This window comes from Shimia biformata, from assembly GCF_016888515.1.
In the GTDB taxonomy this organism is placed as follows: Bacteria; Pseudomonadota; Alphaproteobacteria; order Rhodobacterales; family Rhodobacteraceae; genus Shimia_A; species Shimia_A biformata.
This window is the reverse complement of record NZ_JAFEJK010000001.1, coordinates 1,362,029-1,592,714: the sequence shown is the minus strand read 5'-3', so window position 1 is coordinate 1,592,714 and position 230,686 is coordinate 1,362,029. Positions and strand designations below refer to the sequence as shown.

Annotated in this window: 202 protein-coding genes and 3 tRNA genes (2 of these 205 cut by a window edge); 97 read left to right on the top strand and 108 right to left on the bottom strand. The window is 61.6% G+C overall.

What is annotated here, in order from left to right:
* A protein-coding gene (locus JQ863_RS07665; protein ID WP_204113704.1) for a malate synthase G crosses the window boundary here: on the bottom strand, positions 1-522 show its start. It extends 1,635 nt beyond the left edge of the window; the window shows 522 of its 2,157 coding nt (coding positions 1-522); it begins with the start codon at positions 520-522; its stop codon lies off the left edge, out of view.
* Between the two features lie 304 nt (positions 523-826).
* On the opposite strand from JQ863_RS07665, the gene pepN reads away from it, so the two are divergent.
* The 6 genes from pepN (at position 827) to JQ863_RS07635 (ending at position 8,104) form a co-directional block, all read left to right on the top strand.
* Positions 827-3,382: an aminopeptidase N gene (pepN, locus tag JQ863_RS07660; RefSeq protein ID WP_204113703.1), complete on the top strand. Its 2,556-nt coding sequence runs from the start codon at positions 827-829 to the stop codon at positions 3,380-3,382.
* Between the two features lie 3 nt (positions 3,383-3,385).
* Complete coding sequence (locus JQ863_RS07655; RefSeq protein ID WP_204113701.1) at positions 3,386-4,123, top strand: glucose 1-dehydrogenase; 738 nt, start codon at positions 3,386-3,388, stop codon at positions 4,121-4,123.
* Positions 4,123-4,563, top strand: coding sequence for a hypothetical protein (locus tag JQ863_RS07650; protein WP_204113700.1), 441 nt, complete (start codon positions 4,123-4,125; stop codon positions 4,561-4,563). Before JQ863_RS07655 ends, JQ863_RS07650 begins: the two co-directional genes overlap by 1 nt.
* A gap of 111 nt (positions 4,564-4,674) precedes the next feature.
* Positions 4,675-5,988, top strand: coding sequence for a hypothetical protein (locus JQ863_RS07645; protein ID WP_204113699.1), 1,314 nt, complete (start codon positions 4,675-4,677; stop codon positions 5,986-5,988).
* An 89-nt stretch (positions 5,989-6,077) separates the two neighbouring features.
* A complete protein-coding gene (gene gatB, locus JQ863_RS07640) occupies positions 6,078-7,589 on the top strand; it encodes an Asp-tRNA(Asn)/Glu-tRNA(Gln) amidotransferase subunit GatB (RefSeq protein WP_204113698.1) in 1,512 nt (503 codons plus the stop codon).
* Positions 7,590-7,678: 89 nt separating this feature from the next.
* Positions 7,679-8,104, top strand: coding sequence for a nuclear transport factor 2 family protein (locus JQ863_RS07635; RefSeq protein WP_204113697.1), 426 nt, complete (start codon positions 7,679-7,681; stop codon positions 8,102-8,104).
* A 19-nt stretch (positions 8,105-8,123) separates the two neighbouring features.
* Here JQ863_RS07635 and JQ863_RS07630 read toward each other — a convergent pair whose 3' ends face one another.
* Positions 8,124-8,414, bottom strand: coding sequence for a hypothetical protein (locus JQ863_RS07630; protein ID WP_204113696.1), 291 nt, complete (start codon positions 8,412-8,414; stop codon positions 8,124-8,126).
* Positions 8,415-8,541: 127 nt separating this feature from the next.
* Here JQ863_RS07630 and JQ863_RS07625 point away from each other — a divergent pair, with 127 nt between their 5' ends.
* Together JQ863_RS07625 and JQ863_RS07620 are read left to right on the top strand one after the other, a co-directional pair.
* Positions 8,542-9,066 (top strand): thioesterase family protein, encoded by a 525-nt coding sequence (locus JQ863_RS07625; protein WP_420826267.1) that lies wholly within the window; start codon positions 8,542-8,544, stop codon positions 9,064-9,066.
* Positions 9,067-9,148: 82 nt separating this feature from the next.
* On the top strand, positions 9,149-9,577 hold the full coding sequence (locus JQ863_RS07620; protein WP_204113695.1) for a DUF4177 domain-containing protein: 429 nt from the start codon (positions 9,149-9,151) through the stop codon (positions 9,575-9,577).
* Positions 9,578-9,615: 38 nt separating this feature from the next.
* On the opposite strand, the gene JQ863_RS07615 is transcribed toward JQ863_RS07620, so the two are convergent.
* Positions 9,616-9,873 (bottom strand): BolA family protein, encoded by a 258-nt coding sequence (locus JQ863_RS07615; protein WP_204113694.1) that lies wholly within the window; start codon positions 9,871-9,873, stop codon positions 9,616-9,618.
* A 74-nt stretch (positions 9,874-9,947) separates the two neighbouring features.
* On the opposite strand from JQ863_RS07615, the gene JQ863_RS07610 reads away from it, so the two are divergent.
* Positions 9,948-10,577, top strand: coding sequence for a DnaJ domain-containing protein (locus tag JQ863_RS07610; protein WP_204113693.1), 630 nt, complete (start codon positions 9,948-9,950; stop codon positions 10,575-10,577).
* Positions 10,578-10,745: 168 nt separating this feature from the next.
* Positions 10,746-11,420, top strand: coding sequence for an SGNH/GDSL hydrolase family protein (locus JQ863_RS07605; protein WP_204113692.1), 675 nt, complete (start codon positions 10,746-10,748; stop codon positions 11,418-11,420).
* A gap of 6 nt (positions 11,421-11,426) precedes the next feature.
* Here the strand turns inward: JQ863_RS07605 and msrB are convergent, their stop codons facing one another.
* The gene (gene msrB, locus JQ863_RS07600) at positions 11,427-11,891 is read right to left on the bottom strand and encodes a peptide-methionine (R)-S-oxide reductase MsrB (protein ID WP_204113691.1); all 465 of its coding nucleotides are present in this window, start codon (positions 11,889-11,891) and stop codon (positions 11,427-11,429) included.
* Positions 11,892-12,070: 179 nt separating this feature from the next.
* On the opposite strand from msrB, the gene cobS reads away from it, so the two are divergent.
* The 5 genes from cobS to JQ863_RS07575 all read left to right on the top strand — a co-directional run bounded on the left by cobS (position 12,071) and on the right by JQ863_RS07575 (position 18,571).
* Complete coding sequence (gene cobS / locus JQ863_RS07595) at positions 12,071-13,057, top strand: cobaltochelatase subunit CobS (protein WP_204113690.1); 987 nt, start codon at positions 12,071-12,073, stop codon at positions 13,055-13,057.
* 130 nt (positions 13,058-13,187) lie between these two features.
* Positions 13,188-15,062 carry a cobaltochelatase subunit CobT gene (gene cobT / locus JQ863_RS07590; RefSeq protein WP_204113689.1) on the top strand — a complete coding sequence of 625 codons (1,875 nt, stop codon included), beginning with the start codon at positions 13,188-13,190 and terminating at the stop codon, positions 15,060-15,062.
* Positions 15,063-15,136: 74 nt separating this feature from the next.
* Positions 15,137-16,936 (top strand): aminopeptidase P family protein, encoded by a 1,800-nt coding sequence (locus JQ863_RS07585; RefSeq protein ID WP_204113688.1) that lies wholly within the window; start codon positions 15,137-15,139, stop codon positions 16,934-16,936.
* An 84-nt stretch (positions 16,937-17,020) separates the two neighbouring features.
* Positions 17,021-17,365, top strand: a complete 345-nt coding sequence (locus tag JQ863_RS07580) for a DUF427 domain-containing protein (protein ID WP_204115090.1) — start codon at positions 17,021-17,023, stop codon at positions 17,363-17,365.
* Positions 17,366-17,515: 150 nt separating this feature from the next.
* Positions 17,516-18,571, top strand: coding sequence for a Hint domain-containing protein (locus JQ863_RS07575; protein ID WP_204113687.1), 1,056 nt, complete (start codon positions 17,516-17,518; stop codon positions 18,569-18,571).
* Here the strand turns inward: JQ863_RS07575 and JQ863_RS07570 are convergent.
* From JQ863_RS07570 to ftsW, 16 genes are all read right to left on the bottom strand, one after another.
* Positions 18,568-20,256, bottom strand: coding sequence for a chloride channel protein (locus JQ863_RS07570; RefSeq protein ID WP_204113686.1), 1,689 nt, complete (start codon positions 20,254-20,256; stop codon positions 18,568-18,570). The two genes, JQ863_RS07575 and JQ863_RS07570, sit on opposite strands and share 4 nt — an antisense overlap.
* Before the next feature lie 109 nt (positions 20,257-20,365).
* The gene (gene recN, locus JQ863_RS07565; RefSeq protein ID WP_204113685.1) at positions 20,366-22,015 is read right to left on the bottom strand and encodes a DNA repair protein RecN; all 1,650 of its coding nucleotides are present in this window, start codon (positions 22,013-22,015) and stop codon (positions 20,366-20,368) included.
* A 19-nt stretch (positions 22,016-22,034) separates the two neighbouring features.
* A complete protein-coding gene (locus JQ863_RS07560; RefSeq protein ID WP_204113684.1) occupies positions 22,035-22,895 on the bottom strand; it encodes an outer membrane protein assembly factor BamD in 861 nt (286 codons plus the stop codon).
* A gap of 112 nt (positions 22,896-23,007) precedes the next feature.
* Positions 23,008-23,928, bottom strand: a complete 921-nt coding sequence (gene lpxC, locus JQ863_RS07555; RefSeq protein WP_204113683.1) for a UDP-3-O-acyl-N-acetylglucosamine deacetylase — start codon at positions 23,926-23,928, stop codon at positions 23,008-23,010.
* A 219-nt stretch (positions 23,929-24,147) separates the two neighbouring features.
* Complete coding sequence (ftsZ, locus tag JQ863_RS07550) at positions 24,148-25,755, bottom strand: cell division protein FtsZ (protein ID WP_204113682.1); 1,608 nt, start codon at positions 25,753-25,755, stop codon at positions 24,148-24,150.
* A 65-nt stretch (positions 25,756-25,820) separates the two neighbouring features.
* Complete coding sequence (locus tag JQ863_RS07545; RefSeq protein ID WP_204113681.1) at positions 25,821-26,090, bottom strand: hypothetical protein; 270 nt, start codon at positions 26,088-26,090, stop codon at positions 25,821-25,823.
* Positions 26,091-26,099: 9 nt separating this feature from the next.
* Positions 26,100-26,522, bottom strand: a complete 423-nt coding sequence (locus JQ863_RS07540; protein WP_204113680.1) for a hypothetical protein — start codon at positions 26,520-26,522, stop codon at positions 26,100-26,102.
* A 6-nt stretch (positions 26,523-26,528) separates the two neighbouring features.
* The gene (gene ftsA, locus JQ863_RS07535; RefSeq protein ID WP_204113679.1) at positions 26,529-27,863 is read right to left on the bottom strand and encodes a cell division protein FtsA; all 1,335 of its coding nucleotides are present in this window, start codon (positions 27,861-27,863) and stop codon (positions 26,529-26,531) included.
* Positions 27,860-28,738 (bottom strand): cell division protein FtsQ/DivIB, encoded by an 879-nt coding sequence (locus JQ863_RS07530; RefSeq protein WP_204113678.1) that lies wholly within the window; start codon positions 28,736-28,738, stop codon positions 27,860-27,862. Before JQ863_RS07530 ends, ftsA begins: the two co-directional genes overlap by 4 nt.
* Positions 28,726-29,640 carry a D-alanine--D-alanine ligase gene (locus JQ863_RS07525; protein ID WP_204113677.1) on the bottom strand — a complete coding sequence of 305 codons (915 nt, stop codon included), beginning with the start codon at positions 29,638-29,640 and terminating at the stop codon, positions 28,726-28,728. The genes JQ863_RS07530 and JQ863_RS07525 overlap by 13 nt, the downstream gene beginning before the upstream one ends.
* Positions 29,641-29,753: 113 nt before the next feature.
* Positions 29,754-30,680: a UDP-N-acetylmuramate dehydrogenase gene (gene murB / locus JQ863_RS07520; RefSeq protein WP_204113676.1), complete on the bottom strand. Its 927-nt coding sequence runs from the start codon at positions 30,678-30,680 to the stop codon at positions 29,754-29,756.
* 103 nt (positions 30,681-30,783) lie between these two features.
* Positions 30,784-31,035, bottom strand: coding sequence for a DUF2484 family protein (locus tag JQ863_RS07515; RefSeq protein ID WP_204113675.1), 252 nt, complete (start codon positions 31,033-31,035; stop codon positions 30,784-30,786).
* An 18-nt stretch (positions 31,036-31,053) separates the two neighbouring features.
* Entirely contained in the window at positions 31,054-32,238 is a 1,185-nt protein-coding gene (locus JQ863_RS07510) for an APC family permease (protein ID WP_204113674.1), read from the bottom strand.
* 59 nt (positions 32,239-32,297) lie between these two features.
* A complete protein-coding gene (gene murC / locus JQ863_RS07505; RefSeq protein WP_204113673.1) occupies positions 32,298-33,692 on the bottom strand; it encodes a UDP-N-acetylmuramate--L-alanine ligase in 1,395 nt (464 codons plus the stop codon).
* A 3-nt stretch (positions 33,693-33,695) separates the two neighbouring features.
* On the bottom strand, positions 33,696-34,793 hold the full coding sequence (locus JQ863_RS07500; RefSeq protein ID WP_204113672.1) for a UDP-N-acetylglucosamine--N-acetylmuramyl-(pentapeptide) pyrophosphoryl-undecaprenol N-acetylglucosamine transferase: 1,098 nt from the start codon (positions 34,791-34,793) through the stop codon (positions 33,696-33,698).
* Positions 34,790-35,956, bottom strand: coding sequence for a putative lipid II flippase FtsW (gene ftsW / locus JQ863_RS07495; protein ID WP_204113671.1), 1,167 nt, complete (start codon positions 35,954-35,956; stop codon positions 34,790-34,792). The genes JQ863_RS07500 and ftsW overlap by 4 nt, the downstream gene beginning before the upstream one ends.
* A 160-nt stretch (positions 35,957-36,116) precedes the next feature.
* Here ftsW and JQ863_RS07490 point away from each other — a divergent pair, with 160 nt between their 5' ends.
* On the top strand, positions 36,117-36,998 hold the full coding sequence (locus JQ863_RS07490; protein ID WP_204113670.1) for a sulfurtransferase: 882 nt from the start codon (positions 36,117-36,119) through the stop codon (positions 36,996-36,998).
* Here JQ863_RS07490 and JQ863_RS07485 read toward each other — a convergent pair.
* Positions 36,995-38,728: an adenylate/guanylate cyclase domain-containing protein gene (locus tag JQ863_RS07485; RefSeq protein ID WP_204113669.1), complete on the bottom strand. Its 1,734-nt coding sequence runs from the start codon at positions 38,726-38,728 to the stop codon at positions 36,995-36,997. The two genes, JQ863_RS07490 and JQ863_RS07485, sit on opposite strands and share 4 nt — an antisense overlap.
* Positions 38,729-38,825: 97 nt before the next feature.
* Positions 38,826-39,353: a redoxin domain-containing protein gene (locus tag JQ863_RS07480; RefSeq protein WP_204113668.1), complete on the bottom strand. Its 528-nt coding sequence runs from the start codon at positions 39,351-39,353 to the stop codon at positions 38,826-38,828.
* Positions 39,354-39,479: 126 nt separating this feature from the next.
* Here JQ863_RS07480 and JQ863_RS07475 point away from each other — a divergent pair, with 126 nt between their 5' ends.
* Positions 39,480-40,667 (top strand): BaiN/RdsA family NAD(P)/FAD-dependent oxidoreductase, encoded by a 1,188-nt coding sequence (locus JQ863_RS07475; protein ID WP_204113667.1) that lies wholly within the window; start codon positions 39,480-39,482, stop codon positions 40,665-40,667.
* A 5-nt stretch (positions 40,668-40,672) separates the two neighbouring features.
* On the opposite strand, the gene JQ863_RS07470 is transcribed toward JQ863_RS07475, so the two are convergent.
* The 9 genes from JQ863_RS07470 to mraZ form a co-directional block, all read right to left on the bottom strand.
* Positions 40,673-40,990 (bottom strand): HPF/RaiA family ribosome-associated protein, encoded by a 318-nt coding sequence (locus tag JQ863_RS07470; RefSeq protein ID WP_204113666.1) that lies wholly within the window; start codon positions 40,988-40,990, stop codon positions 40,673-40,675.
* 88 nt (positions 40,991-41,078) lie between these two features.
* Complete coding sequence (murD, locus tag JQ863_RS07465) at positions 41,079-42,479, bottom strand: UDP-N-acetylmuramoyl-L-alanine--D-glutamate ligase (RefSeq protein WP_204113665.1); 1,401 nt, start codon at positions 42,477-42,479, stop codon at positions 41,079-41,081.
* Positions 42,480-42,623: 144 nt separating this feature from the next.
* Positions 42,624-43,706 (bottom strand): phospho-N-acetylmuramoyl-pentapeptide-transferase, encoded by a 1,083-nt coding sequence (gene mraY, locus JQ863_RS07460; RefSeq protein WP_204113664.1) that lies wholly within the window; start codon positions 43,704-43,706, stop codon positions 42,624-42,626.
* The gene (locus JQ863_RS07455; RefSeq protein WP_204113663.1) at positions 43,706-45,148 is read right to left on the bottom strand and encodes a UDP-N-acetylmuramoyl-tripeptide--D-alanyl-D-alanine ligase; all 1,443 of its coding nucleotides are present in this window, start codon (positions 45,146-45,148) and stop codon (positions 43,706-43,708) included. Before JQ863_RS07455 ends, mraY begins: the two co-directional genes overlap by 1 nt.
* Positions 45,145-46,626 carry a UDP-N-acetylmuramoyl-L-alanyl-D-glutamate--2,6-diaminopimelate ligase gene (locus JQ863_RS07450; RefSeq protein WP_204113662.1) on the bottom strand — a complete coding sequence of 494 codons (1,482 nt, stop codon included), beginning with the start codon at positions 46,624-46,626 and terminating at the stop codon, positions 45,145-45,147. The genes JQ863_RS07455 and JQ863_RS07450 overlap by 4 nt, the downstream gene beginning before the upstream one ends.
* 44 nt (positions 46,627-46,670) lie before the next feature.
* Positions 46,671-48,455, bottom strand: coding sequence for a peptidoglycan D,D-transpeptidase FtsI family protein (locus JQ863_RS07445; protein WP_204113661.1), 1,785 nt, complete (start codon positions 48,453-48,455; stop codon positions 46,671-46,673).
* Positions 48,452-48,811: a cell division protein FtsL gene (gene ftsL, locus JQ863_RS07440; RefSeq protein ID WP_204113660.1), complete on the bottom strand. Its 360-nt coding sequence runs from the start codon at positions 48,809-48,811 to the stop codon at positions 48,452-48,454. Before ftsL ends, JQ863_RS07445 begins: the two co-directional genes overlap by 4 nt.
* The gene (rsmH, locus tag JQ863_RS07435; protein ID WP_204113659.1) at positions 48,811-49,785 is read right to left on the bottom strand and encodes a 16S rRNA (cytosine(1402)-N(4))-methyltransferase RsmH; all 975 of its coding nucleotides are present in this window, start codon (positions 49,783-49,785) and stop codon (positions 48,811-48,813) included. The genes ftsL and rsmH overlap by 1 nt, the downstream gene beginning before the upstream one ends.
* A 1-nt stretch (position 49,786) precedes the next feature.
* Positions 49,787-50,278, bottom strand: coding sequence for a division/cell wall cluster transcriptional repressor MraZ (gene mraZ, locus JQ863_RS07430; protein WP_204113658.1), 492 nt, complete (start codon positions 50,276-50,278; stop codon positions 49,787-49,789).
* A 1,007-nt stretch (positions 50,279-51,285) separates the two neighbouring features.
* On the opposite strand from mraZ, the gene aceE reads away from it, so the two are divergent.
* From aceE to lpdA (JQ863_RS07415), 3 genes are read left to right on the top strand one after another with little or no spacing between them, the layout of a single operon-like run.
* Positions 51,286-53,943 carry a pyruvate dehydrogenase (acetyl-transferring), homodimeric type gene (gene aceE, locus JQ863_RS07425; RefSeq protein WP_204113657.1) on the top strand — a complete coding sequence of 886 codons (2,658 nt, stop codon included), beginning with the start codon at positions 51,286-51,288 and terminating at the stop codon, positions 53,941-53,943.
* A 23-nt stretch (positions 53,944-53,966) separates the two neighbouring features.
* Positions 53,967-55,232, top strand: coding sequence for a dihydrolipoyllysine-residue acetyltransferase (gene aceF, locus JQ863_RS07420; protein ID WP_204113656.1), 1,266 nt, complete (start codon positions 53,967-53,969; stop codon positions 55,230-55,232).
* A gap of 13 nt (positions 55,233-55,245) precedes the next feature.
* Entirely contained in the window at positions 55,246-56,982 is a 1,737-nt protein-coding gene (lpdA, locus tag JQ863_RS07415; protein ID WP_204113655.1) for a dihydrolipoyl dehydrogenase, read from the top strand.
* 119 nt (positions 56,983-57,101) lie between these two features.
* Here lpdA (JQ863_RS07415) and JQ863_RS07410 read toward each other — a convergent pair whose 3' ends face one another.
* From JQ863_RS07410 to JQ863_RS07395, 4 genes are read right to left on the bottom strand one after another with little or no spacing between them, the layout of a single operon-like run.
* Positions 57,102-58,886 (bottom strand): SLC13 family permease, encoded by a 1,785-nt coding sequence (locus JQ863_RS07410; RefSeq protein ID WP_204113654.1) that lies wholly within the window; start codon positions 58,884-58,886, stop codon positions 57,102-57,104.
* A gap of 15 nt (positions 58,887-58,901) precedes the next feature.
* On the bottom strand, positions 58,902-59,837 hold the full coding sequence (locus tag JQ863_RS07405) for a DMT family transporter (protein WP_204113653.1): 936 nt from the start codon (positions 59,835-59,837) through the stop codon (positions 58,902-58,904).
* Entirely contained in the window at positions 59,834-60,652 is an 819-nt protein-coding gene (locus tag JQ863_RS07400; RefSeq protein ID WP_204113652.1) for a TIGR00282 family metallophosphoesterase, read from the bottom strand. Before JQ863_RS07400 ends, JQ863_RS07405 begins: the two co-directional genes overlap by 4 nt.
* 42 nt (positions 60,653-60,694) lie before the next feature.
* Positions 60,695-61,489, bottom strand: a complete 795-nt coding sequence (locus JQ863_RS07395) for an inositol monophosphatase family protein (RefSeq protein WP_204113651.1) — start codon at positions 61,487-61,489, stop codon at positions 60,695-60,697.
* 264 nt (positions 61,490-61,753) lie between these two features.
* Here JQ863_RS07395 and JQ863_RS07390 point away from each other — a divergent pair.
* From JQ863_RS07390 to JQ863_RS07350, 9 genes are all read left to right on the top strand, one after another.
* Positions 61,754-61,828, top strand: a tRNA-Phe gene (locus tag JQ863_RS07390).
* A 330-nt stretch (positions 61,829-62,158) separates the two neighbouring features.
* Positions 62,159-62,773, top strand: a complete 615-nt coding sequence (locus JQ863_RS07385; RefSeq protein ID WP_204113650.1) for a DUF6932 family protein — start codon at positions 62,159-62,161, stop codon at positions 62,771-62,773.
* Positions 62,766-63,722 (top strand): hypothetical protein, encoded by a 957-nt coding sequence (locus tag JQ863_RS07380; RefSeq protein ID WP_204113649.1) that lies wholly within the window; start codon positions 62,766-62,768, stop codon positions 63,720-63,722. Before JQ863_RS07385 ends, JQ863_RS07380 begins: the two co-directional genes overlap by 8 nt.
* Before the next feature lie 108 nt (positions 63,723-63,830).
* The gene (locus tag JQ863_RS07375) at positions 63,831-65,891 is read left to right on the top strand and encodes a hypothetical protein (RefSeq protein ID WP_204113648.1); all 2,061 of its coding nucleotides are present in this window, start codon (positions 63,831-63,833) and stop codon (positions 65,889-65,891) included.
* An 18-nt stretch (positions 65,892-65,909) separates the two neighbouring features.
* Positions 65,910-68,669, top strand: coding sequence for a type I restriction endonuclease subunit R (locus tag JQ863_RS07370; protein WP_204113647.1), 2,760 nt, complete (start codon positions 65,910-65,912; stop codon positions 68,667-68,669).
* Positions 68,666-70,132 carry a restriction endonuclease subunit S gene (locus JQ863_RS07365; protein WP_204113646.1) on the top strand — a complete coding sequence of 489 codons (1,467 nt, stop codon included), beginning with the start codon at positions 68,666-68,668 and terminating at the stop codon, positions 70,130-70,132. The genes JQ863_RS07370 and JQ863_RS07365 overlap by 4 nt, the downstream gene beginning before the upstream one ends.
* Positions 70,129-71,031: a DUF5655 domain-containing protein gene (locus tag JQ863_RS07360; RefSeq protein WP_204113645.1), complete on the top strand. Its 903-nt coding sequence runs from the start codon at positions 70,129-70,131 to the stop codon at positions 71,029-71,031. The genes JQ863_RS07365 and JQ863_RS07360 overlap by 4 nt, the downstream gene beginning before the upstream one ends.
* The gene (locus tag JQ863_RS07355; RefSeq protein ID WP_239113229.1) at positions 71,031-71,996 is read left to right on the top strand and encodes a toll/interleukin-1 receptor domain-containing protein; all 966 of its coding nucleotides are present in this window, start codon (positions 71,031-71,033) and stop codon (positions 71,994-71,996) included. The genes JQ863_RS07360 and JQ863_RS07355 overlap by 1 nt, the downstream gene beginning before the upstream one ends.
* Position 71,997: 1 nt before the next feature.
* Positions 71,998-73,437 carry a class I SAM-dependent DNA methyltransferase gene (locus tag JQ863_RS07350; RefSeq protein ID WP_204113644.1) on the top strand — a complete coding sequence of 480 codons (1,440 nt, stop codon included), beginning with the start codon at positions 71,998-72,000 and terminating at the stop codon, positions 73,435-73,437.
* A 160-nt stretch (positions 73,438-73,597) separates the two neighbouring features.
* Here the strand turns inward: JQ863_RS07350 and JQ863_RS07345 are convergent, their stop codons facing one another.
* The gene (locus JQ863_RS07345; RefSeq protein WP_204113643.1) at positions 73,598-74,215 is read right to left on the bottom strand and encodes a recombinase family protein; all 618 of its coding nucleotides are present in this window, start codon (positions 74,213-74,215) and stop codon (positions 73,598-73,600) included.
* Between the two features lie 199 nt (positions 74,216-74,414).
* Here JQ863_RS07345 and JQ863_RS07340 point away from each other — a divergent pair, with 199 nt between their 5' ends.
* The gene (locus JQ863_RS07340; RefSeq protein WP_204113642.1) at positions 74,415-75,641 is read left to right on the top strand and encodes a Shedu anti-phage system protein SduA domain-containing protein; all 1,227 of its coding nucleotides are present in this window, start codon (positions 74,415-74,417) and stop codon (positions 75,639-75,641) included.
* 197 nt (positions 75,642-75,838) lie between these two features.
* Here the strand turns inward: JQ863_RS07340 and JQ863_RS07335 are convergent, their stop codons facing one another.
* From JQ863_RS07335 to JQ863_RS07300, 8 genes are all read right to left on the bottom strand, one after another.
* Positions 75,839-76,783, bottom strand: coding sequence for a hypothetical protein (locus JQ863_RS07335; protein ID WP_204113641.1), 945 nt, complete (start codon positions 76,781-76,783; stop codon positions 75,839-75,841).
* 184 nt (positions 76,784-76,967) lie between these two features.
* Positions 76,968-77,690, bottom strand: coding sequence for a hypothetical protein (locus JQ863_RS07330; protein WP_204113640.1), 723 nt, complete (start codon positions 77,688-77,690; stop codon positions 76,968-76,970).
* Positions 77,691-78,399: 709 nt separating this feature from the next.
* Positions 78,400-81,627, bottom strand: coding sequence for a bifunctional DNA primase/polymerase (locus JQ863_RS07325; RefSeq protein WP_204113639.1), 3,228 nt, complete (start codon positions 81,625-81,627; stop codon positions 78,400-78,402).
* Positions 81,624-82,124: a hypothetical protein gene (locus tag JQ863_RS07320; RefSeq protein WP_204113638.1), complete on the bottom strand. Its 501-nt coding sequence runs from the start codon at positions 82,122-82,124 to the stop codon at positions 81,624-81,626. Before JQ863_RS07320 ends, JQ863_RS07325 begins: the two co-directional genes overlap by 4 nt.
* 481 nt (positions 82,125-82,605) lie before the next feature.
* On the bottom strand, positions 82,606-83,022 hold the full coding sequence (locus tag JQ863_RS07315) for a hypothetical protein (protein ID WP_204113637.1): 417 nt from the start codon (positions 83,020-83,022) through the stop codon (positions 82,606-82,608).
* Entirely contained in the window at positions 83,019-83,453 is a 435-nt protein-coding gene (locus JQ863_RS07310; RefSeq protein ID WP_204113636.1) for a hypothetical protein, read from the bottom strand. The genes JQ863_RS07315 and JQ863_RS07310 overlap by 4 nt, the downstream gene beginning before the upstream one ends.
* A 380-nt stretch (positions 83,454-83,833) precedes the next feature.
* On the bottom strand, positions 83,834-85,228 hold the full coding sequence (locus JQ863_RS07305) for a tyrosine-type recombinase/integrase (RefSeq protein WP_275411515.1): 1,395 nt from the start codon (positions 85,226-85,228) through the stop codon (positions 83,834-83,836).
* A 209-nt stretch (positions 85,229-85,437) separates the two neighbouring features.
* Positions 85,438-86,427, bottom strand: coding sequence for a GntR family transcriptional regulator (locus JQ863_RS07300; RefSeq protein WP_338055500.1), 990 nt, complete (start codon positions 86,425-86,427; stop codon positions 85,438-85,440).
* A 191-nt stretch (positions 86,428-86,618) separates the two neighbouring features.
* On the opposite strand from JQ863_RS07300, the gene JQ863_RS07295 reads away from it, so the two are divergent.
* The 9 genes from JQ863_RS07295 (at position 86,619) to JQ863_RS07255 (ending at position 95,370) form a co-directional block, all read left to right on the top strand.
* On the top strand, positions 86,619-86,957 hold the full coding sequence (locus JQ863_RS07295; protein ID WP_204113633.1) for a DUF1330 domain-containing protein: 339 nt from the start codon (positions 86,619-86,621) through the stop codon (positions 86,955-86,957).
* A gap of 1 nt (position 86,958) precedes the next feature.
* The gene (locus tag JQ863_RS07290; RefSeq protein WP_204113632.1) at positions 86,959-88,068 is read left to right on the top strand and encodes a glycerol dehydrogenase; all 1,110 of its coding nucleotides are present in this window, start codon (positions 86,959-86,961) and stop codon (positions 88,066-88,068) included.
* An 83-nt stretch (positions 88,069-88,151) separates the two neighbouring features.
* Positions 88,152-89,168, top strand: a complete 1,017-nt coding sequence (locus JQ863_RS07285) for a sugar ABC transporter substrate-binding protein (protein WP_204113631.1) — start codon at positions 88,152-88,154, stop codon at positions 89,166-89,168.
* Positions 89,169-89,274: 106 nt separating this feature from the next.
* A complete protein-coding gene (locus JQ863_RS07280; protein WP_204113630.1) occupies positions 89,275-90,288 on the top strand; it encodes an ABC transporter permease in 1,014 nt (337 codons plus the stop codon).
* Entirely contained in the window at positions 90,285-91,244 is a 960-nt protein-coding gene (locus tag JQ863_RS07275; RefSeq protein ID WP_204113629.1) for an ABC transporter permease, read from the top strand. Before JQ863_RS07280 ends, JQ863_RS07275 begins: the two co-directional genes overlap by 4 nt.
* Positions 91,245-91,247: 3 nt before the next feature.
* On the top strand, positions 91,248-92,792 hold the full coding sequence (locus JQ863_RS07270; protein ID WP_204113628.1) for a sugar ABC transporter ATP-binding protein: 1,545 nt from the start codon (positions 91,248-91,250) through the stop codon (positions 92,790-92,792).
* 15 nt (positions 92,793-92,807) lie between these two features.
* Positions 92,808-93,797, top strand: coding sequence for an aldo/keto reductase (locus JQ863_RS07265; RefSeq protein WP_204113627.1), 990 nt, complete (start codon positions 92,808-92,810; stop codon positions 93,795-93,797).
* A 58-nt stretch (positions 93,798-93,855) separates the two neighbouring features.
* Positions 93,856-94,770 (top strand): amidohydrolase family protein, encoded by a 915-nt coding sequence (locus JQ863_RS07260; protein ID WP_204113626.1) that lies wholly within the window; start codon positions 93,856-93,858, stop codon positions 94,768-94,770.
* Between the two features lie 72 nt (positions 94,771-94,842).
* A complete protein-coding gene (locus JQ863_RS07255) occupies positions 94,843-95,370 on the top strand; it encodes a 2,4'-dihydroxyacetophenone dioxygenase family protein (protein ID WP_239113228.1) in 528 nt (175 codons plus the stop codon).
* A gap of 132 nt (positions 95,371-95,502) precedes the next feature.
* Here JQ863_RS07255 and JQ863_RS07250 read toward each other — a convergent pair whose 3' ends face one another.
* Positions 95,503-102,957 carry a beta strand repeat-containing protein gene (locus JQ863_RS07250; protein ID WP_204113625.1) on the bottom strand — a complete coding sequence of 2,485 codons (7,455 nt, stop codon included), beginning with the start codon at positions 102,955-102,957 and terminating at the stop codon, positions 95,503-95,505.
* A 334-nt stretch (positions 102,958-103,291) separates the two neighbouring features.
* Positions 103,292-103,753 (bottom strand): Lrp/AsnC family transcriptional regulator, encoded by a 462-nt coding sequence (locus JQ863_RS07245; protein WP_204113624.1) that lies wholly within the window; start codon positions 103,751-103,753, stop codon positions 103,292-103,294.
* 130 nt (positions 103,754-103,883) lie between these two features.
* On the opposite strand from JQ863_RS07245, the gene JQ863_RS07240 reads away from it, so the two are divergent.
* Genes JQ863_RS07240 through lpdA (JQ863_RS07210) form a run of 7 tightly spaced genes read left to right on the top strand, consistent with a single transcriptional unit; the run spans position 103,884 to position 111,259 of the window.
* Entirely contained in the window at positions 103,884-105,062 is a 1,179-nt protein-coding gene (locus JQ863_RS07240) for an acetyl-CoA C-acyltransferase (protein WP_204113623.1), read from the top strand.
* A gap of 1 nt (position 105,063) precedes the next feature.
* Positions 105,064-106,212 carry an acyl-CoA dehydrogenase family protein gene (locus JQ863_RS07235; RefSeq protein ID WP_204113622.1) on the top strand — a complete coding sequence of 383 codons (1,149 nt, stop codon included), beginning with the start codon at positions 105,064-105,066 and terminating at the stop codon, positions 106,210-106,212.
* Positions 106,212-106,349 (top strand): hypothetical protein, encoded by a 138-nt coding sequence (locus JQ863_RS07230; protein WP_204113621.1) that lies wholly within the window; start codon positions 106,212-106,214, stop codon positions 106,347-106,349. The genes JQ863_RS07235 and JQ863_RS07230 overlap by 1 nt, the downstream gene beginning before the upstream one ends.
* Positions 106,342-107,574, top strand: a complete 1,233-nt coding sequence (locus tag JQ863_RS07225; protein WP_204113620.1) for a thiamine pyrophosphate-dependent dehydrogenase E1 component subunit alpha — start codon at positions 106,342-106,344, stop codon at positions 107,572-107,574. Before JQ863_RS07230 ends, JQ863_RS07225 begins: the two co-directional genes overlap by 8 nt.
* Position 107,575: 1 nt before the next feature.
* Entirely contained in the window at positions 107,576-108,589 is a 1,014-nt protein-coding gene (locus JQ863_RS07220; RefSeq protein WP_204113619.1) for an alpha-ketoacid dehydrogenase subunit beta, read from the top strand.
* A 1-nt stretch (position 108,590) separates the two neighbouring features.
* Positions 108,591-109,886 (top strand): dihydrolipoamide acetyltransferase family protein, encoded by a 1,296-nt coding sequence (locus tag JQ863_RS07215; protein ID WP_204113618.1) that lies wholly within the window; start codon positions 108,591-108,593, stop codon positions 109,884-109,886.
* Positions 109,886-111,259 (top strand): dihydrolipoyl dehydrogenase, encoded by a 1,374-nt coding sequence (gene lpdA / locus JQ863_RS07210; RefSeq protein WP_204115087.1) that lies wholly within the window; start codon positions 109,886-109,888, stop codon positions 111,257-111,259. Before JQ863_RS07215 ends, lpdA (JQ863_RS07210) begins: the two co-directional genes overlap by 1 nt.
* A 27-nt stretch (positions 111,260-111,286) precedes the next feature.
* On the opposite strand, the gene uxuA is transcribed toward lpdA (JQ863_RS07210), so the two are convergent.
* The 8 genes from uxuA to JQ863_RS07170 form a co-directional block, all read right to left on the bottom strand.
* Complete coding sequence (gene uxuA / locus JQ863_RS07205) at positions 111,287-112,477, bottom strand: mannonate dehydratase (RefSeq protein WP_204113617.1); 1,191 nt, start codon at positions 112,475-112,477, stop codon at positions 111,287-111,289.
* Complete coding sequence (locus tag JQ863_RS07200; RefSeq protein ID WP_204113616.1) at positions 112,474-113,340, bottom strand: aldose epimerase family protein; 867 nt, start codon at positions 113,338-113,340, stop codon at positions 112,474-112,476. The genes uxuA and JQ863_RS07200 overlap by 4 nt, the downstream gene beginning before the upstream one ends.
* On the bottom strand, positions 113,318-114,079 hold the full coding sequence (locus JQ863_RS07195) for an SDR family oxidoreductase (protein WP_204113615.1): 762 nt from the start codon (positions 114,077-114,079) through the stop codon (positions 113,318-113,320). Before JQ863_RS07195 ends, JQ863_RS07200 begins: the two co-directional genes overlap by 23 nt.
* Positions 114,080-114,090: 11 nt before the next feature.
* The gene (locus JQ863_RS07190) at positions 114,091-114,825 is read right to left on the bottom strand and encodes an ATP-binding cassette domain-containing protein (RefSeq protein WP_204113614.1); all 735 of its coding nucleotides are present in this window, start codon (positions 114,823-114,825) and stop codon (positions 114,091-114,093) included.
* Positions 114,822-115,796: an ABC transporter permease gene (locus JQ863_RS07185; RefSeq protein ID WP_204113613.1), complete on the bottom strand. Its 975-nt coding sequence runs from the start codon at positions 115,794-115,796 to the stop codon at positions 114,822-114,824. The genes JQ863_RS07190 and JQ863_RS07185 overlap by 4 nt, the downstream gene beginning before the upstream one ends.
* A gap of 91 nt (positions 115,797-115,887) precedes the next feature.
* The gene (locus JQ863_RS07180; RefSeq protein ID WP_204113612.1) at positions 115,888-116,862 is read right to left on the bottom strand and encodes a sugar ABC transporter substrate-binding protein; all 975 of its coding nucleotides are present in this window, start codon (positions 116,860-116,862) and stop codon (positions 115,888-115,890) included.
* A gap of 27 nt (positions 116,863-116,889) precedes the next feature.
* Positions 116,890-118,092 carry a mandelate racemase/muconate lactonizing enzyme family protein gene (locus JQ863_RS07175; RefSeq protein WP_204113611.1) on the bottom strand — a complete coding sequence of 401 codons (1,203 nt, stop codon included), beginning with the start codon at positions 118,090-118,092 and terminating at the stop codon, positions 116,890-116,892.
* A 14-nt stretch (positions 118,093-118,106) separates the two neighbouring features.
* Complete coding sequence (locus JQ863_RS07170; RefSeq protein ID WP_204113610.1) at positions 118,107-118,823, bottom strand: FadR/GntR family transcriptional regulator; 717 nt, start codon at positions 118,821-118,823, stop codon at positions 118,107-118,109.
* Positions 118,824-118,931: 108 nt separating this feature from the next.
* Here JQ863_RS07170 and JQ863_RS07165 point away from each other — a divergent pair, with 108 nt between their 5' ends.
* Positions 118,932-119,855 carry an SMP-30/gluconolactonase/LRE family protein gene (locus tag JQ863_RS07165; RefSeq protein WP_204113609.1) on the top strand — a complete coding sequence of 308 codons (924 nt, stop codon included), beginning with the start codon at positions 118,932-118,934 and terminating at the stop codon, positions 119,853-119,855.
* 47 nt (positions 119,856-119,902) lie between these two features.
* On the opposite strand, the gene JQ863_RS07160 is transcribed toward JQ863_RS07165, so the two are convergent.
* The 3 genes from JQ863_RS07160 to JQ863_RS07150 all read right to left on the bottom strand — a co-directional run bounded on the left by JQ863_RS07160 (position 119,903) and on the right by JQ863_RS07150 (position 121,099).
* Positions 119,903-119,988 (bottom strand) — tRNA-Leu (locus JQ863_RS07160).
* A gap of 49 nt (positions 119,989-120,037) precedes the next feature.
* Positions 120,038-120,592, bottom strand: coding sequence for a tetratricopeptide repeat protein (locus tag JQ863_RS07155; protein ID WP_204113608.1), 555 nt, complete (start codon positions 120,590-120,592; stop codon positions 120,038-120,040).
* A 30-nt stretch (positions 120,593-120,622) separates the two neighbouring features.
* Positions 120,623-121,099, bottom strand: coding sequence for an Lrp/AsnC family transcriptional regulator (locus JQ863_RS07150; protein WP_204113607.1), 477 nt, complete (start codon positions 121,097-121,099; stop codon positions 120,623-120,625).
* Positions 121,100-121,210: 111 nt separating this feature from the next.
* Here JQ863_RS07150 and putA point away from each other — a divergent pair, with 111 nt between their 5' ends.
* Both putA and JQ863_RS07140 read left to right on the top strand, forming a co-directional pair.
* Complete coding sequence (gene putA, locus JQ863_RS07145; protein WP_204113606.1) at positions 121,211-124,630, top strand: bifunctional proline dehydrogenase/L-glutamate gamma-semialdehyde dehydrogenase PutA; 3,420 nt, start codon at positions 121,211-121,213, stop codon at positions 124,628-124,630.
* A 31-nt stretch (positions 124,631-124,661) separates the two neighbouring features.
* Positions 124,662-125,411 (top strand): rhomboid family intramembrane serine protease, encoded by a 750-nt coding sequence (locus JQ863_RS07140; RefSeq protein ID WP_204113605.1) that lies wholly within the window; start codon positions 124,662-124,664, stop codon positions 125,409-125,411.
* A 154-nt stretch (positions 125,412-125,565) separates the two neighbouring features.
* Here JQ863_RS07140 and JQ863_RS07135 read toward each other — a convergent pair whose 3' ends face one another.
* The 8 genes from JQ863_RS07135 to JQ863_RS07100 form a co-directional block, all read right to left on the bottom strand.
* A complete protein-coding gene (locus JQ863_RS07135) occupies positions 125,566-125,787 on the bottom strand; it encodes a hypothetical protein (RefSeq protein WP_204113604.1) in 222 nt (73 codons plus the stop codon).
* 232 nt (positions 125,788-126,019) lie between these two features.
* Positions 126,020-126,211: a DNA gyrase inhibitor YacG gene (locus JQ863_RS07130; protein ID WP_204113603.1), complete on the bottom strand. Its 192-nt coding sequence runs from the start codon at positions 126,209-126,211 to the stop codon at positions 126,020-126,022.
* Positions 126,208-127,236 (bottom strand): ribonuclease E/G, encoded by a 1,029-nt coding sequence (locus JQ863_RS07125; protein ID WP_204113602.1) that lies wholly within the window; start codon positions 127,234-127,236, stop codon positions 126,208-126,210. Before JQ863_RS07125 ends, JQ863_RS07130 begins: the two co-directional genes overlap by 4 nt.
* The gene (locus JQ863_RS07120; protein WP_204113601.1) at positions 127,233-127,811 is read right to left on the bottom strand and encodes a Maf family protein; all 579 of its coding nucleotides are present in this window, start codon (positions 127,809-127,811) and stop codon (positions 127,233-127,235) included. Before JQ863_RS07120 ends, JQ863_RS07125 begins: the two co-directional genes overlap by 4 nt.
* Before the next feature lie 39 nt (positions 127,812-127,850).
* Positions 127,851-128,069 (bottom strand): translation initiation factor IF-1, encoded by a 219-nt coding sequence (infA, locus tag JQ863_RS07115; RefSeq protein WP_021097168.1) that lies wholly within the window; start codon positions 128,067-128,069, stop codon positions 127,851-127,853.
* Positions 128,070-128,214: 145 nt separating this feature from the next.
* Complete coding sequence (locus JQ863_RS07110) at positions 128,215-129,300, bottom strand: autotransporter outer membrane beta-barrel domain-containing protein (RefSeq protein WP_204113600.1); 1,086 nt, start codon at positions 129,298-129,300, stop codon at positions 128,215-128,217.
* A gap of 144 nt (positions 129,301-129,444) precedes the next feature.
* Positions 129,445-129,888 carry an arsenate-mycothiol transferase ArsC gene (locus JQ863_RS07105; protein WP_204113599.1) on the bottom strand — a complete coding sequence of 148 codons (444 nt, stop codon included), beginning with the start codon at positions 129,886-129,888 and terminating at the stop codon, positions 129,445-129,447.
* Between the two features lie 4 nt (positions 129,889-129,892).
* On the bottom strand, positions 129,893-130,372 hold the full coding sequence (locus JQ863_RS07100) for a UPF0262 family protein (RefSeq protein WP_204113598.1): 480 nt from the start codon (positions 130,370-130,372) through the stop codon (positions 129,893-129,895).
* A 200-nt stretch (positions 130,373-130,572) separates the two neighbouring features.
* Here JQ863_RS07100 and yghU point away from each other — a divergent pair, with 200 nt between their 5' ends.
* Entirely contained in the window at positions 130,573-131,457 is an 885-nt protein-coding gene (gene yghU, locus JQ863_RS07095) for a glutathione-dependent disulfide-bond oxidoreductase (protein ID WP_204113597.1), read from the top strand.
* Positions 131,458-131,558: 101 nt separating this feature from the next.
* Here yghU and hisD read toward each other — a convergent pair whose 3' ends face one another.
* The 4 genes from hisD to JQ863_RS07075 all read right to left on the bottom strand — a co-directional run bounded on the left by hisD (position 131,559) and on the right by JQ863_RS07075 (position 134,898).
* Positions 131,559-132,860, bottom strand: a complete 1,302-nt coding sequence (gene hisD / locus JQ863_RS07090) for a histidinol dehydrogenase (protein ID WP_204113596.1) — start codon at positions 132,858-132,860, stop codon at positions 131,559-131,561.
* Positions 132,861-132,953: 93 nt separating this feature from the next.
* Positions 132,954-133,433, bottom strand: coding sequence for a DUF2948 family protein (locus JQ863_RS07085; RefSeq protein WP_204113595.1), 480 nt, complete (start codon positions 133,431-133,433; stop codon positions 132,954-132,956).
* Complete coding sequence (gene murA / locus JQ863_RS07080) at positions 133,430-134,698, bottom strand: UDP-N-acetylglucosamine 1-carboxyvinyltransferase (protein ID WP_204113594.1); 1,269 nt, start codon at positions 134,696-134,698, stop codon at positions 133,430-133,432. Before murA ends, JQ863_RS07085 begins: the two co-directional genes overlap by 4 nt.
* 5 nt (positions 134,699-134,703) lie before the next feature.
* Positions 134,704-134,898, bottom strand: coding sequence for a hypothetical protein (locus JQ863_RS07075; protein WP_204115086.1), 195 nt, complete (start codon positions 134,896-134,898; stop codon positions 134,704-134,706).
* Between the two features lie 91 nt (positions 134,899-134,989).
* On the opposite strand from JQ863_RS07075, the gene JQ863_RS07070 reads away from it, so the two are divergent.
* From JQ863_RS07070 to JQ863_RS07050, 5 genes are all read left to right on the top strand, one after another.
* Positions 134,990-135,064, top strand: a tRNA-Thr gene (locus JQ863_RS07070).
* A gap of 228 nt (positions 135,065-135,292) precedes the next feature.
* Positions 135,293-137,317: an elongation factor G gene (locus tag JQ863_RS07065; protein ID WP_204113593.1), complete on the top strand. Its 2,025-nt coding sequence runs from the start codon at positions 135,293-135,295 to the stop codon at positions 137,315-137,317.
* 332 nt (positions 137,318-137,649) lie between these two features.
* Positions 137,650-139,923 carry a FecR domain-containing protein gene (locus tag JQ863_RS07060; RefSeq protein ID WP_204113592.1) on the top strand — a complete coding sequence of 758 codons (2,274 nt, stop codon included), beginning with the start codon at positions 137,650-137,652 and terminating at the stop codon, positions 139,921-139,923.
* Positions 139,924-139,976: 53 nt separating this feature from the next.
* Complete coding sequence (locus JQ863_RS07055) at positions 139,977-144,803, top strand: PKD domain-containing protein (protein ID WP_239113360.1); 4,827 nt, start codon at positions 139,977-139,979, stop codon at positions 144,801-144,803.
* A 3-nt stretch (positions 144,804-144,806) separates the two neighbouring features.
* Positions 144,807-146,534: an adenylate/guanylate cyclase domain-containing protein gene (locus tag JQ863_RS07050; RefSeq protein ID WP_204113590.1), complete on the top strand. Its 1,728-nt coding sequence runs from the start codon at positions 144,807-144,809 to the stop codon at positions 146,532-146,534.
* A 4-nt stretch (positions 146,535-146,538) separates the two neighbouring features.
* Here the strand turns inward: JQ863_RS07050 and JQ863_RS07045 are convergent, their stop codons facing one another.
* Positions 146,539-146,919: a DUF3307 domain-containing protein gene (locus JQ863_RS07045; RefSeq protein ID WP_204113589.1), complete on the bottom strand. Its 381-nt coding sequence runs from the start codon at positions 146,917-146,919 to the stop codon at positions 146,539-146,541.
* A gap of 280 nt (positions 146,920-147,199) precedes the next feature.
* Here JQ863_RS07045 and JQ863_RS07040 point away from each other — a divergent pair, with 280 nt between their 5' ends.
* The 3 genes from JQ863_RS07040 (at position 147,200) to JQ863_RS07030 (ending at position 153,262) form a co-directional block, all read left to right on the top strand.
* The gene (locus JQ863_RS07040; RefSeq protein WP_239113227.1) at positions 147,200-150,130 is read left to right on the top strand and encodes a cyclic nucleotide-binding domain-containing protein; all 2,931 of its coding nucleotides are present in this window, start codon (positions 147,200-147,202) and stop codon (positions 150,128-150,130) included.
* Between the two features lie 609 nt (positions 150,131-150,739).
* On the top strand, positions 150,740-152,593 hold the full coding sequence (locus JQ863_RS07035) for a Hint domain-containing protein (RefSeq protein ID WP_204113588.1): 1,854 nt from the start codon (positions 150,740-150,742) through the stop codon (positions 152,591-152,593).
* A 156-nt stretch (positions 152,594-152,749) separates the two neighbouring features.
* Entirely contained in the window at positions 152,750-153,262 is a 513-nt protein-coding gene (locus tag JQ863_RS07030) for a DUF2478 domain-containing protein (RefSeq protein ID WP_204113587.1), read from the top strand.
* Here JQ863_RS07030 and JQ863_RS07025 read toward each other — a convergent pair whose 3' ends face one another.
* Positions 153,263-154,354: an AI-2E family transporter gene (locus JQ863_RS07025; protein WP_204113586.1), complete on the bottom strand. Its 1,092-nt coding sequence runs from the start codon at positions 154,352-154,354 to the stop codon at positions 153,263-153,265.
* A gap of 125 nt (positions 154,355-154,479) precedes the next feature.
* Between JQ863_RS07025 and xylB the strand changes: the two genes are divergently transcribed.
* From xylB to JQ863_RS07005, 4 genes are read left to right on the top strand one after another with little or no spacing between them, the layout of a single operon-like run.
* Positions 154,480-155,931 (top strand): xylulokinase, encoded by a 1,452-nt coding sequence (xylB, locus tag JQ863_RS07020; protein ID WP_204113585.1) that lies wholly within the window; start codon positions 154,480-154,482, stop codon positions 155,929-155,931.
* Positions 155,928-157,229 (top strand): xylose isomerase, encoded by a 1,302-nt coding sequence (gene xylA, locus JQ863_RS07015; RefSeq protein ID WP_204113584.1) that lies wholly within the window; start codon positions 155,928-155,930, stop codon positions 157,227-157,229. The genes xylB and xylA overlap by 4 nt, the downstream gene beginning before the upstream one ends.
* A 1-nt stretch (position 157,230) precedes the next feature.
* The gene (locus JQ863_RS07010; RefSeq protein ID WP_204113583.1) at positions 157,231-158,205 is read left to right on the top strand and encodes an aldose epimerase family protein; all 975 of its coding nucleotides are present in this window, start codon (positions 157,231-157,233) and stop codon (positions 158,203-158,205) included.
* A gap of 4 nt (positions 158,206-158,209) precedes the next feature.
* On the top strand, positions 158,210-159,514 hold the full coding sequence (locus JQ863_RS07005; protein WP_204113582.1) for a cytochrome-c peroxidase: 1,305 nt from the start codon (positions 158,210-158,212) through the stop codon (positions 159,512-159,514).
* Here JQ863_RS07005 and JQ863_RS07000 read toward each other — a convergent pair.
* Positions 159,497-161,020 (bottom strand): CRTAC1 family protein, encoded by a 1,524-nt coding sequence (locus JQ863_RS07000; RefSeq protein WP_204113581.1) that lies wholly within the window; start codon positions 161,018-161,020, stop codon positions 159,497-159,499. The two genes, JQ863_RS07005 and JQ863_RS07000, sit on opposite strands and share 18 nt — an antisense overlap.
* Positions 161,010-162,215, bottom strand: a complete 1,206-nt coding sequence (locus JQ863_RS06995; protein WP_239113226.1) for an ROK family transcriptional regulator — start codon at positions 162,213-162,215, stop codon at positions 161,010-161,012. The genes JQ863_RS07000 and JQ863_RS06995 overlap by 11 nt, the downstream gene beginning before the upstream one ends.
* Before the next feature lie 204 nt (positions 162,216-162,419).
* Between JQ863_RS06995 and xylF the strand changes: the two genes are divergently transcribed.
* From xylF to JQ863_RS06975, 4 genes are all read left to right on the top strand, one after another.
* Positions 162,420-163,448: a D-xylose ABC transporter substrate-binding protein gene (xylF, locus tag JQ863_RS06990; RefSeq protein WP_204113580.1), complete on the top strand. Its 1,029-nt coding sequence runs from the start codon at positions 162,420-162,422 to the stop codon at positions 163,446-163,448.
* 65 nt (positions 163,449-163,513) lie between these two features.
* Entirely contained in the window at positions 163,514-164,809 is a 1,296-nt protein-coding gene (locus JQ863_RS06985) for a sugar ABC transporter permease (RefSeq protein ID WP_204113579.1), read from the top strand.
* Positions 164,809-165,585: an ATP-binding cassette domain-containing protein gene (locus JQ863_RS06980; RefSeq protein ID WP_204113578.1), complete on the top strand. Its 777-nt coding sequence runs from the start codon at positions 164,809-164,811 to the stop codon at positions 165,583-165,585. The genes JQ863_RS06985 and JQ863_RS06980 overlap by 1 nt, the downstream gene beginning before the upstream one ends.
* Positions 165,586-165,644: 59 nt before the next feature.
* Positions 165,645-166,580 carry a glucokinase gene (locus tag JQ863_RS06975; protein ID WP_204113577.1) on the top strand — a complete coding sequence of 312 codons (936 nt, stop codon included), beginning with the start codon at positions 165,645-165,647 and terminating at the stop codon, positions 166,578-166,580.
* A 3-nt stretch (positions 166,581-166,583) separates the two neighbouring features.
* Here the strand turns inward: JQ863_RS06975 and JQ863_RS06970 are convergent, their stop codons facing one another.
* The 6 genes from JQ863_RS06970 to JQ863_RS06945 form a co-directional block, all read right to left on the bottom strand.
* Positions 166,584-168,599, bottom strand: a complete 2,016-nt coding sequence (locus tag JQ863_RS06970; protein ID WP_204113576.1) for a M3 family metallopeptidase — start codon at positions 168,597-168,599, stop codon at positions 166,584-166,586.
* 16 nt (positions 168,600-168,615) lie between these two features.
* A complete protein-coding gene (locus tag JQ863_RS06965) occupies positions 168,616-169,665 on the bottom strand; it encodes a HesA/MoeB/ThiF family protein (RefSeq protein WP_204113575.1) in 1,050 nt (349 codons plus the stop codon).
* Positions 169,665-170,108: a dUTP diphosphatase gene (gene dut / locus JQ863_RS06960; protein ID WP_239113359.1), complete on the bottom strand. Its 444-nt coding sequence runs from the start codon at positions 170,106-170,108 to the stop codon at positions 169,665-169,667. The genes JQ863_RS06965 and dut overlap by 1 nt, the downstream gene beginning before the upstream one ends.
* 67 nt (positions 170,109-170,175) lie before the next feature.
* Positions 170,176-171,369 (bottom strand): bifunctional phosphopantothenoylcysteine decarboxylase/phosphopantothenate--cysteine ligase CoaBC, encoded by a 1,194-nt coding sequence (gene coaBC / locus JQ863_RS06955; RefSeq protein ID WP_204113574.1) that lies wholly within the window; start codon positions 171,367-171,369, stop codon positions 170,176-170,178.
* A gap of 81 nt (positions 171,370-171,450) precedes the next feature.
* Positions 171,451-172,242 (bottom strand): ChaN family lipoprotein, encoded by a 792-nt coding sequence (locus tag JQ863_RS06950; RefSeq protein WP_338055499.1) that lies wholly within the window; start codon positions 172,240-172,242, stop codon positions 171,451-171,453.
* The gene (locus JQ863_RS06945) at positions 172,239-173,117 is read right to left on the bottom strand and encodes an RNA polymerase factor sigma-32 (RefSeq protein ID WP_204113573.1); all 879 of its coding nucleotides are present in this window, start codon (positions 173,115-173,117) and stop codon (positions 172,239-172,241) included. Before JQ863_RS06945 ends, JQ863_RS06950 begins: the two co-directional genes overlap by 4 nt.
* A 147-nt stretch (positions 173,118-173,264) precedes the next feature.
* Here JQ863_RS06945 and JQ863_RS06940 point away from each other — a divergent pair, with 147 nt between their 5' ends.
* From JQ863_RS06940 to JQ863_RS06925, 4 genes are read left to right on the top strand one after another with little or no spacing between them, the layout of a single operon-like run.
* Complete coding sequence (locus JQ863_RS06940; RefSeq protein ID WP_420826250.1) at positions 173,265-173,717, top strand: bifunctional adenosylcobinamide kinase/adenosylcobinamide-phosphate guanylyltransferase; 453 nt, start codon at positions 173,265-173,267, stop codon at positions 173,715-173,717.
* Positions 173,714-174,292: a histidine phosphatase family protein gene (locus JQ863_RS06935; protein WP_204113571.1), complete on the top strand. Its 579-nt coding sequence runs from the start codon at positions 173,714-173,716 to the stop codon at positions 174,290-174,292. The genes JQ863_RS06940 and JQ863_RS06935 overlap by 4 nt, the downstream gene beginning before the upstream one ends.
* A 58-nt stretch (positions 174,293-174,350) precedes the next feature.
* Positions 174,351-175,229, top strand: coding sequence for a glutathione S-transferase (locus JQ863_RS06930; RefSeq protein WP_204113570.1), 879 nt, complete (start codon positions 174,351-174,353; stop codon positions 175,227-175,229).
* A gap of 56 nt (positions 175,230-175,285) precedes the next feature.
* Positions 175,286-176,800 (top strand): YifB family Mg chelatase-like AAA ATPase, encoded by a 1,515-nt coding sequence (locus JQ863_RS06925; protein ID WP_204113569.1) that lies wholly within the window; start codon positions 175,286-175,288, stop codon positions 176,798-176,800.
* 20 nt (positions 176,801-176,820) lie between these two features.
* Here the strand turns inward: JQ863_RS06925 and gshB are convergent, their stop codons facing one another.
* The 3 genes from gshB to rsmI form a co-directional block, all read right to left on the bottom strand.
* Positions 176,821-177,759 carry a glutathione synthase gene (gene gshB / locus JQ863_RS06920; protein WP_204113568.1) on the bottom strand — a complete coding sequence of 313 codons (939 nt, stop codon included), beginning with the start codon at positions 177,757-177,759 and terminating at the stop codon, positions 176,821-176,823.
* Positions 177,760-177,823: 64 nt separating this feature from the next.
* Positions 177,824-178,255, bottom strand: a complete 432-nt coding sequence (locus JQ863_RS06915; protein WP_204113567.1) for a YraN family protein — start codon at positions 178,253-178,255, stop codon at positions 177,824-177,826.
* A 43-nt stretch (positions 178,256-178,298) separates the two neighbouring features.
* The gene (gene rsmI / locus JQ863_RS06910; protein ID WP_204113566.1) at positions 178,299-179,159 is read right to left on the bottom strand and encodes a 16S rRNA (cytidine(1402)-2'-O)-methyltransferase; all 861 of its coding nucleotides are present in this window, start codon (positions 179,157-179,159) and stop codon (positions 178,299-178,301) included.
* A gap of 93 nt (positions 179,160-179,252) precedes the next feature.
* On the opposite strand from rsmI, the gene JQ863_RS06905 reads away from it, so the two are divergent.
* From JQ863_RS06905 to JQ863_RS06890, 4 genes are all read left to right on the top strand, one after another.
* On the top strand, positions 179,253-180,425 hold the full coding sequence (locus tag JQ863_RS06905; protein ID WP_204113565.1) for a penicillin-binding protein activator: 1,173 nt from the start codon (positions 179,253-179,255) through the stop codon (positions 180,423-180,425).
* Positions 180,385-183,195, top strand: a complete 2,811-nt coding sequence (locus JQ863_RS06900) for a [protein-PII] uridylyltransferase (RefSeq protein WP_204113564.1) — start codon at positions 180,385-180,387, stop codon at positions 183,193-183,195. The genes JQ863_RS06905 and JQ863_RS06900 overlap by 41 nt, the downstream gene beginning before the upstream one ends.
* Positions 183,192-184,736, top strand: coding sequence for a murein biosynthesis integral membrane protein MurJ (murJ, locus tag JQ863_RS06895; protein ID WP_204113563.1), 1,545 nt, complete (start codon positions 183,192-183,194; stop codon positions 184,734-184,736). Before JQ863_RS06900 ends, murJ begins: the two co-directional genes overlap by 4 nt.
* An 81-nt stretch (positions 184,737-184,817) precedes the next feature.
* On the top strand, positions 184,818-185,333 hold the full coding sequence (locus tag JQ863_RS06890) for an HdeD family acid-resistance protein (protein ID WP_204113562.1): 516 nt from the start codon (positions 184,818-184,820) through the stop codon (positions 185,331-185,333).
* Between the two features lie 15 nt (positions 185,334-185,348).
* On the opposite strand, the gene JQ863_RS06885 is transcribed toward JQ863_RS06890, so the two are convergent.
* Complete coding sequence (locus JQ863_RS06885; RefSeq protein ID WP_204113561.1) at positions 185,349-186,047, bottom strand: rhomboid family intramembrane serine protease; 699 nt, start codon at positions 186,045-186,047, stop codon at positions 185,349-185,351.
* A 73-nt stretch (positions 186,048-186,120) separates the two neighbouring features.
* Here JQ863_RS06885 and trpS point away from each other — a divergent pair, with 73 nt between their 5' ends.
* Positions 186,121-187,158, top strand: coding sequence for a tryptophan--tRNA ligase (gene trpS / locus JQ863_RS06880; RefSeq protein ID WP_204113560.1), 1,038 nt, complete (start codon positions 186,121-186,123; stop codon positions 187,156-187,158).
* 216 nt (positions 187,159-187,374) lie between these two features.
* On the top strand, positions 187,375-187,878 hold the full coding sequence (locus JQ863_RS06875; RefSeq protein WP_204113559.1) for a VOC family protein: 504 nt from the start codon (positions 187,375-187,377) through the stop codon (positions 187,876-187,878).
* Between the two features lie 19 nt (positions 187,879-187,897).
* On the opposite strand, the gene JQ863_RS06870 is transcribed toward JQ863_RS06875, so the two are convergent.
* Positions 187,898-189,148 (bottom strand): PqqD family peptide modification chaperone, encoded by a 1,251-nt coding sequence (locus tag JQ863_RS06870; protein WP_204113558.1) that lies wholly within the window; start codon positions 189,146-189,148, stop codon positions 187,898-187,900.
* 74 nt (positions 189,149-189,222) lie between these two features.
* Positions 189,223-189,564 carry a hypothetical protein gene (locus tag JQ863_RS06865; RefSeq protein WP_204113557.1) on the bottom strand — a complete coding sequence of 114 codons (342 nt, stop codon included), beginning with the start codon at positions 189,562-189,564 and terminating at the stop codon, positions 189,223-189,225.
* Positions 189,565-189,830: 266 nt separating this feature from the next.
* On the opposite strand from JQ863_RS06865, the gene JQ863_RS06860 reads away from it, so the two are divergent.
* From JQ863_RS06860 to JQ863_RS06805, 12 genes are all read left to right on the top strand, one after another.
* Positions 189,831-190,694 carry a branched-chain amino acid aminotransferase gene (locus JQ863_RS06860; RefSeq protein WP_204113556.1) on the top strand — a complete coding sequence of 288 codons (864 nt, stop codon included), beginning with the start codon at positions 189,831-189,833 and terminating at the stop codon, positions 190,692-190,694.
* A 72-nt stretch (positions 190,695-190,766) separates the two neighbouring features.
* Entirely contained in the window at positions 190,767-191,222 is a 456-nt protein-coding gene (locus JQ863_RS06855) for a universal stress protein (protein ID WP_204113555.1), read from the top strand.
* A 99-nt stretch (positions 191,223-191,321) separates the two neighbouring features.
* Entirely contained in the window at positions 191,322-191,885 is a 564-nt protein-coding gene (locus JQ863_RS06850) for a NifU family protein (protein ID WP_204113554.1), read from the top strand.
* Positions 191,875-192,462: a tRNA (adenosine(37)-N6)-threonylcarbamoyltransferase complex dimerization subunit type 1 TsaB gene (gene tsaB / locus JQ863_RS06845; protein WP_204113553.1), complete on the top strand. Its 588-nt coding sequence runs from the start codon at positions 191,875-191,877 to the stop codon at positions 192,460-192,462. The genes JQ863_RS06850 and tsaB overlap by 11 nt, the downstream gene beginning before the upstream one ends.
* Positions 192,459-192,872 carry a ribosomal protein S18-alanine N-acetyltransferase gene (gene rimI / locus JQ863_RS06840; protein ID WP_338055498.1) on the top strand — a complete coding sequence of 138 codons (414 nt, stop codon included), beginning with the start codon at positions 192,459-192,461 and terminating at the stop codon, positions 192,870-192,872. Before tsaB ends, rimI begins: the two co-directional genes overlap by 4 nt.
* Positions 192,873-193,032: 160 nt before the next feature.
* Complete coding sequence (locus tag JQ863_RS06835; protein WP_204113552.1) at positions 193,033-194,037, top strand: BMP family lipoprotein; 1,005 nt, start codon at positions 193,033-193,035, stop codon at positions 194,035-194,037.
* 94 nt (positions 194,038-194,131) lie between these two features.
* Positions 194,132-194,488 carry a molecular chaperone GroEL gene (locus JQ863_RS06830; protein WP_204113551.1) on the top strand — a complete coding sequence of 119 codons (357 nt, stop codon included), beginning with the start codon at positions 194,132-194,134 and terminating at the stop codon, positions 194,486-194,488.
* A gap of 5 nt (positions 194,489-194,493) precedes the next feature.
* Positions 194,494-196,092: an ABC transporter ATP-binding protein gene (locus tag JQ863_RS06825; RefSeq protein WP_204115080.1), complete on the top strand. Its 1,599-nt coding sequence runs from the start codon at positions 194,494-194,496 to the stop codon at positions 196,090-196,092.
* Positions 196,089-197,183, top strand: a complete 1,095-nt coding sequence (locus JQ863_RS06820; RefSeq protein ID WP_204113550.1) for an ABC transporter permease — start codon at positions 196,089-196,091, stop codon at positions 197,181-197,183. Before JQ863_RS06825 ends, JQ863_RS06820 begins: the two co-directional genes overlap by 4 nt.
* The gene (locus tag JQ863_RS06815) at positions 197,183-198,148 is read left to right on the top strand and encodes an ABC transporter permease (RefSeq protein WP_204113549.1); all 966 of its coding nucleotides are present in this window, start codon (positions 197,183-197,185) and stop codon (positions 198,146-198,148) included. The genes JQ863_RS06820 and JQ863_RS06815 overlap by 1 nt, the downstream gene beginning before the upstream one ends.
* 78 nt (positions 198,149-198,226) lie before the next feature.
* Positions 198,227-199,144 (top strand): sulfite exporter TauE/SafE family protein, encoded by a 918-nt coding sequence (locus tag JQ863_RS06810; RefSeq protein ID WP_204113548.1) that lies wholly within the window; start codon positions 198,227-198,229, stop codon positions 199,142-199,144.
* A gap of 1 nt (position 199,145) precedes the next feature.
* Positions 199,146-199,907, top strand: coding sequence for a TIGR02186 family protein (locus JQ863_RS06805; protein WP_204113547.1), 762 nt, complete (start codon positions 199,146-199,148; stop codon positions 199,905-199,907).
* A gap of 9 nt (positions 199,908-199,916) precedes the next feature.
* On the opposite strand, the gene JQ863_RS06800 is transcribed toward JQ863_RS06805, so the two are convergent.
* From JQ863_RS06800 to JQ863_RS06770, 7 genes are all read right to left on the bottom strand, one after another.
* Complete coding sequence (locus JQ863_RS06800) at positions 199,917-200,645, bottom strand: SDR family oxidoreductase (protein ID WP_204113546.1); 729 nt, start codon at positions 200,643-200,645, stop codon at positions 199,917-199,919.
* Entirely contained in the window at positions 200,642-202,168 is a 1,527-nt protein-coding gene (locus JQ863_RS06795; protein ID WP_204113545.1) for an ATP-dependent DNA helicase, read from the bottom strand. The genes JQ863_RS06800 and JQ863_RS06795 overlap by 4 nt, the downstream gene beginning before the upstream one ends.
* Before the next feature lie 41 nt (positions 202,169-202,209).
* Positions 202,210-202,863 carry an acyl-homoserine-lactone synthase gene (locus tag JQ863_RS06790; protein WP_204113544.1) on the bottom strand — a complete coding sequence of 218 codons (654 nt, stop codon included), beginning with the start codon at positions 202,861-202,863 and terminating at the stop codon, positions 202,210-202,212.
* Positions 202,864-202,963: 100 nt separating this feature from the next.
* A complete protein-coding gene (locus JQ863_RS06785) occupies positions 202,964-203,677 on the bottom strand; it encodes a helix-turn-helix transcriptional regulator (RefSeq protein ID WP_204113543.1) in 714 nt (237 codons plus the stop codon).
* A complete protein-coding gene (locus JQ863_RS06780; RefSeq protein ID WP_204113542.1) occupies positions 203,622-203,837 on the bottom strand; it encodes a hypothetical protein in 216 nt (71 codons plus the stop codon). Before JQ863_RS06780 ends, JQ863_RS06785 begins: the two co-directional genes overlap by 56 nt.
* A 217-nt stretch (positions 203,838-204,054) precedes the next feature.
* Positions 204,055-205,341, bottom strand: coding sequence for a crotonyl-CoA carboxylase/reductase (ccrA, locus tag JQ863_RS06775; protein ID WP_204113541.1), 1,287 nt, complete (start codon positions 205,339-205,341; stop codon positions 204,055-204,057).
* Positions 205,342-205,495: 154 nt separating this feature from the next.
* On the bottom strand, positions 205,496-206,854 hold the full coding sequence (locus JQ863_RS06770; protein ID WP_204113540.1) for a 1-acyl-sn-glycerol-3-phosphate acyltransferase: 1,359 nt from the start codon (positions 206,852-206,854) through the stop codon (positions 205,496-205,498).
* Between the two features lie 120 nt (positions 206,855-206,974).
* Between JQ863_RS06770 and JQ863_RS06765 the strand changes: the two genes are divergently transcribed.
* The 3 genes from JQ863_RS06765 (at position 206,975) to deoD (ending at position 210,182) form a co-directional block, all read left to right on the top strand.
* Positions 206,975-208,969 (top strand): methylmalonyl-CoA mutase family protein, encoded by a 1,995-nt coding sequence (locus tag JQ863_RS06765; protein ID WP_338055530.1) that lies wholly within the window; start codon positions 206,975-206,977, stop codon positions 208,967-208,969.
* 157 nt (positions 208,970-209,126) lie between these two features.
* Positions 209,127-209,450, top strand: coding sequence for an H-NS histone family protein (locus JQ863_RS06760; RefSeq protein WP_204113538.1), 324 nt, complete (start codon positions 209,127-209,129; stop codon positions 209,448-209,450).
* A 24-nt stretch (positions 209,451-209,474) separates the two neighbouring features.
* Entirely contained in the window at positions 209,475-210,182 is a 708-nt protein-coding gene (gene deoD / locus JQ863_RS06755; protein ID WP_204113537.1) for a purine-nucleoside phosphorylase, read from the top strand.
* On the opposite strand, the gene JQ863_RS06750 is transcribed toward deoD, so the two are convergent.
* Entirely contained in the window at positions 210,159-211,028 is an 870-nt protein-coding gene (locus JQ863_RS06750) for a LysR family transcriptional regulator (RefSeq protein ID WP_204113536.1), read from the bottom strand. The genes deoD and JQ863_RS06750 overlap by 24 nt on opposite strands.
* Positions 211,029-211,130: 102 nt before the next feature.
* Between JQ863_RS06750 and JQ863_RS06745 the strand changes: the two genes are divergently transcribed.
* The gene (locus tag JQ863_RS06745) at positions 211,131-212,453 is read left to right on the top strand and encodes a serine hydroxymethyltransferase (RefSeq protein ID WP_204113535.1); all 1,323 of its coding nucleotides are present in this window, start codon (positions 211,131-211,133) and stop codon (positions 212,451-212,453) included.
* Positions 212,454-212,486: 33 nt separating this feature from the next.
* Here JQ863_RS06745 and JQ863_RS06740 read toward each other — a convergent pair whose 3' ends face one another.
* The 14 genes from JQ863_RS06740 to JQ863_RS06675 all read right to left on the bottom strand — a co-directional run bounded on the left by JQ863_RS06740 (position 212,487) and on the right by JQ863_RS06675 (position 225,381).
* Positions 212,487-213,347 carry an urea carboxylase-associated family protein gene (locus JQ863_RS06740; RefSeq protein ID WP_204113534.1) on the bottom strand — a complete coding sequence of 287 codons (861 nt, stop codon included), beginning with the start codon at positions 213,345-213,347 and terminating at the stop codon, positions 212,487-212,489.
* Positions 213,348-213,409: 62 nt separating this feature from the next.
* Positions 213,410-214,585 carry a type III PLP-dependent enzyme gene (locus JQ863_RS06735; RefSeq protein WP_204113533.1) on the bottom strand — a complete coding sequence of 392 codons (1,176 nt, stop codon included), beginning with the start codon at positions 214,583-214,585 and terminating at the stop codon, positions 213,410-213,412.
* Between the two features lie 233 nt (positions 214,586-214,818).
* Entirely contained in the window at positions 214,819-216,471 is a 1,653-nt protein-coding gene (locus JQ863_RS06730) for an FAD-binding dehydrogenase (protein ID WP_420826242.1), read from the bottom strand.
* 110 nt (positions 216,472-216,581) lie between these two features.
* Positions 216,582-216,734, bottom strand: coding sequence for a hypothetical protein (locus tag JQ863_RS06725; RefSeq protein WP_204113531.1), 153 nt, complete (start codon positions 216,732-216,734; stop codon positions 216,582-216,584).
* 118 nt (positions 216,735-216,852) lie between these two features.
* Positions 216,853-218,010: a WD40/YVTN/BNR-like repeat-containing protein gene (locus tag JQ863_RS06720; protein ID WP_204113530.1), complete on the bottom strand. Its 1,158-nt coding sequence runs from the start codon at positions 218,008-218,010 to the stop codon at positions 216,853-216,855.
* A gap of 70 nt (positions 218,011-218,080) precedes the next feature.
* A complete protein-coding gene (locus JQ863_RS06715; RefSeq protein ID WP_204113529.1) occupies positions 218,081-218,860 on the bottom strand; it encodes a succinate dehydrogenase iron-sulfur subunit in 780 nt (259 codons plus the stop codon).
* Positions 218,853-219,749, bottom strand: coding sequence for a hypothetical protein (locus tag JQ863_RS06710; protein ID WP_204113528.1), 897 nt, complete (start codon positions 219,747-219,749; stop codon positions 218,853-218,855). Before JQ863_RS06710 ends, JQ863_RS06715 begins: the two co-directional genes overlap by 8 nt.
* Before the next feature lie 19 nt (positions 219,750-219,768).
* Positions 219,769-221,574: a succinate dehydrogenase flavoprotein subunit gene (gene sdhA / locus JQ863_RS06705; protein WP_204113527.1), complete on the bottom strand. Its 1,806-nt coding sequence runs from the start codon at positions 221,572-221,574 to the stop codon at positions 219,769-219,771.
* 13 nt (positions 221,575-221,587) lie between these two features.
* Positions 221,588-221,959 carry a succinate dehydrogenase, hydrophobic membrane anchor protein gene (gene sdhD / locus JQ863_RS06700; protein WP_204113526.1) on the bottom strand — a complete coding sequence of 124 codons (372 nt, stop codon included), beginning with the start codon at positions 221,957-221,959 and terminating at the stop codon, positions 221,588-221,590.
* Between the two features lie 12 nt (positions 221,960-221,971).
* Positions 221,972-222,355 (bottom strand): succinate dehydrogenase, cytochrome b556 subunit, encoded by a 384-nt coding sequence (sdhC, locus tag JQ863_RS06695; protein WP_204113525.1) that lies wholly within the window; start codon positions 222,353-222,355, stop codon positions 221,972-221,974.
* Between the two features lie 348 nt (positions 222,356-222,703).
* On the bottom strand, positions 222,704-223,735 hold the full coding sequence (locus tag JQ863_RS06690) for a MaoC family dehydratase (protein WP_204113524.1): 1,032 nt from the start codon (positions 223,733-223,735) through the stop codon (positions 222,704-222,706).
* Positions 223,736-223,939: a DUF1737 domain-containing protein gene (locus JQ863_RS06685; protein WP_204113523.1), complete on the bottom strand. Its 204-nt coding sequence runs from the start codon at positions 223,937-223,939 to the stop codon at positions 223,736-223,738.
* Positions 223,939-224,493: an NnrU family protein gene (locus JQ863_RS06680; RefSeq protein WP_204115079.1), complete on the bottom strand. Its 555-nt coding sequence runs from the start codon at positions 224,491-224,493 to the stop codon at positions 223,939-223,941. The genes JQ863_RS06685 and JQ863_RS06680 overlap by 1 nt, the downstream gene beginning before the upstream one ends.
* 33 nt (positions 224,494-224,526) lie before the next feature.
* Positions 224,527-225,381 carry an HpcH/HpaI aldolase/citrate lyase family protein gene (locus tag JQ863_RS06675; RefSeq protein WP_204113522.1) on the bottom strand — a complete coding sequence of 285 codons (855 nt, stop codon included), beginning with the start codon at positions 225,379-225,381 and terminating at the stop codon, positions 224,527-224,529.
* A gap of 211 nt (positions 225,382-225,592) precedes the next feature.
* On the opposite strand from JQ863_RS06675, the gene JQ863_RS06670 reads away from it, so the two are divergent.
* Positions 225,593-225,907, top strand: coding sequence for a hypothetical protein (locus JQ863_RS06670; RefSeq protein ID WP_204113521.1), 315 nt, complete (start codon positions 225,593-225,595; stop codon positions 225,905-225,907).
* Positions 225,908-225,922: 15 nt separating this feature from the next.
* Here JQ863_RS06670 and JQ863_RS06665 read toward each other — a convergent pair whose 3' ends face one another.
* Positions 225,923-226,660: a sulfite exporter TauE/SafE family protein gene (locus JQ863_RS06665; RefSeq protein ID WP_239113224.1), complete on the bottom strand. Its 738-nt coding sequence runs from the start codon at positions 226,658-226,660 to the stop codon at positions 225,923-225,925.
* Between the two features lie 169 nt (positions 226,661-226,829).
* Between JQ863_RS06665 and mdh the strand changes: the two genes are divergently transcribed.
* The 4 genes from mdh to sucD all read left to right on the top strand — a co-directional run.
* Complete coding sequence (mdh, locus tag JQ863_RS06660) at positions 226,830-227,792, top strand: malate dehydrogenase (protein ID WP_204113519.1); 963 nt, start codon at positions 226,830-226,832, stop codon at positions 227,790-227,792.
* A 7-nt stretch (positions 227,793-227,799) separates the two neighbouring features.
* Positions 227,800-228,657: a glycosyltransferase gene (locus JQ863_RS06655; protein ID WP_204113518.1), complete on the top strand. Its 858-nt coding sequence runs from the start codon at positions 227,800-227,802 to the stop codon at positions 228,655-228,657.
* A gap of 221 nt (positions 228,658-228,878) precedes the next feature.
* Positions 228,879-230,072, top strand: coding sequence for an ADP-forming succinate--CoA ligase subunit beta (sucC, locus tag JQ863_RS06650; RefSeq protein WP_204113517.1), 1,194 nt, complete (start codon positions 228,879-228,881; stop codon positions 230,070-230,072).
* Between the two features lie 5 nt (positions 230,073-230,077).
* A protein-coding gene (sucD, locus tag JQ863_RS06645; protein ID WP_204113516.1) for a succinate--CoA ligase subunit alpha crosses the window boundary here: on the top strand, positions 230,078-230,686 show its 5' portion. The gene runs 279 nt beyond the window's last position; only the first 609 of its 888 coding nucleotides appear in the window; its start codon is at positions 230,078-230,080; its stop codon lies off the right edge, out of view.

Below are 230,686 nucleotides of genomic sequence, written 5' to 3'. Positions count from 1 at the left end.
ATCCAGAAACGCCTTGGCCCGCGCGACAACCCGCGCGCCGCGTGCCTCGTCATAGCCCTTCCCAGTCGGCAGGTCGCCCAGCGCATCCGTGCCGTAAAGCGCGTCATAAAGGCTGCCCCAGCGGGCATTGGCGGCGTTGAGCGCAAACCGGGCATTGGTGATCGGCACCACCAGCTGCGGGCCGGGAATTTCGGCGATCTCGGGGTCGATGTTAGAGGTCTCGATCTCGAAATCCGGGCCTTCGGGCACCAGATACCCGATCTCGGTCAAAAAGGCGGTATATTCGGCGGCGTCAAACGGCTGGCCTTTGCGGGCGATGTGCCATGCGTCGATCTGCTGCTGCATGTCTTCACGCACCGCCAGCAACGCCCGGTTCTTCGGCCCCAGATCATGCGCCAACGCGCTGAGACCGTCCCAGAAAGTGTCGGCTGAAACACCCGTGCCCGGAAGCGCCCGGGACTCGATGAATTCCACCAGCACAGGGTCGACCTGCAACCCTGCTTTTTCAATCCGATCCGCCATGCCCGACATTCCCTTGCATACTGTGGTATGCGTTCCGAGTTAGCGCGAAAGTTTCCTATAGGCAACAAACCGGTCCGGTTCCCTGACCAAATTCACTTGTTTGATTTTCAAGAAAACGAGAGGACGGTTTCAGTGCTGAAAAGATAATCACCTGAATAGGCGGTTTGCCATTTCGTCACGCCCGGCGGCCCGCCGGGTAGCAGCCCCCGCCGGGGCTATGCTGCACTCATCAACAAAAAGCCCACCTTGCAGCCCTGCGCCGATCTTCCTAACGTGCCGGGCGATCCAACGACGAGGAAACCAGATGCGCGACGCTGCCCCAAAGACGATCTATCTCAAGGATTACACCCCCTTTGGCTTCCTGATTGACGGGGTCGAGTTGACGTTCCGCCTGTCGCCCGGCGCCACGCGTGTCCTGTCGAAAATCCGTTTCCGTCCCAATCCCGATGCCACCGACACGCGGTTTTTCCTGCATGGGGAAGACCTGACACTGATCTCGGCGGCGGTTGACGGCCGCCCCGTCACTCCGCGCATCGTTGAGGGCGGGATCGAGCTTGACGCGCCCGACGCCCCGTTCACCTGGGAAGCCGAGGTCGAGATCGACCCCAAGGGCAACACCGCGCTTGAGGGGCTCTATATGTCCAACGGCATGTATTGCACCCAATGCGAGGCCGAAGGCTTCCGCAAGATCACCTTCTACCCTGACCGCCCCGACGTGATGGCCACGTTCAAGGTGCGGATCGAGGGGGACGAACCGGTGATGCTGTCCAACGGCAATCCCGGCGCATCCGGCCCCGGTTTTGCCGAATGGCACGACCCCTGGCCCAAGCCCGCCTATCTGTTCGCGCTGGTCGCCGGTGATCTGGTCAACCACCCCGACACATTCACCACCATGTCCGGCAAAGAGGTCGAATTGAACATCTGGGTCCGTCCGGGTGACGAGGGCAAATGCGCCTTTGGCATGGACGCGCTGAAACGGTCGATGAAATGGGACGAGGATGTCTATGGCCGCGAATATGACCTGGACATCTTCAATATCGTCGCCGTCGATGATTTCAACATGGGCGCGATGGAGAACAAGGGGCTGAACGTCTTTAACTCGTCCTGCGTTCTGGCCAGCCCCGAGACCTCGACCGACATGAATTTCGAGCGGATCGAAGCGATCATCGCGCATGAGTATTTTCACAACTGGACCGGCAACCGCATCACCTGTCGCGATTGGTTCCAGCTGTGTCTGAAAGAGGGGCTGACCGTGTTCCGCGACCAGCAGTTCACCTCGGACATGCGCTCGGCCCCGGTGAAGCGGATCGACGATGTTCTGTCCCTGCGCGCCCGTCAGTTCCCCGAAGACAATGGCCCCTTGTCGCATCCCGTGAGGCCGGAAAGCTTTCAGGAAATCAACAACTTCTACACCGCGACCGTCTATGAGAAAGGCGCCGAGGTGATCGGAATGCTGAAGCGACTGGTCGGGGATGAGGGCTACGCCAAGGCGCTGGACCTCTATTTCGACCGCCACGACGGGGATGCCGCCACGATCGAGGACTGGCTTCAGGTGTTCGAGGATGCCACGGGCCGCGACCTGACCCAGTTCAAGCGCTGGTATGCGCAATCCGGCACCCCGCGCGTCACCGTGCGCGAGGCGTGGGACGATAAAGGCACCTTCACCCTGCACCTGTCGCAGCACACCAAGCCAACACCGGGTCAGGACCAGAAACTGCCGCAGGTGATCCCGGTGGCGGTTGGCCTTCTCAATCCCAATGGAGACGAGGTCGTGCCGACGCGGATGCTGGAACTGACCGAGGCGGAACAGTCCTTTACCTTCGATGGGCTGTCGGCGCGCCCGATCCCGTCGGTCCTGCGCGGCTTCTCGGCGCCCGTGATCCTTGAGCAGGAGATCGACAATGACCGCCGCGCCTTCCTTCTGGCGCATGATACCGATCCCTTCAACCGGTGGGAGGCGGGGCGCGATCTGGCCCGCGATACGCTGATCTCGATGATCCGCGAGGGTGCGGCGCCCAATCCGGCCTATCTGGAAGGGCTGCGCGCGGTGATGCGGGATGACACGCTGGACGCCGCCTATCGCGCATTGATGCTTGGCCAGCCAACGCAATCTGAGCTGGCGGGTATCCTGTTTGACACCGGCACTACCCCGGACCCCGAGGCGATCCACGTCGCATCGGAAGCCCTGCGCGATGCCAAGGCACAGGCGCTGTCCGACCTGCTGCCGGGGCTTTACGACAAAAACCAGGTCGACGGCCCCTATTCCCCGGATGCCGACAGCGCCGGCAAGCGCAGCCTTGCCAATGCCGCCCTGTCGCTTCTGACCCGGCTGGATGGCGGCGCGGCGGCACAGGCACAGTATGACAGCGCCGACAACATGACCCTGCAACTGGCGGCGCTGGGGGCGCTTCTCGATGCCGGCAAGGGGGACGCCGCCCTGACCGCGTTCGAAGACCAGTGGCGGCATGACCGGCTGGTCATGGACAAGTGGTTCTCGCTTCAGATCGTGTATACCAAACCCGATGACGTGGCGGCGACCACCGAACGGCTGACACGACATGCCGATTTCGACATGAAAAACCCCAACCGCTTCCGCGCTGTCTTTGGCGCGCTGGCCATGTCCCATGCCGGGTTCCACTATGCCAGCGGCGCGGGGTATGACCTGCTGGCGGACTGGTTGATCCGGCTGGACCCGCTGAACCCGCAGACCACGGCGCGCATGTGTTCCGCCTTCCAGACCTGGACACGCTATGACGACAGCCGTCAGGCTCACGCAAAGGCCGCGCTGGAGCGGATCGCGGGACAGGCCAGCCTCAGCCGCGATACGACCGAGATGGTCAGCCGCATCCTGAAAGGATAACCCATGCGCCCCATCTGTCTGATCACCGGAGCCAGCGCCGGCATTGGCGCCACCACCGCGCGCATGGCCGCGCCGGATTTCGACCTTGTCCTGACCTATCGCGCGGATCGTGACGGTGCCCGGAAGGTGGCCGGGGACGCAGAGGCCAGGGGCGCGCGGGTCGAGGTTCTGCAAGTGGACGTGGCCGACCCCGAAGCGATCGACGTGCTGTTTGAGGCCATTGCCGACCGGTTCGGGCGGCTGGATGCGCTGGTCAACAATGCCGGGATCGTCGATGTCGCCACCACGGTGACGGGCATGGACCATGCCCGCCTGCGTCGCATGTTCGACGTCAACGTGATCGGCGCCTTCCTTGTCGCGGGCAAGGCGGCGGCGATGATGCAGGCGGGTGGCAGGGGTGGTGCCATCGTCAATATCTCGTCCATCGCGGCCAAGATCGCCTCGCCCAACCAATACGTGGACTATGCCGCCTCGAAAGCGGCCATCGATACGCTGACCAAGGGCATGGCGGTGGAGTTGGGGCCGGACAATATCCGCGTCAACGCCGTGCGCCCCGGCATCATCGAGACCGAGATCCACGCCAAGGGCGGCCAGCCCAACCGCGCTGCCGAACTGGGCCCATCCGCCCCGCTTGGCCGAGCTGGAACGCCTGATGAGGTGGCCGAGGCGATCCTGTTCCTGTTGTCGGACAAGGCGTCTTTCATCACCGGGGAAACGCTGGACGTGGGCGGTGGCCGCTGATGCCTGAGATCGCGCCAGAGACGCTGGAACACGTCAATTACGGCCGCAACAAGCGGTCTATCATTGCCACTGCTGCGGCCCTGGCGTTTCTGGCGTTCCTCTATTCGGTCGGCACCTCGCCCTGGATTCTGGGGTTTCTGTCGCTTTTCGTGCTGCCCGCGCTGATCGACGTCCTGCTGAACCCGGTCTCGACCCTGACCATGGACGCCACCGACCTGCGCTGGAAAAGCGTTTTGCAGGAAGGGCGCGTGCCGCTCTCAGAGATCGCACTTGTCCGCATGGACACGCGCTGGGACGTCTCGGTGCGGGTGACTTTGACCCTGACGGACGGCAAGAAACTGCGCCTGCCGCATGACGTGACACCGAACAACAAGCTGTTGGAACAGGCGCTGGCCGCGCGTGGGATCAAGACGGAACGCCACCATTTCCGCGTGATCTGATCGCACCCCTGCCCCCAAACAATCCGCAGTTTTCCAACTTGGTGCCACGTTTCGGCCCGATTGCACGTCGATAACTGACAGTCGAGGCAGTCGAGTCGAGTTTTTTACGGTATGAACGGTTTTACCCAACGCGCAAAATCCATCCTGGGTCGTATTCCCCGCACATCTGGCGGCGACGACGCACCGACGCAATCCACCGCGTCGCGCAAGGATTCCGCGACTGGACCGCAGAACGCAGATCCGGGAAAACCGCGTGATTTCAGATCCGTACAGGGTCAGATCGACATTCCGGTCAATGACGCGACCCCCGACCAGGTGGAAAGCGCCGCCTGCCAGGAAAAAGGGCAGTTCCTTGCCCGCCAGGACCGCTGGGACGACCTTTCCGACATGATTGCCGAGGCTGACGAAGCCCGCGCTGCCACGACATCGGGCACTCCGGTTGCCGAACTGCTCGCCTATGGCGCCAGGTCCGATGTCGTTCGCGCAGCCGAGCATTCGCTGCTGCACGGATTGCCCGCCAAAGGGTCCGATTTCTTTTCGGGCATCGAGGCACTTGAGATGGTCCTGCAGGACGAGCCCGACGACTACCCGCTCGCGCTGGTCGTGGCGCATATGCATATCGACGTCGGCTGGGCATGGCGTGGGGCGGGGTCGACCGACCACAACTCGGAGATCAACCGCGACGCGTTCGAGGCACATTTCGATCGGGCACGTGATATCCTGATGCCCTTCTGTCCACTGGAACTGGATTCGCCCGCCCTGGCCGCTGCCCGCTGCGCGCTTTTGCCGAGCGACCCAAATCCGCAACGCACGTTGGTCAAGAATTTCGAAGACCTGATCGGGCTTGACGCGACCAACCCGCGCCACATGCGCATCATGGGCAAGTTCCTGCTACCGCGCTGGTTCGGGGACTATCAGAAACTGGACCTGGAGGCCCGCCGCATCGCTGCCCAGACCTTCGAGACATGGGGCGCCGGTGGCTATGCCTGGGTCTGGTTCGACGCGCTTCTGATCGACCCCCTGGGGTTCGCCGCGGTCGAGATCGACTATTTCCTGGACGGAATCCGCGACATCCTTGCGCGCGAGACCGACCAGCATGTCGCCAACCTTCTGGCGGCGCATCTGTTCCGCAGCTGGCATATCGCGCGCGAACAGTATCACGAAAGCGGGCTGCGCCCCGACCTCGCGCCGTCGATCCGGCGCAGCTTTGAAACCGTCGTGACCGAGCGCCTGCGCGAGGTGCACCCGCTGGTCTGGGGGCACGCCGAATTCGGCTTTGAGAACAACGCCCGCGTGACCTCGCTTGAACGGCTGGCCCGCAAGGGTCGCGAGATCGCGCTGAATGCCGTTGCCCTGCCCTTTGCCGGCGGGTTGCAGGCCGGCAAGACGGTGCATTTCGACGAAAACGGCGTCTATATCGCCTGAACTCGATGGGCGGCGGGAAAACCGCCCTTGCCCGGACTTTCCCACTGTCCTAGAAGCATTTCGATTTCACGCCTGAAGGAGCGGTCGAGATGCTGGACCTGACATATGAAACCCCCAAGCCCAAGGTGATCGCGGGCGCCAAGCATGACTGGGAACTGGTCATCGGGATGGAGGTGCATGCGCAGGTTTCCTCGAACGCGAAACTGTTTTCCGGCGCCTCGACCAAATTTGGGGCCGAACCGAACGCCAATGTCGCTTTCGTCGACGCCGCGATGCCGGGCATGCTGCCGGTGATCAACGAATTCTGCGTCGAGCAGGCGGTGCGCACCGGGCTGGGGCTGAATGCCGAGATTCACCTGAAATCGGCCTTCGACCGCAAGAACTATTTCTACCCCGACCTGCCGCAGGGCTACCAAATCAGCCAGCTCTATCACCCGATCGTGGGTGAGGGCGAAATTCTGGTCGACATGGGGCCGGGTGTCGCCCGCAAGGTGCGGATCGAGCGCATCCACCTGGAACAGGATGCGGGCAAGTCGATCCACGACATGGACCCGAACATGTCCTTCGTCGACCTGAACCGCACCGGCGTCGCGCTGATGGAGATCGTTTCAAGGCCGGACATCCGCGGCCCGGAAGAAGCCGCCGCCTATGTCACCAAGCTGCGCCAGATCCTGCGTTACCTCGGCACCTGCGACGGCAACATGCAGAACGGCAACCTGCGGGCGGACGTGAACGTGTCGGTCTGTCGTCCGGGCCAGTATGAGAAATACATGGAAACGCAGGATTTCTCGCATCTCGGCACGCGTTGCGAGATCAAGAACATGAACTCGATGCGGTTCATCCAGGCAGCAATCGAATACGAAGCCCGCCGCCAGATCGCGATTGTCGAAGCGGGCGGTTCGGTCGACCAGGAAACCCGGCTTTATGACCCGGACAAGAACGAAACCCGGTCGATGCGCTCGAAGGAAGAGGCGCATGACTATCGTTATTTCCCCTGCCCCGACCTTCTGCCCTTGGAGATCGAACAGGCCTGGGTTGACGACATCAAGGCATCGCTGCCGGAACTGCCGGACCAGAAAAAGGCGCGGTTTGTCAATGACTTCGGCCTCAGCGAATATGACGCCAGCGTGCTGACCGCAGATGCCGAATCCGCCGCCTATTTCGAGGCTGTGGCCGATGGGCGCGACGGCAAGCTGGCGGCGAACTGGGTCATCAACGAGTTGTTTGGCCGTCTGAAGAAAGAAGATCACGACATCACCGAGTCGCCCGTGTCGCCCGCGCAGCTGGGGGGCATCATCGAGTTGATCTCGGCCGAGACCATCTCGGGCAAGATCGCCAAGGACCTGTTCGAGATCGTCTATACCGAAGGTGGCGACCCGGCACAGATCGTCGAAGAACGCGGCATGAAACAGGTGACCGATACCGGCGCCATCGAAGCCGCGCTGGACCAGATCATCGCCGACAACCCGGCGCAGGTCGAAAAGGCCAAAGTGAATCCGAAACTGGCGGGCTGGTTCGTTGGCCAGGTGATGAAGGCCACCGGCGGCAAGGCCAACCCGAAGGCGGTGAACGATCTGGTGCAGCAGAAACTGGGCGGCTGACCTGCGCGTCGCGTCTTGCGGCCTGCTTACCAAAAATTCACGAAACTTGGATCAGGCGTGCTACCTTTCTTTGATGAAAGGAGGGGCGCATGTCTGATCTGACGGATATCCAGGCCACGCTGGACGCGTATGCCGCCGCCTATTGCGCCAAGGATCTTGATCGTTTGATGGCCATCTTTGTCGATGGCGACGCGATTTCGCTGATTGGCACCGGAGCGGATGAGCTTTGCTCGGGGCGTGAACAGGTTGCAGCCGTTTTCGCGCGCAATTTCCGCGATGCGACGACGCATGGGTTCGACTGGGGCTGGACTGATATTTCCATTCACGGCGATGCCGCAACGGTGGCGGTAGCGCTGACCCTGTCGCTGACCGCCGGGGACAAGGACATGACCGTGCCGTTGCGTTGGACGGTCTCGCTGGTGCGCGTGGGCGGGGCATGGAAATGGGTCCACCGACATGCATCCGTGGCGGCAGGCGGGCAGGAAAAGGGAACGGCTTACCCGACCGCCAAATAGTCAGTTTCTTGCACCGTGGTCACGCAACCAGCGCGTCCGTCCGTTGCTCTCTGGCCAGGCGCTGGCGCAGGTCGGCAATCAGCCGCAGTTGTTCGCTCCGCTCGCCGTGATCGCGCAACCCGCGCAGACCCGCTTCGGCAGCGGACAATTGCGCCCGCAGCGCCATTGCCGCGGGGCGCAGATTGGCGCGGGTCATGATCCGGGCGACAAGCGGCGGTTGATCCCGATTGTCGCTGCCCGACGCCAAAAAAGCCCGCATTGCTTCGGGGCTCAGCGCCTGTTCGATGACGTTAACTGCTCTTTGGGTCATATCGGTTTCTCACTTGCGACCATTCTGACGGGGATGTGGGAAGCGACAGCCGATTCCCCAAATCCATAAGCCAATTCCTGCCGCAAAAGGCTTGATCCCCCGTTAACGCTGCCCATTGCGCTTGGGCGTGCCCCGCGTCATGTTTGTCGACGTGATGAAGGATCAAGACACCAAAACCCCCGCCCCGATCATGTCGGACGTTCTGGTTGTCGAGCCGCAATGGATCGACTGGAACGGACACCTGAACATGGCCTATTACAACGTCCTGTTCGACCGGGGCGCGGATCAGGCCTTTGCCCGGTTCGGCATCACGCCAGAGTACCTCAAACGCGGGTTCTCGACCTTTTCGGCGGAATTCCACGTCTGCTATCTGCGCGAAATCCACGAGGGCGCGAAGGTCCGGGTCAGCTTTCAGCTTCTGGACCATGACGACAAACGGTTCCATTTCTTCCAGGAAATGATCCACGAGGACGGCTGGGTCTCGGCCACGGGTGAGGGGCTGGGGCTGCATATCGACATGTCCGGTCCCCGCGTCGCCCCCTTCCCCGAGGACGTGGCGCAAAAGGTCAAGGCCATGATGGACGAACACGCCGCCCTGCCATGGCCGGACCGCGCGGGCCGCAAGATCGGCATCCCGCGCAAGGGCAAATAAGCCCCCGTTTCCGGTTTCGACAAGACTTTGGCGACAGGGCTGCTATAAGGCCCGGGTTGAAGCACAGGTAATTGATCGACAGATGACAGTTTACGAATACAAGGTCGTGCCCGCGCCGATGAAGGGCAAGAAGGCCAAGGGTATCAAGACCGCCGAAGACCGGTTTGCCTTTGCGCTAGAGGACGTGATGAACCAGATGGCCGCCGATGGCTGGGAGTTTCAGCGCTCTGAGACGCTGCCGTCACAAGAGCGCAGCGGTCTGACCTCGTCCACCACCCAGTTCCGCAGCGTGATGGTGTTCCGCCGTCCCAGCAGCGACGACATCTCGGGGTTTGAGCCCAGGGTTCTCGACATGCCAGACGTCGCCAAGCTTGCCGCGCCCGAGGGGGACGGGGACAGTGCAAGCGATGGCGAGAACGGCACACTGATCCTCAGGCACCCGACCAAGACGGGCGATGGCCCGCAGACATCGGATGACGCGCCCGACAATCAGGACACCGCCAAGGGCTGAGGCCCGCCCCCACGAGTGCATGGCCCCTGCCCGTCGGGTCACTCACCGATATCGAGCGACAGCGCGTGGATACGCCCGACCAGATCCGGCCCGAGGGCCGCATGGACCGCGCGATGGCGGGCGATGCGGGATTGGCCGGCAAAGGCGCCGCTGCGGATGCGCACGTTGAAATGGCTTTCCCCGCCTTCCTGATACCCGGCATGACCGCGATGCCGTTCACTGTCGTCGACGACCTCCAACTCACTGGGAGAAAACGCCTTTTCCAATGCTGTGCGGATTTCCTCTGTCACGCTCATTTTTTTGCCCGATCCCTCTTCAATCTGTCGGTCATTAGATTAAACTGCCCGCTCCGAGTCGAAAAGGTGAGTTGATGCGTAAACCAGATCCCTTCGGTTTCGATATGTCGGTCTCGTCGGCCAAGAAGAAAAACCCGCGCGGACGGCGGGGGATGTCGGGCGAGTCCGAGACCTCGACCCGTGTGTGCGAACACGAGGGCTGTAACGAGCCGGGCAAGTTCCGTGCGCCGCGCGCGCCGGACGTGCTGGATGATTATTTGTGGTTCTGCAAGGACCACGTGCGCGAGTATAACCAGAAGTGGAGCTTCTTCGACGGCACCACCGAGGCCGAGATGAACGCCCAGATGTCCAAGGACAAGGTCTGGGAACGCACCACGCGACCGATGGGTGACCCCGAAGCACGTGCATGGGCACGGCTTGGGATCGAAGACCCGCACCAGGTTCTGGGGGCAAATGCCACGCAGAACCCCGGCAAATCCGCAGGCGGCGGCAGCGGGCGGCGCCTGCCCCCGACCGAGCGGCGCGCGATCGAGATTCTGGAAGCCAAGGACAACTGGACCAAGGCCGAGGTGCGCAAGGCCTACAAGAAGCTTATCAAGATCCTGCACCCGGACATGAATGGCGGCGACCGCAGCCAGGAAGAACAACTGCAAGAAGTGGTCTGGGCCTGGGACCAGATCAAGGAAAGCCGCAACTTCAAGTGACCCGTGACGGGTCGCCCCTGTTCCAAACGCATTTCAAGGCCCCCGGCGCGGGGCCTTTTTCCTGCCCGCCTTGCCGGATGCCGGGATTGGCCCGCCTTGATCTTGGCGCGTGCTGCGTCATGTCCCTTCAAAAGGGCACGCGACCTGCCCGGATCGAAAGGGAGACCAATGCGTGTTCTGGCAAGCGTGATGCTGATCCTTGGCCTTGTGGCCTGCGGTCCGGCGCCGACCAGCCGGTCAGGAGGAGATATCCTTGTTATCGGCGACTCTGTCATGGCCTGGAACAAGGGCTTGGGTGCGGATATCGGCAGCGTGATCGGAGAGAGGCTGACCCGCAGCGTGGTCAACCGCGCCGTGGGTGGTGCCCGCATTCGCGCCGGTGGCGGCGCGTCGCTGATTGGTCTCAGCATTCCAGAACAGCTGACAGCTGGCGCGTGGGACTGGGTGGTCATGAACGGGGCGGCCAATGATCTTGGCTTCAATTGCGGCTGCACCAGATGCGCAGATGAGATCGAAGCGCTGATCTCGGCCGACGGGACGCGCGGCGACATTCCCGACCTGATTGCGCGGGCGGAAGCACAGGGCGCACATGTCTTGTGGATGGGATATTACGCGGCCCCGAACTCAACCGCATTTCCGGGCTGCCGCCCCGGTCTGGTCGAAATCGAAAGGCGCATTTCGCGGCTGGCGGCGGCCCGTCCCGGCCTGATCTTCGTGGATGCCGAAGACATATTTGACCCGCCGGATCCGACGCTGTTTGCAAGCGACAGGACCCATCCCTCGGTCAAAGGCTCAGCGATAATCGGCACCTATTTGGCGGACGTCATCGCCCGGCACTCTTGACCCGGCTCAACCGGGAACAAACACCAGGCTGACCCCATTGATGCAATGGCGTTTGCCCGTGGGCTTGGGGCCATCATCGAAGATATGCCCCAGATGCGATCCGCAACGGCGGCAATGACATTCGGTATGCACCCCCCAGAAGGTGCGGTCGGGCTTGGTCTCGATCGCGTTTGGCAGCGCCTTCCAGAAGCTGGGCCAACCGGTGCCGCTGTCATATTTGTGGCGGCTCGAATAAAGCGGCAGATCGCAGCCCCGGCACAGGTAGCGACCGGGGCGGGTTTCCTTGTCCAGCGGAGATGACCCGGCCTTTTCCGTGCCTTCCTTGCGCATGACCTTGAACTGAAGCGGGGTCAGCATCGCGCGCCATTCGGCGTCGGTGCGGGTGATTTCGAACGGGGCGGCCAGCGCCCGCCCCCCGGTGAAAGGCAGGCAGGCGGCCGAGGACGCAAACAGAAACAGGCGACGGTTCATCGGGACATACTCCGGGCTTTGCCAGCACTGTGGCGCAGGCCGCAAAGCCACGCAAATGACGCTTCTGCACGAGCATGTGAGAAATGCTGCAACGCCACGTCCCGCTTCCCCTTGTGATCCGGCGCGATATGTTGCACCAACACCGGGTTGAAGCCCGCATACGATAAAGGACAGGACGAATGGCTGATGGCATGATCGACGTCAACGCGAAACCAACCGAGGAAATCTCGGTCCGCGAGGTCTTTGGCATCGACACCGACATGAAGGTGAAGGGCTTTGCAGAAAAGAACGCGCGCGTGCCGGACGAGGATTCGACCTACAAGTTCGACCCCGATACGACGCTGGCGATCCTGGCCGGGTTCAGCCACAACCGCCGGGTCATGATCCAGGGCTATCACGGCACCGGCAAGTCGACCCATATCGAGCAGGTCGCGGCGCGGCTGAACTGGCCTGCGGTGCGGGTGAACCTTGACAGCCACATTTCCCGGATCGACCTGATCGGCAAGGACGCGATCAAGCTGCGCGACGGCAAGCAGGTGACCGAGTTCCACGAAGGCATCCTGCCCTGGGCGCTGCGCAACCCGACCGCCATCGTGTTCGACGAATATGACGCGGGCCGCGCGGACGTGATGTTCGTGATACAGCGGGTTCTGGAGCATGACGGCAAGCTGACCCTTCTGGATCAGAACGAGATCATCACCCCGCACAAGTATTTCCGCCTGTTCGCCACCGCCAACACGGTGGGCCTCGGCGACACGACGGGGCTTTACCACGGCACCCAGCAGATCAACCAGGCCCAGATGGACCGCTGGTCGCTGGTGGCGACGCTGAACTATCTGTCGATCGACGCCGAAACCAATATCGTCCTGTCGAAAGCGCCGCATTACAACACCGACGCGGGCCGCAAGATGGTGCGCCAGATGGTGACTGTCGCGGACCTGACACGGACCGCATTCATGGCCGGGGACCTGTCGACAGTGATGTCGCCCCGGACGGTCATCAACTGGGCGCTGAACGCCGAGATTTTCCGCAACGTGGGCTATGCCTTCCGCCTGACGTTCCTGAACAAATGCGATGAGCTTGAGCGCGAAACCGTGGCCGAGTTCTATCAGCGCCTGTTCGACGAGGAACTGCCCGAAAGCGCGGCCAGCGTCGCGTTGATTTGAGCCACAGCGCCCGCCCCGCCCCGGTCAAGCCGGCGGTTTGCTTTCAGCAAAACGGGGCGGGCGCTTCTCGCCACCCCGCGGGCCGGCGCTGCCTTCCCAGCAAGCCCGGCGATAGGATACGGTTAGACGCATGAAGAAACCCAGCGACAACCCCGCCGATCCGTTCAAGAAGGCCCTGGCCGAGGCGACCAAGGTCATCGCCGACAATTCCGATCTGTCGGTGACCTATACGGTCGACCCGTCGGGCGTGTCGGGTGACTCGATGCGCCTGCCGCAGGTTTCGCGCCGGATGACGCGGGACGAGGTTCTGCTGGCCCGTGGCACGGCGGATGCGCTGGCCCTGAACCACAAGTATCACGACGGCACCACCCATGCCCGCTATGCCCCGCAGGACGGCATCGCGCGCGAGCTTTACGAGGCGATGGAAACCGCCCGTTGCGAGGCGATGGGCGCCCGCGACATGCCCGGCACCGCCACCAATATCGACGCCAAGATCGCGCATGAAGCGCGCGGGCGGGGCTATGATGGCATCACCCAGTCCAGCGATGCGCCGCTCGCGGTGGCCGCGGGATACCTGATCCGCCACCTTGCAACGGGCCGCGACCTGCCCTCGGGCGCGCAGAATGTCATGGACCTGTGGCGCGGCTTCATAGAGCAGTCGGCGGGCGACCACCTCGACGACCTCAACGCGATCCTGCATGACCAGCAGGGATTTGCGAAATTCGCCCGCCAGATCATTTCCGATCTCGGTTATGGCGACCAACTGGGCGATGATCCCGACGAGATCGACGACGAAAGCCAGGAAGAGGCCGAAGACGCCGAGGATCAGGAAGACCCCGATTCCACTGGTCAGGAAGACGCGCAGGACGACGACTCGGAGGCCAATCCCGAGCAGTCGCAGGAAGAACAGCAGGACATGACCGAGGCCCAGGTCCAGATGGACGACATGGCCGAGGACGAGCTGACCGAAGAAACCGAAATGCCCGACGGCGAGGCCCCGCTGGAGCCGCCGCCCCCGCCTCCTGTCTCTGAGGCCGACCCCGACTATCGCGTCTATGACGACAGCCATGACGAGGAAATCGCCGCCGAGGACCTTGCCGAGCCGGTCGAACTGGAACGGCTGCGGGCCTATCTGGATCAACAGCTTGAGCCGCTGAAAGGCGCGGTCAGCCGGTTGGCGAACAAGCTGCAACGCCGCCTTCAGGCGCAGCAGAACCGCAGTTGGGAATTTGACCTTGAGGAAGGCATCCTTGATGCCGGACGTCTGGCGCGGGTGGTGGCGAACCCCACGACGCCCCTGTCGTTCAAGATCGAGAAAGATACCGAGTTCCGCGACACCGTGGTGACATTGTTGCTGGACAACTCCGGCTCGATGCGCGGGCGTCCGATCTCGATTGCCGCGATCTGCGCGGATGTTCTGGCGCGGACGCTGGAACGCTGCAACGTGAAGGTCGAGATCCTTGGCTTTACCACACGGGCGTGGAAAGGCGGGCTGGCGCGTGAGAAATGGCTGAACGATGGCCGTCCGCAGACGCCGGGCCGCCTGAATGACCTGCGCCACATCATCTATAAAAAGGCCGACGCGCCCTGGCGCCGCGCCCGTCCGAACCTCGGGTTGATGATGAAAGAGGGGCTGTTGAAGGAAAACATCGACGGCGAGGCGCTGGAATGGGCGCATCGTCGGATGCTGGCCCGGCCCGAGCAGCGCAAGATTTTGATGGTGATTTCCGATGGCGCGCCGGTGGATGACTCGACCCTGTCGGTGAACCCTGCGAACTACCTCGAAAAACACCTGCGCGACGTGATCGCGATGATCGAGAAACGGAAGTTCGTCGAATTGCTGGCCATCGGCATCGGCCATGACGTCACCCGTTATTACGACCGCGCGGTGACGATCACGGATGTCGAACAGCTGGCAGGCGCGATGACCGAGCAGCTGGCGGCGCTGTTTGACACCGATCCCCGCGCGCGGGCGCGGGTCATGGGGATCAAGCGGGCCAGCTGACGTTTCCGGCTTGCACCCGCCGCGCGGTGGCCTAGCCTGCACCCCGAGTCGCATCTTCGCCTCGGGAGGCCGCAATGTTCCAGGATTTCACCGCCACCACCAACCCCAATGACGGCCCGCCGCGCCTTGCCGCGTTGCGTGCCGAGATGACGGCGGAAGGGTTGGACGGCTTTCTGGTGCCCCGTGCAGATGTGCATCAGGGCGAATATGTCGCCGCGCATGACGCGCGTCTGGCCTGGCTGACCGGGTTCACCGGGTCGGCGGGGTTCTGCGCCGCCCTGCATAATATGGCCGGGGTCTTTGTCGACGGGCGCTATCGCGTGCAGGTCAAATCGCAGGTTGCCGACGTTTTCACCCCCGTCGACTGGCCCGAAACGCGGCTTGGCCCCTGGCTGTGCCAACACCTGCCCGAAGGCGCCAAACTCGGTCTGGACCCGTGGCTGCACACGGTTTCCGAGGTCGAAACCCTGCGGCGTGACTTGGACGCGCGCGGCATCTCACTGGTGCCGGTGGACAATCTGGTCGACCGCATCTGGGACGATCAGCCGGCACCGCCACTTGCCCCTGTCACCGTGCAGCCGGTTGAATTTGCAGGCAAAAGCCATGACGAGAAGCGCAGGGAACTGGCGCAGGACCTGCGCGACGCAGGCGACAATGCAGCGGTGATCACCCTGGCCGACAGCCTGGCGTGGCTCTTGAACATCCGGGGGGGTGATATTGAACGCAACCCGGTGCCACACGGGTTTGCGATCCTTTTTGACGATGGTCGGGTCGATTTGTTCATCGCGCCGGAAAAGATCGACGGGATTGTCGACCATTTCGGCCCGGATGTCAGCCTGCACAAACCGGCATCCTTCCTGTCACGCCTGACCGATCTTGCCGGTCCGATCCGGCTGGACCGGTCCAGCGCACCATTGGCTGTCGAAGCGGCGCTTGGCTCTGCCGGAATTGAGATTTCCTATGGCAACGACCCCTGCGCCCTGCCCAAGGCGCGCAAAACCGAGGCCGAGATCGCCGGCAGCGTCGAGGCGCATCTGCGCGACGGGGCGGCGGTTTGCGAATTTCTGTCGTGGTTTGACGACAAGGCCAAAACCGGCATTACCGAGATCGACATGGTCCGTCACCTGGAAGAGTGCCGCCGCGCCACCAATGCGCTTCTGGATCTCAGCTTTGACACCATCGCGGGCAGCGGGCCGCATGGCGCGATCATGCATTACCGCGTGACCGAGGAGAGCAACCGCACCCTGACGCCCGGCGACCTCGTGGTGCTGGATTCCGGCGGGCAATACCGCGACGGCACCACCGACATCACCCGCACCCTGCCCGTCGGCGCGGTGGGGGCCGAGGAAAAGGCCGCTTTCACCCGCGTTCTGAAAGGCATGATCGCGGTCAGCCGGATGCGCTGGCCACGTGGTCTGGCGGGGTGCCATATCGAGGCGATCGGCCGCCTGCCGCTGTGGATGGCCGGGCAGGATTTCGATCACGGGCTGGGGCATGGGGTCGGTGCCTATCTGTGCGTGCATGAGGGGCCGCAGCGCCTGAGCCGTGTTTCGGATGTGCCGCTGGAGCCGGGTATGATCCTGTCGAACGAGCCGGGATATTACCGTGAAGGCGCCTTTGGCATCCGAATCGAGAACCTGATCGCTGTGGAAGAGGCCCCCGCCCTGCCCGGCGGTGACGACCACCGCCAGATGCTGCAGTTCCGCACCCTGACCTTTGCCCCCATAGACCGCCGCATGATCGACCTGTCGCTGCTTGACAGCGAGGAACGACGCTGGATCGACGAATATCATGCGACGTGCCGTCAACACCTGTCGCCGCGACTGGCAAATGACGCCGCAATGTGGTTGGATCGCGCCACCGCGCCGCTGTGACACATCGCCAATCCGGGGATGGGTGACATGATCCTGTCATGTCCCGGCGCGACGCTGGGGCATGGGCTGACGGAGGACACGGACATGGCAAAACCTATTATCATTCGCAAGGCGGACGGAAACTGGACTGTGCGCGCGGGTGGGGCCGTGATCGCCGAAAGCGCCGACGCGCTGGAACTGACCGAAGGCGACTATCCCCCGGTGATCTATTTCCCGCGCAGCGACATCGCCATGGCCTTTCTTGATGTCAGCGATTACCGCACCCACTGCAAAGACAAGGGCGACGCGTCCTATTTCTCGATCATCACCAAAAGCACGACTTTGCCCAATGCCGCCTGGAGTTACGAGACCCCGCTGGCGGATGCGGCGCGGCTGGCGGGTCATATCGCCTTTGAAAAAAGTGACACCGTGGCCGTTGAGCGGGTCTGACGACCATCCGGTCATCCACTGAAAACCTGCAGACAGCGCGCATCTATTGCCGCGTTCCATCCCAAGTGTCGCCGCATTTGGCGGACAAATTGTTGCACGACACCAAAATCTTAGGCCGGCACGTTCCGGCAGGATGGGACAAAATTCGGCATGGGCGACCTGACCTATTACGCGCGGTTCGACAGCAATTCCGCCAATAACCCGGCTTTGAACCTGACGGGCGATCCGGCGATTCTGCTGACGTTTTCGGGCTACGATATTGATGGTAACGACGGCGACCTGAACCTGGACAAACCCGGACCGGATCAGGCCGACCCCGACACCGTGGTCGTCATCGACGGCACCGCCTATGAGTTTGTATTTGAACTGTCAGGCACCCTGCCTACCCAGAAAAAGGACGGTTCGCAGCAGGTGCCGGATCAGTTCGAAGGCGATCCGGTGGTTATCATTACCATCCTCGACTATCCGACCGTCGGGACAACGTCGCGTCTGGCCTTTTTGCCCGGGCAGGATGCATCCCAGACCGAGATGGACGCCTTTGGCAACGGCGCGATCGATATCCAGTCCGTGTCGACCTCGCCGGGCCCGACGCCGGTCTGTTTCCGGGGCGGCACACATATCCTGACACTCAATGGCGAGTGCCTGGTCGAAGACCTGCGCCCCGGCGATCTTGTTCAAACGGTCGACCATGGCCCGGTGCCGGTCCTCTGGATCACCGGCAGCCGGTTCAGCGCCGCCGCCTTGCGTTTCAATGCTGATCTGCGCCCCGTTTGCATTCCCAAGGGCTCCTTTGACCCCGCTACGCCGCACCGTGACCTCTGGCTATCGCCGCAGCACAGGATCGTTCTGGCGGGTTACGGGGTCGAACTGGTCTCGGGTCACGACGAAGCCTTTGCCAGCGCACGACATGTCATGGAGCATCGCACCCAACGCGGCAGCGACGTGGTCGAGGACGTGGTTTATTATCACATGCTGCTTCCGGCTCATGCCGTGGTCCTGTCCGAGGGGCTTGCCACCGAAAGCTTTTTTCCCGGCCCGCAGGCATTGCGGCACCTGTCCGGGGACGCGCGGGCCGAGCTAGAGCAACAGTTCCCCCAATGGTGCGCCGATGAAGGTGCCTATGGGCCGATGGCGCGGCCCGTCCTGACGCAGGCCGAGGTCAGATCGGTGCTGAACATCCAGTGGTCCGATTTTCAGGCCGCCTAGCTGTGTTCCTCGGCAGCGGTCGCAGCAAGGGCGCGGTTGTATTCCTTCAGCGCATCAACATGGAACAGCGCCCCGCGCAGTTCCGGGGGTTCCCCCTTGCCCTTGATCGACACCACCGGCAGGAACCGCGCGCCCGAGGTCTCGAAGATCGGCATGGCGGTTTCCAGCGTGGCATTGGCGTCAACATAAACCCCTTCGGAAATCATGTCCCAGCAGGCAGTTTTCTCGGCGCAGCGCGGGTCCTCAAGCGGTCGCATCACGCGTGAGACGCGGAACATCGACAGCAAGTATGCCTGCGGTCCGGCGGCGACATGGACCTTGCGCCGTTCAAGCTGGGTCAGGAAGAACGACCGGTCCACCAGCCGTGACCCCAGCGCGGTCGAGATCGAGACCGAGACCATCACCGCCAGCCCGGTCTGCCAGTCGCCGGTCAGCTCAAAGACAATCAGCGTGGTCGAGATCGGCGCCCCAAGGACCGCCGCCGCCACTGCCCCCATGCCCGCCAGCGCATAAAGCGTCGTGGTGCCGGACACGTCTGGAAAGACGCTGGTGGCGATCAGGCCAAAGGCAAGACCCGTCAACGCCCCCACCATTAGCGAAGGTGAGAACACCCCTCCCCCCATGCGCCCCGCCATGGTGAATGACACTGCGATCACCTTGAGGATGGCAAAGACAATCGCCTCATGCAGGACCAGTTGCCCGGTCAGCGCGGCAGAGGTGGTTTCATAGCCGACACCGATGATGTGCGGGAACCAGATTGCCAGCCCGCCCAGCATCGCGCCCGATATCGCGGGCCGCAACCAGCGCGGCATGCCCGTGCGTGCCTGGATCTGGTTGCCCATGTCCTCGGCCCAGAAGATCGTCCACATCAGGGCGACGGCAACCAGGCCCGAAACAAAGCCCAGCATCAGGAAGGCGGGAAGCTCCTGATAAAACTCCAGCGCCGAGGTGCCGGGCAGCACGAACTCGGTCACATCGCCAAATTCCAGCCGGTTCATCACCGTGCCCGCAACGGATGCGATCACGATTGGGGCAAAGGCGTGGACGGCAAAATGGCGAAGCACAACTTCCAATGCAAACAGCGCGCCCGCGATTGGTGCATTGAAGCTTGCCGAAACTGCCGCGGCCACGGCGCAGCCCATCAGGTCGCGGGCGGTGATACCATTGGCGTTGATCCGGTTCGAAACCCAGGTCGAGATCAGCGCTGCCATATGGACCACCGGCCCCTCGCGGCCCGTCGACCCGCCCGTCGACAACGTGATCCAGGAAGACACGGCCGAGGCGATCCCGGCCTTGGTCTCGACCCGGCCTTCGCGCAGGGCCGCGCCCTCGATCACGTCAGCGACCGAGCGCACCCGCCCGTCATCGGTAAATCGGTGCAGGATCAGACCGACGGCAAGGCCACCGAGAATGGGAAACAGCAACAACAGATACCACGGCAAGGTGCCGGCATGGGTGTGCAACAGGTTGATGTCATCGGTTCGATAAACCGTCGCCTGAAGCCAGATGATCGCCTTTCGGAAGTAAAGCGCCGCAAACCCGGCGCCAATGCCAATCCCCAGCGCGATGAACCAGAACTGGATCTGGCTTGGCCCCTTGGTGACCAGGACACGCCATCCTTCGCGGCTGGTCTCAGCGGCCTGCCGCAGACTGTCTGCCAGAAACGAGCGGATCGAATTGGACATGGTGCCCCAGGGTTGCCCCGGCCATCCAGTCGTCAGTCATGCCGGGTATTCCTTAACAGCTTTAAGGAGTTGCGAGGCAAAGGTTAAGTGAAAATACCGGTTTGCCGCACTAACCGTTCAGAAGTGCGGCAGCGGCGGCACGGGCTTCGCCGGTGATCGTGTCGCCCGAGATCATGCGCGCCAGTTCGTCGACGCGGGTCGTGGCATCCAGCGGCGTCACGGTCGAAAGCGTCTGTTCGCCTTTCACCGATTTCTCGACCCGCCAGTGATGCGCGCCAAGGGCTGCGACCTGCGGCGAATGGGTGACGACAAGCACCTGCCCGCCCTCGGCCAGTTGCTTCAGCCGCCGCCCCACCGCGTCTGCCGTCGCGCCGCCGACGCCTCGGTCGATCTCGTCAAAGATCATGGTCAGGCCGCTTTCCTCGGACGACAGGCACATTTTCAGCGCCAGAAGGAACCGGCTGAGTTCGCCGCCCGAAGCAATCCGCGCCAGAGGGCCAGAGGGCGCGCCGGGATTGGTGGCGACACGGAACTCGACAAGGTCGCGGCCCTGCGGCCCGGCCTCGCCTTCGGTGACATCTGTGGTGAAAACCGCGCGTTCCATCTTCAGCGGGGCCAGTTCGCCCATCACGGCCTTGTCCAGTGCCTTGGCCGCGCTTTGGCGTTTGGCAGTCAGCGTTTCCGCCGCCTTGTCGTACTCCGCCTGCGCATCCTTCACGGCCCGTTGCAGATCGTCGATCCGCCCGGCCCCGGCATCCAGCGTTTCAAGCCGCGCCCGGAGGCCGTCGGCAAACCCTGCCAGATCATCGGGGGCAACGCCGTGTTTGCGCGCCAAACCGCGAATGGCAAAAAGCCGTTCCTCGGTCTGTTCCAGCTCCAGCGGGTTGAAGTCGAGCGCCTCGAGCGCGCGCTCCACCCCGTCCGAGGCCTCGGCCAGTTCCGACAGCGCCCGTTCCAGCGCCGCGATCGGCGCGGTCAAGCTGTCCTCAAGGTCCGGCAGCGCGCTTTCCAGCCAGCGCAGCGCGTCGCCCATCGGTGCCTCGACCCCGTCCTGCCCCAGCGCCTGCGCCGCCCGTGCCACCGTGTCGCGCATGCGGTCGGCGGCCTGCATCGTCCGGCGGCGCGTATCAAGTTCCGCCTCTTCGCCGGGCTGTGGGTCAAGCTGGTCCAACTCGCCAACCGCGTGGCGCAGGAATTCCTCTTCGGCGCGGACCTCGTCAAGCGCGGCCTGCGCTTCGGACAGCGCCTTTTGCGCGGCGCCAAGGGTGCGCCAAGCGGTCCGGGTTTTGATCAGTTTGTCCTCGGTTCCGGCAAAGGCATCCAACAGCGCGCGATGGCCCTTCGGGTCCAGAAGGCCGCGGTCGTCGTGCTGGCCGTGCAATTCGACAAGGGTTTCAGAAAGGGCGCGCAGCACCTCGCCTGAACAGCGCCGGTCGTTGACCCAGGCCGTCTTGCGCCCGTCCCGCGCGTTCACCCGTCGCAGGATCAACTCGTCCCCACCGGGCAACCCGGCCTCGTCCAGAACGGCATGGGCTGCGTGACCGTCGGGCAGGTCAAAGACGGCGACCACTTCACCCTGATCGGCGCCCGCGCGCACCAGTTCCGCGCGCCCGCGCCAGCCCAGAACGAAACCGAGAGAATCCAAAAGGATGGACTTCCCCGCCCCGGTCTCGCCGGTCAGTACGTTCAGACCCGGCTGGAATTGCAATTCCAGCCGGTCGATGATCAGCATGTCACGGATATCAAGTGATCTCAGCATGATGCCACGCGATCCGACGTCAGAGCCATTCGCCCTTGACGGTCTGGCGATAGATCGAGGACAGCCAGTTGTTGCCGCGCGACTTCAGCTCTAGCCCGGCACTGGTCAGCAGTTTGTAGCTGTCCTGATACCATTCGGTCGACTGATAGTTGTGGCCAAGGATAGCCCCTGCGGTCTGGGCTTCGTCGTAAAGACCCAGCGACAGGTAGCTTTCGACCAGCCGGTGCAGCGCCTCTGGCGTGTGGGTGGTGGTCTGGAAATCCTCGACCACGACGCGGAACCGGTTGGCGGCGGCGGCGAACTGGTCGCGCTTCAGGTAATAGCGCCCGATCTCCATCTCTTTGCCGGCAAGGTGGTCAAAGGCCAGGTCGAACTTCAGCATGGCTGAGTCGGCATAGTCGCTTTCGGGATAATTCTCGATCACCGCCCGCAGCGATTGCAGCGCCTGGAATGTCAGCCCCTGATCCCGACCGACTTCGTCGATCTGGTCATAATAGCTGAGCGCCAGCAGGTATTGCGCATAGGCGGCGTCATCCTCGGCCGGATAAAAGTCGATGTAACGCTGCGCGGCGGCGCGGCTGTTGGGATAGTCCTCGGCCTTGTGGAACGAATAGGCCTGCATGATCAGCGACCGTTTGGCCCAGTCGGAATAGGGGTAAAGCCGCTCAACCTCGGCAAAGAAATAGGCCGCGTCCCCGGCCCTGCCGCGCTCAAGTTCAAACTCGCCACGCTCGAAAATCTGTTCCGCGGTATAGACTTCGGTCGACAATGTCCCGCGCTGGAACTTGTCGATTGATTTGTCACTTCCGCCGCATCCCGCAAGAAGGCCGGCGGAAAATAGCACCGCAACTGCCAGAATCCGGGATCTGCCCCCTGTCATGCTGCCAAACCTCTTGTTCGTGGCGGCAGGTTTTGCACCCACCCTCGTCCCAAGCTGTTAGCACAGAAAATCGCGGTGCAAAACGCCTTTGGCGTCTTTTCGCACCTGTCGTTCAGGCCGTTACCGGGATTTCGCCCTGATGCACGCCAACACCCGGCAGGCGGGCCGCCATGAGGGGGTCGCAGCGCACGACGCGATAGGCATCAGGCGTGTCGAACAGCGTGCGCAAAAGCTGGTTGGTCAGCGCGTGACCGGCGCGGATGCCGGTATAGCGGCCAATGATGGGTTTGCCCGCCAGATAGAGGTCACCCAGCGCGTCCAGCATCTTGTGGCGCACGGCCTCGTCCTTGTGGCGCAAACCGCCGGGGCTGAGAATCTCGGCCCCATCGACCACAACCGCGTTTTCAAGCGTGCCACCCAGGGCCAGCCCGTTGGCGCGCATCATGTCCACATCGGCCTTCCGGCAGAAGGTGCGGCTGTCACAAAGTTCGCGCACGAAAGAGCCGTTGGCCATGTTCAGGCCCTTGTCCTGCACACCAATCGCGGCGTCGGCAAAATCAATGTGGAAGTCGATACGCAATTCCGACGAGGGCGCAAGCTCGGCTCGGGCTTCGCCACGGGTCACCGAGACGGGCTTCAGGATCTCGATGGCGTAGATGTCACCGAACTGCGGCTGCACACCGGCATCGAGAATCCCACGAACGAAGGGCGCGGCGCTGCCGTCCAGAATCGGAACTTCGGGGCCGTCAATCTCGATCAGCGCGTTGTGAATGCCGCAACCGGCAAGCGCGGCCATGACATGTTCCACGGTCGAGACCGATACTCCGGCGTCGTTGACAAGCCGGGTGCAGAGCGCGGTTTGCTCAACCACACTCCAAAGTGCGGGGATCATCGCTTCCTGACGTTTTGCATCGGTGCGGCAGAACCAGATGCCATGATCTGTCGCCGCCGGACGGATGGTCAGCGTCGCGGGTTTGCCGGAATGAAGGCCGGTGCCCTGGAAGGTAATTGATGTCGTAACGGTGCTTTGCACATTTGGCTCCAGTGTCGCGAAGCCATCCCCAGTTGGCCTCGACCCTGACCTAATAAACCGCCCTGCGCATCACAATTCACATGTTGCAACGGTCTGAAACATGGAAGAAACAAATGGGCGAAACCCCGCCTCAGCGCACCCAATACACTGTTTTTAAAAAAGAAAGAGCCGCCCCAAGGGACGGCTCTTTGGTCTTCAGATAACGGGAATATTTCCCGATCAGTTGGCCTGGCGACGCAGGAAGGCGGGAATCTCGATCCGGTCCTGATCCTCGTCCTGTTCCGCTTCCGGCTGTGCCGCTTGCACGGCCGGTTGATTGCGCACTGCCGACGGAGCCGGGCGGCCCATCTCGGGCTGATCCTTGTGTCCGGTCATGCGGCCGATCAACGAATTGATGCCACCGCCAAACGCGGGCTTCTTGGCGCCGGCCGATGCCACCGGCTCCGGGCGACGCGCGGGCGCGGCGGGAGCCTTGGCAACGGCGGCCTGAAGCCGGGTCATGGTTTCGCTCGATACCGATCCTGCGGGCGGGCGCTGAGGTGCGACATAGGCCTCGGGCTCGTCATCCTCGTAAAGTTCCGGCTGCGGCTGAAACGCCTCGACGCGCGGCTGATAGGCCGGCGGCGGCAGATCGTCTGCGGCCTCTTGCTCGAAGATGTCCTCGACCTGTTCTTCGGCTGCGGCGCGTTGTGCGTCGAAGTCGCCGAACAGCGACGGTTCCTCGGTGGCTTCGGCAACCTCGGCAACAACCGGGGTTTCTTCGATCTCGGCGACCTCTTCGACGGCGACTTCGGCGCTGACGGTCTGGGTCAGCGGCTTGGCCATGGAGCGGCGGGGCAGCGGCATCGGGGCATCAGCCTCGACCGCGTCGATGCCGGTTGCGACGACGCTGACGCGCATTTCGCCTTCCATGCCAGTGTCCAGTGTCGAGCCGACGATGATGTTGGCATCCGGGTCAACTTCCTCGCGGATGCGGTTCGCCGCCTCGTCCAGTTCGAACAGGGTCAGGTCGTGGCCGCCGGTGATGTTGATCAGGACGCCACGCGCCCCTTTCAGGCTGATTTCATCCAAGAGCGGGTTGGCGATCGCCTTCTCTGCGGCCTGGATTGCGCGATCCTCGCCTGCGGCCTCGCCGGTGCCCATCATCGCCTTGCCCATCTCGTCCATCACGGCGCGCACATCGGCAAAGTCGAGGTTGATCAGGCCGGGACGGACCATGAGGTCGGTGACCCCTTTGACGCCCTGATAGAGGACATCGTCCGCCATCGAGAACGCCTCGGTGAAGGTGGTCTTTTCATTCGCCAGACGGAACAGGTTCTGGTTCGGGATGATGATAAGCGTATCGACAACCTTCTGGAGCGCCTCGACGCCCTCTTCGGCCTGCTTCATCCGCTTCGCCCCTTCGAACTGGAAGGGTTTGGTGACGACGCCGACGGTCAGGACACCCAGTTCACGCGCGGCCTGCGCGATGATCGGAGCGGCACCCGTGCCGGTGCCACCGCCCATGCCAGCGGTGATGAAGCACATATGCGCGCCAGCCAGCTGGTCGACAATCTGCTCGATGCTTTCCTCGGCGGCGGCTGCGCCGACGCTGGCGCGCGCCCCGGCGCCCAGACCTTCGGTCACTTTCACCCCAAGCTGGATGCGGTTCTTGGCATCGCTTTGCTGAAGCGCCTGCGCGTCGGTGTTGGCCACCACGAACTCGGCCCCTTCAAGGTTCTTCGCGATCATGTTGTTGACCGCGTTGCCCCCGGCGCCACCCACGCCGAACACGGTAATACGGGGCTTCAGATCCGCCTGATCCGGCATCGTCAGATTCAATGTCATAGAACGTTCCGCCTGTTGTTATCCCCCGCAAATTCCGGGGTCTTTCTGCCTATTCACGGCCATTATTAACCGTCACGTGGGGAATCGTCACCCAAAAAAGCAAAAAACACTACAAAATATGGCGAAAAATGCGGTCTCGTCTGCGGGATCTTGCCGAAACGCGCAGATTTAGCGGAATCAAAGGTGCGGGCAACTAGTCGCGCGAAATCGGCAAAGGCGACGGCGCGCTCTGCGACAAGGAAAACCATCCGATGTTTGGGCCCTGCTCGGCCTGGCTGCGGCGTCTTGAGTGCGCCGATCGCCGCCATTCTGAGCCATGCTGCGGCGCTGCGCAAGGGTCATTTTCAACTCATCGGCGGCCCGTCGCAGTCCAGCGGTTCGTCCGTGATCGACGTGGCAATCTGCACAACGGGCATGTTGAAGCGGGCAAATCGCACCATCAGCTGATCGCCTTTCCGAAAGGGATACCAACAGAAGGTTTTCTCGTTCGCCTGTGTCGGATAATGGAAACACAGCTCGCGGCCATTGATGAAAATCTGGCCGGGTCTGCAGCCGCCGGCCGCCGAACTCCAGACTGTCTCCGTGGAACTGAGGAAGTGTTCCACCCCGGCCAGCTGGCCCGTTTTCTGATAGCGGAATTCGACCGTCTTGCCTGCCACGCGATCCAGAAATTCCTGCGGCGAAATCAGTTCCTGCCCGGCAACATGCAGCGGGGCAAGGCACAGCATGGCGCACAGTGCGCATGTCGTTGCCCAGTCACGCCGCATGCCGGATCACCAGTTGTCCTTGAACCAGCGCACTGCGCGACGGATCGAGCGGACGGGATAGCGTTCCACCGGCAAGTCGAAGTCCCACCACTCATCCTGCGGGTGGGTGGCAAACAGGCACATGCCGACGGCACTGGCGAAGGCCGGGCCGGTTACCGCCTGCGGCAGGCCATGAACCCGCATCGGGCGGCCAAGGCGCACCTGCTGGCCCAGGATGCGGCTGGCCAGACCGTCAAGACCGGGAATCTGGCTGCCGCCGCCGGTCAGAACGATCTGCTGGCTTGGCAGGTATTCGAACCCGGCCGCGTCCAGACGGGCGCGGACCTCTTCTAAGATCTCTTCGACGCGCGGGCGCATGATGCCGATCAGTTCGGCACGGCTGACGGTGCGGCGGTCGTGTTCCCAATCGCCGGTCTCGCCCTCAAGCTCGATCATGTCGCGGTCGTCCATGCCGGTGGCCACGACGCCACCGAAGAATGTCTTGATCCGCTCGGCGGTGGCCGTGGGCACTTGCAGACCCATCGAAATGTCGCCGGTAACGTGATCGCCGCCCATACGCACGCTGTCGGCATAGATCATGTGTTTCTTGAGGAAGATCGAGATGCCCGTCGCCCCGCCCCCGAGGTCGATGCAGGCCGCGCCCAGTTCCTGTTCATCCTCGACCAGCGACGCCAACCCGGATACATAAGGCGACGACGCGATCCCGGCCAGTTCAAGATCGCAGCGCTTGACGCAATGGGCCAGGTTCTGGACCGCGATCTCATCCACCGTCAGCATGTGCATGTCGGTGGTCAGACGCTGCCCCATCTGGCCGCGCGGATCGGACAGGCCCGAGCGGTGGTCCAGCGCAAAATTCACAGGTTGGGCGTGCAGCACCTCGCGCCCCTCACCGTAATCGGGAACGTCGCAGGCGGCCAGAACACGCGCAACGTCCTGTTCCGTGACCACGTGCCCTTCAAGTTCGATGGCCCCGTCCAGCCCATAGGACCGCGGCTCGGCCCCGCCGAAACAGGCGATGACGTGGTCGACACGCACCTTGGCCATTTTCTGCGCCGCCTGGATCGCGGTGCGAATGGCGCGTTCGGTTTCCTGCATGGCGTGGATTTCGCCGAATTTCACCCCGCGGGACCGGGTTGTCGCCGCGCCGATCACGCGGAAACCGGATTGCCCGGCCATCGGGCCGATGCCCTCGACCTCGTTCAGCCGGTCAGTGCCGTCGAACCGCAGGACAAGGCAGGCGATCTTGGACGTGCCCACGTCCAGCACCGCCACCACGCCGCGCTGCATCGCGGCCTTGCGCATGTTGCGCATCGCGCGCTGGGTTTCGTAAAGCTCGGTCATTCTTCCCTCTTTTCAACTGGGGTCTGACGAATGCGCCACCATTCCTCCATGGCGCGCTCGGCTATTCTGATGGTGGGGCGCTCGGCGATGCGCATATCGACGGCAACCAGGTCACGGGCCAGCATGTCCTGGCTGTGGCCCAGCGCGATGACCCGCTCAAGCGCGGTCACGGCGTCTTCTTCCGGCAAGAGAATGCGCTGATCACGGTCCAGAACCACGTCCCAGCGGCGTTTGCCGACACGCACAAGCCCGATCACCCGGTCCGCGATCGGTGCCGCCGCCTCGTAAAGGGCCAGGGCCTCGTCCACGCGTTCTTCAGCGCCATCCCCGGCGATCAACGGCAGGTCTGCCCGCGCCGAACGGGAATTCACAGGGCGCACCACATAGCCGGCCTTGTCTACCGTCGCCAAACCCTGGCGTGACCGCCACAGCATGACCGGGTCGCGCTCGGTCACCGACACCTGCAGGATGCCGCCGGGCTTGATGCGCACCGTGGCGCGGGCCACGGCGGGCAGTTCGGCAACGGTCTGTTGGATCAGCTCCAGATCGAGGTCGAAGGAACTGATTGGAAAATCGATCGGCGTGACTTCGCGGATGTCCTCGGCAATGGTGCGGCTGGCCCCGTCGATGGCCATGACATTGACCATGAACTCTGGCCGCGTCTGGATCGAGTTGCGAAGATCACCCACCGCCATTGCCAGCTGGTCGCGGCGGTCTGCATCCGACAGGTAGATCCCGGCAACCGCCAGCGACAGCAGGAAAGGCAGAAAAACCCGCAGCGTCAGCCGGAACAGCGGCGTCAGCATCAGGCGCTGATAGCGATAAGCCAGACGCGACGGGGCCGGATCGCAGGGCTGCGGCTTTATCGGTTGCATGAGGCATCCTCCACCATCCAGCGGCAGAACTCGGGGAACGAGATCCCCTGCACCTGTGCCTGTTCCGGCGCAAGCGATGTCGGGGTCATGCCGGGCTGGGTATTGGTTTCCAACAGGACCAACCCGTCCAGCCCGCGCGCCTCGTCCCAACGGAAGTCGGTGCGGCTGACACCGCGGCAGCCAAGCGCGTCATGGGCACGCAGGGCGAAATCCATACAGGCGTCGAAAATCTCGGCCGGGATCTCTGCCGGCACCACATGGCGCGACCCGCCGGGCTTGTATTTGGCGTCGTAGTCATACCAGCCGTCGGTCAGGATATCGGTCACCGTCAGCGCCCGGTCACCCATCACCGTCGTCGTCAGTTCGCGTCCCGGCGCAAAGGCCTCGACCATCACGGTGTCGGGCATGGTGTCGGCCAGTTTCGGCGGGCCGTTTGCAACCTCGTGAACCAGATAGACGCCAACGGACGAGCCCTCGTTATAGGGCTTCACCACGTAGGGCGGTTCCATCACGTGGCGTTGGCGGACCTCGTCGCGCGGCGCCAGAAGGCTGTCGACCACGGGCAGGCCATGGGCGCGATAGGTGTCCTTGGTGCGCTCCTTGTCCATCGCAAGGGCCGAGGCCAGCACGCCGGAATGGGTATAGGGAATTTGCAGCCACTCAAGCAGACCCTGCACACAGCCGTCCTCGCCCCAGCGACCATGCAGGGCGTTGAAGACGACATCGGGTTTCAGGCTGTCCAGACGCGACGCCAGATCGCGGCCTGCATCGACCTCGACCACTTCGAATCCTGCGTCCCTCAGTGCGGCCGCGCATTCACGCCCGGATGCCAGCGAGACCTCTCGTTCCGCCGAGGGGCCGCCCATCAATACCGCCACTTTGGGGTTTGCCCTGCTCGACATAACCCACCGTGCCTCATTTTCTGCCGGACCTTTTTGGCCCTTGTTTCGGCTTGTTCAGCCTTGTTTTTATGACGAAATTGCGCCGCGTTCTTTGCCTGTCGACGCAACCCGCCTCATGCCGCCGGTTCGCCGACGCGCATGATTTCCCATTCTAGCTGTATTCCGCTGTTCTTGAACACCCTTTTTCGCACTTCCTCGCCGAGATTTTCAAGGTCGGCGGCGGTGGCGGTGCCGGTGTTGATCATGAAGTTCGAGTGTTTCTCGCTCATCTGTGCGCCGCCCACGGTGGCCCCGCGCATGCCTGCGTCGTCAATCAGCTTCCACGCCTTCAGGTCATGCACATCGTCCGCCCGCCCCGTGGACGAGAACCCGGCGGGGTTGCGGAAGGTGCTTCCGGCGGTGCGGTCCTTGGTCGGTTGGGTGGCGTCACGCTTGGCCAGCTGGTCCTCCATACGCGCGGCCAGCGCAGCAGGTTCCCCTTCCGGGCCTTGCAGTGTTGCCGAGGTCAGAACCCAGCCCTCGGGCAGATCGGTCTGGCGGTAGCGGAAGTTCATGTCATCCGCCGTCAGAGTGACGATCTTGCCCGTCCGCGTCACGGCGCGGGCTGTGACGAACACGTCCGCCACGTAAGAGCCATAGCAGCCCGCATTCATGCGCACCGCACCGCCGATGGCGCCGGGAATGGTGCGCAGAAAGGTCAGGTCGACGCCCGCCTCGCCCGCCCTGCGCGCGACATGGGCATCCAGTGCGGCAACCCCGGCGGTGACCGTGGTTCCGTCAACCTCGATCCCGTTGAACCCCCGCCCCATACGGATCACCACGGCGCGCAGTCCGCCGTCGCGCACGATCAGGTTCGATCCGACCCCCATCGGGAAGACCGGGATATCCGGGTCCAGCGCGGCAAGGAAATCGGCAAGGTCCTGTTCGTCGGCAGGTTGAAACAGCCAGTCCGCCGGACCGCCGACACGCAGCCATGTCAGCCCCGAGAGGTCCTTGTTCGGGGTCAGCTTGCCGCGTGTGGGAATATCGTCGGGACGCATCTTTGGTCTTTCGCTTTGGCCTGTGCCCCGCGCACATACACGAAGCCGGACGCAAATGTCAGCCCCCGGAGTGCTGTCCCCGGAACCGACTGCGCATGGCGGGCTAGCCCTGCCCCACCTGCCGCCGCAGCCAGCGCACGAGGTAGATCACCGGCCAGCGCAGAACCGACATACCCATCGCCAGCACGATCAGCCCGATCCAGATGCCGTTCTGATAGGTCACGAAACCAAGGATCGGAATGCCGACGGCGATCATGGCATAGGCGAATTTCCAGTGGTGGTCGCGCGACGGGAACATGGCGCGCAGGTTGGCCACGATGAGCCAGATCAGGGCAAGAACAAGGGAAATCGACATTGGCTGACCTCTTGGCTGTCAAAGGTTGGTGGCAATGTATAGCGCCAGCGCCGCCGCCGACAGCCCCAGCCCGATCCACGGAACCAGCACGGGCACCCGGAACCCGGTGGTGTCCGAGCGCCTTTTGTGCGCGATCAGCGCCATGTTCACCAGCAGGAACACGGCCAGAAGGATAAATGACGTCACCTCGGCCAGGGTTGCCAGCGGCAGGAACAGCGAGGACAGGATCGCCAGCCCACCGACAAGCGCCGTCGCCAGAAGCGGCGTGCCGGTACGGGCGTTCGCGACGTGGAACACCGACAGGGCGGGCGTGGTTTTGCCAAGACCGTAAAGCATCCGCGACGCCATCACGATCTGCGCCAGCACGCCGTTCAGCGCGGCAAAGACGGCAATGGACGAAAAGAACCGCCCCTCGCCCCCCATACCCGCGGTCCAGACGGCGGTCAGCGGGCTTTCGTTGCCGATCAACTGCGACACCGGAAGGGCACGCAAAGCGGCATAGGCCACGATGCAATAGATGATGGTGGTGATGACCAGCGATAATAGGATCGCGCGGGGCATGTTGCGGTTCGGGTCGCGCACCTCTTCCGCCATGTTCACCAGATCCTCGAAGCCGAGGAAGGCAAAGAACGCCAAGAGCGCCCCTGCGCCAACAGCGACCCAGGGGATTTGCGGCGGCGACAGGATCTCGGGCACGGGCGGGGCACTGAACCCGGCCCATATCACCAGCCCCAGCCCGCCCAGTTCGATCACCGTGCAGATGGCGGCAAAGACAAGGCTTTCAAGCGAGCCGAACATTGCCAGCGCGACAAGAAATCCGCCGACAACCACTAGCGCCAGCATCTCGGGCATGTCGACGACCTGCAAAAGATAGCCGACCCCGCCGCGCAAAACGGCAGCGGACGAGATGATGCCCGCGACCACGATCGCAAGACCGACGAAATTCGCCGCCGCCACGCTGTTGAAACCGCGCCCGACATAGACCGCTTCGCCGCCCGCTTCGGGCATCCGGGTGGACAATTCGCAATAGGACAGTGCGGTGGGTGCCGCCACGAGGCCCGACAGAAGGAAGGCCAGCGGCGACCAGACCCCGGCCTCGGCTGCAACCGCGCCGACAAGAACATAGATCCCGGCGCCCACCATGACACCGACGCCATAAGCCGTCAGAAGCCCCAGCCCGATCCGCCGCTTCAGATGATCCATGCGTCCCCTAAGACCCTTCCCAAAGCCTTGTCCCCGCCGGCCTTTCGCTCAGCGGTCGATTATCTGAGCCGATCCCCAAGGTTGTTGGCCCATGCGCTGATCGTGCCCGCGCCAAGGCATACAACGATATCGCCGGGTTTGGCCTCGGCCCGCACCAGCGCTTCCAGATCCTCTTCGCGGTCAATGGCAACCGCGTGGCGGTGGCCGTGACGGACCAGCCCGGCGACAAGGTCATCGCGGCTGGCGCCGGGGATCGGATCTTCTCCGGCGGCGAACACGTCCGAGATGCCGACAACGTCGGCCTCGTTGAAACAGGCACAGAAATCTTCGAACAGCGTCGACAGGCGCGAATAGCGGTGCGGCTGATGCACCGCGATGACGCGGCCCTCGCAGGCCTGCCGCGCGGCTTTCAGCACGGCGGCGATTTCGACCGGGTGGTGGCCGTAGTCGTCAATGATCGGGATGCCCTGCCATTCGCCGACCTTGGTGAACCGGCGGTTGACGCCGCCAAAGGCGGCCAGCGCCTCGCGGATTTCGTCCTTCTTCATGCCGAGATGCCGGGCGATGGCCACCGCCGCCAGCGCGTTTGACACGTTATGGTCGCCGGGCATCGGCAATGTGCAGCCCTCGATCACCGTGTCCTCGGCCGCAAGCCGGATGTCGAAATGCGCCACGCCTGCCTTGTAGCTGAGGTTGATCGCACGCACATCGGCCTGCGCGTTGAAGCCAAAGGTCACGACGCGGCGGTCGGTGATCTTGCCGACAAGGGTTTGCACGTCCGGGTCATCGGTGCAGCAGACCGCCAGCCCGTAGAAGGGAATGTTCGACACGAAATCGAAGAACCCTTTGTGCAGCGCCTCTTCCGTGCCCCAATGCTCCATATGCTCGGGGTCGATATTGGTCACGATGGCGATGGTTGCGGGCAGGCGGTTGAAAGTGCCGTCGCTTTCATCGGCCTCGACCACCATCCATTCACCGTCGCCTACACGGGCGTTTGATCCATAGGCATGAATGATGCCGCCGTTCACCACGGTCGGATCGAACTTCCCGTGATCCAGAAGCGCGGCAACCATCGTGGTGGTCGTGGTCTTGCCGTGGGTTCCGGCCACCGCGATGTTCGACTTCAGCCGCATCAGCTCGGCCAGCATCTCGGCGCGGCGTACCACGGGCAGACCCTGCTTGCGCGCCTCGTCCAGTTCCGGGTTGCCCGGCTTGATCGCGGACGAGATCACGATGACCTCGGCGCCCTCAAGGTTTTCCGCCTTCTGGCCGATAAACAGCTTTGCCCCCAGCCGCTCCAGCCGGTCGGTGATCTTGGATTTCTTCAAGTCCGAGCCCTGCACCGTGTAGCCATGGTTCAAAAGCACTTCGGCGATGCCTGACATGCCGATGCCGCCAATGCCGACGAAATGGATCGGGCCGACATCGCCCGGAAGTTTGGTGGCTGCGTTCATGGCTTAGTGGTCCTTGCTGGCCAGCCGCTCGACTAAAGCGACCAGCGCGTCTGTTGCATCCGGGTGCCCGACCGACAGCGCGGCCTGTGCCATGGCTTCGGCGGCATGCGGCTGGCTCAGGATGGTTGTCATCTGCTCGGCCAGCGCATCGACGCTGAACCGGCTTTCAGGGATCAGGATCGCGGCGCCCGCGTCGACCAGCCCGCGGGCATTGGCGGTCTGGTGGTCTGCGGTGGCGGCGGCAAAGGGGATCAGGATCGAGGGCCGGCCGATCACGCTGATGTCCGCCACCGACGACGCGCCCGAGCGCGAGATCACAAGCTGCGCCTCGCTCATCCGGGCCGGGACGTCGTGGAAGAAGGGTTGCACGTCGGCACTGATGCCATGTTCCGCGTAAAAGTCCGTCACCCGCGCGCCGTCCTCGTCGCGGGCCTGATGGCTGACGCGAATGTTCCTTAGGATTTCCGGCGGCAGCGCGGCAATGGCGGCAGGCACCACGTCGGAAAGGATGCGCGCGCCCTGACTGCCCCCCATGACAAGGATCGACATCGGGTAATCGCCCGGCGGGATATAGGCCGCGCCTGCCCGCTCGCGCACGGCGGCGCGGACCGGGTTGCCGACAGGTTCACCGGTGACGCCCGTTGGCAGGTCGGTTGGCCACGTGCCGCAGGCGACCACGTCGACGCGCGGGGCGAATTTCTGGTTCACCCGGCCAAGGACGCCGTTCTGCTCGTGGATCATGCGCGGCAGCTTCATCAGCCAGGCCGCCCCCATCGCGGGAATGGTCGGATATCCGCCGAACCCAACCACCACCATCGGCGGGTCTTTGCGCATCTTGTTCATCGCCGAGACCACGCCGCCCAGAATTCGGAACGGAACCCCCGCCTTGGCGAGGATTCCACCACGGGCAAATGTCGCGGACGAGACCTGTTCGATTTCGACCGAATGGGGGAAGCCACCGGTATAACGTGCCCCGCGTGCGTCAGTGGACAGTTTCACACGCCAGCCCTTGCGCAGCATGGCTTCGGCCAGTGCCTGAGCGGGGAACATGTGTCCCCCGGTGCCACCCGCCGCCATCACCAGCAAAGGCTGTTTTGTCATCTTGTGCGTCCCCTGAGAATATCCTCGATCTGCCCCTGCGGGCGGCTGCGGGTAAACGCCAAAAGCATGCCGACTGCAATACCCCCCGCAATCAGGGATGACCCGCCATAGGAGACAAACGGCAAGGTCATGCCTTTCGACGGCAGAAGCCGCACCGCCACGCCCATATTGACGAAGGCCTGCACGCCGAAAATGGCCGCCAGACCGGTGCCGGCCAGACGGGTAAAGGGATCACGCTCGCGCATCAGTCGGAAGAATGACCGCAGCACGATCAGGGCATAAAGGAAGATGATCGCCCAGACGAGGATCACGCCGTATTCCTCGGCGGCGACGGCGATGATGAAATCGGTATGGGCATCGGGCAGCGACCATTTTACCTGCCCTTCGCCCACGCCGACGCCAAACAGACCACCTTCGCGGATGGCGTTGGTGGCATAGCCGATCTGTGTCGTGGGATCGACGGTGCGGTCGAGGAAGCCGTCGATGCGGCGGGCGAAGTGTTCCGAGTTGGAATAGGCAAACTGCGCCGCCGGAAACAGCGCAAGGATGATACCGCCGATCAAAACCATCGGTGCGCCCGATACGAAATACATCACGCCCCAGCCAAACAGGATCAGGCAGGCCTGACCAAAGTCGGGTTGCAGCGCTAGGATCAGAACCACGGTGATCATCAGCATGAAGGACCACAGCCGCCCCGGTGGGCCGTTGATCTCTTCATTCGCGGCCATCAGCCAGGCGCAGACCACGACGAAGACCGGTTTCAGGAATTCCGACGGCTGAACCGAGGCAAAGCCCAGCGAATACCAGCGCATCGCGCCCTTGCCGAAATCGGTGCCGAAGAACGGCAGGCCCAACAACGCGATGAAAACCGCAACGAAACCAAGGACCGAAAGGCGCCGCACCAGTTGCGGTGACATCATCGAGGTGATCAGCATCGCCACCAGCGCCATCGTTCCGAATACCGCCTGTTTCTGGACATAGTGGAACGGCTGGAACCCGTTTTTCTCGGCCAGCGGCGGCGACGCTGCCAGCCCCAGCAAGATCCCGATCCCGAAAAGCATCAGGATCGCGGACATGGTCCACTTGTCCAGTGTGCGCCACCATTTCGGAAGAACCGGTTCGCCCCCGCGCACGGGAAGCGAGCCATATACCATCTCTGTCATTGCGTTACCGCCGATCTGCCTCAAATCGCCCGGTTTTCCGGGTCTGGATCGGAGACTAGCACGAGGATCACCTTATGGAAAGAAAAGAGGCGCCGTTCGGCGGATTTGCGGCGATGTGATAGGCTGGGCCGCAAACGGCATGAGGGGAAAGGAAATTGCGATGACCGGCACAAAACTGAGAGACCCCGAGGCGCTGGTCTCGGTTGACTGGCTTGATGCGCGGCTGACAGACAAAAGCCTGCGTATTTTCGACTGTTCCACATACCTTGAGTTTACACCCGACGAAGACGCGCCCTATCGCGTGGTCAGCGCGGCGGACAAGTTTGTCGACGCGCATATTCCCGGGTCTGCCTGCCTTGACCTGCAACGGGATTTCTCGGCCCAGGGCGCGGCGTTCAGCATGACCGCCCTGCCGCCCGATGACATGGCCGCCGCCTTCGCGCGCGCCGGAGTCAGCGATGACAGCCATGTCGTGCTTTACAGCCGCAATGGGCCGACCTGGGCGGCGCGGTTCTGGTGGATGCTGCGCTATGTCGGGTTTGACCGGGTCTCGATCCTGGATGGCGGGTTTCCCCAGTGGCAGGCGACGGGAAAGGCCGTTGAATCAGGACCTTCGGCCTATGCCCCCGGCCACCTGACCCCGGCGCCGCGTCCCGGTGTCTTTGTCGGCAAGGACGCGCTTCTCGCGGCGATTGACGATCCGCAGACCGTGACAATCAACGCGCTGATGCCAGATGTCCATTCGGGCCAGAACCCGCGCTATGGCCGGCCCGGACGCATCCCCGGAAGCGTGAATATACCGGCCCCGCACCTGTTTGATACCGACACACACCTTGCAAATGAGATTGACCGGATCGCCGAGGCCTTTGACGCGGTGGGCGCACGCGAAGCCGGGCAATGCATCACCTATTGCGGCGGAGGCATTTTCGCCACCTGGGACGCCTTCCTGCTGTACCAGCTTGGGCAGGACAATATCGCGGTCTATGACAATTCCATGAGCGAATGGGCCACCACGCCGGAATTGCCGATGGAAACGGACTAGCCCTCGGGCATGCCCGCCCTGCGCAACCCGTCGAGCCAGTGTTCGTGGTCATCAGGATATCGGATGGGCACAATATGGCGCACCTCGCTGACGGTTTGGCCGGGCATCTTTTCGGACAATCGCGCCAGCATCGCCTGCGCCTCGTCCATGCGGTCCAGCATGGCAAGCGCCGCCGTCTTCTGACGCAGCGCCGAGGCATAGCCGGGGAAGTCGCGCAGCACCCTGTCGTTGCAGCTGATGCAACCCTCGTAATCGCCGGAAAGATAGGCGCCGATGCCCTGGCCACCCAGCCAGAAGGCCCGGCCGGGATCGCGCGGCGACAGCGCCATAGCCTTGTTACAGCAGGCGCGGGCAAGATCATATTCGTTGCTGACACCGTGATAGGCCGCAAGAACACCATGCGCATTGGCCAGATTGGGGTTCAGGCGCACGGCTTCCTGCAGATGTGACAGCCCCTCGTTGAAACCGCGGCCAAACAGCACCGCCTTGCCCAGCGCGGACCGCGCCTGCGCGTCGCCGGGATCAAGCGCAATTGCACGCTTTGCAAGCGCGACGGCCTCGGCGATGGCCTCTTTCGCGTCGGGCCGCCACTGGTGCAGCATCGCGTCCAGTTCCGCCATCGCCCGCGTCACCAAAGGACCCGAGACGGTGGGGTCCAGCGCGACTGCCCGGTCCGCGTATTCCCGCGCCGCGACCCAGCCCTCGCGGTCGATCCGCCCGGCATGGTGACGGGCGCGCAGGTCCATTTCCCATGCGCTCAGATCGGTGTCCCGCTTGGCCTGCACGCGGCGTGTTTCGGCGGTCATCGTCTCGGGCAGGACCGCGCCGACAATGGCTTGGGTGATTTCGTCCTGAACCGCGAAGATGTCCGTCAGGTCACGATCGAACCGCCCTGCCCAGATATGAGTTTCGGTTTCCCCGTCGATCAGCTGGGCGGTGACCCGCACCTTGTTGCCCGCCTTGCGCACGCTGCCTTCCAGCAGGTAACGCACCCCCAGTTCTGCACAAAGCGCGCCGACGCTGACGGCCTGTCCCTTGAATGAGAAGGCGGTGTTTCGGGCAATGACGAACAGTTCGGAAAAATGGCTGAGCGCGGTGATGAGGTCTTCGGAAATCCCGTCGGAAAAGAACTCCTGATCGGCATCACCGGACATGTTGTCAAAAGCAAGGACCACGATTGAAGGTTTGCCCAGCCCGGTGGAGCGATGCACTGCAGGCACACCATCCGCGCGCCAGCGGAACACCGGGACATGACGGTCGATATTTTTCAGTTCCTGTGGACCAAGGTCTTCGAACCGGGCGTCGGTCTTGCCGGTCAGACTGTCATGCACCGCACCGGAAATGCAGATGCCATCCGGTTCGGCAAGTGCTTCGAGCCGCGCGGCGACATTGACACCGTCGCCATAGATGTCGCGCCCCGACACGATCACATCGCCAAGGTTGATCCCGATGCGCAACGCGATCGGCGTGTCTCCGACATGCGGCCGGCGGGATGCGGTGGTCTGAATGTCGCGGGCCGCAGCAAAGGCTTCGACGACGCTGTTGAACTCGACCAGCGCGCCATCGCCCATCAGTTTGACCACGCGCCCGCCATGGGCCGTGACCGCGGGCTGAAAATGATCGGACCGCAATCTGCGCAGGGCGGACAGAGTTACCGCCTCGTCGGATGCCATCATCCGCGAAAACCCGACGATATCCGCCGCCATCACCGCTGCCAGTCTGCGTTTCATCAACCCCCGGCCCGAACTTGCGCCTTTGCGTTCTGCGCTCGGTTCAGTCAGCGACAATTGCGGCAGTTTTTCAAGGATTTCCCGCGTCCGCCCGTTGTCAGGCGCCCGAATAAGTGCCTCGGATCGGCTGCCCATTCTGTCGAACGTAGGCAATCCCGCGCCGGACAAAGGCCAGATCGGGCCGCGCCCACGGTGCGTTCGAGATATCGGCGACCTGCAACATGCCCTCGGCGTTTATCACGAAAAGTCCCGGCTCGGGGAAAGGACGATCGGTCTCTTTCGGGCTGCGCGGGGTTGAGATCCACAGACCCAGCGCCTGCATCTGCTGGGTCGTCATGCCATAACCCACAGGCAGGGTCAGCCCGACCTCATCGGCAAAGGCGCGGGCCTTGTCTTCGCCGTCACCGGACACGGCCACCACCTCGACCCCGTCTGCGGTAAAGCCATCAAACAGGTCCTGCAGCGTGGACAGGTATGCCTTGCAGAGCGGGCAATGCAGCCCGCGATAGACCACGACCAATTGCCAGTTGCCGGGCGTTTCGGTCACACCAAGCGTCAGCATCCCGCCCCCCAGCCGGGGAATGGTCTGGATCGGAAACGGGGCGGCTACGGCGGGTCGGGTCATCTGTTGTTCCTATGCGTGGCGTCTGTGTCCGGGCGAACGTGCCGTGGTCAAGCGAGAGTGACAATGGACCTCACGCAAGAGTGAGCGGCGCTTGACCCGGCGCTGTGAAACAGGCAGGTGCGATCCATGCAGTTTGACACGATCATCCTTGGCGCCGGGGCGGCCGGCATGATGTGCGCGGCCCATGCCGGGGGGCGGGTCGTGGTGATCGATCACGCCCGGGCGCCGGGCGAAAAGATCCGCATCTCGGGCGGTGGGCGCTGCAATTTCACCAATATCTATGCCGAACCGGACGCCTTCCTGTCGCAGAACCCGCATTTCTGCAAATCGGCGCTGGCGCGTTATACGCAATGGGATTTCATCGACCTTGTCGCCCGCCACAAGATCGCGTGGCACGAAAAGACGCTAGGCCAGCTGTTCTGCGACGACAGCGCCCGCCAGATCGTCGGGATGCTGGTCGACGAGATGACCCGCGCGGGGGCCGAGTTGTGGCTGCAAACCTCGGTCGCCTCTGTCTCTCATGACGGCGGGCAGTTCCGCGTCAGCGTGGACCGTGAGGGCAAGCGCCAAGACCTGACGGCGTCAAACCTTGTTCTGGCGACAGGGGGCAAGTCGATCCCCAAGATGGGGGCGACGGGGCTTGCCTATGACATCGCGGCCCAATTCGGGCTAACGGTGACCCAGACCCGCGCCGGGCTGGTGCCTTTCGTGTTTTCGGACGGACGGTTCAAGCCGCTGTCGGGCGTGGCCCTGCCTGTGCGTGCCACTGCGGGCGGGACATCCTTTGACGAGGCGATGCTGTTCACCCACCGTGGGCTGTCCGGTCCCGCCATGCTGCAAATCTCGTCCTATTGGCGCGAAGGGCAGGATATCACGGTCAACCTGCTGCCCGGGGGTGACGCCTTTGACGCGCTGCGGGCGCGCCGTGCCACAGATGGGCGGCGCAACCTGTCGACGGTGCTGGGGGACATCCTGCCCAAGCGCCTGGCCGAGTATCTGGCGCAGGACTGGACGCTGACCGGGAACCTTGCCGATCAAAGCGACGCGGCGCTGCGCGATCTGGCCGACCGCCTGCACAACCTGACCCTTCGGCCGACGGGAACCGAAGGCTATCGCACCGCCGAGGTCACACTGGGCGGGATCGATACCGACGCGCTGTCATCGCGCAGCATGGAGTCCAAATCCGTCCCCGGCCTTTATGCCATCGGCGAGGCCGTCGATGTCACCGGCTGGTTGGGCGGTTACAATTTCCAATGGGCGTGGTCGTCGGGCTGGGCCGCAGGCAAGGCAATTGCCGAGCGCGGCCCAAGCTGATTGGTTCAGTGATGCGCGTCGTGCTTGCCGAACTCGGCGGTCAGGCGCTGACGCAACTTCTTGGCTGCCCCTTTCAGGGCACCGGGAATATCCTCTGCCTCGTGGCTTGCCGCCATCGGTCCCTGCCCGCGCGGACGCGCTTCCATCGTGCATTTGATGTGGTCGGGGCCGTGCTTGTCGGCATTCTGGTCCTTGAGATGCACCTCGACGCGGGTCAGACGGTCCGACAGGTGTTCCAGATCATTGAGAACCGCGGCTTCCGCCACCTCGATCACACGCTCGTCACCATGGATGAAGTTGTCAGTGTTGACCTGGATTTGCATGATCGGACCCTTTCTTCTGATCGCTTGTCTTACACTCTCGACCTATGAACGCGGCCCACGCCGGACAAGGGTTCGCGGGCAAAAAACCTCAGCCGATTTCCGCCCGGACCCGCGCCGCGAAATCATCGCCGCGCTGCTCGAAATTGTCGTATTGGTCAAAGCTTGCGGCCGCTGGCGCCAGAAGCACCGTATCACCTGGCTCGGCCTCTGCCACGGCCCGCGCGACGGCCTGCTCCATGGTGGTGCAGACCTCGGTCTCGACCCCGGTCAGCTGCAACGCGAACCCGGCGGCCTCGCGTCCGATGACATAGGCCTTTGCCACCGATCCGGCGGCCTCAAGAAGCCCCTCAAGCCCGCCCTCTTTCTGCAAGCCGCCGCAGATCCAACGGATGCGGGGAAAGGCCGAAAGCGCCTTGGCCGCCGCATCGACATTGGTGGCCTTGCTGTCATTGACGAAGGTGACGCCGTCTTTTTCCGCGACGATCTGGCTGCGGTGCGGCAGACCTGCAAAGCTCTGGAACCCGGCCTCGATCTGGCGCGGGGCAAGGCCGACGGCGCGGCAGGCGGCATAGGCGGCGCAGGCGTTCTGGTGGTTATGCGCACCCGGCAAGCCCCTGATGGCGCGCAGGTCGATCGACCCGGCCTGACGGCCCTTGCGATACTCGGACAGGAACCCCTTGCGGGCAAACACCGCCCAGTCCGCCCCGGTCAACTTGGTCCCAGAGGACACGCGGATCACCCGGTCATCGCCGACGCCTTCGGACAAGACGCCCGCAAGAAACCGGCCCTCGACCTCATCGACACCGATCACCGCGCGGTCCGGTCCACCCAGCGTGAACAGCCGCCGCTTGGCCGCGAAATAGCCGCCCATGCCGCCATGCCGGTCCAGATGATCCGGCGAGAGGTTGGTAAAGACCGCCACATCCGGGGTCAGCGCGCGGGCCAGTTCGGTCTGGTAGCTCGAAAGCTCCAGCACCACCACCTCGCCATCCTCGGCCGGTTCCAGATCCAGCACACCGCGCCCGATGTTCCCGGCCAGCTGCGTCCGGCGCCCGGCGGTTTCCAGAACGTGATGGATCAGGGCGGATGTCGTGGACTTGCCGTTCGACCCCGTGACCGCGATCACCTTGGGGGCGGTGTCATAACCATCCCACTCCGGTCCCGCGAACGAGCGGAAGAACAGCCCGATATCATTGTCGACCGGCACCCCTGCCGCCAGCGCCGCCGCCACAACGGGGTTCGGCGCGGGGTAAAGATGCGGGATGCCGGGGCTGACGATCAGCGCGGCGATGCCGTCAAAGGCACCGGGTTCCAGAAGGTCGCGGCAGGAAAACCCTTCGGCCTCAGCCCGCGCCCGCGCATCCGGGTTGTCGTCCCAGCAGACCGGCGCGGCACCGCCCGCAACAAGCGCACGCGCCGTGGCCAGACCCGACCGTCCCAGCCCCAGAACCGCCAGTGTCGCGCCCTCATATCCCCTGACCGGATTCATATCCTGCCCCATCTCAAAAACTGCACCGGACCCGGCAATTCACTGGTCCCCAATACCCCCGCCGGAGGCGCACCGCGCGTCAGCGCGGCCTTGCCCAAACTGTTTGACTGCAGGTTCCCTGCACTCAAACGGGGCGGGAGCGCCTCAGCGGATTTTCAGCGTCGCCAACCCGATCATGGCGAGGATCAGCGAAATGATCCAGAACCGGATCACGATCTGCGGCTCGGACCAGCCTTTTTTCTCGTAATGGTGATGGATCGGCGCCATCAGGAAGACGCGTTTTCCGGTGCGCTTGAAATAAAGCACTTGGATGATAACCGACAGCGCCTCGACCACGAAAAGGCCGCCGACGATGCCCAGCACCAGCTCGTGCTTGGTGGCCACCGCAACCGCGCCCAGCGCGCCGCCAAGGGCCAGCGACCCGGTGTCGCCCATGAACACCGCCGCGGGCGGCGCGTTGTACCACAGGAAGCCAAGCCCGCCGCCCGCGATCCCGGCGGCGAAGATCAGAATTTCACCGGTGCCCGGCACGTAATGCAGGTCAAGATAGGTGGTAAAGTCAACACGCCCCACGGCATAGGCGATCACACCCAGCGTGCCCGCGGCGATCATCACCGGCATGATGGCCAGCCCGTCCAGACCGTCGGTCAGGTTCACCGCATTGGCCGCCCCGACGATAACGAACATCGCGAACGGGATGTAGAAAAAGCCGAGGTTCAGCAGCACGTCCTTCACAAACGGCAGAGCCAGCTGAAACTGCATGTCGGCCGGTTGCAGAACAGAGGCCCACCACGCGGCAATCGCGGCAATCGCGAAGCCGATCAGCAACCGCACCTTGCCGGAAACGCCCGCCGTGGTCTGCTTTGACACTTTGGCAAAGTCATCGGCAAACCCGATCAACCCGTAAGACAGCGTCACGAACAGGACCAGCCAGACAAACCCATTGTCCAGCCGCGCCCACAGAAGGGTCGAGGTGACCAGAGCGCCCACGATCAACAAGCCGCCCATGGTCGGGGTACCGGCCTTGACGAAATGCCCCTCGGGACCGTCATCGCGGATCGGCTGGCCTTTGCCCTGCTTGCGGCGCAAGACGTCGATCAGAGGGCGGCCGAACAGGAACCCGAACAGAAGCGCGGTCAGGAAGGCTCCGCCAGCGCGGAAGGTGATATAGCGGAACAGGTTGAAAAAGTCCCCGCCGTCCGAAAAGGCAGTGAGCCAATAGAGCATCAGGCGTCCTCGTCATTTGATTGCGGGGCGGGATGCCCGAGTTTTTGAACCGCGTCAACAATGCGTGACAGTCCCATGGACAGGGACCCCTTGGCCAGCACCACGTCCCCGGCATCGATCAGGTGGCGCATTTCCGCCGCCATTTCAGTGCTGGTTTCGGTCCAGAGCCCGCGTTTGCCATCCGGCAGGGCCTTGTGCAGGTGGCGCATCAGCGGGCCGATGCAATGCACCTTGTCGATCCCGTCCATCGCCGCGTGATCCGCCACGGCGCGATGTAGGTCGGCCTCGGTTGGTCCGAGTTCCTTCATGTCGCCAAGAAAGGCGATGCGACGACCCTTGCCGACCCGCCCGATCCCATCGACAACATCCGCCGCCGCCAGCACCTCGAGCGCGGCAGCCAGCGAGGTCGGGTTGGCGTTATAGGCGTCGTCCAGCAATGTCAGCGTCATGTCGGTTTCGACCGGGTCCAGCCAGATCGTCTGGCGCGCGCCGCGCCCGGTGTAGGGCTGCCAGCGGCCAAGGTCCCCGGCGGCGATGGCCGGGTCCGCACCCAGCGCGGCGGCAGAGGCCAGCGCACCAAGGGCGTTCATCGCAAAATGCCGGCCCGCGCTTTCGATCTTGAACATCATCGGACCTTCGGGCCCGGTTGCCCGGCAGATCGTACGGTTGCCCCGCAGCGTCACATCCGTCAGAACCCAGTCTGTCGCGGTCTCGCCAAACCACTCTTCCTTGCAACCAAGCTGTTTCGCAGTGGCCGCCAGAACCGGCGCCGTTGGAATGTCGGCATTCAGGATCGCCACACGGTCACCTTCCAGCCCCTCCATGATGCTGGCCTTTTCCGCCGCGATGCCCTCGATATTCTCGAACGCCTCAAGGTGGGCGGCGGCAACGGTGGTGATCATCGCCACATGCGGGCGGGCAAGCCGGGCCAGCGGCGCAATCTCGCCGGGGTGGTTCATGCCAATCTCGATCACCGCGAATTCGGTGTCCGCGGGCATGCGCGCCAAAGTCAGTGGTACACCCCAGTGATTGTTGTAACTCGCGACGCTGGCATGGGTGCGGCCCTGCCCCGACAGGATCGCGCGCAGCATTTCCTTGGTCGAGGTTTTGCCCACAGAACCAGTGATCGCCACGACCCTTGCATCGGTGCGGGCGCGGGCGGCGTGGCCAAGCGCTTCCAGCCCCTCAAGAACATCGGGCACAATCAGCAAAGGCGCGGATTCGTCGAGACCCTCGGGAATGCGCGAGACCAGTGCCGCCGCTGCACCCTTTTCCAGCGCCTGCGCGACAAACTCGTGCCCGTCCCGCGCCGCGGTCAGCGCAACGAACAGGTCGCCGGGTTCCAGTGTGCGGGTGTCGATCGAAACGCCGGTTGCCTTCCAATCGGTTGTTGCCTTGCCCCCTGTCGCGGCAGCGGCGTCGGCTGCGGTCCAGAGCGTCATGCCAGCCTCCCGTCCAGCGCGGCGGCGGCGACGCTGGCCTGTTCCGCATCGTCAAAGGGCAGGATGTCGTCGCCGACGATCTGACCTGTCTCGTGACCCTTGCCCGCGATCAACAGCGTATCGCCCGGCCCCAGCGCATCGACGGCGCGCAGGATCGCTTCGGCGCGGTCGGCAACCTCGGTCGCGCCGGGCGCGCCTTCCATCACCATGGCCCGGATCGCGGCGGGGTCTTCGCTGCGCGGGTTGTCATCGGTGACAAAGACCATGTCGGCATGGGCGGTGGCCGCCGCCCCCATCAGGGGCCGCTTGCCCGCATCGCGGTCACCACCTGCCCCAACGATGGCAATGAGACGCCCCATCACATGCGGCCGGATTGCCTTTAGCGCGGTGGCAACGGCATCGGGCGTGTGGGCATAGTCGACAAAGACCGCTGCGCCATTCGCGCGCGTCGCGGCCAACTGCATCCGACCCCGCACCGTCTTGAGTTCGTGCAGCACCTCGAACACGCGCTCGGGCTCGGCGCCGCAGGCGATTGCCAGCCCCGCCGCCAGAAGCACGTTGTCGGCCTGGAACCCGCCCAGAAGGTTGAGCCGCGCCAGGTATGCCCGGTTGCGGAAGGTAAAGCGGATGTCCTGCCCGGTGGCATCGAAACGCTGCGCGGTCAGGTGCAGGTCGGCGGGCTCTCGGCCCACGGTCATCACCTCTTGCCCGCGCGCCCGCGCAATCGCGGCCATGTCCGGCCCGCGCAGGTCGTCGGTGTTGATGACCGCCACGCCATCAGACGGCAATACGCGGGCAAACAGCCCGGCCTTGGCGTCGAAGTAATCGTCGAAACTGGCGTGGTAATCCAGGTGATCCTGGGTGAAGTTGGTAAAGCCTGCTGCCCGCAGAACGACCCCGTCCAGCCGCCGCTGTTCCAGCCCGTGGCTGGACGCCTCCATCGCCGCGAATTCGACCCCGGCTTCGGCGGCGGCGGCAAGGGTGCGGTGCAGCGTGATCGGCTCGGGCGTGGTATGGGCCAGCGGCGCGGTGAAATCGCCCTCGACCCCGGTGGTGCCAAGGTTGATCGCGGGCAGACCCAGTTCCTGCCAGATCATGCGCAGGAAGGTCGAGACGCTGGTTTTGCCATTGGTCCCGGTCACTGCCGCCATGATGCCCGGCTGTCGTCCGAACCAAAGGGCGGAAGTATAGGCCAGGGTCTGGCGCGGATCCTCGGCGACAATCAGCGCGGCATCGCTGGCCGCCAGTTCGTCGCGGGCGATGGCTGCGCCCTCGGCATCGGTCAGCACCGCCGCCGCGCCCATGCGGAGCGCGTATTGGATGAAAGTGCCACCGTGGATGCGGGTGCCGGGCATGGCGGCAAAGAGGAAGCCGTCCCTGACGTCCCGGCTGTCGACGGCAAGGCCGGTGATATCCGGGTTCCGCCCCGCGGCGGCGGTCAGCCCAAGGTCCGAAAGTCGTTTGGTCTGCGCTGCCATGGTGCCCCCGTCAGGTCAGCCTGTCTGTCGGGCCGGAATCCGGCCTAGTGTGCGGTCAGCGTTATACCAGCCAATTGACCGGGTTCAACGTCCGGCCGCATCCCCAGAAGCGGCGCAATCCTGCCGATCATCTCGGCCGCAACCGGCACGGCAGTCCAGCCCGCGGTGCGGCGCGGTTCCGGGCCCGAGGTCTCGACCGGTTCATCAAGCGTAACGATCAGCACGTATTTGGGATCATGCGCCGGGAACATCGACGCGAAAGTGGCGATCACCTTGTCATCGTAATAACCGCCGCCACGTTCCTTGGGCTTGTCCGCCGTGCCGGTCTTGCCGCCCACGGCATAGCCCGGAACCTCGCCCAGCGAGGCGGTGCCGTCGGTGACCACCTGACGCAGCATGGACCGTGCTTCACGGGCAGCGGATTCGGACATGACGCGCGGGCCGTTCTGCGGCGTGCTGCGGCGCAACAGGGTCGGCACCACCCGCTTGCCGCCATTGGCAATCGCCGCGTAACCGGCAGCCAGATGCAGTGGACTTGCCGACAGGCCGTGGCCGTAAGACACTGTCATCGTTGACAGTTCCGACCAACGCGGCGGCAACAAGGGTTTTGCGCCGCTGGCCTCGACCAATTCGACAGACGTGGGTTCGAAGAAGCCGAGATCGCGCAGGAAATCCTGCTGACGCTCGGCCCCGATGATCTGGGCAAGCCGCGCCGTGCCGATGTTCGAAGACTTCACGATCACCTTGGTCAGCGACAGTTGCGCGCCGTAGTTGCGGAAATCGCGGATCCTGAACTTGCCCCATTGCAGCGGTCCGGCGGTGTTGATCATCGTCGAGGCATTGGCCAGCCCAAGGTCCATCGCCTGCGCCGCGGTAAAGATCTTGAAGGTCGAGCCAAGCTCGTAAAGACCCTGCACCGCGCGGTTGAACAGCGGGCTGTCGGACGGGTTGCCCTCGGTCGGGGGGCGCGGGCGGTCATTGGGGTCGAAATCCGGCAGGCTGACCATCGAGATTACCTCGCCGGTATGCACATCCAGCAACACCGATGTCGCGCCCTTGGCGTTCATCAGCCTCATGCCGCCGTAAAGCACCCGCTCGGCTGCGGCCTGCACGGTCAGGTCAAGCGACAGGGTCAGCGCCTTGTCGCCATTGGCTGGGTCGCGCAATACGTCGTCAAAGTATTTCTCGACCCCGGCCACGCCAATCACCTCGGCGGCGCGCACGTCCTCTTTGCCAAAACTCGCGCCGCCTAGGATATGTGCGGCAATGGTGCCATTGGGATAAAGCCGCATCTCGCGCGGACCGAACAGCAGGCCGGGATCACCGATATCATGCACGGCCTGTTTCTGTTCGGGGCTGAGCTTCTTCTTGATCCAGATGAATTTCCGCTTGCCGGTGAAATCCTTGACCAGACGCTCTTCCTTGAGATCGGGGAAGATTTCCGCCAGTTCGCGCGCGACCCGTTCCTTGTCGATCATGTGATGCGGCTGGGCATAAAGCGAATGGGTTTCAAGGTTGGTCGCCAGGATGCGCCCCTTGCGGTCAACGATATCGGCCCGCTGCGCCACGATCCGGGCCCCCGCCGCGCTTGCACGGGGTTCCTGTGCCTCGGAATTGGCAAGAATCGTCATCTGGGCGCCGATCACGATGAAGGCCCCCAGGAACATCACGCACATCAACAAAAGCCGCCCCTCGGCGCGGGCACGGCTTTTGTCGCGCATTTCTTCATGGCGCTGGCGGATGTTCTCGCGCTCGATCGTGTCGGGGTTTTCCCCGGTGTCACGGGCCTTGAGGATGCGGGCCAGAGGGCGAAGCGGCGTGCGGATCATATGCCACCATCCTCCAGGTCTGCCCCGGTTGACGAGACCTCGGTCACGCCCTCGAACCCGAACTCGACCACGGGCGGGAACGACACCTGGTCAACTTTGCCAAACTGGTCGGGACGCAGCGGCAGAAGGCCAAGGCGGTCGAAATTCAGCTCGGCCAGATCGCGCAGCCGGTTGGGGCGGTTCAGATAGGCCCATTCCGCACGCAGAATGGACAAGCGCGACCGAGCCGCGCCGATGTCGCGCTGCAACTGCTCGCTTTCCGAGATCGCCTTCTGGGTCTCATAATTCTCGTGATAGGCCCAGAACGCCAGACCGATCACGCTGATTACCGTCAACACATACGCAAGCCCGCGCATCAGCGTCGCCCCCCTGTCATTGGCATGCCGATCTGCTTTTCGTTCACATCCCCTGCCGGCGCATCGGTCCGCCGTGCCACGCGCAGCTTGGCCGAACGCGACCGCGGGTTCCTGTCCACCTCATCCTGGTCCGGGCCAACGGCCTTTCGGGTCAGAATTTCAAAAGCCGGGGTTTCCCGTTCAATTTCAGGCGCATAGCGGTTGACTGTCTGCGACTTCCCTGCCCGCGCCTGCATGAAACGCTTGACCATCCGGTCCTCGATCGAATGGAAGGTGACCACGGCCAGAAGGCCGCCCGGCTTCAATGCCCGCTCCGCCGCCATCAGGCCACGGAACAGCTCTCCGTATTCGTCGTTCACCGCGATCCTGAGCGCCTGGAAGCTGCGCGTCGCGGGATGCGCCTGCCCCGGTTTCTGGCGCGGCAGGCAGGACGACACGATCTCGGAGAGATGCAAGGTGGTTTCAATCGGCGCTTCGGCGCGTGCCTTGACGATGGCACGGGCGATACGGCGGCTGGCGCGCTCCTCGCCATATTGAAACAGGATGTCGGCGATGTCGGCCTCGGCCGCGTTGTTCACGATATCGGCAGCGGTCGGCCCGGACTGCGACATGCGCATATCCAGCGGTCCGTCCTTCTGGAAGGAAAACCCGCGCTCTGCGAGGTCCAGCTGCATGGACGAGACACCGAGGTCCAGAACCACGCCATCCAGCCCCTCGGCATATTCGTCCATCCGGCCAAACACGCCCTCGACCATCTCGATCCGGTCGCCATAGCCCGCAATCCAGCCCGCCGCCATTTCAAAGGCCAAGGGATCGCGGTCGACGCCGATCACCTTGTCGGCACCGGCATCCAGCAGCGCGCGCGTGTAGCCCCCGGCGCCAAACGTGCCGTCCAGCCAGGTGCCCGAGACAGGCGCGCAGGTCTGAAGGATTTTGTCGATAAGCACCGGGATATGTGCTTGATCCGATCCCATCTTAATCCAGGTCCCCGTCCAGGTAGGCTGACGGGTCGAGGTCGGGATCAAAGCCCTCCTCGTCCAGCGCATCGATCGTGGCCTCGTCCGCCTCAGGCTTCCAGATTTCGAACGTGTCGCCGGATGCGATGAAACGGGCCATGCCCTCAAGTCCGATCTTTTCACGCAGCTTTGCCGGCAGAACGATGCGACCGGTTTCATCAACGGTGATCTCGACGGCCTGCGCCGAATAAAGACGCTCCAGCGCCTTTCGCTTGGCCGAACCACGGGGAAACCTGGAAATCTTCTCGTCGACCTCATCCATCGCCTCGATGGTGAACCCTTCGATATAGTCGCGCGTGGCGCCGCCATAGACCAGAATCAGGCGCGGCGGCAGGCCTTCGGTCCACTCGGGGTCACAGGATTCGATCACACGGCGAAAAGAGGCCGGGATTGACACCCTGCCCTTCGCATCGACCTTGTGGTCGCTTTCGCCTCTGAATCTGCGTGCCATGAAAGACCCGCTCCCTGTCCCAACAAGCCCCCGCCTGTCTCAATCTCGTTCCCCCGGAAATCCGCGGCCCGTTTTGCTGGGCCCTTTACGGGAAACGGCGGATTGATCTGCTGCCACTGATCAATCCGCCGCCCTCGTCCCGCCTTTGCGGGGTGTCCAGCTGCGCGCGCCACCTGGGGGGATGTCTGCTCGCCCGCGCGCCGGATCTCTTGGTTCGATGAAAGCGGGTGCCTGTATGAAACCTGACTTTGGAGTTCTCTGGGGGTCTTGGTTGCCCCTTTGTCTCCCGTCCTCATCGTGTATCTAGGGATGACATGGGAATTCATGGAAATCAACAAGTATTTGCACCCCATATGCACCAGATGTTGTTTCTCGGGGGGTGGAAAATCAGGATATTGATCAGTTATCCACAGAACAAACACACCATATTCCAAACATCGGTCGCTTTTCAACTATATATTGTGTCATTGATGGTGACCCAAATTTCTTCCCATGTTTTCCCAATATTTTCGGCACATCCGTCGAATCGCGGGCATCTGAACGCAATGTGTCCGGGAAAACACGGCGACAAATCGCGAAATTTTATAGAAATCCAGTATGATTCGGCGCATTGCGCTTGGCGTGGGAACCAATGACGCCCTCGCAACGCCCCATGAATTCCCATCTGGACCATGAATTCCCACGCTCCGCATGAGTTCCCATGCCGCAAGATCAAATTGTGTCTCCGGACCTGAAAACCATATAAGGCACCGGGGATGGCCGCATGCATCGTCGCTGCTGATTACCGTGATCGTTTCGGGCGCACAGACCAAGAGGCCACCCCCTTCATCCACCCACACTCACGCCGCCCGGCACCGCTACCCCTTGGCCAAAGCGCACCCAGCGCCCCCGCCCCGCACAGCATCCCGCCCAGCGCATAACAGCCCTGCGTCAATGCGCCTACCTAAATAGTTTAACGTTAAACTATAAGAAGTGAACGCCACGTAACCCAGGAGGAGGAGCGCTTCATGGCGACCGAGTTCCAAGACATTGATCCGGTGGAATCCCTTGAATGGCAGGACGCCATTGAAGATGTGATTGCACGTGATGGCGCCGACCGCGCCCATTTCCTGTTGGACAAGGCCGTTCAGCAGGCCCGCGCCGCTGGTGCCAACCTGCCGTTCTCGGCCACCACGCCCTATCAGAACACCATCCCGGCCGACGATCAGGCCGAGTTTCCGGGTGATCTGCAGATGGAATGGCGCATCCGCACCATCAACCGCTGGAACGCGATGGCAACCGTGGTGCGGCGCAACAAGGAATCTTCGGAATACGGCGGCCATATCGCGTCCTTCGCGTCCTCGGCCGTGATGTATGATATAGGGTTAAACCATTTCTGGCGGTCCAAGTCCGCAATCCATGGCGGCGACCTGGTTTTCTTCCAGGGTCACGTGATCCCCGGCATCTATGCGCGCAGCTTCATGGAGGGCCGCATCACCGAGGAGCAGCTTGAGAATTTCCGCTCCGAGGTCGCAGGCAACGGGCTGTCGTCCTACCCCCACCCCTGGCTGATGCCCGATTACTGGCAGTTCCCCACCGTGTCGATGGGACTTGGCCCGCTCATGGCGATCTATCAGGCGCGGTTCATGAAATACATGCACAACCGCGGCCATATCGACATGGCCGACCGCAAGGTCTGGTGTTTCCTCGGCGATGGCGAGATGGACGAGCCGGAAAGCCGCGGCGCCATCGACCTTGCCGTGCGCGAGGGGCTGGACAACCTGATCTTCGTCATCAACTGCAACCTGCAACGTCTGGACGGGCCGGTGCGCGGCAACGGCAAGATCGTGCAGGAACTGGAAGGCGACTTCCGCGGCGCGGGCTGGAACGTGATCAAGCTGTTGTGGGGCAAGGGCTGGGATCAGCTGCTTGAGAAAGACACCAGCGGCCGGTTGCGCCAGTTGATGAACGAAACCGTCGATGGCGATTACCAAACGTTCAAATCGAAAGACGGCGCCTATATCCGCAAGCATTTCTTCGGCAAATACCCCGAAACGGCGGCGCTGGTCGAGGATTGGACGGATGAGCAGATCTGGAGCCTCAACCGTGGCGGCCATGATCCCGAGAAGGTCTATACCGCGTTCAAACGTGCAACCGAGACCAAGGGCCAGCCGACCTGTCTGTTGGTCAAGACCATCAAGGGCTATGGCATGGGCACTGCTGGCGAGGGGCAGAATACCACCCACCAGCAAAAGAAAATGGCCGAGGATCAACTGCGCGCCTTCCGCGACCGGTTCGACATCCCTGTCAGCGACGAAGACCTGCCAAAAGCCCCCTTCGTGGCACTGAACAACGCGCAAAAGGCTTATCTGGCCGACCGCCGCAAGGCGCTTGGCGGGGCCTTCCCGAAACGCGACTGGCGCGACACGCCCAAGCTGGAAATCCCCGACCTGTCGAAATTCGAGGCCCAGCTGAAATCCACCGGCGAGCGCGAGATTTCGACCACCATGGCCTTTGTCCGCATCCTGACCACGCTGCTGCGGGACAAGAAGATCGGCAAGCAGGTGGTTCCGATCGTGCCGGACGAAAGCCGCACCTTCGGGATGGAGGGGCTGTTCCGGTCCGTGGGCATCTACAACCCGATGGGCCAGAATTACACGCCCGAGGACCGGGACCAGATGTCCTATTACAAGGAATCGGTCGACGGGCAGGTTCTGCAGGAAGGCATCAACGAAGCCGGCGCCATGGCCGACTGGATCGCTGCCGCCACTGCATACAGCAACCACGGCGTGCCGATGATCCCGTTTTTCATCTATTACTCGATGTTCGGGTTCCAGCGGATCGGCGACCTGGCCTGGGCCGCCGGCGACAGCCGTGCGCGCGGCTTCATGCTGGGTGGCACCGCAGGCCGCACCACGCTGAACGGCGAGGGATTGCAGCACGAGGACGGCCACAGCCACATCCTGGCCGGCACCATCCCGAACTGCATCACCTATGACCCGACCTTCCAGCACGAGGTGGCCGTCATCGTCCACCACGGGCTGCAGCGCATGTATGTCGATCAGGAAGACGTGTTCTTCTACCTGACCCTGATGAACGAGAACTATGCCCACCCGGACATGCCGATGGGCGTCGAGGACGAGATCATCAAGGGGCTTTACCGCTTCAAAGAGGTCAAGAAGCCCGGCAAGAAACATGTCACGCTGATGGGGTCTGGCACGATCCTGGTGCAGGCGATCAAGGCCGCCGAGATGCTGGAAGAAGATTTCGGCGTCACCTCGGAAATCTGGTCGGCGACCTCGTTCAACGAACTGGCACGCAACTGCCAGGACGTGGCGCGGCACAACCGCCTGAACCCGCTGGCAGAGCAGCAGGAAAGCTTTGTGTCGACCCAGTTGGCCAAGTCCAAAGGGCCGATCATCGCCGCCACCGACTATATGAAGAACTATGCCGAGCAGATCCGGCCTTGTGTCCCCCGCCGCTATACCGTGTTGGGCACTGATGGGTTTGGACGGTCGGACAGCCGAGTGAACCTGCGCCGCTTCTTCGAGGTCGACGCCAACCACATCGCTGCCGCCGCCATGGTGGATCTCTACCGCGAAGGCAGCATCACCAAGGCCGTGCTGGAAAAGGCGCTGGCAAAATATGACATCGACGGCGCCAAGCCGAACCCGCGTCTGGTTTGAGCGGGACGAGAGGAGAATTGAACATGGCTATTGAAGTGAAAGTTCCCGATATCGGCGATTTCTCGGACGTCCCGGTCGTCAGCGTTCTGGTGTCTGTCGGCGATGTGATCGCGGAAGAAGACCCGATTGTCGAACTGGAAAGCGACAAGGCGACGATGGAAGTGCCCTCGCCCGCCGCGGGCAAGGTGGTCGAGATCAAGGTCGCAGAAGGGGATAACGTTTCCCAAGGTTCTCTGGTTCTGATCCTGGAAGCTGACGGTGCAGCCGAAGCGCCCGCCGCAGCCCCTGCAGCCTCTGCAGCCGCACCAGCAGCGGCCCCTGCGCCCGCCGCGCCTGCGGCAGCCCCTGCCCCCGCGCCGGTCGTGACCGATGCCGGGTTCGGAAAGGCCCACGCATCGCCGTCGGTGCGCGCCTTTGCCCGGCAACTGGAAGTGGACCTTGCCAAGATCAACGGCACGGGCCGCAAGGGACGTATCCTGCGCGAGGACGTGACCGCCTTCCTCAAATCCTCGACCGCTTCCGCGCCTGCCGCAGGCGGCGCGCAGGGCGGCATGGGTATTCCGCCGATCCCGGTTGTGGATTTCTCGAAATTCGGCCCCACCGAGGACGTCGAGATGCCGCGCATCAAGAAGATCAGCGGCCCGGCCCTGCATCGGTCCTGGCTGAACGTCCCGCATGTCACCCATAATGACGAGGCCGACATCACCGAACTGGACGCCTATCGCAAGGAAATGGACACGGCGGCCAAGGAAGAAGGCTATCGCGTGACGCTCTTGTCCTTCGTGATCAAGGCCAGCGTTTCGGCGCTGAAACAGCACTGGGAAGTGAACTCGTCGATCCACCCGGATGGCGACAAGCTGATCAAGAAAGATTTCTACAATATCGGCTTTGCGGCGGATACGCCCAACGGCCTAGTCGTGCCGGTGATCAAGGATGCCGACCGCAAGGGTCTGGTCGAGATTTCTAAAGACCTGATGGAACTGTCCGCCAAGGCGCGTGCAGGCGAGTTGAAAGGCCCCGACATGCAGGGCGCGACCTTCACCATCTCGTCGCTTGGCGGCATCGGCGGCACCTCGTTCACCCCGATCGTGAACGCGCCCGAAGTGGCGATCCTTGGCCTGACACGGTCCAAGATGGCCCCGGTCTGGAACGGCGAGGAGTTTGTGCCGCGCCTGATGCAGCCCTTGTCGCTGTCCTACGATCACCGCGCCATTGACGGGGCACTGGCTGCACGCTTCTGCGTGACGCTCAAGACCCTGCTTGGCGATATGCGCAAGTTGATGTGGTAAGGGGGACAATCTGATGGACGTCAAAGTACCCGATATCGGTGATTTCTCGGAAGTGCCCGTGGTGGCGATCCTTGTGGCCGTGGGCGACACCGTGGCCGAAGAGGACCCGCTGATCGAACTGGAAAGCGACAAGGCGACGATGGAAGTCCCCTCGCCCGCCGCTGGTGTGGTGAAGGAAATCAAGGTCGCGGAAGGTGACAAGGTGGGCGAAGGATCACTGATCCTTGTGCTGGAGGCCGAAGGTGGCGCAGCTGCTGCCGAAGCCCCGAAACCCGAGGTCGCCGCCCCCGCCGCACCACAGGCTGTCGCGGCCACCGGAACTGCAACCGGCGCAGGCGATGTGCATGCCGAAGTGGTGGTTCTGGGCTCTGGCCCCGGCGGGTACACCGCCGCCTTCCGTGCTGCCGATCTCGGCAAGAAGGTCGTGCTGATCGAGAAGGACTCGTCGCTGGGCGGGGTCTGCCTGAATGTTGGCTGTATCCCCTCGAAAGCCATGCTGCACGCCGCCAAGGTCATCACCGAGGCCGAGGAGATGGGCGAACACGGCATCACCTTTGCCAAGCCCAAGGTCGATATCGACCAGCTGCGCAGCTGGAAGGAAAGCGTGGTCAAACAGCTGACCGGCGGTCTGGCCGGGCTTGCCAAGGGCCGCAAGGTTCAGGTCGTGAACGGCTATGGCAGCTTCACCGGGCCGAACATGATCGAGGTCGACAATGACGGCCAGAAGACCACCGTCAGCTTTGACCAATGCATCATCGCTGCCGGGTCCGAACCCGTCACCCTGCCCTTCATCCCGCATGACGACGACCGCGTGATCGACTCGACCGGGGCGTTGGAACTGGCTGACGTGCCGAAACGCCTTCTGGTTCTGGGTGGCGGCATCATCGGGCTGGAAATGGCCACGGTTTACGACGCACTGGGATCGAAAGTGACCATTGTCGAGTTCATGGACCAGATCATTCCCGGCGCCGACAAGGATATCGTGAAACCGCTGCACAAGCGGATCGAGGGCCGGTACGAGGCGATCCTGACCAAGACGAAGGTCACCGCTGTCGAAGCGCAGAAAAAGGGGCTCAAGGTCACGATGGAAGGCCCGGACGGAGAGGTCACGGATACGTTCGACAAGGTTCTGGTCGCTGTCGGCCGCCGCCCGAACGGGGCCAAGATCAATGCCGCCGCCGCAGGGGTTGCCGTGGATGAACGAGGCTTCATCCCCGTCGACAGCCAGCAGCGCACCGGACAGCCCCATATCTTCGCCATCGGCGACGTGGTCGGCCAGCCGATGCTGGCGCACAAGGCCGTGCATGAGGGCAAGGTTGCCGCCGAGGTCGCGGCTGGTCACAAGCGCCATTTCGACGCCCGCGTGATCCCGTCGGTCGCCTATACCGACCCCGAGGTCGCCTGGGTCGGCGTGACCGAGGCGCAGGCCAAGGCCGATGGCGTCAAGGTCGGCAAGGGCGTGTTCCCCTGGGCCGCGTCGGGCCGCTCACTGTCGCTGGGACGGTCCGAAGGCATCACCAAGCTGATCTTCGACGAGGAAACCGACCGCGTGATCGGCGCCGGGATCGTCGGGCCAAACGCCGGCGACCTGATCGCCGAGGTCGCGCTGGCGATCGAGATGGGGGCGGATGCCGTGGACCTTGGTCATACGATCCACCCGCACCCGACGCTCAGCGAAACGGTGAACTTCGCCGCCGAGATGTTCGAAGGCACGATCACCGACCTGATGCCGCCGAAAAAGCGCAAGTAACCCAAAAAAAACGCCGCCCCGGACAGACGCGGGGCGGCGTTTTCTCTTTCTCCAAATACCTCGGGGGTGAAGCTTGAAAACCTGTTTTCAAGCGAGGGGGCAGCGCCCCCTGCCCACACTTACAGCGGCCAGATCATCGGAATGATCGCCGAGGCCAGCAACCCCACCGACAGGTTCAACGGAATCCCCACCTTCAGGAAGTCGCTGAAGCGATAACCGCCGGGGCCATAGACCATCATGTTGGTCTGATAGCCGATGGGTGTCGCGAAGGACGCCGAGGCTGCCACCATCACCGCCACCACCAAGGGGCGCGGATCGATGCCCATCGCGCTGGCCAGCCCGATGGCAATCGGTGTCACAACAACCGCAACGGCGTTGTTTGACACCAGTTCTGTCAGGATCGAGGTCAGAAGATAGACCGCCCAGACCACCAGGAAAGGCGGCAGCTTGCCCAGAAACGGCGCGACAAAGCCCACGATCAGCGACACCGCACCCGAACTTTCCAGCGCCGCGCCGATGGCAAGCATGGCAAAGATCAGCGCCAGAAGGCGGCCATCGACAAAGGAAAATGCCTCGTCCGCGTCAATGCAGCGGGTCACCAGAACCACTGCCACGGCAAGGATAGACAGGAAGAAGATCGGCGCGACCCCAAACCCGGCCAGAACCACGATCCCCACCAGCGCGGCAAGGGCAATCGGCGCCTTGCCGCGGCGGAATTCGCGCTCTGAAGGCTGGCTTACGTCAACCAGTTCCATTTCACGCGCGAGGCGCTGGATGTCCTCGGGCGCCCCTTCCAGGAGAAGCGTATCGCCGACCCGCACCACCAGCTGATCCAGCTGCTGGCCGATATTCTGGTTCCGCCGGTGTACCGCCAGCGGGTAGACCCCGAAGCGGCGGCGCAGGCGCATCGAGCCCAGTGACCGGCCCACCATCTTGCAACCCGGTGTGATCAGAACCTCGACGGTCGAGGTCTCGACCGCGCCGACCTGATCAAGCCGCTTCAGGGATTTGTTGCGTTGCAAAGACAGAAGCTCGGTCATGCGGGTCCGCAGGACGACACGGTCGCCAACCTGCAATTCGACCCCCTCAAGATTGCGCCGCAGGGACAGGTCGCCGCGGATCACATCGACCAGCCGCACACCGTCGCGCTTGAACAGCTGAACCCCCTGGACCTCGCGGCCGATCAGGTTCGACTCCGGCGGGATCACCGCCTCGGTAAAGAACTTCTTGCTCGACGAGTCGCGCGACAAAAGGCTGGCCATGCTGTCGCGGGACGGCAGCAGCTTGGAACCGAAGGCCCAGAGATAGAACATGCCCCAGGCCACCAGGATCAATCCAAGCGGCGTGACCTCAAAAATGGTAAAGGGCTCAAGCCCCTGCGCCCGCGCGACACCATCAACCAGAAGGTTGGTCGAGGTCCCGATCAGGGTTAGCGTGCCCCCGAGGATCGCGGCATAGCTGAGCGGGATCAGCAGTTTTGACGCATGGGTGCCCAGGGTTTTGGCAAGCTGGATGAAGACCGGGATCATCACGACGACAACAGGCGTGTTCGACACCACCGCCGAGGCGACGATGACAAAGGCCATCAGCATGGCGATCGCCAGTTTCGGGTTGGTCTTGGCCTGTTTGTCGGCCATGTGGGTAAAGGCCGACAAAGCCCCCGTGCGCACCAGCCCGCCCATCACGATGAACATCGCCGCAATGGTCCAGGGCGCCGGGTTCGACAGCACGTCGAGCGCCATGTCATAGGGCAGCACCCCAAGAACCAGAAGCAGAGAGACACCGGTAAGCGCCACGACTTCCGCCGGGAAGCTTTCACGCAGGAAAAGGACAAACATCAAGGCGACCGTGGCAAGCGCAATCAGGGCCTGCGTGGTCTGTGAAAACTCAAAGAGCTCAAGCATCTATTTTCAGATCTCTCAACGATTGCCGCCATTCTTGCCGAATGCATCCGCCTCGGCAACAGGATTACCTTGTCGCGGCTGAACAAGGAACATGCCGGCCAGGATCAGCGCCAGCGCCGCCCAGACCCAAAGCGTATAGCGCTCGGCCAGCAGGATCATCGACCAGACAACGCCTGTGCCGGTGACGATATAGCTGACCTGCGCGGCAAAGACCGCGCCCGCCGCGCCCACCATCCAGACATAGCCCGTGTAAACCAGCACGTGGATCACCGACGTGCCCACCAGCGCGAACTCGGGCGCATTCCAGTCGGTGCGCGGGTCGATGAACTGGCCGGACACCACCGCCAAGGGCAGCGCGATCAGCGCGCCGACCACCGAGGCGCCAAACAGTACGTGACCGGGGCCAAGCCCATGCGTGCCCCATTTCGCAACGATATTGCCCTCAAACCCGTAACAAAGCGGTGCGATCAGCGCGACCGGGATCCAGACCACCAGCGCCGCATCCGGCAGGCTTTGTGGATTGGCAAGGAAGGCGACGCCAACAAACCCGGCAATCAGCCCGCCAAGACGCAGCCAGTTGAATCGGTCGGTCCCCATCATCAGCGCGATCGGAAAGGCAAAGATCGGCACCAGCGAAATCACGATCGCCATCACCCCGCCGGGCAGATGCGTTGCCGCCTTGTAGGAAAAGCTGTTGGGCACCACGGTTCCGATCAGGGCAATCAGGATGAAGAACCACAGGTGTTTCAACGGCAGGGTCACCGGCTTCCCGGTCGCCAGTCGCAGCGCCCCCAAGAACACGGCGCCGATCACCATTTGCCAGAAGATCAACCCCAGGGGCTGATACCCCTCGCTGACCGCGATCTTGGTCAATGGCTGGGTCAGCCCCCATCCCGCCCCAAGAAGAAGTAGGATGGCAAACAGCCGCCCCGACCCGAGGTTGCCGCTCATTCCGGTCCGGCCTGCGCTAGACGGCCGCCCTGCCGGACCATCTCGATCCGCGTGGCGGTGCCGGTCCTGTCGTCGGTCTCTATATAGACGCCGGACAACGTCGCCTCGCCCGTGGCCGGGGTGAAGCGCGACTTGGCCATGCCGGTCACGAAACGGCGCATCGGTTCGACCTTTTCCATCCCGATGACCGAGTCATAGTCGCCACACATGCCCGCATCCGACTGAAACGCGGTGCCGCCCGGCAGGATCTGGGTGTCGGCGGTGGGGACATGGGTATGGGTGCCCACGACCAGCGTGGCACGGCCATCACAGAAATGCCCCATACCCATCTTTTCGGAGGTGGCTTCACAGTGGATATCGACGATGCTGGCCTGCACCAGCCCGCCCCGCGGGTGCGATTTCAACACCGCATCAATGGCCGAGAACGGATCCGCGAACGGCCGCTTCATAAAGACCTGACCCAGGACCTGCGTGACCAGAACCTTGCGTCCGCCGCGCGCCTCGAACACGCGGTGCCCGCGCCCCGGAACGTCGCCTTGGGCAAAGTTCAGCGGCCGCAGGATGCGCGGCTCGGTCTGGATGAATTGCAGCATGTCCTTCTGGTCAAACGCATGGTCGCCCAGCGTCAGGCAATCCGCGCCCGCGTCCAGAAGCAGCTTGGCATGGGCGGCGCTGAGCCCCATCCCGTTCGACGCGTTCTCACAATTGACAACGACGAAATCCAGCCGCCAGTCGTCGCGCAGCTTTGGCAGCCGCTCGACAATCGCCGCGCGCCCGGCGCGGCCCATCACATCACCAAGAAAAAGGATCCTCATGTCACCCGCCTAGCGGCAAATCGCACAGCGGGCAAGCATGTGTCAGCCACGCTGCCGGATGACCTTGGAAAAATGCGAGAAAATCGGCTCGTTGGAACAGATCACCTCGCCATCCCCAAAGATATCGCCCCCTTCGCGCAGGGGTTCGATCAGGCCACCGGCCTCTTGCACCAGGATGATACCCGCCGCGATGTCCCAGGGTTTCAACCCGCGCTCCCAGAAGCCGTCGTAGCGGCCAGAGGCAACATAGGCCATGTCCAGCGACGCCGCCCCCCAGCGCCGCACACCGGCGGTGGCGGGCAAAAGACGGGCCAGGTCCTGAATCGTTGCCGGCAGATCGGCGCGACCACCAAATGGCAGGCCGGTGGCAAAGATCGACTCGATCATGCGGTGACGGCCCGAGACGCGGATGCGAGTCTCGTTCATCCAGGCGCCTTCGCCCTTTTCGGCGAAATACATCTCGTCCTTGGCGGCATCGAAGATGACCCCGGCGACGATCTTGCCGCGATGTTCCAGCGCAATCGACACCGCCCAGTGCGGCAGACCGTGCAGGAAGTTCGTGGTCCCGTCCAGCGGATCGACGATCCAGCGGCGGGTCGGGTCGGCGCCCTCGATCTCCTTGCCCTCTTCCTCGGCCAGCCAGCCATAGTTCGGACGTGCGCCCAGCAGTTCCTCTTTGAGGATCTTCTCAGCGGCAACATCGGCGCGGCTGACAAAATCGCCCGCGCCTTTCATCGACACCTGCAGGTTCTCGACTTCGCGGAAATCCTTGACCAGCGACCGCCCCGCCTTGCGCGCGGCCTTGATCATGATGTTGAGATTTGCACTGCCCGGCATCGGGTCACTCCTAGACTGGGATCAAGCCGCGCGTATACGCGTTGAAACCCGCCTTGCCAAGCCCCGAGCCACCCCATGCAGACACATCCCCGCCCTGCATCCCATGCAACCCGGAATAGCCGTGTTTCTGGCGCCGGTCACCGCAGGTCCAAAGGCAATTTCGGCGCGCCGAAAAAAGCCGTCACTTTTTTCCAAGAACCCTCTGGACACGCCCCGCCCCCCGACATAAAAGCACCGCACCCGAACGCAACGCCGTTCACCCGTGCCCGGGTAGCTCAGGGGTAGAGCAGTGGATTGAAAATCCTCGTGTCGGTGGTTCGATTCCGCCCCCGGGCACCACTAAATCCTGAAAAGTATATATTTATCAGTATGTTGCCGGACGGTTTCTACTTGGTTGAAGCCATTTTGTGGACCAATTTTGCAAAGCTGCAAGTAAATCAAAGATTCTGGGGTCGTACTTGAAGCAAGCGTAGTCACTACGCCCGCTACCAAACCCATTTATCATGAACATCGCTGACCTTTTAGTGAAGGTGTGCTCAACAGCCGCGTCAAGACCGCAAACGTCTGACACCTTGGAACAAGGGCAAGCACTTATGATTGGTTAACTCGGCGGCAACAGATCGCATTATAGTCTTGGACATCGGGACACTTTCACGGTTAGGTTGTTTCTTGACTAAGACCACGAGTTTTCGCATGCCCATACCCGATTTCGCACCCCATGGAGCGTTACCGCCTTTCATTTCAGGTCATCCAACCATTCCAAACGCCCGCTCGCCTTATCCGGCAACTATGCAGGAGGTCGTTGAACATTTCTGCACTTCGCCCGAACGGGCAAAGTTGCTAAAAGGTTTTAACGAGTACCGAAAGCACCTGCATACTGGGGGCTTCGTTTCAGGCTCTCAGTGGATCGACGGAAGCTTCATTGAGAACGTGGAAGCCCTGAGGAACAGAAGCCCAAACGACATCGACGTGGTAACGCTCTTCAACAGGCCGCTGAAGTACCAAAGCCAACCAAATAGCTGGAGTCTAGACTACGCGAACCAGATTCATGCCACTTTTTTTGACGCCGCCAAAATGAAACCGGTGTATCACTGCGATACATATGCTGTTGATCTCGATGCGGGTTCGCGTTCGTTGGTCAGAAACACAACATATTGGTTCGGACTCTTCAGCGACATGCGTGGCTCAGACGCAAAGAAAGGCATTCTAGAAATTCCTTTGGCTGTGGATCCAATGGAGTTTGCAGCTATTGATCAAGCTATAGGGATCAAGTTCAATGTCTGATCTCCAGAGATTATCTGATCTAGAAAGCCAGAAGGCAGAACTAGAAGCTCTCGTAGTCGAGGCCGAAGCAGACGGAGACATCGTGGGGCGTCTGAACTTTTCGACGCGTTTAGAGGCTGTCAACAAGGAGCTGGGTTCTCTTCGTGAACGCGATGCCCGTGTGGCGGAGATTTCAATCCTTTTCGATGGTGCACCTGTAGATGGATCACGCAGCATCGATGCTAGTTTTGCTGCGCAGGCCCTTTCGTACTTTCAGGGCATCGTGACAAGAATTTTCGCATCAAATTCAAGCGGCGAACTTGCTCAACGTGGCAAAATAAGAGGTTCGGATCTTTCAGCGCTTTACATACGCGGCGTCGCGACAGGTTCTTTCGGTTTCATTCTAGAAGAGAAGGATGCAAGTCAGATGAGCGCCGTAAAAACGCCTATCAGGGAAACATTGGAGGAGGCCACAGCGCTATTTAATGAGTTTACGCAGGAAGACGAAGACGATTTTCTGATCGACGTAGATGAGATCAATCCAAGGGTTTTTACAGCTCTGGCAAAGTTTTTTCGCCACCTTGAGAAGAACGAAGCGGCGCTAAAGGCCAATCTTCCGGATCGCCAATATAGTTTTGACCGGGCCGGAATTGAGAGAGCTTACAGGCGAATAACAGAAACGAACGTCAAAATTGAACCCGTTACATGGACTGGGACTCTTGTTGGGCTGTCTCCAATAAAAAGGACCTTCGATTTCAAGCGAGACGGCGCTGAAGAGATCATTTCTGGAAAATTCAGCCATCAAGTGAGCCAAGATTATTTAGAGAGAATTGAGAATGAAGAGGGAATAACTCTAGGTGATCGCTTTCACGCCGAAATTGAGATCGGTACAATTAGAAAACCCGACGGGACGATCAGTGTAAGCTATACGGTTACAGACTTAGTTCAGGCTCCACCTTATGGATCCTGAACCGTCGTTTCTAAACAGGTCACTCCGAGATCGATTTCAGCTTGAGGTATATTGTGGGTCTTGGAAGTTCGAAAGAACTTTAACCAAGCCTAAATCGGGACATACTCATTGAAACGCACAAAAGACCTTAGTAGCCCGATATTTACGCGGGCGACTCGTGGAGGCGATAGGCTCAGTTCTCCCTTCGCAAAGAACTTTCGTGTTGATGAGTGGAAAGAAGCATTGGAGGAAGCCGAAGGCAATGAGCGGGACGTCAAGCTATGCATGTCAGCGATCTTTTTCGGAAATCAGGTCTCGTCTCTCAGAGACCGGCATATAAAAAGAATCTTCAAAGACATAAGCAAACGCAGTGCATTGATTCTTGCCGTAGGGTCCGCCAATCGTAACTACTTTGCCCTCATTAGGGACTTTCGCGAGAGACAAGCCGAGCGCGCCAAGTCGAAAGACTCATCTCCTTTTCATCTGATGGAGATTGGCAAGGCTGGTAGTCAAATCGCCCCTCAAGAGAACATGTCTCCTGATGACTTGGTGACCGCAATTGTAGATACTCTGCCTCACTGGTTTTTCGAAGCAAAAGAACTGTCTGACGACCGTGAACCCATCGGAACTGACTTCGGGCTTTTGGAATTGAGAGCAGGTTGGGCGCTTTCAGTTGAGTCTGGTCTTAGAGACCTTTGGATGTCGGCGCTTTGGGAGGGACGAGAGTTAAAGGGAGACGGCGAGGGCCTGACCTTCGGCCCTGCGGATAGAGAACTTGACGGTTATTGGTACGCAAGCCAAATGCGCACGGAAGCGGCGCTTTGGGGGCCGCTTGCACTGTTTCACGACCTTCCAGAAGACCGAGACGACACGCAAGATATCAGGTCAGTTTTTGTTTCGCGCCTGCGAGGTGGGAGAACAGGGTTAGCGTTTCCGAAACCATCTGGAGGAAGGCTTCAGAAGCTTAACGAAACTTTGGGTGTACTAGAACGATCTTACATAGGCGACTATCTTGACGTGCCAATCGAGGTTGCGGGATCTGAGATCTCGATGCGACTTCTCATAAAGGCTCTCTGGGTATTGGGCGAACTAGGTGCTGCCATGCGCTTAAATATTCGCGCACGAATTATTCGTGGCTACCGAGATGCCAGAGAGTTCTCGCTTCGGGTGTCCAAAAAGGATTGTGTACGTGTATTCCGGGAGTGCTTGGGCATTGAGGAAAGCTTTGCTGCATCCGTCCTATCTCAACTTGTGCTATCACCGGACGATACAGGGAAGTGTTTCAAGGAAGGTGTTTGGTTGCACCCTTTAGTCGAACTTGACGAAGAGCATGTAATGATCGTCATGCCGTCGGTAGACGTTGGAACTAAAACTCGCTTTGTTGAAAGAACACTGACCGAACTCTTAGGGCCAGACCTAACAAAAGCGAAGAGTCTGGGAGGAACCTTTGAAAAGGGCACTCGTAAGCGCGTTCAAGCGGCCTTGGCAGGGAACAAGATCATAGACGACTTCGCATGTCTTCCACATGCCATCAATAAAGTTAGTGAAGGTGGCGAAGAAATCGATTTACTGTTTAGGATTGGAAGGCGTGTTATCGTTGGTGAGCTAAAATGTTTGATCGCGCCGAATGAATCAATTGAACGGTACAGCCATCTATCAAAGCTGGAGGAAGCTGCTGGTCAGGCCAGAAGAAAGGCTGAGTGGCTTTCTAAGAATAAGCACTTGGTCGAAGACGCGCTCGACGTTGATGGCGCCGAAATTGAAATAACTCCAATGGTTATTTTGAACCAGAGAATTGGTTCAGGCCTTGTCATTGATGAGGTTGTGATCACTGATGTCTTTCTGCTGGAGCTGTTTGCAGGCGACGGTTCGTATTCGTCAGGCGCGGCAATGACCAAGGGGAGGAAGGCTGTAGCTTTCGAAACGTTTTACACTACGCAAAAAGAGGCAGAAGATGCGATTCAGGATGTGTTTTCATCGCCCCCACCATTGAGGCCATTCATTGAGGGTATAGAGTGGGTGAACGTGGAGTTCCCTGCTGCATTTGGAAAAATTAGGCTTGAAACTCCACGGCTGAAAGATGGAGCGCTTGTAACGCCGGATTTAGAGACTGCGGCAGATATATTTTCCCTTGATGAGGCCCTTAGTAAGTCGTTCGAGGCAAAGGAACTACTGGCAAAGGGGAAATGAGATGGAGCGGAGGGAGCGATGTTGACCCCGGAGCAAGTTGCTCGACAACAGATCGATAGGCTTTTGAGTGGGGCAGGTTGGCTTGTGCAAAATCCTGATGAGTTTAACCGCAAAGCCGCACTCGGTGTTGCCGTGCGAGAATTCCAACTGACTACCGGCCCATGTGACTACCTCCTTTTCGTAGACGGCAAGGCCGCTGGCGTCGTGGAAGCGAAAAAGGAAGGCATGACGCTCAGTGGCGTTACGGACCAATCCGACAAGTACATGGGCGGATTGCCGGAACACCTCGCCAAATGGGATGACCTCCTTGTCTTCGACTATGAGAGCAGTAGTCAGGAGACGTTCTTCCGCAACATGCGCGACCCCAAGCCCCGCTCGCGGCGGGTGTTTGCCTTCCATAGACCCGAGACGTTGCACGGTTGGTTGAAGGCGCCACGAACCTTGAGAGCGGCACTGAACGATATGCCGCCTTTGGATGAAACCGGGCTGCGCGACTGTCAGATCGAAGCCATCAACGGCTTGGAAGTATCGCTCGCGGCAGATAACCCGCGTTCCCTGATCCAACTTGCGACCGGTGCCGGAAAGACCTTCACGGCATGCTCGTTCTCCTATCGCCTGATCAAGCACGCCGGAGCCAAACGCATCCTGTTCTTAGTCGACCGCAACAATCTTGGCGACCAGACGCTGAAGGAGTTTCAGAATTTTCAGCCGCCGGGTGCTGCCAACCGCTTCACTGACACTTACATCGTCCAGCAACTTCAAGGTCGCCGGATCGATCCCGACGCCAAGGTCGTGATCACCACGATCCAACGGCTCTACGCGATGCTGCGCGGACAGGAGATCGAAGAGGAAGACGAAGAAGCATCCGCCTTCGAGACGTGGCAGACAGAAGAGGGCGAAGTCCCGCCAGTCGAGTACAACCCGGAAATCCCCATTGAGACCTTCGACTTCATCGTAACCGATGAATGCCATCGTTCGATATACGGCCTCTGGCGGCAGGTCCTCGAATACTTCGATGCTTCGATCATCGGCCTAACGGCCACACCCTCGAAGCACACGCTGGGTTACTTCAACCAGAACCTCGTTGCCGAGTACCCCTACGAGCGCTCCGTCGCGGATGGTGTCAACGTCGGCTATGAGGTCTACCGCATTCGCACCAAGGTCACCGAGGAAGGCGGCACGGTCGACGCTGAGGCTGGCTATCAGGTCCCGATCCGAGACAAACGCACACGAGCCGTACGCTATCAGGAACTCGACGCCGATCTGGACTATACCTCGAAGGAACTCGACCGATCGGTCGTCGCGCCGAACCAAATCCGTACGGTGTTGGAGACGTACAAGAACCGCGTGTTTACCGAACTCTTCCCGGATCGCACCGGCGAATGGCTCCCCAAGACCCTGATCTTCGCCAAGGATGACAACCACGCCGAAGAGATCGTGCATGCCGTCCGCGAGGTCTTCGGCGAGGGCAACGACTTCGCCAAGAAGATCACGTACCGCAACACCGGCGAAGACCCCAAGTCGCTGATCAAGGCCTTCCGTGTCGACCCCTTCCCCCGCGTTGCCGTCACCGTCGACATGATCGCCACGGGGACCGACATTAAGCCGGTCGAAGTGCTGATCTTCATGCGCGACGTGAAGTCTGAGGGCTACTACGAGCAAATGAAGGGGCGCGGGGTGCGGACGATCCCGGATGCAGACCTCAAGGCGGTGACGCCGGATGCCCAGACCAAGACCCGTTTCGTGCTGATCGACGCCGTCGGCGTGTCGGAAACGAAGAAGAACGCCTCGCAGCCACTCGAACGCAAGAAGTCGATGTCCTTCGACCAGTTGATCGATCAGATCGCTCAAGGCCGCCGCGACGAGGACGCCCTGTCGAGCCTCGCGGGAAGGTTGGCAGCACTCGACCGCAAGCTCGTCCCTGAAGACCGTGGGCGCATTGCTGAGGCCACGGGCGGCAAGACGCCACGCGACCTTGCCAACGCCCTGCTGGACGCCATTGACGCCGACAAGCAAGTTGAGGCCATCGAACAGGCCCACGGCCCAGCGCCGACGCCAGAGCAGGAACAGGAGGTCATCGAACGACTGGTTGAGGACGCTTGCGAACCGTTTGACGCCGCGCCGGTCCGCAACTTGCTCAAGGACATCAAGAAGCAGACCGACATCGTCATCGACGAATTCACGACCGACGAATTGATCCACGCCGATTTCGACCTCAAGCACGCCGAAGAAAAGATCGCCTCGTTCAAGACCTTCATCGACGAGAACAAGGATGAACTGACCGCGCTTCAGATCATCTACAACCAGTCCTACGCCTCTCAGCGGCTGGCCAATGCGACGATCAAGGAACTGGCGCAGGCGATGAAAGACCCGCCGCACCATCTGCTGGCAGCGGATGTCTGGCAAGCCTACAAGCGGCTGGACGCCGCCACGGTGAAGGGCGCGCCGGTCGATCAGCAACTGACCGAGATCGTCAGCCTCGTGCGCTTCGCGCTGGGCTATGACAAGGTTTTGGAACCTTTCGCAACCAAGGTTGAACAGCGCTTCAACCTCTGGATCGGGCGTGAGAAGAATGCCGGGCGGGCCTACACCGAAGAGCAAATGGGCTGGCTACGCACCATTGCGGGCTTTATTGCCGCAAATGCTGAGATCGGTCCGCGTGACTTCTTGGAGGCACCGAGCTTGGCGGATGAAGGCGGAATACTGAAAGCTCGTGAAGTCTTTGGGTCCGGCCTGCATGATATGCTCGACGACCTCCAAGGGGCACTCGTGGCATGAAGATCATCAAAGAAATACCGGACAATTGGCAGTGGGTCACGCTGACGGAGATCGGTTCTTGGGGAAGCGGCGGAACACCGAACCGAACGAATGGTGACTACTACGGTGGCAACATCCCTTGGTTGAAAATCGGGGACCTGCATGATGGGTACATCGTCGAAGCGGAGACCTCGATCACCGACCTTGGCCTGTCAAACTCATCGGCCAAGATCATTCCACCCGGAACACTCCTTGTTGCAATGTACGGTTCGATTGGAAAGCTCGGGATTACCCGGATCGAATGCGCGACAAACCAAGCGATTGCGTTCTGCCATGTAAACGAAGAAATCGTGGATAAGCGCTTCGCATTATACTATTTGCGACTGGCTCGCGGTGAACTCGTAGAGCTTGGTCAAGGCGGCGGTCAACAGAATATCAGTCAGACGATCTTGAAGGCATTTCCAATGCCGATAGCACCCCTGCATGAACAACGACGGATCGTCGAGAAGCTCGACACGCTCTTCGCCCGGCTCGACAAGGGCGAGGAATCGGTGCGGGAGGTTCAGAAGCTCCTGACCCGCTATCGCCAATCCGTCCTGAAATCCGCCGTCACCGGCCAACTCACCACCGAATGGCGCGCCCAGCGCGAAGGGGTGTTGGAGCATGGTCACGATCATTTCGCAGCCATTCAAGAGGCACGTCAAACCCTGTGGAGCGGGCGCTACAAAAAGCCGGTCACGGCTGCGACCTCCGACATGCCCGATCTGCCCGATCACTGGACTTGGGCGTCACTCGCCTCGCTGATCTATAATGGCCCGACGAATGGCACTTCCCCCAAGGCGTCGAATACCGGCGAAGGAGTCAAGTCATTCAAATTGACGGCGACGACTTCCGGTCATTTCATTATTGACGAGAACACGATCAAGGTAGTCGGGGCGGTCATAGAGCCGGACTCGAAATATTGGCTAAAGTCCGGCGACGTGCTCGTACAGCGCGGCAATACCATCGAGTACGTCGGAACTGCCGCGATCTTTCCGGGGCCTGATAATGAATACATCTACCCTGACTTAATGATGCGCCTTCGTTTCACGGATGAATTGATGGCGCGCTGGGCTGTTGCGTGGATCAATTTCGAGTTCGCGAAACGCTACTTCAGGAAAAACGCAACAGGTACTGCGGGCAACATGCCCAAGATCAATGGAACGACGCTGAAGGCCCTCGCGGTTCCCATACCACCGCGACATGAGATCGAAGAGTGCATGCGCCTGATCGACGAAGCCGAAGCGAAGCATCGTCCTTTAGAGCAGTTCTGCGAAACCGAACTCAAGCGCTCCGCCTCGCTCCGCCAGTCCATCCTGAAAGACGCCTTCACCGGTCGCCTCGTCCCGCAAGACCCGAACGACGAACCCGCCAGCACCCTCCTTGCTCGGATCGCCTCTGAGAAGGCACCGACCAAGAAGCCCCGTAGAAAGGTGTCCGCATGAGTGACATCAAACTATTCCAACAGACCGGCGCGACCCTGTCTGAGCTTTCCAGTTCATCCTCAGCGCTGGAAAAGTCGTTGCAGACCCTGTTCGAACAGAACCTCGAGACCCTGCTGGGGGTGCGATTTCTGGCGTCGGAGTACGTCACCTCGAACGGCGGACGGATGGACACGCTGGGGATCGACGAGAACGGCTATCCGGTCATCATCGAATACAAGCGTGAGCGGAGTGAAAACGTCATCAACCAAGGCCTGTTCTACCTCGATTGGCTGATGGACCACCGGGGCGATTTCGAACTTCTGGTGCGTGACCGGTTCGACAAGGAGACGGCTGACGCCGTCGAGTGGAGCGCTCCACGTTTGATCTGCATCGCGGCGGATTTCACGAAGTACGATACCCATGCGGTGAAGCAGATGAGCCGGAATATCGAGTTGATCCGCTACCGCCGTTTCGGCAACGATCTGTTGTTGCTTGACTTGCTGACGGCAGTCTCGACCAAGCCCCTGCCCGTGGTCGACGCGGCAACCGGGAAGCCGCACAAATATAAGACCAATGCAGAGAGCTTGGCCGACGCTGACCAAGCGCTTACTGACCTCTATGCTGACATCGAGATCTTCATGATGGGGCTTGGGGATGATGTCGTTCAGAAAGAGCTTCGAAACTATTTCGCGTTCAAGCGGATCAAGAACTTCGCTTGTGTCGAAGTGAAACCGCAGATTCACGTGATCAGGCTTTATCTGAAGGTCGACCCGCCGAGCGTCGAGCTTGAGGAAGGATTCACCCGTGACGTGCGCAAGGTCGGGCATTTCGGCACCGGTGACTTGGAGGTCACCGTGAAAAACCACGAGGACTTTGAACAAGCCAAAGACCTGATCATCCAATCTTACGAGGCATCGTGATGGCTGCCCGCGTTTTCATGTCCTACTCGCACAAAGACGAGGCGCTTCGTGACGAACTTGAAGTCCAGCTTGCTATGCTGAAGCGGCAGGGGCTGATCGATGTCTGGCATGACCGTCGCATGGTCGCGGGCGACAGGCTCGATTGGACCATAAGCAAAGAGCTTGATGAGGCCGACATCGTCATTTTGTTGATCAGTCCGGATTTTCTCGCATCGGAGTATTGCTACAAGATCGAAAAAGGTCGTGCATTGGAACGGCATCGCGAGGGTACAGCGCGTTTAATCTCGGTGATCCTCCGTCCCTGTGATTGGACCCATACAGATTTGGCGCAGTTTCTGGTCACGCCAACAGATGGCAAGCCAATCACGACTTGGCCAAACCGGGATGAAGCGTTCCTAGATGTCACAAACTGGATACGCGGTGCGATTGCTGAAATCAGTGCTGCCAATGAACCGCAAGAGGTTCACGAGTATATCGAGCAGGTTGCGTCTGAAGCTGAGCTGGTCGCCGAACTACCGCGCTCTTCAAACCTGCGTCTCCGAAAGGAATTCACCGAAGCGGATAAGGATCGGTTTTTACTCAACGCATTCGAGTATATGGATCGCTTTTTCCAAGGGTCGCTTGAGGAATTGCAGGCGCGAAACAGCGGAATCGAAACCCGGCATCGCAAGGTCGACGGCAACACTTTCACCGCCACTATATACCGCGACGGCACCAAGGATGCCGCCTGTAGCATCCGGCTGGGCGGAATTCTTGGAAATGTGATCGCGTATTCCGACGGCGATGAAGCGCCACCAAACTCATACAACGAGAGCATATCTGTCGAGAATGACGATCAGAAGCTATTCCTCAAACCGATGGGAATGCCCCATTTCGGTCTGGGGCAGGACAACGACGCACTGAGCGAACAAGGGGCGGCGGAGTATTATTGGTCGCTCTTGATCCACCCATTGCAGGGCGATTGAAATGACGAACGAACAACTGGTCGCGAAAGTCTGGAACTATGCGCATGTGCTGCGCGATCAAGGCATTTCCTATGGCGACTATATCGAACAGATCACCTACCTTCTGTTCTTGAAGATGGATCAGGAGCGCGTCGACCTTCTTGGCGAGGCGTCGGCTGTTCCACCTGAATGGAACTGGACGAAACTGTCCGGCAAGACCGGCGATGAGTTGGAGCTTCAGTATCGCCACACGCTGGAAAACCTAGCCAAGGCGAGCGGGCTGATCGGTACGATCTTCCGCAAATCTCAGAACAAGCTGAGTGACCCAGCGAAGCTGACCCGTGTGGTTTCTCTGATCGACAACGAAGGCCCGTGGATCGGGATTGGCGTCGACGTGAAGGGCGAGATTTACGAGGGACTGCTTGAAAAGAACGCCTCCGAGGTGAAATCCGGAGCCGGTCAATACTTCACGCCACGCCCGATCATCGAAGCGATAGTCGATTGCGTCGATCCGCAGATCGGCGATACGTTGTGCGATCCGGCCTGTGGAACTGGCGGTTTTCTTTTGACAGCGTACGACCACATGAAAGGGCAGAGCCAAGACCGCGACAAGCTGAAGACTCTGCGCGAAGCTACGTTCGACGGTGTGGACATCGTTGACGAAGTTGTCCGATTGGCGGCGATGAACCTCTACTTGCACGGCGTTGGGAACGACAGCAGCCCCGTGCATCAGGGGGACGCGCTCGCGGGGGACCCCGGCAAAAGATTCGATGTAGTGTTGACCAACCCGCCGTTCGGCAAGAAGTCGAGCTACACCGTTGTCGGTGAAGATGGGCAAGTCGTGACCGAACGCGAGAACTACGAGCGCGAGGATTTCAAGTTCACGACCTCGAACAAGCAGTTCAACTTCCTTCAGCACATTATGACGATCATGGACACGAACGGTCGTGCTGGTGTCGTTTTGCCCGACAATGTGCTGTTTGAGGCCGGTCGTGCCGGTGAAGGTATCCGCAAGCGCTTGCTGGAAGGATTCAACTTCCACACCCTGCTGAGGCTACCAACGGGCATCTGGTACAGTCCCGGCGTGAAGGCGAATGTACTGTTCTTCGATAAGAAGGCTGCATCGCGCGAAGCCCAGACACGCGAGTTATGGGTCTATGACTACCGGACGAATATCCACAAGACTCTGAAGACCAAGAAATTGGTCCGCTCCGATCTAGACGACTTCATCGCGAGCTATAAAAGCCGAGTAGAGACGGAACGGTTTCGCCGGTTTACCTATGATGAACTCGTCGCACGAGACAAGTTGAACCTAGACATCTTCTGGCTGAAAGATGACAGCCTTGAGGATATCGACAGCTTGCCGGAGCCTGATGTTATTGCCGGTGAGATCGTAGAGAATCTTGAGGCCGCTCTAGAGCAGTTTCGAAGTGTCGCTGAAGATTTGACCACCAACAACTAATCGGTGCACTGAAAAAATCCATATCTTGCACTTGCATTTCCGGTCAGTAGCGGATGGAGGCAATTAAAAGCAAGGCGTACCCTGTCAAGGGTCCCCTCGTTACTTTGTATACTATATAGGTGTCCGCAAGGCTGTTATTCGGGACAAGGGGGTCCTGCGTCTACATATTGACACTTTTCTCAGCGTCCCGATGCTCCCTGAGAATCCGGAAAACAGACGCACGTCCAATCTCAAGCTGCTTCGCGATTTCGTCTGGTCTGAAGCCACGCTCTTTGAGTTTTAGGACTTCAGGCGCCTTCGCCCGTGCTGTGGGCTTACGACCCTTGTACTTTCCATCTTTCTTAGCCTTGGCGATCCCGTAGGCTCGGCGTTCTGCCAATCTATCACGTTCAAACTGGGCAACCGCTCCCATCATACGAACCAAAAGCATTTGCGTCGGGTCATTCGGATCCAGCGGGTTCTTGGATAAGTCAGGCAGGAGCCAGATGACATTTGGGTTTGTCGGGTTGGAGATCGCCGCGTCAGCGGCGGCGAGGTCCCGAAAAGCACGATCCATCTTGGAAGCGCAAATACAGATACGGCGCTCGGGCGTGGCCTCCCTGTTTGCTTTGGCAAGCATGTTCTCGAATACTGGGCGTGTGCCGCGAGTGCTTGCCTCTTCCATGTTCATGTGCGCGTCATCAACACCCAGCGTTTTGAGCGTCGCGATCTGATCCTCCCATCCAGCGGCTTGAGTGTCGCGATCTACAGAAACCCTAACGTATCCCCATTTTTCCATCTTTCGCGCCTCCGTATCATATGCCTTTAGAAGATATGATACTGTATCAATAGGGTGATTCGCCAGTCTTTTTGATACCATTCTCAGGCATGTCTCACTGTCCATCTGGGGACGTCCCTATTGATACTGAAACACATTCCAACGACATTGCGTTTTCGTTACGGTGTAATCTCTCAGTAGCATTCAAAGGACAAAAGAAATGGGTGATGCACCGTTGGCTGATGTAAACCAGATGGCGCGTGCCTTCTTGGAGCAGTTCGCTGAGTACTACTGGAAGCCGTTTCATGAGAAGCTGAAAGCCAATCCAGAGTTGAAGAGCAAAGTCCCATCGTTTCTGCAATACCACGACAACTTGGTTATATATTTTGGACGCACTCACATCGCTGTTGAGTACCTCGGTTCGGAGTTAGAGAACGAACCAACCGGTGAATATGCAATAAACCTTACGGCATTCGATTTCTCGCCGAAGGAAACTAACCTTCTTGAGCAGATTGTCGGCTTCAACCTCGGATCAACCATGGACGTTGCTTTGCCGCTACCACCCTATTCGGAGGATTTGGTTCTTGCATCGCAGGCCGGTTGGGAAAAGCTACATGAACTTAATTGGAACCACTCAGCGCAGGACGCCGTTTTTGGGTTCAACTGGAATCTACCCGAACCCACGGCTGGGCAATTCTGCCGCCTCGTAAACGCCAAGTTCTTTGACGCCAACGAGAGCGGTCTCATAACACGTCGAATCCAATGGATCGACTTTTTCCCAATTGAGTTTACCGAAGGAGACGGAGAGACCGATGAAATGGGCATTCCTGTACATTATTGGGGTGATCTTGCCGAAAACGATACGGAAGTACACCTCTCTCTCCCCAGCGACTACAAGTACCAAAAATTACCCCTAATCAACGACTTCGTGGAATTATGGGGAAATAGTGAAACAACCGAACCGCAGATTACCCAGTTTCTCGCGGAGGATCGACATAAGTTCATTCTTACAATGCGATTTGGAGCGCAGGAAATTGAAGCTGAGGCGCTGTGTAAATGGCAAAGCGAAGACCGAAAGGACATTAAGCCTGACTTCTTCGTCGTTAACACCAACGGCTACGCGGACATTGTGGAGTTCAAGTTACCCGAGATTGGAAAGTCTCTGGTCGTTGGGCGAGAAAATCGGGAAACATTTGGTGCTTGGCTACAGAGTTACATCGCACAAACCCGTGTTTATTCGGAGTTTTTTGATGACCCGAACAACCGAACTTGGTTCGAAGATCAGTATGGATTCAAAGTCCACAAACCGCGCCGCTATCTTGTTGTTGGTAGAAGAGCAGACTTTGAACCGGAGCAATGGCGATCTATTGCTGCCGATTACCGGGACATCGAATTGCTCAACTTTGATGACCTCGTTGATGGCGTGAAGGTGCAATTTTACATGTGAACCTTTTTCGTGTCACACTAAACAGGTCTCTGCGATGGGCGTGTGGTGACATTAAAAAGCATCTGGGTATGTTGCCCTGTGGTAAGGTAAGGCCTGCTGACGCAGGCCTGTGTCAATGTTAAACAGGAAAATTCACTCAAAGCTCTCGAGACGCACTAAATTTGTGCTGGCGATGGTCCATTGAATTGGAAGGCGTCTCAGCGACGTAAACGCGGGATTCTCTTGACCAAATCACTGAGGAGAGAGGCTGGTTTAACCGAAGGATCAGTCTGTTTCGTATGAGGTTGCAAATCCACAAGTTGCGTATTCATTGGGGCAACGCCCGGCGCATCGCATACTATCTCTTCGACAAGATTGTTTGAATTTGCAAACCTCAGATGTTCTCCACCGTTAAATTCATTGATTACTGTCGGCTTCTCAGACCGGTAAAAAAGGGCTTGGCGAGCATAAATCTGCAAGACGTCATTTAGTGACTTTGTTTCTGCCTGATCGATAACCAGTGTCGAAAGTCGTTTCTGAGGAGAGTATTGTAAAGGGATCGCGTACAAAACAGCGATTTCTGGCGTGATCGGCACCAGTATACGCGGCAAGTTGGGTGGGTTAGCGGGTGAAGTGAGATTGTGGTAGAAGCCGTCTCCATAGATAAACTCATTTTTAGCGGATTGAATTACAACCGCTATACCTCGCGCCCCGAACTGTTTTACGGCTTCATCATGCATATGGCGCAAGTTGGCTCCGATCAGGGAATTTCGTTCGCGTTCGGGCAGCGGCCCTCGGAGCTTCTCGGCAAGACTGACTGCGGCCTCTCGCGTCTTCGGGCTGCGGACCGCCAGCGAGACTATTCCCTCGACAAGCTGACTAAAGAATTCATCGCTACAGTCTTGATGGACAAATCTTTCACGTCTCGAAAACCCGCGACGATCATCAAATGCAAAGCCCTGAAGCTGTTCAATAACAAATGGAAAGTTCTGGTCGGCTTGCTGAAACACGCTTTCGAAGTTGGTATCCCAGACCGTTGTCTCACCGGGCTTTGAAGCGAGTTTGATGAAATGCCCGTTGCCTATCACTCCAAAGTTCTTCGGGGGGGCATGCCTTTCAGTTCCGTCAGGTAAAACCCAGTGAACTACCCCCGTATCATCCATCCAGTGTTTCGAAACGCATTCTGGCCACCAGTGGTGCCTTTCGGATTTGGATCCGCGCATTCTTTTTTCCGCCGCTCTTGGTTCAGCATTTTTGTGTTTGCACCCGCACCTTGCAAGCAGTCTGGTAGAAAAGACAACCGTCTCGGTAGCCTTGAAGGAACGCAATCTAGCCACTTTGTAGCGGTTATCCTCTCATTGCATCCACCATTGCACACATTGCCAAAACCTTTTCCTCCCAGTCATCGGCGTCACTTGCTGATTTTGTGAAATTCGCGAGTCGCGTTAAAATTTGGAGATTTCCTTTCACATATCCTCGAGATGAATCGATGCGGTCTAGACTCGGCTTTAGGTACTTGTTCGATTTACCCAATGCGAAATCGGTACCGGTCAGCTTGCACCGCATTTTCTGGCCGATCATGAGAAAGAGGATGTTTGCCTCTAACTCTTCGCTTGTCATGTCGGTGTCTTTTGCTTTCACGGCTCGAAGCACTGATTGTCCGTTTGCATAAGTAACAGTCTGCATTGCCGTCACTGCCATCCTGCGAACGTCAGCGTGAAAGGCTTCTCCGTTGTCCTTGGCCGAAGTTGAAGCAGACTTCTTTTCACAGAAATCGCGGTAGGTTACATTTTGAGCACCCTCCGGCGAAATGGAGTTGTTGAAAAACAGGATCCATCTTCCATTTCCAGATAACTTTGCGGGGAGAAAAATCCCTCGTTCTACCAATTCGAACTTTGCCTTGGCAGCGTCTCTCAACAAAGGCCCGGTACGACTGGACTTCAGCGCGTCCTTCTTTGTAGCCTCTTCAAGAATGAGGGCCTTACCGAAATCCGTACGTGAATCCAGCACCCCTGCCGACCGCAAAGTTGCGGAAATCACCACCTGTTCCATCGCCTTAAAATCACTCATTAACTTGCCTCCAGCGTTTGCACAGGGGCAGGTTCCTTCCTAAGTTCGTGTCATTCTACGACACGTAAAATCACATTTGTTAATGTTGCCGAGAGGGCCAATCCACAGTTTTCCGGATGTGCTAATTCCGGCCTTCGACGTCAATTGATCGAAAAAATACACAGGTTCGGGATAAACAAAATGTCGACAAGCCCATTCACGTAAACTTGCACATGTGAACCGAGTCCTTGCATTCGGAAATCGATGATTTCGCCTTAAAAACTTGGTTTTTCGGAAATGTTAAGGTTTGTATATTGCAAAACGGCAGGTGTTCAGGCGCTGGGGGCGACTTTGAGGCCTCTGCTGGAAAGACCAAAAGTGCCGCTTCAATAAGCGAGGCGACGTGGGCGACACGCTGGGCGACAAATTCTAACGGGTTGAGCGACACAAGACCCTTACAAACAAGGGGTGGGCGACACTGGGCGACATTCTCGGTTTCTATCGGGGTGTGGATCACCTGCGAAGTTGTGGGCACAGCGCAGCGTGGAGAGAGTCGACTATCTTTTTTCTCTAAATTGTCGCCCAGTGTCGCCCATCCCCTATTCTTATAGCACAAACGTCGCCCAATCGTGTCGCCCAACTGTCGCTCATGTCGCCCAATCGCGTAACGACTGAACGAAAAACCCCGCCTGACGGCGGGGAATTCCTATCTCTGTGGAACACTGTGCGATCACATACCCAACTCGGCGCGTTTCAGTTTCAGGTTCCGAATGGCCCTGCCATCACCCCCCGCCGCCTGTGCGACATGAGCCGGGAGTCTGCTCTGTGGCGTTTCCCGCGTTGACTTGGGAACCACAGCCTTCCCGAACACGTTAACAAGGTCGGGGCGCTTAATGTTCACGCCAAAGACTTCAGCGGGCTTAGCAATTCGGTTGTAGTCCAGATAAATGAATTCATCATCGTACCATCCAATTGGCGTTCCTCGTGCCTCATCGCCTGCGGCGCTCCCGACGATAGTTTCCTTGCCCGTCTCTTCGTTCGTCAGAACTTCACCGGCCTTGATAATCGTCCGATCCCACATCCCGTTCATTTTTGAAAGGACTGCATCCAGCAACGCACCGCCACCAGACGCCGCGCTGGCCTCATCCGAGTTAGAGAACACGTCCCATGCCTTCAATACAGCCTGTTTTATTGCGGTCTTAGCTCTGTCAGGATCACCCAAGACCCCGGCGTCAGCCGCGATCTGCCCCCCCCGGAAAACGATTGCGAAGGGTTTTGCGGCGCGTTCGATCACCGGGGGTTTCCCCTCTGAAAGCTCCGAGATGATGGCATCCACCTCGTCGGCAAGCTTCTGGCGATCAAATGCGATGCCGGAATCGATCATGTAACGGACCATCACCGGCCCAGCATGTCCATAGTTGTACCGCACGGCCTCAAGGATGCTCCGTTTGTCTTTCGAGACATGCACCCCGTCGTTGCCCACGTCGATGTCTGGAAACCGTGCGACCAGGCCGTCGCGATACTTGCCGCCGCCGGACTCGATCTCTTGCTTGATTCCGAATTCAGACGACATCACAACGAACGGGTTGAACTTGACCCGCTGGGCCAGTCCAATATTGCGGTCTTTCTTGCGAGCTTTGGAGACACCGACAGCCATTCCGAAAAGAACCGTCTCCAAGTGTTTTTTGTCCTGAAATGCACCGATTTCATCGAACATGAACGTAGTGTGCGTCGTGATCACACACAGGTCCTCGATTGCGTTTGTGGTCGTTTTCGCGCTGTGAAAACCGCCATCGCCTTCCTCAGGCGAACCGAACACGGACGCCCCCAGTTCCTGCCCTAGCGATTTTCCCAGCGTCGAATGCCCAGAATAAACGATCCCGCAAGACCGCTCTTTCAGGATACCTAGGAGCGGTCCTGCAAATCCAGCCGCAAGACCAAGCGGCCAATAGAAGTTCGTTTCGGTGTACTTGAAACTCTCGACCGCTGCCGCCGTGAACTTATCCACGTCACCGCGTGGTTTCACCACCTCGAAGCGGGCACCCTCAGCCAGACGCATCTGCCCTACACCGTCATTCGTCATGTATTCGCCGGTCGGCAGCATGTACCCGATAACTTCACCATGTTCATTTCGAACCCACCCCGGCGACTCGATGATGGGAATCTGCCGTTTCGGAGTGATGGTGTTCAACAGCATCTGTAGATTGATTTTCGCGTTCTTCCCGACCGGCAACCACAACCCACGATCAGACAGGACGTCGAAAACCGCCTTCGGGTCACTGCGAATTTCCGCAAGAGATAGCGTCACCTCGACCCGTTTCCCGTTCTCACCTTCAAACGAAATGACACGCCCCGCACCCTCTGTGCCATCGGCGTTCGACGAACGTCCGACAACATCAAACGCACCGCAGATTTCAACGGGTTCAGGCTGTTTCGGTTCATCGTTGCCGTTTTCTTTTGCTTCCTCGCAAGCTTTTGCCCACGCATCCATTTCGGATTTTGGGACCTTGCGATACATCTTATCGCCTAAGCGGCGGTATCGATCCGGCAACCAATCCTTGGTTGACTCGAACTCCCCCGCTGACGCGGGTTCTTGGCCTGCGTCAGCAGGGCCGGTGTCTTCTTCGCCTTCAGCCTCGCAGGCATCTTCCCACAAGGACTCGAAAGCCGTCGCTTGTTCCTGAACCTCCGCGAACCAGCGCCGCGCATTCTCAATCTGCTCCAAAAGATAAGATTCAGTATCGTACTTCGTTGCTTGCCTCCGATCTTTACCACGTTTCGCAGTGGCAATCGCTTCCCGTAGCAGAGTCAGAAGCTCGGAATCATCTGCGTCGGCTCCGTGCGCGCTGAACCATGAGCATGCCGCGCTGTAGATCGGGGCATTGAACCCCTTGCCCCCGGCGTGGTCCCCGATATTGGAAAGATGTGCCTCAAAGCCGCGACTGTTGCCACTCGGTTCTTTCGGTTCACACACTTTCGACTGCGCTTGCCCTTCTGGACGGAGACGTCGCCCGTGCTCTGTCTTCGCCTGTGTCTGCTTTGAAGCTTCCAGCGCCGCTGCAACCAACCATTCAGGAGCATCCGCGCAATCAATCTCTCCCGGTGCGCAGCCTTCTGCCCACTGATAATACCCGAGGCTTGGGTGTACGGAAGGAGCGGCTACGATACAGCCATTCTTCCCACGGATGTCGATCTTGGGGCCAATTTCGTTACTACTATTGTGGATTTGCGCTCTTGCCCTGAAAATTCGGTGCTGTCCTCCAGACCCACTGACCGACGTCCAAGTTTTCGGCAATTTGCCGTGCTTGGCCTCTAGATCGCGAACAGACTGCATCCCTGTTTCACCGTCTTCGTCCAAAACGAACATCCCGCAACCCGGTGGAAACGTTAGCCCGACATTTCGCGGCATCTCGACTGCCGCATACTTGCGAATGATGCCCTCCTTGTCGGCGGGGTACTCACCATCTCCGGACCAGCGCGCAATTAGCTTGTCACGGTCTGTCGTCGCCTCGTCTGGCCACCCCGCACCCCGCGGGTGTTTGATACCCTTGCCCGTCGAAAAAGTAGGATATCCGTTGTTGTCCAACCCGTGACAGTCGATCGCATAAAGACCGCACTCGGCGTAGTACATCGCCGCTGCCAGCGTATAAGCATTGTGTTCTGAAGATCCGTGGTATTTGGGGTCTTTGTAGTCACGCGAAATGCCAGCTTTTAACAAGATGTGTGCTGCATCTTTCAGGTATTTGCCGTGCGGGCGATTGCGTGCGTCAGCACGGGCGGCTTCGCCACGCGCAGTGTGATATGGATTACGACGCGAAGGCGTGCCAAACCCACCCTTGATGGGCAACTGGTCGAAGGGGATCAGCGGCTTGGCCTTCTTTTTGCTTGACGACTTTGCCGATTGTTTAACTGCGCCGGTGTCTTCTTGGGTCACTACCTCGGTTGCATTGTGTTTCATACAACACCTCCAATCGGCTCGAGGATGTCGTGGCCTAGCCTTCCGGCTAGCACCGCCACCTGCTCTTGCTTGTCGAAGAATTCAACCTGCTCAAATGCATCCCACACAATTTCGCCGGGAACGAGCGTTGTCTCGGAGATGTTCTCACCATGATAGTCCGTGTAGAAATCGCCCCGATGTACAAAACCATTCAGTCGCATCAGCAGCTCAACTTTCAAACCGGTTCGTTCTCGATACAAACCATCCACCGTATCTTTAGGCAGGACCAACCAATCAGGGTGTTCTGCGGCCATGTCTACGATGACCTCAATCATAGCCTCCACTTCGAACGCAGTGTTCAAGTAGGCCTGCAATAGAATAGTGTGGTTGGAAACAACCTCAGCCAACGCCCCACGCCTTGTATACAACGGGCTGCAAAGTTCGTCTGACGCCCCTAGGACGTCTGCCATTGCTGCGTGGAGTTTGCTTTGTTCAAGCTCAGTCAAAAATACACTCATTTTATTTCTCCTTAGCTACGCGCTCTATCTGAGCGCTGGACACATCTCTCCCGGCATCAGAAACACTGTTTCTGAATTAGGCGGATCACATTTTATTGGTGCCCGGTTTCATTGTTGCCCACACAACAGATGGGCGTTTCCACCAACCCGAGTATGGGTTGATGAGCATTCATATGACTATTCTTCTTTGCAGGTCAAACGCCCCTAAATGTCCGAAAATAAAGCATTTCGGACATTCGAAAAAACAAATTCGGACATTCACCACCAGAAGTCTCAACGGGTGATAGTCGCCCGAATTTTACCGAGACAAATTCGGACATTCGGAGATTTAATTTTCGGACTTTGCAGGCCTCCAAGTGCGACAATCTGTCCAAATTCTTCCTAATGAAAGCGGCCCTTGCGGCACAATGTGAGCGCCTCCGAGAGCCGAAGTCCGTGAAAGACCCACGTCAAAACATAGTCTCATAGTACACGTTCGACTTCAGATCGCATGTTCTTCATCAAATGGAAGGTGGCAGGCCCAGTCCTCTAGATAGTCCCGCAAAAGGGTCGGAGGGATCGAGGTGCGTGGCGCATTCTTATCGGGCGCAGTGCTCCAAACACCTCGACCAATATCTGCAGCCCCTATCAGTTCCGCAGCGCACTGTGCCATCTCAAGGTTGTCTGCAGCAACCGCCAAATCTGACATAAGGAAACAGAATTCAGAGCGCTGGGCATATTCCGCCAAAGCCGTTGCCAGCAATCCTGCCTCGCGAAGCATGGTCGGATCATGAGAGGCCCAATGCGCATAGCTGTGACGTGCCCTCTCTCTAGCATTTTGTTTGACATCCGTGACGCCCAGCGCTCGGCATAGCGCCAGATGCGCACGAGACTGCTCGATGTGCGTGAACTCCATCATAGCCCCGCCTCCAGCAACTCAGCGACGCGCGCGTCGAGAAAGGCGTCAAGTTTGCCGGACCGGCTCAAACTCACACGTTGATCCGGACGGAGCTTGGTCAGTTCGTCAGCTCGGATTTCGGCCCTTGCGGCTTCGTCAGAGAACGAGATGTTCCGCTGCGCCAAATCGTTGTTCCGCACGAGGGTCTGAACAAGGGAACGCCATTCAGTTGGTGTTTGCGGCAGGCTTTCCCTGATGCCTTCCAACTCCGCGAGGACGTCCGGATGCGTGGTGTTTTCTTGTACAAGCACATCGGTCATGATTGGAGCCAGACGGTCACCGAAGTTGCGGGCCAGCTCAACCTTCACCTGAGTGTGGATTGCATCCAACCGTTTGACTTGCTGCGGAGTCAGGGCTGCGATTATGTTCTGGATAGCCGCAAGATCAGACATTGTATCCTCCTGCTTGGAAGAGTTTTTTGATTTGTTCTGGCGTGGGGCTGAAGGCCTCTTTGATGCGAGGCAAGACGACTCCAATTGTATATAGGCGTTCGCAAGCGCCCCCTTTCTTTGGGGCTGGGGCAAGGATGAACGGCAACGGGAATGGCTTCGATAGAGCACGGTAGATGCGCCCCAGAGAAACCTCTGTCGCAGCCGCAATACGAGATGCGGTTAGCATGAGCTTTCTTTCTATTTATAGGAATTTCAGAGAACGCCCCCGGCGTACAGCACCATCCACCCCCGGTGTTGGTCCTGCCCCATAATTATACCACGGATCGCACTCCTGACCAAATCCAGCGGTCAAAACGGGTCAGCTATTTCGGGGGTTGGATTTATTTCAGGTCTTCAAGTCCATCAAAACGAGACCGGCGTATGAATTCATCGCGACTCATATGCCTCAGGTCGTCTTCTGACCCTTTATCTTCAGGTTCACCTCTTGCCCACTTTTCGACGTCCTCAACGGTGCGTCCAGTCTGAGTTTCCGCAATCGAAGACATTTTCCGAAGATGAGCTTCCTGTCGGCGTTTCGCTGAAAGGAGCCAATCCGACCATTTCTCTAAAATGACTCTCCTTTGGCGCAAAAGCCGCGCTCGGTTGTACGGAATTTCTTGCTTAGCTCTCACTTCGTGTTGGATAGACATCTCTGCCATGCGATTGTCACATATCTCATGCTCGCCAAGGTATGTCCTGAAAGTAGTTCGTAGGCCATGCGCAACCGCAAGGCATCCCGGTTTTGTGCTCGCCCACTCGTCGCGCTGCAGGCGATTGTTCAGGAAATTGACGTGGTACTGTCGGGTCTTTCGCCCATTAGGGTTGGGGAAAACGAGATCGCCAGAGTCCTTGAGAGAAAACGAGCGCGCGCGGCGGAGCAGTTCGAGTGCTGGTTGCGTTAGCGGAGCATCAAACGGCAGCCCAGTTTTCATGTTCTCGGGTGGGATCACCCAAATCGCCTCCTTAAGATCCACCTGCGCCCATGTCATCGCACTAATGTTTGACACTCGAGGGAGCGTTAATAGGTAGAAGGCGAGAGCTGTATCCAAGACATCTGAACCAAGCGATGCCCAAAGCTTGGGGGCATCGTTCCAGTGGAGAGCCGGATGGTGCCCATCATCTTGACGCTTCCTATCGGGTTTCTTGCGTGGAAGTTGCACCTTCGCCCGCTCGACAATTGTTGGGTCAACCCTGTCGTCTTGCGCTGACGCATAGTCGAGCGCCATTTTCAAACGGGTGAACACTTTGTCACCCGTGCTTGGCTTCGTTGTATATACTGAGCCGAGACGATCAATGATCATCTGCACTGAAATATCGGCGACACCGACGTCGCCAACCTCAGGTAGGATATGGTTCGCCACAGGAGACCACCAACGCCCTGCAGTCCCACCTCCTTTGAGTGCATGGCGCTTCTTTTCGAACAATTCTGTTATCGCTTGCTCGATTGTTAGACCGCGGCGAGTGGCTTTGTGCCGGTGTTCTCGTGGGTCTATGCCTTCGGCGGCGACGCTGCGGTACTCATCTGCAATTTCTCTGGCGCGGGCCAGAGAAATTGTTGGGTAGGGACCAAGTCCCATTTTTTGTCGCCCGAGGTCTTTGCGCCTTTTAACCGTGAACCGGAGGTGCCACGATGCCGAAGTCTTGGATCGAATGAGACAGTAAAGCCCACGGCCATCATGGTAGGTTCCCGGTGTCATAGATCGCAGTTCAGCGTCGGTAAGTAGGTATCTTGCCATGGACCAATTTATGGACCAATTTTTAGCTAATGCCTACGAAAATCTTACGCGATATGTTGTTAAGTTGCTGAAAATAATCATTCAATGTTCAGACCTAAGTGCATCGGATCACATTGTGATTCCGCCCCCGGGCACCACTTCCGCCTCATCTTTTCCCTGTGTTGTCAGTCTATGTCGCTCTTGGGCAACGGGTGCGTTTTGGTTTGTGTTCAGGTGCCGTCGACAAATGGCAGGTCGAGCGGTGGCAAGGCGTTTCTGGCGAGCTGGACGCGGTTGATCACCTTCGGCATTGCGATTTGCAGGTGGTCGAGTGCGAAGCGCTTGGCCTCATCCGGTTGGTTGCCGCGCAGGGCGGACACGATGTTCTGGTGTTCCTCGAAAAACGGCTCGTCTGCAGGAAGGTCGACCTCGTTGCCGAGGACATAGCGGCTAACGAGGTGTAGACAGTTCGTTCTGCGCAGGGATTCGGAAATTTCGGCGTTCGGGCAATCATTGACGCAGCTGATGTGCAGATCGTCCTCCATCCGGAACAGCATGGCAGGCGCGACGTTCGGGTAGTTTGCCATGGCCTTGGCCAGGTCATCTGACATCCTGTCGAGCTTCGCCACCGGGATTGTCGAACAGGCCAGGGCAAGCGCCTCGGGTTCCAGCAGCATGCGAAGCTGATAGAGGGCGGCGATGCGGTCTTCGTCCAGCGCGACCGTGTGCCAACGCGAGCTTTCGTCGCGGATGACAAGGCCGTTGGCCTGGGCCTGAAGCAGGACTTCGTGCATCACGGTCCGGCCCACGCCATAGTGCTGGGCGGCGTCCGATTCATTGATCCGAAGCTGGCCGCGAATAGCGCAGCGCACGAGTTGCGGTTCGACCTCTTCATAGAGCTTTTCCGACGACCGCACCTTCAGCGCGCCCGCTTCGCTGGAGCTGAGACCAAGGGTTTCCGCCGTGATCGGGCGGCGATCAATGGCGTCATTCTGCGTGCGAACGATGAATCCCCGGCCTGCGAAACGGGTCAGAAGCCCCTCTTCATGCAGCTGCGCTATCGCGGCCTTTACCGGCGTCCGGCTGGCGCCAATCAACTTCGCGATCGAGGATTCAACAATCACCCGACCCGGGTTCAACCGTCCGTCTTTTATGGATTTTTCCAGCAACGCATGGGTTTTGGAAACCAGGTTTTGGGGTTGTTCCTTTGCCTGCAACACAATTGCTCCGACCGTGATGTCCCGAAAATTTATAGGGGCCGGATCATCGTTTCACAACAGAACGTGGACATTTCAGCCTGACGACTTTTCAAATTGGTTTTTGTTGACAAGATCCATTTTTGACGGCTATCGATTGGTCACACACCGATTCCCCGTGACCGACAGGGGGACGCCAATGACAGGAGGAAAACTTGACCGGCAAGATCTACACAATCGCGTTTTACGACGAGATTCAGGATGAAGCGGCCTTGCAGGCCTATGCCGCCCTTGCTGCACCGGCAGTCCTGGCCGCCGGTGCCCGCTACCTGTCGCGCGGCGAACCGGTTGCGACCTACGAAGCGGGGCTGAAAGCACGCGTGACGCTGCTTGAATGGGACTCGCTTGAAGACGCGCTGGCGCTTTACGAGGACCCCGGATACCTGGCCGCGCTGGACAAGCTTGGCGGCACGGTCAAGCGCGATATACGCATCGTACCGGCCTTTGACCCAGACTGCCTGACCGCCAACAGCACGAAATCGGGTGGCGTCTGACATGTTGAAAACCATGGGTTTCCCGTCCCGATACATGCAGGGCCCCGGCGCTTTGGAACAGGCAGGGCAATTGCTTGGCGAGTTGGGGTTCAGTCGTCCTGCGCTGCTTTGCGACGACACGGTCCACAAGGTCGCCCTGCCCGGCTTGCTGCAATCGCTGGATGCGGCGGGACATGACTCTGGCGTGATCCGCTTCCCCGGTGAGATCAACCTGGAAACAGTGTCCGACTGCAATCACAGGATCGGCCAGCACCGGCCAGACGTCGTTCTGGGTTTGGGTGGCGGCAAGACCGTTGACGCGGCAAAGGCCGCCGCTGCCAATCTTGGCATTCCGGTTGTCATTGCGCCAACCGTGGCCTCGAACGACGCCCCGACCAGCCGGCTGATCGTGATCAACGACACCAGCAGCAAACCGGCCCGTATCGACTTTCTGACGCTCAACCCGATGGCCGTTCTGGTCGACACCCGGATCATCGTCGCTGCCCCGCCGCGCTTTTTCGCGGCCGGGATCGGCGACGCCATCAGCAAAAGCCTGGAGGCCCGGCAATGCGCCGCCTCGGGTGGGGTCAACTTCTTTGGCACCCCGCCATCGGCAACGGCAGTGATGCTGGCCGACCAGTGCTATCAGATCATCCTGCGCCATGCGACCGGGGCATTCGACTCGGTCTGCCGTCAGGATATCACCGCCGAAGTGGAAGACCTGGTCGAAGCCACGGTTCTGCTCAGCGGGCTGGGATTTGAAAATGGCGGGTTGTCGCTGGCGCATGCCCTGATCCGCGGCATCACCTCGATCCCGGCAACAAGCCGGAACCTGCACGGAGAAATGGTGGCCTTTGGCGCGCTGGTGCAGACGGTGGTTGAGGGCCGGTCGCAACAGGAAATCGATCAGCTGCTGACGGTGCTGGTGCATGTTGGCCTGCCGACGACTTTTGCCGACCTCGGCTATGAGGGTGTCATCTCCGAAGCCGACCTCGACCGGATGATCGCCCCTACCCTGGCCCACACATATGCCGCCAACATGCGGCCCGCCCTGACCCGCGACGCGCTGAGGTCCGGGCTGTTGAAGACCAATGAACTTGGAACCGCCTTTGGGCTTGGCCAGCCGGCCTGACCCAGGGGCGTTCCACAAACCACTCGTCGCGCAATTGATGGCTGGGGCGGCGGGACACACAAGCCATCACCTGGAGGAGAAACATGAACCGTATTACATCTACCCTGACCGGTGCCGCTGTTCTGGCCGCACTTGCCATGGCTGCTCAGGCCGAGACCAAGGTCGCGCATGTGCCGGGCGGACCACACCCGTTCTTTGCCGACTGGGGACCTGCATCCGTGGCCGCGCAACAGGACTTTGGTCTGGGTGCCGCGGATTACAAATTCCCGCAGAAATGGGAACTGAACCTGCAGAACGACCTGCTCGAAAGCCTGGTGACACAGGGCTACAACGCCTTTGCCATTCACCCCGGTGACCCGGTCGGCAGCGTTCCGACGCTGAATGAACTGGTCGGCACGGGCGCGCCGGTGATCGCGGTTTCGGCTTGCGTGAACGACCCGTCTGACGTGGCCTTCTGCCTTGCCTCGGACGCGGGTGTCTCGGCCTATCATGGCACCAAACACCTGATCGAAGCGATGGGTCCGGGCCCGAAGAAGATCGCGCATTTCACCGGCTGGCTGGTCGAACCGAATACCCAGCTGCGCATTGATGGCGTCGCGCGGGCCGCGGCAGAGGCCGGGGTCGAGATCGTCCAGGTCATCGCGGATATTGATGCGCCAGAACCGGCTGAGGAAAAGATCGGTGCCTATCTTGCCGCACATGGCTCGGAGATCGACGGCGTCATTACCACGGCCTGGGTTCCTGCCGTTGTCGCCTCGAATGCCATGCGCCGTATCGGGGACAAACGGATCAAGATGATCGCAATCGATCACGACGAGGTGGTCATGGATGCAATCAGGGACGGGTATGTGGTCGGTTCGATGCTGCAGAACCCCTATGGACAGGCCTATGTCGCGGCCTTTGCCGCGGACAAACTGCGCAACGGGTGCAAGGTCAGTGATGCCGCGCCGTTCGGGGACCACCCGCTGACCTCGCGGTTCATCGACTCTGGGGCGCCTTACATCAACGCCAGCAATGTCGAGACCCGCGCCGAAGTGGACAAGGCCCTGACCGCCGAGCTGTTGCAACGCGTCGAGACCGACTTCCTGAGTTGCAACTGAACGCCGGGGTGGTGGGCGCCGATGGGTGCCCGCCATTCACACCGCGAACCGGATGGACCGCCGCCCTGCACCGCAAGGCGGCTGGCCTCCAAACCAGGATAAATCCATGTCCCTAGTCACCACACAGCCAGACAGATCCGTCAGGATGCCCGACCTGAAGGGGGTGCTTCTGTCCAGCGAATTTGGCCTGTTCCTGCTGATCGTCCTCTTTGGCGGGCTGTTTTACTCTGTCTCGTCAGGCTTTCTGTCATCATTCAATATCGCCGCGATGAGCCGGGCCGCAGCGATCAATATCATGATCGGGTTTTCCATGATGGCGGTGATCGCGACCGGCGGTCTCAGCCTTGCGGTGGGCGCGATCGGCGCATGTGCGGCGATGACATGCGGTTGGCTGTTGCAGGAAATCGGCCTGCCCTGGCCGCTGGCGCTTTTGCTGGCGATCGCGGTCGGGGCCGCCTTGGGCGCGATCAATGGCGTGATCGAGGTCAAGACCGGGCTGCATAGTTTCATCGTGACGCTGGCCACCATGAGCCTGTTTTTCGGCATCATGATCTTTCTCACCCAGGCCCAGACCTATCGGGGTATCCCGGCTGATTTCGTCAGCTTTGGCCGGATGAAGGTGATGGGGATCTCTGCGGCCATGGGTCCGACCCTGATCGTCACCGCCGCCCTGATCGTGCTTTATGGCAATACCCGCATCGGCAAGGAAATGCTGGCGGCGGGCGCACGCCCGGAGGCGGCAAGGCTGTCGGGCGTCCGGGTTGGGCGCATGATCGTTCTGGCCCACGCGATCTCGGGCGGGCTTGCCGCTATTGCCGCACTGCTGCTTGTCGCCCGCAACGGAGCCGCCATCCCGTCGATGGCCGGCAACCTTGGGCAGGACTGGCTTCTGATCGCCTTCCTTGGCCCGGTGCTTGGCGGAGCCGTGCTGACCGGCGGCAAGATTTCGGTCATCGGCGCGTTTCTGGGCGCGGTGCTGGTCACCGTTCTCAGCAACGGGCTGCTTCTAATGCAAATCGGCGAATTCTGGCTGCAGGCCTGTCTTGGCGCGGTGCTGTTGCTTGCGGTGCTGCTGGATCTGGCACGGCGCAACTATCTCGAACGGAGAGCCAAACAATGACACGCAACCTGTTTCAATCCGACTGGGCGACCCCGATGCTGGTGGCGCTGACGATTGGCCTCCTCATCAGCCTGTTCAACCCCGCTTTTCTGGCGACGTTCAACCTGCAGGTCCTGCTAGAGGCCGTGTCGATCAATGTCCTGATCGCGCTGTCGCAGATGGTCATCATCGCCATTGGCCAGATGAACCTGTCGGTCGGTGCGCTAGGCGGGCTGGCCGCGGTGGTGTTTGCCGGTCTGATGGAGGTCTTTGGCCTGCCGCCCGCGCTTGCCGGAGCGCTGGCGCTGGGTGTCGGGCTGGCGGGGGGGCTGTTCAACGGGGTGCTGATCGGGATGACCGGCATTTCGGCCTTTGTCATCACACTTGCCACCCTGTCGATCTTCAAAGGGCTGAACCTTGCCATCACCCAGGCGCAGCCGTTCTATGAAATTCCCGACGCCGTGAAGTCATTTGGCAATGAAACCCTGTTCGGTCCGTTTCCGATCATCCTCGTACCGGCTGCGGTGATCGTTGTTCTGATGGTGGTTTTCTTCAACCGGATCCCGGTCGGGCGATGGCTGCTGGCCGTGGGCGGAAATGCACATTCAGCCGAGCTGTCGGGCATATCCATCACCCGCACCGTAATTGTTGCACATTGCCTGTCGGGAGTGCTGGCGGCATCGGCCGGGATTCTTCTGGTGGCGCGGTTGCAACTGGGCCAACCGACCATTGGCGATGACTGGCTGATCATGTCCTTTGCCGCGCCGATTATCGGTGGCGCAATCCTGTCCGGCGGCCATGTCAGCACCGTTGCAACCGTGTTCGGCGTGCTGATCGTGGCCCAGATCACGCAGGCGCTTGTGCTGTTCCACATCGACCCGTTCTTCGTCCAGGTGGTTTTGGGGCTGATGATCCTTGCCGCGGTCGGGGCAAATCAATTGCGCGATCTGCGCTTGCAGCGCGCCCCGCAGGAGTGACCAATGACCGAAATTGCTTTCGAAACACGCTCTGTCAGCAAGTTTTTTCCCGGTGTGAAGGCGCTGCAAAACGTCTCGATCCAGATGCGCAGCGGGTCAATCCACGCGCTTCTGGGCGAAAATGGCGCCGGGAAGTCGACCTTGATCAAGCTCATCACCGGGGTTTACCGCCCGGACGAGGGACAGCTTTTTGCCGGCGCGCAAGAGGTGCACTTCAACCGCCCGCATGACGCGATTGCCGCGGGTGTCGGCGTGGTGCATCAGGAACGCAACCTGATCCCGCGGTTTTCGGTGGCCGAGAACATGGCCATGGGCCAGACCACGATCGACCCGCTGAAACCCATCGACTTTCGCAGACTGAACGAATTGGCGGAACCCTGGCTGGACATGCTGGGTCTGTCGATCGACCCCGCAATCCAGGTTTCGCGGCTGAGCGTCGCTCAGATGCAGATGGTCGAGATCGCCAAGGCCCTGTCACAGCGGACCCGTGTGCTGTTGCTGGACGAACCCACCGCGTCACTGACGCCAACCGAATCCCAGGCTCTGTTTGACGTGCTGCACCGGTTGCGCGCCGACGGCGTCAGCATGATGTTCGTCAGCCACAAGCTGGAAGAGGTGCAGGAAATCTGCGACACGGTCAGCGTTCTGCGCGACGGCGTCAACGCGGGTGAGAACATCCCGATGCGTGATCTGCAGCGCAAGGATCTGATCCGCCTGATGATCGGACGGGACGAAACCATCCCCGAAGCGCGCCGTCGGCAGGCCTCAGCGCAGTCCGTGGCGCTTGAGCTGCGCGACCTGTCCACCAGTTTCGGCCATCGCAACGTGTCGCTCGACGTGCGCCGGGGCGAGATCGTCGGGCTTTATGGTCTGATCGGCGCGGGACGCACCGAGCTTGCCAAGACCATCATGGGGCTTGGCGCGCTTACGGGCGGCGAAATTCTGCGCGATGGCGCGCCCGTCACCATCACCAGCCCGACGGATGCGTTGCACCGCCACCGGATCGGCTATGTCAGCGAAAACCGCAAGGACGAGGGGCTGATCCTGGACCACTCGGTCCTTGAGAATGCCGGCATCACGATCTGGCGACGATCGGCGAACCGGCTGGGCTGGCTGTCACGGTCGGGCGTCAGGATGCGGACCGTGCCGTTTCTGGATCGGCTGGCCGTCAAGACCCCGTCCCTTCATCAGAAGGTCGGAAACCTGTCAGGGGGAAACCAGCAGAAAATCGCGATGGCCAAATGGCTGGCGGCCGGGGTTGACGTGCTGATCGTGGACGAACCAACGGTCGGGATCGACGTCAAGAGCAAGGCCTATCTGCACCAGTTGCTGCGAGAGCTGGCAGACGACGGAACAGCGGTTCTGCTGATCACCAGCGACCTGCCCGAGATGATCTCGCTCGCGGACCGCATTCTTGTGATGGACGAATTCATCCTTAAGGGCGCGGTTGCGAACACGCGCGACTACAAGGCCATGAGCCAGTCCGTGATGGAACATATCCACCATTCCACCGACGAGCTGCGGCAGGCGCAGGCGGCTTCGGCCTGACAGGGGAGATCAAACGTGAAATTCAACAGCTTTGCACAAAACCGGGTCGCGGTTTCGCAGATCGGGCTGGGCACCGGGCCACTTGGGGGGCTTTACACCGAATGCCCGCGCGATCGGGCAATGCAGGTTCTGGAATGCGCCTGGCAAAACGGCATCCGCTATTTCGATACCGCCCCCTTTTACGGTTATGGCCTGGCAGAACGCCGCCTTGGAGATTTCCTGCAGGGCAAGGATCAGGCCGACTGGGTTCTGTCAACCAAGGTGGGGCGGCTGCTGAAGCCCACCCCCGGCGAGGCTTCGGACCTCGTGGATTTCGTCAAGGCGCTGAAATTCGGGGTCGAATTCGACTATTCCTATGACGGGATCATGCGGTCGATCGAAGACAGCTATGCCCGGCTTGGGCTGACCAAGATTGACATCGCCTTTGTGCATGACATCGGCCAGCTGACCCATGGCCCGGACAAAAACAGCCATCACATGGCGCAGCTTCGCAACGGCGGCTTCCGGGCACTCGAAGAGTTGAAATCGGCAGGCGCAATCAAGGCCTGGGGCATCGGGGTCAACGAGGTCGACATCTGCCTTGAGATCCTGAAACAGACCGACCTGGACTGCATCCTGTTGGCTGGTCGCCACACCCTGCTGGACCGGACGGCCGCGGCGCGTTTGCTGCCGCTGTGCCGGGCGCGCAATGTGTCCATCATCGCGGGCGGGGTATTCAACTCGGGCATCCTTGCCACCGGCGCCGTGGACGGGGCGTTTTTCGACTACGGCCCCGCCCCGCAAGACATCAAGGCACGGGTCAGAGCCATGCAGGACATAGCCGCGCACGGCCGATACCCCTTGCCCCGCGCCGCGTTGCAGTTCCCCTTGCAGGAGCCTTCTGTCGCCAGCCTGCTGCTTGGAACCGACACCGTAGAAAAGCTGCGCGCCAACCTTGACGACCTGTCCCGGCCCCTGCCCGCCGGTGAGTGGCGCAAATTCGATCACCACGCTCTGACCGGGTGACTTCCCCCGTCGCCGACCAAAGCCCCCAACCAATCACGTCATCCCGAAGGAGCAGAAAATGAGCAAACGGGACATCATCGATCCCCACCACCATCTTTGGACCCTGAAAGGCGACATGTATCCATGGTTGCGCAAGCCGATGCATGTGGGTGTCGGCGGCAACATTGAAAGCATTGCGTCGGACTATGTTCTTGACGACTACCGGGCCGACACCGGGTCCTATCACCTGCTGGCCTCGGTTCACATCGAAGCGGATTACGACCGGCCATTTGCCGTTGACGAAACAGCATGGCTTGCCCGGTTGCGGCAGGACCAGGGCGGGCCCGATGCGGTGGTGGCATATGCGGCGCTGGAAAGTGCGGATCTTGACCGCACGCTGGACGGGCACATGGCGCATGGCGATTTCGTCAAGGGCATCCGGCAGATCCTGTGCCACCATGACAATCCCGACTTCCGCTTTGTTCAGCGCGGCGACCTGATGCGCGACCCGCAGTGGCGCACCGGGTTCGCCGCGCTGTCGCGCCGGGGACTGTCCTTTGACATGATGATCTATCCCCACCAGCTGGCAGATGCGGCCGACCTGGCGTCAGATTTTCCGGACTGCCAAATCATCTTGAACCACGGCGCCATGCCATTTGACCGATCAGCCGAGGGGCTGGCGCACTGGCGGTCGGGCCTGCGCGATCTGGCACGGCGTGAAAACGTGGTGATGAAAGTGTCGGGGCTGGGTCAGACGGACTGGTCCTGGACCGTGGACTCGATGCGCCCGATGATCCGCGACCTGATCGAGATATTCGGCCCCGACCGCGCCATGTTCGCCAGCAATTTCCCCGTCGACAAGGCCTATAGCAGCTTTGATGCGCTGTATCAGACTTTCGAAACCGTGGTCGCCGACCTGTCGGATGACGAACAGGAGGCCCTGTTCTGGCGTACCGCGGACCATGTCTATCGGCTCGGGGTGGCACGGACCTGATCCATCGCCCCGGCCCTTCCCCGCAACTGCCGCCGACGCGCAGTCTTGTTTTCATGAACCAGGAGACCACACATGCCCTTAGAAGCCAAAGACGAAAACCCACGGATGCCGTACCAGTTGGCAAATCCCGCCGAAGCGCTGAGCGATATCGTGATCCCCGACGGCATACCCGACGACGAACGGGTTTGGGTGCCGCAGGCGGAAAACGTGCATTTCCGGCCACTTTGCCTGAACCGCAGCCAGGGCTACTGGATGAACCTATTGCGGGTCCGCAAGTCCGGCGTCCTGTCCCGGCACCGACATCCGCAGGGGGTGCATGGCTGGGTGTTGAAGGGGCGGTGGCATTATCTAGAGCATGACTGGGAAGCTGTCGAAGGCGGCTATGTCTATGAGCCGCCGGGCGAAACCCACACGCTTGTCGTGCCGGACGACGTCGAGGAAATGATCACCCTCTTCCAGGTCAACGGAGTGATGTATTACGTGGATCCCTGGGGCAAGGGCATCGGGTTCGAGGATGTCTTTACCAAGATCGACATGTGTCGCGCGCATTATGAAGCGGTTGGCCTTGGGGCCGATTACGTCGATCAGTTCATCCGCTAGCCGTCACGCCCCGCGCTTTGGCGGGGCCGTGGCCCCCGACCGCCGCTGACACCTGATGAAAAACACCGGACCGGCCCGCAACATGCGGGCCGGTCCGAGTTTTTTTAACCATGCGCCTTGTGGCTTACCGGGTCAGAAGTCCAACCCGATGCTGTGTTCAAGCCGCAGTTCCTCGGTCGACGGTGCCGAGAAGCGGGTGACAACCGAGCCGCGGCCATTTGCGAACTCGCGCCGCCGCACGAGATCGAGGCTGAACCGGTCGACATCGTCCAGTTGCTCGTAATCCAGTTCGAACCCATAGGTCAGGCCGGTCAACGGATTGCTGATCTCATTTGCGAAAGCCAGGCCGAACCCGCAGGCCGTGGTGCCGTCATACGAGGACAATTCGCAGGCCACACGCGGAGCGAAGCGAATCCTTGTGCTGGGCGTCTTGGCGCCGACACCCGTCAGGCTGCGATCCTGCGCGAACTCGACCTCGGCGAACAGGCGGCCACCGTTGTAGTTGCGGATGTCGATCGATCCGGTATCCGCGTTGGCAAGCTGCTGAACGGTGACCGAAGCGTCGCTGGCCGCAGCAAAGGCGACATCGACCCCAACCCGGGGGCTGAGTGTCATGGCGTTCAGCTGCGTCTGCCCCGAGACGGACGCACCGGCATAGACGGCCCCGTAATTGTAGTGCCCCGATGCCCCGATATCGTCTGGCGCTCCGGCAAAGGTCAGGTCGAAGCGATGGTGCCCGACCCCGCCCGCGGCATAGTAGTCAAGGAACAGACCCTGCCCCATTTCGCGTGCGCCATAAATGCCGCCGTTGACACCCAGCCCATTGATCGAGCCATCGGCCGGACCGTCCGCGTTGGTGCGGCTGCCATAGCCCCCCCAGAACCAGCCGCGCAGGTCGGACGCGGTGTGGAACCGCTCATTCTGTGCTGCGAACTGAAGCATGAGCTGCGTCCCCATGTCGTCGGAGCGGCTGAGCGAGAAACTTCCGTCGAGGATCTGGCGCTGTCCGGTCAGGCAATTGTAGAAATCCGATCCGAAAGTGCCGGAGGACTGACCCTGGCTGCCTTCGATACTGAGGCTGCCGTCTACGTCGAATTCTTCGACCGGACCGCACCCCAGGTGTTCCACCCCATCCTTCAGCCGCCGCAACGCGCCTTTGGCCATCCGGTTGAAGAACCGCTGCTGGGTGCGCACCGCTGCTTCAAGATCGTTCTCCAGGACCTCGGCCAACTGGTCACGGATCTGGTCGACAAGGTCATCGGTCACCGCGACGGATGCCAGGGACAGGGTCAGGCTGGCAAATTGCGCATCGGTGGAACTGACCGTCACCGTCGGCTGACAGCTGTGGCTGCCTTCGAACTCGTCATCGTCGACCGCCGTGATGGTGACCGATTGCGGCGTGTCATATGTCGCGGTCGTGAAGGTCAGCGTTGCCGGGGACACGTCACATTGCCCGTCGCCCGCAAACTGCAGCACCACGTCCACGACCGGAGCCCCCAGCAGATGGAACGACATCTGCGCGGTATCCTCGCCGTTTTCCGAGGCCGTGAGATCATCGTTTGTGACGGCGATCATGGCCAGGTCGTCATCAGCAATCGTCGCGGTTCGGGTCAGCTCGGCGGGTGTCGGGCTGAGGACCGTGGCGTCGTCCCCCGCGGACACGCCCGTCAGGGTCAGAATGACCGTTTCGCTTCCCTCGACAAGGACGTCCTCAAGAACTGCGATATCCAGAACCGCCGAGGTGTCGCCTGCCGGAAGGGTGATTGATCCGGGAACGGCAGTGAAATCCGCCCCCGAGGTCGCCGTACCCGTAAGGACATAGTCGATCACCGTGTCGATATTGGCGACCCGGCCCTGGGAAACCGTGAAGGACATGTCGTCCGGGGTACCGCCATTGGCCTCGGCGCCGTCATCCGACGCGACAACCGAAACCTGGTTCTCGGCGCATTGCGTCAGTGGCACGTTATTGGCCAGAACATAGGGGTCGCCGGCTTCGAAGGTGAAGCTCTCGTAAAACACCGGGTTCGCCGCTAACGACGGATCGGCCAGGAAGCCGGTCGTGCCGCTTTCGGTCGAGCCGAGAACGGCGGGATCGTCCGGCAGCAGGGATGTCACGTCCACTGCGCCCGACGACAGGCGCGCGGTGCTGGCGACGCCAAGGTCGGTCGGATAGGAATAGCTGACCGTATAGGTTCCCGGCCGCAGCGCGAACCACTGGAATTCACCCGATGAACCGTCACGCACGATCTGGATGTCATTGGCGATACCGACACTGCTGTTCGATCCCGACGGCCCGGTGACGGTGATGCCGCCACCGCTCAGGATCCGTCCGTCATCCTCGCAATAGAAATAGCCCTGCGGATCATAGTCCTGCGCGTTCGGGATACCGTCGCCGTCGCGGTCGCCGCTGCCTTCCTTGATGTCGGAGATGCCGTCGCCGTCACTATCGACAAGATCGGGGTTCGGGGTGCCGGACAGATGGACCTCGACCAGGATCGCGGGCCCTTCCTGGGTCAGGTTCGCCTCGGCGTCCTCTGCCGCGCCTTCGGGCAGGCCGATCTGCACGGTCCCGTCATGGTCTGGCGTGACGAGGAAACTGAAGCTTGTTCCGCCGCCGGTCAGGTCGCTGGCCACACCGTCCTGAATTGACAGGTCGGCAAGCTCGAAACCGGTGACCGCTTCTGAAAAGGTCAGTGTGACCGTGAAAGGATCGCTTTGCGGTCCGGCCGGCCCGGACAGCGTTGCCGTCGGCCCCTGAACGTCCTTGGCAAGAGTGGCCGTGGCCTGCGCCGCCGGGTTGCCCGCCAGATCCGAAGCATCCGCCGTCAGGTCAAGAGTGCCATCCGCAAGACCACTGAGATCCAGTGTCAGACTCCAGACCCCGCCCGAGACCGAGGCCGTGCCGGACACCAGTCCCGACCCGGTGTCCGTGACCTCTACCGACACCACCTGTCCGTCTTCCAGACCGCTTGCCGTGCCCGACACAAGGGCGGTGGACGCCTCGGCCGCATTCACGACATCGTCGGTCAACAGGGGGCTGTCGAAGGACAGGCCCGGTGCGTCCGCGTCCTTGCCGACGGTGTCTTCTTCCGGCGCGCTTTCATTGCCGGCGACATCGGTCAATGTGACCGAGAAAGTCAGCGTGCCGTCCGCCAGCCCGGTGACGTCGATCCCGGGTACGGTCTGGTTCGCGGATGTAACCGTGCCAGTGTCAGTGACCGGCGTGCCGCCACCGCTTGACGTGATAGTATAGGCATAGGTCGCCCCGACCTCGGCCCCCGCGAACTGGAAGCCCTGCGCCGTCAGGTTTGCCAGGTTCACCTGGCTATGTGTCAGTGCGATGCCCCACCCATCAGGCGCGATCTGGTCTATGGACCCGGTTGCCGATGCCTGTTCCGCCGCCGACCCATTGATGTCGCTGGCATCTGCCGTGACGGTAAATCCGCCCTCCCCCAGGCCCGACAGGTCCATGACGACACTCCAGGCATCGCCGGACACGGTGGTGGTGGTCTGGGTGCTGCCGCCGCCCGTCACGCTGACATTCACGGTGACAGTCTGGCCGTCCTCGATCTGAGACGTGGTGCCGGAAATCGTGGTCGTCGGAGCTTCGGATGCGTTAAGAATGTTGTCAGCGGTAATCGGCGTGTCGATCCCGATCACCGGAACCGACAGCGTGGCCTGTCCGGTGCCGGAATTGCCCAGCGACGATGTCAGCGCCCCGGTGGTGTTCACCAGCGCGCCCGTCCCCGTGGCCTGCACATCAACCGATACGGAGCAGCTTGCCCCCACCACGACGCTGCCCCCGGAATAAGAGACCGTGCCGGACCCGTCCGCCGCCGTCAGCGTCCCGCCCGTGCAGGTCGTCGATGCGTTGGCCGGTGTCGCCACGATCATGCCCGCGGGAAGGATATCGGTGACATCAAGGCTTGTAGCCTCGATCAGGGCGGCGCTGTTGTCGATCGTCCAGGTCATCGTTGTCGTGCCGTTGAGCGCGACGCTTGAGGTGGCAAAGGACTTGTCAAACCCGGGGACCGGTGCAGCTGTCACCGTTAGCGTGGCATTGGCCGTGCCCGAATTCCCCAGGTTCGACGTCAGGTCGCCGCTGGTATTGATCAGGGCGCCAGCGCTCAGGGCGCGGGTGGAGACAGACAGGGTACACCCCTCTCCTGCCACGATGGAACCGCCGGAATAGGAAACCACCGCGCTTCCCGGCACGGCGGTCAGCGTGCCGCCGATACATGTCGATACCGCGTTTGCCACCGGCGCAACGACAAGTCCCGCTGGCAGGTTGTCTGTGAAATCAAGGCTGCTCGCCTCAAGCGAGGACCCCGAATTGTCGATATAGAAGGTCAAGGTCGAGACATCGCCAAGCACCACCGATGCCGGGACGAATGCCTTGGTGAAGCTGGGCGCGGGTTCAACACTGAAACTGCCCGCGACGCCGGTTGTGACCAGAAGGCCGTTGTCAAACAGGTCCGCACCAGCCGAGGTATACCCCCCTGCGGCGGCACCTGCGGGAAGTTGCAGATCAAGGGTAAACTGGCAACTGCCACCGGCGGGCAGGCTGCCAGCCGAAAGGCTGACAACGCTAGTGCCCGCGACGATGGACCCGGCCCCGCAAAGACCGCTTCCCGTGCCGCCGGTCACGACAAGCCCGGCCAGCGTCGCGTCAAGATCGTCCGCGAACGTCAGGGAATTCAGCGCGGCAGAGGAATCGTTGTTCACGATTTCATAAGTGACTTGCGCCACCCCTCCGGGGGCATAGGCGCCACCGACAAATGTCTTGGTAAAGGTCGGCGGTGTCGCCGAAAGGACCTGAAGCGTGTCGCCCAGAGACGACCCGATCACCGCAACGCCTGCGCTTGCGCTGGGGGCGCCTGGCGTAAACACGACCGGGCCCGCAGGGGTTGCGCCCGGCACGGACAGTTCCACGGTCACGACACAGGACGCCGAAGCCGCAAGCGTGCCCCCCAATAGCCCGAGGATCGACGTGCTTTCTCCTGCAACGACGCCCCCGCAGGTGTTGGACACCACCGAGTCTACCAGCATGCCCGAAAGCTGTGCGTCCAGATCATGGCCAAAGGCGACACTGGTCAGCGCCACGGAGCCACTCAGGTTCTCAAGCGTATAGGTCGCGGTGCCGCTGCCGCCCGCAGCAATGTTGGCATCGACGAAGTCCAGCGTCAGGAACAGGATGTCCTGATTGATTTCAAGCTGCGTGTTTTCCGGCGGAAAATCGATACCAGTCGTGTCGATAGCGCTGGTTGTGAAAACATATGTGCCATTAGCCGCAGACGCAGGAACTACCACGGTCACCGACGCCTCGCAGGGGGTCCCTTCCGTGACTTCCATGCCAAAGAAAAATATGTTGGTTGAAGTGGCCGGAAGTGCGATGGCGCCAGGACCGCAACCGGCCGTATCTGCAAAGGTGACCGTTGCACCCGGAATTGCGGCGGCCACATCGACCGAAAAGAAATTGACGGTCTTCGTGGCGGTTGGATCCGGGTTTTCGAACGTATAGGTGAGTTCGACGGTCTCACCGGGAAGGGCCGTCGCGGGTGAGACAACCGAGGACACGGCAAGTGGTTCCACCTCGTAAACCGTCAAGTCGTCAGACGGGGCCGGTGCAGCCACGGGGTCAGTGCCGGTCAGTCCTGACAAAGCGCTCGCAGTATTGGTGTAATTGCCCCCGGTCGCGCCACCCGGGATGTCCACGGTCACCGTCACCTCGCAGGTGCCATCCGGCGCGAGGGTCCCGCCACTGTAGCTCAGGACCGAGGTTCCGGCCATCGTGCCGCCGCAGGTGTTGGCGGTGACCGCAGTTGCCGTTGCCCCCGAGACAAATGCATCAAGATCGTCGGTGAACGCCAGCGCAGTGGCGACCTGCGCGGATTCCGGCGCGCTGGTGATTGAGAATGTCAGGTCCACGGATTGTCCCGCGACAACCGTGTCTGCCGAAAACGCCTTGGAGAAACTCAGGCTCGCGCCACCCAGAACCTCAAGCGTATCGCTGGCAGGCGCGCCTTCTTTGCTGATGCCGTTGATCGTTCCGAAGATCGACGAGGTCTCGACCGGGTAGGAACCGGGCGCGGTGGCGACCTCGGTGCTGAGGGTGATCTGGAAGGTACAGCTGCCGCCTGCCGGCAGGGACCCCGCCTCCAGACGCACGTGAGGCGTCGCGGCAACGTCGATCTGGTAAGCAAAACTGCCGGTCCCGCAGATGTCCGAATAGGGGCCGCCCGTCAGAAACATGCCCGAGGGCGTGCCGATCGGATCATCGAATGTGATCGCGGTCGCGGCGTTGGTGCCGTCGTTGTTGGTTACCGTATATTCGACGGTGACGGTCCCGCCAGGGATAATCGGGTCGTCCGTGTAGGATTTGGTCAGGCTGACCGGCGCGGAATCCGCCGCTGCAACGATCAGGTCCGCACTGGCCGCCGTTCCTGCAAACGGGTTGCCATCCAGCAGCCCGGTCACGGTACTGGTCGTGTTGGTATAGGTGTCACTGACCGGCGACGCGGGCAGTTGGACATTGACGTCGATTTCGCAGGATGACTCGGGCGCGAGCGACACGTCGGATACCGAAACTGTGGAACTGCCGGATACCGTGCCGCCACAGGTGTCGCGCGTCACACCCAAGGACACCGTGCCGCTGAGGAACGCATCCAGATCATCGCTGAAGGCGATATCCGTCGCCGCCTCAGTGCGGCTCTGGTTCAACAACGTGAAGGTCAGCGTCGTGGTGTCGCCGCCATAGGCCGTGCTGCGGTCAAAGCTTTTGATCAGGTTGACGCCGTCGGCGCTGGGAAGCGGATTGACCGTGATCGAAATGCTATCCTGCGGCAGCGGATTGACCGAAGTATATTCCAGCGTCTGAACCAGGTCATACGTTCCCGGCGACACGGCACGCACATCGACCGAGACCAGACAGGAGGTCAGCGTATTCACCGGCAGGAAATAGCTGTGTTCGAACGTGTCCCCGGTCACGCTATTGGTCGCAGCGCAGGTCGAGGTGATATTGGCAGGATCGGCAAATTCAAGACCGGCTGGCAGCGTCGTCTGCAGCACCGCATTGGAAAAGCCCACGCCGAAATTGATCGAATAATCGTAGCTGAGCGTGAAATACCCGCCCGGATCCAGCGTGGTCTGGCTGGCCGACAGGGTCAGGCTGTCGAGCAACAAAACAGTGGCATCCAGGTCAGCCGTTGCCGCGACCGCATTGCCATTCGAAGTCACAAGGCTCCCGGATACAAAGTTGAACGTTCCCACGGACTGCGCGGTGACGGGCACGTTGATGTCGCAGGTAGTAAAGGCGCCGATGCGCTCTCCGCTGAACGCAATGCTCGATCCGCCCACAGGGGCGGTGATGGCTGCGCCGCAAGTGCTGGTTGCGCCACCGACGGCAACAACCATCCCGGCAGGCAGGGTCGAACTGTTGAGAAATGTGGCAATCGGATCGGGTGTATTATTGTCGATCGTGAAGGTTAGCTGGGACGTTCCGTCGACGACGATTTCGTCCGGTGTGAACACCGCGCTGAAGTCGGGCACGTCCGCCCAGGCGACGGTTGGCCCCAGTGTCGCAACCAAAAAACCTGCTGCCAAAGCCGTACGCTTGAATGCGTTTGAAATCGCGCTTGCCATCGTCCGTCCCCAAAACTGCCACCGCACATCGCACCCGGAGTTCCGTCCACCGTGCGGCGGAAACGCTTATCGGCCGCTTTCGGGCGGTGAGAATAGTCTGTTTTTTATGGCTAACAGAAAGCACCAAGGCGCCGCGTCCCGCAAGGATTGATACCGACGGGCCCACCCGTTCCGGCCCTCAACCTGCGCGGGTAGCATATTTGTCACACCCAACCGTTCCTCGCGCCAAGCGTGTGCGCTGCGCCAGTGACATCCGCAGCAACACCGCCCGATCAGAGGCTCACAGCGGCAGGGCCGAGCTGTCCTTGACTACATCGAGAATGACCGAACTCTGCATCTCGCGGACCCCCGGCAATGCAACCAGCTTGCTTTGCAAAAGCTGCTGGTAATGTTCGATGTCGCGGACGACGATCCGCAGATAGAAATCAAAGTCGCCAAGCACCAAAAGGGCAATCTGGATTTCCGGGATGGCACGAACCGCCTTCTGGAAATCTTCCAACGTTTTCTTTTCGTGGCTATGCAGCCTGATCCTGACGATCACCATGGTCTGGAAGCCCAGCTCGCGGGCATTCAGCATGACCCGCCGTCCCGTGATGACGCCTTTTTTCTGAAGCTGGGCGATCCTTCGGGAACAGGGCGATTGCGACAACCCGACCCGCTCTCCTATTTCAGTAACCGACAGGCTGCCGTCGCTCTGCATTGCCCGCAGAATCGCCTTGTCCACCTCATCCAGATCAAGCATGCGAAAAGCTCCTTTTGCAGATTTACGGCATCATTCATGCACACTTTGTGTCCACCAGCAAATACTCAGACAAAAATATGCCGAGCATTAGGGGTATCGTGCAGGCGGAATGGTGAAAAGGACCCCCGACGTGAAACAAGTAGCGATCCTTTCGGCGCGGCGGACGCCGATCACCGCGTTTCAAGGCGCAATGGGTGCGGCCTCGGCCCCGGAGATTGCCGCCAGCGCGATTGCAGCGGCGGTCTCGGATGCCGCCATCAAGCCAGAGACGATTGACGAAGCCGCGATTGGCCTGGTGCTGCCCGCAGGTGTCGGTCAGGCCCCGGCGCGGCAGGCCGTTTTGAAGGCGGGGCTTCCGCAGTCGGTCCCGGCGACCACGGTCAGCAAAGTGTGCGGCTCTGGCATGAAGGCGATCATCGACGGCGCGGTCCGCATTGGTGCGGGGGACGCGGACGTCATCCTGGCCGGCGGCATGGAGAGCATGACCAACGCGCCGCATTTCGTGCCGACGTCGCGATCCGGCAAACGTCTGGGGCACGGCACCATTGTCGACCACATGTTCCATGACGGGCTGGAAGATGCCTATGAGCCCGGCGCGCTGATGGGGCAGTTCGCGGAAAACTGCGCCGACACATACGGGTTCACGCGGCAGGAACAGGATGGTTTTGCCATCCGCTCGCTAGAACGCGCGCTGGCGGCACAGGAAGCCGGATGGTTCGACGCCGAAATCGCCCCTGTCCGGCTCAAGACCCGCAAGGGCGAAAGCGTGATCGAGCGCGACGAACAACCCGGCCTTGCCGACCGCGACCGCATTCCGCAACTGCGCCCCGCGTTCCGGGCCGATGGCACCGTCACGGCGGCCAGTTCGTCGTCGATTTCCGATGGCGCCGCCGCGCTGGTGCTTGCCTCGCGCGACAAAGTCGAGGCTGACGGCCTGACCGCCCGCGCCTGGATTGCCGGAACTGCGGCGCATGCTCAGGCCCCGTCCCTGTTCACCACCGCCCCTGTGTTTGCCACGCGCAAACTGCTGGACAAGTTGAACTGGTCGGCATCGGACGTCGATCTCTGGGAGGTCAACGAGGCCTTTGCAGTGGTAGCGATGGCGTTCATGCGCGACCTCGACATCCCCGAGGACCGCGTAAACGTGAACGGCGGCGCCTGCGCGCTTGGTCACCCGATCGGCGCATCCGGCGCGCGTATCGTTGTGACACTTCTGCACGCCCTTGAAACCCGCGGGCTGAAACGCGGCATCGCGTCGATCTGCATCGGCGGCGGCGAGGCGCTCTCAATTGCAATCGAAAGGCCCTGACATGACCGGCATCCTGACCGAGGAACAATCCCTGATCCAGAAAACTGCCCGCGACTTTGCACGCGATCGCGTTGCCCCGGGCGCACTGACCCGCGAAGCGGCGGGGCGGATCGAGGACGCGTTGATCCGGGAAATGGCCGAGCTGGGGTTCCTCGGGATGACCGTGCCCGAGGACCAGGGTGGCATTGGTGCCGATTATGTTTCCTATGCGCTGGCGCTGATGGAAATTGCCGCCGGGGATGGTGCCGTGTCGACCATGATGTCGGTGCATAACGCACCCTTCTGCGCAATCCTCAGCCGTTTTGCCTCGGACGCGCAACAAGAGCGTTGGCTGACGCCCGCCGCCGCCGGCGCGTTCATCGGGGCATTTGCCCTGACCGAACCCCACACCGGCAGCGACGCCGCCGCGATAACATGCAGCGCGACGCGCACCGATACCGGATACGTGTTGAACGGGTCCAAGCAGTTCATCACCTCGGCGCAGATTGCAGGCGGTGTGATTGCCTTTGCCGTCACCGACCACAATGCGGGCAAGAAAGGCATCAGCGCCTTTTACATCGAACCGGGCACACCCGGGTTTTCGGTTGGCGCACCCGAGAAGAAACTGGGTCAGAAGGCATCCGACACCTGCACCCTGAGTTTTGACAACCTTGAAGTCCCTGCGTTCAATCGCATCGGCGAAGAAGGCCAGGGGCTGGCGATTGCGTTGTCGTCGCTTGAAACCGGGCGCATCGGGATCGCGTCTCAATCCGTAGGCATGGCGCAGGCCGCGCTGGATGCGGCGGTGGCCTATGCGCAGGACCGTGTCGCCTTTGGCAAGCCGATTGCCCAGCATCAGGCCGTGGCCTTTCGGCTGGCCGACATGGACATGCAGGTCGAGGCCGCCCGCCAGCTGGTTCTCAGCGCGGCACGGCTGAAAGACAGCGGCGCCCCCTGCCTGCGCGAGGCCTCGATCGCCAAGCTCTTTGCCAGCCAGATGGCCGAACGGGTTGTGTCCGATGCGATTCAAACCTTGGGTGGCTATGGCTACCTTGCTGATTTTCCCGTGGAAAAAATCTATCGCGACGTGCGCGTCTGCCAAATCTACGAAGGCACGTCGGACGTGCAGCGCATCAATATCTCGCGCGCCCTTCTTGCGGGGCGCAGCTGATGAAACCGGAAACAGAAACCGCGACCCCTACGACCAGCACCGGCACCGGCACTGGCACTGGCACTGGCACCGGCACCGGCACCGGCACCGGCCGCCGCAAACGGGTCGCCGCAATCGGGAATATGCGCAATGACTGACGCCAAGCTGAGCTTTCCGCACCCGCCGTCACGCCCCGACCAGGCCCCTGACTTTTCGGGCATCGTCATCCCCGAGGCCGGCAGCCTGCCGGTGCCGCCCGTCGACATCACCGCCAAGGACTGCTGGCCCTTCGCCGTAGGTCTGATCCGGGTTCTGGACGACGACAACCAGGCAGTTGGTCCCTGGGCCGATTACCTTGGGGATATTCCCGCCGAGACGTTGCAGCTGGGTCTGCGCGACATGCTGAAAATGCGCGCGATCGACAAGCGGCTTCAGAATGCGCAGCGCCAGGGGAAAACATCGTTCTACCTGCAATGCACCGGGGAAGAGGCCATTGGCTGCGGGTTTCAGCGCCAGCTGGAACAGGGCGACATGAACTTCCCGACCTACCGGCAGCAAACCCTGCTGGTTGCGGCGGACTATCCGCTTGAATCGCTGATGGGGCAGCTCTATTCGAACGAGCTTGATCCGCTTCAGGGACGGCAACTGCCGATCATGCATTCGGCGCGGGACTATGGCTTCTTTTCGATCTCGGGCAACCTTGGCACGCAATATGTGCAGGCGGTTGGCTGGGCCATGGCCTGTGCGCTGCGGGGAGATGGCAAGATCGCGGCGGGCTGGATCGGTGACGGCGCCACCGCGTCGAACGATTTTCACAGTGCGCTTCTGTCGGCCTCTGTCTACCAGCCGCCGGTGGTTTTGAACGTCGTGAACAATCAATGGGCGATCTCGACCTATACAGGCGTCGCCGCCGGCAAAAGCGAAACCTATGCGGCGCGGGCGCTTGGCTATGGCATTCCGGCATTGCGGGTGGATGGCAACGACTATCTTGCGGTGCTGGCGGTATCGCGTTGGGCGATTGAGCGGGCGCGCGCCGGGTATGGCCCGACACTGATCGAGTGGTTCACCTATCGCGCTGCGGCGCATTCGACCTCGGATGACCCGTCGGCCTATCGCGCACGAAACGAAGCCGACGCATGGCCGCTTGGCGACCCGGTCGCGCGCCTGAAGGCGCATATGATCGCGCGCGGCGACTGGAACGATGCGCGCCACACCCAGGCCGAAGCCGAGCTTCTGGACAAGGTTTCCGAAGTCCAGAAGCGGGTCGAGGCGCATGGCACCTTCGTCAATCCAAAGCCGATTTCGCCCGCCGAAATCTTCCGTGGCGTCTATGCCGACCTGCCCGAGCATCTGCGCCGCCAACGCCAGGAAATGGGATACTGACATGACGCGCATGACCATGATCGAAGCGCTGCGCAGCGCGATGGATGTCGCGCTGAACACCGACCCGAACGTCATTATCTTCGGCGAGGACGTAGGCTATTTCGGCGGCGTGTTCCGCTGCACTGCCGGGTTGCAGGCCAAATACGGCGAGGAACGCTTGTTCGATACGCCGATCAATGAAAGCGCCATCGTGGGGCTTGCCGTGGGTATGGCGGCGCAGGGCATGAAACCCTGTGTCGAGATTCAATTCGCGGACTACGTGTTCCCCGCCTATGACCAGATCACCCAGGAAGCGGCCCGGTTGCGGCACCGCTCGAACGGCCAGTTTTCGTGTCCGCTTGTGGTGCGCATGCCGACCGGCGGCGGGATCTTTGGTGGCCAGACCCACAGCCAGAGCCCCGAGGCGCTGTTTACCCATGTCGCCGGTCTGAAGGTCGTGATCCCGTCGACGCCCCATGACGCCAAGGGGCTTCTGATCGCCGCGATCGAAGACCCCGACCCGGTGATCTTCATGGAACCCAAGCGGATCTATAACGGCCCGTTCTACGGCGACCACTCGGGCAAGTCGGTGCCCTGGTCCGATCACGCCGACAGCGAGGTTCCCGAGGGGCATTACACCGTGCCGCTGGGCAAGGCCGCGATCCGTCGGTCCGGGGCGGATGTCACCGTTCTGACCTATGGCACGATGGTCTATGTCACCGAGGCGGCGGTCAAAGAAGCCGGCGTCGACGCCGAGATCATCGACCTGCGCACGCTGCTGCCGCTTGACCTTGAAACCATCGTCGCGTCGGTCGAGAAGACCGGCCGCTGTGTCGTCGTCCACGAGGCGACCCGAACCAGCGGCTTCGGCGCCGAGCTGATGGCCGAGGTGCAAGAGGCCTGTTTCTGGCACCTACGGTCCCCGATCCAGCGGGTGACGGGATGGGACGCCCCTTATCCCCACGCCCAGGAGTGGGACTATTTTCCAAGCAGCGCCCGGATTGCGCGCGCGCTGACCAGCGCAATGGAGGACTGATATGGCGATCAGCGAAATCCGCATCCCCGACGTCGGAGAAGGTGTCGCACAGGTTGAACTTGTGGAATGGCAGGTGAAACCGGGCGACACGGTCCGGGAAGATGACGTTCTGGCCGCCGTCATGACCGACAAGGCGACGGTCGAGATCCCGTCGCTTTTCACCGGCACGGTCGTCGAACTTGGCGCTGAGGTTGGTGAAACCGTCGCTGTCGGATCGACCTTGCTGACCATCGAACACGACGGCGAGGGCAACACGGCCGCGCCCGCGCAAGAGGCAGAGCCCCCTGCCCCTGAACCCGCCCCCGCCCCGTCCGTTCAGCCTGTGGAAGCGACGAAACCCGCGCCCGCGAAATCCGGTGCGGCCACGCAAGCTGTCGGGTCTGTCGGCTCTGTCGGCTCCGCCCGCGCGCCGCGCGCCGAAGGCGGCCAGCCGCTGGCCTCTCCTTCCGTGCGCAAACGTGCCCGCGACGGGGGGATCGACCTCAGGCAGGTTGCCGGCACCGGGCCGGCGGGCCGGATCAGCCATGACGACCTTGATGCCGTCTTTGAACGCGGCCCCGGCGCCGCGCCTCAGGGTCCCGCAAGCCGCAGGCGCGAAGGTGGCGAGGATATCCGCGTGATCGGCCTGCGCCGCAAGATTTCCGACCGGATGTCGCTGGCCAATACCCGCATCCCGCATATCACCGTGATCGAGGAAATCGACGTCACCGCAGTTGAAGACCTGCGCGCGGCGATGAATGCCGACAAGGGCGACAAGCCCAAGCTGACAATGCTGCCTTTCATCGCGGCCGCGCTTGCGAGGGCTGTCCAGACCCACCCCGAGATGAACGCGCATTTCGACGATGACGCCGGTGTCGTGCATCGCTCGAACCCGGTGCATATCGGCATTGCGACGATGACCGACAATGGCCTGATCGTGCCGGTCCTGCGTCACGCCGAGGCGCTTGGCCCCTTCGCGGCCGCGGCGGAAATCGCCCGCCTTGCCGATGCCGCCCGCACGGGCAAGGCCACCCGGCACGAGTTGACGGGATCGACGATCACCATCACCTCTCTGGGACCACTTGGCGCTCTGGCCACGACGCCGATCATCAACCACCCCGAGGTTGCCATTCTTGGCGTGAACAAGATGTCTGTCCGGCCAATGTGGGACGGGCAGCAATTCGTGCCGCGCAAGATGATGAACATCTCGGCCAGCTTCGATCACAGGGTTGTGGATGGCTGGGACGCCGCAAGCTTTGTCGCGCTGATGAAGAAGCTTCTGGAAAACCCGGCAATGATCTTCATGGAGAGCGAATGATGAAACGCGAAACCTGCAAGGTGCTGGTCATTGGCGCCGGACCCGGTGGCTATGTCTGCGCCATCCGCGCCGGTCAACTGGGGTTGGACACGATTGTTGTCGAGGAAAAGACCCCCGGCGGCACCTGTCTGAACGTGGGCTGCATCCCCTCGAAGGCGCTGATCCATGCCGCCGAAGAATTCCACATCGCGACCCGGTTTGCCGCGCCAAACGACCTTGGGATCACCGCATCCGCGCCCGAGATCGACTTGGGCCAGACAATGGCGTGGAAGGACGGCATCGTAAAACGACTGACCGGCGGAGTGGGCGGTCTGTTGAAAAAGGCGAAGGTGCGCACCGTGTATGGGCGCGCAAACCTGATCGACGGCAAGACCGTGGATGTGGACAGCCCTGACGGACCGGTGCGCATCTCGGCCGAGAACATCGTGATTGCCACGGGATCACGCCCGCAGGCCATTCCCACCCTGCCTTTCGGCGGCGACATCCTGTCGTCAACCGAGGCCTTGTCCCTGACCCGCGTTCCGGGCCGCCTGAGCATCGTCGGGGGTGGATACATCGGTCTGGAAATCGGCACCGCAATGGCCAAGCTCGGCGCCAAGGTCACTGTGGTGGAGGCCGCGTCGCGGATCCTGCCGCAATATGATGCCGACCTGACACGCCCCGTTCTGAAACGCCTAGAACATCTGGGGGTCACCGTTCTGGCCGACGCGCGGGCCGATGGTCATTCAGACGGTGTCCTGACCGTAACGACCGCCGAGGGGCAGACCGCGATTCCATCCGACAAGAACCTTGTCACCGTAGGCCGTGCGCCTGTCACCGACGGGTTCGGGCTTGAGGGTCTGGGTCTGACCATGACGGGCCGGTTCGTGGATGTCGACGCGCAATGCCGCACCTCGATGCAGGGTGTCTACGCGATCGGCGATGTTACCGGAGACCCGATGCTGGCGCATCGTGCGATGGCGCAGGGCACGCTGGTCGCCGAGGTTATCGCGGGCGAGTCCCGCAGCTGGGACAAGCGGGCGATTCCGGCCGTGTGTTTCACCGACCCAGAGATCGTCACCGTCGGCAGCCTGCCGGATGGCAGCACGAACCAGGCGGTTGCCATGTTCCCCTTCGCGGGCAATGGCCGGGCCATGACACTGGGGCGGGACGATGGCTTTGTCCGGGTCGTCTTTGACAAAACAACAGAGCTTGTGACCGGTATTCAGGCCGTTGGTGTCGGCGTGTCCGAGATGGCGGGCGAGTTTGCGCTGGCGCTCGAGATGGCGGCAACCGTCACCGATATCGCCGAAACCATCCACGCCCATCCAACGCTTGGCGAAACCGTGCAGGAAGCGGCGCTGAAGGGGCTGGGACGGGCGCTGCATATCTGACGAAAGCACGCGCGGACCCGCCGCCGTCTACCGTGGCGCTGACCCGGTCAGTGCCGCAATTGCGCCACGCAGTTCAGCCAACCCGCGCAAACGCCCCACATAGGGGTAGCCGGGGTGGGCCTGACGCGACAGGTCCGGCCCCAGTTCGTGACCGTGATCGGGGCGGAAGGGAAGCTGCCAATCGGCGCGCCCTTCGCCACGCCTCCGCGCCTCTTCCGCAAGCCAGACCCGCAAGATGGAAACCATGTCGGCATCACCGCCGAAATGATCCGCCTCATGGAACGAGCCGTCGGGCGACTTGGTGACATTCCTCAGATGCAGGAAATGCGTGCGGGCGGCGAAACGCTGCGCCATGTCGGTCAGGTCATTGCCTTGCCGTGCGCCCAGCGCGCCGGAACAGAAGGTCAGCCCGTTGGCCCAAGCGTCCTGCTGCGCCAGAATCCAGTCTATGTCCTCTGCGGTCGAGACGACGCGCGGCAATCCGAACACCGGGCGCGGCGGGTCATCCGGGTGAACACAAAGCGCGATACCAAGGTCGTCGGCGGTTGGCACAACTTCGGCCAGAAACCGCGCGAAGCTGGCCCGCAAATCATCGCGGGTGAACCCGGCATAACGCGCCAGCTCTGCCTTCAGCGCCTCGACGGAATACCTGTCATATGCCCCCGGCAACCCCGCCATCAGACAGGCCAGAAGGGTCGATTTCTGGTCGTCCGAGGCGGTTTCGACCCACGAAAGTCCCGCGTCGATGACCTCTGGCGCATAGTCCTCGTATGCGGCGTGACGGCCAAGGATGCCGATTTCGAACCCGGCCATCACCGGTTCGCAGAACACAAGCGCGCGCCCGCCGCCGCGCACCGGGGCGGCATGATCCGTGCGCAACCAGTCGATCACCGGCATGAAGTTGTAGCACACCGTCCTGACCCCACATTCCGCGAGATTGGCCAGTGATTGCCGATAGTTGGCAAACAATCGGGCAAGGTCGCCCTCGCCACGTTTGATGTCGTCGTGAACGGGCAGGCTTTCGACCACGCTCCATGTCAACCCAAGCGACCTGTTGCCTTCGATCTGCGTTTTCCGGGTTTCGATGTCCTGAACGGACCAGACCTCGCCATAGGGGATGTCATGCAGCGCCGTGACGACCCCCGACGCCCCGGTCTGGGCAACCTCGGCAAGCGGGATTTGATCCAGAGGACCGAACCAGCGCCAGCATTCCTTCATTGCTGCAACCCTTGCCAGTCAATGGACATCGACAACGCCACGGTCGCGCCCCTGTCCAGTGCGATCAGTCCTGGCTGTCCCGGCATGTTATGGGCATCGACGGCGTGACTGACCGGTTCGAAACAGAAGAAGTCCGCCGAGGCCGATGGCGAATAGACGATTGCGACATCCATCGGCGAAACAATCGTGACGGCGATCCCAAGCGTCGGCTGCAGGACCGTGGCCGGGCCGATCCAATTGCAAAACGCATTGTTGACCAACCCTTCGGGCAATGCACGCGGTGTCAAGTAGTCCCAGTCACCCGAGGCGGCCACCTCGTCGCTTGGCAGGAAGCGATCATCCTGAAGCCAGACCGTTTCGGCGTGGAACCAAAGCTTGGTATCCGCAAAACGCGGCAGCCACGGATGGAAACCACCACCAAACGGCAGGCGCGGGCCGGTATTCGTGATCTCAAGCTGCGTCCCGAATGCCCCGTTCTTCAGCGAATAGACAAGCCGGGCGGAATAGTGCCATGGCCCGATCGCGCCATCGTCCAACCTCAGCACGACTCTGCTGGGGTCCGAGACCTCAACCTGCCACCGGCGCTGAAAACCGTCGCCGTGGATCGGCAACCCTTCCCCATCGAGGTTCGGCGGCACATCGAAGTGCTGCCCTTCGAACACAAACCCGGCACCGCCGATGCGGTTGGAAAACGGCACCAGCACGTTCGAGGCAAGGTCGAAGGGGCGGTCACCTGCAAGTGGCCGCAACACCGGCACGTCACCCGCATCGGTTTTGGCCCACATGCCCGCAACGCCGCCCCCAAGGTCGGGGGCGATCGTCACCCGCGTGCGGCGGTCCTCAAGTTCCAGGAGCGCGACCACCCTGCCAGCCCCCGTCTATGCCAATATTCTGTCCGGTAATCACACGGGCCTCATCCGAGACAAGGAACGACACCAGATCGGCGATATCCGCCGGTTCGATCCGCGTCTTGAGGCATTGCTGTTCCAGCACCCAGTCGGAATATTCCTGCGCCTTGTCCGCAAAGACACGCGCCTCGGCCTCGCTGACAACGGCGCCGGGCGCAACGCCGTTCACCGTGATGCCATGCGCGCCCAGCTCGCGCGCCAACGTCACCGTCAGTCCAAGCAACGCGCCCTTGGACGCGACATACGGCACATAGCCGTCAAGGATGCCCTTCAGAGTGACCGAGGTGAAATTGATCACCCTGCCCCAACCTTGCGCCTTCATATGGTCCGCGCAAACCGCCGTCAGCGCAAAGGCTGCCGACGAGTTCACGCGGATCTGGTCTTCGTATTCCGTGAGTGTAAAGGCATCATAGGGCCGGTTGATAATCAGCGCGGCGTTGTTGATGAGGATGTCGAAACCGCCGGTCTGTTCGGCAACGCTGCGCACCGTGGCGCTGGCGCTGTCCAGGTCGTTCAGGTCGCAGGGGAGAAAGGCTGCCCCCAGTTCCGTCGCCCGCGCCGGACCGTTTTCGACGCTGGGGTGTTCGAGCACGGTGACCTGCGCGCCGTCGGCGATCAGTTTTTCGGCCTGCGCCCGACCGAGGGACCCAAGCCCCCCGGTCAGCAGCACCTTGCGTCCTTTGTGTCGTGACATCGTGTCCCTCCTCACAGCACGTCCAGGATTTCGTCCATCGACGTGTCCTCGACCCGCTTGTCCAGAACCACCTCGCCCCGTGCCATGGCCACCATACGGTCACAGCACTCAAAGACATGGTGGATGTTGTGGCTGATGAAGATGCCGGGAATACCCAGTTCCTTCAGTGACTTGACGAAACCCAGCACCTTCTGGGTCTCCTTGACCGCAAGGTGGTTCGTCGGCTCGTCAAGGATCATCACCTTGGACTTGAAATGCATCGCACGGGCAATGGCGACGCCCTGTCGCTGACCACCGGACAATTCGCCGACTAACGCATCCGGCGAGCGCAGATGCAGGTCCACATCGGCAATTGCCTGCACCGATTCCTCGGCCATCTTCTTTGTATCGAGGATACCGACCCCGCCGATGGACCATTTCAATGGCTCGCGGCCGATGAACATGTTGCGGGCGATCGACATGGTCGGGACCATCGAGTTGTATTGATAAATGGTCTCGATCCCCGCCTCCATCGCGTCCGCCGGCCCCTTGAACGAGACCTTCCTGCCTTCGAAGAAAATCTCACCCTCGGTCGGCGCCTGCGTGCCGGACAGGATGTTGATCAGCGTGGACTTCCCGGCGCCGTTGTCCCCGACGAGGCCGACAGTTTCGTTTCGGTGAAAATCCAGCGTGACCCCTTTCAGCGCGTGAACGCCCGAGTACCACTTGTGCAGGTTCCTGACCTGAATGATCGGTTCACTGGTCATTTGCCTGTCTCCACCTTGATGGATTTTGCAGTTTTGCGCAGCCATGCGTTCAAAATCACGGCAAAGACGGTCAGCGCGCCCAGCGCCATCTTGAACCAGTTGGCATCGACCTGGGACAGAACCAGCCCGTTGTCGATCACCCGGATCAGGGTGGCACCGATGATGCCGCCAAGGATGGTGCCAATCCCGCCGGTCAGCGCGGTGCCACCAATCACGGCGGCGGCGACGGCCTGAAGCTCAAGCCCTTCGCCGATCGACGGCAGCGGCGCGCCAAGCCGCATGACCTGAAGCGACCCGGCAAGACCGGCCAGAAGCGAACACAGCATGAAACAGGCGACTTTTACCCGCTTCGTGGGAATGCCCATCGACTGCGCGGCAGGCAGGAAACCACCCGTGGCGCGGACCCAGTTTCCGAAATTGGTGCGCGACAGCAAAAGCGTGACAAGCACGGCGATGGCGACAAACCAGAGGAACGACATGCGGAACATGTCTCCGGGGCCGACATAGGCCACGAACAGCCATTTCGGAAAGGCGCCGTTCGGCAGCAAGGGCGGGAACCCGCCAGAGATCACAACCGTCACCGAGCGGGCGACGAACAGCATGCCCAGCGTGGTGATAAAGCTGGGGATGGCGAACTTCACGGTCAGCACGCCATTGATGAACCCGACCAGAAGCGCCACGCAGAGGCCAAGCGCAAAGGCGGGCAGAAATGGCCAGCCGGCTTCCAGCATCACGGCCATCGACATCGGGGTCAGGGCAAAGACCGATCCCACGGACAGGTCGAATTCGCCACAGATCATCAACAGGGTCACGCCAACGGCGACAAGCGCCACTTCGGGCAGAAGGCCAAGGATACCTTGCAGGTTGGCCGCACTCAGGAACACGCCGCCCGAGCGCGCCTGGAAAACGATGGTCAGGATCACCAGGAAGGCCACGCCGGCCAGCTCTGGTTTCTCCAGATAGATTTTCATGAAACGTTTCATGTCGGGATTCAGTCCTTCGGAGAAGCGATTCCGAGGCCGTCGCCGGGGAAGTGGTCGGCGACGGCCCCAGCCGATCTGATTAGCGCAGACCCTGCTTGGCCAGATCCCACAGCGCGGGGACGTCTTCGGCCAGAACGATGCCCTGTCCGGTGTCCACATCGGTGGGCGACAATTGCACGGTATGGGCCAGATAAGCCTGCATGACGGGGATGAAGCCCTGCATGTAAGGTTGCTGATCGACCTGAACCTGAATGTATCCCGCTTCCATTTGCTGAAGCACTTCGGCTACGATGTCAAAACCGCCCATCAGGACTTTGCCAGGTTCTACGCCGCGGTCTGCCAGGACTTGAGCGACGTAGGCATGCCAGAGGCCTGTATCGAAGTAAGCGGTCGTGTCGGGGTTTGCGTTCAGGTAGGCTCCGACACGTTCAGCCACGACAGCCCCATCGGTCCCGGTATCGAGGCGCACGATGTCGACCTCGCGGTCGGGATTGGCGGCCTTGAACTCTTCCAGAAACTGCATGACACCCGCGCCACGCTGTTCCGACCAGTTCTGGCCTGGGGCCGAGATACCGACAACGGCCTTGATCGGGCCTTCGGCCGGGAAAAACTCGGACATTTTCTTGCCCAGCGAATACCCGGCGGGGACGAAGCCCTGTCCGACAAAGGCGGCGCGCGGGTTGCCGTCGGCGCCTTCGGTATCATCGACGTTCACCGCCATGGTGATCACGCCATTGTCCACCGCGCGCTGGAGGATGTCGTCAAAGGCGTTGTTGTCCACGATCGAGGTCAGAAGCGCGTCGGGGTTGCCAGCCAGCGCCGCCATCATGTTGGCCGCTTGCTGGTCAATCGCGCCCTCGGTCTGGGTAAAGATCATCTGGCAATTTGCCTCGATCTTGGCACAGGCGTCGTCAAAGCCCTTTTTCACCGCCTGCCAGAACGGGTTTGATGCGGATGAATGGTGCGTGAACACGATGTTCATCGGCCCCTCCGCGACCACCGGTCCCGCGGCAAGCGCGGCAGCCAGTGCAGTTGCACCTAGTAGTTTCCTCATCGGTTACTCTCCTCCCTGAGTATTGCGTCAGATGTCGGACGCGGTTGTTTCCCGGCTGAGGACGGTAAACGCCCTGCCCAGCTCGGGGTTCAGTTCCATGCCAAGACCGGGGCCCGGCGGAACGGTGATCATGCCGTTGGTGACGGTGGGCAGCGCGGTGACAAGATCGCGGTACCAGGTCTTGTAGAAAGCGCGCACGCTTTCCTGCACCAAGGCGTTTGGCGCGTTCAGCGACAGGTGGGTCGAGGCCCCAAGGACCACAGGCCCGGTGCAGTCATGCGGCGCGATGGGCAGATGCCACGCCTCGGCCATGGCCGCGATCTTGCGCGCCTCGCTGAGGCCGCCGCACCACGAGATATCCAGCATCACCACCCCCGCGGCGCCGGTTTCCAGCAAGTCCCGGAACGCCCAGCGGGTGCCAAGGGTTTCGGACGCGGAAATCGGGGCGTGGCTGACCTCGGCATAACGTTTCAGGCTCGACAGGCTGTCCATCTTTATCGGGTCTTCGTGCCAGAAGGTCTTGTAGGGCTGCAATTCGCGGGCGATCTGCATGGCCGGCAAAAGTTGCCACATCGAATGGAACTCGACCATGATGTCCATCTTGTTGCCCAGCGCGTCGCGGATTTTCTGGAATGGCTGCAACGCCTTATCCAGATCCGGCCCCGAGATGTACTGACCACGCGATTTCTCGGCCGCCATGTCGAAGGGCCAGATTTTCATGGCCGTGATGCCCTCTTCATACAAAGACAGCGCCAGCTCATCCGCGCGGTGCAGAAATCCGTTCAGATCGTCAAAATCAGTGCCCGCGGCCAGGCCATAGTTGTCCGATTGCTGGCCTGTCGACTGCTTGATGTATTCGGTGCCCGCACAGGTGTTGTAAGTGCGGATTTGCTGGCGGCTGAACCCACCCAGAAGCTGCGCGATGGGTTGCCCGGTCGCCTTGCCGAACAGGTCCCACAGCGCGATGTCGAAGGCCGAATTGCCACGCACCTCTGCGCCCGAGGACCGAAACCCCAGATACCCATTCAACTCGTTCGCCAGAAGGTCGATCTGCAGCGGATCACGCCCGATGACGCGCGGGGCGACATACTCATGGACATAGGTTTCAACGGTTTCTGCGACAAAAAAGGTCTCGCCCAGACCGATAAGCCCCTCGTCCGTATGCACCTGCACCCACAACAGGTTCGGGCGCTCTTTTATGCGGATGGTTTCCAGCTTGGTTATTTTCATCTGTTCGCTTGCTTTCACGAGATTCCAGCGGCGAGCAAAGCCCGCACGCTTGCGTCAAAATGCAGGGCCATCAGTTCGGCCGCCTGCTCGGGGTTGCCTGCGGCGATGGCCGCGGCAAGGTCACTGTGGATGTCCAGCATGTGGCGCTGATCGGCCTCGCGGTTGCGGCTTTTCCAGCCAACCGGCCAGGTCTGACGGGTCACCCCCTCGAACGCGCCCACGATCAGCGAATAGATCGGGTTTTTGGACGCGCGGGCAATGGCGAGGTGAAAGGCGATATCGGCATCCATCATCGCGTCCGGCGCGGAAAAGCTGTCCTGCATGGTCTGCGCCAGCCCCGAAATCTCGCGCGCCTGCGCCTCGGTCCGGTGCAGCGCGGCCAATGTCGCGGTGCGGGTTTCGATAGTGCGGCGCACCTCATAGACCTGAAGGATCGAGATCTGTTCCGTCGACACGCCATGTTCGATCAATGGCGACAGCGACGTGTGATCCAGACGCGCAACGGTGGCACGCTTGCCAGTCTGAACTTCGATCAGACGCATCGCGGCAAGGCTTTTGAAGGCCTCCCGGATCACGGTCCTGCTGACCGATAGGTCGCGCGAAAACACGCTTTCGGATGGCAGCCTGTCCCCTGGGGCAAGCTCATTCTCGCGGATATGCGCGGTGATGGCGCTGATTGCCTCGCCCACAAGCCCGACATTTCCCCTGGTCTGCGTTGCACCCTGCTGCATGGCAACCTTCCTGTTCTCTTTCATCAAACCTATCATACAGGTTTTTGTTGATCTGGATATAGATTCGCATTTACCTATCTGTCAACAATTTTGTCTGGAGGATGGAAAATGCGTCATGAAACCAAGATTGTCCTGGCGGCCGAAAATGTCGTGGGTGAAAGCATCATCTGGGATTTTCGCCGCGACCGGCTGTTCTGGGTCGACATCGTGGGGCGGCAAATCCATGCCTGCGACGTGGATGGCGGCGGACATGAAACCTGGCCCACACCGGATTTCGTTACCTCGATCGGACTGGCGGAAGATGGCGGCTTCGTGGTCGGACTTTCCCGCGATGTTGTACGCTGGCACCCCGGCGGGGCGTTCCACATTCTGGCGCGGGTCGAACCCGATCTGCCTGACAACCGGCTGAACGAAGGCGTGGTCGGGCCGGATGGCGCGTTCTGGGTCGGGACAATGCAGAACAACCTGAACCCGGACGGGTCGCCCAAGGACATGACCGCGTCGTGCGGCGCACTCTACCGGGTGCTGGCGGACGGAGCGTTGCAGCGCATCTCGGACCGCGATTTTGGAATCACCAATACGCTGATCTGGAGCGACAACCGCCTGATCACCGCCGACACGCTGACCAATCAGATCTTTTCATTTGCAGTCGACGCACAGGACGGGTCGCTGTCCGACCGCCACATCCTGATTGACGGGCATGAAAGGGGGTTGCCCGACGGCTCGACCCAAGACGCCGCCGGGACTGTCTGGAATTGCCGTGTTGTTGGCGGGGCCAGCCTGTTGCAGTTCACCCCGGACGGCGCAATCCTGTCCGAGGTCGATCTGCCGGTGAACTGGCCGACAAGCTGCACGTTCGGCGGCCCCGATCTGGACCGCCTGTTCGTCACATCCGCCCGCTTCACGATGAGCGCCAACCACCTGCAGGAACATCCCCAGGAAGGGGCGCTGGTTGCCGTGAATACCGGCGAGAAAGGTGTGCGGTCACGTGTATTTGGTGCCCAGGACCAAGAAAAGACGCGGCACAGGTAACATGCGACTGCACCAAATGGCAAAAATCGCGGCAAAAAATCGGTCGTTGGTACCCGCGGCCGGGCTCGAACCGGCACGGCCATACGGCCTGGAGATTTTAAGTCTCCTGTGTCTACCATTCCACCACGCGGGCCAACGGGCGCGACTTTAGTCAGATAGGGTCCGGTGTAAAGCGGATTGCGTCACAGGTCTTTGCCCATCGGGACCAGCGTGCGCGGGGACGACAGGAAACGGCGCTCTGGCAGCCAGGGGTTCAACTCAAGCGCGCGTGCAAGGTCGTCCTGCGCCTTGGCATCCTGTCCCAGCACCATATAGGTCATCGCCCGCCCCGCGATGGCGGCGATATGGGTCGGGGAAAGCTCGATTGCCCGGTTCAGATCCGGTAGCGCGGCGGCATAGTCCTGACGGATGAAATTGGCGAAAGCGCGCTGGTTGTAGCCCTCGGCATATTCCGGGCAATAGGCGATCAGCCTGTCGAAAGACTCAATTGCGTTGAGCAGGTCGTAAGACGCCCGCCGCTGCATCCCGGCATCCAGAAGCGCCTGCGCGCTTTCATCCGGCGCATCGGCCCAGTATTCCCACATCTGGTTGGAGATCAGCCGCGCATCTGCTTCGGTTTCGGCCTGCTGCACCTGTTCAATAAGATCCGCAATCGCCGCATCATGGTCCGGTGCGGGCGGACATGTCTCGGCCAGTGCCGGAGAGGTCATCAACGCTATGGCAAACAGTATCCTCATGTGCTGATGGTGCCGCAGGAGGGCACAAAATCAAGTCACATCCGCGAGACCGGTCTCTTTCACCGCCTGCATCGCCACATGGGTCGAGGTGGATGTCACATGCGGCAGGGTCGAGATTTTCTCGCCCAGCACCCGCCGGTAGGCCGACATCGAGGCGCAGCGCACCTTCAACAGATAGTCGAAATGACTGGCGATCAGATGCACCTGCTCAATCTCGCCGACCTTGCGCACAGCCGTGTTGAACTCGGCCAGTGACTTCTCGCGTGTGTCGGTCAATTTGACCTCGACAAAGGCGACATGGTCCAGACCCAGCCGGATCGGATCAAGCAGCGCGCGATAGCCGGTGATGACTCCACTGTCCTCAAGCCGTTTCAGCCGCGCCTGTGTCGGGCTTTTCGACAGCCCGATCTGTCGCGCCAGTTCGGTCACGGTGATCCGGCCATCCTGCGACAGCACGTCCAGAATCCGGCGGTCGAACCGGTCCAGCTCTACCTGATCGTTTTGCATGGCCAAACACCCGTTTTTAAGTCGATCCAACCTGTCATTCCGGAAATATCGGGAAAACCGCCTGAATTGCGACCGGTATAATAGGTCAAACCGGTTTCAGGAGAAAGCCCCATGTCCGACGCGCGACGCCAGATCGACACCACCACCTACACAGACGAGGCCGCGCTTGTGCAGCGCCTGGTCGCAGAGGCCGCCCTTAGCACCGAATCCCGCGCGCGGATCAGTACCGAGGCCGCCGGGCTGGTGCGTCAGATCCGGTCCCAGACCCGCCCCGGCCTGATGGAGGTATTTCTGGCCGAATACGGGCTTTCCACGGATGAAGGCGTCGCGCTGATGTGTCTGGCCGAGGCGCTTTTGCGGGTGCCGGATGCCGAAACCATCGACGCACTGATCGAGGACAAGATCGCTCCGTCGGACTGGGGCAAGCACCTTGGTCATTCGACATCGTCGCTTGTGAACGCCTCGACATGGGCGCTGATGCTGACCGGCAAGGTGCTGGATGACGAGGAACCCGGCCTGATCGGAACCTTGCGGGGTGCCGTGCGGCGGCTGGGTGAGCCTGTGATCCGCACCGCCGTTGGCCGCGCGATGAAAGAGATGGGCCGTCAGTTCGTGCTGGGCGAAACCATCACCGCCGCGATGGACCGCGCCGCGGGGATGGAGAAGAAAGGCTATACCTATTCCTACGACATGCTGGGCGAGGCCGCGAAAACAGACGAGGACGCGATGCGCTATCACCTCGCCTATTCGCGCGCGATCACCGCGATTGCCAATGCCTGCACGCATGAGGACATTCGCCGCAATCCCGGCATCTCGGTCAAGCTGTCGGCGCTGCACCCGCGGTATGAGGTGGCGCAGAAGGCCCGCGTCATGGACGAACTGGTGCCGCGCCTGCGCTCGCTTGCGCTGCTGGCGAAATCGGCGGGTATGGGGCTGAATGTCGATGCCGAGGAAGCCGACCGGCTGTCGATCTCGATGGATGTGATCGAGGCGGTCCTGTCCGAACCGGCACTGGCGGGCTGGGACGGTTTCGGCGTGGTGGTGCAGGCCTATGGCAAACGCGCCGGGGTGACGCTGGACTATCTCTATGAACTGGCAACCCGGCTGGACCGTCGGATCATGGTGCGACTGGTCAAGGGGGCCTATTGGGATACCGAGATCAAACATGCGCAGGTTCTGGGTGTCGATGGTTTCCCTGTCTTCACTTCAAAAACCGCAACCGATGTCAGCTATATCGCCAATGCCCGCAAGCTTCTGGGCATGACCGACCGCATCTATCCGCAATTCGCCACCCATAACGCGCATACTGTCGCCGCCGTGCTTGAGATGGCGACCGACACCGACTCGTTTGAATTCCAGCGCCTGCACGGGATGGGCGAAAGCCTGCATGACATCGTACTGACCGGCCGTGGCACGCGCTGCCGGATCTATGCCCCCGTCGGTGCCCACCGCGACCTGTTGGCCTATCTGGTGCGGCGGTTGTTGGAAAACGGCGCGAACTCGTCCTTCGTGAACCAGATCGTTGACGAGGAGGTCCCGGCCGAGGCCGTGGCCGCCGACCCGTTCGACGCGCTTGATGCCGAGGGCGGGATGAACATCCCCACCGGCCCCGACCTGTTCCGCCCTGAAAGGGTGAACTCAGCCGGGTTCGACCTGCGCGATATCCCGACGCTTGAGCGGATCGAAGCCGCCCGCACACCGTTCCAGCATGCCAAATGGCAAGCCACGCCGCTTCTGGCTGGCAAGGCTGCGCCCAACACCCCGCTCCCGGTCCTGAATCCCGCGCAACCGGGCGACACCCCGGGCACCGTTGCCGAAGCCAGCGCCGAGGACATCGCCACCGCCCTGTCCAATGCGACCCCGTGGGAAGCCGCCCCGGTCGACCGCGCCGCGATCCTGAACAAGGCCGCCGACCTTTACGAGGAGAACTTTGGCGAGTTCTTCGCCCTTCTGTCGCGCGAAGCCGGGAAATCGTTGCCTGACGCGGTTGCCGAACTACGCGAGGCGGTCGACTTCCTGCGTTACTACGCCGCCAACGCGCCACAGACGCCGCCTGCCGGGGTGTTCACCTGTATCTCACCTTGGAACTTCCCGCTGGCGATTTTCACCGGGCAGGTCTCGGCGGCGCTGGCGGCGGGGAACGCGGTGCTTGCGAAACCCGCCGAGCAGACGCCCCTGATCGCGCATAAGGCGGTTTCTCTGCTGATTGAAGCAGGCGTTCCGCGCAGCGCGCTGCAACTTCTGCCCGGTGGTGGTGCTGTGGGTGCGGCGCTGACTTCGGACCCGCGCGTCAATGGGGTCGCCTTCACCGGATCAACCGAGACCGCGCTGAAAATCCGCAGCGCCATGGCGACAAACCTCGCCCCCGGCGCGCCGCTGATTGCCGAGACCGGTGGTCTGAACGCGATGATCGTCGACTCGACGGCCCTGCCGGAACAGGCGGTCACCGCCATCGTCGAAAGCGCCTTCCAGTCGGCGGGCCAGCGCTGTTCGGCGCTGCGCTGCCTCTATGTCCAGGAAGACATCGCCGACGGGCTGATCCGCATGCTGAAAGGCGCGATGAAAGAGTTCGCCGTTGGCGACCCCTGGCATCTGGCCACCGATTGCGGCCCGGTCATCGACGAAGAGGCGCGGCAGGGGATCGCCGCCCATATCGCCCAAGCCGAGATCGACGGCCGCGTGCTGTTCCAGCTTCCGACCCCGCAGACCGGCACGTTCATCGCCCCGACCCTGATCCGCATCGACGGTATCGCGGATCTTGAACGCGAGATCTTCGGCCCCGTCCTGCATGTCGCCACCTTCAAGGCGGGTGAACTGGACGCGGTGATCGACGCGATCAACGCCACCGGATATGGCCTGACCTTCGGGTTGCAAACCCGGATCGACGATCGGGTCCAGCACGTGTCGGACCGCATCCACGCGGGCAACATCTATGTCAACCGCAACCAGATCGGCGCCATTGTCGGCAGCCAGCCGTTTGGCGGCGAGGGGCTGTCGGGCACCGGGCCGAAGGCGGGTGGCCCGCTTTACCTGACGCGGTTTTCCAAGATCGAGGAACGCCAAGTCTCGGACGGGTGGGCCGGGCCGATGCCCAGCGATGTGCTGGCGCAGAAGATCGCCACCGCCCTGCCCGGCGCAGATCTTGATACGGTGACCCTGCCGGGGCCGACGGGCGAATCGAACCGTCTCAGCACATTTGCCCGCCCGCCGGTCCTGTGCCTAGGGCCGGGCGAGGCCGCCGCGCGTGAACAGGCGGCGGCAGTGCGGGCGCTGGGGGGCCGTGCGGTTGAGGCAACCGGCCCGGTGCAGCCCGAAACACTGGAAACACTGGACGGGTTTTCATCGGTGATCTGGTGGGGAGATGTCGGGGCAGCCCACGCCTATGAGATCGCGCTGTCGCGCCGTTCCGGGGCGATCCTGCCGCTGGTGCGCGGATTGCCGGACACCGCACGGGTCCGGGGCGAGCGTCACATCTGCGTCGATACCACGGCGGCGGGCGGAAACGCCGCACTTCTGGGCGGGGCCGCTTGACCCCGCCGCGACATTCGCCCAGCGTGTGCCCATGTTTCCGATCCGAGATCACAACCCCTCTGGGCGCACACCCTATGTCACATGGATCTTGATGGCGGCGAATGTCGCCATCTTCCTTGTGAACTATCCGCTGCATGACGACCCGGCAGCGCTCAGCCGATTCTATTACAACTGGGCGCTGTTTCCCCGCGCCGTCACCGAGGGCAGCGGCTATCCCGGTCTGATAACCTCGATGTTCCTGCATGCCGGCTGGATGCACCTGGCGGGCAACATGCTGTTCCTGTGGATCTTCGGCGATAATCTGGAAGACGAAATGGGACATGCCGGGTTTGGCCTGTTTTACCTTGCTTCCGGCATTGCCGCCGGGCTGTGCCAGGTCATGGCATCCCCGATGTCCGTCATTCCAACCGTCGGGGCGTCGGGCGCGATTGCGGGGGTGATGGGCGGTTACCTGTTGCTGTTCCCCAAGGCAAAGATCGACATTCTGATCATCATCGTCATCATCTTCAAGGTCTTCCCGGTTCCGGCCTGGCTGATGCTGGGGGTCTGGTTTGCCCTGCAATTGTTCAATGGTGTCGGGGCCGACCCGGAAGCAGGCGGCGTTGCATACTGGGCGCATGCGGGCGGGTTCATTGCAGGTGTCATCTTTACGCTGCCGATGTGGTTGCGGCTTGGTGGGCCCGCGTTCTGGAACCGCACCGACGGGCACCCCCCGCACCCGGAAGCCAGCTACAAGCTCAGCCGCAGCACGATCCCGGTTGTGCGTCGCCGGCGGCGCTGAGGCGGAACGCAACGGCCCCGCAGCCGGATCTGGCGAGGCGCCATGCTACCTGGTTCAGCCCGGCACTGTGTCGCGTGTCAGCGCAAAAAGAAAAACCCACCGGACGAACCGGTGGGTTTTCCTGATTTCAAAGCGGGGCGTCTGCCCCACCGGATCAGGTGTCTTCGTCGGTGCTCGAGTCCGACTCGGCAACCGCGGCCAGCAGAGCCAGCGCAGCGAGACCGGCAACGATGCCGACGCCAGCTGCACCACCCAGGCTGCCGGTTTGCGGCGGGGGCGCGATGAACGGATCTTCTTCCGGCTCGTTGGTGCCACCGGCCATTGCCGACGACGCGAGGCTAAGCGCAGCGACGCTCGCGATCATAAACTTTTTCATTTCTCTCTCCATGCTATCGGAAATGCACGCAAATCACGTCTTCAGTAACTACACGATGTTCTTCTCGATGTGAAATGGAAATTCCGCGAAAACATCTAGCAAGCCGTGAACGTTCTGTTGACCAGTGCAAACAGGTCACGCTTTCCGCGACTGCTGACGCATTTTTGGGCGGTCGCAGCGCAAAGAAACGGACGTCAAACACGATTCGGATTCTACCAGAGCGGTAGGCGCCTCAATGCGGCTTGCGCCCCTGCCGCCCGGATGCATTGGTATCCTCTGCGTCAAATACGTCGTCCGGGCCTTCTTCGACCGGCACCGAATAGCTGCCATCAAACCACTTTCCAAGGTCGATATCCGCGCAACGCTTGGAACAGAATGGGCGGTATCTGGGGGCGCTGTCCTTGTTGCAGATCGGGCAACTCATGTCGTCACCCCCGCGAGATCGACAGGCCGCCGTAGCCTTTTGCGCTGAAGCTCAAAGTGACCCAGCGGCGTCCACCCCGCCAACACCGTGTCGATTGTATCCCTGCGAAATGCCGCTTTCAGCGCGGTTTCAAACTGGCGGCGCTCTTTCTTGGGCATCGGCGCCAGGTCAAGGGTGACCTGCCCCCCCAGCCCGCGGATGCGCAATTGTCGCGGCAGGTCGCGGGCCAAGGCCAGATTCGCCTTCAGCCCGGCCGCAAGCGAAGTGTCGGGCCCTGTGTTCACATCCACCGCAACCAGTGCCCGAGTCGGTTCGACAAAGGCAAACGCTCCATTGCCAAGCGCCACCTTCGACTCGGCCTGTTCGGTCAGCAAGTCCAGGACACCCAGCCGCTCAAACCCGCCCTCAGCGTTTTCAACCGATGCGGGTTCGGCCCATTCGCGCCAGGCTTCGGCATGGGGGCCGTCGCCTTCAACCAATGTTTCTTCGCCACCTTCGGAATCGGCCAGAACCGCCTCGGCCAGCTGCCGCATCGCGGCCACGTCGCCGGCGATGTCATCGGGGTCGGCGTCCTGACAGGACGAGCGCAGGATCAAGCCGAAATCGCAGCCCGCCATGCCCTCATGCGCAATCTCCAGCAGCGTATCACGCAGGTCGTCATCCTTGATCCGGCGGCTGATATTCAGCCCCGGCGCATCCGGCGTGACGATGGCATAGCGGCTTTTGAACAGGATCTTCTGCGTCACGGGAATGGCCTTGCCCGGCTCCGCCACGCCCGAAACCTGCACCAGCAGCGCCTGCCCCGGAGACAGCCCGCGCACCTGCCGCAAAAAGGCCGACCCGTCCGGGGTTTTCACGAACATGCCGCCCTGCCCCTTGACGGGACGGTCTGCAATGGCGCGATAGATCGTGCCCACGCGCGGCCCGTCGCCATCGACAAGCAAGTCCTCAAGCCGGCCATCTACGACAAGCGCCGCCGCTTCGCGGCCCGCGAGTTGATCCAGAACGATCTGCCTGCCCTTCATGCCATGTCCTTCCACAGCGGATACCCCGCCGCCTGCAACAGCGCCGCGGTCTCGGCCAGCGGCAAACCGACAATACCGGTAAAGGATCCGCTGATCCACGGGATGAAAGCCCCCGCCATCCCTTGGATCCCATAGCCGCCCGCCTTGCCCTGCCAGTCACCACTGGCGAGATAAGCGTTCAGCTCTTCGTTCGACAGGCGCTTCATCTTGGCGGTGCTTTCGACATCCCGCTGCCAGACCCGGTCACCGCGTTTCACCGCAACGGCGGTGATGATGCGATGGCGGCGTCCGCCCAGCGCAACCAGAAACTCCGCCGCCTCACCCGCATCGGCGGGCTTGCCCAGAATGCGGCGTCCCAGCGCCACGGTGGTATCCGCGCACAGCACGATGTCGTCGGGATCGGCAACAACCGCCGCGACCTTCTCGGACGCGATCCGGCGCGCATAGGCGCGCGGCAATTCGGATTTCAGCGGGGTTTCGTCGATGTCGGGCGGGCGGACATCATCCGCCACAACCCCGATCTGCGCCAGCAGTTCCCTGCGGCGCGGACTGCCGGAGCCCAGGATAAGTTTCATCGCGGGGCCTCCGTCATCGGACACGCCAGAAGGCGCGTCTTACTTGAAGCGATAGTTGATCCGACCCTTGGTCAGATCGTAGGGGGTCATTTCAACCTGAACCCGGTCGCCTGCCAGAACACGGATGCGGTTCTTGCGCATCTTGCCTGCCGTATGCGCGATGATCTCATGGCCGTTCTCAAGCTCGACCCGAAACGTCGCATTAGGCAGGAGTTCCTTCACGACACCGGGAAATTCGAGCAGTTCTTCCTTGGCCATGGTCTCTCCGTTCTAAAACACCCGCCGATTTGCGGGCTGACACTAAATGGTCCGAAACCGTCTGGTTTTCAAGGGCCATATGGGGTGAGGCCGGAAAATGTGATGCAATTGCGCACGGGCATCGCAGACCCGGCTGTCGCCGGGGTCAGAACCGCATGCTCACACTGCCGACGAAGCGGTCCCCACCGGCATTGCGGTTGTACTCTGCCGCAAAGGACCAGCCGTCCTTGTGGCCATAGTTGAAACCCACGACGAAAGAATAGGGAAAAGGATTGCTCAACCTTGCCCGATAGCGCACGTTCAGGTCATCCCCATCGGAAAACGCGTCGCGCAGCCGGGCAACTGAATTGATCGTCTGCGTAGTATTAAGATAACTCACGCCGACAAAGGCGGCGAACAGGTTGCCATTGCCGATTTCATAGCGGCGCCCGAACCGAAGTCCTGCGGTATTTGCCTCAACCGGGTTGACCGAATTGCCCCCTATTGTGCGCGTGGCAGCCATGGTGCCAACAAGGAAATAGTTGTCGAACCCATAAACGCCACTAAACCCGACTGTGCCGGACGTGGTTTCGGTCCGCGCACGCAGACGCGTGGTCGCGGTCCCGCAGGGCCGCAGAGGTGAGCAGATCGGAAAAGGGAACAGCGCGTCCAGATCAACGTTCAGATCAAAGGTCACAAACCCCGAGTTCTTGCCCAATGCCGCAAACACATTGATGAACGGAAGGACCCAGACGTCTGCCTTCAGCTGATGACCGTTGGTGCGAGATACGATATCGGTGAAAGTGGCCACGCCTCCGATCTCGATCAGCGGCGCATTGGGGGGCGGGACCACACCCTTGTCGATATTTACGGCGACATTCTCGATCTGCTGCGAGGCGGTGTTCACCACGCCGATATAGGAGATCCCATAAGGTTCCGGCAGGGCAAAGCCACGGTTCAGCGCCTGCTGACCCCAGATCGGGAACATGCGGTCATAGACAAACGGTGTCTTCGGCGCCTCGGCTTTCTTGGGATCGCGCAGCTGGAACTGATCCGGCAGCTTCAGCGCATAGCCCAGTTGCGCCAGCACACCATCCGAGCGCGGCTGCAGTTCCGAAAACTCATTCGCGTCCTCAACGAACTCCTCAAAGCTGCGCCGTCCGCCGTTTTCATCCTCCGCAAACACAGCCCCCGGCAGCGCCAAAAGCGCTAATGCGGCCAGTGCTTTCGCAATCGTTTTCGTGACAGCCATCGGGAATCCTCTTGGCGCGGACAGGACGCACACTTTTTCCGCGACAGCAAAGAGATCGCCAAGCCATCTGAATGGGAAAATTCAGCTTGCGTGACCTTTTTGCCCCTTTTGGCCGAACGGTTTTTTTGGTTCTGTCAGGGGGGGCTAACCCCATCGCTGCCTGAGATGCGCGACGATCTGGTCACGGGCCTTGCGATAGGCGGCCAGCTTGTCGTCCCGCCCTTCGCCTTTGCCGCTGGGATCGTCGATCGGCCAGAACTCCAGGTCGATATGGTAAAACCGCGTCAGGTCTTCGATTCGCCCAAAACTGGCGGGCGTCAGCGCCACGATCAGATCGAACGACGAAAGCTGATCGCCAAGCTTCTCCATCTCTTCGAAACTGCGGGTCCGATGGCGCGACAACTCTACCCCGATCTCGGCGCAGACGGCGATGGCGAACCCGTCGATCTCAAGATCGTTCTTGATACCGGCGGATTGGACATAGGCATCCTCGCCATAGAATTTCTTGCAAATCGCCTCGGCCATGGGCGATCGCACGGCATTGTGATCGCAACAGAACAGGATCGACTGCGGTAGGTCCGAGGCCATCGCGTCAGCCTCCGAAATGCAGGACGCAGATCAGGGTGAACAGGCGGCGTGCCGTATCAATGTCGATATCGGCCTTCCCCTCAAGCCGTTCTTGCAGAATACGCGCACCCTCGTTGTGGATACCGCGCCGGGCCATGTCGATGGTCTCGATCTGGCTGGGGGGCAGGTTCTTCACCGCATCGAAATAGCTTTCGCAGATCTGCCAGTAATCCTTGACCACCTGCCGGAATGGCGTCAGCGACAGGTGGAATTCGGCCGCCTTTTCACCGGTCTCGGCCGCGACATCGAAAACCAGCCGTTTGTCCCGGATCGACAAATCCACCGCAAAAGGCCCGGCCGGAGTGACCCGGTCGTCACGTTTGGGCAGGTCAAAGCTGTTCTCTTCCAACAGGTCAAACATCGCCACCTTTCGCTCCTGCTCGATCTCGGGCGTGGGCGGCGGCAGGTTGCGATCGTCGATTTCAATGCGGCAGATACGGGACATCCGGGTACTCGAAGTTTTACATGTTGCGACGTGCCTATACCAAGGCGCCGTGCCGGGCAATTCCGGGTTACTACTGGTCATGCGCGCATCATGTGCGGATTTGCGAGGTACAGGGGCATTGAACATCGCCGTTGAACGGTTATCTCTGCACCCTTGGACGGGCACAGGCAGCCCGAAGACTTGGCGAACAGGAGGTCCCCATGACAAGCGGCAAGACATACACCCCCCCGAAAGTCTGGACGTGGGAGCAGGAAAGCGGCGGCCAGTTCGCCAAGATCAACCGCCCGATCGCCGGCCCCACCCACGACAAGGACCTGCCCATCGGAAAGCACCCCCACCAGCTTTATTCGCTGGCAACGCCGAATGGCGTAAAGGTCACCGTGCTGTTCGAGGAACTCCTCGCGCTGGGGATCGAAGAGGCGGAATATGATGCCTGGCTGGTCAACATCGGTGAAGGCGATCAGTTCGGGTCAGGCTTTGTCGACGTGAACCCGAACTCGAAGATTCCGGCCCTGATGGACCACTCGACCGCCACGCCGACCCGTGTTTTCGAATCCGGCGCGATCCTGCTGTATCTCGCCGAGAAATTCGGCCAGTTCCAGACCAAGGACCCGGCCAACCGCGCCGAGATGCTGTCGTGGCTGTTCTGGCAGATGGGCAGCGCGCCGTACCTGGGCGGCGGGTTTGGTCATTTCTACGCATATGCGCCTGAAAAATGGGAATACCCGATCAACCGCTTCGCCATGGAAACCAAGCGCCAGTTGGACGTTCTCGACCGTAACCTCGCCGATCGCAAGTTTGTGACCGGCGACGATTACACCATTGCGGATATGGCGATCTGGGCCTGGTACGGGCAACTGGCGCTGGGCCGGCTCTACTCGGCCGGGGAATTCCTCGACGTGGAAAGCTACAAACACGTCCAGCGCTGGGCGCAGGAAATCGACGCCCGCCCCGCCGTTCAGCGCGGCCGCATGGTCAACCGCGCCTCGGGCAATCCGGCGATGCAGCTGCGCGAACGCCATGATGCCAGCGATTTCGAGACCCGGACACAGGACAAGCTGGAACCGGAAACCGTGGAAAGCTGACCGGCGCTTTCCTCTTGCCGGAAATACCTCGGGGGTGAAGCCGGAAAATGCCCGCATTTTCCGGCGAGGGGGCAGCGCCCCCTGCCCCAAGGGTCCTGCCCCTAGTCGTTCAACGCATCCAGCCGGGCGCGCACGCTCAGGCCATGGGCCTCAAGGCTTTCCGAGATCGCCAGCGTCTCGGCCGCCGGGCCAATCGCGCGCAGCGCCTCGGGCGTCATTTTCGACAGGGTCGTGCGCTTGAGGAAATCCATCACCGACAGGCCGGACGAAAACCGCGCCGACCGCGCGGTCGGCAGCACGTGGTTCGGCCCGCCGACATAGTCGCCAATGGCCTCGGGAGTGTATTGCCCAAGGAAGATCGCCCCGGCATGGGTGATCTTCTGCGACAGCGCGTCGGGATCGGCAACGCAAAGCTCCAGGTGTTCCGGCGCGACACGGTTCGACAGCGCCGCCGCCTGATCGAGGTCCGCCACCGTAATCACCGCGCCGAAATCGCGCCAGCTTGCGCCCGCGATGGCGCGGCGCTCCAGCGTTTCCAACCGCTTGTCGACCGCCTCGGCCACGGCGCGGCCAAACCCTTCGTCATCGGTGATCAGGATCGACTGGGCGCTTTCGTCATGTTCGGCCTGGCTCAGAAGATCCAGCGCGATCCAGTCGGGATTGTTGTCCTTGTCGGCAATCACCAGAATCTCCGACGGCCCCGCGATCATGTCGATGCCCACCTTGCCAAAGACCCGTCGCTTTGCAGCCGCGACAAAGGCATTGCCCGGCCCGGTGATCTTGTCCACCGGCGGTATGGTCTTGGTGCCATAGGCCAGCGCCGCCACCGCCTGCGCCCCACCGATGCGATAGACCTCGTCCACCCCGGCCAGCCGCGCCGCCAGAAGCACCAGCGGGTTGGCCACACCGTCGGGGGTTGGCACCACGATGGCCAGCCGCGCGACACCGGCAACCTTCGCGGGGATCGCGTTCATCAGGACGGAGGACGGATACGACGCCAGCCCACCCGGAACATAAAGCCCCGCCGCCGAGACCGGCGTCCAGCGCCAGCCCAGCACCGCGCCGCTGTCCTCGGTCCAGCTTTTGTCCTCGGGCAGTTGCGCCTCGTGATAGCGACGGATACGCGCCGCCGCCAGTTCCAGCGCGGCGCGGTCCGTGTCGCTGACCTGATCGCAATAGGCGTCGATCTCGGCCTGACTGAAGGCCAGCGTGTCCGGTGTCAGGTCCAGCCGGTCGAACCGCGATGTCAGTTCGATAACGGCGGCATCGCCACGGGTGCGCACATCCTCGATGATCTGGGCCACAACCGCGTCCACGTCGGGGCTGTCTTCCCGCTTGGCGCCCAGAAGCGCGGTAAAGCGAGTTTCGAAATCAGGCTCGGAAGCGTTCAGGAATTGCGGCATCGAAGTCTCCTTTGGCGGGGGTCATAGCGGCCCGCCGCACAACGCTCAAGCGGCCCGATTGCCGCTTGTGGTCGAAACCCGTGAAATCCGGGGTCAGATGTCGTGATGCGGTGCCTTGTGCGAGGGGGCGACATAGGGGCGCGTGACATCCTTCAATGTCGCCTCAAGCGCCTCGACCTCGACCCGGAAGGCGCCGTCGCCCGCAAGGGTCAGCAAAACCGCCCCTGCGCCGTCTTCGCCCGGTTCGAACTCGATATCCAGAAGGGACAGGACCGAGTCCTTGTCCCCCGGCGACACCCCCTGCGAGGCCACTTTCATCACATTGTCAAAGACCAGGATCGAGCGCACCCGTTCAACCGGGCGGCCACGCTTTTCGGCGGCGTCCATGTCCTCCCAGCGGAAGCGGTTGAGCAACAGCGCGAACCGGCGTTCATGTGCGCGCCAGCTTGCATCCGCCGAGGTAAAGACCGAATCCTGCGTCAGGGTTGCGATCACTTTCAGGTCGTCGCCGTCCAGCGCGCCAAGGTTCAGGGGCTTTTCGCCGCCATCTTCGAAACGTGCATCCATGCTCATGACGACCGGACCCTTTCGATCTGGGCGCCGACATTGCCCAGTTTTTCTTCAAGACGCTCATACCCGCGATCCAGGTGATAGACCCGGTTCACGACGGTTTCCCCTTCGGCCGCAAGCCCGGCAAGGATCAGCGACACCGACGCGCGCAGATCGGTCGCCATGACCGGCGCGCCTTTCAGCTTTTCGACACCATGCACGGTGGCGGTGCCGCCATGCACTTCGATCGACGCGCCCATCCGCCCCAGTTCCGGCGCGTGCATGAAGCGGTTTTCGAAAATCTTTTCCTCAAGAACGGACGTGCCTTCCGCCGTGCAGAGAAGCGCCATCATCTGCGCCTGCAAATCGGTCGGGAAGCCGGGGAAGGGTTCCGTGGTGACATCCACGGCCCGCACCCGCCCGTTGCGGCGCGCGACTTTCAGGCCAGTGTCGGTTTCTTCCACGCTGATCCCGGCGGCATCCAGTTTCTCGCAGAAGGCGGCGACAAGCTCGATCCGCCCGCCAAGGCATTCCACTTCGCCACCACAGATCGCCGGGGCCAACATATAGGTGCCCAGTTCGATCCGATCCGCCACAACGGGATGGGTCGCACCATGCAGCCGGTCGACGCCCTGCACCTCGATCCGGGGGGTGCCGTCGCCTTCGATCTGCGCACCCATCGCCCGCAGGCAGGTGGCAAGGTCGACGATCTCGGGTTCACGCGCGGCGTTCTCGATCACGGTGGTGCCCTTGGCCAGCGTCGCCGCCATCAGGATGTTCTCGGTCGCACCGACCGAGGCAAAGGCCAGCTTCATCTGCGCGCCCTTCAGCCCGCCCGGCGCCTTGGCGTGCAGATAGCCGTCTTTCAATTCGATCTGGGCGCCCAGCGCCTCAAGCCCGTGGATATGCAGGTCCATCGGCCGCGCCCCGATCGCACAACCGCCCGGCAGCGACACCACCGCCTGTCCCAGCCGCGCCAGCATCGGCCCCAGCACAAGGTTCGAGGCGCGCATCTTGCGCACGATGTCATAATCGGCGACGTGATTGTCGAGGTCATGGCTCGACATGGCCAGCACCTTGCCTTCTTGCAGCGACGACACTTCGGCCCCAAGCGACGCCAGAAGTTCCGACATGGTCTTGATGTCAGAAAGACGCGGCGCATTGGTCAGCGTCAGCGGTTCCTCGCTCAGCAAGGTCGCTGGCATCAAGGTCAGGCAGGCGTTTTTGGCGCCTGCAATGGGAATCTGCCCCTTCAGCGGGCCATTCCCGCGCACAACTATCGAATCCATCTGCTCTAGCCCTTTTTGTTTGAAACGCTTTCTGAAACGTCTTTTGCGGCGTCCTGATTAACTGAATCGCCGTCCGAACCGGCGGCCCGTGCCCGCGCCTGCGCCTTGCGCCGGCCCATATTGGCCTTCAACGCGGCTTTCAGCCGTGCGTCACGCTCTTGTGCCTTGGTCTGTTTTTGCGGGGCTTTTTTATCTTCCATGCTGTTTCCATACATGAGGCGAAAAAAAGGGTCCAGATTGCGCTTGCACCCCATTTCGTTTCGGTCTACATCCCGCGCCACGATGAACGGCGCTGCTGTAGCTCAGTGGTAGAGCGCACCCTTGGTAAGGGTGAGGTCGGGAGTTCAATCCTCCCCAGCAGCACCATCTTCCCCCCAATATCCGATCCGATCCAAACGGGAAAATTGCGCCTATTGTTGCGATCCGTGGCATAGTGGGTGGATCGAATCTCTTGTTTTGCCGGAATTTCAGGCCGCTGGCCGACGTTCTTGACCTTGATCATTGCGCCCGTGGCCGCCCGGCTGAACAGTCGTGGCAAGGTCCGGGTATCTCGTGGCCCTGACCTGCATGTGTGACAGGGAAAGGGAGGATCACATGACCGATCAGACTGTCGGCGCGCGATGCGCGGCCATCGTCGGCCCCTACGGGTCAGGCAAATCGACCTTGTTCGAGGACCTCCTGTTCATATCCGGCGCCATCCCCCGACGCGGGACGATCAAGGAAGGCAACACCGTTGCCGATTCCACGCCCGAGGCCCGCGCGCGGGGCATGTCGACGGAACTGACCGTGGCCAGCACCCGCTATCTTGAGGAACCATGGACCCTGATCGACTGCCCCGGTTCGGTCGAACTGACCTGCGACGCGCAGGGCGCCATGATGGTGGCCGACATCGTCGTGGTGGTCTGCGAACCGCAGATGGAGCGGGCCGTTACCGTGTCGCCGATCCTGAAATTCCTCGATGACCGCGATATTCCCCATGTCATCTATATCAACAAGATGGATCAGGCCGACGCGTCGGTTCGCATGACCTTCGAGGCACTTCAGGCGATCTCGGAACGGCCTCTTGTCCTGCGCGAGATTCCGATGCGTGACAGCGGGGGCGCGGTGACGGGCATGGTCGATCTGGTCAGCGAGCGCACCTGGCGCTGGAACCCACATGAACGTTCGGAACTGGTGGCGCTGCCCGACCGCCTGAAGGACGAAGAAGAACTGCACCGCAACGAAATGCTCGAGGCCTTGGCGGATTTCGATGACGCGCTGATGGAAGAGCTTCTTGAGGATGTCGTGCCCTCGACGGATGAGATTTATGCAAACCTTGTCAAGGATTTGCAGGACGATCTTATCGTTCCCGTGTTTTTCGGATCGGCCGAGAATGAAAACGGTATCCAGCGATTGTTCAAGGCGCTTCGGCATGAAACCCCATCTGTCACAGAGACCGCCGCGCGGCGCGGGATCGACACGGCGGACGGTCCCGTGGTGCAGGTCTTCAAGACCTGGAATGCCGGGCAGTCGGGCAAGATGTCGACGGTACGGGTCTGGTCTGGTAACCTGCCTGACGGCCAGACGCTGGGCAATGATCGGATTGGCGGGATCAGCACGCTGCTGGGCAAGAAGACCACCCGCGTCGACGGCGCGGCGGCCGGGGATGTGGTGGCGCTGGGTCGGATGGGCGAGGCCCAGACCGGCGACATCCTTGGCCCCGACGGCAAACGCGCGACCAACTGGCCCGACCTTCCGGCACCGCTTTATGCCTTTGCCATCGCCGCCGAGCGGCAATCGGAAGAGGTCAAGCTGACCGGCGCATTGGCGAAGCTGACCGAAGAGGACCCGTCTCTGGCCGTTACACAGGAAGGCGATACCGGCGAATATGTCCTGTCCGGTCAGGGCGAGGTGCATCTGCAGATCGCCCTTGCCCGGATGAAACGTGACTTCGGGCTCGACGTCAGCCATGCCCCGCCGCAGGTCCCCTACAAGGAAACCATCCGCAAGCCTGCTGAACAGGCCGCGCGGCACAAGAAGCAATCCGGCGGTCATGGTGAGTTTGCGGACGTCAAGATCAGGATCACCCCCCAGGCGCGCGGCGCGGGGTTTGAATTTTCCGACACGATCACCGGCGGCGTCGTGCCCAAGCAGTATATCCCGGCGGTGGAAAAGGGCGTCACCGCGTTTCTGGCCCGTGGTCCGCTGGGATTTCCCGTGGTCGACATCGCCGTCACCCTGACGGACGGCGGGTTCCACTCGGTCGACAGTTCCGACATGGCGTTCCAGAAGGCCGCGATCCAGGCCATGTTGTCGGCGATGCCGGACTGTTCGCCGGTTCTGCTGGAACCGGTCATGGCGGTGTCAGTGTCCGTGCCGTCCGAGTTCACGCCAAAAGTCCAGCGCATCGTGACGGGGCGGCGCGGCCAGCTTCTGGGGTATGACACCAAGCCGGGCTGGAAGGGCTGGGACGAGGTGCAGGCCATGATGCCACAGGCCGAAATAGGTGACCTGATTATCGAATTGCGGTCCGCCAGCCTGGGTGTCGGCACCTACGAGGCGCGGTTCGATCACCTTCAGGATATTGTCGGCCGCGAAGCGGACGAGGTCATTCACACCCGCAAACAGGTGGTCGCCTGACATAGAGAACCTGACAAAAGGAAAATCGGAGCGCCCTTCCGATCCAGAAATATCTCGGGTGGAGGCGAGGGAATTCATCGCGGCACCGACGAATTCGTTTCCATCTGCTCAACAATCGGAAATATCGGCGGCTTTTGTTCGCAATTCATGGCGGCTTCGCCACATTTTCGCCACAAAACACTTGCGATTTTAACCATCTTGCCGTTCAATTTCGGCAAAAATAGATTTTCGAAGTGCATCTTTAACATGCGGGAGGGTTTGCCGTGCCCTCATTCAAGAGTGATTGGGTTTCAAGATCACAAGCGGCAGCACTAGGGGCATTTCTGCTGTTGATGACAGCCCCTCTGACTGCCGAGACAGACCCGTTGGACACGCCTTTCGAGGTGATCGAATTCACGGGACAAGAGACCTTGCGCGAATTTGTCCGCCGCCACCTGAACGATCCTGACCTCTGGCCTACGGTCCTGCGGATCAATCAGCTTGCTTCACCCGCGGACCTGACGCCCGGCGCGATGCTGTTCATGCCCGTCACGCAGGTTGCACTGGCGGATGGCGCGTTGTTGTCCTCCCTTCAGGCGATTCAAAGTGCCACCGCACAGGGCGCGCGCCTGTTCGCCCCGATCGAAATCGGCGAGGCCATCGACAGCCGCGATATCGCCGTGCAGCGCCGCGAGGTTGGCGAATGGCGTGACGTCATCGACTATACCGAACTCGCGACCGCCCGCGCGCAAGAGGCCTATGACATCTCGATCAAACAGCGTGACCGGGCGGCCGAGGCGCTGATCACCGATATTCACGGCAATGTCGAAGGCCGCGATCCGGCGGAACCGGCATGGTCCGACCGATCCCTGAACGATGTGCTGGTCGAGTTTGAACGCCTGCGCACCCTGTCCAACTCGACCACACAGGTCACTTTCCGAGATCTGTCGCGGCTGCGGCTCAACCCGAATTCGAACGCCACCATTCAGGCCATGCGGACGGACCCACTGACCGGCAAAGAGGTGACAAAGGTGTCGCTGTCAAATGGCGACTTCTATGCGCTGCTGAACCAGCTTTCGACTCGTGACGAGTTCGAGATCGAAGTTCCAGGCATCGAAACCCGGACTGAATCCGGGGATTTCTGGGTCAAGAATGACGCGACCGGCGCGCGGTTCGTGAATTACGACAAGGCGTCGGTCGACATTACGGCCGGAACCCAGACCGTCAAGCTGGGTCAGAACGAGGGCGTGGTGATCTCGGGCGGGTCCGCCAAGGCACGGACTGCCGTTCTGGACAGCGCACGCGCTCTTGCTCCGGTGGGCGGTGAAACGGTTTATGGCGGCTCGGCGCCGCTGCGCTGGGACGTGTTCGAGGGGGCGGCAGGATACTGGATCGAACTGGCCTCGGACCCCGATTTCAATCAGATGGTCGCCTCGGAGTGGGGCATTCCCGAGACCGGCTTTGACGTCAACGGGTTGGACATCGGTGACTATCACTGGCGGGTGGCGGCGCTCGATGCACTTGGGCTGCCGGGACAATGGTCAAAGACCGAAACGTTCAAGGTGCGGTATGACACCACCCCCCCCTTCCTGACGATCCTTGCGCCCGGCCGTTCCTCGAATTCGGAAACGGACCGGATCGAAGTCTTTGGCGCCACGGAACAGTATGCGGTGCTGACACTGAACGGCAAGGTGACCGAGATTGCGGCCGACGGGTCGTTCTTTGCGGATGTGGCGCTGAGACCCGGCTTGAACCGGATCGCCATCACGGCAACCGACCCCGCCGGGAACATCAGCGAGAAAGTGGCGGAAGTCAGCTATCGCCCCCCCGTTTCGGTCGAGATCGTCCTTGCCGACACTTTGCCGCGTGACGGCGCAGTTCTGCTGAGTGCGACCGGGGAAATGACGATCCTTGCCACCAGCACCGCCGCGCCCGGTGTCGCCGTGCGCGTGATCGACGCAGACGGCGCCCTTGCCGCACAGGGACGTGTTCAGGGTGACGGCGGTGTGACGCTGACGGTTCCGGCAACCGATGAGGGCCGGGATTTCGTGATCGAGGTGCTTGCCCCCTCCGGCGCGGTCGAGGGCCGCCTGCCTATCACTGTACGCCGCGATACCACACCTCCGGCGCTGGCGCTGGACATGCCGCCACCGCTGGCAACGCAGGGCCTGGCCCTGACGCTGACCGGAACGGTCGAACCGGGGGCGGTAGTGACACTGGATGACAGGTCGGTTCCGGTGACCGATGGCCGGTTCGTGGTGGCCGTGGAACTTGCCGCCGGGCGGAACGCGTTTGAACTGCGCGCCCGGGACGCAGCCGGCAATACCGCGCTGGTGACGGCAACCACCCTGCAGGATTCCGATCCGCCCGAGATCGTCCGCGCCGAGGCCACGCGCCCCGACGGGGACGACGGGCCAATCGAGATCTTGGTGGAAGCCAATGATATTTCCGGCCTGCGTCAGGCCGCCGAGTTCCTGGTCGAAATCGGAAACAGCGAATACGAGGGCCTGATGCGGTGTGACGCGGCCCTGAACATCTGTCGCGCAACCCTGCCACCAGAGCCGGGCGCGCTGAATCTGGTCGAGGTTATCGTGCAGGATTACGCGGGCAACGAGGCGATCCGGTGATGATGATGACTTCCAAGACAATGCGCCCCCTGTGGCGGGCTTATTTGACATTCATGACCGCAGCGGGGCTGACGGCTTTGCCGGTGCTGGCGCAGAATGCGCCGCCACCGCAAGACGCTGCGCTTATGGTGGTTTACGGGGTCGACGCGCGGTCGCGCGAAGGCGACACCGACCACCGGGAACAGGTGTTCTTTTCTGTGCCGGAAGGCAGCCGGGATCGGCTTTATGTGCGCGTATTCGACCCGGACGTGTCGCGCGACAATGACTTTCTCTATGGCGGGGCGGGCAATGCCCGCACCGTGTTCCGCGTTGTTGGCGGCAACGGCGCATACAGTGCGATCCCCCGGCCCACTGTTGTCGAAAACGGCGCGCGCGCGACCCAGGTCCGGCGGGCTGACCTTGAAACGCCCTCTCCGGGTGAGGTGCTGCGCGAGCAGGAGTTTGGCCCGGCGTCAGAGCTGAACGGGCAATGGGTGACGCTTGGATCGGTGCGACCTGCACAGGGGGAAGCCATCGACGGGCGCCTGTGGTTCCGCATCGACGTGATCGGCGCCGGGGGCAATGACGGCAACGGGTTCTCGCTGGATGTCAGCCTTGCCCGCGAACGCAGCCGCCGCCCCGAGGGGCTGAAAATGCTGTCTTACGAACCAACGATCCGCTGGCCGGGCGGCGCCTATGGCACGCGGGTCGATTTCACCCATTCCGGCGGGGCACTGGTGGTGCAGAACTTCGACGGCGCCGCGGGCGATCTGCGCCTGAACAACATGTATGATGACCTGCCTCTGTCGGCCTCGGGTCAGGATGTCTGGGCCAGCAGCGAGGTGACGACCGAGGAGACCAACCTGTCGCTGACCCTGCGTGACGGGTTCGAGGTGCCAAACGACGTGACAATGCGGGTGTTTGACGGCGCAGGTGACGCCCTGCCCCTGTCGATGCCGCCCTATTTTGCGCCGGCCCCCGAACGCCCGACGGCAACGGCCACGGCCACGCCGCTGGCCGATTGTTCGTCGGTGGCCTTTGATGCCAGCACGTCGCTGGGCAGCCCGCTTTTGGGCTATTCGTGGCTGTTTGGCGACGGGGCGACATCGGACGAGGCCGTGATCGCGCATTCCTATGCCAAACCCGGCCGCTACGAAGCGACCTTGCGGGTGCTTGAACCGGGCACCGGCCCGGCACGCGGCGCCTTTACCACGGTTCCGGTGCATGTGCGCAATGCCCCGGTTGCCGTCGCAGGCGCGGCGGTCACCGTGGCGCCGGGGGATATCGTCAGCTTTGACGGCAGTGCCTCGATTGCGTCGGACAGCCCGATCACCCGCTTCAGCTGGAACTTTGGCGACGGCACCGTCGCCGAGGGTGCAACGGCTGAAAAAGCCTATGCCAAGCCGGGTCAGTACCGCGCCGTCCTGCGCGTGGGGGATGACAGCCGCCACCCCTGCAACTTCGGTCTGGCCACCCGCCCCGTGACGGTGAACCACCCCCCCGTCGCCGAGGCCGGCACCGACCTGAGCGTGGTCGTCGGGCAGACATTCTCGCTGAGCGGCGCGGCAAGTTATGACGTCGATGGCGAGATCACCGATATGACCTGGGACCTGGGGGATGGGACTGCGCTGGCAGGACCGGATGTCACCCACAAGTTCGACGCCTCAGGCAGTTACCGCGTGGTGCTGACCGTACGCGACAACAGCGGTGTCAGCAATGCGATCACACGTGACTTCATCACCATCGACGTAAACGCCCCGCCAGAGCCGCGTTTCACCACTCCCGACCGGGCATTGGCGGCGGGTGAGGCGGCTGTGCTGGATGCGACTGGATCGACGGATGGCGACGGGAACATCCTCAGCTACCTGTGGGAATTCGGTGATGGTGCGATTGGGGAAGGCGACCGTGTCGAATATGCGTGGGCCCAGCCGGGAACCTATCCCGTCACGCTGACCGTGGTGGATGACAGCGGCACGCCGACCGCGACGCAAAGCCTGAGCCAGACCATCACCATCAACGCCCCACCGGTTGCCGAGGCCGGGCCGGACCAGTTCCTGACTGCCAGCGATGTGCAGTTCGACGGGCGCGCCTCGCGGGATTCCGATGGCGCCATAGCGCGTTACGATTGGGATTTTGGCGATGGCCACACGGGGACCGGCCCCAACCCGCGCCACGCCTATGCCCGCCCAGGAGTCTATAACGTGGCACTGCGGGTCACCGACGACAGCGGCGCGCCGCAATCCAGCCACCGCGACACGATGCGCGTCACCATCAACGCCCTGCCCATCGCCGATGCCGGCCCTTCGCTGACGGTGACACCCGGCCAGAGCTTTACCCTGGACGGCAGCGCCTCAGTCGACAGCGATGGCAGCGTCGCGGCCTGGGAATGGGTGCTACCTGATGGCACCGTTCTGGACGGAGAGCGCGTCTCGCACGCGATTGCGGCACCCGGCATCTATCGAATTCGGCTGACGGTGTTTGATGACTTTCCCGACCGGGGCGGACGGGACGAGGCGGAAACATTCATCACCGTCAACGCGCCGCCGGTTGCCGTTGCGGGCCCCGACCTGAGCGTTGCGCCGGGACAAACGGTTCTGTTCAGCGCAGCCGGTTCGAACGACCCGGACGGAAGCATCTCGGGCTACCGCTGGGAATTTGACGACCTTGGTGCAGAACTTCAGGGCCGCGAAGTCGAACGGGCCTATGACGTGCCTGGCGTGTTCAACGCGCGCCTGGTCGTCACCGATGACAGCGGCGTGACCAATGGCGTCGCTTCGGACGAGGTGGTGGTTCGGGTGAACCACGCGCCGATTGCCGAAGCGGGTGAAGATATCATCACCGATCAGCTTCTTGTGACGCTTGATGCTTCGGGGTCCGGCGATGCTGATGGTGACAAGCTGACCTACACCTGGGACTTTGGCGACGGCAGCGGGACGCTGGACGGCGTCCGCGTGACACATGCCTTTCCGCGTGCGGGGAAATATCCCGTCACGCTCAGGGTCAGCGACGGAACCGGGCTGGCCAACGGCCGCGACGTCGACGCGATGTCCGTGACGATCAACGCCCGTCCCATGGCCGTGGCGGGCGGCAACCGCGATGTCTGTTCCGGCGAGCCGGTGCTGTTTGATGCCTCGGCCAGTTCCGATCCTGACGGCGAGACCCTGTTGTTTTCCTGGGACTTCGGCGATGGCGAGACCTCGACGGTGGTCAACCCGAACAAGATCTATGAACTTCCCGGCACCTATCCCGTCACCCTGACGGTTCAGGACGAAAGCGGCACAGAGCAGGGCCGGCATATGGACCGCATCGCAGTTCTTGTGCGCGAGGGGCCGATCGCCATGGCCGGCGAAGACAAGACGGTCTGCGTCAATCAGCCGGTCCGCTTTGACGGCACGGCGTCGACCGATGCGGATGGGTCGGTCAACGGGTTTGACTGGAGCTTTGGCGACGGAGGCCGCGCCGGAGGTGCCGAGCCGCTGCATTCGTTCTCGAAGCCGGGCGAGTATCGCGTGACCCTGACGATCACCGGCGACACGATTGGCGCTTGCAGCCCTCTTGATACCGATACGCTGACGGTGACCGTGTTGGATGCGCCGACACAGGAAATCGACGCGCCTCTGCGCGCGGCACTTGGTAACGACATTGTTTTTTCCGCCAGTCTTTCCGGCGTTTCAGATGGTGTCGAGGCCCAGCATCGCTGGACCTTCCCGGATGGCAGCAGCACCGAAGGCGACACGGCATCCCATGCCTTTGCCGCGCCGGGGGCGCAGCTCGTGACGCTTGAGACCACGCTGGAGGGCACCGAGATCGGCTGCGGAGCGCTGGTCACGCAGGCGCGGGTCATCGTAAACGAAGCCCCGGTGCCACTGTTTGACGCCCCCGCAATCGTCGCGGCGGGCCAGACCGTCGCCTTTGACGCGGGCGCCTCGGTTGACCCGGATGGCGCGATCACCGGTTTCCAGTGGGACTTCGGAGATGGCAATACCGGACAGGGCGTGACGGGTCTGCATGTCTATTCCGAACCCGGCGACTACGAGGTGACGCTGACCGTGACCGATGCAGCGGATGTCGAGAACTCGCAAGCGCGCCTCAGCCAGACGGTCACGGTGAACCCCGCGCCGATGGCCGCGCTCGCGACCCCTGCCCCCTATTGCCCCGGAGAGACGCGCACCTGGGCCGCCAACTGGGGCGACGGCGACATAAGCTGGGCCTTCGGCGACGGCAAAACGGCAACCGGCGCCACCGCGTCGCATAGTTTCGCCAATCCCGGCTTGTTCCCTGTGTCGGTCCGCATGGACGATGGCAAGGGTCAGCTGAACTCGGTCCGCATGGAAGAGGTCTATGCCCGCATCAACGCCGCGCCTGTGGCCGAGGCCGGGCCGGACCGCACCATCTGCCCGGGTGACGAGATCACTTTCAGCGCGCTGACCCACGACCCGGACGGCACCGTCACCGCGCATGAATGGGTGTTCTCCGACGGGGTCACGCTGAACGGTCCGACGGTGACACGACGCTTTGATACAGCCGGCGCGGTGGACGTGAGGCTGACCGTCACGGACGACAGCGGTTCGGCCTGTGCCAGCGGGTCGGACAGCGCGCGCATCCTGGTCAATGCTGCCCCATTGATTGACGCCGGACCGGACCGCGAGACGCTGGTTGGCGCGGCCCATGATGCGGTGCGGTTCGACGCGGGCGGGGCAAGCGACCCCGATGGCCATGGGGTCAGCATCGGCTGGGCCTTCGGCGACGGGGCAAACGCCACCGGCGCGGTCGCGCGGCACGCCTTTGCCGCCCCGGGCGACTATCTTGTCACGGTCACGGCCCGCGACTCGACCGGACTGACCTGTGGCATCGCCACCGACACGGTCCGCATCTCTGCCTCGGCGCGCGACGGGAACTAGGCTATGCGATTTCCCCTGCCGCTCAAGTTCTTCTTCTTTGCGGCTCTGATCTCGGTAGCGCCTCTGACGCTGGTTGGCGAAAACCTGATCCGCATCGCGCGGGACGAGTTGAAAAGCGCTGCCAACGAGGACCTGACCCAGGTTGCGGCAGAGCTGCGGCAGGAATTCGATACGCTTTACGAAGGCCAATGGCTGACGCCGATCTCGGTGATCCGCAACGGGATTGACAACCCCGATCTTGGCGTCGCGCAGAAGGTGTCGCTTCTGACACTGGGGCTGGAGGAACTGCCGGACGTGGTGGCGATGCAACTCAGCGTCGACGGGTCCGACCTGCCGGTTCTGATCTCGGACGAAGCCTATGGCCAAAGGCTGGCGGCGCTTGGGCTTGACCCGGTGGCGACACTGGCGACGCCGTCAGCCGTGATCGCCTCGATCCAGGGGACCGGGCAATGGGGGCGCCCGCTGATTGCGCGAATGGACGGCACAAACGACTGGGTCGCCACCTTTGCCCTGCCGTTGGAGAACGGCATCGCCGGGCGCAAGGTAACGCTGTCGGCCAAGGTGCTTCTGGCCAGCCTGCGCAACCGCGCCGACCGTCATCCCTTTCGTCAGCGCGGAGAGATCACGGTTGTCGACCACGCCGGGCGCGCGGTGCTTGAAGACTCGCCCCGCCTTCTGTCGGACCGCGCCATTGTCGGTGCGGCAATGCCGCTGATCGTGGCCGGGGCGCGCGCCGACGCGCTGCAACCCTACACCCGCCCGACCGGAGAGGTGATGCTGGGCGCCTATGCGTTTCCCGACTGGTTTCCCTGGGCGGTCGTCACCGAAATCAGCGAAGCCGACGCCTATGCCGTGGTCGACCAGATGACGGACCGCATCCAAATTGTCGGGCTGGTCGGTTTCGCGCTGGCCTCGGTCTTTTCGCTGATCTTTTCACGCCGTCTGACCGGGCCGATCCTGAAGATCGGCCGGGTGGCCGAAAGGATCGGGGAAGGCGACTTTGCCGCGCGTGTCGAGAAGGTGCGCTCTCGTGACGAGATCGGGGATCTGTCCACACGGATCAATGCCATGGCCGCGCAACTGGCCGAGCGGCTGGAACTGATGAAGTTCGTCAGCCACGGCACCATGTCAGCAATCCAGCATGCCGAGGGCGACGGGATGCACCGGGGCGGCGAGCGGCGGCACCTGGCGGTGATGTTCACCGACATCCGCGGATATACCGAATTCTCGGAAGCCCACCCGCCGGAAGAGGTGATCGAGATGCTGAACCGCTATTTCGACGTGCAGGCCGAGATCGTGTCGCGTCATGGCGGCGACATCGACAAGTTCATCGGCGACGCGCTGGTCGCGGTGTTTGACGGTGCGGACAAGGAACGCCGCGCGGCGCTTTGCGCGGTCGAACTCAATGCGGCAATGGCCGGAATGCTGGATGCGCATGAGGGCTATGAGCTGGCGGTGGGGATCGGGGTTGCCTCGGGCGAGGTGATCCTTGGGGCCATGGGCTCTAGCGACCGGATGGATTTCACCGTGCTGGGATCAACCGTGAACCTGTCCGCGCGCCTGTGCAGCAAGGCCGGACCGGGTGAGGTCCTGTCAGACAGCGCCACACGCAATGCGGCCCGTGGAAACGGCGTCCGGTTCGAAACGCTGGAACCGATCCCGCTCAAGGGATACGCGACGCCAGTGCCGGTCTTCCGCGCCGTTGCAGCCACGGCCGCGACGGTTCAATGACGGTTCAATAAAACGACCAGACCCAGACCATGCCGATATAGGTCAGCTGATGCAGCGCCTGGTCGATGCCGAACCCACGCCAGAAACCGGCATCTGCCGGCGTCAGCTGCTTTTTCAGAGTGTCGCTGGCTTTCCACCAGTCGATGTGGAAATGCACGACCCACTCCCCGACAACCAGAACAAGGATCAGCCATGCGGGTGTTCCGAAAACCGCCAACACCGCGATCGACAACAGCGCATGCACCCCGGCATGCAGGGCGCGCCCCAGATGCACATAGTTTTCACGCCCCGTCAGCATCACCTTCGTCTGGAAGAAATAGTCCGCCAGAAGATGCTTGATCTGGAACAGGCACAAGAGGCCAAGAATGGCGTTTGCACTGTGCATGATCCCGGGCCCTCCTTTCTCGGTCCTTGTCGTGAGCCTAGCCGCCAAGTTCGCGGGACGCAAACCCCTTGGTTTCGTCAAAAACCGTTGATCCCCCACCCAAAGCATTGATAGCTTTGCTCAACGTTTTGATTGCGGATCATTTCTTCGCACGACATTCAGGAGCCACGTCATCGAACGCTCTCTTTTCAGCTTCATTTGGAAGTACTCGCGCCGCGAACAGATCATCCTTCTGGCTCAGACCCTGACCCTGTTCCCGCTGCTTTACCTGACACTTGAGTTGCCGAAACGGATCATCAACGACGCCATCGGTGCCGGGCAAAGCACGGTGGATTTCTATGGCTTCGAGTTCGATCAGATCACCTTTCTGGTGATCCTGTGTTTCGCGTTCCTGTTGTCGGTCATCGCCCATGGCGTGACCAAGATGAAGATCAACACCTACAAGGGTGTCATGTCCGAGCGCATGCTGCGCCGGTTTCGATTCACCCTGATCAGCCGCATTCTGCGCTTCCCGCAACCTTATGTGCGCAACACCAGCCAGGGCGAGCTGGTGTCGATGATCACCTCGGAATCCGAACCGATGGGCGGCATGATGGGCGACGCGATCAGCCAGCCGATCCTGCAGGCCGGGCAGATGGCAACGATCCTGTTCTTCCTCTTTGCCCAGAACGCACTTCTCGGGCTGGCGGCAGTGGCGCTGATCCCGGTGCAGGCCTGGCTGATCCCCAAGCTGCAACGCCAGATCAACGTCTATAACAAGAAACGGATCGTCGAAGTCCGCCACCTGGCTGCCGAGATCGGCGAAAGCGCAGCGGGTGCGGCGACGCTGCGGACCCATGGTGGCTGGCGCTATCGGCAGTCGCTGATCACGCGGCGGCTTGGCATCCTGTTCAATATCCGCCTGGTGATCTACCAGAAAAAGTTCTTCATGAAGTTCCTCAACAACTTCATTACCCAGCTGACCCCGTTCTTCTTCTTCCTGGTCGGCGGCTACCTTGTCATCGAGGGCCAGGTCACGCTGGGGGCGCTGGTCGCGGCGCTGGCGGCCTACAAGGACCTTTCGGCCCCGTGGAAAGAGCTGCTGACCTATTACAACCAGGTGCAGGAGCTGGGCCAGCGGTGGGAACTGATCACTGAACGCTTTGCCCCCGAGGGCATGATCGACGAGACCCTGTTCGAAGGCCGTCCCGACGATTGTCCGCACCTGTCCGGCCCGGTCGAGATGAAAAACGTCGCGGTCCATGACAGTGACGGCAACGTGGTGCTGGAAGGGTTGAACGCAAACTGGCAGGGCGGATCCCAGGTTCTGGTCATGGCGCCACAGGAAGAGGATCGCCACGCGCTGGCCGAAGTTCTGACGCGCGAAGTGCTGCCTGCGAGCGGGTCGGTTGTCCTGTCGGGCCATCCGCTTCGTGAGCTGCACCAGACCGTGGTTGCCGCCCGTATCGGCCACGCCGACCCCCGCCCTTATGTCTTTGACGGCACATTCGGGCGCAACGTGATGATGGCGCTGACCCCGGCCCCCCGTGACCCCGAGGCGCCAATGGACCCGAAGTTCGCGCTTGAGGCCGAACGCTCGGGCAACTCCACCGATCCCCTGGAAACCGACTGGCTTGACCCCGGGCTTGCCGGGCTGGAAGAAGCTGAAGAGGTGCTGGACTGGTGGCTGGAACTGGTCGAGGGCATCGGCTCTGGGCCGGAACTGTTCCAGCGGGCACTGGATCAGAGTTTCGACCCCGAAGCGTTCCCGGAGCTGGCCGAGGGCATCGTCGCGCTGCGCGAGAAGGTGATCGCCGAGACCGCGGATATGGGCGAAGGCTCGGTGTTCTATCGCTTCGATCCCGAACAATTCAACCCGGCGATCTCGATCGCGGGGAACCTGTTTTACGCAAAACAGCGCACCCAGTTCGATGGCGAGGACATGGCCGCCGTCCACCATTTCGCCGAGGTGCTGCGCGAAACCGGACAGGAAGAGGCGCTGCTGAAACTCAGCCAGGAAGTGGTTGAAATGCTGCGCCAGACCTTTGGCGCCGACGGCACGGATCACCCACTGTTCCGCATGCTTGGGCTTGTGGTCGAGACCTTCGAAACCAAGGTCGATCTGGTACGCAAAAGCCGCAAGTCCGGGCTGGACAGTCTGGATGACGAGGAACGCGCGCAGATCCTGGCGCTGCTGTTCGAGATATCAGCCGAAAAGATCGGCCCCGCCTTTACCGACGACCTGAAAAATCAAGTTCTGGACATGCGCCGCGATTGGGCCGGCAAGCAGAAGGACAAGATCTCCGACCATTTCGAACCGCTCGACAAGGGGCAGTATTTCGGCAACCTCTCGATCATCGAGAACGCGCTTTTTGGTCGTCTTTCGTCGTCGGGCACGTCGGGCATGGATGCGCTTTATGCAAAAGTCGCCGATATCCTTCAGGACGCCGGCCTGCGTCGCCATATCGCCAAGCTGATCCACGAGGTCCCGACCGGGCTTGGAGGCGTCAACCTCAGCTCGGCCTATCTTGCGCCGCTGTCGCTGTCGCGCGCGGCGATCAAGAAACCGGATATCCTTGTCCTGGACAGCGTGTTGGCCGGGCTCGATACAGAGCGCCGCGAGACGTTGCTGGACAACCTGCGCGGGCTATTGCCGAACACCACCCTGATCGTGCTTGAAGAAGGGTTCGAGGACCAGACGCGGTTTGACACCGTGGTTCACCTTGAAAACGGACGGTTCCGCGCCGACGGCGAAGCCGCGGAGGAACGCACTGACAACGCCGCCACTGCCGACCTGAACCGCAAGATGCGCGCGCTGCGCGGCACCGACCTGTTCTCGGGGCTGGCCCGCAAACAGCTGCGGCTGCTGGCCTTCGGCGCCAAGTGGTACGAGGCGGAGGAAGGCGAATACGTGTTCCATCAGGGTGACCCCGGCACAGATGGCGCCTATCTCATTCTCGAGGGCGAGGCGGGCATCTACGCGCCGCAGGAAAGCGGCGACGATTTCCTTGTTGCGACCGCGGGCGCAGGCGCGCTGGTCGGCGAGCTGGCGCTGATCCGCAAGGAACCCCGCGCATTGGACATGAAGGTCCACAAGAAACTTGAGGCATTGCGCCTGGGCGAGCAGGAGTTTCTTGCCGTGGTCGAGAATGACGCGCAGACAGCTTTCAAGATCATGCAGGTGATTGCCGGTTACATCGGAGCCGCGAACAAGTCGTCGGACGACGACTGAGGGCCTCACATCGCGCTGGAATCATGCGACGATTCGGCATTGTCCGAATCGACCTACAGTTTCCGAATCGAGATCAGTGGCAAAATTTGCGGCCATTGTTTCGATTTCCGGCATTTCATTCGCTTTGCGGGGTGTCTCAGCGCCACATCAACCTTCCCCGGGGTAACTTGTCGGCATTGGTGCGGTATTGGAAACGACTGTATTTCCATGCGTTTCCAACTTGGGATCAATCATCCAGACTAGGGGAAATCCGTTTCCATAGTGGAAAAAGAGGCCGCCATATTTCTGCCTTTTTCTGGCCCAATTGCTGAAACAATCGCGACCGGTCCCCGCCATAATTGGGCCAAAAACAGGCACATTCATTAAGCATCCGGGCAAAATTTTGCCTTAATTGCTCGAATCTCTGTTTCCGAGATACATCTTCTGCGCCATATTGTTGCCACGTCCGACTGGGGGGCGAAGACTTGGCTGGGGGGCGGCCAACCATACAATTGAGCATCTTGTTGATGCGGCCGACGACCTGTCGGTTCCTGCGGGCGCAATTCTGCGTTTTTCCGCGCAAGGCAGGTCTGTCCAGAAGGTCGCGTCGGGTTGGGAAACGAGGGAATAATGGCTGATCCTACTGGACCGGGCATCGTCGACGGCACGAATGGCGACGATCTGATTGAATCCGGCTACACTGACTCCGAAGGCGACGCTGTCACGTCGGGCGCAGACACGATCAGCGCCGGCGACGGTGCTGACACGGTCCTTGCCGACGCAGGTGCAGACGTCATTTACGGCGGCGAAGGCGACGACATTATCGCCGGTCAGGGCGGTGACGACCTGATCTATGGCGGCGACGGCTCTGACACGATCGGCGGCGGGTCGGGTGACGACACCATCTATGGCGGCAACGATCCGGCCTGCGAAACCACGATCACCGTGCGCGAAAGCTTTAACTGGAGCGAGTTGGGTGAACCCGACGACGGTGATCTTGGTCCGCTTTATGTCCAGAACACCGGCTCTGTCACCGTGACCTATTCCCAGCCCACGAATGCGGGCATGGAAATGGAATACACCGAGGACCCCCAGGCCACGGCGGGTATCTTCAGCGGCGACGAAACCGTCAATCCCAACAGCGCTCTGAAGATCAGGGCGAATAACGAAAACGAATACTCGGTCAACCAGTTGGAGTTCTCCGAGGAAGTCAATCTGGTCAAGTTCCGCATCAATGACATCGACTTCGACTCGATCGTGAAGGTTCGCGCCTACGACGCCGAAGGCAACCAGGTCGAGGTGATCCTGCACACCAGCGACACCACCAACCTTGTCCTGGAAGATTATGACGGCTTTCCCGGTGACGAGGCCGCCATCGCGACCGCCAATGGCGGCTCGCAAACCAATCTCGACAACTCGGTGCTGGTCGAGATCCCCGGCCCCGTCGCGCGGATTGATATCATCCACTATCAGCACGACGACGACAATTCGACGGTCACGGTGACCGATGTTTTCTTTGACGTCACCACCACCGAGGAAGACAGCGACGAGGGCGACCTGCTTTGGGGCGGCGTCGGCGACGACGTCATCTATGGCCAGGGCGGAAACGACACTCTGATCGGCGGCCAGGGCAGCGACGAGCTGCACGGCGGCGACGATGAGGACGGGTTCTATCTGGTCGGTGCCGGCGACACGATCGACGGTGGCGAAGGTGGGGTCGACAACGACACGATCAACACCATCGGCATGGCCGAGAATGAAAACCCCGGTGGCAGCTACACGGTCGAATACGATCCGACCAACAGCGAAAACGGCATCATCCGTTTCTTCAACGCCGCGGGCGAGGAAACCGGTCATGCCGAATTCTACAACATCGAGAATATTACCGAAGATCCCACCATCTTCTGCTTCACGACAGATTCGGCCATCCTGACCCCATCGGGTGAGGTTGCGGCAAAGGATCTAAAAGTCGGCGACCGCGTGGTCACCCGTGACAACGGGCTTCAGACCATTCGCTGGGTTGGCCGCAAGCGTCTTGACGGCCGTCAGTTGTTGGCGAATCCGCATCTTCGTCCGGTTATGATCCGCAAGGACTCGCTTGGTCCGAACCTTCCTGATCGTGACCTGATGGTTTCGCCAAGCCACCGCATGCTTCTTGTGAACCAGCAATCCCAACTGCTGTTCGATGAGCCTGAGGTGCTGGCGGCCGCCAAGCACCTGACGCACAAGCCGGGTATCAAGCAACTGGACACCGTTGGCGTCGAGTATGTCCACTTCATGTTCGACAATCACGAAGTCGTACTGGCGAACGGCGCCTGGTCCGAAAGCTTCCAGCCCGGCGATTTCTCGATGGCTGGTATGGACAGCGCGCAGCGGGGCGAAATCTTTGAACTGTTCCCCGAACTGCAAAACGAACAGGGCATGGCCGAGTATCACGCCGCGCGTCTCACGCTGCGAAAGCACGAGGCGCAGCTGATCCTGTAACGCGCACCACTTGTCTTTCGCCAAAGGGCGTCTTCTGTGGGGGAAGGCGCCCTTTTTTCATTGGCCTGGACAACGGCAGCCCTGCGGCGTTGCCGCAATTGTTCCGATTTGAGAAACCGGGTAAACAGGCATCGTTCAAAGACAAGGACCTTTGGGATGAAGATCGCATATACCATGACCGATGGCCGGGGCGAGCTGGACGAGCTGTTGTTTGACCTGGCAAAAAAACTTGCAGAGCGCGGCAAACGCACCTGCGGGATTGTGCAGGTCAACTCTGACCGCGATGACTGCCATCGCTGCGACATGGATGTGCAGGTTCTGCCCGATGGTCCCAGCATCCGCATCTCGCAATTCCTGGGCAAGGAGTCGACTGGCTGCCGCCTGAACCCCGAGGCGCTGGAAACGGCTGCCGGTGAGGTCGCCACCCGGATGCAAGACCCCTTTGACGTGTTTCTTCTGAACAAGTTTGGCAAGCAAGAGGCCGACGGCCGCGGGTTCCGCGAACTGCTGGGCGAGGCGCTGGCGCAGGGGGCCACTGTGATTGCCGGCACCAACGGGATGAACAAGGACGCGTTCGAAGAGTTCTCGGGCGGAATCGCGACCTATGTCGCCCCGGATCTGGACGCGCTTCTGGCGTTTTGCGACGAATCCGAGGAAGCCGCCGCCTGATTACCTGTCGCGGCGGCGCCCTTCCAGCACCTCGACCGGCGGTTCTCCGGTGTTGGTCATCAGAATCGCGATGGGCCGGGTCGACGGGAACAGGCCAAGCACGGTCATCACGCCCGAGGTCAGGATCACCGACAGAATTGCGCCCGCCAGCCCCCAGATCGCGGTCCATGCGGCCAGCGAGATCAGCACCACGACGGGGCTGAGGTTCATCGATTTGCCCATCAGACGCGGCTCCCAGAAATAGCCGATGGCCATCTGGACGCCGCCGGTCAGCACCAGCAGCACCGGCACTTCCCAGCCCAGACCGAACTGGCCGGTGGCAAACAGCATCGGCAGGGCCACCGCGATCCATGACCCGACATAGGGAATGTAATTGAAGATCGCCGTCAGCAGCGCGAAGAAACCCGCGAACTCGATCCCGAACAGCAGGAAGATGACGTAGCACAGGATGCCAAGCACCGTGTTGACCAGCGTCTTCATGGTGAAATAGGTGCCGATCTGAGAGGTGATCAGGTCAAAGGTCGACCAGACATTTGTTTCCGCCTCGGCGTCTTCGACGATATGCCCGATCTTGGCGCGCAGCACGTTTTTCTCAAGCAGGAACAGGATGGCGTAGAGGAAGACGACGATCAGGTAACCCGCTGAATAACTGAGGGAATTCAGCGTATACCGGACAATGACGTTCAGGTTCACGCTGTCAAACAACAGCTTGTTCAGCGATTGCCAGGTGATTTCGACCTCATAATCGAAACGCCCTGCGATCTGCGAGGCCAGCAACGACAGGTTCTCAAGATAGCTGGGCAGCGCGCGCACGACCGGCTCCATGTTGCGCGCAAAAAAGGCGACCCCGATGATCAAGAGGACAAACAGCACAAGCGACGTGATCGCCACCCGGAACCCCACCGGGACCCGGCCATAAAGCGGGATGCGCTCAAGCCCGCGCGAAATGCCGTCCAGCAGGAAGGCCATCAGCGCACCCAGTACGATCGGCACCAGAATCGCCTGAGCGGAATTGAGGAACCAGCCCATCGCGATCGTGGCGATGATCGCAAGGCTGGCGGCAATCATGTGCAATTGGCTGTCCCGGTTCATTCTTCTGTTCTAGCCCGCCAAAGCCCCGCCCCACAAGCGCCGTCAGAGGAAAATCGCTTGCAGTCCGCTTTTTAATTTGACACAAAAATTAAATCGCGCAGAATGGCGCCAATGGGAGGAAACACATGTATCTCGGACTGGACCTTGGCACGTCCGGCCTCAGGGCCTTGCTCGTGCGCGAAGACGGAACCCCGGTCGGGGCGACCGAACGCGGCTATCCGGTTGCCCATCCCCACGCGGGCTGGAGCGAACAGGACCCGGCCGACTGGATCGCGGCCTGCCGCACCACCCTGTCCGAGCTGAAGGCCACCTACCCTGTCGAGTTCGCCGGCATCGCCGGGATCGGCATATCCGGGCAGATGCATGGTGCGACCCTGCTGGACAGCGCCGACAACGTGCTGCGGCCCTGCATCCTGTGGAATGACACGCGCTGCCACGCCGAAGCCGCCGCGCTGGACGCAATGCCGGGGGTGCGCGACATCTCGGGCAATATCGTCTTTCCCGGCTTCACCGCGCCGAAACTGGTCTGGGTGAAGAACCATGAGCCCGACGTCTTTGAAAAAGTTGCCAAAGTGCTGTTGCCAAAGGATTACCTGGTCTTCTGGCTGACCGGAATCCATTCCGGCGACATGAGCGATGCCGCCGGGACGACCTGGCTGGATGTCGCGGCGCGCGACTGGTCGAACGACCTGCTGCAAGCCTCGGGCATGCGCGCCGATCAGATGCCGAAGCTGCATGAGGGATGTGATGTGGTGGGCCACCTGCGTCCCGACCAAGCAACCGAGCTGGGGCTTGCCCCGACCGTTCGGGTCGTCGCCGGAGGCGGTGACAACGCGGTCGCGGCCTGCGGGATCGGCGCCTTTGACGAGGGCGACGGGTTTGTCTCGCTGGGCACATCCGGCGTCCTTCTTTCGGCCCGCGACAGCTTCGCACCGATGCCGGACAGCGCGGTGCATACCTTCTGCCACGCGGTCCCGGACAAGTGGTACCAGATGGGCGTGATGCTGGCCGCGACGGATTCGCTGAACTGGCTTGCGCGTATCCTCGACAGTGCCCCGGCGGATCTGGTGAATGCGCTTGGCGCCGACCTCATGGCCCCCGGCGACGTCGACTTCCTGCCCTATCTTTCGGGCGAGCGCACGCCGCATAACGACGCCCAAATCCGGGGCGGATTCCTGAACCTTGATATCGCCACGGACCGCGCCGCGCTGACCCAGGCCGTGATCGAAGGCGTCAGCTTTGGCCTGCGCGACAGCCTTGAGGCGCTGCGCACGACAGGTGCCCGGCTGGACCGGCTGATCGCCATCGGCGGCGGCGCGCAGTCGCGCTATTGGGTGCAGCTTCTGGCCACTACGTTCAACCTGCCCATCGACCTGCCCGCCAAGGGCGAACTGGGTGCCGCACTTGGCGCCGCCCGGCTCGCCATGATCGGCGTGACCGGCGCGGCCCCGGCCGAGGTCATGACCAAACCCGAAATCGCAGAAACCATCCAACCAAACGCGGAGCTTACCGGCGCATTCGACGACGCCTATGGCCATTTCCGCAAACTCTACCCATCAGTAAAGGCACTCTTATGACATTCTTCGACGGTATCGCGCCCATCCAGTACGAGGGCCCCGAAAGCACCAACCCGCTGGCCTTCCGCCACTACAACCCCGACGAAGTCGTCATGGGCAAACGCATGGAGGACCACCTGCGTTTCGCGGTTGCCTACTGGCATTCCTTCGCATGGGAAGGTGGAGACCCCTTTGGCGGCCAGACTTTTGTCCGCCCGTGGCACCCGCAGGACCGGATGGAAACCGCCAAGGCCAAGGCCGACGCCGCATTCGACATGTTCGACATCCTGAACGTGCCGTTCTTCTGCTGGCATGATGCCGACGTCCGGCCGGAAGCGGACAGCTTCGCGCAAAGCCTGAAGAACTTTGAAGAAATCATTGATTACTTTGAAGAAAAGATGTCCACCCGCAAGGTCAAGCTGCTGTGGGGCACCGCCAATATGTTCAGCCACCGCCGCTGGATGGCGGGCGCGTCCACCAACCCCGACCCGGATGTCTTTGCCTATGCCGCCGCGACGGTGAAATCCTGCATGGACGCGACCAAGCGCCTCGGCGGGCAGAACTATGTGCTGTGGGGCGGGCGCGAAGGGTACGAAACCCTGCTGAACACCGATCTGGGGCGCGAGCTGGATCACATGGGCCGCTTCCTGAACATGGTGGTCGAGTACAAGCACAAGATCGGCTTCGAGGGCACGATCCTTGTCGAACCGAAACCGCAGGAGCCCTCGAAGCACCAATATGATTTCGACGCCGCCACCTGTATCGGCTTCCTGCGCAAATACGGGCTTGAGGGTGAGGTGAAACTGAACCTCGAACAGGGCCACGCGATCCTTGCCGGGCATTCCTTTGAACACGAAGTTGCCGTGGCCGCCGCCGATGGCATGCTGGGCTCGATCGACATGAACCGCAACGACTATCAATCCGGCTGGGACACCGACCAGTTCCCCAACAATGTCCCCGAGGTCGCGCTGACCTATTACCACATCCTGAAATCGGGTGGTTTCTCCACCGGCGGCACCAATTTCGACGCCAAGCTGCGCCGCCAGTCGCTGGATGCCGACGACCTGATCGCCGCGCATGTCGGCGGCATGGATGTCTGCGCCCGTGGCCTGAAGGCCGCCGCCGCAATGCTGGAGGACGGCGGTCTGGAAGACGCGCTGAAACAGCGCTATGCAGGCTGGGACACTGCGGGCGCCAAGGCGATGCTGGACAGCGATTTCGACACGATCTTTACCAAGGTCCTGTCGGGCGAGATTGATCCCCAGCCGCGGTCTGGCCGTCAGGAATACTTGGAAAACTACGTAAACAGGTTTGTCTGAGATGACGAAACAGATCGCGGCCGAAGACGTCAGAAGGCACGTCCTTGAAAATGGCGATGTCTCGGTCGCGATCCTGTCGGTCGGATGCGCCACGCAGGATTGGCGCGTCTCGATTGGCGGCAAAATGCGGTCGGTGGTTCTGGGATATCGGGACCCCGCCGCCTACCTTGCCAATTCCCCCAATCACGGCCTGATTGTCGGCCGCGTCGCCAACCGGATTGCCGGAGCGCGGTTTGCGATGGGGGGCAGGACCTATCCCCTGATCGCCAACAACGGCCCCAACACGCTGCATGGCGGTCCGGTCGGAATTGGTGAACGCAATTGGCAGATGGAACCCGACGGCACTCGCGCCCTGCGCCTGACCCTGCGGTCCGAGGATGGAGATCAGGGTTTTCCCGGCAATGTGGATTTTGAGGTCACCATCTCGCTGGACGGCCACCGGCTGCGCTATGACATGAGGGCAACCACGGATACGGTGACCCCGGTCGCAATGGCGCAGCACAATTACTACAATCTCAACGGCACCGGCGACGTGCGCGACCACCGGATTCGCATCGCCGCGCCGTTGTACACACCTGTCGATGACACGCTGATCCCGACAGGAGAGATCCGCGACGTCACCGGCACGCGCTATGATTTCCGGGCGCCCCGCCTGTTGTCCGAAGCAGACCCCGAAAGCGAAGGGTTTGACACCAACCTGGTGCTGGATGGCTCTGGTCCCGCCGCCGAGGTCACGGCCGGTGGGCTGCAGTTGTCGATCGACACCGACCAGCCGGGCATCCAGTTTTACACCGCAACCTATCTGACCCGGCAACATGAACCGCTGGCCGGTCAGGACCATGGCAGGTTCACCGGGCTCTGCCTTGAACCGCAACATTTCCCCGACAGCGTGAACCAGCCGCATTTTCCGCCGGTTTGGATTTCACCCGACCAGCCCTATCATCAACGGCTGGACGTCACCATCGCACCGGTCTGATCTCATGCTGAAACGCGCCGCTCTTGCCCTGTTCCTGACCGCAACCACCGCTTTGGCCGGGCCGTTGCCCAACGCGGATGCCAGCTTTCCCACACATGAACCGGCCAAGGTCGAACTGGGTTGGCTGCTGTTTCACGATCCGATCCTGTCCGGCAACCGCGAGGTTTCCTGCGCCACCTGTCATCATCCCCGGTTCGGCACCTCGGACGGGCTGTCTCTGGGCGTGGGCGACGGCGGCAAGGGGCTTGGCCCCGAGCGTGTGACCGGCTCGGAAAACCCGCCCGAACAGCGCATCCCGCGCAACGCGCCTGCCCTGTTCAACCTTGGGGCCACCGAGTTCACCGTGATGTTCCACGACGGGAGGCTTGAGGCCGACCCGACACAGCCCGGCGGCATGCGCACGCCATTGGGTCAGGACATGGTCGCGGGGTTTGACAGTGTCCTTTCGGCGCAGGCGATGTTCCCGGTCCTGTCGGGGGACGAGATGGCCGGGCATTACTCAGAAAATGAAATCGCCCGTGCGGTGCGGCAGGGGTTCCTGTCGCAACCCGGCGGCGCGTGGGATCTTTTGTCGGCGCGGATCGACGCGATCCCCGAATATCGCGCCCGCTTCGATCAGGTCATTGGCGCGGATCAACCGATCCGCTTTACCGATATCGCCAATGCCATCGCCGCCTTCATTGACGTTGAATGGCGCGCCGACAACAGCCCGTTTGACCGCTACCTGCGGGGCGAAGCCGACCTGCCTGCGCCCGCTTTGCGCGGGATGGAGCTGTTTTATGGCAAGGCGGGCTGCGGCACCTGTCACGCGGGCCAGTTCCAGACCGATCACGATTTTCACGCCATCGCCATGCCCCAGACCGGGCCGGGCAAGGCCGCCCGGTTCGAAAGCCACGCCCGCGATCTGGGCCGGATGCGCGTCACCGGGGATGCTGAGGACGCCTATCGGTTCCGCACCCCGTCCCTGCGCAACATCTTCGACACCGCGCCCTATGGCCACACCGGGGCCTATGCCACGCTTGAGGGCGTGATCCGGCATCACCTTGATCCGGTTGCCAGCCTGATGGCCTATGACCCGGCGCAGATGGTGCTGCCGGCGTTTACCCGCGCCGACGATCTGCGGATCATGAGTGACCGCGACGAGGTCGCGGCGATTGCCGCCGCCAATGAACTGGCGCCCATTGTGCTGTCGGACGACGAAATCGCTGAGTTGATCGCCTTTCTTGCTGCGCTCAGCGACCCGGAAAGCCTGTCTGGTCGGATGGGTCTGCCTGACGCGGTGCCCAGCGGCCTACCCGTCGACCGCTAGGGTGTCACCGTTTCGCGCAATTCGGCTGGTCTGATTGATCGGCAGCACAACCCAATCACTGACGGCCCCGTCTGGCCAGATCACCCGCAAATCCGCGCGTTCAGCCGCGCCCAGACCAAAATGCTCGGGCACCGATGTGCCACCGGCCTGACCACCGCCGACCGTGATTTCGCGCGTCAGGATGCGGTCACCGAGTTTCAGTTCAAGCCACGCGCCAACCGCCAAGCGATTGCCACCCGGTTGCGAAAGCTCCACGGCCAGCCAGTTGCCATCGGTCGCGGTCACGTTCTGCCAGACCTCCAGCGGCGCGCGTCGGTTCACCACGGCAAGGTCCAAAAGCCCGTCGCCGTCGAAATCCACCATCGCCGCACCGCGTCCGCGATGAAGCGAGGCAACACCGGCCACGTCGCCCTTTTCGACAAATTTGCCATCTGCGCCCTGCATCAGCAGGTTGTTGGGGTCCAGCATGGCGGCCACGGGCATCTGCTCGACATTGCCTTTCGACACGAAAATATCGTCGCGCCCATTAAGATCGACATCGCCAAAGGCGACATGCCATCCGGTCGAAGGGCGTCCGTCGCCGCCGGTATAGGGCCGATGCGCCGTGGTGCCGAGGTCAAAGGGCACGTCAACGAACGCCGCCCCCTCGCCGGTCTGCACCTGAAGCCGCTGGTCGCCCATCGAGGTCAGATAGACCTCGGGCAGGCCGTCGCCGGTCAGGTCACGCTGGGCGATGCCCATGCCCCACAGCATGTGGCGCTGCCAGCCGTCGGCTTCGGTCAGAAGGCGCGGGGTCGTTTCCATCGCCCACATCTGTTCCTGTCCACCCCGCACGTAATAGTGACGGTCGTTTGACAGCCGCAGGTCAGCGTGGCCGCTGCGGGACCAGTCCGAGAACAGCGCCGACAGCGGGCAGAAACCGGGCGTCAGCGGGATCGGCGCGCCATATCCCTTGCCCGCGGGACGATAAAGGAAACTGTCGTCGCAGGCTTCAAACGGGCCATCGGGGTCGCTGCGGTCGACATAGTTGCCAAAGGCCAGCGTCGGCCAGTCCTGCCCCGCTTCCCAGGTGGCGGAAAAGGCGGTGGTCCAGCGGTCGCCGCCTGCAAGGTCAAGATCGAAGGGCGTGAACTGGCACTCCCCCTGCCCTTTCAGCAACCGGTTTTCACCTGCGCGAAGGATCGCAAGGTCAAGAGTGCCGTCCCCGTCGATGTCCAGCGGATAGGCCCCGGTCATGCCGGTGATCGCCAGCCCGTCCGGCATTGGTTCGAAACGGATATTGCCCGGTGTGGAGTTGTTCAGGAACAGGGTCGACGGGTTCTCGCCCCCGGCGGCCAGCATCTCGGGGCGATCATCGCCGTTGCAGTCAAACACCGCCAGCCCGCCGCCGACAAAATGCTCCCACCCGCCGCCATAGACATGTTGGGCGATTTCGACCGGCTGAAAGGCAGGGTCCGCCATCGCCGGAGAGACAAGCGCCATCAGCGCCAGAAAGCTAGTCCGCATTGTCGCCAAGTTCCTCAAGTGCAAGGTCGCTGACCCGGTCCAGCGCATAGGCCGCGCCGCCCTTGGCCCACATCAGGTTGCCCCATTTGTGGATCACCACCTCGGGCGGGGCCTTGTCGATCTGGACAATGGATTTTTTCATCTCGTCTATCACTTCCTCGGCATAGAGATGGTCGAACTGCATCTGTTCCCCGGCAAGGATGATCAACTGCGGGTCGAAGATATTGACGATATTGGCCAGCCCCATGGCGAACATGCGGCCTGCGCGTTCGACGATGGACCGCGCCAGCGCGTCCCCTTCGCGCGCCGCACTCAGAAGCGCGACGACCCGCTCCGCCTGCCGCCCGGCCTGCGGATCGAACCCGGCAACGGAAGCCTCGCGCAGAAGCGCATAGTCGGCGACATAGGCTTCGAGACAGCCGCGTTGCCCGCATCGGCACAGCGCGCCCTCAAGATGCACCTTGGTATGGCCAAACTCAGCGCCGCAGCCGCGTGTGCCACGATAAAGCTCTCCGCCGATCACGATCCCCATGCCGACCCCGGCCTCGATCGTGACCACGATGAAATCCGAAACCGCGCGGCCAAGGCCAAAGGATTTCTCGGCCACGGCAACAAGGTTGGCGTCGTTGTCGACAAAGACGGGAACCCCCATCGCCGCTTCGATCGTGGCGGCAAGGGCGACGTTGCGCCTGTTCAGCGATGGCGACCAATGCACGAAACCTTCCGGCGCATCCACGACACCGGCGATCCCGACCCCAACCCCGGATATGTCCTTGCGCGACTTGCCCGCCAGCGCCGCCAGTGCATCCACCCCATCGCGCAATTCCTGCGCCATGTCCTCGGCCGACAGGGTGGGTGCGGACATTTCGCATTCATGTTCGGCCAGAAGATTGCCTTCGAAGTCGATCAAGACCAGCGAGAAGGACCGGTGCGAGATTTTCACCCCCGCCACGATCCGCGCCGCGCCGCGGATTTTCAGATCGACCTTGGGGCGGCCGCGCTTGCTGCCCGAAGTCTCGCCTTCGCGGGCCACTTCTTCAATCAATCCAGCCTTCAGCAGTTCGGCGGTGATGGTTGTGACCGTGGCGCGGCTGATTCCCGTCTTTTCGGCCAGATCGATTCGAGGCACCGCCTCGTCATGGCGGATCTGTTGCAGCAGCACGCGCCGCCCCACCGATCTCTGCAATCCTGCCATCGCCTGCCCTCCCTCTGCCAGGCGCCCGAAAAACAAGGGCTTGCCAGATGTTTGATGCAGCATAGCCCCTCCTCCGGGAATGCTCCATCCGGCAATTGCTTCCAGGCTACCAGATTTAATTTGACTTTCAAATTTATTTCGCAAATCATTTCGCTGTCCGTGCCTGATACAACCGACATGGGCACAAAACTTTGGGAGGACATCATGAATATCATCAAAACCGCGGTGGCCGCAGTTGCGGGCGCCGTCATCAGCACAGCAGCCCTGGCCGCTGATCTGACTGTTGGCGTCAGCTGGTCGAACTTCCAGGAAGAGCGCTGGAAAACCGACGAAGCGGCAATCAAGGCGGCGCTGGACGCGGCTGGCGCAAAATACATCTCGGCGGATGCGCAAAGCTCGTCGTCGAAACAGCTGTCGGACATCGAGAGCCTGATCGCACAAGGCGCGGACGCGCTGATCATCCTGGCCCAGGACGCGCAGGCCATTGGCCCGGCGGTTCAGGCCGCGGCGGACGAAGGTGTACCGGTTGTCGGCTATGACCGCCTGATCGAAGACCCCCGCGCCTTCTATCTGACCTTCGACAACGTCGAGGTTGGCCGGATGCAGGCCCGCGCCGTGTTCGAAGCGATGCCGAAAGGCCGCTATGTCATGATCAAGGGCTCGCCCACCGACCCGAACGCGGACTTCCTGCGTGGCGGTCAGCAGGAAGTGCTGCAGGCAGCCATCGACAAGGGCGACATCGAGATCGTCGGCGAAGCCTATACCGATGGCTGGCTGCCCGCGAACGCCCAGCGCAACATGGAACAGATCCTGACCGCGACCGATAACGGCGTGGACGCGGTTGTGGCCTCGAACGACGGCACCGCAGGCGGTGTGGTCGCGGCGCTGACCGCGCAGGGCATGGAAGGTATCCCGGTTTCGGGTCAGGACGGCGACCATGCCGCGCTGAACCGCGTTGCCAAGGGTCACCAGACCGTGTCGGTGTGGAAAGACGCACGTGAACTGGGCAAGGCAGCAGGCGAGATCGCCGTGGCCCTGGCCGGTGGCACCGCCATGGCGGATGTCGATGGCGCAGGCAGCTGGACCTCGCCCGGTGGCACCGAGATGACGGCCAAGTTCCTGGCGCCGGTTCCGATCACCAAAGACAACCTCAGCGTTGTCGTCGACGCTGGCTGGATCAGCAAGGATGCGCTGTGCCAAGGCGTCTCGGGCGGCCCCGCCCCCTGTAACTGATCTTTTGCAAACACCGTTTGCCCCGGCTGTGTGCCGGGGCAGACCCCAGCGACGAGGTGCATCCCATGGCACAGTCCGACACCGACCTTCCCCAAGCCGCGAAAAAGTCCCTGTTCCAATCGCTGGAACTGGATACGCGCATGCTGGGCATGATCGGGGCCTTCGTGGTCCTCTGCCTTGGCTTCGATTTCCTGACCGAGGGGCGCTTTCTGACCCCCCGCAACATCTTTAACCTGACGATCCAGACCGTTTCCGTGGCGATCATGGCCACCGGCATGGTCTTTGTGATCGTCACCCGCCACATCGACCTGTCCGTCGGCGCGCTGCTGGCGACCTGTTCGGCGATCATGGCGATGACCCAGACCGCGATCCTGCCAGACCTTCTGGGCTTTGGGCTGGAACACCCTGCCACCGCATGGATCACCATCCTTGTGGGTCTGATCGCAGGCACGGTGATCGGCGCGTTCCACGGCTGGCTGATCGGCTATCTCACGATCCCCGCCTTCATCGTCACGCTGGGCGGTCTGCTGGTGTGGCGCAACGTCGCCTGGTACCTGACCTCGGGGCAGACCATCGGGCCGCTTGACTCGACCTTCCAGAAATTCGGCGGCATCTCGGGCACGCTGGGCACGACCTGGTCCTGGATTTTTGGCGTCATCGCCACGCTTTTCGCGATCTGGGCCCTGTGGAATTCCCGCCGCAACAAGATCAAGCATGGGTTCGAGGTCAAACCGATCTGGGCCGAGGGTGTGCTGGCCGGTATCATCTCGGTCGCGATCCTTGGGTTCGTCGCCATCCTGAATGCCTATGAAATCCCAACCCGCCGCCTTGCCCGCATGTTCGAGGACAAGGGCGAGGTCATGCCCGACGGCTTTACCGCCGCCTATGGTCTGCCGGTCTCGGTCCTGTTGCTGATCGCGGTCGCGGTCGGCATGACGATCATTGCCCGGCGCACCCGGTTTGGCCGCTATATCTTTGCCACCGGCGGCAACCCGGACGCGGCAGAGCTGTCGGGGATCAACACCCGCCTCTTGACGGTCAAGATCTTTGCCCTGATGGGCGCCCTGTGCGCGATCTCGGCCGTGGTTGCGTCGGCGCGTCTGGCAAACCACTCGAACGACATCGGCACGCTGGACGAATTGCGCGTCATTGCGGCGGCGGTCATCGGCGGCACCGCGCTGGCGGGTGGATCGGGCACGATCTATGGCGCCATTCTTGGCGCGCTCATCATGCAGTCGCTGCAATCGGGCATGGCGATGGTCGGGGTGGACGCTCCGCTTCAGAACATCGTTGTCGGCACCGTTCTGGTCGCTGCCGTCCTGATCGACATCATCTATCGCAAACGCACAGGAGCCAAGTGATGACCACACCTTTGGTAGACATGCGGAACATCCGCATTTCCTTCGGCGGCGTACACGCGGTGGATGACGTCTCGGTCGACCTCTATCCCGGCGAAGTCGTGGGCCTTCTGGGTCACAATGGCGCGGGCAAGTCGACGCTGATCAAGATCCTGTCGGGCGCCTATCAGGCCGACAGCGGCGAAATCTGGATCAATGGCGAAAAGGCCGAGATCCACAATCCGCGCGACGCCCGCCGTTACAATATCGAGACGATCTATCAGACGCTTGCGCTGGCCGATAACCTCGATGCGGCGTCGAACCTGTTCCTCGGGCGCGAGCTGGTGACCGGTCTGGGCATGGTCGATGACGACGCAATGGAAGCAGAGTGCCGCAAGATCATGGGCCGGCTCAATCCGAACTTCCAGAAGTTTTCGGAACCGGTGTCGGCCTTGTCGGGTGGTCAGCGGCAATCGGTGGCGATCGCCCGTGCGGTCTATTTCGACGCCAAGATCCTGATCATGGACGAACCCACGGCGGCGCTTGGTCCGCACGAGACCCAGATGGTTGCGGAACTGATCCAGCAACTCAAGGCGCAAGGCATCGGCATCTTCCTGATCAGCCATGACATCCATGACGTCATGGACCTTTGCGACCGCGCCAGCGTGATGAAGAACGGCAAGCTGGTGGGTACGGTGGATGTCGACAAGGTCACCGATGACGACCTTCTGGGCATGATCATCCTGGGCAAGCACCCTGGCAAAGGGGCAAGCGAAGGGTCGGGCGAAAAGTCCAACTGACAAACCCGCGCCGTCCTGTTAAGGGGCGGCGCAAAGCATTTACCGACGGGACGCGACCATTGTATCTTCTGGCTGATATCGGCGGCACGAATTGCCGTATGGCTCTGGCGGACGAAAGCGGGCTTTTGCCCGCCTCGCAGCGGTCCTTTGCCAATGACGATTTCGCCACTTTCTATGACCTGCTGGCGGCCTTCCTCGCCAGCCACGACGCCCCAACCGTCACCAGCGCCTGCATCGCCATTGCCGGGCCGGTTACCGGCCGCACCGCAAGGGTCACAAACCGCGCATGGGAGATTTGCAGCGACGCGCTGGAACGTGACCACCGGCTTGGCCGGGTCCAGCTGATCAACGATCTCAGCGCGCTTGGTTATGCCAGCGCCGCCCTGCCTGCCACCGGATTTCAGCGCCTGCGCGACGGCGGCGCGGCGTCAAGCGGCAACGGTCAGTCGCTGGTCCTTGGCGTTGGAACCGGGCTGAATATCTGTCCGGTTCGCGATCTTGGCACCGGCCTGCCCAGCGTGGCGCAATCCGAGATGGGACATGCTGGCATTCCCGCGCCCAGCCTGACCTACCTGACCGACGCCATCGGCGCAAAGGCCCCTGATTTCCCCAGCAATGAGCAATGTCTCAGCGGTCTGGGTCTGGCGGCACTTTATGCCGCGCGCTGTGGCGGGACTTTGCAGGGCCATCAGATCATGGCCGCCGCCAATGACGGCAGCGACCCGGATGCAGCAGCGACCATCGACCTTGCAGCCGCACTTCTGGGGGTTCTGGTGAAAGAACTGACCTATCAGTTCATGCCGCTGAATGGCATCTATCTGGCAGGCAGCGTTGCCCGGTCCTTGTGCGACGAGACCCATCTTCCCAAGGTCCTTGCCGCCCATGACGGGGTCAAGCGGCGGCTGGACGACAGCCTGCCCGCCGTCCCGCTGTCATTGATCACCGATGACGCCGCCGCACTGGTCGGTTGCCTCGCGGTGGCGCGCAGCCTCTGACCCCTATTCCGCAGCCAGACCACGGCCTTTCAGCAACGCCTCGACCCCCGGCAAACGCCCCCGGAAGGCGGTATAAAGCTGGTCGGCCTCTTGCGAGCCGCCAGTCGACAGGATGTTGTCCTCAAGCCGCTTTGCCATGACCGGATCAAACGGCCCGTCCGCCTCTTCGAAGGCGGCAAAGGCATCGGCGTCCATGACCTCGGACCACATGTAGCTGTAATAGGCCGAGGAATAGCCGTCCCCGGCAAAGACATGGGCAAAATGCGGCGTGGCGTGGCGCATGATGATGGCGTGGGGCATGCCCAGTTCGGCCAGCACCTCGGCCTGTTTCGCCATCGGGTCGGCGGGTGCGTCACCATCGTGGAACGCCAGATCGACCAAAGCCGAGGCCACATATTCCACCGTCTGGAACCCCATGTCGAAATTCGCCGCGCCCAGCACCTTGTCCAGCATGTCCTTGGGCATCGCCGCGCCGGTTTCGGCGTGGGTGGCAAACTCCCGCAGGACCTCGGGCACCTCGAGCCAGTGTTCGTAAAGCTGGCTGGGCAGTTCGACAAAATCCCGCGCCACGGATGTGCCCGAGATCGATTCATAGGTCACATCCGACAGCATCTGGTGCAGCGCGTGGCCAAACTCGTGAAACAGCGTGCGCGCATCGTCATAGCTGAGCAGCGCCGGTTCGCCCTTGGCGAAGTTGCAGACGTTGATGACAACCGGGGCCTGTTCGTCGGGGAACTTCGCCTGCGAGCGCATTGCGCTGCACCATGCGCCCGACCGTTTCGATCCGCGCGCGAAATAGTCGCCGATGAAAACCGCCACGTGTTTGCCGCCGCGCGTCACTTCCCAGGCGCGGGCATCGGGGTGGTAAAGCGGCACATCCAAGGGTGAAAACTCCAGCCCGAACAGGCGGTTGGCACAGGCAAAGGCGGCCTCGATCATCCGGTCCAGTTGCAGATACGGCTTCAATGCCGCCTCATCCAGATCATGATCGCGCTGGCGCAACCTTGCCGCGTAATAACGCCAGTCCCACGGTTCCAGGTCGCCGTTGAACCCGTCTTCATGCAGCATCGCGGTCAGGGTTTCCGCATCCTTTTCGGCCCGCGCCTTGGCCGGTTCCCAGACCGCCATCAACAGGTCGCGCACGGCCTCGGGTGTGCCGGCCATCTCGGTTTCCAGCTTGTAGGTCGCGAAATTCGCATAGCCCAGCAGCTTGGCCCGTTCCTCGCGCAGTTTCAGGATCTCGGCGGCGATAGCGCGGTTGTCGGTGTCACCACCATTCGCACCCCGCGCCGCCCAGGCCGCAAACGTCTTCTGGCGCAGGTCACGGCGGGGCGAGAATTGCAGGAAGGGCGTGATGATCGAACGTGCCAGCGTGACCACCGGCCCCTCGGTGCCCTTTTCCTTGCCCGCCGCCCGCATCGCGTTGACCGCAAAATCCGGCAGCCCCTCAAGGTCACCCTCGGTCAGTTCCATGAACCACGCGCGTTCATCCGCCAGAAGGTTCTGGGTAAACTCGGTGCCAAGAGTGGCCAGCCGCGCCTTGATTTCCTTCATGCGGGCATCGTCCGCCCCCTCCAGCGCCGCGCCCCCGCGCACGAACCCGCGATGGGTCAGCATCAGCACCCGCGCCTGCTCATCGGTCAGATTCAGCCTGTCGCGCGCATCCCAAAGCGTGGCGACCCGGCCAAACAGCGCCTTGTTTGCCGAAATCTCGGCCCCGTGACGCGCCATTTCGGGCGAAAACTCGCGTTGCAGCGCCTCTCGCGCGGGGTTGCTGTCGGCCCCGGCCACGGTGAAGAACACCGACAGAACCTTGTCCAGATCGCGCCCCGCGGCCTCAAGCGCCTCGATCGTGTTGGCAAATGTCGGCGCGTCGGGATTGGCGGCAATCGCGTCGATCTCGGCCTTGTGCGCGACCAGGGCCGTCTTGAAGGCGGGCGCGAAATCCGCGTCCGAGATGCTGTCGAAGGGGGCCAACCCAAAAGGGGTGTCCCAATCCTGCAAAAGGGGGTTTGTCATGCTCTTACCTTCATATTCATTCTTGTCTGGCTGTGCCGCAGGTCGGGCAGTCGCCGCGCCGTTTCAGCCCGATCTTGCGGCTTTCGCCATAAAGCGCGTCATAGATCAGCATCTCGCCGCGCAATGCAACCCCGGCCCCGGTGATGACTTTGACCGCCTCGACCGCCATCATCGACCCGACCACGCCCGGCAAGGGGCCGATCACCCCGGCCTCGGCGCAGGACGGCGCAAGACCGGGCGCGGGGGCTTCGGGGAAGACACATTGGTAACAGGGCGCGTCATGGGCGGGGTCGAACACGCTGACCTGTCCTTCCCATTGCGACAAGGCGCCGGAAATCAACGGCTTGCCCGCCGCAACGCAGGCAGCGTTCACAAGGTAGCGGGTATCGAAATTGTCAGTCCCGTCCAACACGAGGTCATAATCGGCCACCAAATCGGCGGCGGTTTCCGCATCCATGCGGCGCTGATAGGGGCGGATGTCGGCCCAGGGGTTCAATGCCCGCATCCTTTCGGCGGCCGAATGCACCTTGGGCATCCCGATGGCCCCATCCGTGTGGATCACCTGCCGTTGCAGGTTCGAGCCATCGACCTCGTCATCGTCGATCACGCCAATTGTGCCCACCCCGGCAGCGGCAAGATACATCAGCGCCGGACTGCCCAGCCCACCCGCACCAACCACCAGCACGCGCGCCTCTTTCAGCTTTTTCTGGCCCAGCCCACCCACTTCGCGCAGCACGATATGGCGGGCATAGCGGCCCAGTTCGGTCTCGGTGAATGTACCGGCGGGTTTTGCGGTGGCCTCTTCCGGCGCAGCCGCCCGCGCCTTCAGCCACACCAGCCCAGCCCGGTAAAGCGCAACCAGAGCGCCAGCGCCCAGCAACAACAGCCAGGGCGCGGCGCTGCCGCCGGTTGCGGTGCGGATCGGATTGCCATCGGGCAACACCAGCTGCGCCAGCACCACCGCCAGTACAAGAACGGCGATCATCTGCCACCGCAGCCGTGTCGGGCTGCCCATCAGTGCGCCAACACCCCAAAGCGCGGCCGCCATCACCAGAACAAGAACCATCAGCCCACCCCGGTCGAGCCGAAACCGCCCGCCCCGCGCGCGGTGTCATCCAGCGTATCGACCTCGACAAATGTCGCCTGCACCACCGGTGCGACCACCATCTGCGCAATCCGCGCGCCGTGTTCGACGTGGAAATCAGCGTCACCTGCGTTCATCACGATCACCCCCAGCGGCCCGCGATAGTCGCTGTCGATTGTTCCCGGACTGTTGGGCAGGGTGATCCCGTGTTTCAGCGCAAGGCCCGAGCGCGGCCTGATCTGAACCTCGAAACCGGCCGGGATCGCCAGCCGCAACCCGGTCGGCACCAGCGCCCGCGCGCCCGGTGCCAGAACCAGCCCATCGCGCCCGTTGTCAGGGAAATTCGCACGCAGGTCAGCGCCCGCCGCCCCCGCCGTTTCATAAGACGGCAGGCCCAATGACCGGTCCGCGCCCTCGTCCCACATCAGCTGAACCGAAACCACGCCGTCCCCTTCTTTCTTGTCACAAATACTCAAATCCGACGCCGCGAGGTCAGCCCAGCGCCTCGGCGATGCGCGAGGCCAGCCGATGCGCGACCTCGTCCTTGCCCATGCGCGGCCAGCTTTCCGCGCCCGCGTCCGAGATCAGCACGATGGCGTTTTCCGATCCGCCCATGATCCCGGTTTCCGGGCTGACATCATTGGCGACGATCCAGTCACAGCCCTTGCGCGCACGTTTCTTCGTGGCGTTCTCGACCACATCATCGGTTTCGGCAGCAAAGCCCACGACCAGCCCGGGCCGCCCTGTGGCCATCTGCGACACGGTTGCCAGAATGTCGGCGTTTTCGGCAAAATCCATTGCCGGGATCTTGCCGTCCTGTTTCTTGATCTTGCTGTCCGAGGCGGTTGTCACCCGCCAGTCTGCGACAGCGGCGGCAAAGATCGCCGCGTCCACGGGCAGAACACCGGCAACGGCTTCCATCATCTGTCCGGCCGTTTCGACCTCGACCACGTGTGCGCCTTCCGGTCGCGGCGCGGTGGCCGGGCCGGTCACGAACACCACCTCCGCCCCCATCGCGACAAGCGCGCGGGCAATCGCGGTGCCCTGCGCCCCGGACGAGCGGTTGGCGATATAGCGCACCGGGTCGATCGGTTCGTGTGTCGGGCCGGAGGTGACCAGAATGCGCCGCCCGGTCAGCGGACCTTCGGACATCGCGCCCTCGATGGCGGAAATGATTTCGGCGGGTTCGGACATCCTGCCCGGCCCGTATTCGCCGCAGGCCATGTCGCCTTCGTTCGGGCCGACAACGGCAACCCCATCGCCCCGCAATGTCGCGATATTGCGGCGGGTGGCCGGATGGTCCCACATGCGCACATTCATCGCCGGCGCAATCAGGACGGGCGTATCCGTCGCCAGCAACACGGTCGAGGCCAGATCATCCGCCCGCCCCTGCGCCATCTTTGCCATCAGATCGGCGGTGGCCGGGGCAACGACAATCAGGTCGGCGGACCGGGACAATTGGATATGTCCCATCTCGGCCTCATCGGTCAGGTCGAAGAGGTCGGTATAGACCTTCTCACCCGCCAAGGCCGACACGGAAAGAGGTGTCACGAACTCGGTTCCGGCCCGCGTCAGGATCGGAGTCACCCAGGCCCCACGATCCCGCAGACGGCGGATCAGCTCCAGGGACTTGTAGGCCGCGATTCCGCCGCCGATGATCAACAGGATACGCTTGTCGGTCAGCATCTTGGCCCCCGGTTGTCTTGTCTGTCGCCGACCTTATGCGCGGTGCGGGCCAGAGACAAGCTGACCTGCCCCCGGCGATCCCTATTGAAACGCCTTGCAGGGGTCGTCCCGCTCGGCTGCGGCGGTCACGAGGAAATGGTCAAATGGCGGGGTCTGATCCGGCGAGGCTTCCAGTTGTCCCACTGTTACGACTGTCGGGCCATCGCCCAACAAGTAGGGCGCACCCCAATCCTTGCGGGCGTGGCCGTTTCCGGTGATTACCGCCACCGGCCCCCCGGTTTCGGTCAACGCAAGTTCAACCTGTTCCGCCAGCCGCGCGTCCCGCAGCCGCTGCCCCAGCACCATACCGGGCAGCATTTCCGGCGGCAGCGCATTGCAATGCGCCTCAAGCTGCTCGGCCTCGCGCTGTTGCTGCTGGTCGTCGGGCAAAGGCGCCGTCAACTGGTAACGTTCGGCCCCCGGCCCGAAAGCGGCGGCAATGTCGCCGCCCAAGATCGCCGCGCGCACCGCGTCGCGTGGCACCATCGCCCCATAGTGCCGGGCCGCGCCGGAGGCTGCAAAAATCGGGTAATAGAAAGAGAAATCCGGCCAGTTGCTGTTTTCCCACTCCAGCGCCACGCCCAGCGCCGCCTGATCCTTCACCAGATCGGCAGTCACCCGCCCCGCCTGTTCAGGGTCCAGCATCTCCCAGACAACCGCCCTAGGCCGAAGGGCGGCAACCGCCGCTGCCTGATTTTCGTGATGGACCGGATTGTCATGGGTTTCGCCCAGAAACAGCACGTCGGCACGCAGCGATGTCAGCTCCGTTACCGAGATTTCCCCGGCGGCAACCGATGCAGCCGCCACCAGGAAGGCAAAGATCATGTTCCTCATGCGAGGAAGTTCATAACCTCGTTGCCCCGCCCTTCAAGGGCTTTCCGCATCTTGGCGAAAGCGCTGACCTCTAGCTGGCGGACACGTTCCTTTGACACGCCCAGTTCCTGACCAAGGCTTTCCAGCGTGCGCGGATCTTCGGCCAGCCGACGTTCGCGCAGGATCATCCGCTCTCGCAGAGACAGGTCGCGCATCGCAAGGATCAGCCATTCGCGCAGTTGTTCCCGGTCAAGATCCTGCTCGACGCCTTGGGCGCCCAGCGCGTTTTCGTCTTCCAGGATATCGATCCACTCGCGCCCGTCCTCGTCGGTGGACTGCGTGGCGTTCAGCGAAAAATCTGACCCTGACAGGCGGCCCATCATCATCTCGACGTCATGTTCTGGCACCCCGATTTCACCCGCGATCAGACCGCGCAGCGTGGGCTGGTCAATCACCTCGCCGCGCGCCGCGGCCTCGCGTTCGAACCGCGCCTGCACCCGGCGCAGGTTGAAGAACAGCGACTTCTGGGACGAGGTCGACCCCGTACGCACCATCGACCAGTTGCGCATCACGTGATCCTGGATCGACGCCCTGATCCACCACACCGCATAGGTCGAGAAGCGGACCCCCCGGTCCGGGTCGAACTTGTCAGCCGCCTTCATCAGCCCAAGCCCGGCTTCCTGGATCAAATCGTTCATCGGCACACCGTAGCGCTTGAACTTCGCGGCCATGGAAATTGCCAGCCGCATATAGGCAGTAATCAGCCTATGAAGTGCTTTTTCGTCCCGATTATCACGCCAGGCGCGCGCCAGCGCCTGTTCTGTTTCTGCGTCCAGCATCTCGGCCCGCATTGCGCGGCGGGTGATTCGCTGATTGTTGTCGCCGTCATAAGGCATAATTCCCCCCTTGTTTCATGCGCTTTCCACGTGGGATACGCAGGGTGACGGAACTTGGATCAATGATAGCGCGATAAGATGTCTGCCAAATTCACATTTATTTTAGGTGCCGCTGCGTCAGGCAAATCCGCCTTTGCAGAAGGGTTGATGCCGACGTCCGGTCGCTCGCGCTATTATCTGGCCACTGCGCAAAGCTTTGATGACGAAATGACAAGAAAAGTGGCGGAACACGTCGCGGCGCGCGGGGTCGGCTGGATTACAATCGAAACCCCGTTCGATCTGGCGGGCGCGGTGGCGCAACTCCCTGCCGACAGCACCGCACTGGTGGATTGCGCGACAATGTGGCTGACAAACCACCTGCTGGCGGACCATGACATCGCCGCCGAGACTGCCCGCCTTCTGGCCGCTTTGTCAGACTGCAAGGCGGAGATCATCGTGGTCTCGAACGAGGTTGGCGCCGGGATCGTGCCGGACAACGCGCTTTCGCGCCGCTTCCGAGAGGCGCAAGGAAAGCTGAACCAGCAACTGGCCGCCCTGTCGGACCGGGCCGCGCTGGTGGCGGCGGGACTGCCCGTGGTGCTGAAAGGCACGTTTCCATGACCCGGCTGTTCCTGGTCCGCCACGGCCCGACCCATGCCCGCGCAATGGTCGGGTGGTCGGATATTCCCGCCGACCTGTCCGATCACGCCGCGATTGCCCGGCTGGATGCCTTCCTGCCCGAGGACGCGCTTGTCGTCAGTTCCGATCTGGTCCGCGCCACCGCCACGGCGGACGCGATTCAGGGCGCGCGCGACCGCCTGCCCCACGACCCGGCCCTGCGCGAGATCAATTTTGGCCGTTGGGAGTTGCGGACATTCAACGAGATCGAAGCCGAAGACCCCGACCATATTCGCGCCTACTGGGAAACGCCGGGCGACGTGGCGGCGCCAGAGGGCGAAAGCTGGCATCAGACCCACAATCGGGTCAGCGGTGCGGTGGACCGGCTGATCCGCGCCCATCCGGGCCGCGCTCTGGTTGTCGTCTGCCATTTCGGGGCCATCCTGACACAGGTTCAGCGGGCGGCCGGGTTGGACAATACCCAGGCTTTTGCCCATCGCATCGACAACCTATCCGTGACCGAGATCGCCATCACCCCGGATGGCTGGCAAGTCGGGCGGATCAATCACATACCTTGATGAAATCGATCAGAAACTTTCGTTTGGCTGATACGTCCTGCGCCCTTAACCTCGGCCCATGACATATGATTTGATCCTTGGCGATTACGCCTATTCCTCCTGGTCGCTGCGCGGCTGGCTGTTGTTTGAAAAATTCGGCGTGCCCCGCCGCACCCGCCTTCTGGACTTCTTCGACGACCGCAGCGTCGCCGAACAGATGCCGGATTTCGCCCCGGCCCGCACCGTTCCGGTGATGAAAACCCCCGATGGCGTGGTGGTCGCGGATTCGCTCGCCATGGCCGAAGAACTGGCTTACCGCCACCCCGAGGCCGGGTTCTGGCCGGTCAGCCCAACGGCCCGCGCCACGGCAAGGATGCTGGCCGCCGAGATGCATTCTGGTTTTTCCGCCCTGCGCAATGAATGTCCGATGAACCTGCGAACGGCCTATGTCGACAGTGCGCCCTCTGACGCGGTGCTGGCCGATGTCGCGCGGCTTGAAGTGCTGTGGGACCATGCCCGTGCCACCTGCGGCGGCGAAGGGCCGTGGCTGTGCGGGACGTATTCCGTCGCGGATGCGTTTTATGCCCCGGTCGCAGCACGGCTTGCAGGCTATGCGCTTCCTCTCGGCAAGGCGGCGGCAGACTATGTCGATGCCCATCTCGCCGATCCCGCCTTTCGCCGCTGGCGCGCGATGGGTTTGGTACGGGGTGAGACCCTGCCATGGTATGCCAAACCCTACGAGACCAAGGATTGGCCGGGTCCGACACCGCTTGCCGCACATTCGGTCGCCTCTGGCCCGTCGGTCAACGACGCCTGCCCCTATTCCGGCAAGCCGGTGAGGGATTTCCTTGAGTTCCAGGGCAAGGTCTATGGCTTCTGCAACCCGTTCTGCCGCGACAAGACGGTGGCCGACCCCGAAGCATGGCCCGCGTTCATGGCTTTGGTGAACACGCATTAACCATTCGCTAACCGGTCCCCGTTAACCATTTCTCCAACGGTTGACGGGAGAGCGGCATGGTCGCGCGGGCCTATACGGTTGCCTTCGAAGGTGTAGAGGCCCACGAGGTCGAGGTGCAATGCGCCGTGACCCCGGGCCTGCCGGGGTTTTCCATCGTCGGACTGCCGGACAAGGCGGTCTCAGAGGCGCGCGACAGGGTGCGGGCGGCCCTGAATGCCATGGCCATCGCGCTGCCGTCGAAGCGGATCACGATAAACCTGTCACCCGCCGACCTGCCGAAGGAAGGCAGCCATTTCGACCTGCCCATCGCCGTGGCGCTTCTGGCGGCGCTGGATGTCATCCCGGCGGATGCGGCCGAAGCCAGCCTGTCGCTTGGAGAATTGTCGCTGGACGGGTCACTGGTCCCGGTCACGGGCGCCTTACCCGCGGCCATGGCCGCCGCTGCCGAGGCACGCACGTTGCTTTGCCCCACGGCATCGGGACGAGAGGCCGCATGGGTCGGCGACGCGCAGGTTCTGGGTGCGGCCAGCCTTGCCGACGTGGTGCGCCATTACACCGGACAATCGCCGCTGCCGCCGTCGGAACCCGGCGAGGTATCCGGGCCTCTCGCGATACCCGATCTTGCCGACGTGAAGGGCCAGGAAAGGGCCAAGCGCGCGCTTGAAATCGCCGCCGCCGGGCGCCACCACCTGTTCATGACCGGAAGTCCGGGGTCCGGGAAATCCATGCTGGCCGCCCGGTTGCCCGGTATCCTGCCGCCACTGACCCCGGTTGAAGCGCTGGAAACCTCGATGATCCATTCCGTCGCCGGGCTGATCGAACAGGGCGGCATCTCGCGCAGCCGCCCATTCCGCGAGCCGCATCACACCGCATCCATGGCGGCCATTGTCGGCGGCGGGCGGCGCGCCAGCCCGGGTGAGATAAGCCTGGCCCACAATGGTGTTCTCTTTCTGGACGAATTGCCCGAGTTTTCACGCCAGGTGCTGGAAACCCTGCGCCAGCCGATTGAAACCGGCACGGTCATGGTCGCCCGCGCCAATGCCCATGTCAGCTATCCCTGCCGGTTCATGCTGGTGGCCGCCGCCAACCCGTGCCGCTGCGGGATGATGTTCGACCCAAGCCGCGCCTGCGCACGGGTGCCCGATTGCGGCGCGGATTACATGGGGCGCATCTCGGGGCCGTTGCTGGATCGGTTCGACTTGCGGCTTGAGGTACCGCCCGTGGGCTTTGCCGATCTCGACCTGCCCGCCAGTGGCGAAAGCTCGGCCGTGGTGGCGGTACGGGTGGCAAAGGCGCGGGAATTGCAATCACGACGCTATGCTGACATCGCCGGGGTGCGCACCAATGCCGATATCGAAGGTGCGCTTCTGGATGCGGTGGCAACGCCGGATGACGAAGGCAAGTCCTTCCTAACCCGCGCTGCCGAACGGCTTGGCCTGTCGGCGCGTGGCTATCACCGGGTCCTGCGGGTGGCGCGGACCATTGCCGACCTCGACGGCGCCCCCCATGTGCGGCAACCGCATTTGGCCGAGGCGCTCAGCTATCGCGGCGATCCTGCAAATGACCGGTAAGTCAAAGGCATGTCCCGGCCTCAGCCGGCCTTGCGCGCCTCGATCGCCTGCCAGATCTTTTCGGCGATATTGACGCCGTCGAAACGTTCAAGTTCCTGAATGCCGGTGGGCGAGGTCACGTTGATCTCGGTCAGATAGTCGCCAATGACGTCGATCCCGACAAAGATCTGCCCCTTCTCGCGCAACAGGGGGCCGATCGCCGCGCAGATTTCGCGGTCACGGCCGGTCAGGCCGATCTTTTCGGGCCGGCCGCCCACATGCATATTCGAGCGCGTTTCACCGGCCGCTGGCACGCGGTTGATCGCGCCGACCGGCTCTCCGTCAACAAGGATCACGCGCTTGTCGCCGTTGCTGACGTCAGGCAGGAATTTCTGCACGATCAGGGGTTCGCGGCTGAAGCCGGTGAACAGTTCGTGCAGACTTGAGAGGTTACGGTCGTTGACGTCCAGACGGAACACCCCCGCGCCGCCGTTGCCGTAAAGCGGCTTTAAAATCACGTCGCCATGCTTTTCCTTGAACGCCTTGATGGTGCCGAGGTCACGGGCGATGGTCGTCGGCGGCGTCAGGTCAGGGAAGTCGAGGACCAGAAGCTTCTCGGGGTAATTGCGCACCCAGAACGGATCGTTAACCACCAGGGTTTGCGGATGAATGCGGTCCAGAAGATGGGTCGAGGTGATGTAATGCATGTCAAAAGGCGGGTCCTGCCGCAGCCAGACCACGTCCCAATCGCCGAGATCGATGGTTTCAAGCGGTCCCAGCGTGACATGGTTGCCCTTTTCCCGACGCACTTCCATGCGGTGGCCGCGCGCTGTGACGCGGCCCTCTTCATAGGCCAGCATGTCGGGAGAGTAATAGAACAGCTCATGCCCGCGCGCCTGCGCTTCCTCGGCGATACGAAACGAACTGTCGGCGTTGATGTTCACCGATTGGATCGGGTCCATCTGGAAGGCGATCTTCATGCGCTGCCCCTTTTGATACGTCGCCTCTTACATGGCGCAGCAGGGCGGAGCTTGCAATGGGCGCTCAGGCAGCAAGCGCGTTTTCGAGGACTTCAATGCGTCCCGACGCATCGACCAGTGCCACATCGAACCGGCATGGCGTCAATTCCCCGGCAGGTTCAGTGGCAAGGAACGCGGAAGCGCCCGCCAGGAGGCGTTTTTTCTGGCGCGGCGTGACGCGCTCAGCGGCATAGGCAAAGGTGCGTGCCTGTTTCACTTCGACGAACACCACTGTATTGCCATCGCGGAATATCAGATCAATCTCACCGCCCCGGTTGCGCCAGCGGCGTGCGGCAACAGACATCCCGCGACGACAATATGAGAGTTCGACAGAGTTTTCCGCCGCGACCCCAGCGAGATAGGCACGCTGACCGACAAGGGTTTGCGGCCTGACCGCCGGTTTTGCCGGCGGCGTTTCAAGCAGATCAAAGAAGTCCGATTGCCGAACGAAAGACATGATTGCGGCCTCACAAGAGTCACTACCGGGCCAGATTACTTTGTCAGCCCTGTTTCGCCGACAGTTTTAACGCCAATTGGTAAACGCCTCGTTTATGGGCACCAAAGGCGCGGGCGACGCTTTCAGCGGCATCCCGCACCGACATCGTCTGAAGCGCGGTTTCCAGTGCGGTCTCGATGTCGCCCTCGTCGCGGGCTTCGTCTCCGGCGCGGTCGATCAGAACAACGATCTCACCCTTTGGGGCGTCGTCATAAGACGCCGCCAGTTCAGCGAGCCCCCCCCGCCGGACTTCCTCGAATTTCTTGGTCAGCTCACGGCAGACCGCCGCCTGACGCGTGGCGCCAAGCACCTCGGCGGCATCGGCCAGCATCGCGGCCACCCGCCGCGGGCTTTCGTAGAAGACCAGCGTTCCGGGAATATCGCGAAGCTCGGTCAGCGCCTTTTTCCGGGCACCGCTGGCGTTGGGCAGGAAACCCGCAAAAAAGAAGGCGTCCGTCGGCAGCCCGGCCAGGCTGAGGGCGGTCACGACGGCCGACGGACCGGGTGCCGAGGTCACGGGGTATCCGGCCTCAGTCACCTCTCGGGACAGGTGATAGCCCGGATCAGCGATCAGCGGCGTGCCCGCTTCCGACCCATAGGCCACCGACCTTCCAGCCGCGATATGGCCCAGAATCGCCGTGCGTGACTTGTCGCCTGAGTGATCGTGGTAGGACAGGATTTTGCGGTCGCCAAGCGGCACGCCATGGATCTCGAGAAGGCGGCGCATCGAGCGTGTGTCCTCGGCCGCGATCACATCCGCAGATGCCAGGATGTCCAGCGCCCTCAGCGTGATGTCCCGCGCAGTGCCGATCGGTGTGGCAACAAGATAGAGCCCGGGCTGCAAATACATCTTTTGGTGATTCAACGCTGGACCCGCCCATGATGGTGTTTATTATCTTCCCCCGACAGCCGCCGCGAATTAATGAGGGTGGCGCGCCCAGGGAGTTCAGGAGTTTTCATGTTCAATCTTTTTAAACATGCCCGCCGGGTTCTGAAAGGGGCCGTGCTGGGCATTGCCGCAGTTGCGCTGGCTTCTTGCGACGGTGTCCCGATTGGCGGCGGGCCGTCGATTGACACATCGAAACCCGTACCCGTGGCGCTTCTGGTGCCCAAGGGTTCCAGTGCATCGGGCGATGCGCTTTTGGCGCAAAGCCTTGAAAACGCTGCACGTCTTGCGATTGCTGACCTTGGCGATGTCCGGATCGACCTGCGCGTTTATGCCACCGCAGGCAACGCGGGCCAGGCCCAACAGGCCGCGCGGCAAGCGGTCTCTGAGGGTGCGAAAATCATTCTTGGCCCGGTCTATGGAGAGGCCGCGAACGCCGCAGGGGTGGCCGTGGCATCGCAGGGCGTCAATGTGCTGTCATTTTCGAACAACACTTCGATTGCCGGCGGCAACGTGTTTGTCCTTGGACCGACGTTCCAGAATACCGCAGACCGGCTGGTGCAGTTTGCCCGCAACAACGGAAAAAGCCGCATCCTGACGGTGCATGCCGATACCGTATCGGGTCAGGTCGGGCGCAACGCGGTGGCCTCGGCGATTTCACGCGCAGGGGCCTCGAATTCGGGCGCAGTGCCGTATGAGTTCTCGCAACAGGGTGTGGTTGCTGCCGTGTCGGTTGTGCGTCAGACCGCCGAGGATACACAGTCCGACGCGATTTTCCTGACCTCCGACACCTCTGGCGCGCTGCCCCTGTTCACGCAGATGCTGCCCGAGGCCGGACTGACCACCGACAAAATTCAGTATATCGGCCTGACCCGCTGGGATATCCCGCTGCAAACCTTGAGCCTGCCGGGGGTTCAGGGAGGGTGGTTTGCCCTGCCCGACCCTGCCTTGAACGAGCAGTTCCAGACCCGCTATGCGCAAGCCTATGGTGGCTTGCCGCACCCGATTGGCGGGCTGGCCTATGACGGCATTGCGGCAATCGGCGCACTGGTCAAACAGGGCAAGAGCGATGCATTGACCGTGAGCGCGCTGACACAGGGCGCCGGATTCAGCGGCGTGAATGGTATTTTCCGGCTGAAACCCGATGGAACCAACGAACGCGGGCTGGCCGTCGCCACCGTCCGCGACAAACAGGTGGTTGTGATTGACCCTGCCCCAAGATCTTTCGGCCGCGCCGGTTTCTGACCGGAACCCGCTGCGCCTTCCTGACCCGCCCGCCACGCTGATCCGCGAGGCCGATGACATCTTTGACCGCGCCGCCATCGGCGCGGCGATCGTATCTGCCTGCGCCGAGGCCTCGGACGACCGGGCGTTGCGCTCTGACGTGGTGCGTATCCTGCTGGCTGCCCGCAAAGCCGGTAACGCGGTGATCGCGGAAGGGTTCATCGAAAAACCTCTGGCCGCGCGCGAAATGACGCGGTCCTACACTTGGCTCACCGATTGCCTTGTCCTGTCGGCCCATTACATCGCGACCCAGGCCGTTCACAAACTGGCCAATCCGACAGATTCGGAAAAGCTGGCCCTGTTCGGGGTCGGCGGGTATGGCCGGGGCGAGATGGCGCCGTTTTCGGATGTCGACCTGTTGTTCCTGACGCCTTACAAGATCACCGCCTGGGCCGAGAGCGTGATCGAGACCATGCTTTACATCCTCTGGGATCTGCGCCTGAAGGTGGGCCATTCCAGTCGCACGGTAAAGGATTGCATCCGGCTGGGCGCCGAGGATTTCACCATTCGAACGGCGCTTTTGGAAAACCGGTTCCTTGGCGGGTATGCGCCGCTTGCAAAAGACCTGAACACGCGGCTGGAAAAGGACCTGTTCAAGGGCACCGAAAAGGAATTTGTCGAGGCCAAGCTGGAAGAGCGTGACGCGCGCCACATCAAGCAGGGTCAACGCTATATGGTCGAGCCCAACGTGAAAGAGGGCAAGGGCGGTCTGCGTGACATGCAATCGCTCTACTGGATCGCCAAATACGTCTATCACGTCGGCCGCGCCCGCGATCTGGTGCAGAAGGGCGTGTTCCACGAGGACGAATACGACCGCTTCACCAGGGCCGAGAACTTCCTCTGGGCGGTGCGCGGGCATATGCATCTGATCGCCGGGCGCCCGGTCGAACAGCTGACCTTCGACCTTCAGGTCGAGGTGGCCGAACGGATGGGATACGAGGACCGGGAAGGCCGTCGCGGGGTTGAGCATTTCATGCAGGAATATTTCCTGCATGCCACCGCCACGGGCGACATGACACGGATCCTGTTGACCAAGCTGGAAGCTGACCATGCCAAAAGCGAACCGCTTCTTGAGCGCATCTTCAAGCGCAGACGCAAGATCAAGGACGAGTACGAGGTCATCAACAACCGCCTTGCCATTCAGGACGACGCGGCCTTTCTGTCAGACAAGCTGAACCTGTTGCGCATCTTCGAAGAGGCGCTCAGGACCGGGATGCTGATCCACCCGGATGCCATGCGGTTGATCACGGCCAACCTCGACATGATCGACGACGACATGCGCAACACCCGCGAGGCCCAGCGCATCTTCCTGGATCTGCTGTTGAAGCACGGCAACCCGGAACGCGCATTGCGCCGGATGAACGAACTGGGTGTGCTGTCTGCCTTTATCCCCGAGTTCGAACCGATCGTGGCGATGATGCAGTTCAACATGTACCATTCCTACACGGTGGACGAACACACGATCCAGGTGATCGCCAATCTCGACCAGATCGAACATGGCGAGCTTGAAGATGAACTGCCGATCTCGTCCGAGATCATCCGCTCGGGCATCAATCGAAAGGCGCTGATGGTGGCGCTTCTGCTGCATGACATCGGCAAGGGGCGCGACATCGATCACTCGATCCTTGGCGCGCAGATCGCGCGCAAGGTGGCGCCGCGGCTGGGTCTGTCCAAACCGGAATGCAAGACGGTCGAATGGCTGGTGCGCTATCACCTCTTGATGTCGGACACGGCGCAGAAACGCGATATCGCCGACCCCAGAACGGTGCGCGACTTTGCCAAGGCGGTGGGCAATATCGACCGGCTGAACCTGCTGACGGTGCTGACGGTCTGTGACATTCGCGGCGTCGGCCCGGATGTGTGGAACAACTGGAAGGCCGTCCTGATCCGCGCGCTTTACCGCCAGACCAAGGTCGTCCTGGAGGACGGGATGGAGGCGCTCAGCCGCGAACATCGCGGTACCGAGGCGAAGAAGCTGCTGCGCAAGCAGTTGAAGGACTGGTCGAAACCAGAGTTGAAGGCCGAAACCAGCCGCCACTATCCCCCCTATTGGCAGGGGCTGCATGTGACCGCCCACGTGGTCTTTGCCCGGCTGTTGAAAGATATCGGCGACGACGAGATCCGCATCGACCTGCACCCCGACACCGATCGCGACGCGACGCGGGTGTGTTTCGCCATGGCCGACCACCCCGGCATCTTCAGCCGCATGTGCGGCGCGCTGGCGCTGGTGGGGGCCAATATCGTCGATGCGCGGACCTTCACCTCGAAGGACGGCTATGCCACCGCCGCCTTCTGGATTCAGGACAGCGACGGCAAACCCTATGAGGCCAGCCGCCTGAAACGGTTGGAACAGATGATCCACAAGACCCTGAAGGGCGAGGTGATTGCGGCCGAGGCGATGAAGTCGCGCGACGTGATCAAGAAACGCGAACGCGCCTTCCGGGTGCCGACGACGATCACCTTCGACAACGAAGGGTCCGAGATTTACACCATCATCGAAGTCGATACGCGGGACCGTCCGGGGCTGCTGTTCGACCTGACCCGGACACTGGCCAACAACAACGTCTATATCGCCAGCGCAGTCATTGCGACCTATGGCGAACAGGTGGTCGACACGTTTTATGTCAAGGACATGTTCGGGCTGAAATTCTACTCGGCCTCGAAGCAGAACGCGCTTGAGAAGAAGCTGCGCGAAGCCATCGAGAAGGGTGCGGAGAGGGCGGTCTCTTGAAACCGATCCGTCTGATGCGCGGGTTCCTGACCGTTGGCGGCTGGACCATGGCCAGCCGTGTGCTGGGGTTCGTGCGCGATGCGATGATCCTGGGCTTCCTGGGCACCGGACCGCTGTATGAAGCCTATGTCGTGGCCTTCCGCCTGCCCAACATGTTCCGCCGCTTTTTTGCCGAGGGCGCGTTCAACATGGCCTTTGTGCCGATGTTCTCGAAAAAGCTGGAAGCTGGCGAGGATGCCGAGGGGTTCGCCCGCGATGCCTTTGCATGGCTGGCAACATTCCTGATCGCGCTGACCGTGCTGGCGCAGGTTTTCATGCCCTGGATGATCTGGGGCATCGCCTCGGGGTTTTCCGGGCAGACGACGTTTGATCTGTCGGTCGAGTTTGGCCGCATCGCCTTTCCCTATATCCTGTTCATCTCGCTTGCAGCACTTCTGTCAGGCGTGCTGAACGCCACCGGGCGTTTTGCCGCCGCCGCGGCGGCGCCGGTCTTGCTGAACGTCCTGCTGATTTCAGGCATGGCGGTCGCGGGCTGGATGGGCGGAGATGTTGCCCGCACCCTGATCTGGATGATCCCAGTGGCCGGTATTGCGCAATTGGTGCTGGTCTGGTTCGCCGCGAAACGGGCCGGGTTTACCCTGAGCCTGCGCCTGCCCCGCCCCAGCCCCGAGATGAAGCGGCTTGTCGTCGTCGCCGTGCCTGCCGCGCTTGCCGGTGGCGTGACGCAAGTGAACTTGCTGGTTGGCCAGCAGGTCGCGTCGTATTTCGACCGCGCGGTGGGCTGGCTGTTTGCCGCGGACCGGCTCTATCAACTGCCGCTGGGCGTTGTCGGCGTCGCCATCGGCATCGTGCTTCTGCCGGACCTGTCGCGCCGCCTGAAGGCCGAGGACACAGCCGGATCACGCCACGCCCTGTCGCGCGCGGGTGAAATATCGCTGGCGCTGACCGTCCCCTGCGCCGTGGCGCTTCTGGTGATCCCTGTGCCGCTGGTCTCGGTCCTGTTCCAGCGCGGCGCGGCCACCGCCGCCGACAGCGCCGCCATTGCCTCTGCTGTCGCGGTCTATGCGCTGGGGCTGCCCGCCTTCGTGCTGCAAAAGGTATTGCAGCCTCTGTTCTTTGCACGTGAGGACACCAAAAGCCCGTTCCGCTTCGCGCTCTGGGCCATGGTCGTGAACGCGGCCGTCGCCATCGGTCTTGCCCCGCTCATGGGCTGGCTGGCCCCCGCCCTTGCCACCTCTCTGGCGGGCTGGATCATGGTGGCGATGCTGTGGCGCGGCACCCGCCCGATGGGCGAGATCGCCCGGTTCGACGACCGGTTCCGCGCGCGCATTTGGCGTATCGTATTGGCCTCGGCTGTGATGGGAGCCGCGCTTTGGGGCGCGTCGGTGGTTCTGGAAACGGCACTGAACAGCGCCGGAATTCGCTATCTGGCGCTGGCCGGGCTGATCGCGGTCGGGATCGTTGTTTATTTCGCGTGCGGGACGATGATCGGCGCCTTCCGGCTTTCCGATTTCCGCAAAGCGGCACGTCGCGGCGGATAACTCGCCCTAAAATAGTGCTTGCCAGATTGTCGCACCAGATGTTTTCTGCGCCCACAACTGAAACCGTAGGAAATTTCGAAAATGAAAAACTGGTTGATCCTTTTGCTGCTGGGAATTCTGTCGATTGTCGCAGGCTTCCTGGCCCTGTTTAATCCCTTTGCCGCTTCGCTGACCGCCAATCTGATCGCAGGCTGGTCCTTCGTCGTTATTGGCATTCTGCAGGTCTGGGAGGCGTTCCGCGAAGAAGGCTGGGGCGGGCGCATCTGGGCCCTGCTTCTGGGTCTCATCACCCTTGTCCTCGGCGTGTCGCTGGTGGCGCATCCGCTTCAGGGCATCGTGGCGCTGACCATTGTGGCGGGTGTCATGTTCCTGGCTTCGGGCGTGGCCAAGGTCATCCTGTCCTTCCAGCTGCCATCACCGCTGAAATGGGCGCTGCTCTTGTCGGGTGTCGTATCGGCCATCCTCGGCTTTATGGTCCTGTCGAACATGCCGTCTTCGGCTGTTGTCACCCTTGGTCTTCTGCTGGCGGTCGAACTCCTGTCCAACGGCGCGGCCCTTGTCGCCCTGGCCTTTGCCCGCAAACAGATCGAGGCCTGACCGCGGCCATGCCTGTCAGTCGTGGCGGATGCGTGCCCTGATCTTGGCCCATCCGCCCGGCACCAGCACGAAGGACATGAAGAAGCCGACAACAAACCCGGCAACGTCGGCGACCCAGTCGCCGTTGCCGCCAAAGATCACCCCGAACAACAGCTGCACGACAATCAGAACGCCGATCAGCGAAAACGCCCGCGCCTGGTTCTCGCCCATCTCGCCAAGCCGCGTCCACAGAACGAATGTGAAGGCCCCGATCAGCCCATACACCCCGGGAAACGCGCCGATGAGCGGCGTCGGATTGTCCAGGATCAGCGTATAGGCAAAGGCGCCGCCGATACCGGCACAGAGAAAGAAGCAGATGGTGGCAAGCGCCGAGAACGCCTCGCCCACCATCTTGCCGATGGCCAGGATCATGGCACCGGCAAACAGCGCGTGGGTGAAATTCCCATGCACGAACAAGTAGGTCACAAAACGCTGAACATGCTCAAAAGGCCAGTTTCCGGTCTGCATCATCCAGTCCAGGATATCCGGCGCAAAGGCGTATTTCTGCAATGCCGCCAGCCGCCAGCCCACTGCCGATGGCCCGCCCACCATGCCCTTGGTGCCAAGCACAAAGATCATCTCGATACCGATGATCACAAGGAATAGCGCCACAACCACGGGCGGCACCGGGTTGAACGGGCTTTCATGCCCCGGTTCGGTCTGCTCGTGGTCCATTGCTGCTCTCCTTGACCTTGGTTGGGGGCATGGGTAAGGCAAGCCGACCCATAAATCCAGACGGAGAACTCCCATGACCGAGGCGGTCCAAACGTCCTCCCAGTTCACCCCGCGCGTCTTCTCGGGCATCCAACCCTCGGGCGGGTTGACGCTGGGCAACTACCTTGGCGCGATGAAGCGCTTTGTCGACATGCAGGAAGAAGGTTCCTTTGAAACCGTCTATTGCATGGTCGACCTGCATGCGATCACCGTCTGGCAGGACCCCGACAAGCTGCGCCATGCCACGCGCGAATTGTGCGCGGGCTTCATCGCCGCCGGGATCGACCCGGCCAAGTCGATCCTGTTCAACCAGTCGCGCGTGCCGGAACATGCGCAACTGGCGTGGATCTTCAACTGCGTCGCCCGCATGGGCTGGATGCAGCGCATGACCCAGTTCAAGGACAAGGCCGGCAAGAACGCCCAGAACGCGTCGCTTGGCCTGTTTGCCTACCCCGCACTGATGGCCGCCGACATCCTGGTCTACCACGCCACCCATGTGCCGGTGGGCGAGGATCAGAAACAGCATCTTGAGCTGACCCGCGACATCGCGATCAAGTTCAACCACGATTACGGGACCGAGTTCTTCCCGGTCACCGAACCGGTGATCGAAGGTGCCGCCACCCGTGTCATGTCTCTGCGCGACGGATCGAAGAAAATGTCGAAATCCGACCCTTCCGACGCCAGCCGCATCAACATGACCGATGACGCCGACACGATTGCCAAGAAGATCCGCAAGGCCAAGACCGACCCCGAGGCGCTGCCGTCCGAGGCAAAAGGGCTTGAGGACCGTCCCGAGGCGCGCAACCTGGTCAACATCTACGCGGCGCTTGCGGATATGGATGTCGACGCGGTGCTGCGCGATGTCGGCGGCAAGCAATTCTCGGAGTTCAAGCCGATGCTGTCGGATCTGGCCGTTGCCAAGCTTGCCCCGATCTCGACCGAGATGGCCCGGCTGATGCAGGATACCGCCGAGATCGACGCGATCCTCGATCAGGGTGCGACGCGCGCCCGCGACATCGCGGCGCCGATCCTGCAAAAGACCTATCAGATCGTCGGCATGGTTGGCGCCTGACTCGCGCGCACTCCAGCTTTTTGCTGGTCCCAAATACCCAATCGCCCGGCGCTTCGGCGCCGGGCCACGCCCAAGGCCGGGAATTGCATCTTTGATGCAAGGCACGGGCGCGGGAGTGCTTGTTCGAATTTGAACAACATCAGTTCGAAATCCGATAGTTTTCGAACAAACCGGCATCTCCTATCTTGAAGGTAACTTCAAAAAGGAGTGCGCAACATGAGCTTCAAGACACATCCCGACACACGCGTCGGCCATATTCACCTCAAGGTCTCTGACCTCGATCATTCGATTGCCTTCTATTCCGACGTGATGGGCTTCGAACTGCAGCAGAAATACGGAAATGCCGCCGCCTTCCTGTCGGCGGGCGGATATCATCATCACCTGGGGCTGAACACATGGGAAAGCCGGGGCGGCACCCCGCCCGCGCCGGGTCATACCGGGCTTTACCATGTCGCCTTTCTCTATCCCGACCGCGCGGCGCTGGCGCGGGTCTTTGCCTCGGTGGTGATGGCCGGGGTCGAGATCGACGGCGCGGCGGATCATGGCGTGAGCGAGGCGATCTATTTCCGCGACCCTGACGGCAACGGGATCGAGATCTACCGCGACCGCCCGCAGGCGGAATGGCCGCGCGCTGCTGACGGCTCTCTGAAGATGGTCAACACGCCATTGGACCTTCAGGCGCTTCTTGCTGAAGCTTCGCAAGAGAGTTTGTCGGCTTGATCGAACCCCTCGGTCGATCTCATGTCATGGCTTGGCTACCCTTGTCGGATGAACCGTCATCCAACGGAGAGATCAGCCGGTAGTTCGCCATGGACTGCATGGTTTTCCGGACAGCTTGAGCAATCTGATCGCGCGGCTCGTCCGGAAACGCAGCCGACAGGACTTGGCAGACGTCTTCTTGAGTGACCGGTTCGGATAGAAGACCCCAGATACCGTTTGTGACGCCGTCAAAATGGTGCATACCGGGGCCATCAGGTGTCGCCAGGAAAACATCATCGCCATACCTCCTGAGGAAGACCGACGGGTTCTGAACATAGGCCGTGTCTTGCAACCTGGTTTTCTTGACGGCGAACACAGCCTCTTTCGCCTCTGGCAGGCTGCGATGCTTTTTCTGCAACTTCTTTTCCTTCCCCAGCGCAGTACCTTTACACGTCAGGTATTCAGCGGCTTCTTCTGCATTTGAATAGGTCAGGCAAAGGCAGTTGGCACTCTCCGCCAGTTCGCAGATCATTGCCAAAATCCGCGCGGGGTTCATGCTGCGAGAAAAGTTTTGAAAAATCAGACGTCGAAGCACTTCCGGCGTTTCGACGGGTTCAAGACGGGGTGAGGTTGCCTGCTCGGTTCGGTCCAACAATACAATTGATGCGACCGGCAGGCTTTCACCGTGACGGGCAAGTTGTGCGGTGTCCAGGTTCAGATACTGGTATTGCCGGTTGCTTGGTCCCTTGTGCTGTGCAAGCCATTGCTTCAGCCGGGACGAGAAATCTTCCGGGATCGGCAGTCGCAGTCTTGGCTGGGCACCATTTGCCACGCCTGCCATCCGACCCTCGTGGTCGGAACGCAGCGGCAGGTAATCGTCTGTAAAAACTCTGTGGCCTTTTGCCGAAAGGCAGGCAGTCAGCGTGCTTTTTCCCGCCCTGCGCTTGTTGGGGAACAGAGCGAGTGCGCCATCAAACTCGATGGCCGCGCCGTGAAAGCACAAGAGGTCAGGTTCATGACGAATGCGTGCCCATGCCAGTTCCGCAAGCAAGGTGCAGGCTGCGTTCAGAGTATTGGACGCAACCTTGGGCCTGTCCATCGTCGGAGAAGCAATCAGGAATTTGCCCTCCTTCCGCGACACCTCAAGGCACGGTCGTTCGGTTGTCTGCTTTTCGTGATAAAAAGGCCAATGAGGAAAGACCTCTGGCAACAGTTCTACGACCTGAGCCGTGTCATGGAATGCAACGGGGCCATCGGTACTCTGGAACCGAACGAACTCAGGTCTTGCCATAAGCCACCTTGCCGACAGCATTTCCCCGGCATCGTTTCAGGGCGCCATGCCAGGGAAATCTTTTTTTGGTGTTTTCAGCGTGTGGGCAGCAACAGCTCTTCTGCCTCCGATGCGCCGTCAGACGCCTCGGAAACAAGGGAAGCCACCGAGCCCTCCGAACCTGCAGTAGGTTCTGAACCGGCGGAAGGTTCTGAACCTCCCGACGAAACCGACGGTGCCGAACCCGGTGAACCTGCGGAACCGCCGCTGCCCGAGCCACCGGCCCCTCCGGAACCACCGCCCGAGCCACCCGAACCGCCAGAAGCGCGCGCCATGCTCAATGTCGTGAAAGCTGGCACGGTATAAATCGCGGTCGCGCTCAAACCAAGCTTCGCCAGGAATTTGCGGCGATCCACGTCCTTGGTTTTCTTGCTCATGTCATTTCTCCTCCAGATCTTTACCAGCCAATCCATGTTCAGAGCAGCCAGTTCTCGTCCACGCCTCAAGCATTCAATACTACGAATTTGTCTTTTTTGGGACATCATCCGATGCGCGGCCTTTCAGTCGGCAACTTACCGCCTGTTCCTGAGCGCGCGCCTCCTGCACCCGCCGAGCCTTTGGAAAACCTAAGTGATGGTTTTGGGATGGACCCGCCACGCGTTGAACACTAGCATCCCGCCAAAGTGAGCAAGAGGAATAATTCATGGCCACAGGCACCCATATCCGCACCTATTTCGACGGAACCTGGCACGACGGGGATACCCCGATCATGCGGGCGGCGGATCATGGCGCGTGGCTGGGCAGCGGTGTCTTTGACGGCGCGCGTTTTGTCGACGGCGTTGCCCCCGACCTTGCATCGCATTGCGCGCGGGTGAACCGGTCTGCCGAAGCCTTGATGCTGACCCCGACGGTATCGTCGGAAGATATGGTCGAGATCGTGCGCGAGGGGCTGGACGCCTATGCGCCTGACGAAGCGGTCTATATCCGCCCGATGTACTGGGGCATCAATGGAGACGCGACTGCCATCGTGCCGGATGACGACGCAACCGGGTTCGCGATCTGTCTGGAAGCGATCCCGATGGCGCCGCCGGAAACGGCGGTGTCACTGACCCGCACACGGTTCCGCCGCCCGGTGCTGGAGGATGCGGTTGTGAACGCCAAGGCGGGCTGCCTTTACCCCAATAACGCGCGGATGCTGGTCGAGGCGCGCAAAAAGGGATTCAACAATGCGCTGGTGGCCGACGCCATGGGCAATGTCGCGGAAACCGCCACCGCCAATATCTTCATGGTCCGGGATGGAGAGGTCTTTACCCCGATCCCCAACGGCACTTTTCTGGCTGGGATCACGCGTGCCCGTCACATCACCAACATGAAGGCCGACGGCATCAAGGTGCACGAGACCATCCTGAGCTTCGAGGATTTCGAGACCGCGGATGAGGTGTTCATGTCCGGCAACATGAACAAGGTTACAGCGGTCAAGGCGTTTGACGACAGGCAATACCAGGTCGGCCCCGTGACCCGCCGCGTGCGCGACATGTATTGGGACTGGGCCCATTCCGGCGCCTGAGCGCGTCCACCAATTGCATAATTGCCAGATCGCGCCCCACACGGCATGATCCCGGCAGGGAGAAAGAAAACCATGCGCAAGTTCCTCGTCGTATTGGATGACAGCCGAGAATGCCTGAACGCCATGCGGTTCGCCGCCATGCGCGCCGCCAAGACTGGCGGCGGGGTGACCATCCTGTCGGTGATCCCGCCGGACGAGTTCAACCACTGGATCGGCGTCGGCGACATCATGCGCGAAGAGGCACGCGAACGGATCGAGGTCCATTTCGAGGTCTTCGCCAAGTGGATGCGCGACCGCCAGGGGATCGAGCCGGAACTTGTGATCCGTGAAGGTGAGGCCGTGACCGAGATCCTGGCCCATGTGAAGGAAGACCCCGACATCGGCGTTCTGGTGCTGGGCGCGGGCACGGACAAGAAAGGCCCCGGCCCGCTTGTGACGCAAATGACCCGTGCCTCGGGCAATCTGCCGATCCCGTTCACCATCGTGCCGGGCGACATGTCGAAGGAACGGCTGGAAGCGATCACATGACGCCTCTGCGTCCTTTTGCGCCCAGTTTAGAATCAGTCTAAACCTTGACACTGGGCGCTGCGGGGCGCATATCCAATTCCTGACAGGAAAGGTCTGCAAATGTTTATCCAAACCGAATCCACCCCGAACCCAGCCACCCTGAAATTCCTGCCGGGCCAGACCGTGCTTGAGGCGGGCACCGCCGATTTCCCGACGGCGGACGGGGCAGCGAATTCACCGCTGGCGACGCGCATCTTTGCGGTGAACGGTGTTGCGGGTGTATTCTTTGGCACCGATTTCGTGACCGTGACCAAGGCGGACGGGGTCGAGTGGGACCATATCAAGCCCGCGATCCTCGGCGCGATCATGGAACATTTCCAGTCCGGCCAGCCTGTCATGGCGGGCGAGGCAAGCGCGCCCTCGGGTCATGCCGAACACCACGGCGAGGATGGCGAGATCGTTGGCCAGATCAAGGAATTGCTGGACACCCGCGTGCGTCCCGCCGTGGCGCAGGATGGCGGCGACATCACTTTCCACGGGTTTGACCGCGGCGTGGTCTATCTGCACATGCAGGGTGCCTGCGCCGGCTGCCCGTCGTCGACGCTGACGCTGAAAATGGGTATCGAGAACCTGCTGCGCCATTACATCCCCGAAGTGACCGAGGTGCGCCCCGTTGCCGTCTGAACCACTGGTTCTGGGATTTGACACATCGGCCGCGCATTGCGCGGCCGCTTTGCTATGCGGCGACAAGGTTCTTGCAGTCCGTGCCATAGAAATGAAGAGAGGACAGGCCGAACACCTTGTTCCGCTTCTGCAAGAGGTGCTGTCAGAGGCCGGCAAAACGGTCGATGACCTTGACGCCATAGGGGTCGGCATCGGGCCGGGAAACTTCACCGGCATCCGCATCGCGGTCTCGACCGCGCGCGGGCTTGCGCTGTCGCTTGGCATCGACGCGATTGGTGTCTCGACATTCGAGGCGCTGTCTTACGGCGACGACAGCCCCCATATCGCCGCCGTCCCCGCCCCGCGTGACCAGGTCTATGCGCTTGGGCCCGGCGACGACGAACCGCGCCTGGTGGCCGCCGACGGCGACTTCAACCTGCCGATGTGCTTTCCCCCTGCCCCGGCGCAATTGGCGAAAAACATCGCCCGCATCGCGGCGACGCGGATCGGAGCCGCGCACCCCCGGCCTGCGCCGCTTTATGTCAAACCCGCCGATGCCGCCCCCCCGCGCGATCCGGCCCCGGTGATCCTGCCGTGACGCCGGACAGGATGGCCACGATCCACGCCGCCGCTTTCACCCAGTCGCGGCCGTGGTCCAAGACCGAGTTTGCCGAGCTTCTGGCATCACCACATGTATTCGCCTCGACGGACAACCACGGCTTTGCGATAGGCCGCGCCATTGCGGGTGAGGCCGAACTTCTGACCATCGCCGTCGATCCCGCGGAACAGGGAATGGGACTTGGTCGCCGCATACTAGAGGATTTCCTTACCGCCGCGCGACAAAACGGGGCCGACACGGTGTTTCTGGAGGTGGCCGAGGACAACACCCCCGCGCTTGCCCTTTATCGCGCGGCAGGGCTCCAGACCACCGCGACACGCAAGGGATATTATGCCCGTTCCGGCGGCAAATCGGTTAACGCATTCATCATGGTGCAAAAATTGACCTGAGGTCAGCCCGATTTCACGCGGAATCTTGGCCACATGGTCAAGAATCGGTTGACCACCCTGCCCCAACACGGCCTTACTTGCAGATGATCAGTTGTGATCTGAAATTTTCAACGGGCTGGCAAGGCAAACGACCGGCCCGGTCAACACTTGGGAGATGTACATGACCCTGATGCAAAAATTTCTTGGGGCCGCCGCAGGCGTTGCCCTGTCTGCTGGCGCCGCACTGGCGGAACCGGCCCTGATTTTCGACCTTGGCGGCAAGTTCGACAAATCCTTCAACGAAGCCGCTTTCAACGGTGCCCAGCGTTGGGCCGAGGAAACCGGCGGCAAGTTCCTTGAGATTGAACTGCAGTCCGAAGCCCAGCGTGAACAGGCGCTGCGCCGCTTTGCCGAGGCTGGCGCCAACCCGGTGATCACCACCGGCTTTGCCTTTGCAACCCCGGTCGAGGCCGTTGCAGGCGACTATCCCGACACCAAGTTCGTCAACATCGACGGCTGGATGCCCGAAGTGCCTGCCAACGTGCAACTGATCGGCTTTCAGGAACACCAGGGTTCGTATCTGGTTGGCATGATGGCGGCGATGGCATCGAAAACCGGCACCGTCGGCTTTATCGGCGGCATGGACATTCCGCTGATCCGTCACTTTGGCTGTGGCTATGCCCAGGGCGCCAAGGCGGTGAACCCCGATATCAAGATCGTTGCCAACATGACCGGCACCACCCCGACCGCGTGGAACGACCCGGTGAAGGGTTCGGAACTGACCAAGGCGCAGATCGCGCAAGGCGCGGACGTGATCTATGCGGCCGCAGGCGGCACCGGCGTAGGTGTTCTGCAAACCGCGGCTGACGAGGGCATCCTGTCGATCGGCGTGGACAGCAACCAGAACCACCTGCACCCGGGCAAGGTCCTGACTTCGATGCTGAAACGCGTTGACGTCGCCGTCTACAACTCGATGAAGGCCGGTGCCGACCTTGAAACCGGTGGCTTCACCATCCTTGGCCTGGCCGAGGACGGCGTTGGCGTCGCGATGGACGAAAACAACGCATCGCTGGTTACGGACGAGATGAAAGCCGCCGTGGAAGACGCACGCGCCAAGATCATCTCGGGCGACATCAACGTGGTTGCCTATTATGAAAACGACAGCTGCCCGGCCCACGACTTCTAAGTCGGCCCGCAGCGCATAATGCCAGGGGGCCGTGCCATTGCGGCACGGCCCTTCTGCTTCACACCCCCCCGAAGCCCCGGCAAAGGGAGTGCCCATGACACAATCCATCGAAAACTTCTTCGCCGCCTGGGGCGAACCGGACGCCGAGGCCCGCGCAAATGCGATCAGGGCCTGTCTTTCGGGGACGTTCTTTTATCTCGACCCGCGTACCGAAACCCCGATGACCAAGGTCGACGATCTTGTCGCCTACGTCGGCATGTATACCCAATATGCCCCCGGCGCGACCGCCAGGGTCACGGACGTCACCACAACCGGCGACTATCACCGCGCGACGGTCGCGTTCGAAATGGCCGACGGCCAGAAACAGCATGGCCAATATGTCATCCAGCTTGACGGAACCGGCTGCTTAAGCCACCTCGTCGGGTTTGCCGGAATGGGGACGCCAACATGACGACAATGACCACGGCCCCGGCGATCCAGCTCAAGGGCATTTCCAAAGCCTTTGGCCCGGTGCAGGCCAACAAGGACATCTCGATCTCGGTCCAGCCGGGTACGATCCACGGCATCATCGGCGAGAACGGCGCGGGGAAATCGACGCTGATGTCGATCCTTTACGGCTTCTACAAGGCCGACAAGGGCGAGATCTGGATCAAGGGCCAACACACCCAGATCCCCGACAGCCAGGCCGCGATTGCCGCCGGTATCGGCATGGTGTTCCAGCATTTCAAGCTGGTCGAGAATTTCACCGTACTGGAAAACATCATCCTGGGCGCCGAGGATGGCGCGCTGTTGCGTCCCTCAATCGCCAAGGCGCGCAAGGAATTGCAGCACCTGGCCGAGGAATACGGGCTGAATGTCGATCCCGACACGCTGATCGAGAACCTCTCGGTCGGCCACCAGCAGCGCGTCGAGATCCTGAAGGCGCTCTATCGTCAGGCCGACATCCTGATCCTGGATGAGCCGACAGGCGTTCTGACGCCCGCCGAGGCGGATCAGCTGTTCCGCATCCTTGCCCGCCTCAAGGAAGAGGGCAAAACCATCATCCTGATCACCCACAAGCTGCGCGAGATCATGGATATCACCGACACTGTCAGTGTGATGCGCCGGGGCGAGATGACCGCGACGGTGAAGACATCTCAAACCAGCCCCGAAGAACTGGCCGAACTGATGGTGGGCCGCAAGGTTCTGTTGCGGGTCGACAAGAAACCCGCCACCCCTGGCGACGTGGTGCTTGAGGTCGAGAACCTTCAGGTCATCGACGAAAAAGGCGTCGAACGTCTGAAAGGCATCGGTCTTTCGGTGCGGGCGGGCGAAATCCTTGGCATTGCCGGGGTTGCAGGCAACGGGCAGTCGGAACTGCTTGAGGTTCTGGGCGGCATCTGTGATGCCACCGGGACAATCCGCATGAACGGCACCGAACTGCCCCTGACGGGCAAGGGCGCCCATGGTCAGTCGCGCCGCGCAGCAGGGATCGCCCATGTTCCCGAGGACCGCCAGCGCGAGGGCCTGATCATGGACTATTCCGCGTGGGAAAACACCGTATTCGGCTATCACCGCGACCCGGCGATCCAGAAGGGATTCCTGATGGACAATGCCGCCATCCAGGAAGAAGCACAGGCAAAGATGGACCGTTTCGACGTCCGTCCCCCACATCCGAAGCTGGCGGCCAAGAACTTTTCCGGCGGCAACCAGCAGAAGATCGTTCTGGCCCGCGAGATCGAGCGCAACCCCGACCTCTTGCTGATCGGTCAGCCGACACGGGGTGTCGATATCGGCGCGATCGAGTTCATTCACCAACAGATCGTCAACCTGCGCGATCAGGGCAAGGCGATCCTTCTGGTCAGCGTGGAACTGGATGAAATCCTGTCGCTCAGCGACCGCATTGCCGTGATGTTCGACGGCCAGATCATGGGAGAACGCATGCCCGACCAGACCGACGAAAAGGAACTGGGCCTTTTGATGGCCGGTGTTGTCCAGACCCCGGACGCGTCGCTTGAGAAGGTGGTCGACCAGCAATTCGCGCTGCAGGAAGAAGAACGGGAGGGCACGCGATGAACAAGATGCCACAATGGGCCGACGTGGTCCTGATCCCGCTGATCTCGCTTTTGCTGGCTGCGATCCTGTCGGCGCTGGTGATCCTTGCCATCGGTGAAAACCCCTGGGCGGCGTTCAAGCTGATGGTGGACGGGGCGCTGATGCGCTCGGCCGGATGGGGGTATACCCTCTATTATGCCACCAACTTCATGTTCACCGGGCTGGCCGTGGCGGTCGCCTTCCATGCCCGTATCTTCAACATCGGTGGCGAGGGCCAGGCGATGTTTGCCGGGCTTGGCGTCGCTTATGTCTGCCTGTTCATCCCGTGGCCGCACTGGTCTCTGGCGCTGATCGGGGCGTCGGTCGGGGCCGCCGTCTTTGGCGCACTCTGGGCCTTGATCCCGGCCTATCTGCAGGCCAAACGGGGCAGCCACATCGTGATCACCACGATCATGTTCAACTTTATCGCGGCCGCGCTTCTGAACTATATGCTGGTCAACGTCCTGCGCCCGCCGCGCTCGATGGACCCGGCAACGGCGACCTTCCCGGAAGCGACACACCTGCCGTCGTTCCGCGACATGTTCTCAACCGCGGACAACATCATGTTCCGTGGCGCCCCGGCCAACGTGACCTTCTTCATCGCCCTGGCCGCCTGCGTGCTGGTCTGGTACCTGATCTGGCGCACAAGGCTGGGATATGAAATCCGCGCCTTCGGCTTTTCAGAAAGCGGGGCGAAATATGCCGGTATCTCGCCCGTCCGCATCACCATCATCGCGATGCTGATCTCGGGCGCGCTGGCCGGGCTGATGTCGGTCAACACCACCATGGGCGAAAGCGAGCGGCTTGTCCTGAACTCGACGGAAGGGGCCGGGTTCATCGGCATCGCGGTGGCGCTGATGGGACGCAACCACCCATTTGGGGTCTTCCTTGCCGCGATCCTGTTTGGGTTCCTCTATCAGGGCGGAGCGGAACTGGCCTTGTGGACCAATATCCCGCGCGAATTGATCGTGGTGATCCAGGCGCTGGTGATCCTGTTCACGGGCGCATTGGACAATATGGTGCGGATGCCGCTTGAAAAGCTGTTCCTGTCGATGCGGAAAGGAGACGCGTGATGGACTTCATGACCCTTCTCCAGGTCCTCGACTCGACCGTCCGCCTGGCAACGCCGCTGTTGCTGGCCTGTCTTGCCGGACTTTACTCGGAACGCGCCGGGATTTTCGACATCGGGCTTGAGGGCAAGATGCTGGCCGCCGCCTTTTTCTCGGCGGCGGTGGCCTATATGTCCGGTTCGGTCTGGCTGGGGCTGCTGGCGGGGATCGGGGCGTCTGTGGTCCTTAGCATCCTGCACGGGCTGGCCTCGATCACCTTCCGGGGCAATCAGTTGATCTCGGGTGTGGCAATCAACTTCCTGGCCGCCGGGATGACCGTCCTTGTGGCGCAAAGCTGGTTTGCCCAAGGCGGCCGCACGCCCTCCCTGACGGGCGCCGCGCGGTTCGATCCGATCACCTTGCCGCTGGCGGAAACCCTGCAAAACGTGCCGATCCTTGGCCCGATCTATCACGAGCTGATCTCGGGCCATTCGATCCTTGTCTACCTCGCCTTCCTGATGGTGCCGGGGACGTGGTGGCTGCTTTATCGCACCCGTTTCGGCCTGCGCCTGCGCGCGGTGGGCGAGAACCCGGCCGCCGTGGACACAGCCGGGGTTTCGGTAGTCGCACTGCGCTATGCGGCGGTTCTGATCTGCGGCGTGCTGTGCGGCATCGCGGGTGCCTATCTTGCCACCGCGCTTCAGGCCGGGTTCGTCAAGGACATGACTGCCGGTCGCGGCTTTATCGCGCTGGCGGCGCTGATCTTTGCCAAGTGGCGGCCATGGTACGCGCTATCGGCCTGTTTGCTGTTCGGTCTCTTGCAGGCCGTGGCGTTGCGCTATCAGAACATCGACCTTGGCAGTTTCGTGATTCCCGTCCAGGTCATGGATGCCCTGCCCTATATCCTGACCGTGGTCATCCTGGCAGGTTTTGTCGGCCGGGCCATCCCGCCCCGTGCCGGCGGTGAGCCATACGTCAAAGAGCGCTGACGAAAAAATGACGCCTGCCAGCGTTTTTCACGGCGCTGGCAGGTTGCAAATTCTGTAGCGTTCACGCTAACAGATAACATGCAAATATACCTCCCTATTGCCGAAGTTTCCGTGAATGCCTTCCTGCTTCTGGGATTGGGCGGCATGGTCGGGATACTTTCGGGCATGTTCGGGGTTGGCGGCGGCTTTCTGATGACGCCCCTGTTGTTCTTCATCGGCATTCCACCCGCAGTCGCCGTGGCGACAGAAGCCAACCAGATCGTGGCCTCGTCCTTCTCGGGCGTGCTTGCACATCTCAAGCGGAGGACGGTGGACCTGAAAATGGGCACCGTCCTTTTGGTTGGGGGCCTTGTCGGGGCCGCGTTGGGCGTGTTGCTGTTCAACTACCTGAAGTCCATGGGCCAGGTGGACCTGCTTGTGCGGCTTTGCTACGTGGTCTTTCTTGGCGTGATCGGCGGGCTGATGTTCATCGAAAGCCTGAATGCGATCCGGCGCCAGAAAAAGAACGGCCCCGTGCGCAAGCGCAAGAACCACAACTGGATCCACGGATTGCCATTCAAGATGCGGTTCCGGGTGTCGGGGCTTTACATCTCGGTCATTCCGCCCCTGCTGGTCGGGCTTTGCGTCGGCGTACTCGCGGCCATCATGGGGGTTGGCGGCGGGTTCATCATGGTCCCCGCGATGATCTATCTACTCGGCATGCCGACCAAGGTCGTGGTCGGCACGTCGCTGTTCCAGATCATTTTCGTGACCGGCTTCACCACCCTGCTGCATGCAACCACGAACTATACCGTGGACATGGCGCTGGCGGTGCTGTTGCTGATCGGCGGCGTCGTCGGCGCGCAGATCGGTACCCGCATCGGCACCCGGCTTAAGGCGGAACAGTTGCGCATCCTCCTGGCGCTGATGGTGCTGGTGGTCTGTGGCAAGCTGGCACTGGACTTGTTGTTGCAGCCGTCGGAACTCTATTCGATTGGCGATGCGGGGGGGCACTGAGATGCGGCTGATCGCAGTTGTCCTTGCCTCGATCCTGGCGTTTCCCGCGATGGCGGAAGAGGTCGTTCTGGGCCTGAGCCGCGACCAGGTTGCGATTACGGCGGATTTCGACGGGTCGGATATCCTGATTTTCGGAGCCGTAAAACGCGAATCCCCGATCCCGAAAGGCGACCCTCTGGAAGTCGTCATCACCGTGTCGGGCCCGCAAAAGCCGCTGACAGTGCGCCGCAAGGAAAAGAAATTCGGCATCTGGGTCAATACCGACGCGGTCGAGATCGACCACGCGCCCAGCTTTTACGCGGTGGCAACCTCGGCCCCGCTGGGTGACGTTCTGACCAATGTCGAAGACCTGAGGCACAATATCACCGTCCCGCAGGCGATCCGCATGGTTGGCGCGCCGATGGAAGTTCAGAACGCACAGGACTTCACCCAGGCGGTGATCCGTATCCGCGAGAATGCCAATCTCTACCAGACGCTGGAGGGCGCGGTGCAGGTCGACCAGCAAACCTTGTTCCGCACCTCGATCGACATGCCGTCTAACCTGACCGAAGGGGTTTACCCGACGCGCATCTTCCTGACCCGTGGTGGCGAGGTCGTGTCGCATTTCGAGACCAAGATCGACGTGCGCAAGGTTGGGCTGGAACGCTGGCTGTTCAACCTCTCGCGGGAAATGCCGCTGGCCTATGGCATCCTGTCGCTGGCCATCGCCATTGCCGCCGGCTGGGGCGCCTCGGCTGCCTTCCGCCTTCTGCGTCAGGGCTGACGCGCTGCGTCAACCGCGCCCGATATAGGGCATCTTGGTTGCCATCACCGTCATGAACTGGACATTGGCCGCAAGCGGCAATTCGGCCATGTGCAGAACCGATTGCGCGGCGTGGCCGACGTCCATCGTGGCCTGTGCGGGCTTGCCTTCCGCCGCCAGTCGCGCCGCCTGCGCGGCAACCATCTCGGTCGCGGCATTGCCGATGTCGATCTGTCCGCAGGCGATGTCGAATGGCCGCCCATCCAGAGACAAGCTTCGGGTCAGGCCGGTAATGGCGTGTTTCGTCGTGGTGTAGCAAACCGACGCCTCACGCGGGACATGCGCCGAGATCGATCCGTTGTTGATGATACGCCCCCCTTGCGGTTCCTGCACGCGCATATGCTGGAAGGCCAGCCGCGCGCAGATGAACATGCCGCGCAGGTTGACCGCGACCACCTCGTCAAAGGCGGAGACCGGGATCGTGTCGATGGTGCCGCCCTGCCCGAACATCCCGGCATTGTTGAACAACACATCCAACCGGCCAGCCTGTGCGACAAAGTCCCGGAACACGGCCTCCATCGCATCCGGGTCGGTCACGTCCCCGGGCAGGGCGATGGCGTTTTCATACTTGGCGGCCATCTCGTCCAGCGGCGCGGCCCGCCGCGCGACCAGCCCGACCCGCCACCCGGCATCAAGGAATGTTTCGGCAGTGGCCTTGCCGATGCCGCTGCTGGCGCCGGTGATCAGGATGGTATTCATGTCTCTTCTCCCTCAAGTCTCAGCGGCGTCGGGGCCGCTCTCAGATCATCGACCCGCAGCGGCCCGGACGGGCGCGACAGGCGGTTGCGCACGACCCAGTGCAGGCGTTCCTGCGCCCGGGTGATGGCGACATAGGCCAGCCGTTTCCACAACGGTTGCCCGGCCTCGACCCGGCCCATGCGGGCGGCCACAAACAGGTCCGGTGCAAAGACCTGCACCTCATCCCATTGCGACCCCTGCGCCTTGTGGATCGTCACCGCCGCGCCGTGCAGGAAGGTCGCCCCCATGCGCGCGGCAAAGGGGATGAACGGTTCTTCCTCGTCCGGTTTCTCGATCTTCACAATCGAGGCGGCGGAAACCTGCGGATCCTCGGCCCCGATCACGTTCAGGCGCGAGAACCCCGGCTTGCGGCCCGGTCCAAGATAGATCACCTGCGCGCCCTTGATCAGGCCTCGCGCTTCAAGGTCCAGTCGTTTCTTGCGGTGTTTCAAGGGCAATTCGATGCCGTCGCAGATCAGCGGCTCGCCCTCGATCAGCATGTCCTCGGGCGCCCCATGCACAGCGCGGAACGCGTTGATCAGCCGGATGCGCGTGGCATTGCGCCAGACCAGAACCGGGGAGCGCGCCATCAGGTCAACCTCGACCCGCTGGCCAAGGACGACGCGGTCGTCCTTTTTGGCGGTTTCCTCAACCAACTGTTCGAAATGGTGAAATTCAAGCGCCGGGTCGGCCAGCGCATGGGCCAGATCGAGGATCGGGTTGTCGGCATCCTGCCGGTGAATGCGGTGCAGCTCCAGCTTTGCGGGCTCCGGCAGAGTGTCAAAGACCATCGCGCCGGACTGGTTCACCGGGGCAAGCTGCGCCGGGTCGCCGAACAGCAGCAAGGTCGGGAAGATTTCCTTCAGGTCCTCGAACTGCTTGTTGTCCAGCATCGAGCTTTCGTCGACAAAGCCGATGTCCAGCGGGTCATCGCGCCGCTTCCAGCCGGTGATGAAATCCGACCCGCGCAGACCCGCCGCAGCCAGCGCACCGGGTACAGATTTCTGCGCCTGATAAAACAGGCGGGCGCGTTCCAGCGCCTCGTCGGTCAGGCCCTCGATCTCGGGTTTTTCACCGTTTCCGACCAGCCATTCGGCGATCTTTTCATATTCCGGGTCGTAGACCGGCGTATAGATGATGCGGTGGATCGTGGTCGCGGGCACACCGCGCATCCGAAGGACAAAGGCCGCCTTGTTCGTCGGCGCCAGCACCGCCAGCGTGCGCCGGTCCTTGCGTTTGCGCCCCTCGTAATCGCCCGACACGATGTCGACCCCGGCCCCGTTCAGTGCCTTCACCAGTTCGGCCAGAAGCAAAGTCTTGCCCGATCCGGCCTTGCCAATCACGGCAGCGACACTTTCCTTGCCTTCGCGCGGCGGGTTCAGAAGCCCCTCGTCCAGATCGACGCCAACGCCCTTGAGGATCTCGGTGATCCGGTCATAGGCCTCGGCCTGATCGTGGGAAAGTGTGAGCGCGGTCGTATCCATGGCGCGACCCTACAGCCGCACCGTGGGAAGCGCCAGCGCCTCTAGGCAACATGCCGCGCCGCGTGCCCAGCTCCAAAAGCCCGCTGGAACCAGTGCCGCGACAAGGCCGGTGACAGGCCCGCGCTTTGCGCCACGCGCCGGCGCGCAGACGGCGAGAAAGCCCAAAGCCCCACACTGATCCGGTCGCGACCCTGCCCGCTGGCGCCCAGAACCTCGGGGGACGCGCCGATCATGCGATAGATGCGAGTCATACGCGCATCAAATACGCCGATGAAATGTTCAACCCCGAACCCCTGCATGACCTCGCCCCCCGCGAGCATCAGCGCCGCCGCAACTTGCGCCGCGCCCCCTGATGGCGTTGTCGCCGCTGCAGGCGCCAGGCAGAACCGGGTGCATTCCCAGATCAGAGGGCTTTGGATCGGCTGCCCGTCCATCAGGTGGCTGAAATGCTCGTTCACCATGCAAGGTCCGGTGGTAGGCATCAGCCGCATCGAGCCGCCATGCCGGCCGTCGGGACGCTCCCAAATGACATAAAGCGGGTTCATCGCGTCATATTGGTCGCGCTCCTGACCCGTTTCATCCACCTCGACATCCCATCCCTGCCGGGTTCGGAATTGCCAGGCCCGGTCCTCAAACATTGTGCGGGACAGGACCGGATGGCTTTCCAGTTCATCGCCATAAAGGTACCGAAGCATGTCGCCCTCCTTGCCAAATCGGAACGGCAAGGGTGTAGGCAGACATGGTTGGGATTGTGTTACCGGGGCTGGGCGCGGCGTTAACCTTTGCCCCCTTCGATCACACCACGATCAGGCCCCGGCTGAGCGCCCGTGCTACCGCATGGGTTGTGTTCATTGCCCCCAGTTTGGCCCGCGCGCTTTCGATATAGACCCGCAGCGTATGTTCCGAAATCGACAGGGAGTCGGCGACCTGGGCGCGGTTGTACCCCATCGCAAGCAAGGTCATCGCGTCGATCTCTCGTGGCGACAATTGACGTGCCACTTCGGGGGCGCGGTCGGGTTCGAACTCAAGCGCCTTACGATTGAATTCATGCGCAATCAGCAAAAGGTCGCGGCGGTTCTTTTCAATGAACACAGTCCAGGCCTGATCGTCGCAATTATGGCTGGCCGTGAACAGGGCGAACTGGCCGTTCGGCCCGCGGATCGGGATTGAGTACCCCTGGTTGCCAACCCCGTATTCGATCGCTTCGGCCTGAAACGCGCGCACCGCCTTGCCGGACCAGTCCAGACGCTTCCAGTCGACAGGGTGAAACCGGCTGTAACAGCCGATAATCACCGGATCGAGCCGGACGTAATTCTGTTCGATGTAACGGTCGCGCCAGTCGTCCGAATAGGTGCCGCATCCATATTGGTCGCCAGCGGAATCGACCCAGTGGTAGACAAGATGATCAACGCGAAAGTGGTCGCGAAGGGCCTCGATTACTGCCTGCATTGCGTCAGGCGTTTGCGCGCACTCCAGCTGCTCCAATATCGTTTCGCGTCGCGTTTTCATCCCCAGCGGGCAATGCGCCCGTCCCTTCCAAAGCCGACGCGACCTCGGTCGCAGCAACCAACCGGGCATCGTCCAGTTGATCCGCCAGCGCCGCAAGACCGTTCGCTTGTGAGAAGTCACGAAGGTCTGTCAGAACGTCGAGTATCCAGTCGTATTTCATCACAACTCTCGTTTTCAGTGGTTAATGAAAGGTTAATACAAGCATAGCACGAACCGTTTCCGTTAAGATATTCGCTGATTTCCACTCCCCAAAAATAGCGGGGGGCGGTGCAGCTAAGGCACTGAATACACAAAATCCCCTTTCTCAAACGTAAAAGCCCCCGCGAATCACAGCGATTCGCGGGGGCCTTCATGTGGTCGGAATGACCGACGGGGAATTAACGCCCGGCTTCCAGCGCGTCCTCGAAGGTGCGCAGCCCGGTTTTCGGCGCCTGAACCAGCACCGCCATGTTGCCGGGCTTGTGTTCGTTGCGCAGCATCTTGGTATGCGCCTGCGGGATTTCTTCCCAGCCGAAGACCTCGGACATGCAGGGATCAAGACGACGCTCGACCATCAGGCGGTTGGCGGAGGCGGCCTGTTTCAGGTTCGCAAAGTGCGAGCCCTGAAGACGTTTCTGGTGCATCCACATGTAGCGCACGTCGAAGGTGCAGTTGAACCCCGAGGTTCCGGCGCAGATCACCACGATACCGCCCTTCTTCACCACCAGCGTCGAGACCGGGAAGGTCGCTTCGCCGGGATGTTCGAAGACCATGTCGACGCTCACGCCCTTGCCGGTGATGTCCCAGATCGCCTTGCCGAACTTGCGGGCCTCTTTCAGCCATTCATTATACTCGGGGCTGTTCACCGTGGGCAGTTGGCCCCAGCAGTTGAAGTCCTTGCGGTTGATGACGCCCTTGGCGCCCTGATCCATCACGAACTGGCGCTTGCTCTCGTCCGAGATCACGCCGATCGCGTTGGCGCCTGCGGTGTTGGCCAGCTGGATCGCATAGGACCCAAGGCCGCCCGAGGCACCCCAGACCAGAACGTTCTGACCGGGACGCAGTTCATGCGGATGGTGGCCGAACAGCATGCGGTATGCGGTGGCCAGCGTCAGCGTGTAGCAGGCCGACTCTTCCCAGGTCAGGTGACGCGGGCGCGGCATCAGCTGTTGCGCCTGAACCTTGGTGAACTGGGCAAACGACCCATCGCCAGTTTCATAGCCCCAGATCCGCTGGGTGGGAGAGAACATCGGATCGCCGCCGTTACATTCCTCGTCGTCGCCATCGTCCTGGTTGCAGTGGATCACGACCTCGTCGCCCACTTTCCAGTTCTTCACTTTGTCACCCACGGCCCAGACGATGCCAGAAGCATCAGAACCGGCGATGTGATAATCCTGACCATGCACGTCAAACGGCGAGATCGGCTTGCCGAGGCCGGCCCAGACGCCATTGTAGTTGACGCCTGCGGCCATCACGAGAACCAGAACCTCGTGGCTATCGATCTCCCAGGTGTCGACGACCTCTTTCTGGAACGACTGCTCGGGTTCGCCATGGCGGTCACGGCGGATCGCCCATGCGTACATCTTCTTGGGCACATAGCCCAAGGGAGGCATTTCGCCGATCTCGTAAAGGTCTTTTTCGGGCGCGTCGTATTCGGCGATGCCGCCATTCGTATCCAGAGCCATGTTCGCCTCCTGTCTCATATGTTTCGCCGCAATGCAGAATCGCGGTGTCTGGTCACTGGGATATTATTGGCGACGCAACAATGCAACATCATTTGGTCACTTTTTGTAATTTTATGACCGAGCGGTTGCAGAAAGTCCTGCTGCGCCCGCAAAATCAGCGCAGCAGATGCCGGATTGAATTGGCATAGAACGCCACGGCGCTGGCCTGCTCGGGATTGATCCGATAATTGCCCGCCTGTTTCAGAATCATCCGGCGCTCGGTCAGCATGCGCAGGCCGACCTCGCAGGCATAGGCCAGATCATCGCGCGGCAGATGGATATGGGTACCCTCAAGCCGAACGATCCAGGTGGCAAAGGCAGCCTCGATCCCCGCGCGCGAGATCGGGCCGTCGGCATCCTCGAGAATCGCGGCGACCATGGCGACGGGAACTACCGGCACCACCGCGCGGATGCGGGCCATCAGTTCTTCTGCAAGGGGTTCGGTCACGTCGCCGCTTTTGTTCCGTGCAAATTCGGTCAGCGAAAGAGGGTCGCCAAAGCTGACCCCGGCATAGCCGAACTTGTGGTATCGACCGCGCAAGCGCAGCCACATCTGTTTCATGAAGAAACCCGTGATGACGCTGATCCGGGCATGGAAGCGCCGCCCGCCCCCTTCGTTCGCCTTGATAAGGATACGGTCCTCAAGCACCCGGTCATAGTTCAGCGCAACGGGAATAAAGATCACATCCCGCACCGCCGGGTCCCAGCCATCGGTGATGTATTTGAGCAGGCCATGCTTGGGTGGTTGCGGCGCCCCGTCCAGCGACAACCCGCCTTCGGGAAACATCGCCTGGGTCACGCCGCCATCGGTCGCCAGCCGCACATAGCGGGCAAGAACCTTGCGATAAAGCGCGTTGCGGGATTTGCGGCGGATGAAATAGGCCCCCATCGCCTTGATCAGCCGGCTGAGCGGCCAGACCCGCGCCCATTCCCCCACCGCATAAGCCAGTGCCGAGCGTTGGGCGGCCAGGTAGGTGACAAGCACGTAATCCATGTTCGACCGGTGGTTCATGACAAAAACCACGGTCGCATCCCGGTTGATATGGTTCAGCGCGGTTTCGTCGACATATCCCAGCCGCACCCGGTAAAGCGCGCGGCTGAGGAAACGCGCCAGCTTGATCGCGAAACCGAAATAGGCCGAGGCGCTGAACGAAGGCACGATTTCACGCGCATAGGATTTGGCCCTCTGAAACGCGACTTCTTCGGGCACGCCTTCTTCCTGCGCATATTCGTGGATGGCGCGGGCAACTTCAGGATCATAGACAAGGCGCTGGATCATGTCATGGCGGCGGGCCAGTTTGAACGGCTCGATCGGACGTTCCAGCCGTTCGTTCAGCCGGGCCACCACGCGTTCCATCCGACGGCGGAAGAACCATCGCACCGAGGGAAACAACAAGTGGCTGGCCGCCGTCACCGCCGCAAACAGCAGGATCAAAACAAAGAGCCAGAGCGGTAGTTCTACGGTTGCTGTCATGGCTTGCACAGTCGCAGCAAATATGGGCAACGTAAATGACCCCATGCCGCAACGCAGCGAATTGACTTGATCTTATTCTTTCGCGCAACTACGGTCTGGCGAAATAATATTGCTGACCCGATTCACACCGAGACAAGAGGGACGCCCATGACGCAGACGCAGAAAGACCGCCCGTGGCTGATCCGCACCTATGCCGGCCATTCGACCGCAAAAGCGTCGAACGCGCTTTACCGTTCAAACCTTGCCAAGGGGCAGACCGGGCTTTCCGTGGCCTTCGACCTGCCGACCCAGACAGGTTATGACAGTGACCATGTCCTGTCGCGCGGCGAAGTCGGCAAGGTGGGCGTTCCGGTCTGTCACCTTGGCGACATGCGCACCCTGTTCGACGAGATCCCGCTTGAGCAGATGAACACCTCGATGACGATCAACGCGACCGCGCCATGGCTTCTGGCGCTTTACATCGCGGTGGCCGAGGAACAGGGCGCGGATGTGTCCAAGCTGCAGGGCACGGTGCAGAACGACCTGATCAAGGAATACCTCAGCCGCGGCACCTATATCTGCCCGCCGGAACCGTCCTTGAAGATGATCGCGGATGTGGCCGAGTATTGCTATACCAACGTGCCCAAGTGGAACCCGATGAACGTGTGTTCCTATCACCTGCAAGAGGCCGGCGCGACGCCGGAACAGGAACTGGCATTCGCGCTGGCCACCGCGATCGCGGTTCTGGACGCGCTGAAACCGCGCGTCGCGCCCGAGGATTTCCCGGCGCTGGCGGGGCGGATTTCGTTCTTTGTGAACGCAGGCATCCGTTTCGTGACCGAGATGTGCAAGATGCGCGCTTTTGTCGATCTCTGGGACGAGATTCTGGAAACCCGATATGGCGTCGACAACCCGAAATTCCGCCGCTTCCGCTATGGGGTTCAGGTGAACTCGCTTGGTCTGACCGAGCAGCAGCCAGAGAACAACGTCTATCGCATCCTGATCGAGATGCTGGCCGTGACGCTGTCGAAAAAGGCCCGCGCCCGTGCGGTGCAGCTTCCCGCGTGGAACGAGGCACTTGGCCTGCCCCGCCCGTGGGATCAGCAATGGTCGATGCGGATGCAGCAGATCATGGCCTATGAGACCGACCTTCTTGAATTTGATGACCTGTTTGACGGCAACCCTGCCGTAGACCGGAAAGTGGAAGAGCTGAAACAAGGCGCGCGCCACGAGTTGGCCAACCTCGACAGCATGGGCGGCGCGATTGGTGCCATCGACTATATGAAATCGCGGCTTGTGGATTCCAACGCGGAACGGCTGAACCGCATCGAAGCGGGTGAAACCGTGGTCGTGGGCGTGAACAAGTATGAACAGGGCGAGCCTTCACCGCTGATGACGGGTGATGGCGGTATCATGGTGGTTGACCCTGCGGTGGAACAGGAACAGATCGCGCGGCTGAACGAATGGCGCGCCGACCGTGACACCAATGCCGTCGAAAAGGCGCTTGCCGACCTGCGTGCAGCGGCACAATCGGGTGAAAACGTCATGCCCGCCTCAATCGCAGCCGCCCGCGCTGGCGTCACCACCGGGGAGTGGGCCGCTCAGATGCGTTCTGTCCATGGCGAGTATCGCGGGCCGACAGGCGTCTCGGGCGCGCCTTCGAACAAGACCGAAGGGCTGGACGATATCCGCGATGCCGTGGATGCGGTCAGCGACCGGCTTGGACGCCGTCTGAAATTCGTGATCGGCAAGCCGGGTCTGGATGGCCACTCGAACGGAGCCGAGCAGATCGCCTTCCGTGCGCGCGATTGCGGCATGGATATCACCTATGACGGCATTCGCCTGACCCCGGAAGAGATCGTCGCCAAGGCGATCGAAGAAGAGGCCCACGTTGTTGGCCTGTCGATCCTGTCGGGCAGCCATATCCCATTGGTCGAAGATCTGATGGCGCGGATGCGCAACGCCGGGCTTGGCGACACCCCCGTTATCGTTGGCGGCATTATCCCGGACGACGATGCCCAGCGACTGCGCGCAATGGGCGTGGCGCGGGTCTATACGCCAAAAGATTTCGAATTGAATACGATCATGCGCGATATCGTGACACTGGCCGATCCGAAAGAGATTGCCGCAGAGTAATTCGCAAAAACTTGCGGAATTGGAAAACGATCGGCCCCGCCGGTCGTTTTTCTTTTTTCCCTACTAGCTGTCTCGGCTGACACAAAATCACACCTTTTTTCCATTAACCCCAATGCTACCTTTTGAGCGACTAACCTCTGAAAGGGAGATTTGAAAAATGGATATTGACCTGACTTCCATGAACAGCGCGGAATTGGAAAAACTTCAAAAGGACGTCGAAAAAGCCCTGAAGTCGGTCCGTACCCGTGAAATCGAAGCCGCTCGCAAGGCTGCTGAAAAGGCCGTGGCCGAGTTCGGGCTGACTTTGGCTGACGTGGCCGGGGGAGGCAAACCCGGCAAATCGCGCTCAAAATCCGTGGCGGCTGCCAAATACCGCAACCCCAAAGCCCCCGAACAGGTTTGGTCGGGCCGGGGACGCCGTCCGGATTGGATCAAGGCGGCTCTGGACTCTGGCGCCGATCTCGACGATCTGATGATCTGAGCAAAGACTTCAGACGAGGATGACATGACCGTTCATATTGGCGCCAAACCCGGCGAGATTGCAGAAACTGTTCTTCTTCCCGGTGACCCCTACCGCGCGAAATGGGCAGCCGAAACATTCCTGGACAATCCAGTCTGTATTAACCAGGTGCGGGGAATGCTGGGCTTTACCGGAACCTGGAAAGGCAATCGGGTGACGATCCACGGGTCGGGTATGGGAATGCCGTCCTTGTCGATTTATGCAAATGAGTTGATCCGCGATTATGGCGCAAAAACGCTTATCCGCATCGGATCATGTGGCGGCATGCAGGATGCTGTGAAAGTGCGCGATGTAATCATCGCCATGACCGCAACCAGCCTGTCGACACCGTCGCGCGGCATCTTCAAGGAAATCAACTTTGCGCCCTGTGCCGATTACGGCCTGCTGCGCGCCGCCGCAGATGCGGCAATCGCAAAGGGCACCCCGACGCATGTCGGCGGCATCTATTCCTCGGATGTGTTTTATGACGAACGCCCGGACCTGAACGAACAGATGACCCGCCACGGCATCCTCGGGGTCGAGATGGAAGCGGCCGAGCTTTACAATCTTGCCGCCCGTCATTCGGTGCGGGCATTGGCTGTACTGACGGTGTCGGACCACTTGCTGACCGGCGAAGCGCTGCCGTCTGAAGACCGCGAAAAAAGCTTCGGAGACATGGTGGAAATCGCGCTAGAGGCCGCCTTCGCCGCCTAAGGCCGCCATCAGTCGATCAAGCATCTTCGGGCGCGGCCCTTCGCGCCCGATCATGCGCAGGCTCTGGGGTAAAGTCAGCCGCGTGGCAAAGGGCGCGACAAGGCGACCTGACGAGAGGTGACCCGCAACCAGTGCCTCATGCGCCATCAGCACCCCTGCCCCACTCAACGCATCCTCGACCGCAAGCGCATAGAGCGAATGCACAGGACCGCGCACAACGGCGTCTGTCAGGCCGGCTTCGGCCAGCCACAGCCCCCAATCCCTGTTCCAGACCAGATCCGACAGGCATCGCACAGACAACAGGTCAGCGGGCGTGCACAGCCCCTTGGCAAGCTCAGGCGTGCAGACCGGGAAAATCACGTCCGGCGAAAGAACCTGCCCGGTGTTGCTGTAAAACAGCGCCAGGTCGAACGGTTCCCGCGACAGGTTCGGCGGTGACTCCAGCGCAGTGACCGACAGAACAAGATCCGGCCAGGCCGCGCGGATGGCAGGCAGCCGGGGCGAAAGCCAAAGCTGGGCAACCGCAGGCAAGGCCGCAACCTGCACGCGGTTTGGCGCCGTGGCCTGCTGCAGGCTGCGCACCGCCATTCCAATCTGATCGAAGGCGCGGGTCAGATCGGGCAGGCATTGACGTCCCGCTTCCGTCAGATCGACCCCCTGCCGTTGCCTGCGGAACAAGGGCGCGCCCGCCCATGCTTCTAGGATCTTGACCTGCTGCGCCACCGCCCCCGGCGTCACGCACAGCTCGTCAGCGGCATGGGTAAACCCGCCCAGACGCGCCGCGGCTTCAAAGGCACGCAGCGCTGTCAGGGGCGGCGACGGGGGGCGGGGAGGTTTGACGGGCATAAATTGACCTAGTTTTTCTATGCCTAGAATACATGAATTCTGGTTTGTGCCAAGCCCGGCAATCGGCTTCAGTGGGATCGACAAACAGCCGACGGAAATACCATGCCCAACCTCTCTCCACGTCCCTGGGTGCCTGCCCAATGCGAGGCCCGCGTTCAATCCATCGCCTCACTGACCGCCGAAACCGACAGCCCGGCGCTGGTCGACCGGCTTGATTCGCTCGCCACCCGGAACAAGGCGATCCACGAGGTCGAGTGCTTCAACCTCAACCCGGCCACAAACGTAATGAACCCGCGCGCCGAGGCCTTGCTTGCGTCTGGCCTTGGGTCGCGCCCGTCGCTTGGCTATCCCGGCGACAAGTACGAGATGGGGCTTGAGGCGATGGAAGAGATCGAGGTCATCGCAGCCGAGCTTTGCGCCGAGGTTTTCGGCGCTCGCTATGCCGAGATTCGCGTGCCATCAGGCGCAATTGCCAACCTCTACGGATTCATGGCGCTGACTCGGCCCGGCGACCGGATCATTACCCCGCCTGCGGCGGTGGGCGGACATGTCACCCATCACGCTGATGGCTGCGCGGGACTTTACGGGTTGGAAAGCCACTCCGCCCCCGTGGATGCAGATGGCTATTCCGTTGATCTCGACGGGTTGGAACGGCAGGCCCGTGACCTGCGCCCCAGCCTGATCACGATCGGCGGGTCGCTGAACCTTGTCGAACATCCGGTCGCCGAAATCCGTGCCATCGCCGATCAGACCGGCGCCAAGGTGCTGATCGACGCCGCGCATCAATGCGGGGTCATCGCGGGCAAGGCCTGGAAGAACCCTCTGGACGAGGGCGCACATCTGATGACCATGTCGACCTACAAGTCGCTGGGCGGTCCCCCTTCGGGGCTGATCGTGACCAATGACGCCGGGATTGCGCAAAGGCTGGACAAGATTGCCTTTCCGGGCATGACAGCCAATTTCGACGCGGCTAAATCCGCAGCGCTTGCGATGACAATGCTGGACTGGCGCGACTTCGGTGCGGCCTATGCCAAAGCCATGATCGACATGTCAAAGGCGCTGGCGCAGGAATTGGCGGCGCAGGGCATCGACGTCTTCGAGACCCGCCACGGCCCGACCCAATCCCACCAATTCGCAGTCCTCGCCGCCGCGTTTGGTGGAGGGCAGACCGCCAGCAAGACCCTGCGCAAGGCCGGGTTCCTGGCCTGCGGCATCGGCCTGCCTGTTGCCCCGGTCGAAGGCGACCTGAACGGTCTCAGGATCGGCACACCGGAACTGGTGCGCTGGGGCATGACAGCCGACCATGCACCGGAGCTGGCAGCCCGGATCGCCGCCGCGTTGCGCTCAAACGATCCCGCGGCGATGGCGACAGAGACCGCGCGTTGGCGTCAGGGCTTTGACAGCCTTAACTTCATCCACACCTGACTTTTTGCTGGTCACAAATACCCGCCGCCAACCTCAAACCCCGTGACTGCGGTCGTATCTGTTCACCTCGGGGGACGCCCATCCGTCAAGCGCGCCGGGTGCGGGGGCAAACACCTCGACCAGAAGAGGGAAACAGGGGGCCGAGTCCGAAGAATGCTCGGCCCCGCAATCCCCGCCGGGACAGGCGCTGAGTGCGCCCAGTAGGTCGATCTCGGCGAAGAACTCGATGAAATCGCCGGGGCGCACTGGGCTGGCCTTCATGAAGTATTGCCCGGTCTCGCGAGTGAACCCGGTGCACATGAAGACGTTGAGCACGTCATGCACATGAGGTTCGGCGTCGAGCAGAGACAGGCCGGTCATTTCCGCCAATGCGCGGGTGAGGTTGGAATGGCAGCAATGGTGATACTGGGTGCCGGACAACAAGTTGCCCGTGTAGGGGTCGCAGCGCGTGCCGATCACGTCATGAACCGCTCCGCCAAATTCGTCGATCCCGTACCATTCCAGCGTATCCGCCACGATGGTCGCCATCGGGCGCAGCCACGGGAGGCCGGACCACAACCGGTCCCCGGTCGAAACATGCGAGCCGTGCAGCGCGCGGGTCTTGCCGGAATAGAACCGTTCCCCCAAATCATCGGCACGCCAAAGGTTCAGATCACCGACCTGCGGACCATCGACGGATGTGATGCGAAAGAAATGCCCCGCAGGAACCCGAAAACACCGCGCGTCGCGAGGTGGAACAAGCACCTCATCCACCTTTCTCACCCCATCCCGCGCGCCCAGGTAAAGCGCCATGTCGGGCTTTGGCAGCGTTTCCACGGGATAGCAGATCACCGGCGTCACAGCGCGGCGGGCGTCGGCGTCGGCGGGTGGGTGAAATGCGGGATTGCGGGTCATTCAGGGGCTCCGTTTGTCGGACGTCCCCCAAATGAACCCTCCCTCCCCGGGATTGGCAAGTGTCAGATTGCGATGACGTCCAGCGGCGGGAAGCCGTTGAAGCCAATGGTGGCATAAGTCGAGGTATAGGCACCGCAGTTGCGGATCACGATACGGTCACCCGATTTCAGGCCTAGCGGCAATTGCACGGGCTTCTTCTCGTAAAGCACGTCGACGCTGTCGCAGGACGGGCCGGCCAGGATGCAGGGGCCGGTGTCTTCGTGGTCACGTTCTGTCAGGAACTGATAGCGGATCGCCTCGTCCATGGTTTCGGCCAGGCCCGAGAACTTGCCGATATCGAGGAACACCCAGCGGTGCAGGTCAGTTTCCGATTTGCGGCTGACCAGCAGCACTTCGGCGGCGATGGCGCCACATTCGGCGACAAGGCCACGGCCGGGCTCTGCCATGATGTGGGTGACGTCGCCGAAACGGGCGGCAATCTGGCCCATGACTTCTGCGGCGTAAGAGGTCGCGCCCTGCACTTCCTCGCCATAGAAGGCGGGGAAACCGCCGCCGATATTGAGAACCGACAGGTCGTGGCCGGCGGCCTTGGCGTCAGCCCAGACATCGGCAACCTGATCCAGGATCGGCGCCCACATCGATGCGCGGCGGGTTTGCGAGCCGACATGGAAGGACACGCCCACCGGACGCAGGCCCAGCGACACGGCATAATCCATCAGCGATACCGCTTTCGAAGGCGCGCAGCCGAACTTGCGGGTCAGCGGCCAGTCGGCTTCGGTGGCTTCCACGATCAGGCGGACATAGACCTTGGCGCCGGGGGCGTTGGCGGCGATCTTTTCCATTTCCTCTTCGGCGTCGACCGCAAACAGCTCAACCCCTGCGCCATAGGCAAAGGCGATGTCGGCCGGTTTCTTCACGGTATTTCCAAACGAGATATGCTGAGGCGCAGCACCGGCGGCGAGGCACATTTCGATCTCGGCACGGCTGGCGGCGTCGAAGCGGCCACCCAGACCAACCAGCGTCTTCAGGATTTCGGGCGCGGGGTTGGCTTTCACGGCATAGTGGATGGCGGCACGGCCAAGACCGGCTTTCAGCGCACCGAATTGACGGGCAACGGCCTCGGTGTCCAGAACAAGGGTCGGACGGTCGAACCGGTTTTCCAGGATGAACGCTTCTGCGCGCGACAGGGAACGGGTATTGGTTTCGGGAGCGAAAGCCCCGGTTGCGTATGCGTACATGGTCATCTCCAAAAGACCTGGCCGTTTCCGACCGAACAGTTCAAAGGGAGACGTTACCGTCGCTACGTAACCATAGGGGGCGTCCCTTACGACAGAGGCGCGTGCGTTGGCGTCTTGATTTGCCATATCGGGCCAATGGCGTTTTCAATCAAGAAAAAATTTCGGCCCGACGAAAAAAACTTTGTTTTTCGCCTATTTTCAATGACTTGACGAACCCTCTATTGTGACCATTTTCACACAGATCGGCCCACGGCCCGTCCCGAGAAGATGCAACCGCCAAGGAACGTGCCCTCAAGCGCATTATAGCCGTGGTAACCACCCCCACCGAATCCCGCAACCTCTCCGGCTGCGAACAACCCCTGAAAGGCCGACCCGTCGGGTTTCAGCACCTGCCCGCCAAGATCCGTGTGCAACCCGCCCAGCGATTTCCGCGTCAGGATGTTCAGCCGCACCGCGATCAGCGGGCCGTTATCCGGGTTCAGTATCTTGTGGGGCTTCGCCGTGCGGATCAGCTTGTCACCCCGATACTGGCGCGCGCCGCGAATGGCGGTTACCTGCGCGTCCTTGCTGAACGGGTTGTCGATCTGCATGTCCCGCGCTTCGATCTGGGTGCGGATTTTGGTCACGTCCAGCGGTACGTCGGGCGTGATCTTGTTCATACCCTCGACCAGTGCCGCCAGGTCGTCGGCAACGACAAAATCTTCGCCATGCTGTTTGAACGCCTCGACCGGGGCCGGGGCGCCCTTGCTTGCGATGCGGGATTTCAGCACCTCGGACCACTTGCCCGAGGCCAGGTCGGGGTTCTGTTCCGACCCCGAAAGCGCAAATTCCTTTTCGATGATCTTCTGGGTCAGGATGAACCAGCTGTGTTCATGCCCCGTGGACAGGATGCGTTTCAGCGTGCCAAGGCTGTCGAACCCGGGCAGATACGGTGCCTCCATCCGCTGACCCAGCGCGTCGAACCACATCGAGGACGGCCCCGGCAGGATGCGGATGCCGTGGTTCGGCCAGATCGGGTCCCAGTTCGCCAAACCTTCAGTGTAATGCCACATGCGGTCGCCGTTGATGATCGCCGCGCCTGCGCCTTCGGCGACGCGCTGCATTTGGCCGTCGACATAGTCGGGGACACCCGCAACCATGCGTTTCGGCGCCTTGCCCAGCCGGTCCTCGGGCCAGTAGCGGCGCACCATGTCATGGTCGCCGCCGATCCCGCCGGTGGTCAGAACAACCGCCTCCGCGCGATAACTGAAGTCGCCTTTCACCTCGCGATTGGTCGAGCGTCCGCGTTCGGCATTGTCATCGGCCAAAATCGAGCCCTCGACCCCTTTCACGACGCCGCCTTCGACGATCAGTCCGGTGACCTTGTGGCGAAAACCCATCGTCAGCTTGCCGGCTTTTTCGGCCTCTTTCACCATGTGTTCAAACGGTGCGACCACACCGGGGCCGACGCCCCATGTTACGTGGAACCGGGGCACGGAATTACCGTGGCCATGCGCCATCTCGCCACCACGCTCGGCCCAGCCGACAACCGGGAACCAGCGCATCCCGATGGATGACAGCCAGGGGCGCATCTCTCCGGCCGCAAAATCGAGGAAGGCATCGGCGACCTTGCGGGGGTTTTCATCCTCGGCACGGTCGAACTGGGCCGAGCCCAGCCAATCGGTGCGGGCCAATGCGTGGCTGTCGCGGATGCCCATGCGCCGCTGTTCCGGCGTGTCGATCATGAATAGACCACCAAGCGACCAGAAGGCCTGCCCACCGATGGATTGCGGGCCTTCCTGATCCAGCAGCAGCACCTTCTTGCCGCGCGCGACCGCCTCGCTTGCCGCCACCAGCCCCGCAAGGCCCGAGCCAACGATGATTACATCCGCATCCGCCATAGACATTCCTCCCTTGCTGGAAGGCTAGCGCCGGGCCGGGGCCGCGCCAAGGTCAACCTTGCGTAAACGAAAAAGGGCGCCTGCAAGGGCGCCCGCATCTTCGAACTGTCCCGGCCTCAGGCGGCCTTGACGTATTCGTAATAGGTCTCGTCTTTGACTTTGCCGGTTTCGATCACGCTGAGAGGCTGGGAATAGTAGGCATAGGACTGTTCAAGCAGTTCCAGCGCCCGTGCAGCGGCGTTTTCGGGGGTATTCTTCGGGTCGGACATGATTTCGGGTTCCTTAGGGTCGGATCCCCTCCCTGCCCAGGAACATAAGCTCCAAAGCACACGGTTTCATCCCATGAATGGCGATACCGGCCATGCAAAAAAGGCAAATGTCGCAACGTCACCCGCGGTCCAGCACCTCGACGCTCAGGATGGTCGGCAGGTGTTCGGCAATCTCCTGCCACGTCTCGCCCTCATCGCGACTGACAAAGACCGAGCCGGTGTTGGTGCCAAAATAGACCCCTGTTTGCGCCCGCTGGTCCGTTGCCATCGCCTGCCGCAGGACCGTGAAGAAACACCTCCCTTGCGGCAACCCTTCGCGGCAGGCGGTCCAGGTCTCGCCCCGGTCCGCAGACTTCCACACGGCGGCCGACGCATCGGGCGGATAGCGCCCGATCGAGTCGCCATTGAGCGGCAGCACCCAGATCATGTCGGGGTCATGCGGGTTTACTGCGATTGGGAACCCAAATGTCGAGGGCAGGCCGGCAGTGATGTCATCCCAGCTGCGCCCGCCATCCGAAGACCGCCAGACGCCGTGGTGGTTCTGCTGATAGAGCAGATCACCCGTCCCGTCGGCGCGCACCATGTTATGCACGCAATGCCCGGTCTCACCGTCGCGCGGCGCGGCGGGGTGGTCGTGGTGGCCGCAGGCATCGGCGTTGGACATGCGGTTGCGCCGCTCCCAGCTTTGGCCGCCATCCTCCGAGGCAAACACCCCTGCCGACGAAATCCCCAACCAGACCTTTGCAGGGTCCTGGGGATGGGGAACAATCGTATGCAGGACCAGCCCCGCCGCGCCGGGGCTCCAGTTTTCGCGCCCAGGGAAATTGGCGAACCCGTCATTCAGCGCCCATGTCGCACCGTCATCCTCGGACACCAGCAATACCCCCGGTTTGCCCCCGGCCCAGAGCCGCCCATGCGCGCGGCTCAGGGACCAGACATTTTCGATCTGGCCGGTGAATGGGAAATCCTGCGGCTCCCAGTTGATGATCTTGGCAAATTCCGGGTCACTGGCGGCCCATTCGTCCTGTTGCCCGCCCGAAAGCTTGGTTAACGACCAGCTGTCGCCACCATCCGCTGACCGCCAGACCCCGGCGCCGGGCCATTCGCCGCCGCCCCCTGCCCAAAGCTGCCCCGTCCCGGCGTCTCCGATCACGTGGTTGATCGACCAGCCGTCGCAATGCGGGCCGGTCAGCGACCAGTCCTGGCGCCCCTTGTCCGACGACAACAAGAACGCCCCCTTGGTGGTGCCTACAAGCACCGTAATGTCCGCGCACATGAAAAAGCCTCCCTGAATGACAGGGAGGCTAGCACGGGCCCCTGAGTCGGGACCAATTTATTCAGATCGCTCAGACGTGGCGGTCGACCATCATTTTCTTGATCGACGCAATTGCCTTGGTCGGGTTCAGACCCTTGGGGCAGGTCTTGGCGCAGTTCATGATCGTGTGGCAGCGATAGAGCTTGAACGGATCCTCAAGCGCATCCAGACGTTCGCCCGTGGCCTCGTCCCGGCTGTCGATGATCCAGCGATAGGCATGCAGCAGGGCGGCGGGACCAAGGTAACGGTCGCTGTTCCACCAGTAGCTGGGACAGGATGTCGAGCAGCTGGCGCACATCACGCATTCATAAAGACCGTCCAGTTTCTTGCGGTCCTCGATCGACTGCTTCCACTCTTTCGCGGGGCGGTTGGTCTTGGTTTCCAGCCAAGGCATGATCGACGCATGCTGGGCATAGAAGTGGTTCAGGTCGGGGATCAGGTCCTTGACCACCGGCATGTGTGGCAGCGGATAGATCTTCACGTCGCCCTTGATCTCGTCGAGGCCATAGATACAGGCCAGCGTGTTGATCCCGTCGATGTTCATCGCGCACGACCCGCAAATCCCCTCGCGGCAGGACCGGCGGAAGGTCAGCGTCGGGTCGATCTCGTTCTTGATCTTGATCAGCGCGTCCAGAACCATCGGGCCGCATTTGTCCATGTCGAGGAAATAGGTGTCGACCTGCGGGTTCTTCCCGTCATCGGGGTTCCAGCGATAGATCTGGAACTTGCGGACATTGGTCGCGCCCTCGGGCTTGGGCCATGTCTTGCCGGTCTGGATCTTGGAATTCTTCGGGAGGGTCAGTTCAACCATTTCTCTCTCCTGTCTCGTCAAGCAGAGGCGCATCGGCCCCCGTTGGGATCACGTGGCCCGGCTGGGACGCCGGGTGGATGTCTTCGGCAAACAATGCCGGGTTTTTCTTGATCAGCGCGGCGACCTGACGGCGGGCGGGACGGCCAAGGCCAAGCCCGTTCATCTGCCGCATGAATTCCAGCGCGCCGGGGTTCAGACTTTCATTGCGGCGCCCGGGAACCGGGTCCAGCGTGGCGATCTCGGCCTCGGAAAGGCCTGCAAGCCGCAGTAGCTGTTGGCCGGGCCGGTCCTGCGCAGGCTCATCCTCAAGCCGGAAGAACACCACCCGGTCACGGCCAAGCCGCGCCACAAGGTCCTGTTCCAACTGCTCCCACGTGCCGCAATCCTCGGTCTCGGCAAGGAACTGCGCCTGCGTTCCGGCATAGCTGTCGGACTTGACCGCCTGATTATGCACGCTTTTCTTCCATGCACCCATGTCACGGGTATAGATGACATAGACCGGCTGGACCGGGGCGAGGTGCTTTTCAAACAGCGCGATGATTTTTGGCAGCGCGGGGTAAAGCGTGGTGACACCGGACCGCCCCATCATCGCGCCAACGATGTTTTCATGGCTGATGATGCAGGTGCAATCTGTGGCTGCGACATCTGTGCCGATCTGTTGGATCAGCGCGACCAGCGCGTCTTCGTGCGCCTCGAGGTCGAGGCTGAACAATGCGCAGGTACGACCCAGGTCGCGGGTCACTGTGCCCTTCTGCGGCGTGCGGATCTCAACCCGCCCACGCAAGCGCTCGTGGTTTTGCTGCACGAAATGATGGAACGCGGTCGAGCCGGTTTTCTGGGCGCCGCAATGCACGATCACCCGCCGACCCGAACCGTTATCCATCCGCATTGACACCCGCCAGCGCCCCTTAGAATGTCCGCGCCTTGGGCGCGATCTTCTTCAGGCTGATGCCGCCTTCATCCTCGTTGGTCAGAGGATCGACGATCACCGGACGATAGCTGAGGTCCACCTTGTTGCCCTCGACGCGGGCTACGGTGTGGACACGCCAGTTCTTGTCGTCACGCTCCGAGTAATCCTCGTGTGCATGCGCGCCACGGCTTTCCTTGCGGGCCTCGGCCCCGTGGATCGTCGCCAGCGCGTTCGGCATCAGGTTGCCCAGTTCCAGCGTTTCCATCAGGTCGCTGTTCCAGACAAGGCTGCGATCGGTGACCTTGAGATCATCCATCTTGGCAGCGATCGCAGTCATCTTCTCGACACCCTCTTTCAGGGTCTTGTCGGTGCGGAACACGGCTGCGTCAGACTGCATGGTACGCTGCATTTCAAGCCGCAATTCGGCGGTCGGCACCGCGCCATCGGCGTGGCGGACGGCGTCGAAACGGTCAAATGCCTTGTCGACCGACGCCTGGTTCAGAACCGGGTTCGGCGCTTCGGGATCGACGACCTTGCCAGCACGGATCGCGGCGGCGCGGCCAAAGACCACAAGGTCAATGAGCGAGTTCGAGCCGAGGCGGTTCGCACCGTGGACCGAGGCACAGCCCGCTTCACCCACGGCCATCAGGCCGGGCACAACGGCGGTCGGGTCCTTCTTGGTCGGGTTCAGCACCTCACCCCAGTAGTTCGTCGGGATGCCGCCCATGTTGTAATGCACCGTTGGCAGAACCGGGATCGGCTCTTTGGTCACGTCGACACCGGCGAAGATTTTTGCCGATTCCGAGATGCCGGGCAGACGCTCCGCCAGCGCCTCGGCCGGCAGGTGCGACAGGTTCAGGTGAATATGGTCGCCATGCTCACCCACACCGCGGCCTTCGCGGATTTCCATCGTCATCGAACGCGAGACATAGTCACGCGGCGCGAGGTCCTTGTAGTTGGGCGCATAGCGCTCCATGAACCGCTCGCCTTCGGAGTTGGTCAGATAACCGCCCTCGCCGCGTGCGCCCTCGGTGATCAGGCAGCCCGAGCCGTAGATGCCGGTCGGGTGGAATTGCACGAACTCCATGTCCTGCAGCGGCAGACCCGCGCGGGCCACCATGCCGCCCCCGTCACCGGTGCAGGTATGGGCTGAAGTCGCGCTGAAATAGGCGCGGCCATAGCCGCCCGTCGCCAGCACCACCATCTTGGCATTGAAGACGTGCATCGTGCCATCGTCCAGCTTCCAGCAGACAACGCCCTGACACTGTCCGTCCTCGGACATAACGAGGTCGATGGCAAAGTATTCGATATAGAACTCGGCGTTGTTTTTCAGCGACTGGCCGTAAAGCGTGTGCAGGATTGCGTGGCCGGTCCGGTCGGCGGCGGCGCAGGTGCGCTGCACGGGCGGGCCTTCGCCGAATTCGGTGGTGTGACCGCCAAAGGGACGCTGATAGATCTTGCCCTCTTCGGTGCGCGAGAACGGCACGCCGTAATGTTCCAGCTCGTAAACCGCCTTGGGCGCTTCGCGGGCGAGGTATTCCATCGCATCGGTGTCACCCAGCCAGTCAGAGCCCTTGACCGTGTCATACATATGCCACTGCCAGCTGTCGGGCCCCATGTTGCCCAGCGAGGCCGCGATGCCGCCCTGCGCCGCAACAGTGTGCGAACGGGTCGGGAACACCTTGGTCACGCAGGCGGTGCGCAGCCCCTGTTCGGCCATCCCCAGCGTGGCGCGCAGCCCGGCACCACCGGCCCCGACGACGACCACGTCATAGTCATGTGTTTCGTATTCGTAAGCAGCCATGTCAGTCAGCCTTTCAAAGCGCGATCTTGGCGAGGGCAAACAGGCCCGTCGCAATCAGTCCATAGACAAAGGCGGTCATGAAGATGATCAGCACTTTGCGGGTTGTGCCGTGGAAATAGTCCTCGACGAACATGGCCCAGCCCTTCTGGAAGTGTTTCAGCCCGACAAACAGGGTCAGGCCGGTCAGGATCGCCGGAACGGGTCGGCTGAAGACGGCGATCACCTCTTCATAGGTGCCGCCATAGGCGCCGCCGAAGATGTAAAGGAAGGTCGGCACGATCAGGGCAAGGCCCACCGCGCTGACTTGCATGTACCAGTGATGCTCGGTCCCGGCATGGGCCGAGCCACGCCCTTCGGCACGTTTGCGGTCGGTCAGATAACGCATCTTGGCCTCCGGTCAGATGATGAGGAGTGTGAAGAAAGTCAGAGCGGCGGATCCGATGATAACGGCCCAGCTCAGCTTTTCGGAAGTGTCGACATCCAGTCCCTTGCCGGCGTCATAGTACAGGTGACGCAGACCGGCGAGGTAGTGATACCAGATACCCCAGAGCGACAGGAAGAAGACCAGCTGGCCAAACCAGCTTGTCACGAACGCATCCGCCACGGCGAAGTATTCCGGGCCGGTCGATGCGGCCAGAAGCCACCAGACGACCAGAACCGTGGTCACGATCAAGGCATTTCCGGTGATCCGCGTCAGGATCGACGTGATGGCCTGGATGGGCATTCGGTAGATGGTCAGATGCGGGGAAAGCGGTCTTACAACCTTTTTCGCGTCAGACATGATCATTCCTTTTCAATTCCCTTGCGTTACTTACTAACGCATTTTTCTGCGCTGTCACCTGACCCGAATGGCGACAGACGCGGTTTTTTGGCGCAATTCGGCAGATTTTTGCAGTTTATGCGGCGCGAGCGGTCATTTTGTGATCACACATATATTTGCGTGATCACATATCTGCACAATCCGTCGACTCATCTGTCTGCAAACAAGCCCGGCCATCGGATAACTGCGCCAAACCGCGACTCACTCGCTGTTATCGCCACCAACACAGCAGTTTGCGGTAACATCTCTCAAGGCCAAATCTGTGATCACAGGCTGCGATTTCGGTGGCAGACCGGCTGACGTCCGTACTCAGAGCGGCATCAACGCCCAGTAGTCGAGGTCCAGCAGCACGTCCGGCAGGTATTTGCCGTCGTCCCCTTTCAGCTCAAACGGCGCGCCGCCCTTGGTGGCAACCAGCCGCAGACGGATCGCGCCAACCCCCGGGGTCGATGTCGGCGCCTTGTCCAGAACTTCGGACCATGCCTTGACCGTCAGACCAGAGAAGGCCGGGTTCGCATGAGCGCCACCGTTGAGACCGACGATCATCTGGGCATTGGCCAGCCCATTGAACGACAGGGCGCGCGCGAGCGAGATGATGTGACCACCATAGATCAGGCGCTGGCCATCAGGACGGAACGTCGCGTCGAAATGCACCTTGGCCGTGTTTTGCCAAAGCCGCGTCGCCATCATGTGTTCGGCTTCTTCCAGCGTGACGCCATCGACATGGTCGATGGTCTCACCCACCTCATAGTCGCCCCAGCGATGGGGTTCCCCGGCCAGGGTGAAATTATAGTTGGAGAAATCCAGCCCCTCGGGGATCACGAGATCGGAAGGGTCGATAACCTTGGAAAGCTCGGGCACCACAGTTTCGGGCGCTGGTGCGTCCACGTTGCGTTTACGCACCATGACCCAGCGGACATAGTCCATCACGACCTCGTCGTGCTGGTTCGTGCCACGGGTGCGCACCCAGACCACGCCGGTCTTGCCGTTCGAGTTCTGCTTGAGCCCGATCACCTCGGACGAAGACCGCAGCGTGTCCCCGGCATAGACCGGCTTCAGCCAGCGCCCCTCGGCATAACCAAGGTTGGCCACCGCGTTCAGCGACACGTCCGGCACGGTCTTGCCAAAGACCACGTGGAACGCCGCCAGGTCATCCAGCGGCGATCCCGGAAGACCGCAATTCCGGGCAAATTCATCCGAGGAATAAAGCGCGTGGCGGGCCGGATAGAGCGCGTGATAAAGCGCTCGCTCGCCCTGCCCCACGGTACGCGGAACAGCGTGGTCGATCACCTGCCCCAGCGAATAATCCTCGAAAAACCGGCCCGGATTGGTCTTTGCCATTTATTGCGCTCCTAGCTTTATGTCGGGGGAATAGGTGCCCTCGACCTCTTTCGTGACCGCCTGACCACAGCGCATGACGCCGGCCGCATGGTCCCAGGTCTGGGTTGGAGAGCCGTGAAGCTCCCACCCTTTGTTCAGCGCCTCGGTCACCTTGTGACAGAAGGCGGATGTGTCTTCTTCCGAGAGGAAACGATAAAGCTTCATCACATCGCTCCGGGGAACGGCCACGGGCCAAGCCAGCCGTGGATATAGCCGATGATCGCCATCAGGATCAGCGACGCGACAAGGAACATCGCATCCTTGGCATAGGTTCCGGTCTGGGTCGGCTGCCAGTCGCCTTCGGCCTTGTTGATCATCACGACCTCAGCCGCCGCCCAGATGAACAGCCCGCCAAACAGGATGACCGAAGCCAGATCGCCGTTCACCAGAAGGTGCGCAAAGGCCCAGGCGCGGAACCCGGCCAGCTGCGGGTGGCGCATCTTGTTGAAGATCTTGCCCTTGCGCGGCGCCGGGCTCATCAGGAAGATCGCGACCAGCACCAAAAGGTTGTTCAGATGCAGCGTCCAAGCTGGCGGATACCACAGATCCACCACAGGCGCCGCGCGATAGCCCAGCACCATCAACACGACCGACGCCGCCAGCGCCAGGGCAACGACGCCCTTGCCTTTTTCGCCCATATTCTTGCGCGCATCCGGCGCGATACGCTTGAACATATGCGCAGCCGCCCAAAGCGCCACGCCCAGTACCAACCAGATCATCATTCTCTCCCCTGTTGATCCATGGGGACAGGTTTAGGCGGTCAGGGCCGCGATTGCATCTGCTTTCGCAAGGATTTCGCGTGCCGTCGCGACATGCAGGTTTTCGACGATCTTGCCATCGACCACGGCAACGCCCTGCCCTGCGGCCTCGGTTTCTTCAAACGCCGCAATCTGGCGGCGAGCCAGGTCGATCTCGGCTTCGCTGGGCGCGAAGGCGGTGTTTGCGACCTCGATCTGGGCCGGGTGGATGATGGTTTTGCCGTCAAAGCCCATGTCGCGGCCCTGATCGCATTCGGCGCGGTGGCCCTCGTCATCCTTGAAGGCGTTATAGACGCCATCGACGATAATCACACCCTCGGCCTTGGCCGCCAGCACACACAGGCCCAACCCGGCCATCATCGGCAGGCGGTCGGGGCGATAGCGGGTCTGGAGTTCCTTGGCCAGGTCATTGGTGCCCATCACCATGCCCTGCAATTGCGGATGCGCCGCAATCGCGGCTGCATTTAACATGCCGCGAGGCGTTTCCATCATCGCCCAGATCGGTTTGTCGCCGACCAAAGCGGCCAGCGCGTCAATCTGCTCGGGCCCATCGACCTTGGGCAGAAGGACCGCGTCGCAATCCATCTCGGCGGCGGCGCGGGCATCTGCCTCGCCCCATTTGGTGTCCAGCCCGTTGATCCGCACGATCCGCACCCGGTCACCGTAACCGCCCGCCGCAAGCGCCGCTTTCAGCGTGTCGCGAGCGTTGTCCTTTTCCTCGACCGTCACCGCGTCTTCGAGATCGAAGATGATCGCGTCAACAGGAAGGGTCCGGGCCTTGTCCAGCGCCCGGTCCTTGGAACCGGGGATATAGAGAACCGAACGATAGGGGCGTGCGCGCTGATCCATTTCATCACCTCGTAATAATGTTGCGCGAACATGGCCCAAATTCTCAGAAAACTTCAAGGGTAATTCCGCCGCAATGCAGCAATTTCCCCACGTCCAATCCCCCAAGCGCAAGCTGCGCTCGGTTGATTAACCCGGATTTACGCCTTGTCCGCCCATGATTTCGGCAGGTGATCGCCCCCATTGCGGCGAGCAGAAACAGAAAGGGACAGGTATGAAAGACGTGATTCTCAAGATGACGATGGGGCTGGGACTGATGGCGATGGGTGCGGATTTGGCCCACGCACAGGGCAACAACTGTGCCCCGCGCGACGTGGTGCTGGAACGTCTGACCGGAGATTTCGGCGAGACGCGCCGCTCGGTCGGGCTGGGCAACAACAACGTGGTGGTCGAAGTTTTTGCGTCAGAGGAAACCGGCAGCTGGTCGATCACCGTCACCCTGCCCGATGGCCGTACCTGCCTTGTCGCCGCAGGAGAAAGCTATCAGGAACTGGCTGAAGCGCTGCCCAAACCCGGCAAACTGGCCTGAACGGGTCGGCCCGGATCAGGTCAGCGCGTCAAAGATCAACTTGCCACCGGTGATCAGCAACAACACGTAGGTCAGCGCGAAGAACGCCTTTTCCGATACCATGTGATGCGCCTTGACCCCGATCCACGCCCCGATCAGCGCAAATGGCGCCAGGTACAGATCCATCGTGAAAGTCTGCACGGTAAAGACGCCGAGAAACGCGTAAGGCACGAACTTGGCGATGTTGATGACCCAGAAAATCAGCACCGTGCTGGCCTGATAAGGTGTCTTGCCGATGTCACGGGACAACAGGTAGACCGCCGCCGGCGGCCCGCCCGCATGGCTGATGAAGGAGGTGAAACCCGCCACAAGCCCGGCGACAAATCCCGCACTTTCCGGTAGCGGCTTCACCGGCCCTTTGCGGCCGGGCCAACGGTGCCAGACCACAAACCCGATCGCCACCACCCCGATGAGGAAGCGCAACAGATCGTCATTGGCCACTGTGAACAGCGCCGCCCCCAGCGCCACACCGGGAATTCCCCCAAGGATCAGCACCTTGGATTCCGGCCAGGCCCATTTCTTCCAATAGGGTTTCAGGTTCGCCACATCCATCAGCATCAGCAAGGGCAGCATGATCCCAAGCGCCTGCGTCGGTGGAATCACCAGCGCGAGAATCGTCGATGACGCAAAGGCCGCGCCGGACCCGAAACCGCCCTTCGAGATACCTGCGAAGGTGACCGCGATGGCGGCAATGATGAAAAGTCCGGTATCCAAAACCCGCGCGTCCCCTGCCCGAAAATTCCCGCGTGGGCGACCATTTACCAAATCGCATGTTAGCGCAAGCATCTTGCCGCGCCGCTGCGCCGCAGCGCAAAAAACTTGCGTCGCGGCCCGTTAAGCACTAGGCATCCGGCCAAATTCAACCGGACCGGAGATACTCCAAATGGCCAGACCCAAGATTGCCCTCATCGGGGCAGGCAACATCGGCGGCACGCTCGCCCACCTCGCAGCCCTGAAAGAACTGGGCGATATCGTCCTCTTCGACATTGCGGACGGCCTGCCGCAGGGCAAGGCGCTGGACATCGCCGAATCTGGCCCGGTCGAAAAGATCGACGCCGCGCTTTCGGGCACCAGCGACTATTCCGACATCGCCGGCGCAGATGTCTGCATCGTGACGGCTGGTGTCGCCCGTAAACCGGGGATGAGCCGCGACGACCTTCTGGGCATCAACTTGAAAGTCATGAAGTCGGTGGGTGAAGGCATCCGCGACCACGCGCCGGACGCTTTCGTGATCTGCATCACCAACCCGCTGGACGCGATGGTCTGGGCGCTGCAGAAGTTCTCGGGCCTGCCGACCAACAAGGTCTGCGGCATGGCCGGCGTGCTGGACTCGGCCCGCTTCCGTCACTTCCTGGCCGAGGAATTCAACGTCTCGATGCGCGACGTGACCGCATTCGTTCTGGGCGGCCACGGCGACACGATGGTGCCGTCGGTGCGTTATTCGACCGTTGCCGGTATCCCGCTGCCCGACTTGATCGAGATGGGCTGGACCACGCAAGAGAAACTGGACGCCATGGTTCAGCGTACCCGTGACGGTGGTGCCGAAATCGTCGGCCTTCTGAAAACCGGTTCGGCCTTCTATGCGCCCGCAGCCTCGGCCATCGAGATGGCAGAAGCCTATCTGAAAGACCAGAAGCGCGTCCTGCCCTGCGCCGCCTATTGCGATGGCGACCTGGGCGTGAAGGACATGTATGTCGGCGTGCCGACCGTGATCGGTGCCGGCGGCGTCGAGAAAGTCGTCAACATCAAGCTCAACAAGGAAGAGCAATCGATGTTCGACACTTCGGTCAAGGCTGTTCAAGGCCTGGTCGACGCGTGCAAGGCGATCGACTCGTCGCTGACCTGAGACTGACATGACCGGGAGCCGCGGCTATATCTTCGCCACCAGCGGTCCCGGCTATACCGAAATTGCCCATGATGCGGCGCGCAGTTTGCGCGCCGTTTCGCCTTCTGCCCAGATCGACATCTTCACCGATTGTCCGGTTGAGCCCGGCGTTTTCGATCAGGTGCATGACTTGCAGAAAAGCTGGTTTCGCCCAAAGTTCGAGGCCCTGGCCCGTACGCGTTTTGACCGCACGATCTATCTTGATGCCGATATCCGCGTGGTCGGGGATATCAGCGACGTATTCGATGTGCTGGACCGGTTCGACGTGATGGCCTGCCATGACCAGTATCGCAATCCCAGCGGTGGTCATGCCATCGAACCCGATCCGCTGATAAACGCGTTCCCCCATGTCAACAGCGGCGTTCTCGCCTGCCATGGAACTCGCCAAATCCGCGACTTCTTCACCGATGTTGCCGAAACACTTGCCGCGACCGGCGCCGGGCTGGACCAGCCCATCCTGCGGCGCAAGCTTTATGACAGCGACCTGCGCCTCGGGATCCTGCCGCCGGAATACAACATGATGGCGTGTCGCCAGTTCGAAGCCTGGGAACACAATCAGGCCGCGCCGCGCGTCATTCACAGCCCCGAGTTTCACCGCCACCTGTCGCGCGGTCACGCACAAAAGACGTCTCTGGACCATGCGATCGGCCCCGTGGCCCGCGCCCATCTTGACCGGCTGATCGCGGCGGACAAGGCGCTGTCACCTGGCACAACGGCGACCCCCGGCCGCCTGATTGACCGGGGATTCACCGGCAGGGTGCGCTATGGCTATGCTTGGATCATGCGACAGATGGCTTGGCGCTTGCGTTGGGGCAATCGGAGATAGCCCTTTATTTCAGGCGCTTTCCGCGCAGGTCAGCCAGGCGATTCTGCGCCGGGAAACCTGATAACGATAACGGTATCCGCTTTGTGATCACTTAATTTCAACGTGTGATCACAAATGTCGCTTTTTCGGCGGTTTCCCGCACGCGCGACAAAAAAACGCTTAGTTCCGGCAACGTAATGTGCCAAACCGCCCGGCAATCGCAGCAACGATGGGACGGTTCCATGAACATCCATGAATACCAGGCGAAGCAACTTCTTCGCAGCTATGGCGCCCCGGTTTCCGAAGGACGTGTTGTCCTGAAGGCCGAAGACGCCAAGACCGCAGCCGGTGAACTTGACGGCCCGCTCTGGGTCGTGAAGGCACAGATCCATGCGGGCGGCCGCGGCAAGGGCCACTTCAAGGAAGCTGACGCAGGCGAAAAAGGCGGTGTGCGCCTTGCCAAGTCGGTGGAAGAAGCCGCCGAAGAAGCCAAGAAGATGCTGGGCCGCACCCTTGTGACCCATCAGACCGGCCCGGCAGGGAAACAGGTCAACCGCATCTATATCGAAGACGGCTCGGACATCGCGCGCGAACTCTATCTTGCGTTCCTCGTTGACCGCCAGACCAGCCGCATCTCGATCGTGGCGTCGACCGAAGGCGGCATGGACATCGAAGAGGTCGCCGCGTCGACCCCGGAAAAAATCCTGTCGTTCTCGATCGACCCGGCAACCGGCTACATGCCTTATCACGGCCGCCGCGTCGCCTTTGCGCTGGAACTGGAAGGCGCGCAGGTCAAGCAATGCGTCAAGCTTCTGGGTCAGCTCTACCAGGCCTTCGTCGAGAAGGACATGGAGATGCTTGAGATCAACCCGCTGATCGTCATGGAAGACGGCAACCTGAAACTTCTGGACGCCAAGCTGGGCTTTGACGGCAACGCGGTCTATCGCCATCAGGACGTCGCCGCTCTGCGCGACGAAACCGAGGAAGACCCCAAGGAACTGGCCGCATCCAAGTATGACCTGAACTACATCGCTCTGGACGGTGAAATCGGCTGCATGGTGAACGGCGCGGGCCTTGCCATGGCGACGATGGACATCATCAAGCTTTATGGTGCCGAGCCTGCCAACTTCCTCGACGTTGGTGGCGGCGCCACCAAGGAGAAAGTGACCGAAGCGTTCAAGATCATCACCTCGGACCCGAACGTCAAAGGCATCCTGGTGAACATCTTCGGCGGCATCATGCGCTGCGACGTGATCGCGGAAGGCGTTGTCGCCGCGGTGAAAGAGGTCGGCCTGCAGGTTCCGCTGGTCGTGCGTCTGGAAGGCACCAATGTCGAGAAGGGCAAAGAGATCATCAACACCTCTGGCCTGAACGTGATCGCCGCCGACAACCTGTCGGATGGTGCAGAAAAAATCGTGAAAGCGGTGAAAGGGTAAGACTGATGGCAATTCTTGTTGATGAAAACACCAAGGTGATCTGTCAGGGCTTCACCGGCTCGCAAGGCACCTTTCACTCGGAACAGGCCATCGCCTATGGCACCAAGATGGTCGGCGGCGTGACCCCCGGCAAGGGCGGCATGGAGCATCTGGGCCTGCCTGTCTTTGACTCGGTCCACGAAGCCAAGGCCAAGACCGAAGCCAACGCCTCGGTGATTTATGTGCCCCCGCCGTTTGCGGCGGACTCGATCCTCGAAGCGATCGACGCCGAGATGGAACTGATCGTGTGTATCACCGAAGGCATCCCGGTACTGGACATGATGAAGGTGAAACGCGCGCTGGAAGGCTCGGCAAGCCGCCTGATCGGTCCGAACTGCCCCGGCATCATCACCCCGGACGCCTGCAAGATCGGCATCATGCCCGGCCACATCCATAAACGCGGCTCGGTTGGTGTTGTCTCGCGCTCGGGCACGCTTACCTATGAAGCCGTGAAACAAACTGCGGATATCGGCCTTGGCCAATCGACGGCTGTTGGCATCGGTGGCGACCCGATCAAGGGCACCGAGCATATCGACGTCTTGGACATGTTCCTTTCGGATGACGAGACCCAGTCG

What these genes read in the sequence shown, in the direction of transcription:
- pepN (WP_204113703.1), top strand. Translation starts at nt 827, where the DNA reads ATGCGCGACGCTGCCCCAAAGACGATCTATCTCAAGGATTACACCCCC.
- JQ863_RS07655 (WP_204113701.1), top strand. Translation starts at nt 3,386, where the DNA reads ATGCGCCCCATCTGTCTGATCACCGGAGCCAGCGCCGGCATTGGCGCC.
- JQ863_RS07650 (WP_204113700.1), top strand. Translation starts at nt 4,123, where the DNA reads ATGCCTGAGATCGCGCCAGAGACGCTGGAACACGTCAATTACGGCCGC.
- JQ863_RS07645 (WP_204113699.1), top strand. Translation starts at nt 4,675, where the DNA reads ATGAACGGTTTTACCCAACGCGCAAAATCCATCCTGGGTCGTATTCCC.
- gatB (WP_204113698.1), top strand. Translation starts at nt 6,078, where the DNA reads ATGCTGGACCTGACATATGAAACCCCCAAGCCCAAGGTGATCGCGGGC.
- JQ863_RS07635 (WP_204113697.1), top strand. Translation starts at nt 7,679, where the DNA reads ATGTCTGATCTGACGGATATCCAGGCCACGCTGGACGCGTATGCCGCC.
- JQ863_RS07630 (WP_204113696.1), bottom strand. Translation starts at nt 8,414, where the DNA reads ATGACCCAAAGAGCAGTTAACGTCATCGAACAGGCGCTGAGCCCCGAA.
- JQ863_RS07620 (WP_204113695.1), top strand. Translation starts at nt 9,149, where the DNA reads ATGACAGTTTACGAATACAAGGTCGTGCCCGCGCCGATGAAGGGCAAG.
- JQ863_RS07615 (WP_204113694.1), bottom strand. Translation starts at nt 9,873, where the DNA reads ATGAGCGTGACAGAGGAAATCCGCACAGCATTGGAAAAGGCGTTTTCT.
- JQ863_RS07610 (WP_204113693.1), top strand. Translation starts at nt 9,948, where the DNA reads ATGCGTAAACCAGATCCCTTCGGTTTCGATATGTCGGTCTCGTCGGCC.
- JQ863_RS07605 (WP_204113692.1), top strand. Translation starts at nt 10,746, where the DNA reads ATGCGTGTTCTGGCAAGCGTGATGCTGATCCTTGGCCTTGTGGCCTGC.
- msrB (WP_204113691.1), bottom strand. Translation starts at nt 11,891, where the DNA reads ATGAACCGTCGCCTGTTTCTGTTTGCGTCCTCGGCCGCCTGCCTGCCT.
- cobS (WP_204113690.1), top strand. Translation starts at nt 12,071, where the DNA reads ATGGCTGATGGCATGATCGACGTCAACGCGAAACCAACCGAGGAAATC.
- cobT (WP_204113689.1), top strand. Translation starts at nt 13,188, where the DNA reads ATGAAGAAACCCAGCGACAACCCCGCCGATCCGTTCAAGAAGGCCCTG.
- JQ863_RS07585 (WP_204113688.1), top strand. Translation starts at nt 15,137, where the DNA reads ATGTTCCAGGATTTCACCGCCACCACCAACCCCAATGACGGCCCGCCG.
- JQ863_RS07580 (WP_204115090.1), top strand. Translation starts at nt 17,021, where the DNA reads ATGGCAAAACCTATTATCATTCGCAAGGCGGACGGAAACTGGACTGTG.
- JQ863_RS07575 (WP_204113687.1), top strand. Translation starts at nt 17,516, where the DNA reads ATGGGCGACCTGACCTATTACGCGCGGTTCGACAGCAATTCCGCCAAT.
- JQ863_RS07570 (WP_204113686.1), bottom strand. Translation starts at nt 20,256, where the DNA reads ATGTCCAATTCGATCCGCTCGTTTCTGGCAGACAGTCTGCGGCAGGCC.
- recN (WP_204113685.1), bottom strand. Translation starts at nt 22,015, where the DNA reads ATGCTGAGATCACTTGATATCCGTGACATGCTGATCATCGACCGGCTG.
- JQ863_RS07560 (WP_204113684.1), bottom strand. Translation starts at nt 22,895, where the DNA reads ATGACAGGGGGCAGATCCCGGATTCTGGCAGTTGCGGTGCTATTTTCC.
- ftsZ (WP_204113682.1), bottom strand. Translation starts at nt 25,755, where the DNA reads ATGACATTGAATCTGACGATGCCGGATCAGGCGGATCTGAAGCCCCGT.
- JQ863_RS07540 (WP_204113680.1), bottom strand. Translation starts at nt 26,522, where the DNA reads ATGCGGCGTGACTGGGCAACGACATGCGCACTGTGCGCCATGCTGTGC.
- ftsA (WP_204113679.1), bottom strand. Translation starts at nt 27,863, where the DNA reads ATGACCGAGCTTTACGAAACCCAGCGCGCGATGCGCAACATGCGCAAG.
- JQ863_RS07530 (WP_204113678.1), bottom strand. Translation starts at nt 28,738, where the DNA reads ATGCAACCGATAAAGCCGCAGCCCTGCGATCCGGCCCCGTCGCGTCTG.
- JQ863_RS07525 (WP_204113677.1), bottom strand. Translation starts at nt 29,640, where the DNA reads ATGTCGAGCAGGGCAAACCCCAAAGTGGCGGTATTGATGGGCGGCCCC.
- murB (WP_204113676.1), bottom strand. Translation starts at nt 30,680, where the DNA reads ATGCGTCCCGACGATATTCCCACACGCGGCAAGCTGACCCCGAACAAG.
- JQ863_RS07515 (WP_204113675.1), bottom strand. Translation starts at nt 31,035, where the DNA reads ATGTCGATTTCCCTTGTTCTTGCCCTGATCTGGCTCATCGTGGCCAAC.
- JQ863_RS07510 (WP_204113674.1), bottom strand. Translation starts at nt 32,238, where the DNA reads ATGGATCATCTGAAGCGGCGGATCGGGCTGGGGCTTCTGACGGCTTAT.
- murC (WP_204113673.1), bottom strand. Translation starts at nt 33,692, where the DNA reads ATGAACGCAGCCACCAAACTTCCGGGCGATGTCGGCCCGATCCATTTC.
- JQ863_RS07500 (WP_204113672.1), bottom strand. Translation starts at nt 34,793, where the DNA reads ATGACAAAACAGCCTTTGCTGGTGATGGCGGCGGGTGGCACCGGGGGA.
- ftsW (WP_204113671.1), bottom strand. Translation starts at nt 35,956, where the DNA reads ATGACAGAGATGGTATATGGCTCGCTTCCCGTGCGCGGGGGCGAACCG.
- JQ863_RS07490 (WP_204113670.1), top strand. Translation starts at nt 36,117, where the DNA reads ATGACCGGCACAAAACTGAGAGACCCCGAGGCGCTGGTCTCGGTTGAC.
- JQ863_RS07485 (WP_204113669.1), bottom strand. Translation starts at nt 38,728, where the DNA reads ATGAAACGCAGACTGGCAGCGGTGATGGCGGCGGATATCGTCGGGTTT.
- JQ863_RS07480 (WP_204113668.1), bottom strand. Translation starts at nt 39,353, where the DNA reads ATGACCCGACCCGCCGTAGCCGCCCCGTTTCCGATCCAGACCATTCCC.
- JQ863_RS07475 (WP_204113667.1), top strand. Translation starts at nt 39,480, where the DNA reads ATGCAGTTTGACACGATCATCCTTGGCGCCGGGGCGGCCGGCATGATG.
- JQ863_RS07470 (WP_204113666.1), bottom strand. Translation starts at nt 40,990, where the DNA reads ATGCAAATCCAGGTCAACACTGACAACTTCATCCATGGTGACGAGCGT.
- murD (WP_204113665.1), bottom strand. Translation starts at nt 42,479, where the DNA reads ATGAATCCGGTCAGGGGATATGAGGGCGCGACACTGGCGGTTCTGGGG.
- mraY (WP_204113664.1), bottom strand. Translation starts at nt 43,706, where the DNA reads ATGCTCTATTGGCTCACTGCCTTTTCGGACGGCGGGGACTTTTTCAAC.
- JQ863_RS07455 (WP_204113663.1), bottom strand. Translation starts at nt 45,148, where the DNA reads ATGACGCTCTGGACCGCAGCCGACGCCGCTGCCGCGACAGGGGGCAAG.
- JQ863_RS07450 (WP_204113662.1), bottom strand. Translation starts at nt 46,626, where the DNA reads ATGGCAGCGCAGACCAAACGACTTTCGGACCTTGGGCTGACCGCCGCC.
- JQ863_RS07445 (WP_204113661.1), bottom strand. Translation starts at nt 48,455, where the DNA reads ATGATCCGCACGCCGCTTCGCCCTCTGGCCCGCATCCTCAAGGCCCGT.
- ftsL (WP_204113660.1), bottom strand. Translation starts at nt 48,811, where the DNA reads ATGCGCGGGCTTGCGTATGTGTTGACGGTAATCAGCGTGATCGGTCTG.
- rsmH (WP_204113659.1), bottom strand. Translation starts at nt 49,785, where the DNA reads ATGGGATCGGATCAAGCACATATCCCGGTGCTTATCGACAAAATCCTT.
- mraZ (WP_204113658.1), bottom strand. Translation starts at nt 50,278, where the DNA reads ATGGCACGCAGATTCAGAGGCGAAAGCGACCACAAGGTCGATGCGAAG.
- aceE (WP_204113657.1), top strand. Translation starts at nt 51,286, where the DNA reads ATGGCGACCGAGTTCCAAGACATTGATCCGGTGGAATCCCTTGAATGG.
- aceF (WP_204113656.1), top strand. Translation starts at nt 53,967, where the DNA reads ATGGCTATTGAAGTGAAAGTTCCCGATATCGGCGATTTCTCGGACGTC.
- lpdA (WP_204113655.1), top strand. Translation starts at nt 55,246, where the DNA reads ATGGACGTCAAAGTACCCGATATCGGTGATTTCTCGGAAGTGCCCGTG.
- JQ863_RS07410 (WP_204113654.1), bottom strand. Translation starts at nt 58,886, where the DNA reads ATGCTTGAGCTCTTTGAGTTTTCACAGACCACGCAGGCCCTGATTGCG.
- JQ863_RS07405 (WP_204113653.1), bottom strand. Translation starts at nt 59,837, where the DNA reads ATGAGCGGCAACCTCGGGTCGGGGCGGCTGTTTGCCATCCTACTTCTT.
- JQ863_RS07400 (WP_204113652.1), bottom strand. Translation starts at nt 60,652, where the DNA reads ATGAGGATCCTTTTTCTTGGTGATGTGATGGGCCGCGCCGGGCGCGCG.
- JQ863_RS07395 (WP_204113651.1), bottom strand. Translation starts at nt 61,489, where the DNA reads ATGCCGGGCAGTGCAAATCTCAACATCATGATCAAGGCCGCGCGCAAG.
- JQ863_RS07380 (WP_204113649.1), top strand. Translation starts at nt 62,766, where the DNA reads ATGTCTGATCTCCAGAGATTATCTGATCTAGAAAGCCAGAAGGCAGAA.
- JQ863_RS07370 (WP_204113647.1), top strand. Translation starts at nt 65,910, where the DNA reads ATGTTGACCCCGGAGCAAGTTGCTCGACAACAGATCGATAGGCTTTTG.
- JQ863_RS07365 (WP_204113646.1), top strand. Translation starts at nt 68,666, where the DNA reads ATGAAGATCATCAAAGAAATACCGGACAATTGGCAGTGGGTCACGCTG.
- JQ863_RS07360 (WP_204113645.1), top strand. Translation starts at nt 70,129, where the DNA reads ATGAGTGACATCAAACTATTCCAACAGACCGGCGCGACCCTGTCTGAG.
- JQ863_RS07355 (WP_239113229.1), top strand. Translation starts at nt 71,031, where the DNA reads ATGGCTGCCCGCGTTTTCATGTCCTACTCGCACAAAGACGAGGCGCTT.
- JQ863_RS07350 (WP_204113644.1), top strand. Translation starts at nt 71,998, where the DNA reads ATGACGAACGAACAACTGGTCGCGAAAGTCTGGAACTATGCGCATGTG.
- JQ863_RS07345 (WP_204113643.1), bottom strand. Translation starts at nt 74,215, where the DNA reads ATGGAAAAATGGGGATACGTTAGGGTTTCTGTAGATCGCGACACTCAA.
- JQ863_RS07340 (WP_204113642.1), top strand. Translation starts at nt 74,415, where the DNA reads ATGGGTGATGCACCGTTGGCTGATGTAAACCAGATGGCGCGTGCCTTC.
- JQ863_RS07335 (WP_204113641.1), bottom strand. Translation starts at nt 76,783, where the DNA reads ATGGATGATACGGGGGTAGTTCACTGGGTTTTACCTGACGGAACTGAA.
- JQ863_RS07330 (WP_204113640.1), bottom strand. Translation starts at nt 77,690, where the DNA reads ATGAGTGATTTTAAGGCGATGGAACAGGTGGTGATTTCCGCAACTTTG.
- JQ863_RS07325 (WP_204113639.1), bottom strand. Translation starts at nt 81,627, where the DNA reads ATGAAACACAATGCAACCGAGGTAGTGACCCAAGAAGACACCGGCGCA.
- JQ863_RS07320 (WP_204113638.1), bottom strand. Translation starts at nt 82,124, where the DNA reads ATGAGTGTATTTTTGACTGAGCTTGAACAAAGCAAACTCCACGCAGCA.
- JQ863_RS07315 (WP_204113637.1), bottom strand. Translation starts at nt 83,022, where the DNA reads ATGATGGAGTTCACGCACATCGAGCAGTCTCGTGCGCATCTGGCGCTA.
- JQ863_RS07310 (WP_204113636.1), bottom strand. Translation starts at nt 83,453, where the DNA reads ATGTCTGATCTTGCGGCTATCCAGAACATAATCGCAGCCCTGACTCCG.
- JQ863_RS07305 (WP_275411515.1), bottom strand. Translation starts at nt 85,228, where the DNA reads ATGGCAAGATACCTACTTACCGACGCTGAACTGCGATCTATGACACCG.
- JQ863_RS07290 (WP_204113632.1), top strand. Translation starts at nt 86,959, where the DNA reads ATGTTGAAAACCATGGGTTTCCCGTCCCGATACATGCAGGGCCCCGGC.
- JQ863_RS07285 (WP_204113631.1), top strand. Translation starts at nt 88,152, where the DNA reads ATGAACCGTATTACATCTACCCTGACCGGTGCCGCTGTTCTGGCCGCA.
- JQ863_RS07280 (WP_204113630.1), top strand. Translation starts at nt 89,275, where the DNA reads ATGTCCCTAGTCACCACACAGCCAGACAGATCCGTCAGGATGCCCGAC.
- JQ863_RS07275 (WP_204113629.1), top strand. Translation starts at nt 90,285, where the DNA reads ATGACACGCAACCTGTTTCAATCCGACTGGGCGACCCCGATGCTGGTG.
- JQ863_RS07270 (WP_204113628.1), top strand. Translation starts at nt 91,248, where the DNA reads ATGACCGAAATTGCTTTCGAAACACGCTCTGTCAGCAAGTTTTTTCCC.
- JQ863_RS07260 (WP_204113626.1), top strand. Translation starts at nt 93,856, where the DNA reads ATGAGCAAACGGGACATCATCGATCCCCACCACCATCTTTGGACCCTG.
- JQ863_RS07255 (WP_239113228.1), top strand. Translation starts at nt 94,843, where the DNA reads ATGCCCTTAGAAGCCAAAGACGAAAACCCACGGATGCCGTACCAGTTG.
- JQ863_RS07245 (WP_204113624.1), bottom strand. Translation starts at nt 103,753, where the DNA reads ATGCTTGATCTGGATGAGGTGGACAAGGCGATTCTGCGGGCAATGCAG.
- JQ863_RS07235 (WP_204113622.1), top strand. Translation starts at nt 105,064, where the DNA reads ATGACCGGCATCCTGACCGAGGAACAATCCCTGATCCAGAAAACTGCC.
- JQ863_RS07230 (WP_204113621.1), top strand. Translation starts at nt 106,212, where the DNA reads ATGAAACCGGAAACAGAAACCGCGACCCCTACGACCAGCACCGGCACC.
- JQ863_RS07225 (WP_204113620.1), top strand. Translation starts at nt 106,342, where the DNA reads ATGACTGACGCCAAGCTGAGCTTTCCGCACCCGCCGTCACGCCCCGAC.
- JQ863_RS07220 (WP_204113619.1), top strand. Translation starts at nt 107,576, where the DNA reads ATGACGCGCATGACCATGATCGAAGCGCTGCGCAGCGCGATGGATGTC.
- JQ863_RS07215 (WP_204113618.1), top strand. Translation starts at nt 108,591, where the DNA reads ATGGCGATCAGCGAAATCCGCATCCCCGACGTCGGAGAAGGTGTCGCA.
- lpdA (WP_204115087.1), top strand. Translation starts at nt 109,886, where the DNA reads ATGAAACGCGAAACCTGCAAGGTGCTGGTCATTGGCGCCGGACCCGGT.
- uxuA (WP_204113617.1), bottom strand. Translation starts at nt 112,477, where the DNA reads ATGAAGGAATGCTGGCGCTGGTTCGGTCCTCTGGATCAAATCCCGCTT.
- JQ863_RS07195 (WP_204113615.1), bottom strand. Translation starts at nt 114,079, where the DNA reads ATGTCACGACACAAAGGACGCAAGGTGCTGCTGACCGGGGGGCTTGGG.
- JQ863_RS07190 (WP_204113614.1), bottom strand. Translation starts at nt 114,825, where the DNA reads ATGACCAGTGAACCGATCATTCAGGTCAGGAACCTGCACAAGTGGTAC.
- JQ863_RS07185 (WP_204113613.1), bottom strand. Translation starts at nt 115,796, where the DNA reads ATGAAAATCTATCTGGAGAAACCAGAGCTGGCCGGCGTGGCCTTCCTG.
- JQ863_RS07180 (WP_204113612.1), bottom strand. Translation starts at nt 116,862, where the DNA reads ATGAGGAAACTACTAGGTGCAACTGCACTGGCTGCCGCGCTTGCCGCG.
- JQ863_RS07175 (WP_204113611.1), bottom strand. Translation starts at nt 118,092, where the DNA reads ATGAAAATAACCAAGCTGGAAACCATCCGCATAAAAGAGCGCCCGAAC.
- JQ863_RS07170 (WP_204113610.1), bottom strand. Translation starts at nt 118,823, where the DNA reads ATGCAGCAGGGTGCAACGCAGACCAGGGGAAATGTCGGGCTTGTGGGC.
- JQ863_RS07165 (WP_204113609.1), top strand. Translation starts at nt 118,932, where the DNA reads ATGCGTCATGAAACCAAGATTGTCCTGGCGGCCGAAAATGTCGTGGGT.
- JQ863_RS07155 (WP_204113608.1), bottom strand. Translation starts at nt 120,592, where the DNA reads ATGAGGATACTGTTTGCCATAGCGTTGATGACCTCTCCGGCACTGGCC.
- JQ863_RS07150 (WP_204113607.1), bottom strand. Translation starts at nt 121,099, where the DNA reads ATGCAAAACGATCAGGTAGAGCTGGACCGGTTCGACCGCCGGATTCTG.
- putA (WP_204113606.1), top strand. Translation starts at nt 121,211, where the DNA reads ATGTCCGACGCGCGACGCCAGATCGACACCACCACCTACACAGACGAG.
- JQ863_RS07140 (WP_204113605.1), top strand. Translation starts at nt 124,662, where the DNA reads ATGTTTCCGATCCGAGATCACAACCCCTCTGGGCGCACACCCTATGTC.
- JQ863_RS07135 (WP_204113604.1), bottom strand. Translation starts at nt 125,787, where the DNA reads ATGAAAAAGTTTATGATCGCGAGCGTCGCTGCGCTTAGCCTCGCGTCG.
- JQ863_RS07130 (WP_204113603.1), bottom strand. Translation starts at nt 126,211, where the DNA reads ATGAGTTGCCCGATCTGCAACAAGGACAGCGCCCCCAGATACCGCCCA.
- JQ863_RS07125 (WP_204113602.1), bottom strand. Translation starts at nt 127,236, where the DNA reads ATGAAGGGCAGGCAGATCGTTCTGGATCAACTCGCGGGCCGCGAAGCG.
- JQ863_RS07120 (WP_204113601.1), bottom strand. Translation starts at nt 127,811, where the DNA reads ATGAAACTTATCCTGGGCTCCGGCAGTCCGCGCCGCAGGGAACTGCTG.
- infA (WP_021097168.1), bottom strand. Translation starts at nt 128,069, where the DNA reads ATGGCCAAGGAAGAACTGCTCGAATTTCCCGGTGTCGTGAAGGAACTC.
- JQ863_RS07110 (WP_204113600.1), bottom strand. Translation starts at nt 129,300, where the DNA reads ATGGCTGTCACGAAAACGATTGCGAAAGCACTGGCCGCATTAGCGCTT.
- JQ863_RS07105 (WP_204113599.1), bottom strand. Translation starts at nt 129,888, where the DNA reads ATGGCCTCGGACCTACCGCAGTCGATCCTGTTCTGTTGCGATCACAAT.
- JQ863_RS07100 (WP_204113598.1), bottom strand. Translation starts at nt 130,372, where the DNA reads ATGTCCCGTATCTGCCGCATTGAAATCGACGATCGCAACCTGCCGCCG.
- yghU (WP_204113597.1), top strand. Translation starts at nt 130,573, where the DNA reads ATGACAAGCGGCAAGACATACACCCCCCCGAAAGTCTGGACGTGGGAG.
- hisD (WP_204113596.1), bottom strand. Translation starts at nt 132,860, where the DNA reads ATGCCGCAATTCCTGAACGCTTCCGAGCCTGATTTCGAAACTCGCTTT.
- JQ863_RS07085 (WP_204113595.1), bottom strand. Translation starts at nt 133,433, where the DNA reads ATGAGCATGGATGCACGTTTCGAAGATGGCGGCGAAAAGCCCCTGAAC.
- murA (WP_204113594.1), bottom strand. Translation starts at nt 134,698, where the DNA reads ATGGATTCGATAGTTGTGCGCGGGAATGGCCCGCTGAAGGGGCAGATT.
- JQ863_RS07075 (WP_204115086.1), bottom strand. Translation starts at nt 134,898, where the DNA reads ATGGAAGATAAAAAAGCCCCGCAAAAACAGACCAAGGCACAAGAGCGT.
- JQ863_RS07065 (WP_204113593.1), top strand. Translation starts at nt 135,293, where the DNA reads ATGACCGATCAGACTGTCGGCGCGCGATGCGCGGCCATCGTCGGCCCC.
- JQ863_RS07060 (WP_204113592.1), top strand. Translation starts at nt 137,650, where the DNA reads ATGACAGCCCCTCTGACTGCCGAGACAGACCCGTTGGACACGCCTTTC.
- JQ863_RS07055 (WP_239113360.1), top strand. Translation starts at nt 139,977, where the DNA reads ATGACCGCAGCGGGGCTGACGGCTTTGCCGGTGCTGGCGCAGAATGCG.
- JQ863_RS07050 (WP_204113590.1), top strand. Translation starts at nt 144,807, where the DNA reads ATGCGATTTCCCCTGCCGCTCAAGTTCTTCTTCTTTGCGGCTCTGATC.
- JQ863_RS07045 (WP_204113589.1), bottom strand. Translation starts at nt 146,919, where the DNA reads ATGCACAGTGCAAACGCCATTCTTGGCCTCTTGTGCCTGTTCCAGATC.
- JQ863_RS07035 (WP_204113588.1), top strand. Translation starts at nt 150,740, where the DNA reads ATGGCTGATCCTACTGGACCGGGCATCGTCGACGGCACGAATGGCGAC.
- JQ863_RS07030 (WP_204113587.1), top strand. Translation starts at nt 152,750, where the DNA reads ATGAAGATCGCATATACCATGACCGATGGCCGGGGCGAGCTGGACGAG.
- JQ863_RS07025 (WP_204113586.1), bottom strand. Translation starts at nt 154,354, where the DNA reads ATGAACCGGGACAGCCAATTGCACATGATTGCCGCCAGCCTTGCGATC.
- xylB (WP_204113585.1), top strand. Translation starts at nt 154,480, where the DNA reads ATGTATCTCGGACTGGACCTTGGCACGTCCGGCCTCAGGGCCTTGCTC.
- xylA (WP_204113584.1), top strand. Translation starts at nt 155,928, where the DNA reads ATGACATTCTTCGACGGTATCGCGCCCATCCAGTACGAGGGCCCCGAA.
- JQ863_RS07010 (WP_204113583.1), top strand. Translation starts at nt 157,231, where the DNA reads ATGACGAAACAGATCGCGGCCGAAGACGTCAGAAGGCACGTCCTTGAA.
- JQ863_RS07005 (WP_204113582.1), top strand. Translation starts at nt 158,210, where the DNA reads ATGCTGAAACGCGCCGCTCTTGCCCTGTTCCTGACCGCAACCACCGCT.
- JQ863_RS07000 (WP_204113581.1), bottom strand. Translation starts at nt 161,020, where the DNA reads ATGCGGACTAGCTTTCTGGCGCTGATGGCGCTTGTCTCTCCGGCGATG.
- JQ863_RS06995 (WP_239113226.1), bottom strand. Translation starts at nt 162,215, where the DNA reads ATGGCAGGATTGCAGAGATCGGTGGGGCGGCGCGTGCTGCTGCAACAG.
- xylF (WP_204113580.1), top strand. Translation starts at nt 162,420, where the DNA reads ATGAATATCATCAAAACCGCGGTGGCCGCAGTTGCGGGCGCCGTCATC.
- JQ863_RS06985 (WP_204113579.1), top strand. Translation starts at nt 163,514, where the DNA reads ATGGCACAGTCCGACACCGACCTTCCCCAAGCCGCGAAAAAGTCCCTG.
- JQ863_RS06980 (WP_204113578.1), top strand. Translation starts at nt 164,809, where the DNA reads ATGACCACACCTTTGGTAGACATGCGGAACATCCGCATTTCCTTCGGC.
- JQ863_RS06970 (WP_204113576.1), bottom strand. Translation starts at nt 168,599, where the DNA reads ATGACAAACCCCCTTTTGCAGGATTGGGACACCCCTTTTGGGTTGGCC.
- JQ863_RS06965 (WP_204113575.1), bottom strand. Translation starts at nt 169,665, where the DNA reads ATGGTTCTTGTTCTGGTGATGGCGGCCGCGCTTTGGGGTGTTGGCGCA.
- dut (WP_239113359.1), bottom strand. Translation starts at nt 170,108, where the DNA reads ATGTGGGACGAGGGCGCGGACCGGTCATTGGGCCTGCCGTCTTATGAA.
- coaBC (WP_204113574.1), bottom strand. Translation starts at nt 171,369, where the DNA reads ATGCTGACCGACAAGCGTATCCTGTTGATCATCGGCGGCGGAATCGCG.
- JQ863_RS06950 (WP_338055499.1), bottom strand. Translation starts at nt 172,242, where the DNA reads ATGAGGAACATGATCTTTGCCTTCCTGGTGGCGGCTGCATCGGTTGCC.
- JQ863_RS06945 (WP_204113573.1), bottom strand. Translation starts at nt 173,117, where the DNA reads ATGCCTTATGACGGCGACAACAATCAGCGAATCACCCGCCGCGCAATG.
- JQ863_RS06940 (WP_420826250.1), top strand. Translation starts at nt 173,265, where the DNA reads ATGCCGACGTCCGGTCGCTCGCGCTATTATCTGGCCACTGCGCAAAGC.
- JQ863_RS06935 (WP_204113571.1), top strand. Translation starts at nt 173,714, where the DNA reads ATGACCCGGCTGTTCCTGGTCCGCCACGGCCCGACCCATGCCCGCGCA.
- JQ863_RS06930 (WP_204113570.1), top strand. Translation starts at nt 174,351, where the DNA reads ATGACATATGATTTGATCCTTGGCGATTACGCCTATTCCTCCTGGTCG.
- JQ863_RS06925 (WP_204113569.1), top strand. Translation starts at nt 175,286, where the DNA reads ATGGTCGCGCGGGCCTATACGGTTGCCTTCGAAGGTGTAGAGGCCCAC.
- gshB (WP_204113568.1), bottom strand. Translation starts at nt 177,759, where the DNA reads ATGAAGATCGCCTTCCAGATGGACCCGATCCAATCGGTGAACATCAAC.
- JQ863_RS06915 (WP_204113567.1), bottom strand. Translation starts at nt 178,255, where the DNA reads ATGTCTTTCGTTCGGCAATCGGACTTCTTTGATCTGCTTGAAACGCCG.
- JQ863_RS06905 (WP_204113565.1), top strand. Translation starts at nt 179,253, where the DNA reads ATGTTCAATCTTTTTAAACATGCCCGCCGGGTTCTGAAAGGGGCCGTG.
- JQ863_RS06890 (WP_204113562.1), top strand. Translation starts at nt 184,818, where the DNA reads ATGAAAAACTGGTTGATCCTTTTGCTGCTGGGAATTCTGTCGATTGTC.
- JQ863_RS06885 (WP_204113561.1), bottom strand. Translation starts at nt 186,047, where the DNA reads ATGGACCACGAGCAGACCGAACCGGGGCATGAAAGCCCGTTCAACCCG.
- trpS (WP_204113560.1), top strand. Translation starts at nt 186,121, where the DNA reads ATGACCGAGGCGGTCCAAACGTCCTCCCAGTTCACCCCGCGCGTCTTC.
- JQ863_RS06875 (WP_204113559.1), top strand. Translation starts at nt 187,375, where the DNA reads ATGAGCTTCAAGACACATCCCGACACACGCGTCGGCCATATTCACCTC.
- JQ863_RS06870 (WP_204113558.1), bottom strand. Translation starts at nt 189,148, where the DNA reads ATGGCAAGACCTGAGTTCGTTCGGTTCCAGAGTACCGATGGCCCCGTT.
- JQ863_RS06865 (WP_204113557.1), bottom strand. Translation starts at nt 189,564, where the DNA reads ATGAGCAAGAAAACCAAGGACGTGGATCGCCGCAAATTCCTGGCGAAG.
- JQ863_RS06860 (WP_204113556.1), top strand. Translation starts at nt 189,831, where the DNA reads ATGGCCACAGGCACCCATATCCGCACCTATTTCGACGGAACCTGGCAC.
- JQ863_RS06855 (WP_204113555.1), top strand. Translation starts at nt 190,767, where the DNA reads ATGCGCAAGTTCCTCGTCGTATTGGATGACAGCCGAGAATGCCTGAAC.
- JQ863_RS06850 (WP_204113554.1), top strand. Translation starts at nt 191,322, where the DNA reads ATGTTTATCCAAACCGAATCCACCCCGAACCCAGCCACCCTGAAATTC.
- JQ863_RS06835 (WP_204113552.1), top strand. Translation starts at nt 193,033, where the DNA reads ATGACCCTGATGCAAAAATTTCTTGGGGCCGCCGCAGGCGTTGCCCTG.
- JQ863_RS06830 (WP_204113551.1), top strand. Translation starts at nt 194,132, where the DNA reads ATGACACAATCCATCGAAAACTTCTTCGCCGCCTGGGGCGAACCGGAC.
- JQ863_RS06825 (WP_204115080.1), top strand. Translation starts at nt 194,494, where the DNA reads ATGACCACGGCCCCGGCGATCCAGCTCAAGGGCATTTCCAAAGCCTTT.
- JQ863_RS06820 (WP_204113550.1), top strand. Translation starts at nt 196,089, where the DNA reads ATGAACAAGATGCCACAATGGGCCGACGTGGTCCTGATCCCGCTGATC.
- JQ863_RS06815 (WP_204113549.1), top strand. Translation starts at nt 197,183, where the DNA reads ATGGACTTCATGACCCTTCTCCAGGTCCTCGACTCGACCGTCCGCCTG.
- JQ863_RS06810 (WP_204113548.1), top strand. Translation starts at nt 198,227, where the DNA reads ATGCAAATATACCTCCCTATTGCCGAAGTTTCCGTGAATGCCTTCCTG.
- JQ863_RS06805 (WP_204113547.1), top strand. Translation starts at nt 199,146, where the DNA reads ATGCGGCTGATCGCAGTTGTCCTTGCCTCGATCCTGGCGTTTCCCGCG.
- JQ863_RS06800 (WP_204113546.1), bottom strand. Translation starts at nt 200,645, where the DNA reads ATGAATACCATCCTGATCACCGGCGCCAGCAGCGGCATCGGCAAGGCC.
- JQ863_RS06795 (WP_204113545.1), bottom strand. Translation starts at nt 202,168, where the DNA reads ATGGATACGACCGCGCTCACACTTTCCCACGATCAGGCCGAGGCCTAT.
- JQ863_RS06790 (WP_204113544.1), bottom strand. Translation starts at nt 202,863, where the DNA reads ATGCTTCGGTACCTTTATGGCGATGAACTGGAAAGCCATCCGGTCCTG.
- JQ863_RS06785 (WP_204113543.1), bottom strand. Translation starts at nt 203,677, where the DNA reads ATGAAAACGCGACGCGAAACGATATTGGAGCAGCTGGAGTGCGCGCAA.
- JQ863_RS06780 (WP_204113542.1), bottom strand. Translation starts at nt 203,837, where the DNA reads ATGAAATACGACTGGATACTCGACGTTCTGACAGACCTTCGTGACTTC.
- ccrA (WP_204113541.1), bottom strand. Translation starts at nt 205,341, where the DNA reads ATGGCTCTGGATACGAATGGCGGCATCGCCGAATACGACGCGCCCGAA.
- JQ863_RS06770 (WP_204113540.1), bottom strand. Translation starts at nt 206,854, where the DNA reads ATGACAGCAACCGTAGAACTACCGCTCTGGCTCTTTGTTTTGATCCTG.
- JQ863_RS06760 (WP_204113538.1), top strand. Translation starts at nt 209,127, where the DNA reads ATGGATATTGACCTGACTTCCATGAACAGCGCGGAATTGGAAAAACTT.
- deoD (WP_204113537.1), top strand. Translation starts at nt 209,475, where the DNA reads ATGACCGTTCATATTGGCGCCAAACCCGGCGAGATTGCAGAAACTGTT.
- JQ863_RS06750 (WP_204113536.1), bottom strand. Translation starts at nt 211,028, where the DNA reads ATGCCCGTCAAACCTCCCCGCCCCCCGTCGCCGCCCCTGACAGCGCTG.
- JQ863_RS06745 (WP_204113535.1), top strand. Translation starts at nt 211,131, where the DNA reads ATGCCCAACCTCTCTCCACGTCCCTGGGTGCCTGCCCAATGCGAGGCC.
- JQ863_RS06740 (WP_204113534.1), bottom strand. Translation starts at nt 213,347, where the DNA reads ATGACCCGCAATCCCGCATTTCACCCACCCGCCGACGCCGACGCCCGC.
- JQ863_RS06735 (WP_204113533.1), bottom strand. Translation starts at nt 214,585, where the DNA reads ATGTACGCATACGCAACCGGGGCTTTCGCTCCCGAAACCAATACCCGT.
- JQ863_RS06730 (WP_420826242.1), bottom strand. Translation starts at nt 216,471, where the DNA reads ATGTCTATGGCGGATGCGGATGTAATCATCGTTGGCTCGGGCCTTGCG.
- JQ863_RS06725 (WP_204113531.1), bottom strand. Translation starts at nt 216,734, where the DNA reads ATGTCCGACCCGAAGAATACCCCCGAAAACGCCGCTGCACGGGCGCTG.
- JQ863_RS06720 (WP_204113530.1), bottom strand. Translation starts at nt 218,010, where the DNA reads ATGTGCGCGGACATTACGGTGCTTGTAGGCACCACCAAGGGGGCGTTC.
- JQ863_RS06715 (WP_204113529.1), bottom strand. Translation starts at nt 218,860, where the DNA reads ATGGTTGAACTGACCCTCCCGAAGAATTCCAAGATCCAGACCGGCAAG.
- JQ863_RS06710 (WP_204113528.1), bottom strand. Translation starts at nt 219,749, where the DNA reads ATGCGGATGGATAACGGTTCGGGTCGGCGGGTGATCGTGCATTGCGGC.
- sdhA (WP_204113527.1), bottom strand. Translation starts at nt 221,574, where the DNA reads ATGGCTGCTTACGAATACGAAACACATGACTATGACGTGGTCGTCGTC.
- sdhD (WP_204113526.1), bottom strand. Translation starts at nt 221,959, where the DNA reads ATGCGTTATCTGACCGACCGCAAACGTGCCGAAGGGCGTGGCTCGGCC.
- sdhC (WP_204113525.1), bottom strand. Translation starts at nt 222,355, where the DNA reads ATGTCTGACGCGAAAAAGGTTGTAAGACCGCTTTCCCCGCATCTGACC.
- JQ863_RS06690 (WP_204113524.1), bottom strand. Translation starts at nt 223,735, where the DNA reads ATGGCAAAGACCAATCCGGGCCGGTTTTTCGAGGATTATTCGCTGGGG.
- JQ863_RS06685 (WP_204113523.1), bottom strand. Translation starts at nt 223,939, where the DNA reads ATGAAGCTTTATCGTTTCCTCTCGGAAGAAGACACATCCGCCTTCTGT.
- JQ863_RS06680 (WP_204115079.1), bottom strand. Translation starts at nt 224,493, where the DNA reads ATGATCTGGTTGGTACTGGGCGTGGCGCTTTGGGCGGCTGCGCATATG.
- JQ863_RS06675 (WP_204113522.1), bottom strand. Translation starts at nt 225,381, where the DNA reads ATGGATCAGCGCGCACGCCCCTATCGTTCGGTTCTCTATATCCCCGGT.
- JQ863_RS06670 (WP_204113521.1), top strand. Translation starts at nt 225,593, where the DNA reads ATGAAAGACGTGATTCTCAAGATGACGATGGGGCTGGGACTGATGGCG.
- mdh (WP_204113519.1), top strand. Translation starts at nt 226,830, where the DNA reads ATGGCCAGACCCAAGATTGCCCTCATCGGGGCAGGCAACATCGGCGGC.
- JQ863_RS06655 (WP_204113518.1), top strand. Translation starts at nt 227,800, where the DNA reads ATGACCGGGAGCCGCGGCTATATCTTCGCCACCAGCGGTCCCGGCTAT.
- sucC (WP_204113517.1), top strand. Translation starts at nt 228,879, where the DNA reads ATGAACATCCATGAATACCAGGCGAAGCAACTTCTTCGCAGCTATGGC.